The organism is Paenibacillus sp. FSL R5-0473 (assembly GCF_038004565.1).
Lineage (GTDB): Bacteria > Bacillota > Bacilli > Paenibacillales > Paenibacillaceae > Paenibacillus > Paenibacillus amylolyticus.
Map to the genome: position 1 here is coordinate 1,441,788 of NZ_JBBORL010000001.1, position 230,686 is coordinate 1,672,473.

A 230,686-nucleotide genomic window follows, 5' to 3' on the forward strand; every position below is an offset into this window, starting at 1 on the left:
CCGAGCTTCAGCACCAACGATGGCATGAGACCTTAAGTTCCAGACTTAGGGAAGTAGCAGAGAGAATTGAGGGGGACTGTCAGATTCTTTCGACTCGCAAAGGGGAGTGGTGCATCTTGCTGGAGGCATCAGGTGAGTGGAAACGTCGCTCAGAGGAACTGGCCCATCAACTGTGTCTCGAATTAAATGCGATATTGTCCTTGGATTCAAGTGTGAAGGTCAGGGTTGTTCAGGGTGCTGTGCCCGTGAACCTGGAAAGTGAAATTCTGGAGCGATACCGGCATTGTCAAAAAATACTGATGTCCCATTCGGAGAGTGAAGACAAGGTGCTGAAGGCGAGTTGTCCCGAAACCACCTTATCGTATGATCATACGGCCTCCAAAGGGGCTAACTCATGGATTACAAGAGAAGATCTGGAGCTTGTTACTCGGTGGATTCGTCAAGGGAACAAGCAGGGGTTATGTGATGTATTGGAGCGGCTTAAACAGCAAATGGGGAATTCAGGACAATCCTTCAACAGGATAGATGAAACCAATCTTCGGTTTATGCTTGTACACATGCTTCGGGAACTGCGTGAAATACAGGCCCTCGCTGAAGAGCACGAAGTGAACTTTTGGAATGCACTGCAAGGAGCTGTATCCATGAGGGAACTCCTTGAACTTGCAGAGGTCGTTACCCATGCCTCTCAGGGCAAACAAACGCAACCACGTCCTTCTGTATCGGAACTGATCCTCTCTGCATGTGAGTATATGGACGCACGGCTGCAACAGGACTTGGGAATAGATGAAGTCTCAGATTGGCTTGGAATCAGCCCGGGATACTTTTGCCAGCTATTTAAAACCCAAATGGGTGTTACTTTTGTGGAATATATGACGCAGAAACGGATGGAAAGTGCCGCTTTATTGTTGAGTACAACCGAATGGAGCATAACAGCGATTGGGGAAGCAACAGGGTTCAAGGAGCGCCGTTACTTCTCCAAGGTGTTTCATAAACACTTTCACATGAAACCCTCAGAGTACAGGCAGAGTAAACAATTGGGTTTGTAGTACCAAGGGAAACGGGAGGAGAGGTCGAATGAAACCCTTGAATGATCTGACATTGGAGCAAAAGGTAGGACAATTGTTGATGTGTGGATTTCACAGTCAGCACGCAGATGAACAGATTACTCGTTTAATCCGTGACTATCACGTCGGGGGTGTCATTTATTTCCGGCGTAATGTCGAAAGTGTAGATCAATTGACACGGCTATCCGCCGAACTGCAAGAGATGTCTGCTGAAGCAGGGGCTCTACCACTCATGATTTCGGTGGACCAGGAAGGTGGCATGGTTGCACGGATTGACCAAGAGGGAATGACCCAAGTGCCGGGTAATATGGCGCTTGGTGCGACAGGCAATGCGGAATATACTCTGGAGTGTGCTCAAATTCTGGGTCGTGAGTTAAAAAACATCGGTATTGATATGAACCTTGCGCCAGTGGTCGACGTGAATAACAACCCGCTTAACCCGGTTATCGGTGTGCGTTCGTATGGTGAACATGCTGAAAGTGTGGCCGCTCATGGCGTAGCAGCCATCACCGGATATCAATCACAGGGCATAGCTGCTACTGCCAAACATTTTCCTGGACATGGAGATACCGCTGTAGATTCTCATCTTGGTATGGTTACGGTACCTCATGATCGAAACAGGCTGGAACAGATGGAGTTGTTACCGTTCCGTAAGGCGATTGAGGCCGGAGTTGATGCTATTATGACAGCTCATGTGATGTTCCCTTCGATTGAGCCCGAGCCCATTCCGGCTACGTTGTCACATAAGGTGTTAACGGGTCTGCTACGTGAGGAAATGGGTTTTGAAGGCATTATTATTACAGACTGTCTTGAAATGCATGCAATATCCAAACCCTATGGGGTAGCTGAAGCTGCTATTCGTGCTGTGGAGGCAGGAGCAGATCTGATTCTGGTGAGTCATACCTTGCAAGATCAGGTTGCTGCGCTGGAAGCCATTGTGGAAGCAGTTCGAACGGGCCGGATCTCGGAAGAGGTTATTCATCAGGCGGTTGAACGCATTATGACATGGAAAAAAAAGCGCTGTGGCCAGCAGAATGATCATCTGGTTTCGCCGAAAGCGAGTGAAACGGTCGAAGCAACCGATGTTGAACCTGTTGATTGCACTAAACCCACTGAGCCCAACGAATTGACGTTGTTCAAGATTGCTTCAAGCAGTATTACCATCGTTCATAATGATGGGCTGTTGCCGTTGGACCCAGAGAAGGGCGTATATGTCATCTGGCCTGAGGTTGTGCAACGGACAGAGGTGGATGAACCATGGTCCCATACAGAATCGTTGGGTATGGCGTTATCGCAGCTGCGAGGCAGAGTTCGTGAGCACAAAATTACTACTCAGCCCACTTATGATGAAACAGATCGGATATTGGCTGATGTGTCAGATAGTGAACAAGTTATCGTATGTACGTACACATCGGCAGGTCATCTTCCGAAAAGGCAACAGTTTTTGGTTGAAAAGCTTAGTAAAAATCATTCGCTGATTGTAATTGCTCTACGCAATCCATATGATCTGCTGGAGATCTCGAGGCCGGGTAGTTATGTATGTACATATGAGAATACACCTGCAGTTGTTCGGGTACTGTCCCATGTGTTAACCGGTGGACTGCAACCAACAGGAAGTCTACCTGTCCGTTTGCGCTAGAACTATTTAATCCTTACATCTCTCTGCGATATGGTGCTGATTGACCATCTCCTGGAGAGATTTTTTTGTTGGAATTTTCTATTGGTTAATTTTGGAATATGAATGCCAAAAAGATAATTGATAGATAACTATTTTCATAGTATTTTCCTTCTATTAAAAGTTTACAATTCTCCTCTTAACTTTTTAGCAACTTTTCCCGGTTCCAAGCGTCTAATAATATGACTTTTTGAGGGGGATATTTATAAAATGGGAGCAGAAGGAGCCAAAGACAAAGAATGAATTTGAAGAAGAAATTGTCCATACTTACCGCTTTTGCTGTGTTTCAGGCGTTTGCAGTGATTCCTGCCAATGCACAATCAGCAGATCAGAGCGATACTACATCAGTGAATACAGCCAAAGTTAAATCCGTGGAGGTTGTGAAGAAAGAACAGACCATTGCGGAATCCGAAGTGAAATCCGGAACAAACACTCCAACATCAAATAATGAAACAACTGAAGAAGTGAACCCTCCTGAGACAGATGTTCCTACAGGAACAGACGCGACTCCTGTTGAGCCGGTAATTGAACCTATGGACGAAGAAGGTACAGCTGAGGAAACACCAGCACCTGCACCAGTCGAAGTGGAGCAACCATCTACAGGCGGTTCATCTGTTGCTGGAGGCCGGGGTGGAGACCTCACTCTTTATATGAACAGTAATAAAATGATGCAAGATGGCAAAACATATCTTGCTGGACAGCCGATGGCTGTAAAAAATGGTGTATCCTATGTAGCGATCCGTGCTCTCGTTGATCGGGTTGGCTATGATGTTAAATATGATAACACAACTAAAGAAACGATCATTATTAGTGGTGAAGATGAGCTGCGTTTCAAAACAAACAGCAAGATCTATACCGTTAATGGTGTGTCCAGAACGATGAAGGGCGCGGCTTATCAACAAAAAAATACGTTCATGGTGCCGTTGACTTCAATTACACTGGCTCTGGACATTACGTATAAAGTAAACCAATCTGCCAAAACGGTTGTATTGAATCTGAGTACCAAACCGGTGGCAAGCTTCACGGTACAAAAAGAGGTTTTTGCCGGAGACCAGGTAACCTACACAACCAGATCTAGCTCTCCCAAGGGACTCAGCATTGTAGATGAGCGTTGGACAGGCCGTCAGGATTCATTCGACCAACCAGGTGTATACACAGTAACCTATGCGGTCCAGGATTCAAGTGGTCAATGGAGCGATCCGTATTCGGTTACGATTAAGGTTGAAAGACCAAATCTGCCACCTGTCGCGATGTTTACGACAGATAAAGAAGAATACAAAATGGGTGAGAAAATCACTTATATTGATCAAAGTACAGATGATGAGAACGCAATTGTAAAAACAGAATGGGATAACAATGCACTTGCATTCTTTGTTCCAGGACCGAAGACCGTAACGATTACAGTTACCGATAAACATGGTGCTAGCGATAGCTATACCAAGATGATCAATATTACGGGAGAAACACTTTATAGTGTGACTGACTTTAATCAATTGTTCACACCAGTCGGTGAGAAGTTCACTTTTGACGGTGGTGGAGTACCGGCATTGGAGAAAGTACCTTTCACTTATTATGATGAACCAAGTCTGTTGATCCGCAGTAACAGCCCTGAAACCGTGAATACGGAAGGTATTGTGTACAAGGAATCTTCCTTTGGACAGACACGTTTCATGATTCACCATGTGAACAACACGGGCAAAAGCGTAAAAATGTATGTTGTAGCGACAAATAACAATGCATACACGGCGTCCATTGACCAGCAAAACATGGGTTTTGCAGGACCGTCTCCTTTTGCAACGGTAGCTGGAAAGCTGTCCATTGACCGTTGGTTCCAGTCCATGCAGAATGGTACCGGACAAAAGAAAGTGTACATCCAGCCAGGAGAAAGCAAGCTGATTCTTAATGATCTGAGCGTTCTTCCGATGAAACAGGGACAAGTCATTTCCTTGTATTCGGATGTATTCAGTGACTATGAACTGGATTACAACATTATCATGATCGAAGAAAACAAGGACCCGATGGAAGTGTTATCGAGCCTGCCGGTTCTGGATCGTGATGGAGTTCACAACCGTGGTACCTATCCAAATGCAACACGGATCATTACGTATGATCAAGAAGTAGGGTCGAAACCTGCACGTCTTCCACTTGGAGACAATGCAAGTGATCCAAACCTTGTGGGAACGGACCCTATGGCTTTCACTGAAGCGTCCAACGCAGGTAACTTCGGTGTATTGTACAAAATTACATTGAATAATGTTGCTCCGCGCACGTTGATTTCATTCAACCCTCGTGGAGGCAGATATTCAGGTGTGGCACTCGTGAATGGACAGGTCGTTCAGATTTCCACAGGTAAATCTGTAACTGCACCTAATGAGCAAAGTGTTATGTATCGCACAGGTTCGTACGGCGAGAGTGTAACCATTCTCTTCTCGGCGGCACCAGGAAGTAACTTGCCTGTTAACCTGCTGTTCACGCCGCTTCCGGCTGAAAAGTAATAATATGAACCTGCACGGACGGTTTGGAGTGAAAGCTTATATCATATATACCCGTTCACCCCAAAAGTCGCCCGAACGTTTGATCATCTGAACCGTCAGGAAGGGACTCCATCAAAATGTAATGTCATTAGCTCAAGCTAGACTAATGGCAATGCATGTGCATGGAGTCCTTTTTATGTAATGTTGGAATGACCTAACCCGGTGTCTTCGTTGACTCTAATCGTAATTTGATGCATTATTAGAGGTATACAAGAAAGCAAAAGTTTTAACTTTTGCCGAATAACTGTCGCTCTATGAATGATGCAAAATGCTCGTATGACAGGAGGTGCTTTAGATCATGCTGTCGACAGAACAGATTATTTCAACCATGTCCTCACAGGGGCTTCGCATTACCGATCAGCGGAAAACACTGGCCCGGTTATTTGCCGAGTCTCCGGGGTATCTTACACCCAAGGACGTCTATGAATATATGGGTAAGACTTACAGCGGACTGAGTTTTGACACAGTATATCGTAATTTGCGGGTGATGCAGGAACTGGGTGTACTGGAACAGGTCATCTTCGAAGATGGCGTTAAATTCAAAGCGCACTGTAGTGAAGATCATCATCACCATCATATGATCTGTCTGAAGTGTCAGAAGACATATCCTATTATTTTTTGCCCGATGCAGCTTGCGGATGCGCCTGAGCAATTTCAGGTTGTAGACCACAAGTTCGAAGTATTTGGATATTGCAAGGACTGTGCAGAGCATGCTCCGGCCAAAGCGGCATCGGGACATACACACGCTCATGGGAAGCACTGACCATGAAGTTATCGCGCAGAATTGCTCAGGCACCCATCCGGGTGTACCGCAACTATATCTCTCCATTAACACCGCCAACATGTCGGTTCTATCCGAGCTGTTCGGCTTACGCCATGGAGGCGATTGAAGTGCACGGTGCGCTCAAAGGTTCGTTGTTAACAGCGAAACGTATTGCCAAATGCCACCCGTTTCATCCAGGCGGTGTAGATCTGGTGCCACCAAAGGCGGAAAAGTCTATGATGGTATCAGAGTAACGATGTTGCCTGAAGTATTCTGGTGGCCTGGAAGCAGGCCAGGATTGAACTTGAGTATGCTGTCCACTTGACAAAGGGGTCCGCATTTCAGTATATTTTTCCTATATATGCGAGTTCAATAAGTCTAGTTTTAACTTTTTGAACAACTTCTATATGATTTCCAGTGAAGGGATAAGTACAGACACACCCCCAGTGCAGAGAGCCGGATGAGCTGAGAACCGGTCTGGGAGGAGGATGGAATATGGTCCCGGAGGAACCTCTTTCGAGCGTGCAGACAGTGATTTCAGAGCTGTTGTCGTAAGGCTGAGGCGTGATCCAGCGTTAATGGGCGGTCGAAGGACCGACAGAGCCTGTGTTTTGCGAAAAACATGGGGAATTTGGGTGGTAACACGTGAGAGCAACTCTCGTCCCATAGGGGCGGGAGTTTTTTGTGTTCTTTTTTAGTTGTTTTGGACGAAGGGATCACATGAAGCAGGAACATTTGAAGGAGGAGAAGTCATTCATGGCTGACCAAAAAACATTTTATCTGACAACCCCGATTTATTATCCGAGTGACAAATTGCATATTGGGCATGCGTATACAACTGTGGCGGGAGATGCGATGGTTCGTTACAAGCGTCTACGCGGTTACGATGCTCATTATCTGACAGGAACCGATGAACATGGCCAGAAGATTGAGCGCAAGGCACAAGAGAAAGGACAGACACCGCAAGCTTTTATCGACGATATCGTTGTGGGGATCAAGGAACTGTGGAACAAGTTGGACATTTCCAATGACGACTTTATCCGTACAACCGAAGAACGTCACAAAACCATTGTTCAGGATATCTTTGACCGTTTGCTGAAACAGGGAGATATATACAAAGGTGAGTACGAAGGCTGGTACAGCATTCCGGATGAGACGTATTACACGGAGACTCAACTGGTGGATGTAGAGAAAAATGAGAAGGGTGAGATTATCTCGGCCAAGAGCCCGGATAGCGGACACCCGGTTGAATTGGTCAAAGAAGAATCTTACTTCTTCCGTATGAGCAAATATGCAGATCGTTTGTTGAAATATTATGAAGAGAACCCGGGCTTTATTCAGCCGGAATCCCGTAAGAACGAGATGATCAACAACTTCATCAAGCCAGGTCTTGAAGATTTGGCCGTATCGCGGACTACATTTGAATGGGGCGTCAAAGTTAAAGGTGATCCAAAACACGTGGTTTATGTGTGGATTGATGCGTTGTCCAACTATATTACAGCACTGGGCTACGGTTCATCCGATGCATCCCTGTATAACAAGTTCTGGCCTGCGGATGTACATCTGGTAGGGAAAGAAATTGTTCGTTTCCATACGATCTACTGGCCAATTATGTTGATGGCATTGGATCTGCCTTTGCCGAAGAAAGTGTTTGCACATGGCTGGTTGTTGATGAAGGATGGCAAAATGTCCAAATCCAAAGGTAATGTCGTTGATCCAGTGACTCTGATTGACCGTTACGGTCTCGATGCACTGCGTTATTACCTGCTGCGTGAAGTACCGTTTGGTTCCGATGGTACCTTTACACCAGAGAGCTTCGTAGAACGTGTTAACTCCGACCTCGCAAACGATCTGGGTAACTTGTTGAACCGTACCGTTGCCATGGTAGACAAATATTTTGAAGGCAAAGCCCCTGCGTTTGCATCGAATGTAACGGAATTTGATGCTTCGCTGGAAGAAGCAGGCCATGCTACGGTGGAAAAAGTGGAACAGGCGATGGAAAACCTGCAGTTTTCCGTAGCACTGACAGCGATCAGCCAGTTTGTCAGCCGCACCAACAAATATATTGATGAGACGCAGCCATGGGCGCTGGCTCGTGATGAAGCAAAACGTGATGAATTGGCATCCGTTATGGCTCACCTGATCGAAAGCTTGCGAATTGCTTCCATCTTGTTGCAACCGTTCCTGACACGTGCTCCTCATAAAATCTGGGCACAGCTCGGCATTCAGGAAGGTGAACTTACGGCTTGGGATACAGCTAAGCAATGGGGTCTGGTTCCAACTGGAAACGCATTGCAAAAAGGTGATCCAATCTTCCCACGTTTGGATTCCGAACAGGAAATTGCTTATATCTCCGAAGCAATGACTGGTGGCCAAAAAGCAGCACAGCCTGAAACAAGTCAAACAGATGCTGGAACTTCAGCAGCTGTTGAACCGGTAACCGCACCTGAAGGTACGGAAGAGATCGGTATTGACGATTTTGCCAAAGTTGAACTGCATGTCGCGCAAGTCATTGCCTGCGAACCGGTCAAAAAAGCGGATAAGTTGCTGAAATTGCAGCTCGATCTGGGTTATGAGCAGCGTCAGGTCGTATCTGGAATTGCGAAGTTCTATTCGCCAGAAGAGATGGTTGGACGCAAAGTCATCTGTGTCACGAACCTCAAACCGGTGAAACTTCGTGGTGAATTGTCTCAGGGTATGATCCTTGCAGCATCCCATGGCGACCAACTTACACTGGCAACAGTACCAGACAACATGCCTAATGGCGCACAAGTGAAATAAGAAATCAAATTCTGTCATAAAAATGACACAAGGTGGCCCGATGTAATTCGGGCCCCTTTTTTTGTTGATATAATTCGTATCTGACGGGAAGAGAACAAGCATATACTGTTATGAACTCCGTACTTCAGGAAAGAATGAATAGGACGGGATAGCTTGACAAGTAGGTTCAGGTTACCTATAATTCTTTCAGTAATGTTTACGATTAAGAGATGCGGAGTGAATCATAATGACATTTTATAAAGTGCAACATCAAGCTCAGGATAACCGGATAGGGAATACGAGCAAAAGAGGCAACATGAAGTTACTGTGGACGGGTTTGCTTATTCTCACTTTGCTGATATTGTCAGCTTGTGGGCAGGATAGTTCCAATAGTGCGAAGATTGTGGAAGGCAAGGTAAACGTTGTGACGACATTTTATCCTGTATATGCTTTTACGACTGCAATCGGTGGTGAGGATGCCAATGTTATTAACCTGCTGCCAACGGGAGTAGAGCCACATGACTGGACTCCGAAGAGTCAGGATATTGTTAATACGTCCAAGGCACAGCTGTTTCTCTATAATGGAGCTGGACTGGAAGGATGGGTGCCAAATTTCCTGAAGTCGCTGAATAGCGATACACAGGTGAAGTCTGTTGCCGTTAGCGAAGGGGTTAAACTGTTAACTGCTGAGGGTGATGATGGGCACGGTCACGGTGAAGAGCACGAAGACGAGCATGCAGATGAGGCTACCAGTGAAGATGTCGCTGATCATCATATTGATCCACATACGTGGGTTAGTCCGAAATCAGCCATGATCATGGCTGAAAACATCAAAAATAGTCTGGTTGAGGCAGACCCTGATCACAAAGCAGGTTACGAACAACGTTATGAAGAGCTTCGTACGAAGCTTGAGACGCTGGATCAGCGTTTTACAGATGAATTGGCTAACGTACCAAACAACGAGATTGTTGTCTCGCACCAAGCGTTTGGCTACCTTGCACGTGATTATGGATTAACCCAGCATGCCATTATGGGACTTTCCCCGGATGCTGAACCGACAGGACAGGATATTGTGAAGCTTGCGAAACTGGTTAAAGATGAGGGCATTAAATACATTTTCTTCGAAGAGCTGGTATCTGACAAATTGGCGAAAACACTGGCAAGTGAAGCAGGAGTGGAGACCATGGTCCTTAATCCGGTTGAGGGATTGACCAAGGAGCAGGCAACAAACCGGGATGATTATTTCACCCTCATGGAGAAAAATTTGCAAAATCTGCTGATCGCATTAAAATAAGATATAATGAAGAATTCAGATCGAAGAGTCTTTACCGTTCACGGTGAAGGCTCTTAGGACGCTATGGGATTCTTATATATAATGAAGGGCGGCTTTGCCATGCAGCAAATCATGCCACTATGTCATGATCCAATTATAGAGATCGAGAAACTATCATTTTCCTACGGGGACCAGCGAGTGATTGAGAATCTCGATTTTATGGCCCAGGAACGGGACTTTGTCGGGATTATCGGTTCCAATGGGGCGGGTAAAACGACATTGCTGCGCATGCTGGTAGGACTTCTTCCTCCTGCGCAGGGAGATATCAAACTATTCGGACAGTCGATCCGCAGGTTCAAGGACTGGGACCGAATCGGGTATGTGCCTCAAAAGAATGCATTTAACCCGTTGTTTCCTGCGACCGTTCGTGAAGTGGTCATGTCAGGCTTGTATAATAACAAAAACATGTTCCGTCGTATGTCTCGCAAATGTCAGCAACAGTGCACGGATGCGATGCAGGTCATGCGGATCGAGGATCTGGCGAACAAACGTATTGGTCAATTGTCTGGCGGACAGCAGCAGCGTGTATTTTTGGCACGAGCGCTTATCAATCACCCTGATCTGTTGATTCTGGATGAACCTACCGTAGGTATTGATGCTGAATCACAGGCCAGTTTCTTTGAACTGATTACGCATATGCATGAACATCACCGAATGACTTTTCTAATGGTGTCTCATGATATGGATCGGATGGAGAGTTATCTGGGTTCTGAAGCTGTGGTAACGAATGGCAAAATTAATTTTCATGTCCGTCATTCGCATGAGGTACAGGATTGTGCTGAGACCAATCTGCAACATACCACTGCACAGGTACGCTAGCCGTATTTATGGCCCATTAGATTAGAGTAAGGCCGAAGGAGTCGTGTTTGTTTTGGAAATATTAATGAGTGATTTTTTTCAGCGTGCCCTGGCGGGTGGATTGTTAATTGGCATTACCGCTCCGTTAATCGGACTGTTTCTGGTCTTGCGGCGGTTATCCATGATCGGAGACACCTTGTCTCATGTGACCATTGCCGGTGTTGCACTTGGATTCCTGATTGAAGTGTATCCCATTGCGGTGGGCTTGATATTTGCCGTGCTTGCTTCATTTGCGATAGAGAAATTGCGCAAAGCGTATAAGAGTTACGCCGAATTATCGATTGCCATTATCATGTCCGGTGGCGTGGCTCTTGCTTCCTTGTTCTTTACGCTGGGCAAAGGATATAATGCAGATGTCATGAGTTATTTGTTCGGCAGTATATATACATTAGACGCTACGGATCTGAAGCTCGTAGGTGTGGTTACGCTGATCGTGGTGATTGTAGTGGCATTGTTACATAAGGAATTTTTCCTGCTCAGCTTTGAGGAAGATGCGGCAGCGGTTACAGGGTTGCCTGTGAGAATTCTGAACATGTTAATCACTGTGATGACAGCACTTGTCATAAGCACGGCGATCAAGATTGTCGGTGCGCTCCTGGTGTCAGCGCTATTGACCATCCCGGTAGCGGTCAGCCTGTTGATGGCCCGGAGTTTCAAATCCGCCATTATCTTGTCCGTGATTATCGGCGAAATTGCCGTAGTCCTTGGACTGGTTGTAGCAGGTATCTGGAACCTCGCACCTGGAGCAACGATTGTATTACTGCTGATCATGATGCTGATTCTGACGATGATTGGAAAAAAAGGGTTCCGAGCCTGACGGCTAAACGAACAAGCACGAGAGCCCGGGGAAGGGAGACATCCGCTTCATGCCTGATGTTAATGTATGGATGGCTTTTGTAGCAGGTTTGGTCTCATTTATATCACCATGTTGTCTTCCGTTGTATCCATCATACCTCTCCTACATTACAGGTATGACGGTGCAACAATTGAAGGATGACCGCAATCAGCGAGAAGTCCGTTTTAAGACGATGACGCACACGCTGGCGTTTATTTTAGGCTTCTCGGCTGTATTTTATTCGCTTGGCCTGGGTGCCGGACTGTTTGGCCAATTTTTCAATGATAACCGTGAACTGATTCGGCAATTGTCTGCGATTCTGATTATGCTTATGGGGTTGTTTTTACTTGGTGTGTTCAAGCCACAGTTTCTGATGAAGGAACGCAAGCTGGATATGAAATGGAAACCTGCAGGCTATCTGGGCTCTTTTATATTTGGTATCGGTTTCTCAGCAGGCTGGTCGCCGTGTATTGGCCCTATTCTAACAGCAATCATTGCTATGGCTGCAAGTGAGCCCACAACCTGGCTGGCGCTGATTACAGGTTATACGGCAGGGTTTGCAATCCCGTTTTTCATTTTGGCCTTTTTCATCGGTTCAACACGTTGGATCTTACGGTATTCCAATGTCATGATGAAAGTCGGGGGAGCATTAATGTTGTTCCTTGGCATATTGCTTTTTACAGATCAGATGACGAAGATTACGATCTGGTTGCAGCAGATTACACCAGACTGGATGATCATTTAAACGGATGAACTGAATTTGAATTTAAAATGCATGACAAAGCAGGCTACATGTTACCAGAGTCAATCTGGGTCATGTAACCTGCTTTTTAATCGTTTGTTAGGAATGCTTTTAACTGCATATGATTTTGGGGAATCCTGTTGTTCGTTTAGGTGAAGTAATCAATACTGGCTAGTGGGAAATGTTCAAAGATCCGTTCCGTAATGAATTCGCGCAGCGCATCTTGCTGGTCATCCTTATACACATACTTGTACTGACCCCAGCGGCCCCATTTCATCTTGCGTTTCTCGATATCCATCTCCAACTTGGTTTTAGGATAACGTTTCTCAATGGTTGCTTTGGCCGTTTTGGTAAAACGGTGCTGGATCATCTCAAAGGTAAGATCTTTGGTTGCTTCCTCTGGAAGCGTATCTGCCAGCTTCTGCAACAGATCCGAGTATCCTTCTTCCCAGCCTTCATACCACATGATCGGAGCGATAATGAATCCCAGGGGATAACCGGCATGTGCAATTTTGCCAGCAGCTTCAATGCGTTCCTCAAATCTGGAGGTAGCCGGTTCAAAGTTTTTGATGACATAATCCGAATTGACACTAAACCGGATACGGGTGTGGCCGTTATGCTTAATGTTCAGCAACGGATCAACGTGATGATATTTGGTTACAAATCGCAGGCGTCCATATTCTTCCTCCGCCATAAAACGAATCAGGTCACTTAAATTCTCCGTGATATGCTCGAGTCCTACGGGATCAGACGTACAGGCAGCTTCAAATCTTGTGATTTCAGGCGCGCGTTCTTCGATGTATCCTTTGGCTGCCTGAATGATCTCCTCGGTATTGACATAGACACGGACATAAGGTTTGGCACCAAGTGTAGTTTGAAGATAACAATAATGGCAGTGTCCCATACAGCCTGTAGAGATGGGAATGGCATATTCCGCTGAAGGTTTCGACTGGTCAAACTTGAGTGTTTTGCGCACACCAACGACCAGAGTACGCTTTGCCATCCGATATTTTTCTTGTTCGGTTTCACCCGGCAAGTTTGTGATTCGGTTATGGGATGTGGTCATCTGATAAGGTATGTTTTTGGATGTCACCCATTCCATAATCCTTTTGCCTTTATCATATTCCAACGCACCGGGTTCAAAATACACCAAATCGGGAATAAAGGGTTTAGTACCTTTTGCTTTACGAACTGGCGGTGAGGCTACACTTGTACTCACGAAATCACTCCTTTCGATGCGGAACTTTGTTTAGTTTGCCTCGTTTGGGGGGAAGTCACGCCTGCCAATTACTTGTGTAACAGCGCGCTCCGAACTGTACAGGACTTGCCAATGCGTATTGATAACATGTATCATTATAAGATAGGGACCAGGCACGAATAGGGGCCGGTCAGAGAGAAAAGAGGGAAGCAGATGCCAACGCCCAGTATGGAAGATTATTTGGAGCGTATATACAAATTAATTGATGAAAAGGGCTATGCTCGTGTGTCTGATATAGCTGAAGGACTGGAAGTACATCCTTCATCGGTGACGAAGATGATCCAAAAGCTGGACAAAGACGAGTACCTGATCTATGAAAAGTACCGCGGACTGGTGCTTACGCCAAAAGGCAAAAAGATGGGCAAACGTTTGATGGAGCGCCATCATCTGCTTGAACAATTTTTGACAACGATTGGTGTTCAGGAACAAAATATTTACAATGATGTTGAAGGCATTGAACATCATCTGAGCTGGGACTCCATTACATGCATCGAGTCCTTGGTTGAATACTTCCGTCAGGATGAGAGCCGGTTGCGTGACCTCAAAAATCTTCAGGACGTCATGAGTAATACGGAGTCTTAAGTTTAAGCAGTGGAATACACATGGTGATATACAATGAATTGTATCCCGTGATCAAAGGATGCTTCTTGCCGTTTCAATGGCAGGAAGCATTTTTTTGTCTGCAATCACACCATAATTTGGTGATTTTCGCAACTAAACGAACGGTAGGAGCGTCTATTAAACTAGTAGAATTTACCGCAAATTTATAATGATTTTGGAGGACTGCACTAATGAACGTTCGTAAAGGATTGATGTTGCTACTCATTTTTGTACTTGGATTACAGACAGCAGGCATGACGGCACAAGCGGCCGGGCAAAAGGAAATCGCTATTTTTCTAGACGGCAACCGTTTGGAATCGGATGTATCACCCTACATCTTGCCCAAAGTAAATGTAACGATGGTGCCTCTGCGTGTTATTAGCGAAGGACTGGGTGCGTCTGTTCTATGGTCTCAAGCTACTCGTACCGTGACCATTCAGAAATCCGATTCGGTCATCTCTATGACGAGCGGACGCCAGCAGGCGACGGTGGATAACGCTGTAGTTGGTCTGGATGCATCGGTCGAATTGAAACAAGGTCGGGTCATGGTACCCATTCGATTCGTCAGTGAGAACCTGGGTATTCGAGTGAACTGGAATCAGGCTGCCCAGACCATTGATCTGTACACAGGAGACGAATCAGTCCCAACTCCTGAACCAACCCCGGTAACCCCAGCGGAGCCTGGAGGCACGGGCACTGTACCAGCTTCTGAAGAGATGCGGGGAGCCTGGATTTCCACTGTGAATGGAGACTGGCCTACATCCGGTGCCAAGGGAAATGTAGAGAAGCAAAAACAGGAGTATACGAAACAGCTAGATACGTTGCAAGGTATGGGCATTAATGCCGTATTTGTCCAAGTGAGAGCCAATGGGGATGCCATCTATCCTTCAGGTTTGGTACCTTGGAACAGCGTATTGACAGGAACACAAGGTAAAGATCCAGGTTATGATCCCCTCGCGTTTATGGTTGAGGAAGCACACAAACGGGGCCTGGAGTTCCACGCCTGGTTTAATCCGTTTAGAGCAACGAACTCAGCAAGTACATCAAACTTGGCTGCAAACCATATCTCGAAGCTTCATCCCGACTGGATTGTGAATGCATCCGGCAAAATGTACATTAACCCGGGTATCCCGGAAGCCAGACAGCATATTATCGATACGATCATGGAAGTGGTCAATCAGTATGATATTGATGGTGTACATCTGGATGATTATTTCTATCCGTCCAATGTGACTTTTAATGATGATGCGGCCTTCAAAACTTATAACACATTAAATACTAAGGACCGTGCTGAATGGCGTCGGGATAATATCAATCAGTTCGTTAAGCAGCTCGGGCAGAACATTCACAGCGTGAAAGCTAACGTTGAATATGGAATTAGTCCATTTGGTGTATGGCGTAACAAATCTGTTGATCTGACAGGTTCTGATACCAAAGCAGGAGTAACCGCGTATGACAGCATGAATGCAGATGTGCGGACATGGATTAACCAAGAGTGGATCGACTATGTCGCTCCGCAGGTGTATTGGAGTATGACATTAAACGTAGCCCGATATGACAAAGTCGTGGACTGGTGGGCGAATGAAGTGGCTAACACAAATGTAAAATTGTATATCGGTCACTCACCTTATAAGTTAGGTACGCCGGAAATTGGCTGGCAGACTTCACAGGAGATCATCGATCAGCTGAACTACAACAAGAAGTATTCTTCGGTTAAAGGGGATATATTCTTCAGTTCACAGTACCTGACGAAGAACCCTCTCGGCCTAATTGCCAAATTAAAAGCCTACTATGGTCTATAAAACATTTTAACAATACAGTGATAAGACAAACCCTTGTTCTCATAGAGTGGCAGTAGAAACGTGGCTGCCTGGAGAACGGGGGTTTTTTGTTATGTTAATTAACGCGGTGTTTGAAGGTGGAGGCGTCAAAGGGATCTCGCTTGCAGGTGCTGTGCAGGGTGCTCAAGACTGCGGCATTCAGTTTAATCGAGTGGCAGGCACATCATCCGGTTCCATTGTAGCTGCTCTGCTAGCGGCTGGTTACAGGGCCGAGGAGATGAAAGTCATTATTGAGAATACCCCCTTTGTTTCATTGCTGCGTCGTTCCCCCATATTTAATACCCGATGGATCGGACCCGCGGCAAGGCTGTTCTTGAAGAAAGGACTATATTCGGGAGAAGCGCTGGAATCATGGATTCGCAAGATGCTTGAGCAGAAAGGGATTCGCACATTCGCTGACCTGCCACAAGGCAAGTTGCTTATTACCGCATCCGATATATCCAATGGGACCATTCTGGTGCTACCAGACGATATTCGACGGTTCGGCATTGACCCTGCGAAGCTGGATGTTGCAAAGGCGGTACGTATGAGTTGCAGTATCCCGTATTTTTTCGATCCGGTAGTCATACGTAAATCACCAGTATTCTCCAAAGGCCTTCCTTTTCAAGATCAGTTTGTGTATGTCGTGGATGGTGGATTGCTTAGCAATTTTCCGTTGTGGCTCTTCGATGGTGATCGTTCGGAACGAGGAGGAGACGTCATTCCGGTTGTTGGATTCAAAATGGTGGGGAAGACGGAAGTAGAACCCGCCCGGATTAAAGGACCGCTAAGCATGCTTCAGGCCCTTGTGGAGACGATGCTCACAGCACATGATGAACGCTACATCGAACAGATTAACCGGTTTCGTACAGTGAAGATACCAACGCTTGGCATTAAACCGACGCAATTTCATTTATCGTTACAGGACAGCACAGCCTTATATCGATCAGGCGCTACCGCAGGGAGCGAATTTTTCAACGGATGGAATACGAAAATGTATGGTGAACAGTTGGACAAACAACGAAAAGAATTGCGCAAGAAACAAGCAGAAGCTCCACCTCTGATTCCTGTATAAACGTGAAAAAAGCAATTCTCCGCATGTTGGGAGAATTGCTTTTTTGGTTGTTCAGTACCTTTTAGTGAAATTTCGGTATATCTTCATCGCTTTTCCCTTTTTGTCCCTGAATCACTTGGAAAGGATAATCCTTGCGTTTCTTTGAAGAGCCGTTGCTCTTTCTGGCACTGGACTGTGCATTGACTTTTGCCATGGTTCGTGCAGATGGCTTAATCTTTGGTGATTTGGTTTTGCTTGCCCAGCGACGAGGCGGATATTTGTACAGCAGGAATACAGCTCCGAACACGACCAGAGGAATAATGATCCTGGATGGACTAGCGTTCCCCAGCCAAGTCAAGACTCCAACAGCAGCTAGTGCGATGAACGTCCAAAATAAGATTGCCTGCTTGTTCATATCATTCACCCTTTCACAGGATCGAGTGTTGCAACAGGTACTTCTGACGTAGCAGAGACATTGGCAAGCTTGGCATCCAACTCACGCATACGGTTAAACGAAGCAATGGATACTTCTACCTGTTCGTTGGTCGGTTCTTTTGTTGTCAGCAATTGAAGCCACAATCCCGGGTATCCGAGATAACGCAGTACAGGAATATCACGTACTGAATTCGTGAGCTTTAACAGTTCAAAAGAAATGCCTAGCACAACTGGCAATAACAATAGACGCTGACCCATCCGTTCCCAGAGGTTATCGTACGTGAAGAGGGAGTATAGAAACACTCCAATAATGACAGTCAACATAATGAAACTGCTTCCGCAGCGGTAGTGCAGTCGGCTGTACTTTTGCACGTTCTCCGGTGTCAGTTCTTCACCAGCTTCATGTGCGCTGATTACTTTGTGTTCCGCTCCATGATACTGGAAGAGACGTTTAATCATCGGCGTCTGTGAGATTAACCACAGATAAGCGAGTAACAGGATCAGCTTAATGCCGCCTTCCAGTAAATTATGCAAAAACTGATTGTCGAATGCATTTTTGAATAGAAAATTCTCGATAACAACAGGAAGCAATGTGAGCACAACTTTACCAAAAAGGAATGAAAGGATGGCAACGGCGGTCACACCAATGATCATGCTAAGGCTCCAGCCCGAACCTTCTTTCTCTTTTTGATTGGCTTTCTCTTCCGGTTCCAGTTCATCATCAGCATAGGCGTCAGCAGAATAATTGAGATGTCTGCTACCTTTGACACTTGAATCTATAATGCTGACAATTCCGCGTAATAAAGGAATCCGCCGCAATTTCGTGACCCAGGACTTGTCTTGCTTGGGAACTTCCAGATACGTAATTTCGCCGTCTTTTCTACGAACAGCTGTAACGTTGACATGTTTCCCACCGAACATTACGCCTTCAATGACAGCTTGCCCCCCATAGCTGACAGGCTTGGATTGTTGAGGCAAATTATTCACCTTCCTATTCTGTTCTAGGCCTTCGCGATCAAAGGCAGTTTAATAACCCTATTGTATCGAATTTTGAGACCAATTTCTAGTTTGTGAGTCAAACCTTGAAGGATGTTGTTAAGATTGTCCTGTTTTGAACATACTACCTCGTAGAATCGGAGCGGAAATTCGAGGCATAATGCGGGATTATCAACTGAATGAAGGAGAATATCGATGACAGAACGTAAGCATGAAGATACATCACAAGATGAAGGTCAACGTCCGAAAGAACGGCAGTCAAAAGACAAGGGCAGGCGCCCTACCCAGAGGCAAGGTCAAGCACACTACTACACCAAGCCATTTTCCTTTGCGTTAGAGCTTGGCTTCTTTGCCGGTTTTATCTGGGGTGGGCTACATTGGCTATTCTATCTGTTGCATTTTACGATTGTACCTGTCGGATTTCTGGCCGAGCCTTTTTTCAAACATGAATATATATATACCGCAGCAGGACATTTGACAGGCTGGCTGTTTTTTATCGTTTTTTCCATCTTGGCATCCTTACTCTACACGTTCACGATTAGAAAACTGAAAGGACCTTTACCCGGCATGGTATATGGAATCGTCTGGTGGCTGATTCTCTTTATACTGGTAGGACCAAAACTGGGGATGATGAAACCTTTGAACGGTTTAACGTGGGATTCAATCATCACGGAACTCTGTTTCTTTTTGCTATGGGGGCTGTTCATTGGTTACACGGTAGCCATGGAGTACACAGACGAACGCAAACGCGAGCCGGAGCAAGCGGGGGCATAGCGCAAAAAAGCTTCTCAATCCGGCAATGCCTGTGTTAAAATAGCAGATGGTTATTTGCAGAGAGGGTGGAGCAGCGATGAAACGAATTATTGTGATCAATGGTCCGAACCTGAACATGCTTGGTGTACGCGAACCGGGCATCTATGGAACGCTTAGTCTGAAGGATATTGAGGACAAAATTCGCAGACAGGCTGATGAAATTGGCGTCTCCATCGCTTTTTATCAATCGAACCATGAAGGGGACATCATTGACCGCATTCATGCAGCGATGGGTGAGGCAGACGGAATAATACTGAATGCCGGAGCATTTACCCATTATAGCTATGCTATACGTGATGCAATCAATGCTGTAAAAGTCCCTACAGTGGAAGTACATCTATCCAACATTCATGCACGCGAAGCGTTCAGACATCATTCAGTGATTGCAGCGGAAACAATCGGGCAGATTGCCGGATTTGGCGAAGTAAGCTATGAACTGGGATTGCTGGCTCTTGTGCGTCATCTGGACAAACAAACCTGAGCCGGGAACCCGGGAATGTGAGAGAAAGAAGGGTTACCGATGGAAAACAAACGAGTAAATAAGTTGCGTGAAGCCATGCGTGAGCATGAACTCACTGCAATGCTGATTACAAACCCGATTAACCGTCGTTATATGACGGGTTTTACAGGCTCGGCGGGATATGTGCTGATTACGGAACAGGATGCATATCTGCTGACTGATTTCCGTTATATGTCACAAGCGCCTCAACAAGCCAAAGGATTCACCGTTGTGGAGCATGGAGCCAAGCCGATGGATACAGTGCGCGAATTGCTGACATCCGCTAATATCAAAGAAGTGGGCTTCGAGCAGGATAGTGTTACATTTGGCACGCATTCCGCTTATGCTGAAGCACTGCAGTCTATTGAACTGAAAGCTGTATCCGGGATCGTGGAACAACTTCGTATGTTCAAGGATGAAGATGAGATCGCGGTCATGCAGAGAGCAGCAGATCTGGCGGATGCCACGTTCAGCCACGTTTTGCAGTTTGCAAAACCAGGTATGACGGAGCGTGAAGTGGATCTGGAGATGGAGTTTTTCATGCGCAAGCATGGAGCAACGTCCTCTTCGTTTGACACCATTGTAGCATCGGGTGAACGTTCTGCTATGCCTCACGGTGTAGCGAGCAGCAAGGTCATCGGACAGAATGAGTTAATTACATTTGACTTTGGTGCACTTTTGGACGGATACTGTTCAGATCTGACACGTACCATTGCAACAGGTACACCTGTACCTGAACTGCGCAAAATTTATGACATTGTACTGGAAGCTCAGTTACATACGCTGGAGAACCTGAAACCGGGCATGACCGGACGGGAAGCAGATGCATTGGCTCGTGATATCATTGCAGGTCACGGATATGGAGATCAATTCGGACACAGCACAGGCCACGGTCTGGGTATGGAAGTTCACGAAGCTCCTCGCTTGTCCAAGCTTAGCGACGATGTATTGAAACCGGGTATGGTTGTTACCGTTGAACCGGGTATATATATTGACGGGCTTGGCGGCGTGCGTATCGAGGATGACGTAGTGATTACCGAGACGGGTATTCATATTCTCACGAAGTCGGACAAGAAGTTCACCGTAATCGGCTAAATTACAGCCACAGGGATATAAGACGATTTTTAATGTGTTATTTAAATTGAAAATAAGAAATTTCACCATAACGAAGAGTGCAGAACCAATCTGAAGAAGCGAAGCGTTCGCCTTTATCACCGGATTTTCCCATTGATAATGGGATCAAAAAAATCTGGGGATAACAGCGATCGGAGGATGGTACTGCACTCGAAGTGAACGAGGTGGTCATTCTTGGGCTCATTTTACATATAACATTAACCCGTCGTCTTATATCACCTACTTTTTAACCATATCAGGAGGGATTTTTTGTGATTTCAGTAAACGATTTTAAAACAGGCTTGACCGTGCAAGTAGATAACGATATCTATACCGTGCTTGATTTCCAACACGTTAAACCAGGTAAAGGCGCTGCCTTTGTACGTTCCAAATTGAAAAACCTGCGTAACGGTAACACCGTTGAAAAAACATTCCGTGCAGGCGAAACGATTGGTCGTGCCATCATCGAAAACCGTGGCGTATCCTACCTGTATGCAAGCGGTACAGAGCACACGTTCATGGATAACGAAACATATGATCAGTTCACATTGACTAGTGAACAACTGGAATGGGAATTGAACTTCCTGAAAGAAAACATGGTCGTTAAGATTGTTAGCTACCAAGGTGAAATTCTCGGAATTGACTTGCCAACAAGCGTTGAGTTGAAAGTCATCGAGACTGAGCCAAGTGTTAAAGGTAACACTGCACAAGGCGCTACCAAAAATGCAAAAGTGGAAACAGGCTTGAACGTACAGGTTCCTTTGTTCATTAACGAAGGTGACGTTCTCCTGATTGACACACGTGAAGGTAAATACTCTTCCCGTGCGTAACTTTCACGGCTTGTAAGCTAAAAAAGGTTATTAACAACCCTTTGCCATTCCTTTGGCAGAGGGTTTTTTCGAAAAAAGATTAGCCTATCAGGCGCTTTCGTAATATACTGGGTTAAAGTCATTTCTCGTAGAGAATAATGACGATGGACATTAATTATGCATACTGCACAAGGTAGGGAGTGGATTTGCGTTGTCATTGTACGTCATGAAATTTGGGGGCAGCTCGGTCGGAGATACAGAACGCATGAAGCGTGTGGCCGGACGTGTTGTAGAAAAAGCTGATGAAGGACATCGGTGTGTAGTTGTGGTTTCGGCCATGGGGGATACAACAGATGATTTGATTGATCAGGCAAAACAACTGAATAGTGAACTGCCTGCTCGTGAGATGGATATGCTCTTAACGACAGGAGAACAGATTTCGATCTCTTTGTTATCGATGGCTATTCAAGCGCTTGGACGTAAGGCAGTATCGTTTACGGGCTGGCAAGCGGGGTTCCGCACAGAGCCGGTTCACGGAAAAGCACGTATTCATGATATTCAACCTGACCGTGTGAATGCAGCACTTGCCGAGGGCAACATTGTTATTGTTGCAGGCTTCCAGGGCATGACGGAAGACGGCGAGATCACAACGCTCGGTCGTGGTGGTTCGGATACAACAGCTGTAGCGCTGGCGGCAGCGATTAAGGCTGATGCGTGTGAGATCTATACGGATGTAGACGGAATATACTCTACGGACCCGCGGATCGTTAAGGTTGCGCGCAAGCTGAAGGAAATATCGTATGACGAAATGCTGGAACTTGCTAATTTGGGAGCAGCGGTGCTGCATCCGCGTGCAGTAGAGTACGCGAAGCATTCCGGTGTACCTTTAATTGTAAGATCCAGCTTTAACCATAATGAAGGAACGGTTGTGAAGGAGGAAGCAGCAATGGAACAAGGCGTAGTGGTTAGTGGTATTGCCTATGACAAAAACGTGGCTCGCATCAGTATTCTGGGTGTGCCGGATGTACCAGGAGTTCTGGCCGAAGTATTTGGTGCGCTTGCATCCAATCAGCTGGATGTGGACATTATCGTTCAGAGCGGTGTGATGGATGGCAAAGCGGACTTCTCGTTTTCTGTGGCGCTGTCTGATCGTGAGAACGCATTACGTGTCATTGAAGGCCTTCACAGCCGCTTGCCTTACCGTGAAGTTACATCTGAGGAGAACCTCGTTAAAATCTCCATTGTTGGCGCAGGCATGGTCAGTCATCCTGGTGTAGCTGCGAAGATGTTCAAAGTCATTTCGGCTGAAGGCGTGAGTATCAAGATGGTGAGCACTTCCGAGATCAAAGTATCTTGTGTTATTGACGGAGATAAGCTGCATGACGTCATTAAGGCATTGCATACAGCATATGATCTCGACACTGCCGAGCAAGCCGTTATCGGTGGACCTCAAGATCGCAGATAAGTATCTTCAATATATGTAAATTAGCAAAGGTGTACTGTTGCCAACGGGCAGCAGTACACCTTTTTTTGTTTTTCTCATGGCAATTCTCACATCAACTTGAACATCTTTCCGCCGCGTATGCCTCTATAAGGCTGCATGCGGTTCCCCTCCCCCATCTCGGGAACACAATCCAGCAGGTTTAATTGAGAACAATACGAAATATCATGAACCCTGCCTAACTTTTCAAGCCTCCGCCCGCTAACAGACCCCTGCACCAACTCCGGGATGCTCTCCTGACATTGGGATACCGCCTGATGAAGCACTATGCCGAGATCGTTAAGCTGGAGGGGAGAACAGGATTGACGGTGCAGTTCATCGATGATACATCCAGCACACAAGCCGTCCTCCAGAGCAAATTCATCCTGGTTCCCCGCACATAACAGCAATACATCTCGTTGAAGTTCACATAGAGCTGCTGCAACAGCCTGCACATTGAGAAATGAACCAGCAAATACATGTTTCCCCTTGGAAGCCTTGATCAAAGCTCGGGTTCCATCGGTTGTGGTTAGAATGATTGTTTTATCTGCAATGCCTGCAGTCATATATTCATAGGGGGAATTCCCCACTTCGAATCCGGTGATTTTTTTGTCAAAACGCTCCCCGCCTCGAATGCAATCTTTCACTTCCATTTGTTTGGCTTGTGGAACGGTCTCTACGGCAATCACAGCCGAAGCATCATACGCCAGAGCCGTAACGATCGTACTGGTCGTACATAATACATCAATGACAACTGCACTTCGCCCTGCAATATCAATGGTACGTACTTCATTCACATTGCCAACGACATCAACTCGCACTCCCCACAACTCCTTTCTGTATCTGGGGATCGGTAGTTCTGTTTTGAACCGAAATGGAACTTACCTATCTGCAATTACTATATGCATGCACATCTAGACGGGTGCCTAGAACAGAAGGTGCATCTATGGTTTCAACTCTCAACCGTATTCTGAAGAATTGATAGATTTCAGCGTCATAAATTAAATGTACAGGCATAAACTTGAGATATGAACAAGCGCCAGAAGTGTGAACCAAATGATCTCAAGGTTGGAGGAGCCTACTCATGAAGGTGAACTGGAGGGAACTTTTTCCGGAACCGATCCGAACCATTCTTGGAAGAATGCCACCCGCTCTATTGGAACAAGTGGAGGAAGTACGTATTCGAGAAGGCAGACCCCTGGAGATTAATGCAGGCAACACATACCACTTCCTGACACCTCAAGGTTGTCCGACCGGGAATCCTGAAGAAGCGTATGTTCCTCAGAAAGAAGTGACGCACAGGTTGCTGGACCTGATCAGTAACCATTCACTTTATACATTGGAAGAGGAACTGCGCAAAGGGTTCATCACCATACCTGGGGGACATCGAATCGGGCTTGCTGGACGAACGGTACTAAGCGGTGGACGTGTCGAATACCTGCGTGACATCAACGGGTTTAACGTTCGGGTAGCCCGTGAGGTACATGGAGTGGCTGATCGTATCCTTCCTTATCTTCTCGATATGAAGAGCGGACAGGTCCTGCACACGTTGATCCTATCACCACCACAACAAGGGAAAACGACGTTGCTGCGAGATCTGGCGAGACAAATTAGTAGTGGTACAAAGCTTACAGGGGGAACTGAACTGGTTCAGGGAATACGTCCACGTCTGAAAGTGGGCATTGTGGATGAAAGGTCCGAAATCGCTGGTAGCTACAAAGGAGTACCTGGCTTCGACGTAGGTCCCCGAACAGATGTGATGGACGGTTGTCCGAAGGCTGAGGGCATGATGATGATGCTTCGCTCCATGTCGCCCGATGTCCTGATTGTGGACGAGATCGGTCGTCCGGAGGATGCCGAGGCGGTGATGGAAGCCCTGCATGCAGGAGTCTCAGTGATTGCGACTGCGCATGGCCGTGACCTATCGGAGCTGTCGGCCAGACCCGCCCTCAGAACCTTAATTACGGAGCAGATGTTTCAACGTTATGTCCAGCTGCAACGGACGAGCCGGGGCATGACCTTTCGGCTGGCTGATGGCAAAATGCGTGGGTTGCAGCAGACCGGGGCAGGAGGTGAAGCCTTTGGTTAACATGTTTGGTGCGGTAATTATTCTGTTAGCCAGCACCCTCGCCGGATTTTACAAGGCCAGACAGTATGCATTAAGACCGAGACAGTTGCGAGAACTCATTGCAGCCCTCCAGCGACTAATGACGGAGATTAACTATGGGCTCACTCCACTTCCCGATGCCATGGGCAAGATGGGAGCACAGACCAAAGAACCTGTAAAGACGTTGTTTCTTCATGCAGCTACACAGATGGAACCTCCTCATGGACTCACTGCCCGGGAAAGTCTGCAGTCAGGCGTGAATCTGGCGTGGGGAAGATCGGCCATGAAGGCTGACGAGAAGGAAGTGATGCTGCAATTAAGCTTCAGCCTTGGCACAAGTGACCGTCAGGATCAGACCAAACATATATCGTTAGCCATTCAACAACTAATGCATGAGGAATCCCGCGCCCAGGCCGATCAAATGAAATATGAACGAATGAGCCGAAGCCTCGGGATGCTTGTCGGAGCGTTAATCGTCATTCTGATCTTCTGAAATAGCCGGGATAGTGAGGTGCCAAGGTCATGAATCTAGAAGTGAACGCAATCTTTCAAATTGCGGGTATCGGAATCATCATCGCCATGATTCACACGGTACTGAAACAAATGGGAAAGGAAGATATGGCTCACTGGGTGACCGTAATCGGATTTGTCGTTGTATTGTTCATGGTGGTCCGTATGCTGGACAGCCTGCTACAAGAGATCAAATCGATATTTCTTTTTCAATGAAATCGGTCATGAAGCCGGATGGTGGTGACCTGTGGAAATTATCCAAGTTGTAGGTTTGGCGCTCATCGCAACAGTGCTTATTCTGGTCATTAAGGAACAGAAACCGATGTTTGCCTTTCTGATTGCTGCCGCAACCGGCATTGTCATCTTCATGTTGTTGATTGGCAAAATCGGAGCAGTCATCGAAGTGTTGAAGCGGCTTGCCGAGAATTCAGGCATGGAAAGTATTTATCTGAAAACGGTGCTGAAAATTATTGGAATAGCGTACATCGCTGAATTTGGCGCACAGATTGTCAGGGATGCAGGTCAAGAAAGCATTGCGTCCAAGATCGAATTGGCTGGTAAGGTACTGATCCTTGTACTTGCTATACCGATCATCAGCATTATTATCGAAACCGTCATGAAGCTGATGCCGGTGTAGAAAGGGCGTGCGGACTTCATATGAAATCAATGCATCTTAAGCCGCAGTGGCGCCTTACGGTTGTGCTGATGCTCTGTTTTCTGTTTGGTATCCTGGGACAGGTTACTGCAACCTCGCCTTCCGGTGAGTGGATGGAGCAGCAGGCCGATCACCTTCCCAAGGATCAGGTGGAGAAATACTGGGATCAACTGATGCAACAATACGGTGGTTTCTTCCCGGATGGGAAGACCCCTTCCTTCATGGATATGTTAATCCCCGGCAATGAAGGGTTCAGCCTGAAATCGGTGTTTGTAGCGATAGGAACCTTCATGCTGCATGAAATTTTATATAATGGCAAACTTCTGGTCACGATTGTGATGTTAAGTGTACTCAGCATGATTCTGGAGACACTTCAGACCGCATTTGAGAAAAATAATATTAGCAAAATCGCCTATTCCATCTGTTATATGGTCATCATCATTATTGCGATTAACAGCTTCAGTGTGGCGATTGGATATGCTAAGGATGCCATAACCGGCATGATCAACTTCATGATGGCCATGGTTCCCTTGTTATTCACACTGCTTGCGTCCATGGGTAATGTCATCACCGTCTCGGTGACACATCCACTCATCATTTTCATGATTCATCTGGTGAGTACGTTGATTCACTTGCTGGTATTCCCGTTACTCTTCTTCTCAGCTGTTCTGCATCTCGTCAGTTCATTGTCTGACAAGTACAAGCTGACACAGCTGGCAGACCTCCTGCGCAATATTAGTGTGGCACTGCTGGGTATCCTGCTGACGATGTTTTTGGGTGTAATCTCGGTTCAGGGAGCATCGGGCTCCGTAGCGGATGGAGTTAGCCTGAAGGCCGCCAAATACATCGCAGGCAACTTTGTCCCTGTCGTGGGCAGAACATTTGCGGATGCGACGGATACTGTAATTACAGCTTCTTTACTTGTCAAAAATGCAATTGGACTCACCGGAGTGATCATCATTTTGTTTCTATGTGCCTTTCCGGCACTCAAGATTCTGGCTCTTGCCTTGATATACAACGTAACTGGTGCCATTATGCAACCGCTAGGAGACACCCCGATTGTAGGATGCCTCCAGGCCATCGGCAAGAGCATGATCTACGTATTTGCGGCGCTGGCAGCCGTCGGGCTGATGTTTTTCCTGGCCATTACCATCTTGCTGACCGCGGGCAATCTGACTGTCATGATGCGCTGAATGTATGTTGGCAAGAAAGGGGGTGGAAAGGATGGGGTGGCTGAGCAACTGGCTCCAGGAATTGATTATGATCGTTCTGCTGGCGACTTTTGTGGATATGTTGTTGCCCAATCGATCCATGGAACGTTATGTCAAGCTTGTGCTGAGCCTTCTCATCCTGCTGACCCTTTTATCACCCATAACCAAGCTGCTCAAAAGTGATCCGGTTGGCGAACTGAAACGGGCAATGTCTGCAATGGATGCTCCATCGAATGGGAATGCGACACTCGAACAGATATTAGCTCAGGGCAAACGGCTACAATCCAATGAACAGGAACAATCCTTACAATGGACAGCCAAAGAACTGGCTAATGTCATGAAAGGTCAGATTGAAGAAACAACAGGAGCCAAGGTGCGGTCCGTAGAGGTACAGCTGACCATGAGTAAATATGAAACGGAGATGGAAGCTGCCTCATCAGTCGAACTGCCTGTGATCCAGCGTGTGTTGGTCGAGATGGCCGGAGAGGGTGTAGAAGGAGAAGTGAAGGCAGGGCAGCAAGAAGTCGCCGCTAACACACAACCCATATTTGGAACAGACACAGAAGTCGAGAAGGATAAATCACATCAAATACAGCAGCCCATCCAGATCGGTCAGATTGAAGTGCCTGATGTTCAGATTGATGTGAGTAGAGGGCAACGTGATGGAAATGAAGCGTCTTCGGAGCCTGTTATACGTGATCAAGCAGATGAGACGAAGCAGCAAGGTGAGACATCCACAAGGTCCGAACATGCGGTGCAGATTATTACATTGTTGACTGAAAAGTGGGATGTTGATGCAAACAACGTTCAAGTGACAGAACCAAAAAGTGCTGAAGTGCTCTGAGAAGGAGGGTGTCCGATGAAACAATGGTTCAAAAAGATGGAAACCTGGATGGGTGGCGGAGAGGGTGGGGCAAGGCGAAGTCAAACCTTCCGCTGGCTGATTATCCTGGGTTTGATCGGGGTGGGAATCATGCTGTTCAATTCCTTCGTCAATGTCAAAAAAATTGATTCCGAAAATATCGGTCGGGAACCACCGGACCCGGCAACATCCATGGCATCCATACAGAGTGATCCGTCGGAACAGAATCCTTTTCAGGCGATCGAAATTGCATTTGAAGACAAAATCAAAGGTGTGCTGGAAAACATTGTTGGTGTGGGAACGGTTGATGTGATGGTTACCGTGGATTCCACAGAAGAATTGGTCGTTCAGCGGAACGTGAAGGATTCTCAGCAACTTACCGAAGAAACCGATGCTAGCGGGGGCAAACGGCATATGACGCAATATACCCGTGATGGCGAGATTATTACTTACGAAATAGCAGGGGATCAGACACCTATAGTGACCAAAAAGCTCAAACCGCAGATCCGTGGGGTGCTTGTGGTTGCGAGGGGTGCAGAGAACAAGGTTGTGAAGGACCTGATAACCGATGCTGTGGAAAAAGGACTGAATGTGGCAGCCTACCGGATCTCAGTTGTACCGCGCAAACAAGACTAATCTGATGTGTTGAATCACAAGATTCAATTCTCATAAGATTGAAGCCAATTTGAGGAGGAAGTTCTAATGAATAACAAACGTCAAACGGTATGGCTCGTTTCCATGCTGAGTCTGATGGTCATTTTGTCCGCGTATTATCTGTTCACTGAGGATTCCGGTCCAGTCAACGCGCCGGTGGCTGACAGTCAGCAAGTGGATGGAATCAAGCAGGGGGAAGCAAAGGAGACGGCAGGCATTCTTGATCCTACAGAAGGTTTGGTTGTAAATGAAGTGGTGAATAGCGGCGAAGTTGAAAGTGATCCAAGTGCGGCTGGCGCTGTGGAGGAACCATCGGCTACGGAAGGTAAAGAAGCTGGAAATACAGAGAAAACACCTGCTGTCGAACCAGGCGAAAATAAGGGTGAGACAGGCAAAGAAACCAACAAAGAGACCGACAAAGGCGCAACAACTACACCGGAGACAGACGGTCAGGCAGGCGGCACTGCAACCAAGACAGATGAGGAAGTCCTCAAGGAAATGGAAGAGCAGAATACGACAGCATCTGCGAGCAGCCAGTTCCAGAACTACCAGTGGCAACGTGAGGAAAGCAACAATCGTAAGTATGAGGAACTGATGACCGTGGCAGGTGATCTGAGCAAAACGCCAGAGGAGAATGCCAAAGCAACCGAGCAACTCCGTACACTGGAAGAAAAAGAAGCTAAAATCACTGGCATTGAGGAGACGCTCTCTCAACAGTTCGCTAATGCGATCGTTCAAGAAGATGCCGACAAGTATAAAGTTGTGGTCCTCAGTGACAAACTGGATGTAAAACAGGCGGTATCCATTGTAGATCTGGTCATGAAAGAATTGGCGGTTTCACAGAACAAAATCAGCGTGCAATACGTCACAGAACAGTAATCCAAATCATGGAAATGCAGTCCCGGGAGCTGGTTGTACTCTCGGGCTCTTTCCATTTTTAATGATTATGATATAATACATAAAGCCATATGACCGTCCTAGTGAGACTGGCATGATGCCGAAGGAGTGAATAATGGAAATGTTTAAATTGAGTGAAATCAAAGAACTGATTAAACTGGTAGATGAAAGTTCCGTTCAAGAGTTGGAAATTGAAAATGAAGGATCACGGTTATCAATCCGCAAACCGGGCAAAACGGAGTATGTTCAAGCAGCTGCTGTGCAACCGCAAATGATTGCTGCTCCGCAAGTACAGCCGGCAGCAGTGGTAAGTGAAGCTGCACCGCAGGTCGATACTACAAGTCATTTACATAAAATTGTATCTCCGATGGTAGGTACTTTTTACAGAGCTTCCTCGCCGGAAGCGGGTCCTTTTGTGAGCGCTGGTGATAAAGTTGTTGAGAAAACAACGGTATGTATCATCGAAGCTATGAAGCTGATGAACGAGCTTGATGCGGACATCAAGGGAGAAATCGTTGAAGTGCTGGTTGAGAACGGACAGCTGGTCGAGTATGGGCAGCCCCTTTTCCTGGTGAAACCGGAATAACCGTTATAGCTGGTTAACAGCTAACCGCATGAGCTTCGAAGGAGGACAAAACGAAATGAAATTTCAAAAAATACTGATTGCGAACCGTGGAGAGATTGCGGTACGTATTATTCGTGCCTGCCGTGAAATCGGTATCTCAACGGTAGCCGTCTACTCGGAAGCGGACAAGGATTCTCTGCATGTTCGTCTTGCAGATGAGGCTTATTGTATCGGACCGACACTGTCTAAGGACAGTTACCTCAACTTCACAAACCTGATGAGTGTAGCTACGCTGACGGAATGTGATGCAATCCACCCTGGATACGGTTTTTTGGCGGAGAATGCTGATTTTGCGGAAATTTGTGAGTCTTGCAATATTACATTCATCGGGCCTTCACCCGAAGCCATTACCAAAATGGGAGACAAGGCTGTTGCCAAACAGACGATGAAAGATGCAGGAGTACCTGTTATTCCTGGATCAGACGGCCTTGTTGAAAATATGGATGAAGCCATCATGATTGCTAGAGATATCGGATATCCTATCATTATCAAAGCTACTGCTGGTGGCGGAGGTAAGGGAATTCGTATTGCCGAAGATGAAGAAACGCTGATTAAGCAGATTACCGCTGCTCAGCAGGAAGCACAGAAGGCATTTGGCAATGCAGGTGTATATCTGGAGAAATTCCTGACAGGTATGAAACACGTGGAAATTCAGATCATTGCTGATAAACACGGAAATGCAGCACATTTGGGAGAGCGTGATTGCTCGGTTCAGCGTCGTCGCCAGAAATTGGTAGAAGAAGCTCCGTGTCCGATTCTCTCCGAAGATGTGCGCACACTGATGGGTGAAGCTGCGGTACGGGCTGCCCTTGCTGTGGATTACTCGGGAGCGGGTACATTGGAGTTCCTGCTCAGCCCGAATGGCGAGTTCTATTTCATGGAGATGAATACGCGTATTCAGGTAGAGCACCCGGTGACTGAGATGGTTACGGGCGTGGATCTGATCCGTGAGATGATCTCGGTAGCTGAAGGCAACCCACTCTCATTCCGTCAGGAAGACGTGGTTATCAATGGCTGGTCCATTGAATGTCGTATCAATGCAGAAGATCCGGACCGTAACTTTATGCCATCACCAGGCAAAATCGGATTCTACCTTGCACCGGGAGGACCTGGCGTTCGTGTAGATAGTGCTGCTTATCCGGGTTATACCATTTCACCTTTCTATGACTCCATGATCGCAAAATTGATCGTGTGGGGAGCGAATCGTGAAGAGGCGATTGCCAAGATGAAACGTGCGCTTGGGGAATTTGCGATTGAAGGCATATCTACAACTATTCCTTTCCATCAGAAATTGCTGGAGCACCCAACGTTCATTCGCGGTGACTTTGATATCAAATTTCTTGAGGAAAACGAGATTTAAAAGGTATATTGGGCTTGTTTGTCATAATGTAGCCCAAATGATATAGTATGAATAATAAGAGCGCATGTCTCCTGCAAAGGATAAGCCCGCACCTCGCGGATGTTTGCAGGAGTTCCGGTAAAGCCGGACCGGAAGGGTTCTGAAGGTTGATTAACCTGAGTCCAGCGCCCTGACGGATGGCCGCAAACTTATCTCGCGAAAGGTGTGTTGAACAGTTATGAGTACACTACCGACTGAATTTGAACGAACGGATATCGGTGAAATCCAGATCGCACCTGAAGTTATTGAAGTGATTGCTGGATTGGCGACCCTTGAAGTGAAAGGTGTTGCAGGCATGAGTGGCGGATTCGCTGGCGGATTTGCTGAATTGCTTGGTCGCAAAAACCTTTCCAAAGGCGTTAAAGTTGAAGTGGGCCAACGTGAAGCTGCAGTTGATGTTTCCGTAATTATCGAGTACGGATACCGTCTGCCACAAGTAGCTACGGAGATTCAACAGAACGTGAAACGTTCCATCGAGAACATGACAGGATTGAATGTGAATGAAGTGAATGTGCACATTCATGACGTTCAGTTCAAGAGCACCGAGAAAGTGGAAGAGATCGACCTGAACAGTCAGCGCGTAAAATAAAAGAAGACAGATTCCCCCGGCATCATCTGCCGGGGGTTATCCCGTCTTGGACAGGTCTTCATTATAGCGAAAGCTAAATGAGGATCTGATTTTTTGCTAGTGAACAGGTTAAGTCATGTTAGTGAGCAAGGGAGGCTGTGCAGTTCGTGGCTAAAATACTGGATCGGCTTCTGTTGTTTATATACAGCATAAGCGTTGGAGCAATATCGGCAGCCGTCATTCTTCTGATTAGCGGTGTGCTGCCTTACGAATTGAATTACCAGCAGGAACAGAACGTTATTGTTGCGTCGGTTATTGCAGCAGCGATTTTGTTTATCCTGAGTTTGCGATTTTTCTACATCTCGGTTCGGCGTGAGCGTGCATCGTTGCCGTCTGTAGATCAACGTACTGAGTTTGGTGATGTACAGATTTCGATGGAGACGATTGAGAATCTCTGTTTGAAGGCAACTTCCCGTTTCCGGGGAGTACGTGATGTCAAGGCACGCATACGTGTGGTTGAGTCAGGACTGGAGATTATGATCCGTGCAGTAGTGGATGGTGAGACACCTATTCCTGCGCTGACTTCTGATCTGCAAAAGGCGATACATGATCATGTGCAAGAGATTACGGGCATCCCGGTTTCTTTTGTCACGGTGTATATCGCTAATGTAACCCAGTCGCCTAACTACAAGAGTCGAGTGGAATGAGGTGAGTTTCACTGATGCTGTGGAAAGAGATTTGGGATAGTCACAGAGGCCGAATTACCGGAATTATCGGCGGCATCTTTTTTGGATTTCTTTATGTATGGATCGGTTTTTGGGATATGTTGTTCTTTGCACTCTTGGTGTTCATCGGTTATACGTTAGGCAGACGAAGCGATTCGAAGCTGGGTTCGTCCATTCCCTGGAGGGAGTGGGGACAATGGCTGGGCGATCGCTGGCGTCCGTTTAAGTGACCTACCTGAACCCTGCAATATGTTTCTTCCGAAAATAGAACTGTAGTTTAGGTTGCCCGTTTTTTGGAGGAAACGTATTGCAGGTTTTTTTGTGAAAAGGGATAACAATAACAATACTGTGTAAGCCATTGTTCTAACCGATACAGGATTTGATGAGATGGATGCATGGATTATAAAATAAGCATGATGACGCTCCAGACGGAGCGCTGCAGGAGGCAGGACATGAAAAGACGTTTGGCAAGGGAAATTGCAGTACAAAGTCTGTATCAGATGGAAATGAATGAGGTAGGTGCAGCAGAAGCTGTGAACATGTTGATCAATGAAGCTGCTGAAGATAATGAAACCGAAGTGGTTATCCGTGATGCAGATGTAATGCGTACTTATGTTACTGAGATCGTACAAGGAGCTTGGAACAATAAGGAAGCCATTGACGGGCTGCTTGTGGATTATTTGAAAGGTTGGCAGATCAGCCGTCTATCACGTGTAGATCGCCAGATTCTACGACTGTCAACGTATGAAATGGTGTTTCGTGATGACATTCCGGCAAAGGTATCGGTCAATGAAGCGATTGAACTGTCCAAATATTTTGGTACAGAAGAATCCGGCAAGTTCGTCAATGGTGTACTTGGACGCATGATTCAGGAAGTTGACGCGATTAAAGCAAAATTATCTTAAGTTATGATTAATTATAGTGTGTGTTCAAAAAGACCGGTTTTCAGTATCCTTCGTAATCAAAAGCGGGCTTTTTGAACAACCTCTAAATTTATATTCACATAAGGGAGAGAGAGTACAATGACAGCATCTATTATTAACGGTAAAGAAGTATCCCAAGAGATCCGCGCAAGCATGACAACAGAAGTAAAACAGCTTAGCGAACAGGGGGTAGTACCTGGTCTGGCTGTTGTGCTCGTCGGGGAAGATCCGGCATCCCAAGTATATGTGCGTAATAAAGAAAAAGCATGTCACGACCTCGGTTTCTACTCCGAAGTGCATCGCTTGGATGCAGATACGTCCCAAGAAGATCTGCTTGCGCTGGTGGACAAGCTGAACAATCAACAATCCATTAACGGAATTTTGGTTCAACTTCCACTACCTAAACACATCGAAGAGAAAGCGGTTATTAATGCGATTGCCGTGGATAAAGACGTAGACGGATTCCATCCAGTCAATGTTGGTAATCTCGTAATTGGAGACGATAGTCTGCTTCCATGTACCCCAGCGGGTGTAATTGAACTGATCAAACGTACTGGACTGGAAATGTCCGGTAAACATGCAGTGGTTATCGGAAGAAGCAACATCGTTGGCAAACCGGTATCGCTGTTGCTCCAACGTGAGAATGCGACGGTAACCATGTGTCATTCCCGTACAGCCAACATGAAAGAAATTACACGTCAGGCGGACATTTTAGTTGTAGCCATCGGCCGTGCTAATTTTGTGGATGCTGATTTTGTGAAACCAGGTGCTGTTGTTATCGATGTCGGCATGAACCGTTTGGATAATGGCAAACTGGCAGGAGACGTTGATTTCGAGAGTGTGAAAGAAGTTTCTGGTCCAATTACACCCGTTCCTGGCGGTGTTGGTCCGATGACAATCACAATGCTGATGCAAAATACATTGATCGCTGCCAAGCGCGCTCACGGATTGGCCTAGGGTTTTGTCTGTGGCAGATCAAAAGATCTACTCCATCAAAGACCTGAACCGATACATCCGGATGAAACTGGAATCGGATCAGGTCCTGTCGGACGTCTGGCTGCGCGGGGAGATTTCGAATTTCACACATCACTCCAGCGGCCATATGTATTTTACATTGAAGGACAAGGACAGCCGGATCAAGTCAATTATGTTTGCGTCCCATAACCAGCGATTACCCTTTGTACCGAAGGAGGGTGCAAGGGTTATTGCCCGTGGTAATGTCTCGGTGTATGAACGGGATGGGCAGTATCAATTCTATGCTACCCATATGCAGCCGGACGGAATTGGAAGTCTGTATCTGGCTTACGAACAGCTGAAGAAAAAGCTTGAGGATGAAGGGTTATTTTCACCTTCTCGAAAAAGACAGATCCCTCGTTATCCACAGACCATCGGGGTTGTAACTTCACCGACAGGAGCGGCGGTGCGAGACATTATGATCACACTCCAGCGCAGATACCCTTCTGCCAAAGTTGTTTTATATCCTGTTCTGGTTCAAGGGAAGGGTGCAGCACCTTCCATTGTCAAAGCGATTGGCAACCTGAACCGGATGGGAGAAGCCGATGTACTTATCGTTGGACGCGGAGGCGGTTCACTGGAGGAGTTGTGGGCCTTTAACGAGGAGATTGTGGCAAGAGCAATAGTTGCTTCGGATATTCCTGTCATTTCTGCGGTTGGGCACGAAACGGACTTCACTATTGCTGATTTTGCAGCCGATTTGCGTGCGGCTACACCTACAGCAGCTGCTGAATTAGCTGTACCTAATAGAGCTGAGTTGCTTGATCAGATCGGACAACGTCAGCGCCAGTTACAGCACAGCTTACGTCAGCGTGCTGTACATAAACGTGAACGGCTCGCAAGATTACAGCGTTCGCCAGTGCTGGTGCATCCAAGACGTACCTTGATGCAGCACACGGAACGACTGGATATGATGCACCAACGTCTTTTGAGAACAGTCGATACACGTATGAAATGGACAGGAGAGAAGCAGGAGCGTCTGCGGGCAGCACTGCAACGATTCAATCCTCGTGAGCAGGTCAATGTAGCACGCCGTGAGAATGCGGCAGCACGCAGACAACTGGAACTTGCGATCAGGTCTATAGCCAGATCGAAGCAGCAACAGTGGAAATCATCTGTGCGGCATCTGGATGCGCTTAGCCCACTCAAAGTCATGTCACGGGGATACAGCCTTGTCTATGACGAGCAGGAACAGCGATTGATCAAGTCAACGAAAGATGTACAGCCTGGAGATTCAATTAAGATTAAATTAACAGACGGACAGCTGGACTGTCAGGTTTGGGGAATGAAGGAGGACGACAATACCCATGGCGAATGAACCGGAATTGAATTTTGAAGAGGCAATGGCGGCATTGGAAGACATCGTAGGTCAGCTGGAACATGGTGATGTTCCGTTGGAACAGGCCATCGATCTGTTTCAACGCGGGATGAAACTTTCGCAACTTTGCGGTCTTAAGCTGGAACAAGTGGAACGCAAGATCGAGATGATCGTAGAAGAAGATGGAGAGCTTCGCAAGAAGCCTTTCGGAACTGCTGACGATGAGAGCGGTGAAGTCCATGAGTAATCGTCCTTCGTTTCAAGTGTACCTCGAAGAGGTCACAGCTGCGGTGACAGAAGCGTTGAAACACACGCTTCCCGATCACTGGGATGTACCCCAATCGTTGACGGATGCGATGCAGTACTCACTCATGGCCGGAGGCAAACGCCTTCGTCCTCTTCTGGTCGTTGCTGCGGCGGAAGCCTTCGGTGCACAGCGTACAGCTGCAATGCCGGTAGCCTGCGCCGTGGAGATGGTTCATACGTATTCACTGATCCACGACGACCTGCCTGCTATGGATAATGATGATTACCGCAGGGGAAAATTAACGAATCATAAGGTATATGGTGAGGCAACAGCCATATTGGCAGGCGATGCGCTGTTAACCCATGCTTTTTATAGCATTGTTCAAGCTGGACGCCGTAGCGGTGTAGCGGCAGATGCGTTGCTGTCCATCGTAGAGGACATGTCCGAACTTGCTGGAGCAAGAGGTATGGTCGGCGGCCAAGTCGCGGATATGGAAGGCGAGCAAGGCATGACCGATCTTTCACAGCTCCAATATATCCATTTGCACAAAACGGGTGATCTGATTGTTTTCTCACTCATTGCTGGAGCACGAATTGGTGGAGCAACGGAAGGACAATTGGAAGCCTTACGTGTGTTTGGCCGTGATCTGGGGCTGGCATTTCAGATTCAGGATGATATTCTCGACCTGACGGGTGACGAGCAGAAGATGGGCAAGAAAACACAGAGCGATGTGAATCAACAGAAGGTAACATATCCTTATTTTATTGGCATGGAGGCTTCTGTAGATGAAGTGAAATCCCTTACCCAATCTGCAAAAGACGCACTTGAAAGAGCCGAGTTACCTGATGCATCCAGATTGTTGGAAATTGCAGATTACCTGATGAGTCGTGACCATTAGATTCTGACGGAGCGGTCTGTTTCAAAATCTATGTAACCGTGTAATGAATGTAATGTTCTTTTTCCGAGTGGATGGAAAAAGTCTGTCCCGAGTGGATGCGTGAATACATATGGAGAAGAATTTTAAATAACTTGCTGGCGAGAATGCTCGTTATCGGGAGTATAGTGCAGTAAATTATGATTCTTGTTCTTTTATGTTATAATGATTTAATGTCATTTGATTCATAATGTATATATCGATTTACAACAATAACTAAACAATCTAGGAAAGCGGGGAGATTCTCGTGCTGCTTCCACAAATTAAACAACCCAGTGATCTAAAGTCGATGTCTCAGGATGATCTTGCCCTTTTGTCGGCAGAGATCCGGCAGTTTCTGATTGAGAAACTGTCTGTTACAGGTGGGCATCTCGCACCCAACTTAGGCGTGGTTGAGCTCACGGTAGCCCTGCATTACTGTTATAACAGTCCAGCAGACAAAATGATTTTTGATGTAGGGCATCAGGCTTATGTGCATAAAGTCCTGACAGGACGTATGGATCGCTTTGATACATTGCGTCAACATAACGGTCTGTGCGGGTTTGTCAAACGCAACGAAAGTGAACATGATGTATGGGAAGCTGGACACAGCAGTACTTCATTGTCCGCTGCGATGGGGATGGCCCTTGCACGTGATCTGAAAGGTGAGGACAACCAAGTCATCGCGATGATTGGTGATGGAGCGCTTACAGGTGGTATGGCTTTTGAGGCTCTCAATCATATTGGTCATGAGCAGAGAAAACTGATGGTTATTCTGAATGATAATGAAATGTCCATTGCTCCAAACGTTGGGGCCATGCATAAATATTTGAGCAAGATTCGTTCGGATCGTCATTATCTGAAAGCAAAAGATGATGTCGAGGGGATGCTTAAAAAAATTCCAGCTATTGGGGACCGTTTGGCCAAATCGGCAAGCTGGATCAAAGATAGTGTCAAATATATGATGGTACCAGGTGTTCTTTTCGAAGAACTGGGCTTCACGTATTTGGGACCGATTGATGGGCACGATATTCCCAAATTGATCGAAACCTTCAAACAGGCAGATAACGTTGATGGTCCTGTACTCGTTCACGTGCTCACGACCAAAGGCAAAGGTTATCAGCCAGCAGAAGCCGATTCGCACAAGTGGCACGGGATTTCTCCGTACAAAATTGAATCCGGTCAAGTGCTGAAGGCAGTCGGAAAACCGATGTACACGGAAGTGTTTGGTCAAACGTTAATTGATCTTGCGAAGCAGGATAAGCGGGTCGTAGCGGTAACGCCAGCAATGCCTACAGGATCAGGTCTTATTCCGTTCAGTAAGGAATTTCCCGATCGCATGATTGACGTAGGTATTGCAGAACAGCACGCGGCGACCATGTGTGCTGCACTGGCTATGGAAGGTTTGAAGCCGGTCTTTGCCGTGTATTCTACGTTTATGCAACGTGCTTATGATCAGATTGTACATGATATTTGCCGTCATAACGCCAACGTGATGTTTGCTATTGACCGTGCGGGGTTTGTTGGTCCGGATGGGGAAACACATCAAGGGGTATACGATGTGGCATTTATGCGCCATATTCCAAATATCGTTCTGATGATGCCAAAAGACGAAAATGAATTGCGTCATATGATGAAAACGGCGCTTGATTATAATGAAGGTCCAATTGCTTACCGTTATCCACGAAACAATGTGGTCGGTGTACCTTTGGATGATGTACTTGTTCCGATTCCAATCGGATCATGGGAGCAACTGCGTCCATCCGAGGGATATGCTGTCATCGCTTCAGGTTCGATGGTGCAGCTTGCAGAAGAAGCAGCAGAGATGGTGAAGCGGGAAGGTATCACAGCAGGCGTAATCAACGCTCGCTTCCTGAAACCTCTTGACGAGCAAATGTTGCGTGATTTAGCTGTTCGAGGCACCAAATTGATTGTACTTGAAGAAACATCTCAAGCAGGTAGCATGGGTAGTGCAGTTCTGGAGTTTTATGCAGAGCAGGGACTGCATGATGTTCATGTACAATTGATGGGGATTCCGGATCGCTTCATCGAGCATGGCAGTATTAAGGAACAACGTGAGGAAGTGGGTCTTACCGTTGAAAATGTATGTGCTGAACTGCGCAAGATGGCTGTTCAATCATCTTACGGCATACCCAAAACACGTTTTCCTTCGTAAATTTACATGATAGGAGACAGACATGTCACTCCCGAAAGAACGAATTGATGTTCTGCTGGTTGAGCAGGGCTATTATGAAAGTCGTGAGAAGGCAAAAGCTGCAATCATGGCTGGACTGGTATATGCCAATAATGAGCCGATCGAAAAGGCGGGCATGAAAATTCCAAGGGAAGCCGAGCTGAAAGTTAAAGGCTCGGTACATCCCTACGTCGGCAGAGGCGGATTGAAGCTCGAAAAAGCGATCCGTCATTTCGACCTTGATATGAATGGACTTGTCATGCTCGACATTGGTTCATCCACCGGTGGATTTACGGATTGTGCACTTCAGCATGGCGCATCTCACGTCTACGCTATTGATGTGGGCTATAATCAGCTCGACTGGTCTTTGCGTAATGATGAGCGAGTTACTGTTATGGAACGAACTAATTTCCGCTATGTGACTCCTGAAGATCTGACGGGACCCGTGCCGAACTTTGCGAGCATTGATGTGTCGTTCATTTCACTGCGAATCATATTGCCGCCACTTCTGGCTCTTTTGAAACAACCTGCAGATATCGTTGCATTGATTAAACCTCAATTTGAGGCAGGGCGTGAAAAAGTAGGCAAGTCCGGTGTGGTACGTGATACGAAGGTACACAAGGATGTATTGCAGACAATGCTTCATTTCTCCAGTCAACTTGGTTTACATCTGCAGAGTTTAACTTTTTCACCGATAACCGGTGGAGAAGGTAATATAGAATTTCTCGCACATTGGCGTCTGGAAGCACCAGAGGCAACACAACCAGAGATCGATCCAGCTTCACTTGACGCACTTGCGGAGCAAGTTGCAAAGGAAGCAGCTCATACATTTACGGGAAACTCATCATAAGATGGGTTTCTTTTCGCTGGAAAGGTGATTGACGTAAAGGGAAATCATTACTGAACCTCGAATATGTCTTCGAGGTGAGCGATAATGGATGGTCAATATGACACAATCTTTATAGGTGTACTTGCTGTCTGTTTGATCTTGTGGCTGTTCTTTGGCTTGCGTAATTGGGTGAACCGACCGACGCCGGTAAGCTTGTCTGGAATGCAACTGAACGTGAAGATTCAAGATTCCCCGGCCTTGGATTTGCTTGAAGCACAGGGCTACGAAGTTATCGGTGGCAAAATGAAAGTCCCTCTGGCTTTTGAGGCCAATGAATCCGTTTATTACAGCAGATTATTCATTGATTATGTTGCAGAACGTGAGGATCTCAGATACCTCGTGAAAACGTCTCGTCGCAGACAGCCAATCGATATGACCGGCCCTGCGCTAAGGGATCGCTTCCTCAATTATCTGTTGTTATATCCTGGCTGTGAAGGATTGCTGTATGTTGACGTGGAGGATTCCGATATTAAGTTAATCAGGCTCATGGACTATCAGGAAGATGTGTATGATGGGGATGATCTGGACTAATATAAAAGAATGAACATTGCAGGGCAAAGTCTGCGGCGAATTACAAATGCTGCTTTATTGCAATACATCTAACTGGAGGCATATATGAAAGGACAAAGGCACATCAAGATTCGTGAAATCATTAGTCAAAATGAAATTGAGACCCAGGATGATCTGGTTGAAGCACTGCGCAAATCAGGTTTTCAGGTGACTCAAGCGACGGTATCTCGGGATATCAAGGAACTTCTGTTAATCAAGATTCCGATGGATGACGGAAGATACAAGTACTCTTTACCGACAGATCAACGATATAATCCGATTCAAAAGTTGAAGCGTGCACTCGTTGACAACTTCTTGCACATTGATCACACAAACAATCTGGTTGTGATGAAATGTTTGCCCGGAACAGCCAACTCCATTGCAGCTTTGCTTGATAATATTGAGTGGAATGAAGTCATGGGCACGATCTGTGGAGATGACACCATTCTGATTATCTGCCGGACTGAAGGTAACAGTGTGACCGTTATTGAGCGAATCATGGGTTATATTGCTTAAAGTGCGTGTTCAAAAAGATTGGTTTTCAGTACCGAGAAGATGGGATGAAGCTAGAAATGGAGTAGCGGGGCGTAGGGAAACTACGTGAGCAACTGCAATGTTTCCGAAGGAAACATACTTCGTAAGCATCCCACTTATTTCGGCTGAATTCCATATTCGATGCTGATGATGCCACCAGGCATCCTTCGTAATCAAAAGCGGACTTTTTGAACAACCTCTTGAATCAATGGTTCAAAAACATAATATCTGAGTTAGTCATCCGGAGGTGTTTTTGCAGATGTTAGTTACGTTATCGATTCGTAATCTGGCTGTGGTGGAAGAAGTGGACGTTGTATTCCATCCGGGATTCCATGTACTTTCAGGGGAAACGGGTGCAGGTAAGTCGATTATTATAGATGCACTTGGCTTAATTGCTGGTGGACGAAGTTCAGCTGATTTGATCCGGTACGGTTGTGATAAGGCAGAGATGGAAGCCTTGTTCGAGATGGAGCAGAGTCATCCGGTATGGCAGACATTAGAGAAGCTGGGTATCCATTGTGAGCCTGAAGAGCATCTGGTTATTCGACGTGAACTGAACACGCAGGGGAAAAGTACGTCCCGCATTAATGGGCAATTGGTCAATCTGACCATGCTACGGGAAGTAGGCGAGAAGCTGATCAATATTCATGGACAACATGAACATCAGAGTTTGCTACGCGCTGAGAGCCATCTGGGGCTTCTCGATACTTATGGCTCGGAAGTCATCGGACCGATCAAAGCGAAGTACCAGGAGCGCTACAGCAAGTTTATCACGGCGGAAAAAGAACTGCGTGCCCTTCAGGAGTCCAGTCAGCGGGCATATCAACTCTTGGACATGTATCGCTTTCAGCTTGAGGAGATCGCAGCAGCGAGCCTTACACAAGGCGAGGATGAATTACTCGGGGAAGAACGGGTCAAACTATCCCATAGTGAGAAAATGATGGACAGTGTTGCTGGTGCATATGATCTGCTCAGTGGTCAACGCGGACTTGAAGCTGTGAGCATTGCTCTCTCAAGAATTGAAGACATTTCTGGATATGATAGCAAAGGACTGCAACCAATCGTAGAACAGCTGCAATCTGCATTTTATCAATTGGAAGATGCGACATTTCAGTTAAGGGATTACCGGGAGAAGATTGAATTTAATCCGGCAAGGCTGGAAGAAGTGGAGCAAAGGCTGAATCTGATTTCTGGCCTCAGACGGAAATACGGGGACAGTGTTGAACTTATTCTGAGTTATTATGATCAGATTAGCCATGAAACAGACCAACTGGAGAACAAGGACGAACGGCTGGAGAAATTGCGAGCTGAACGTGACAAAATGCTTAACCTTGTGATGGAGTCTGCTGAAGAGCTCAGCAAGATTCGCAAACAATGCGCCGAGGAACTTGCTGCACAGGTGGAAAGCGAGCTCAAGGATCTGCAAATGGAGCGGACTACACTGCGTGTTCAGATTACTCCTTTCGAAGATCCAAAGGGGATTGAATGGAATGGACGTCGTATTCGTCTGAATCGTCATGGTGCGGACAATGCGGAATTCCTAATCTCACCGAACCCGGGCGAGCCATTAAGACCACTTGGCAAGATTGCTTCAGGTGGTGAGTTATCGAGAATGATGCTGGCGATGAAGAGTATCTTTGCGCGACATGACCGGATACCTGTGTTGATTTTTGATGAAGTTGATACCGGAGTTAGCGGTAGAGCAGCTCAATCCATTGCGGAAAAACTGTTCCGCTTGTCTTCGACTTGTCAGGTTTTCTCAATAACGCACTTACCACAAGTGGCTTGTATGGCAGATCATCAGTATCTCATTGAGAAACATGTCTACGATGGACGGACAATGACGCAGGTGGAATCGCTGTCAGACGAAGGCAGAGTGAAGGAATTGGCACGTATGTTGGGCGGCGTGGAAATTACAGAAAAAACACTGCATCACGCACAGGAAATGCTGAATTTGGCGGAAGCCAAAAAAGGGTGAAACGGACGGCTGGCGTAATGATTGACAGTAATAAAAGCCTGGGGGCGAGGTTATCTTATAGGTACGCAATTGGCGACCACCTTTCGTCAAGCGAAAGAAGCAAAGGGAGTGTGACAGCCATTGAATTCCCCCCTCAGGAAGAAATTGCTAGGTCTTTTATTTGCCTTCTTTCTTTGTGTGATTAGCCAGGCCATTCAGCCTGTGCAAAGTTATGCTTCACTGCCGGATGAATTGCAGGTGTTTGCTGGCAGGCAAGCGGATGTCCGGCTCGCTGTACCTGCTGCTTCAAGCGCCGTTGTAGATCGTCCTGATATCGTTGGTTTGGATGATCAGGCAGCGATGCATGTTACCAGGCAACAACCTTTGCATCTTCACCCTCAACAGACGGGACATGCCAAATTAACGTTGAAGTTGTGGGGTAAAATTCCGGTCAAAACAGTTCATGTGAATGTGATACCGGATTTGCGTGTTGTACCCGGGGGACAAACGATTGGCGTCAAGGTTAAATCGGCAGGCATTCTGGTAGTTGGACATCATCTGGTCCGTTCCGGTCAGGATGAGCGTGTATCGCCCGGAGAAACAGCGGGCATTAAGCTCGGAGATCTGATTACGCATATGGATGGAAAACGTCTGGATGGCGTAGCAGGTGTCTCTGAAGCCGTTGAACTTGCAGGGAAAAGTAAAAAAGGTATTGATGTTGTGTTAAAACGGGGCAAGGAAACGGTGAAGACACGATTAACTCCGGCGTATGACTCCGAGGATCAAGCGTGGAGGCTTGGATTGTACATTCGTGATTCTGCAGCCGGTGTTGGCACACTTACCTTCTATGCACCCGATCAGGGCGTATATGGCGCACTGGGCCATGTCATTACAGATATGAACACACAGACATCTATTGTTGTGGGTAGTGGTCAGATCGTTCAATCCAATGTGACGTCCATTTCTAAAAGTGAGACCGGTGATCCGGGTGAAAAACGTGCTCATTTCCTCAAGGAAAGCAAAATTTTGGGCAATATTGAACGTAATACGGCTTTTGGTATCTTTGGTAAAATGTCCGGAAATCCTGAGCACAGTCTGTATTCGAAAGGCATTCCCGTCGCTTTTTCTCATGAAGTAAAGGAAGGACCGGCCGAAATACTTACCGTGGTTGACGGTCAACAAGTTGAACGCTTCTCCATTGACATTGTTCATGTGGCAGATCAAACTGAACCAGCAACAAAAGGTCTGGTACTTCGAATTACGGACCCGAAACTGCTGGATAAGACCGGAGGTATCGTTCAAGGGATGAGTGGCAGCCCCATTGTACAAAATGGTAAATTGATCGGTGCGGTTACTCATGTATTCGTGAATGATCCAAAATCGGGTTACGGTTGCTTCATTGAATGGATGTTACAAGATGCTGGCGTTATGATGAAAAAGGAAAACGATAAGAACCTCAAGGCTGGCTAAACAGCCCTGAGGTTCTTTTTTGTCGAAAGCAAACATAATATATCGGATAATGAAATAAATTATTTATTATATAGGATCAAGAAAAAAAAATAAAGAAAAATAATTTTCGACAGGAGGAATTTAACTGGCTGTGTCGAAAATTAAACGTGTAAGGAAATGTACGAAACGATGTTTAATTTAAAGGAGGATACCGTTTTGCAAAAAATTGAGGTATTGCTGGCCGATGATAATCGTGAATTTACGAATTTGCTTGCCGAATATATATCTGAGCAGGAAGATATGGAAGTAACCGGTATTGCATACAATGGAGAAGAAGTACTGCAATTGCTGGAGCAAACTCGGGATGTGCCGGATGTATTGATTCTGGATATTATCATGCCTCACCTGGACGGACTGGGTGTGCTTGAGCGCTTGCGCGACCTGAACCTGTCTCCACAGCCTAAAGTCATTATGCTTACGGCATTCGGACAAGAGAATATCACACAGCGTGCCGTGCAACTCGGAGCTTCTTATTATATTCTTAAGCCGTTTGACATGGAAGTGCTTGCGAATCGTGTGCGTCAACTGGTGGGAACACAGACGGCGATGTCCACAAGCAGCGGATCATCCATGTTCATGAAATCATCCAATGTTGTGCCAATGGGCAAACACAAAAATCTGGATGCAAATATTACGTCCATCATACATGAAATCGGCGTTCCTGCGCATATTAAAGGATATCAGTATTTGCGCGAAGCGATTACGATGGTGTATAACAATATCGAAATTTTGGGAGCCATCACAAAAACACTGTATCCGGCGATTGCCGAAAAATTCAAAACCACGCCGTCCCGCGTCGAACGTGCCATCCGTCATGCCATTGAAGTGGCATGGACTCGCGGTAACATCGACAGCATCAGCCACTTGTTTGGTTATACGATCAACATCAGCAAGTCTAAACCGACGAACTCCGAGTTCATCGCGATGGTTGCTGACAAGCTGAGAATTGAGCATAAGGTAAGCTGAAAGGGTCAGGAGTAGTGAGCTGGCAAGTATAGTTTGGATTCAAATTTGATTCTAGCCAAATGGATTTTTGGCGGCCTATATCTGAATTCGTTCATTTCATGCCGATAAACTTCTGTAATATATGCCAACGAATACCGTCATTTATTGGATTAAAGATATCCAGTAAATGACGGTATTTTTGCATAACGAAATAACACAGAACATGATGATGAAATTTAGTGTTGCATGATTGCTTCAAAATTTTGAGATCAAGCATTAAAATAAGCTCACTATAGCAAAGTTTAGAAAAGGAAATATTTCATAAACTTTTACTCTCAGTTAACGCTTTTTCAAGTAGAAAGTGGTACGATGTGACCATTGACAAAGACCTACATATATATTTAAAAAGTTCGGATAAGATGCTACGAACAGAGGAGTAGAATAGTATGTTTACGCAAATAGGCGAGATTGCTGAACCAATTCCTGTAGTACAATCTGATACAAAATGTGATATCGTCTATCATCTTTTCAAGTCCAATCCTAGTCTGGAAGGTATAGCTGTTATGGGGGAGAAGGATGTGTCATTAATGATGCGGCCCCGATTCTTTCAGCAGATTGGCACCCAGTATGGCTATAATCTGTATATGGGACGTCCTGTAGAACTGGTGATGAATACGCAGGCACTGGTCGTGGATTATTCGGAACAGATTACAGATGTCAGTGTTCTAGCCATGGATCGAGATGAAGGGGATATATATGATCTTGTGTTGGTCACGTCAGGAGAAAGTTTCTTTGGAGCTGTGAGTATTCGGCGTTTGCTACTCGCTGTTGCTGATGTACGGGCTGAAATGGCGATTTTTATGAACCCGCTGACTGGTCTTCCTGGTAATCATATCATAGATGAAAGGCTGTCTCAGGCTCTTCAGATGGACCAATTTAGCGTACTGTACGTTGATCTCGATCAATTCAAATCCTACAATGATAGCTACGGCTTCAAAATGGGGGATCAGCTTATTCAGGCGACAGCTAACTTGCTTCGCAAGCTATTTGTTCTCCCTGAAGCTTTTCTTGGACATATCGGTGGTGATGATTTTATTACGATCCTGAATCACCATGATTACAAATATATTAGTGAGGAAGTCATCTCAGGTTTTGAGGAAATGAAAAAGACATTTTACAACGAACATGATTGGCATCATCAATATGTTCTGGGGGAAGGACGTTCCGGGCTAAATCGGCCCATTCCTCTGGTGTCGGTATCCATCGCCGTTGTAACCAATAGCAAGCGAAACTATGAAAACATAGATCAGATTATTGATGAGGCCACACGCATCAAAAAAGGTTGTAAAGCGATTGCTGGAAGTATCATCTGTGCAAATGATACCGCCACTACTCCGTGCTAGACATAAAATTTCGAGAACGTAGAGGACAGAGAGAACTTGAAGATGTGGGTCTAAAAGCTTTCTGTAAGAAAGCTTCTTCGGAAGCTGAGGCTTCGCCTCTATACCCATAACGTTAAAATACAGAAAAACCGCTACTTATCAGGAGTTAGTCACCTGTAATAGCGGTTCTATCATTGGATGCGAGTCAAAGGTTGTGTAGCAAACGAGCGATTTTAATCTTTAAGCTCAGTATGTATACATATAAGTATGTTTGATCAATGCGTATCAGATTCGAATATCAACGGATGGATATGAAGCAGCAGGAGATGTAGAAGCCGTAGTTTGCGGACCATTTCCTGATTCCTGATCTGTGGTTCCGCCATCTGATGGGTGCTCCTTACTTCCCGTTTTCTTTCCTTCATTTACTTCCTGTTCTTCTTCTCCAGATGTTGCAGAGATAGGTGGTTGTACTCCTTTTTTAGGTACGGGCTGATGGATCTCTTCCACCAGTTCCCCAATCTTCTGATTGACCTTATTTAACTGGGAGTTGATGTCCTGGACGGTCTCTCGCTTTGCCTGAAAGACGGTGCGTTCTGAATTTTCCAACATCATTGATTTGCCTAGATCAAGATCATTTGCGGGAGGATTGATCTCGAGAACAAGTCGGTCAAAGCGGGTTTCTCCTTCGGTGGTCTGAATGGAGCTCTGCATGCGATCACGCAAACCGACCAGCTTACCCAATTGATCATAAGTCTGACTATGTTTAATTAGATGATCCATTGAAGGGGCTTGTGTCTCGTCGGTTGGTTTGGGTTGTTGCTGTTGAGTCTTTTCAGGCTGTCTTAATTTGTTCTTTTCTTGCAATTCTTCAGCTTTAATTTGGGCAATCTGGTTGTCGATCTGGGAAATGGAGCTTGTTAGGGATTTAATTCGCTGAGCTTTGGTTTTGTTATCCAACTCGTCATTGGTTTTTACACCTTGCATTTCTTCATTGAGCCGGATCTTCTGCTGCATGAGTCCCTGAATTTCTTTATCCCGATTGGAGACTTGATTCCCGGGAGTGAAACTGCTTTTGGTTGCAGATGAGATTGAATTCATATCCTCTGTTCTCCTTCTCCGCTTTATCATGGTTCTATTTACATATATCGGATGTTAAGAGAAGGATTTGAATAGCTCTTTTTTCTTCTGAATGGATTCATTGAGATCGGTTGTATTGCGTACTTCATCATAATAATTGATAATGGTTATCAATAAGTGAGTGGAAGTTCAGACACAATTTATGTAGACGGAGATGGGTTAGCAAAATGTGGAATGATTATTATATCCTCTGGAACTATGCTGCGGTGAGTATAACAGATATCCGTTACATGGAATTAGAGGCATATGAAGAGATGAAATACAAATTTCCGACAAGTACCTTTGTACTCACCATTCAGGGTGATGCTGGAGTGACGATTGACAATCAAACATATGAAGTGAGTCGCTTTTATATTTTCCATGGGGGAAAAGGGAGTAAGTTGGTGATTCAAGCAGGCGAATCCGGATTGCGCCTATATTACTTGATGTACAAAGCAAACCTGCCTAGTGGAGGGAGAAATGATCTGGGAAGGTTAATGGAGCGTATCAATCCGTTCCAAATGAACTATGGCTTTACCCCCGATATGCCAACCATTCTATATGAGCAATGGAAAAAGATGCACTTTTTGTGGGATCAAAAGAACCCTATTCAGCACTTTCAGGCCAAGAGTTTGTTCTATGCATTTGTGGAGCAGATCTCATCACAGATTCCTCGTGTATCCAATCGCTATCCAAGTATGTTGGATCAGGTCAGCAAAGTCATTGAAATTGTAGAGTCTTCGTACACCCAGCCACTTACACTTCATGTTTTGGCAGAAATGATTGGCACCAGCCCAAGAAGTTTGTCACGCAAGTTCAAACAGTCGACTGGAACCAGTCCCATCGATTATCTGATTCAGTTTCGTTTGTTCAAAGCCAAAGAGATGTTGCTGCAAACGGACGCCACATTGGATGAGATCGCAGCAGGCATCGGTTATCCTGATGGATATTATTTGGGACGTATGTTCAAGAAACATACAGGTCTTTCTCCTCTGCAATTTAAAGAAAAGACCTCAGCACCTCTAAATTGGCCTGATCTGACATCAGGTGTGGCGCGAAATGACATTTTCAGAGGTGGAAGTGGAAGGTATGTTTATACTGATGGTGATAATCATTATCAATATAAACACGGAGGGTCAATAAATATGAACAGACAGACAAGAACGGGAATGCTGCTTAGCATTTTACTAAGTCTTACGTTACTGCTAAGTGCCTGCTCAACAGGTGTTGCCAGTAATTCGAGCGGGGATGCTTCTGGAAGCAAAAGTACATCAAGTTCCACAAACACAGTAACAGCGGATAATCACACCAAAACATCTGAACCACGTATAATCTCAACGGTGAAGGGAGATATTACAATCCCTGCTGAACCTAAACGGATTGTGGTTGACTTGTATCTGGGAAGTCTGATCGCCCTGGGGATCAAACCTGTGGGTACACCCGAGATGAACCTGAAAAATCCTTATTTTATCAAATCACTTGAGGGCGTGCAGAATATTGGTGAATATGAAACCATCTCTCTCGAAAAGGTGTTGGAACTTGAACCGGATCTCATTGTGACAGGTAATCCTGATTTATTTGATTCCTTTAGCAAGATTGCACCTACCTTGGTTGTACCTTATGGCGAATTGAAAAACACCCACGAAGAAATTGCCTATTTCGGTGAAGTGCTAAATAAAGAAAAAGAATCTGAGGTATGGTTAGCCGATTATGACGCAAGAATTGCAGATGCCAAGAAACGTGTTGGTGAGGCAATTGATCCGCAGGCCGAGGTGTCGGTCATGCAGTTCTATGATAAAGCACCGTTGGCCTTTGGTGATAATTTTGGTCGGGGAGGTCAGGCAGTCTACAGCGCGCTTGGTTTGAATCCTCCTGCAGATAAAAAAGAGATCTTAATGAAGGATCAACTGGTTGAAGTTTCATCGGAAGCGATTCCTGAGTTTGCCGGAGACTACATTATTCTAACAGCAGATAATCTGACCCTGGAAGAGTTGAAATCGAAACCGGTCTGGAGTTCACTGGATGCGGTTAAAAATGATCGTGTGTTTATCTGGAGCCCGGATCGTTCATGGTACTTTGACCCGATTGCAACATTGGATCAAACAGAGGAATTGGCCGCGTGGTTTACGAAGATCTCTGAACCAAATTAAGTCTAACAAGTGCTTGATGAGATGAAATCCAATCCCACTCTAAATTTCAGTTGATAATGAAAATTATTATCATTTATAATAAAGGTATATTAGTGAACCTCTGCTACGCATATGTTATCGGATGTGTGGCAGAATGATGACCTTGTAAGGCCTTTGTTCCGGGTGAGGTTGGGATTGGAGAGTATTCGATGCAATTAGACGAACAGATGAAATGCTGGAATCATGCCGCTGTTAAGGTTCTGGATATACGCCGAATTGTTATGGAGGCAGGGGCACAACTTAGTTCCTACACACTTCCGGCAAATGGTTTTATATATACGATTCGAGGATCGGCTGTGCTTCAATTGGATGGACAAACATACAAGGCAGAGCGGTTCTACATGCTTCATGGGGCCAAAGGATCTTCACTGGATATCCAAACCAACGAAGATTTCGAATATATTCTGCTCTATTACAGAGCATTCCTTGCCTTTCCTAGTTATCGTAAAAAGTGGTTATTGGCACAGCCGGAAGTTGCACCGTTCTCTTTGCAATATGGATTTGCACCGAGTAGTCCGCTGGGGTTATTACGTTACCTTGATGAGCTTGAGGGTGCATGGATTCAATCTGGCAGTCTGGATCTGCTTCATACCAAAAGTTTATTTTACCAGTTCATTCATGAAATGATGGTTCAGTTGGCAGAGCAGGAGATCAAAACAGAGCTTGCTGACCCGGTGAAACAAACACTTCGTTATATACAGAATCATTATAGAGAACAGGTCACGCTTGATTTCCTGGCTGAACAGTTTAACTACAGCTCCCGACATTTATCCATGCAATTCAAACGACAGACGGGTTACAGTCCCATTGATTATTTAATTCAGACTCGAATCGCCAAGGCTCGAAATCTGCTTGTGCGATCTGATGCAACGCTGAGTGAAATCGCAGCAGAAGTGGGTTATTCGGATGTGTATTATTTTAGTCGTATCTTCAAAAAACATGTGGGAATCTCTCCGATTCAGTATCAAAGAAAGATAAGAGAAGAAGCGAGAGCAGAGGATCGTCCATTGGTAATCTCTGAATCGTCCATTGGCCGAAGATGGAAGTCGGGATATATTGATTATGAGAATCATTATCAATATATAGACGGAGGGTCTACACCAATGAAAAGAAGAAAAACAAGTTCCAGTATGATTATGGTTGCATTATTGAGCATAACGATGCTCCTCGCAGCCTGCTCTTCAGGTACAGCAACAACACCAGCAGCTGGCGAAGGAACGGGTGCCAGTTCCAATAACAGCAGTACGGCAGTATCATCAGACACAGGAAGCCAGACAAACAAAGACAATGAAACACGCACGGTCTCAACCGTTAAGGGCGACGTAGTTGTTCCAGCGAATCCGAAACGGGTTGTTGTACTATATCTCCAGGGAGACGTCGTTGCGCTTGGAATTAAGCCAATTGCTACATCTGAAGTATTCAACGGGGCTGCCTACAAGAGTGAGCTTGAAGGTGTAAATTCACTAGGTACCTGGTTCGAACCGAATCCTGAAGCTGTCATTGATCTTGATCCGGATCTGATCATTGTTCCTTCTGAAGAGACGTATACGTTGTTAAAGGATATCGCACCTACGGTATATATTCCATACGAGAAAATGACAACAGAAGAAAGACTCCAGAGTATAGCGAGTATTTTTGGAAAAGAACAGGAAGCTGAGACAATAATCAATAATCTTAATAGCAAAGTCGAAGAGAGTAAGCAAACACTAGCAGATGCAGGCATATTGGACAAAACGGTTTCCATTGTGGAGGGCGGTTTGAAAGGTATGGTCGTTGTAGAGAGCAAGCAATATGGCCGAGGATCTCAGGCACTATATGAATACTTGGGGATGAAAGCACCTGAAGTGGTACAAAAGAAAATTGATGTAGTTTCGGAAGCGGGAGGCTCTAATCTATCCATGGAAGTACTGCCTGAATATATCGGGGACTACGTGTTTCGTTCGGTGTATGAAGGGGCAGATAACCTTACGGATGATCCAATATGGAGCAGCATCCCGGCTGTTAAAGAAGGTCGCCTAATTGAAATTGATTTTGATTTCTTCTACTATTCGGATATCTATTCAATCAATAAACAAATTGATTTTGTCGTTGAAAAGCTGTTGGCGGCTCCAAGAGCCCAATAGTAAAGAGCGGATTTGTTCGTGAAATTTTTGTGCAAGAAATGTTTGTTTTTTAGCCATTGTAATTTGATAAGATTACCATTACACTAGGATTTAAGTGATAATGAGAATCGATATCAAATACTCGATGTTCTGGATCGAATTAACGGAGGTATTTTTAATATGAATCAGCAGTTGGAACTTTATGATGTAACCATTATCGGCGGTGGCCCTGCGGGCATGTACTCTGCCTTTTATAGCGGCATGCGAGATATGAAGACCAAGTTGATTGAGGCACGTGACAGATTGGGAGGTCGCATGCTCTTTTATCCGGAGAAAATGATCTGGGATGTCGGGGGTGTGACGCCAATTCTGTGTGAAGATCTGATTAAACAATTGGAAGAACAGGCAAGAACTTTTGAGCCAACCCTCGTATTTGAACAACAGATCGAAGGATTCGAGCGTCAACCTGATGGCACGATTCTGTTAACTTCTGCAACAGGTGAACAACACTGGACACGTACCGTCATTATGGCAATCGGATATGGTATATATAAAATGGCCAAGTTGGAGCTTGAAGGTGCAGACCGTTACGAGGTTAGCAATCTCCACTATACCGTGCAAGAACTGGAGCCATTCCGTGGTAAACGCGTGTTGATCTCGGGTGGAGGCGACTCTGCTGTGGACTGGGCGAATGAACTGGAAGCCCTGGCAGAGCAAGTTACGGTTGTGCATCGTCGTGACCGCTTTGGCGGGTTGGAGCGTAATGTACTGCGTATGAGAGAATCCTCTGTAGATGTCCGTACACCATATGCGGTAGAGACCTTGCATAGTATGAGTGGTGATGTGATTGAACAGGTGACTATCTCACACGTGGACACAGGCGAAACTGAACTGCTTGAAGTAGATGCTGTCATTGTAAATCACGGCATGAAGAGTGACTTTGGTCCAATCCGGGATTGGGGACTTGATCTTGGCGAATGGCATGTCACTACAACGGAGAGATTGCAAACTAATATTCCCGGCGTGTTTGGCGCAGGCGATTTTGTAGATTATGGTAGCAAACTGTACCTGATTGCGGGTACTTTCACAGATGCAGCCCTAGCGGTAAACAGTGCGAAGCTATACATGGACCCTGAAGCGGAAAAAGTGGCTTATGTTTCTTCCCATAACAGTCGCTTTAAAGAGAAAAATAAAGCCCTTGGTGTTGTAGAAGAATAAAGGTCTGCATTTGCATACGTTAAGATGACTTCGGGTTAATTTAATCCCGAAGTCATCTTTTTTTGCATAAAATGGTTAATAAGAAGGCATAATTTCACCAGACACAACGGCTAACGAATTGAATATACACTATCAAATGTCTATAATAAGCCTGAGAAACTGTAGAATAACATCAAGAAATAATAACTAGATCAGAGTGGAGTGCAGCGTATGAAAAAGGGATCACAGCCACAACGAGGTTTCACCTTCATCCAGCGGTGGTTCAAACGATCTGATAAAAAAAAGATCAAATGGTCTGAAATGTATCTTGCACTTGCTGGTGCGCTTCATCGCTTGTTGGTTGAAGGGCGGCGTGAACGTTCAGCAGCCAAACGGCTGCATCAGGACTTGCCTATTAACGTGTTGGGCGAAATGAAACTAGAGCCAGGGGATATTGTGTACACGCCAAGCTCGGAATCAACTTATTATGCCGGGCATATGGGCATTATTGGTCTCGACGGCAAGGTGTATCATGTGCACCCTTATGGGCCTGTATTTGCTGATTCATTAGAGTGGTATCTCACGAGGTTTTATGAAGGAGATCGCTTCATTGTATTCCGTTCCAGATTGAATGAGGCAGGAATGAAAGCAGCCGGGTGGGTACATGACCATTACAAGCAGGTAAAATTCTACCGTTTGCAGACCAATCTGCGCAGTATTGAGCGCAATTACTGCTCCAAGTTTATATATCAGGCCTATCAGTTCACATCGGGACTGGATCTGTGGAGCCGCAAATTTACCCGAATGAATCAGGGTTATATCTATCCATTTCGAATTGAGCGCTCATCAGAGCTGGACGTTCTGGGAACTTTTTATAAATAAGGCTGGAACCGACTAAAATACTGTTCTTCCGAAAAAAGGAGAGCAGGTTCTGTCGGTTTTTTTTATATGTGTAGAGATTAAAAACAGGAAAAACGCCCAAAACGTCGAATAGATTATGAGATAGGCACGCACAACTTGGAATCGTATACATAAAAAAAGACGAGATGATTATTAGCCCAGAGAAAAAAATGACTACGAAGTAGACGAACAAGAAAGAGTGAAGCGAGATGAAATGGCCGGGTTTCTTACAACGATTCCGACCGAACAAAAACGTGGTTAAGCTATCGGACTATATCCCAAAAAAGGAAAGGAGGCACTACTGTTCCATATGCAAGAAAAACGTTAAATCGGTCGTGCATTATGCGGCGCCACAGGGAAATGTTTCAGGTGTATGCAGTTCTTGTAAGTCTTTGGCGGATGAACGTGGAATGTTTCCCATTTAATAAGAAGAGATGCGCTCAGGAAATAAGATTTTTTTGATTTATGCGCGTTTTTGTAGTACATTAGCAAATGTATTCGAAGGAGGATTCTAATGTACTCAGGTAGACAAGACGATACTTTATACATCATGACCTACACCTTAAACAGCGGTATCAAGGGTACGGTTCCACTGTCTAATAAGCAGATTATTGAGTGGCTGGATTGCTACAGAAATGAGAAGCGCTTCGTGACCGAAATCGGCAAGGAGTTTTTTGGATTGAATGCAGGATTGGTAGCAGACTTCAAGGTTCAAAATCATTTATCGGATTATCAACAGACCATTATGCCTACACAGCAGCAGGATAACCTGGAACGCTTGTCCAGTGCTTATAAATCAACCGAGTTATTAATGAAGATTGATTGTAAATGTGGCACGGCTTATGTGACGGAATCCCCATACAAGCGCACAAAATGGTACTGTACAAAGTGTAAAGAAATTGTATTTTTGGATGCCAAAAAAGGAATGGTGGAAACGTCGCGTGGTGACGCTTACTACATGACCAACAAATATTTTGTTTCCCGGGACTAGCGGGAAGTGACTCTGGAAGCATCGCTGCGAAGCGGTGCTTTTTTGTGCGATGTTACTTCTATAACAAAAAAAGCCCCAAGGGGCCTTTTTGGAAGAAATCTAAGATCGATCTTTTAGAAATTATGATGAGCATTCAACTTTGTGAGGAGGAATGAAGCAGCAACGACAGCGTGGCTCGTAAGCTTCTGAATCGCCAATCATGACAACCGGACCCAAGGTAACAGGCTCCCCATTGACGATACGTTGCGTAAAGGCTGCATCCGGGCTGCCACATACCGCACAGAAAGCCGAGAGTTTCTCAATGTCGTCTGCCATGGCAAGCAAACCGCCGACATATCCGAATTCCTTACCACGGTAATCCATATTAAGTCCGTCCACAATGACATGTTTGCCACAATACGCTAACTCCGAGACAAGTTCCATAATGGCACTGCTGAAAAATTGTACTTCATCAAATGCAACAACATCAGCATCTATGGTTTGGTTCAAGATCATTTCTACGGATTCCGGGGTTAATTGCCGGGGAATGGAATGGGCAGGGAGTCGATAACCAATTCGGCTTACGATCTCGTCCTGGGCAAACCGATTATCCTCGGCTGGTTTGTAGGCCACAACCTTTTTACGGCCAAATTGTATTAATTTCTGACAACGGCGAATGAGTTCACCGGATTTTTCACTGAACATGGGTCCAGTAATTACGGTAATACGTCCTGTTTGCACGGTGCTGCTACTCCTCTCACATACGGGATTCAACAAAAAAAGCGACCTTTACAGAGTACCACAAAATCTTTGGAAAGAGCCAGAACTAATCTGCGCAGCTTTGTGTTACTATATGGATTGTTAAGGTATTGGTTACGGCAGCTAGTTAACAGGAGTTGTGAAAAGAGGTGTTTAGTATGAGTGAAGCATTAACATCACTTCAAGAGCGATATGAAAGCCTAAAAGAACAGGGATCTCTAAATGAAGCGGCGCAGGCGTTATTTGCAGAACTGTTCGCAGAAGCGGAGAGACTGCAGGCAAGTAACCTTACCTTGCGTAGAACGATCTTGAAGTCTTCTTCCAAAGAATCACGTATGTCTACCAAACTGCGGGATGCCTTATACGAATGACCCGGAGATTACTCCGGGTCCTCTTCTGTCTTTAATTTGCGAGGGAACAGAATACCTGCTGTAATTCTGGCAATCATGGCAAAGGTGAGACCAATGCCTGCAAACATGTAGATTACGGTAAAGGCTTTGCTGAATCCGGTGGTTGGCACAAATTCAGGATGTCCCACCGTAGTCAGGGTAACCGCACAAAAGTATAACGCATCGATCCAGTGCAGACCTTCAACACGAGTGTAAAATAAAGTGCCTGACAGCAACGTTGCTGCCGTTAACGCGAACAGAGCCAGAAACTTAGGGTCTTTGAACGCATGGAAAATGCCTTTGAGCAATCGTTGTAACGTGATTAGAAATGATACCATGATGATCCATCCTGTCTATGTAAAGTAGGCGGTGTGTTGTATAAACACACAAAAAGCCCGGACTCATGGAGTCCTTCCGGGCGTCTCTGCTTTTTCGGGTACACTTTTGGACCGGAAACGGGGACCTACATAATTACGCTTGCGGTCACGGAACAGGATCCAGCCTCCCAGAAAACTCATACCTGCGGCAAAAAGGACAAGTCCACCGCCAAAGGAAAGCCACTGGAATCCTGGTGAAATCAGTTCGTTCCCGTGCTCGGCATAATATAGGAACAGGGCATCTTTCATCATCAGAAAACCCTTCATTGCCATTAACCCGGGGATGACCAGAACAACAATTGCCAAAAATCGCGCAAAGACCAATCTTGTATTCATGAGCATTATACCCTTTCTGCCAAAGTCGACATTAAATAAAGGTTACGCTTACAGATCATACCTGATTCCATCATAGCTTGGAATGCATAGGCTGTCCATGTGTGATTGGTTCAAACTTTGAGTTGACCGCTCAAGGAGAGTACAATGGCATATAGAGGGTATAAGCTAAACCATGATTTAAGCTATCATAAATTATATTGAAATTTGATTCATAGAGGAGAGCATGAGAGATGCCAATTACATGTGATGTTGCAATTCTTGGAGGAGGAACTGGTGGATATGTAGCCGCGATCCGGGCTGCACAGCTGGGAAAACAGGTTGTTATCATTGAGAAGGACAAGCTTGGCGGTACCTGTCTGCATCGTGGCTGTATTCCGAGTAAGGCTTTGCTGAAAAGTGCGGAAGTATACGCTGAGATTCAGGAGAGTGAGACGTATGGTATCGAGACAGCTGGAGCTACCCTTGTATTTCCCAAAGTACAGGCGCGCAAGGATGCAATTGTCGAACAGCTCCATCAGGGCGTTCAGTATTTGATGAAAAAAAATAAAATCCAGGTTGTACACGCGAAAGGTCGCGTCATCGGACCATCCATCTTCTCACCACAGAGCGGAGCAGTCGCTGTGGAGTTTGAAGATGGCGAGATGGATACGGTAGTTCCAACCAATCTCATCATTGCCACTGGTTCGCGTCCTCGTGTGCTGCCGGGCCTGGAACCGGACGGAAAATTCATAATGAGCAGCGACGAAGCACTGCGTATGGATGAACTTCCTACATCACTCGTCATTGTCGGTGGGGGTGTGATTGGACTGGAGTGGGCATCCATGCTGAATGACTTTGGCGTAGACATCACAGTAGTAGAAGCAGCTGCTCATGTGTTGCCTGCCGAGGATGAGGATGTTGCCAGAGAAATGCAGCGATTGCTCGGCAAACGAGGTGTCCGTTTCCTGACAGGTGCCACCGTTCTAACCGAAACATATAACACGGATCAAGAGGGCATTCAGATTGATGTGCAGCTTGGTGAAGATAAGCAGGAAACGCTAAGAGCGGAGAAAATGCTCGTGTCGGTTGGACGTCAAGCTAATGTCGAAAATATCGGACTCGAAAATACAGATATCAAACTGGAGCGTGGGTTCATCGCTGTGAACAAACAGTTACAGACCGGTGAAGGTCACATCTACGCCATTGGTGACTGCATCGGCGGTTTACAGCTTGCACATGCCGCAAGTCATGAAGGCATTCTCGCTGTCGATCATCTGGCGGGCGAAACGGTACATGCCGTAGAATCCCACCGTATCCCGCGCTGTGTGTACACACGTCCGGAAGCAGCAAGCATCGGATTCACCGAGCGTGAAGCCAAAGAACGTGGCTATGATATTAAAACAGGCAAGTTCCCATTTTCGGCTATTGGCAAATCGCTTATTCACGGAAGTCGGGATGGATTCGTGAAGGTGATCGCAGATGCCAAGACGAATGATATATTGGGGGTACATATGATTGGCACCCATGTGACGGAATTGATCGCTGAGGCTTCTCTGGCTCAGATGCTGGATGCCACACCTTGGGAAGTCGGACAAACCATTCATCCGCACCCTTCTCTGTCGGAAATTATGGGTGAAGCCATGTTGGCGGTCGATGGAAAGGCCATTGGAATGTAAGCCAAACAAGCTTATGAGAAAGGTCCTTTCCTTTTTTGGGTAAAAGGGATTATAATAAGGTTAAGCCAAGTCTTAGTACCAGGTTATAAGATCGGGTAGTAAGAGTGGCACAGGCTCTGATTAAAAGGAGGTACCTCATATGAGTTCACAAGGTACTGCAGACGCGGTCCACCGGCATCAACAGCTGGGACTTAGCGATGGTGAAGTATTGGATATGTACAAATACATGCTGCTCGCGCGTAAGTTTGACGAGCGTTGCTTGCTCTTGCAACGGGCTGGCAAAATTAACTTTCACGTATCCGGTGTAGGACAGGAAGCTGCGCAAGTAGGCGCTGCTTTTGGTCTGGATCGGGATCACGATTATTATTTACCTTATTACCGCGATTACGGTTTTGTACTGGCGGTAGGCATGACTCCGCGTGAGTTGATGTTGTCTGCTTTTGCGAAGGCAGAAGATCCGAATAGTGGCGGTCGGCAAATGCCGGGTCACTTCGGTCACAAAAAGCTGCGGATTGTGACGGGTTCCAGCCCGGTTACAACACAGGTTCCGCACGCTGTTGGATTTGCACTGGCTGCCAAAATGAAGAAGCAAGAATTTGTTTCTTTTGTTACGTTTGGCGAAGGATCAAGCAATCAGGGTGACTTCCATGAGGGAGCCAACTTTGCAGGTGTGCATAAATTGCCTGTCATTATTATGTGTGAGAACAATCAATATGCAATTTCGGTACCGATTCACAAACAGTTGAGCGGCAAAATATCCGATCGAGCACAAGGATACGGGTTCCCCGGACTTCGTGTAGATGGTAACGATGCATTAGAAGTATATGCTGCAGTGAAGGAAGCGCGTCGCCGTGCCATAGCCGGAGAAGGCCCGACACTGATTGAAGCGATGATGTATCGGTTGTCACCTCACTCCACCTCCGATAATGATCTGGCTTACCGGACCAAAGAGGAAGTTGAGGAGAACTGGAAGAAAGATGGCGTTCCTCGTATGAAGAACTACTTGATCGATTGCGGCATCTGGGACGAAGCCCGGGATGCGGATCTGGCTTCCCAGCTTGCGCTGGAAATGAAAGAAGCAACTGAATATGCAGACAACGCGCCATATCCTAAACCTGAGGACACTCTGACGCACGTTTATGCGGACAGCGAAGAAGGGGGACGGTAAGTATGGCAGTGATGGAATATATTGATGCAATCCGTCTCGCGATGAAAGAAGAGATGGAACGGGATGAAAATGTGTTTATCCTTGGTGAAGACGTAGGTCTCAAAGGTGGTGTGTTTACCACAACTAAAGGGCTGCAAGATCAGTTTGGCGAAATGCGAGTGATGGACACACCATTGTCTGAATCTGCTATTGCAGGTGTTGCGATTGGTGCAGCGATGTATGGCATGAAGCCGATTGCCGAAATGCAATATTCGGACTTCATGTTGCCAGCAACCAACCAGATCATTAGTGAAGCGGCAAAAATTCGCTATCGTTCCAACAATGACTGGAGCTGTCCGATTGTTATCCGTGCGCCGATTGGTGGCGGGATCTTCGGTGGGTTGTATCACTCCCAATGTCCGGAATCGATTTTCTTTGGTACGCCTGGTCTGAAAATTATAGCTCCCTACTCGGCATACGATGCTAAGGGACTGCTGAAGGCCGCTATTCGCGACCCGGACCCGGTACTCTTTTTTGAAAATAAAAAATGCTACAAACTTATCAAGGAAGATGTGCCTGAAGATGATTACATCGTTCCGATTGGTAAAGCCAACGTACTTCGTGAGGGTGCGGATATTACGGTGATCGGTTACAGTCAGCCGCTGCATTTTGTCATGCAGGCTGCTGAGGAGCTGGAGCGTGAAGAAGGCATTACAGCACACGTTCTCGATCTGCGCACATTGCAACCGTTGGATCGTGAAGCAATTATTGCTTCCGCTCGTCTGACAGGCAAAGTGCTGATCGTACACGAAGATAACAAAACGGGTGGTGTAGGTGCCGAAGTTGCCGCGATTATTAGTGAGGAATGTCTATTTGAACTGGATGCACCGATTCAGCGTCTCTGCGGACCTGATGTGCCGGCCATGCCAATTAGCCCAACATTGGAGAAATTCTACATGCTGAGCAAGGACAAAGCCAAAGCAGCAATGCGTACACTTGCCGAGTTTTAATTTCGTTTTTTGGATCGTTTAAAAGTAAAGTTTGGAGTGATAATCAAATGGCTGAACGTATGAAATGGATCGAGGTCATTATGCCGCAATTGGCGGAATCGCTGGTCTCGGCTACCATAGGCAAATGGTTGAAAAAACCGGGCGACCGTGTGGAACAGTACGAGCCGATCTGTGAAGTAATCACTGATAAAGTTAATGCCGAGATTCCATCCACTGTGGATGGAATTATGGGTGACCTTTTGGTGGAAGAGGGCACAACGATTGCTGTTGGTGAAGCAATCTGCCGCATGCAGGTCGCAGCTTCTGACGAAGAAGCGGCTGAGCAAGTAACACAAGTATCGCAGCAACAGGAGCAAGTGCAGCAACATGCGAGCCCCACTCCTCTTGCCGCGTCAAATACAGCAGGACATGATCCGAACCAGCCGATGCGTAATCGGTATTCCCCGGCAGTGCAATCCTTGGCAGCAGAGCATGGCTTGAACTTGCAAAGCATCCAAGGCACCGGTGCCGGTGGTCGTATTACCCGCAAAGATGTGCTGACATTTGTTGCACAGGGAGGTAACGCGGCTGGATCGTCTGCACCAGCATCATCTCCTGTAGCACAGCAAACACCTTCTGGTGTGCCGTCTGCTTCTCCATTCAGCGGAGTGAATCGTGGAAATGGAGAAATGGGTTTAACCGCTGGAGAAGCGATCTCAGCGTCTGATGCAGGTGTTCCTGTGAGACATTCAGGCATTCATCTAACCGAAAGTCCGAAAATTCCACAGATCGAAGTGGAAGGTGGCGGCCAGGGAAGATCGGAGTATTTCATCGATGTTACCCCTGTGCGTAATGCCATTGCCCGGAATATGCGTCAAAGCGTATCGGAAATCCCGCATGCATGGACAATGATCGAAGTGGACGTAACCAATCTTGTGATGCTGCGCAATAAACTCAAGGATGAGTTCAAGCGTAAGGAAGGCATCAATCTGACATATCTGTCCTTCATGATGAAGGGAGTCGTTAACGCGATTAAAGACTACCCAATCATGAACTCGGTATGGGCAGTGGACAAAATTATCGTCAAACGGGACATTAACCTGTCCATGGCGGTAGGAACCGAAGATTCCGTACTTACACCCGTAATCAAACATGCCGATCAGCGAAATATAGCAGGTCTGGCCCGTGAAGTGGATGAACTGGCTCGCAAAACACGTGAAGGTACGTTGAAGCTGGACCATATGCAAGGTGGTACGTTCACGGTGAACAACACCGGTTCATTTGGTTCGATCCTGTCCCAGCCAATCATTAACTATCCACAGGCAGCGATTCTTACATTCGAGTCGATTGTCAAGAAACCAGTGGTTATTAATGATATGATCGCTGTTCGTTCGATGGCTAACCTGTGTCTGTCGTTGGATCACCGAATCCTGGATGGTGTAATCAGCGGACGTTTCTTGCAACGTGTCAAAGAAAACCTTGAAGGATATACCATGGAGACCAAGGTGTATTAAGTAAATAGTTGTCGGGAAAGTGTATGTGCCGGAGGCCGTGCACTTTTCCTGCTGTCTACGGACAGGTGCTCAATTGTACACTGAACCTGAAGCAGAAGGGTGTGGGGAATCATGAGCAAGCCGCTGGATGTTGCATACATACCAATGCTTGATTATGAAGAGGCTTGGAACCGCCAGAAAGCGATTGTGCAGCGATTGGACGAGGGCGAGGGAGCGGAGCAGATGCTGCTTTTACAGCATCCACCAACGTATACGATCGGCTCACAAAATCATCCGGAGCATCTGCTTCTCAGTCCGGAAGAGTTGCGTGAGCAAGGGATTTCTTTGTTTCAAATTGACCGTGGCGGTGATATTACTTATCATGGCCCGGGCCAGTTGGTAGGTTACCCGTTATTGATTCTTGGTCGGGATGAAGACCTGGATCTGCACGGCTATCTGCGGAAACTTGAGCAGGTGCTTATGGATTATCTCGCAGACCAGGGCATTGAAGCTGGACGCAAAGAGGGTTACACGGGTGTGTGGATTGGTGATATGAAGATTGCTGCAATCGGCATCAAGTTTAATCGTTGCAAACACCGCCGCGGTTTTGTGACCAGTCACGGGTTTGCTTTTAACATCAGCTCAGGCATTCAACATGCAGGGTTTCAGGGGATTGTTCCTTGTGGGATTGAACAGTATGGCGTTACCTCACTGGAGGATATAACGGGCAAGTCCTATGCGGTGGAGCAAGTAGCGCAGGAGATTGTTCCGTACTTTAATCGTATTTTTCCATATCAAATTAATTGGGTCACGGAAAAAGAAGCCCTTCAACGTCTGTAAACAGGTCGTCGAAAGGCTTTAGGTTGCTATCCAAACAGCAACGGTTCGAGAGCTATGAAAAGGGTGGACCCGATCATGGCGATCAGCATGAGATAGATGATGATTTTGAACCATTTCTTTTTTTGCATGATGAGAGAACTCCTTTCAACATAAAGTAAACAAGCCATAGTAATTGTATTGTACCGTATCTACGAGAGGGAGGAAAGTCCTATGATTAAACAACAACGTGTTATCGATCAGTTCATGGAACTGGTGCAGATTGATAGTGAAACGAAAAATGAACAGAACATCTCCAAGGTGTTAAAAGAACAGTTTACAGATCTCGGGCTTCATGTCTATGAGGATGATACCATGGAGCAAACCGGACATGGCGCCGGAAACCTCGTCATTACTTGGGAAGCTGAAGGAACTGAAGGGGTTGCACCGATCTTTTTCACATGTCATATGGACACCGTGACGCCGGGACAGGGAATCAAGCCTGAACTGGGTGAAGATGGCTGGATCCGCAGTGATGGAACAACGATCCTGGGAGCAGATGACAAAGCAGGGATTGCGGCATTGTTTGAAGCGATTCGTGTGATCCAGGAAAACAAGATTCCACATGGTAAAATTCAATTTGTCATTACGGTCGGCGAAGAGTCTGGCCTGGTGGGCGCACGTGCAATGAATCCGAAGGATATCGATGCCGAGTTCGGTTATGCGCTGGATTCTAATGGAGCTGTAGGCACGATCTGTGTTGCTGCACCAGCCAGAGCTGAAATTCAAATGAGCATCTATGGTAAGTCCGCCCATGCTGGCGTGAATCCGGAAGACGGGATCAGCGCCATTCAGGTTGCCGCAAAAGCTATTGCTGCGATGACACTGGGCAGAATTGATGATGAGACAACAGCGAACATCGGTAAATTCCAAGGTGGATCAGCACTCAACGTGGTATGTGACTTTGTACAGCTTGAAGCGGAAGCTCGCAGTATTGTGCAGGAGAAAGTTGAATTGCAGGTTGCACAGATGCGTGACGCGTTGGAAACGACATGTCGCAAATACGGTGCAACAGCTGAATTCAGAAGTGAGATCCTTTACCCTGCATTTGGCTTCCATGATGAACACGAAGTTGTACAACTTGCACAGCGTGCCATCCGCAGTATTGGGCTGGAGACAAGTACGTTTGCTTCCGGTGGCGGCAGTGATGCCAATATCTTTAACGGATTCGACCTTCCGACAGTGAATCTGGCGGTAGGGTATGAAGATATTCATACAACCAAAGAACGTATTCGTGCCGAAGACATTGTGAAGTTATCCCAGGTAGTCGTAGCTATTATTCAGGAAACGGCAGCTGACAAGAAATAATATAGAGCACATGTTACCTCACATGTTGTTAAACAAAAGTCCGAACCCGGTTTGTACGGATTCGGACTTTTTGTGAATTCATGTTATATTTCAAGGGAGTTAATTTAGGGTCAAAAATGAAACAATGGATCGATTACCCATTCATTTGCGTCCAGCGAGGAGATCGATTAACTTGGCATCCGGGCCCCACTCGCGCAACCATTGTTTGAGTATGAGCTGTACTTGCCGGGCTTGTCCTACCACGTGTAAGGATTGAGGCGTCATATAACTATTCATTGAAAGTCCCCCTGATTCGTTTATATTTGCTGTGAGAGTTCTATACGCTCACCATATGCCCAAAATCAGAGATATATACATTAACCAAATATATAATCCTACGATATGGAGTTGAAGAACCAATGAAACCAAACCAATCTGCCCAATCCATCCACGCGGCGCAACCTGCCAATCCAAAACTAGATGAAGTGACCGTATCCACTAAGCCAATCTTCGAGGGCAAAGTAATTTCGCTTCAAGTCGATACCGTTAAACTACCGAATGGCCAGACGGCTACACGTGAGATAATCCGGCACCCTGGAGCGGTAGCTGTACTCGCTCTGAATGGGGATCGCATGCTTGTTGTGGATCAGTATCGTCAGGCAATGGGACGCACCGAAGTGGAGATTCCTGCGGGAAAACTGGACCCGGGAGAAGAGCCGGAAGTTGCCGCAGCACGTGAATTGCGAGAAGAGACGGGATATGTAGCCAAGTCGCTGCGTCATTTGCGTTCGTTTTACACGTCACCGGGGTTCGCAGATGAGATCATTCATCTTTACATCGCTGAAGAGTTGGAAGCAGGGGACATGGCGCTGGACGAAGATGAATTCCTTGAAGTTGCCGAAATAACTCTGGAGGAAGCCTATGCGCTTATGGACGAGAACCGGATTAGCGATGCCAAAACGATGATGGCCGTGTACGCGTGGGACCTTTACAGAACGACAGGACGGTTCTAGGCATGCAAGACGAACTGGAAACGTCCACGACGTGGAAGCCCTGTTATACAGACCTGCATATCCACATTGGACGAACCTCTCGGGGTGAGGCTGTTAAAATCAGTGGTAGTCGTGATCTGACATTTGAGAATATTGCCCGGGAAGCATCGGATCGCAAAGGAATTCATTTACTTGGTGTTATTGATTGTCATTCTCCGGTTGTACAGATGGATATTGAGCAATTGCTGGAGAGTGGCACCATGTCCGAGATTGAGGGCGGCGGTATTGCCTACCAGGACACGACCATTCTGCTGGGTACAGAGATTGAGTTGCGCGAGCCTGGAATGCGTGAGTTCCATATGCTGGCGTACTTCCGTGATTTGAAAACGATGAAGTCCTTCACGGACTGGATGAAACGTTATATGAAAAATGTGAATCTCAGTTCTCAGCGGGTCTACGTGCCCGCTCTTGAGATGCAGGCGGAGATTAAGGCACGTGGTGGACTTATTGTTCCTGCACATGTATTTACACCGCATAAAGGCATCTATGGCAGTACGGCGTCCCGTATGGGCGATGTACTGGATACCCGTCTCGTGGATGCGGTAGAGCTGGGGTTAAGCTCGGACTCATCCATGGCCAGTTATATTCGGGAGTTGGATCATGTACCGTTTCTGACCAATTCGGATGCTCATTCGCTCGGTAAGATTGGACGGGAGTATAACGAGCTGCAAGTTGCTGCCCCTTCTTTTGATGAATTCCGTATGGCACTTCAAGGAGAAGCCGGCAGGAAAATTGCGGCCAATTATGGACTGAATCCAAGGCTGGGCAAATATCATCGTACCTACTGTGCAGCATGTGGCAGCATTATGGATGAGCAAGCGATGTCAGCAGAGCGCTGTCCGCACTGTGGCAGTCTGAAGCTGGTGCAGGGGGTGCTGGATCGCATCCTGGCGATCTCTGATCGAGAGAATCCTCATGTTCCTGCAAACAGACCAGCCTATCATTATCAGGTGCCACTGGAGTTCATCCCGGGACTTGGCAAAGCCAAACTGCGCCAGCTACTGGACCATTTTGGTACAGAAATGAACGTACTTCATCGCACGCGTGAGGAAGAGCTTGCTGCGGTTGTTGGACCTGTGCTGGCAGGCTTGATTGTGGCTGCACGGAACGGACAACTGGAGCTGTCCTCCGGAGGTGGCGGTACGTACGGAAAGGTTGCTGTTCAGGAAAAAGCCTCGGAGTGACCGGTGTAAATAATCTTTAGTTCAACTCATATAGCTTTCGCTATACAGAGGTCCAATCTGGACAAGAAGTCATACAGGTGCATTCCGGTTCATAAGAATGACTATGAGGATGTAAATGAGAATCCTTGCAGCATGATACCGGAAAGGGGACTCGTACCTGTATGCGCTCTTCCTACTTTACATTTAAAGGTCAGACTTCGTTATATGTATTCGTGGCCGTCTTGTTTCTGGTCGGCGTCATTTTTGGCGCGCTCATGGTGAACGCATTGTCTCTCGAGCAACGTCAGGATCTGGAGGGTTATCTCGGTAATTTCTTCATGACCGTGCAGCACAGTGCACAAGTGACTGAGACCGGGGCATATTGGGACATTGCCATGCTCCATCTGAAATGGGTGGGTCTGATCTTTATTCTGGGTTTATCCGTCGTTGGACTACCCGGTATACTGGTTCTGGATTTTTTGAAAGGTGTGCTCATTGGATTCACAGTGGGGTACCTTGTTGGACAGTATTCCTGGAAAGGGCTACTGTTTGCACTGGTGTCCGTGGCACCGCATAATCTATTTGTCATTCCGATCCTCCTGATCTGCAGTGTAGCGGCGATGACGTTCTCGTTATACATCATTCGTAATCGTGTTTTGATGCAGCGAACACCTGGTCGACAAAGGCCTTTTGCTTCATATATAGTGTTAACTTTGGTTATGGCTGCATTGCTGCTCGGCGTGGCGTCTTTTGAAACATGGGTTACACCTGCAATGATGCGTTGGGTCACGCCAATGTTACTACCGGCCTAACGTGCACCGTATAGTGTAAAATGTTGACTTTAATTACGCACTCCCCCTATAATGAAAAGAGTGGGTTAAGTTGCAGTGTGCAGTGATTTCCTAGGGGGAGGGAGAAAATGGAAGCACGGATTGATAAAATTAAGCAGCAACTACAGTCCCAAGGATATAAATTAACGCCCCAGCGGGAAGCCACCTTAAGAGTACTTCTTGAGAATGAAGAAGATCATCTGAGCGCAGAAGATGTATTCATGCTCGTTAAAGAAAAGGCTCCCGAAATCGGTCTGGCAACCGTGTACCGTACCCTCGAACTGCTGAGTGAGCTGCATGTTGTAGAGAAAATCAACTTCGGCGACGGTGTAGCGCGTTATGATCTGCGCGGAGATACATCCAAGCATCACCATCATCACTTAATCTGTGTTCAATGCGGAAGTATGGATGAAATACGTGAAGACTGGCTTGGACCGCTTGAAGAGCGTTTGGAGCGGGAATTCAACTTTTCGGTAGTAGATCACCGACTGGACTTTCATGGAATTTGTTATCGTTGCAAAGCTAAAAATGAACAGAAACCCAAAGATGAAGAATAACATAGCATATCTTCAAGCTCTCACCGGCGGTTTTGACGGGAGAGCTTTTTTGGCACCGGACATGATCTGGAGTTTCCCCCGAATGGCATAAACCTGTGTTTATGGACATACCCTGATTCAAGGACAATACCGGATTCGAATCAGGAGGGGACGCGCCCATGATTATATCAGTGCGGAGAGGGCTCCGTTTTATTCGATTTATTATATTTTTTGCTGCATTAGTTTATCTGTTCTATCATGTTCTGGATCTGTTTAATGGCTGGATCTCACCTGTGGATCAGTATCAGATGCCGACTGGCAATGCAATCAAAGTATTTCAGGAAACGGATTGGCCGGGTAATGGAGAAGGACGTCCTACGATGGCAGAGCGTCTCCGTTTGTTCTATTGGTACGGGGAGTAGCTTCGAACAGCCAGGGATGCAAATACGGGAGCAGTCTGCCAGAGCGGCAGATCTGTCAGTTGAGGAGCGTTGTACATGAAACAGACGATACACGCCTATGCCTTATACTTGGAAGATGATAAAGGGATGTCGAGCAGCACGCTTGAATCGTATCTCCGAGACGTGGACAAGTTCATTGAATTTGCAGATAAGGAATATGGCATACGCGAAGCCGACCAGGTCAGACGTACACATGTCGTCCTGTTTGCAGGTCAGCTCAAACAGGCAGGACGTGCCAATGCAACCATTGCCCGCAGCATCGTATCTCTGCGCTCCTACTTTCATTTTTTGATGCGACGGGGTGATATTATACAGGACCCTACGTTTGATGTGGAAGCTCCCAAGGCGGACAAGACGCCACCACAGGTGTTAAGTATCCAAGAGATCGAACAACTGCTGACAGCGCCTGATACTCGTTCACCGCAGGGTGTGAGAGATCGAGCGATGCTTGAACTGTTATATGCTACAGGCATTAGGGTCTCGGAACTGATTGCCCTTGACATTCGGGATGTACAGCCAGGGATGCGCTTTATACGATGTGGTGGGGCGGGCAAGGAACGCATTCTTCCCATTGGTGCACCAGCTGCACATTGGGCAAGTGTATATGTGGAGGAATTCCGCAACAAGTTGCTCAAAACCGATTCGGACGAGCAGGCACTATTCGTGAATGTATCTGGCAGACGTTTAACCCGGCAGGGCTTCTGGAAGCTGCTCAAAAAAGCGGCGGTGGACGCAGGAATCTCGGAAGAAATTACGCCGCATACGCTGCGTCACTCCTTTGCAGCACACCTGATTGCCAATGGGGCGGATACACGTGCGGTTCAAGACATGCTGGGTCATGTGGAGCAGCCTGGACAACAATATGGCAATCATGGTCGCAAAACCATGAAAGAAATCTATGAAACCCATCATCCGAGGGCAAGATAGATTTTGACGCATGGCCTTCACAAATAAATGCGGAACATTGGGCCGATTTAGGATAAAATAAATTGAATACATCCAAACGCCGTTATACATAAGACGGATCGTTTCAACTCAAGGAGGAACATACATCGCATGACAGCATTAAACCAACAAATGATTTCGGAAGCAGCATCTTATATTCAAAGCAAAAGCTCCATCAAGCCGGAAGTCGGTTTGATTTTGGGTTCAGGTCTTGGCGTACTGGCAGAACTGATTGAAGATGGCGTAAGTATTGCTTATCAGGATATTCCGCATTTTCCAGTGTCCACAGTAGAAGGACATGAAGGTGAACTATTGGTCGGAACCATTAAAGGTCGTCCAGTCGTGATGATGAAAGGCCGTTTCCACATGTACGAAGGATATGGTCCGGAATTGACAGCTTTCCCGGTACGGGTTATGAAAGAACTGGGTGTAAGCAGCCTGCTTGTAACCAATGCTGCAGGCGGCGTGAATACGTCGTATGAAGCTGGAGACTTGATGCTGATCTCGGATCACTTGAATCTCACAGGCAAAAATCCACTGATCGGACCAAATGACGCTGCACTGGGCGTGCGTTTCCCGGATCTGTCCGAAGCATATAGCCGCCGTTTGCGTGCGCTGGCGAAGGATACGGCGGCATCACAAGGTTTTAACGTACGTGAAGGGGTATACGCAGGTATGCTCGGTCCGAACTATGAGACACCGGCAGAGATCAGAATGCTGCGTACACTGGGCGCAGACGCAGTGGGCATGTCCACTGTATCTGAAGTGATTGTGGCACGCCACGCGGGCCTGGAAGTACTCGGTATTTCCTGTATCAGCAACATGGCTGCCGGAATTCTGGACCAGCCACTGTCACATGATGAGGTTATGGAGACGACGGAACGTGTGCGTGAGTCGTTCCTGGCGCTGGTAGTGGCAGTTATTCCACAAATGTAAGCAAGATTTGAGTAGATAAGGTTACCTCTTTGGATGAGAAATCATCGGGGGGTAACCTTTTTTTGTTGTGTTGAACGTACGGTTACTCATTCCTTGAGTACAGTGCGTTTTTTTGGCTATGACCACATTTTCAATAAAAGTTCGGGAAATCATGCTTTACATGGAATAATTTACTGGAAACGGGCCGACAATGATTAGCAGTACATGCATGGAACATGCAGTAAGCAAGTCATTTGAGGAGGTAACCTTGTGAAGAAAAGAATAATGGCATCGTTCATGACCCTTTGTATCCTGCTGTCCCTTATGGCATCAACAGCATTGGCTGAAGAAACACCGAAGGCAGCGGGAGGAACTGATCTGGCCCCGTCGGCGCGCTCTGCGATCTTAATGGATGCAGATACGGGAACGGTTATTTATGAGAAAAACAGTCATGATCAGCTGCCTCCAGCGAGCATTACAAAGATTATGACCATGCTGCTTACGATCGAAGCGATCGACTCAGGCAAGCTGAAGCTGACGGACAAAGTAAGAACAAGCGAGTATGCAGCTTCCATGGGCGGTTCGCAGATCTTCCTGGAGCCTGGGGAAGAAATGACGGTAGATGATATGTTAAAAGGGATCGCGATGGCTTCGGGCAATGATGCCTCGGTAGCGATGGCTGAGAAGATCGCTGGCTCGGAAGAAGCCTTTGTACAGCTGATGAATGAGCGTGCGAAGGAGCTTGGCATGAAGGATACTCATTTTGCCAACTGTAACGGCCTGCCGGTCGATAATCATTATTCTTCCGCCCATGACATTGCCGTCATGAGCCGTGAACTGTTGAAGCATTCCGGGATTACGAAGTACACCGGTGCATATCAGGATTACCTTCGCAAAGATACGGAAAAGCCATTCTGGCTGGTGAATACAAACAAGCTGGTTCGTTTTTATGAAGGGGCAGATGGTTTGAAAACAGGTTACACATCCGAAGCGAAATTCTGCTTGTCCGCAACAGCGTCCAAAGATGGACTGCGTGTCGTTTCCGTGGTACTCGGTGAACCAAATACCAAAACACGGAACAGTGAAGTGTCTTCGATGTTTGACTATGCGTTTAGTCAATATACGATGAAGGCGCTCTACAAGGCAGGGGATCTGCTGGGAAGTCTGAAGATCGAAAAAGGTGAAGTTGCCGAATTGCCTCTGAATGCCACGCAAAATTATAGTGTGCTGATGCGCAAAGGAGCCAAATCCAATGACATTCGGCATGAATTGCTGGTCGCCAAAGAATTGAAAGCTCCGATCAAGGCTGGGCAAAGTATAGGTAAACTGGTGGTTTATCAGGGTAATGACGTCATTAAGGAGTTCGATATTCAGGCTCCGCAGGATGTGAATAAGGCTGGCTGGTGGAAGCTGTTCAAGCGGACAACGTCCAATCTGTTTGACTAAACGGCGATTTCCGCGAGTTGCACACATCCTTCGAACATATTTTGTAGTTAAATAGGGGTTTTCTTCTAGTTTTGTCGGGGGGCAGGAAAAGCCTTCGGAAGCGTAGAAATCCTTGTTCTAAGACAGGGAGGAGAGTGAGCAAACGTGAACTTGCATGTGGAAATGGAACACCATCGCGGGATTCTGATTGTACGATTATCCGGGGAGCTGGATCACCATACAGCTGACATGGTACGGATGCAGATGGATGAAGCCATCCAGCGGAGACAAAGCGAGCATCTCGTACTCAGCCTGAAAGATCTGCAATTTATGGACAGTTCAGGTCTAGGTGTCATTTTGGGAAGATACAAGCTCATTAAGAATAAAGGTGGCAAGATGGTGGTCTGTGACGTCAATTCGCCAGTGTACCGTTTGCTGGAAATGTCGGGGCTGTTTAAGATTATGCCGATATACGAAAATGAGGGAACTGCTCTCTCAGGTCTGGAGGTCGTCTCATGAATGAAGGAACAGGGACAAATTTCATGAATCTGCAATTCGCGGCCAAGTCAGAGAATGAGTCGTTTGCACGGGTAACCGTTGCTGCGTTTATCTCCCAGCTTGATCCAACGATGGACGAGCTCAGTGACCTGAAAACGGTCATTTCGGAAGCCGTGACCAACAGCATCATCCACGGATACAACAACAACTCCGAGGGTGTGGTGTCCATCCAGGCGGAGATTCGGGAAGACATGATCACAATCATTGTGGAAGACCGCGGTGAAGGAATCGAAGATCTTGAACTGGCCAAGCAGCCGCTATATACGTCCAAACCCGAACTTGAGCGGTCGGGCATGGGCTTCACCATTATGGAAAACTTTATGGATGAATTCGAAGTCAGCAGTGAGCCCGGCAGAGGCACCTCCATCAAGATGAAAAAAAGGATTGAATCCAAGAAAGCATTGTATAATTAGGGGTTGGTGTTCTTATGGATGCTGAAGTGAAACCATCTTCACAGACCTATTTGGACGATGCCGAGGTCAAACGGCTGATTGCGCTCAGTCAGTCGGGTGACAATGTCTCACGGGATACGCTGGTGAACTGCAACATCAGACTCGTCTGGTCCGTCGTACAGCGTTTTATGAACAGGGGATATGATCCGGAAGATCTGTTCCAGATTGGTTGTATCGGTCTGCTCAAGTCAGTAGACAAATTCGATCTCAGTTATGACGTGAAGTTCTCAACCTACGCGGTACCGATGATCATCGGAGAAATCCAGCGATTCCTGCGGGATGACGGTACCCTGAAGGTCAGTCGTTCACTGAAAGAGATGGCGAATAAAGTCCGCAAAAAAAGGGACGAACTGTCCAAACATCTGGATCGTTTACCAACGATTAAGGAAGTTGCCGCAGAGCTGGGGGTAACCCCGGAGGAAGTCGTATTTGCCCAGGAAGCGAACAAACCACCGACCTCCATCCATGAGACGGTATTTGAGAACGACGGTGATCCCATTACGTTAATGGATCAGATTGCCGACGAGTCTCAGGAACGTTGGTTTGACAAACTGGCGCTAAACGAAGCCATCGGTGGTCTCAGTGAGCGGGAGCGGTTAATCGTTTATCTTCGGTATTACCGGGATCAGACCCAGTCCGAGGTTGCCAGCAGGTTGGGAATATCTCAGGTACAGGTATCACGTCTGGAGAAAAAAATACTGCAATCCATACGCGACCAGATCGCGCAGTGATTCTGGGATTGCAACAACAATATTGGCGCATATACACCAATATACGACAACTAACAACCTTCTATCGCGCATTATGGCGAGGGAGGTTATTTGTTGTTAATACGGGGAGATCCCGAACGATTGGACTGCATGACCAGCATCATGCCAAGAATACATGCCATACCAATCCATTGATAAAAGCCAAAAGGTTCATGGAGCCATATGACGGTTGTTCCAACAGCAGCAAGCGGCTCTGCGCTCCCGAGCAGGCTAGTTTCCTTGGGTGTAAGACTCTTGAGACTCGCAATATAAAACCAAAAAGCAATCATGGTTCCAAAAAGGATCGTAAATATCAAATAACCGTAGGTTTCAAGCGTGATGTTAGCAAAATTCATTTTCCAGGGGGGGTGAATAAAACTCATTCCCAAACCACCGATGATCATAGCCCATCCGACCACAACAAGTGAATCGAACTTTTTAATCAGTTGCACGGCATACAGCGTATAAAATGCTGCTGAAGCCCCAGATAACAGTCCCCATATCACTGCGAGCGAGGAGACAGATAACTGCGTAAGCGAGCCATTCGTGAGCAGGAGAAAACACCCACTGAGAGCCAGAACGGCGCATGCAAGGTCATTGCGTGTGAGGACCGACTGCTTACGGAGTGCGATGTAAATCATGATCATGACAGGGGACAGGTACTGCAGGAGTGTAGCCACTGCTGAATTGCCGTGTTTAATGGATGCCATGTACGTATACTGAACGGCGAGCATGCCCACCAATCCGAAAATGATCATCTGCCCAGCCGTTTTTTATTTCTCCATACATCAAAAATCTGACATCGTCCATTTGTAAACGATTGAATAACCAGTAATAGTAACCCAGCAATCAACAATCGAACAGTGACATACCAATTGACCTCAATTCCATCCAGCTGAAACAGTTTTTGAGATACCGTCCCCCCAATGCCCCAGCAGATGGCTCCCGTCAGAACGAGTACGATGCCTGAAATTTTGGATTTTGCAGAAGTTGTCATTCTTGTTCGCCTCACCTTAAATATAAGAATAGTGTTATATTAAGGAGAAATACGATACATTTATATCAATATTAAACTTAAAAATATAACTATATTGAGATGAGGGCCATGCAGAAGATCGAATTTATCATTGATCAACATTTGAAAGAAATGACGCAACACCGTACCGAAACATTATCTATAGCTTGTTATGAGACAACCATTGTTCAAAATGTTCACAGACATATTCCTCTCCACTGGCATGATGAATTGCAGTTTGTTGCCGTTCTTCAGGGTACGGCGTTGTTTCATATCAACGATCAAAAGATGATTTTGTCCAAAGGTGACGGGATTTTTATCAACAGTGGAATAATGCATATGGCCGAAGATCACGGGGTGAGCGAGAACTGCATTTATTTATGTCTGAATTTGTCCCCACACGTTATCATGCCTTCGGATTTATATATAAAGTACGTACATCCATATGTAACAGCAACTAATTTGCCTTTTCTGTATATCGAAAGTGCTAACGCTTGGGGAGAACAGATCTTGGATGCTGTTGCACGGATTAGAAAGGAGCTAGTGCACCAAGTTCCTTTTTACGAAGTGAATATTGCTTCAGCAGTGCTTAATATGTGGAAACTACTGATTATGAACGGATATTCCCTGGAACATGATCTATCAGAGATGAGCAGAAACAACCGAATGAAAGACATGTTGCAATGGATTGATCTCAATTATGCCGATCCAATTAAGCTGGAAGATATTGCAAAGTCCGGACAGTTAAGCCGATCGGAGACGTGCCGTTATTTCAAGCAAATTCTGAAAACCACACCCATGCAATATGTGATAGAGTACCGCATCCAAAGAAGCATTGAACTATTGCAACTCTCCGAGCGTAGTATCACTCAAATTGCCTATGAGGTTGGTTTTAACAGCACGAGTTATTACATTAACCAATTCCGCAAAACAATGAATTCAACCCCTTTACGATTTAGAAGGGAATTGAACAAAAACGAAAAAGAACATAATTGTTGAGTTCTTGTACATGATCCGTGAACCTAACTACCAATACCGAAGAGTCGCCCATACGGCGACTTTTTTTGATATGTAAAATAATGCTTCACACTCAACTACGCCCCAAATCGGTCACAAGGAGCGAAGCGTGAGGGTTCATCTAAGGATACATAAGCAACGCAGGCGGCAGATTAGACCTAAAGAAGCGAAGCGTGCGCCTTTGTCTCCAAATTTTCTACACAACTGTAGTCTAGACGGTCCAAGAAGACAACTCCAAAGTCATAGAATTTTGAGCAAAATAACCCCAAAAAGCTCATCTTTCAATTCCCCTCCTGCCACCTCCCCAGCATATTTATTTCAAACGTTTGGAAACGGGAGGAAGATGGGCAGCGGAGGGATGGAATCGGTCACAAGGAGAGCGTGAGGGATTGCCTAATGATACACAAGCAACGCAGGCGGCAGATTAGACCTGAAGAAGCGAAGCGTTCGCCTTTGTCTCCAAATTTCTAACACTTAGAAATCAATCATAAGAATTTGGAGACAACAGCGATCAGAAGGTTGGTCTGCCGTCGGAGTGTCTGCGTGTATCCTCCCCCCGAGCAACAGCGACCAATGACCGATCCATCCCGCAGCGCCAACTCAGCCTTCCACCTTTTTTCCAACCAGTTTGTAATAAATTTGCACATTCTTCAAATACTAACCTAAATTACGCAGTAAAGGAGTGCTAAGGATGTCCCAGACACCCACTCCAATGGTCTATATTCGTCTGCGCAGCCGTATTCGCATCCAGAGGGGCAGAGCAGTCAAGCTTGGAGACATTGCACATGTACTGACCTCTTCTGAAGACCAGGAGGGCAGGCTACTGGAGCTTGAACTGCTGCGCCCTGGACCGGAGGATGGCAATCTGATCCTCATTGATATATTGCAGATTATTCCCCGGATTCGGAACATCTTGCCCGAGGTAAGTGTGGAACTGATGGGATCAGGTCATACGTTGGTTGAAGTCATCGCGGGAAATGGTCAACCTTCCAAGTCCCTGTTCATTCTGGTTTGGTTGCTACTGTTCTTTGGATCAGCCTTAACCATCATGAATTTTCATGCCGATGTGAACATGCAGGAAGTACAGATTCGTATTGTGGAGATGCTTACTGGGCATCGGGACGAACATCCCTATCTGTTCCAAGTGGCGTATTCCATTGGCATTGGATTCGGAATGGCAGTATTTTTTAATCATTTGTTCAAGAAAAAGTGGAATGAGGAACCTACCCCGCTGGAAGTAGAGATGTTCCTATACCAGCAAAATGTAGATAAATATGTGGTGATTGAAGAAAGTGAACGGATGCACGAGCAGGAACGCAGGGAGATGAATGCGGATGAGCGTTCTTAATGGAGCAATCAGCATTGTATTGGGTATTGCAGGGGGAATTGCCGTAGGGAGCGGCGTAATTGCGCTCATTCTGGTGCTCAATATGATTCCCAGGTTGGCTCAACTTACGCAATCGTATGACAAGACTCACTGGTACGAAGGGGCGCTAATAGGTGGTTCACTGCTCGGGACGGTGGCGGACTTCTGGCATTGGAAAATGCATGGGGTGCTGCTGCTCAGCCCGATCGTTGGTTTGTTCTGTGGCGTGTTCATCGGTCTGCTCGCCGCAGCGCTCACTGAAGTGCTTAATGTACTGCCTGTGCTAGCCAAACGATTGGGCATGAAACCTTATTTGTTTGGATTACTGCTCGCCATGATTTTGGGCAAAATGACAGGTTCCCTGTTTGATTTTTTCATATATCAGCGGTAACTCGTGGCCATAGGAGGATGGAAGATGGATGAACGAACGGAGCACACAGGCCAGGAAAATAGTGAAGGTATAACGGAAGAGATGTTACACAAGTCTGCTTATGAGATTCAGAAGGAAGAAGAGGAGAAAGCGTACAATAAGAAAAAACAAAATGAGATGTCCGACAGCATTGAGGAGTCCGTACAATATTGGCAGGAAAACGATGATATCTCCCCACGCATGAGTGAGAACAGATATACACTGGAACAGGTACTGGGGCTTGGAGAATCGTTCGATGTTAATATGAGGGAAATGGTCCTGGGTGGCAAGCACGTTGGATTGCTGATGATCACCGGTTTTGCGAAGGATGAGATATTGCTGGAAGTGTTAAAAAGATTGACCTATCTCACACCGGATGACGTGTCCGGACACGCGCTCAAATCCTATTTTGAATGTTACATTCCCCACATTCAGGTGGAAAAAGTCGACAAGATGAGTGCTGTCATCAACAAGGTCCTTACCGGTATGAGCGCAATGTTCGTTGAAGGAGATCGCTCGGTCTTAATTATGGATACCCGGAGTTACCCGGTTCGTTCACCAGAAGAACCTTCATTGGAAAGGGTGGTCCGCGGTTCCAGAGACGGCTTTACCGAAACGCTCTTGACCAACGTGACCTTAGTGCGTCGCAGAATACGCGACCCTGGACTGAAATTTGAGATCATGCAGGTGGGGCGGAGAACACAAACCGATGTCTGCGTGGTGTACATTGACGATATTGTGGATAAAGTGCAGGTGGATTCAGTCCGGGAAAAAATTCAACGAGTGGATATCGATGGTATTCCCGCCGCCGATAAACAGCTGGAAGAAGCGATTATCAACAAGGGATGGAATCCGTTCCCACTCGTTCGTTATTCGGAACGACCAGATGTTACAGCTTCTCATTTGCTGGAAGGACGAGTCGTCATTTTCGTAGACACTTCCCCCAGTGTGATGATTCTACCAACGACCTTTTTCGACCTATGTGAGCATGCGGAGGAGAACAGACAGACGGCCTTGATGGGAACATATTTACGATGGGTGCGTTTTGCAGGGATTCTCATCTCGTTGTTTTTGCTACCATTATGGCTTCTCATGGTTATTGACCCTTCGATTAAACCGATGGGACTTGACTTCATTGGTCCGCAGGAAAATGTAAAGCTGCCGTTAATTCTACAGTTTCTCCTGATCGAACTGGGCGTCGATTTATTACGGATGGCAGCGGTTCATACGCCTACACCTCTGGCATCGGCCATGGGCTTGATCGCGGCAATTCTAGTTGGGGATATCGCCGTCAAAACAGGATATTTTGTCAATGAAGTTGTACTCTATATGGCCATTGCAGCCATCGGTATGTTTGCTACGCCGAGTTACGAGCTGGGTCTCGCCAACAGGTTGGTCAGGCTGGTTCTGCTAGTCGCTGTTGCGATATTCAAGGTTCCGGGATTGGTCGTGGGCTGTACATTACTCATATTGGCGCTCACCGTTCACCGGTCGTACAATTCTTCGTATCTCTGGCCTTTTATACCGTTTAATGCAAAGGCCTTGGGCAACTTTTTATTCCGGCTTCCGCTGCTGGAAAATAAAAAACGTCCATCATTCAATAAAACCCGTGACAACACCAAAATGTCCGATGATCCGGACGGGGAACTGCAAAAAAGTAAAAAACACAAATGATCTTCCAAAAAATCCATTCATCTCGCTGCCTAATTTGATATACTGGTGTAAAATCATTGGAATATCAATTGTTCCAGTATATAAAAAGTGAGGAATGCAGATTATGTATTTACATGGTACAAGTAAAATAAATGCGCAAGGACATCTGGAGATTGGCGGAGTTGATGCAACAGATCTGAAAGAACAATTTGGAACTCCCCTGTACGTTGTGGACGAGCAATTGGTTCGCGAGCGTTGCAGAGAGTACATGGAAGCATTCCGTGCTTCCGGATTGGGCTTCCAGGTTGCTTACGCAAGTAAAGCATTCTGTGTAATGGCGATGTGTGCCCTTGCAGCTGAAGAAGGACTTTCCCTGGATGTTGTATCTGACGGTGAACTGTTTACTGCACTGCAAGCAGGATTCCCGGCTGAGCGCATTCACTTCCACGGTAACAACAAAACGCTGGAAGAGATCGAAATGGCTCTTGATGCAGAGATTGGATGCTTTGTTGTTGATAACTTCAATGAATTGCATCTGTTGCAGGCTGTAGCAGCGGACAAAAATCGTAAAGTAAACATTTTGCTTCGTGTGACGCCTGGTGTTGAGGCACATACGCATGAATATATTTCCACAGGTCAAACGGATTCCAAATTTGGATTCGATATCGGTAATGGTACAGCATTTGAAGCGATTGACTTGGCTTCCAAGCAGTCTAACCTGGTATTGCTCGGTGTGCATTCCCACATCGGTTCCCAGATCTTCGAAGTTGAAGGCTTCCAGATGGCGGTTCAACGTGTTGCTGAATTTGCAGCAAGTGTATATGAGCGTCTTAATGTTGCTTTCAAAGTGGTTAACCTTGGTGGTGGATTCGGAATCCGTTATATCGATGGAGATACGCCACTTGAAGTTGCGCAATACGTGAAGGCTATTACAGACGCCGTTAAAAATCATTTTGCTCAAATCGGCTATGCCGTACCTGAGATCTGGGTTGAACCAGGCCGTAGCATCGTGGGTGAAGCGGGAACAACGCTGTATACCGTCGGAACAAGCAAAGACATTCCAGGCGTGCGTAAATACGTTGCCGTTGATGGTGGTATGACCGATAACCCACGTCCTGCTTTGTATGAATCCAAGTATGAAGCTGTGCTTGCCAATCGTGCGAATGAGGCTGCTCAGGAAACAGTATCTGTTGCGGGTAAATGTTGCGAGAGTGGCGATATGTTGATCTGGGATCTGGACCTGCCAAAAGTGGAAAGCGGCGACCTGCTCGCTGTAGCTTGCACAGGTGCGTATAACTACTCCATGGCGAGCAACTACAACCGGATTCGTCGTCCAGCTGTTGTCTTTGTCAAAGACGGTCAAGGGGATGTCGTGGTACGCCGTGAGACGTATCAAGATATCATCCAGAATGACCTGGTACCTGCGCGCATTGGAAAGCAGCCAGTTACTCGCTAATTCGTCAAAAGATAATGCGATTCTGCATTATTCAAGATATAGGGATTTTGCAGTTGAAGCAGATGAAAAGGGAACTTCCTTTTTTGTCTGCTTTTTGCGTATTTGAGCTAAATCATGAAAAAAGTTGCCGTTTTTTTTGCGATCCAGACATTTTCGGTGTACACTAAGAAAAGTGCTGTAATGCTTGGCCCAGGGTCATGCGTTCTGGCACCATTAACGATGGTCAATACGAAAGGAGTCATTTACATATGGCGAAACAAGCGAAAATTAAATTGGCAAACGGCGGAGAAGTTCTGATCGATCTGTTCGATCAAGAAGCTCCAAACACAGTAGCAAACTTTGAGAAACTGGCTAACTCCGGTTTCTACAATGGTCTTACATTCCACCGCGTTATCCCGGGCTTTGTAGCTCAAGGCGGATGCCCTAACGGTAGCGGTGCAGGTGGCCCAGGTTACACAATCAACTGTGAAATTAACCCGAACAAACATGAGCGCGGAACACTTGCTATGGCACATGCTGGCCGTAACACAGGTGGAAGCCAGTTCTACATCTGCTACCAACCGCAACCACATTTGGATGGACAACATACTGTATTTGGTAAAGTAACTAAAGGTATGGAGTTCGTGGACGCTTTAGAAGGTAAAGACAAAATGGAAACTGTTGAAGTTGTAGAAGCTTAATACCTTCACCTTAACTGGGTCCAAACATGAAGTGCTTCTTTTATAGAAGCACTTTTTTTATTTTTTTTACATACTTGAAATCGATAATTAGAAAGGATGAATGAAACCTTGGATATGGTTACTCAGCTAAGCTTGTTAAAACAAATTTATAGTGAGCGCACGTTGTGGGATGAAGAACTGCAGGCATCGCGCCATGTCGTTCCGGATAGTCTATCGGTAAAGGATCGAGAAGCGCTTGAGGCAGCCGGGCATGAACCGAATCGATTTGTACGTCCGCAACATGATGAAACGATTGCTGAGCTGAAAAAAATTGCGAATCAATGGACGATCAATGATGCAGCGCAGGCCTTTGTATCCTCTTTGTGGTCAGCACCCATGATCTGGCGTTCGTTGCTTACGGGCAAGCTTATTGCGAGCAGTATGCCAAGCCATGAACATACGCCATATCCATCTTCGAACACTTGCAAGATCTGCGGATTAAGTGTAGATCAAGCAACCGACACAACGCTGCAATGGTATTGGCGGATGACCAATGGAACCCCGTTGGACGGTGATCCTTTTGGATATGTGTTGGCACTTCGAGAGCTGGCTGCCGCGCAGGAGCTTCCAATACCCAATGAGTACGACCGCTGGACATTCCGTGCGGTGTTAACGGTGCTGCGCGAATTACCTCCCAAAACACGTTACAGCAAGGCAGCAGTAGCGCTCAAGAAGGAACGTCTTTTGCCTACACAGAAGGAATATGCCTACCGTGATTTGCTTGAGACGTTAGCTCTGATTGGCATACTGGATACGCCGGAGCATCCTGGAATGATCACGGAATTTACCTCTTACATGCAGCGTGACGCACGCCCCAATGTGCGGGTGGAAGTGCAGGCCCCTCTGGCGTGGTGGGACTCATCTGTCGGAATTAATGAGAACAACCTGAACAAGATATTTCATGATTTTGATCTGAATAATATATCACTTGCGGATAAGCCTGATGAGAGTCCAGCTCTAAAGGACACGATCTTAGGGGCATTGGAGAAGAAGAGAAGTGTTCGTGGAAAAGTACCAAAGGCATCACCTGATGCAGGTACCGGGGAGGTACAGTCTGGAGATGTGTATGCTGTTCGGGTCCGGGAAGGTGTATGGGTGACTGTATACTGTCATGAAGTCAGAGACAAGCGCGTCATCGTTGAATATCTGGATGGTGTCTTTCCAGAGATGCCGGGTAAAGCAGATTTGCATGGGACGTTTCGACCGAGAGCGAATGGACGCTGGAAATGCTCGGCTATAGCGATCGATTCCACAAGTTGGGTCAGAAGGGTGGCAAGAGAGTTCCCGCTTCCGACTTCGCCCCTGCAAGAACCTGACCGCACTCCATTTCATAATGCCAAAGAATTAAAGCATATGGCTAGCTGGTGTTTTCCTGATATGTAGAATGTTGCGATGGGTGTGAAATGGGCCTCCAAGCAAAAACCGTGCCTCCTTGAGAGGAAGCGGTTTTTTGTTGTTTCTTAGCTTATTAAAAGTTAGTATGTGACAAAAAGGAACAAAAAACAATTGATTTTTTGGCATTAAAGTGCTAACATCCAAGTAATAACGAAAGCAATCCTTCAGGGCAGGGTGCAATTCCCTACCGGCGGTGATGCATCAAGTGTCTGGACATATGTCCAGCACTTGATGCAAAGTCCGTGACCTGTCTGCCATTGGCAGATGGCTGATCTGGTGTAATTCCAGAACCGACAGTATAGTCTGGATGGGAGAAGGAGAGGTGCAGACCTAACAGGTTTGCATTCAGCAGGAGTATTGCTGCACAGTCACGATTTGTGATGCTTGGACTGTGCAGGGAAGATCCGGTTACGCCGGACAGTTCCATACATATGCCGCACTATAAAAGCTCTTTACCTGTAATTGATGTTCATTAAGGTATGTGTCTATTTTCACTTGCCCGAAATGAAGTTTTGGGCAAAGTGTTGGCGTGCTGTATCCATTTCACTCCTGCTGGTGACAATTGTCTCTCATCATCCCCATCGAACTGATTGTTCGACGGGGATTTTTTAATAAACAAGACTTTAAACCGCGGGGTGAACGGATTTGGAAATGATCAATGATGAATTTTATATGGCACTGGCATTGGATATGGCGGAACGAGCACAGGGACAGACGGGGATCAATCCGGTCGTTGGATGTGTAGTTGTGAAAGAAGGTCGTATTGTAGGCCTGGGGAGCCATTTGAAACGTGGAACCGGTCATGCAGAGGTGCATGCACTTAACATGGCAGGCAGTGATGCAGAAGGAAGTACGGTATACGTTACACTTGAGCCTTGTAGTCATTATGGCAAGACGCCACCTTGTAGTGAACGCCTGATTCATGAAAAGGTGAAACGTGTTGTGGTATGTTGTGAAGATCCAAATCCGCAAGTATCCGGCAGGGGCATAAGCATGCTTCGTCAACAAGGCATTGAAGTTGAAGTTGGCGTACTGCGTGAGCGTGGAAGACGTATGAATGAAAAATTCATTAAGTTTATTACAACGGGTCTACCTTTCGTGACACTGAAGACGGCTACTACTTTGGATGGCAAAATTGCAACGCGCAGCGGAGACAGCAAGTGGATCTCTAACGAGCCCGCTCGTGAGATTGTGCATGCCCTTCGTCATCGGCACCAGGGAATTATGGTTGGCGTCGACACGGTAATCGCCGATAATCCGGAACTTACAACCCGTTTGCAAGTCGAAGGCATTAGTCCAGTGCGCATTGTAGTGGATTCCAAGTTACGTCTTCCCGTAGGTGCCAAAATGGTTAAGGATGGTCTTGCTCCAACATGGGTGCTGACAACAGACGAAGCCAGTCCTGAAGCTGCTGAACGTTTGGAAGCCTACGGCGTCGAAATTATACGCTGTGGTCCTGGACCACGTGTGGATCTGTTAAACGGACTTAGCAAGTTGGGTGAGCGTGACATTGGTTCAATTTTGCTTGAAGGTGGAGGTACCTTGAATGGAGCTATGCTGGAGGCACGGTTGGTTGATCGACTGCTCATGTTTATCGCTCCGAAGATTGTAGGCGGTTATGATACACCTGGAAGCTTCCGCTTCGAGGGTGTGGAACGTATGAATCAGGCGATTCAATTGAATCAGTTGGAGATCGAACAAGTTGGAGATAATATCAGCATTGGCGGTATTCCGGTGTGGCCTGAATAAATAAATGGATTTGAAAGTAGAAAGTTAGGTTCTTTATAACTTGAAAAAGGGAGGCGGCAGCATGTTTACCGGTTTGGTGGAAGAAGTCGGTCAGATCCGGCGTATTGGTCGGAAAGGCGAAGCGATGGTCCTGAATATCGGAGCTTCCGCCATCATGGACGATCTGAAGATTGGTGATAGTGTAGCAGTGAACGGCGTGTGCTTAACTGCGACAACGCTCGAAGGTGGAGGTTTTACCGCCGATGTAATGCCTGAAACCTATCGCCATACCAATCTCAGTCAGCTGCAATCTGGCAGTAAAGTTAATCTGGAGCGGGCCATGCAATCAGGCGGTCGTTTTGGCGGCCATATCGTTCAGGGCCATGTTGATGGTACTGGAGTGATCGGCAGTATAACACGTGATCAGAATGCAATTGTGTTTGAGATCAAGCCTGATGATCACCAGTTATTCAAATATCTGATCCCCAAAGGATCGGTTACACTGGATGGCATTAGCTTGACCGTTGTCCATACATCGGATACCGCATTCACGGTTTCCATTATCCCGCATACCATTGGTGAAACTGTACTAAATGTGAAAAAGACAGGGGATACCATTAATATCGAATGCGATATTTTGGGCAAATATGTGGATCATCTGCTCCAGTATGGGAGAGGACATCGGGAGACGGGTGCTGGCAAGCCGCGCAGTATCAGTGAAGATTTTCTCTCCAATCACGGATTTGCATAAATAGAGAACAGAAATTAACTGGAGGTGGACCAATGTCAGAACAATCCATTCTGGACACAATAGAAGAAGCCATATATGATCTCATGCGTGGTAAACCCGTCATTGTTGTGGATGATGAAGATCGGGAGAATGAAGGCGATTTTATCGCTTTGGCCGAAAAGGCGACGCCTGAAGTCATTAATTTCATGATTACTGAAGGTAGAGGTCTGGTCTGTGTTCCGATTACACAACAACGTGCGGACGAACTTAACCTGAAACCGATGGTTCAACAAAATACGGATTTCCATGGAACAGCCTTCACCGTCTCTGTGGATCACAAAGATACAACAACAGGTATCTCGGCACATGAACGCTCTATTACCGTGAAAGGTCTAATCGATCCTGAGGCAAAAGCCGGGGACTTCCGTAAGCCTGGTCACATGTTCCCGCTGATTGCAAAAGACGGCGGTGTACTTCGTCGTGCCGGACATACGGAAGCGGCTGTAGATCTCGCTATCATGTGTGGTTCCTACCCTGCTGGCGTTATTTGTGAAGTGATTAAGGAAGATGGCACGATGGCCAGACTTCCGGATCTGCAGGAGATTGCCCGCAAGCATGATCTGAAGCTGATCAGTATTCAGGACATGATTCGTTACCGTAACGAAAAAGAGCAGCTGGTTCAACGTGAAGTGGCTGTGCGTATGCCGACGGACTTTGGTGAGTTTCAAGCGGTGGCTTATACAAACGCTGTGGACAACAAGGAACATGTGGCTCTGGTTAAAGGTGAAATAGATGGTTCTAAACCCGTACTGGTACGTGTACACTCTGAATGTTTGACAGGCGATGTGTTCCATTCGCACCGTTGTGACTGTGGTCCGCAGTTTGATGCGGCACTCAAACAGATCCATGAGGAAGGCAATGGCGTACTGCTATATATGAGACAGGAAGGTCGGGGCATTGGGCTGATCAACAAACTCAAAGCCTACAAGCTGCAAGAAGAAGGTCTGGATACGGTGGATGCAAACCTGAAGCTGGGCTTTGCTGCCGACTTGCGTGATTACGGGATTGGTGCCCAAATTCTGAAAGACCTTGGAGTTCGTCAGATCAGACTGCTAACTAACAACCCTCGTAAAATTAAGGGTCTTGAAGGATATGGACTTGAAGTTGTAGAGCGTGTTGCGATCCAGATGGAAGAGAACGAGGACAATACGGTGTATCTTCATACCAAGCAAGCCAAGCTGGGGCATATGCTCAAGTTCGATGATATCGAGCAGAACGAAGAGTAAATGTGTTTTAGATGAACACACTTTCACCATGTAATTTATGGAAGTGATTACTTAGGAATTTACGTTACTTACATTATATTATACCGTTAGGGAGATGACTTGAATGCCACAATTTTTTGAAGGACATTTAGTATCAGAAGGATCCAGATATGGAGTTGTCGTTGGACGTTTCAACGAATTCATCACCAGTAAATTGCTTAGCGCAGCGCTCGATGCATTCAAACGTCACGGCGTGCAGGATGATGAAGTGGATGTAGCCTGGGTTCCAGGTGCGTTCGAAATCCCTTTGATTGCGCAGAAAATGGCGGAGAGCGGCAAATATGATGCGGTGATTACCCTGGGAACCGTTATTCGTGGATCAACTACGCATTACGATTATGTGTGCAACGAGATGGCTAAAGGGGTAGCAGCAATTAACCTGAAAACTGGCGTGCCTACGATCTTTGGACTGGTTACAACAGAAAATATTGAACAAGCGATTGAACGTGCCGGAACCAAGGCGGGTAACAAAGGTTGGGATGCAGCTACGGCGGCAATTGAGATGGCAAACTTGACGAAACAGCTAAAATAGTGCTTATTTAATAGTAGTGCCCTGCTTTGCGCAGACGAACACGGGAAACCGGATTCGGACGGCTTAGCAGGGTTTTGTATTTTTCTGGCGGGAGGATTCGTCTAGTGACGGTAGTTACATACAAACTGGAGACTTTTGAAGGGCCTTTGGATCTGCTGCTTCATCTGATTGATAAGGCTGAAATTCATATCCAGGATATTCCCATCAGCGATATTACCGATCAATACATGGCGTATCTGCATTCGATGCAGGAACTGGAACTGGATATTACGAGTGAATTTCTGGTCATGGCAGCAACATTGCTGGCGATCAAGAGCAAACTTTTATTGCCCAAACCACCGGTCATTGAGGACTTCGAGGATTATGATTTTATGGAAGAAGAAGATTATGATCCACGTGCAGAGCTGATTGCACGTCTGATAGAATATCGCAAATACAAGGGAATTGCGCGTCATCTTCATGAACGGGAGTGGGAACGCAGCCTTATATTTTCCAAAGAGCCCGAGGATCTGCGCCCCTATATGCCCTTAGAAGCACAATCGAACCCGGTTGAGGGTTTACACACCTCTGACCTGATTGCAGCCTTTCAGAAGGCGCTACGTAAGGCTGAGAAGCGTACAACCGTAACCCGGATCAAACGGGATGAAATATCGGTTAAGGACCGGATACGGGATGTCATCGGCGCTTTGGAAAGTATGGGGCCTGGAGGCAGGCTGTTATTCTCCAAGTTGATGGATGAACATATCTATCGCCATGAGATTGTTGTCACTTTTCTGGCGGTGCTGGAACTGATGAAGATGAAGCAGATTGTCTGTTATCAGGAACGGATGTTTGAGGATATCGTTATGGAGTGGAGAGGGGAAACAAAGAATCATGGATTTTCCGAAATTGAAATCGATTATTGAAGGCCTGCTGTTTTTGTCCGGAGAAGAGGGTCTGAGTATCAAACAAATCGCCGAGATCGTTGACCAGCGAGTGGAGCTTGTAACGGATGCGATTGAGGAGATGATTCATGAATTTTCACAGCAGGGACGAGGTGTACAGATTCTCAAGATCGCGGGTGTAGTTCAGTTGGGCACCTTGCCTGAGCATGCTGTGTATTTTGAGAAACTGGCGTACTCTCCCGCACGCACGTCCTTATCCCAAGCGGCTCTGGAGACACTGGCTATTGTAGCGTACCGGCAGCCCATTACACGGGTAGAGATTGAGGAAATCCGCGGTGTAAAATCGGAGCGGGCCATCCATACGCTTGTGAATAAGGATCTAATTATTGAAGTGGGACGAGCCGAGGCGATCGGACGACCAATTCTGTACGGAACGACCAAGTCATTCCTGGATTATTTCGGATTGGCAACAATTAAAGACCTTCCGGAACCAGGCTTGTTCGAAGATTCCGAAAACCTGGAGGAAGAGACACAACTATTATTCAACAAACTGGATTTGCAACAACTGGAACCGGAAAGTGCTGATCCGGTGGATGATCTAAGTCAATTTGACAACGAAGACGATAATACGGACTCTTCACTCTAATTTGCAAGCTCATACTAACCGACACCCATCAGTGGAGTCGGTTTTTTTGTGCATTATTTTAGATAAATGGTGTGTAAAACATTTTCCAAACAAATATGAAATGGGATTTTTAGGTCAGACGTGAATTTTTTCCTATTCAGAGTGCCATACTAGACGAGAAAAGAATTGAGGGCTTGGAGGTAAGGCCTGTGTGGATTTGGCTTGGAGGAATCGGTTTGTTGTTCGCATTGCTGATTGCCGCAGTCCTCATCTCAAATGTTCATGTACATTTTACATTCAGTAAACATAAAAGTGATGATTACGCCAATATTAATGTTCGTCTTCTCTATGGAATTGTGCGGATTAACTATGAGATCCCGAGTATTGTTTTTCGCAATATGAAGGAAGGTTTTCTGGTCAAGACCGAACAATCCATGAATCATTCGAGAGGCGAGGCCCAGGGAAGCGAGCGGGTCAACAAACGCAAAGTCAAAAAGTGGGCTAAAGATGTGAAAATTATGCTTAGGGCAACGGACGCGCTCAAGCTGTGGCTGAAGCAAACACTTACACGCGTACATATGACCCAACTGTCCTGGGCTACCCACATCGGCGTTGGTGATGCAGCATATACAGCGGTGCTGACGGGCTGGGTGTGGAGTATCAAGTCCATTATTATTGGTTTTCTCACCTATCAGATCCGCTTTGATGAAACACCTGTGCTTCAGGTTATGCCGGTATGGTCTGATGAAATGGAATTTAGAACGGAGCTCGATTTCAGAGTGAAAATTCGGATTACAGCCGTCCTGATCGCTGGAGTTACACTACTCACCCGTGTGCTTCAAGTCGAAGGCGGATGGCGGATGTGGTTCAAGCTTCTTCAGGAACAGCGCCGCAGGCATAAGGAGAAGCAAAAGAAGAAACTTAGTGGGACAACAGTATAAAAACCCATCATAGTCGGTCTGTTTTTGGGAATGTAAGGTTGGGATTTGGTGAGTGTATTTAAAATGCTTATTACATAAGTCCCTTCAAGTTTGGGGATGATATGGTTAGATCAAACCTAGCTTACATTGAAACTGGAGGGAATTCAAATGTCAGATCATCCAATTCAAGGCTTAATGGAAACCGCAATGGAAAATATCAAGGCCATGGTGGATGTCAATACAATTGTTGGCGATGCAGTCGAAACACCAGATGGTACCGTGATTTTGCCAATCAGTAAGGTGGGATTCGGATTTGCTGCCGGTGGTAGTGATTTTCACGTTAATGGAGAAAGTAGTGGCAAAAGTGGTGCTACGGGTACCTCTGCTGAACATGCGAGTTCAGCTAAAGTGGCTTCTCCGTTTGGTGGCGGTAGTGGCGGCGGTGTGTCCATACGTCCTATTGCGTTCCTGGTGGTAGGTAAACAGGGGGTACACATTGTACCACTCGATAACTCCACACATCTGTTTGAGAAACTCATTGACTCCACCCCTTATGTTTTGGACCGAATTCAAGGCATGTTCCAACGGAATACAACACCAACGAATACAACAGGTGTACCAGTTACACCAGATCCATCAACGTATAGCTGAATCATTTCGTCATGATCCCTCCCGCATCCAAGCGTGAGGGATTTTTTGCTGTTTGTTTAGCGGATGGTGAGTGTTTTTTCGGAGGTTTCCGTATTGCATGAGACTTATGTCTATGATCCGCCTAACCTAGACATGAAATAGGTTATTGAAGGGGGAACGTTAATGCACAGAGACACCGTTTTTATGGTTTTGTTTGGCTGGCTGCTATCGGCAGTCGTGTATTTGGTAGGAGGAATTGATCACCTGTTTATTGCCGTGACCATCTTTGTGGGGCTGGATTACATCACAGGGGTGCTGTCTGCATGGTATAGGAAGGAGTTATCCAGCAGAGTTGGATGGTGGGGGCTTGCTCGTAAGTCATTGACATTTGTTTTTGTCATTATTGCACATCAACTGGATATGGTTGCAGGCAATTCCAATGATTTTATGCGAGATGCAATGTTAATGTTTATCATTGGTACCGAAGGAATCAGTATATTGGAGAACCTGGGGAAACTGGGCCTGCCTGTACCGAAGTTTATCACTTCAGCACTCTTTAAGCTTCGAGGGAATGAAGATCAAGTTGAAGATAAGGAGAAGATGTCATGATACAGATCTCCAAGGATTACATACCTGTGAATAAATACAGTCGGGCCGGACTTAAATTAAAAGCGAAACGTGGAATTGTAATGCATTATACGGCTTCTCCCGGAGCGCCCGCGAAGAACATTAGCAAATACTTTGCAAGTCTGGCACAGCAGGATTCCAATAAAGCAGTGAAAGGTCGTTATGCAAGCGCACACTTCTCGGTAGATCGCACTTCGATATATAACAGTCTCCCGGATGATGAACTAGCCTATCACTGTGGGAGTGCAACATACACGAAGGAAGCTATAGCCAAACTTGGGACATATCCTAACAATAGTACAGTGGGCATTGAGATGTGCATTGAAAAGGATGGCAGTATTCATGAAGATACATTTAATAACGTTGTAGACCTCGCGGTATACCTAATCAGGGAACGGGGCTTTCCACCCGTCTTCTTCACACATAAAGAAGTGGTTGGATGGAAGGAATGCCCGCTGCCATGGATTAAACAACCAGGTGAATATGAAAGATTTAAGCAAGCAGTACATATAAAATTAAACCCACTACAAGAAGTAGCAGTCGCGGAGGATGATGATATGAATACAGTTCTGGATTATGCACAATGGGCCTGGAATGAACTTGATCAGTACATTGGAGATGCCTACAACGACAAGGTGATTGAAGATTGGGCATGGGTAGAGAAGGTACGCAAGAAGAAGTTAACCTATGGAGAGTTGCTGTTACTGAAGGTTTTAATTGATGAGCGCAGACGTAAAAAGTCCTGACCCAAAGTACATCTCAGATAGAGGTTATGCCTGTCTGCTGGTTAACCAGGAGTTAAAGTGTGCTGGATCTTTCAAAAAATAAAAATGTTGTATGATCACGATATGGTCAGGATACTCAAGTTCATATTGGGTCTGAATCGAGTTTTCATCGACGACTCCAATAACAGCGAGTTGATTTGTTTCGGTTACATGTGTTGGTGTGGGTGAGCTCATACAACCATCCTTTCGTTTATTAAGTCAGAGTCAACAGGGGCGATGGAGATGTCCATAGTCCCTAGATGACCTATACGAGGCAGGATGGGGAAGGTTAAGCTGATCCGGTTCAAAAAGGGTTCAAAATTCATAAATATAAAAAAGCAGAACCCCACGTCGAATGTGATGTGGGGTTCTGGTTATGTAACTACTCTTTTGAGAACGTGTCCAGGGCCTCATCTGTAAGATGGAGTTCTGCGAAAGCCCTACATATCTTTTGGAAAGATCTAATGGTATTTGTCTCATACAACATCTCAATGGGATCAAAACCTAACATGACAAGCGAATCCACAAGTTCTGTCTGATCTACTTCTGTATGGTGGAGTGCTTCAAGCATGGTTTCAATAACAGTTAAAAATAAAATGGCTTTATTCACTGTCTCGATTGGTGTCCCCTCCTTCGTAATACTACTAGAATAAGCGGAGGAGGACAGAAAATAACGAGAAATTCCAATTTCTCAGTGATGAATCTATTCAATCTAAAAGTGTGGAGAGAATAACTGGTTGTTGTAAATTAAAATCTGATGATAAGCTCTCCCTTTGTATGTAAGATTAAGCTTTTTCGTTTACTTCGTGGAGAATGGAATCAATTAATTCATCATCAATCAGAGTGCTTGCTTTTTCGAGCGCCAATAGAATACCTTGCGGTTGTTCAAAAAAGACTGTAGAGAGAATAGGGGCAACCTCATCTAAATTAATCTTCTCAGCTTTGACCATACTGATCAAGGCAACAACGATCTCATGTCCCTCTACGTTACCTTCCATAAATCTTGTTCGTAAATGAGTTGCTACTATTTCGGTCTTTGACTGCGAGTACGCCATTACATTTCCCTCCAACGGTTTGAATATCTTAGCAGAGCTCCTCTTCATGCAAGTTTAAACCAGGTTAGATTAGGAGTTATCTTAACAATAATAAGGCAGATAGTTTAAATTATCAACAGCTACTAAGTCAATAAAATCGGATTTGGAATCATAGTTTTATCCAGCAAAAAAGACCCGGAGAGGGTCATTTTTTGGGTCTGCCTTCCCAATAATCAGGAAATCCGTTGTAATCCCATGCGTTCAGATTTTCGCTGTCGGCTTGAATGGCAACATCTGCTCCGGAACCAAAGTCAACACCTACGGTTTGCAGTTCTTTGGCTTTAATAACCAGTACCTTGCCGGGTGCACCTGCACACACCAGAGCAAGCTTCCACGGTGTCTGTTGGTAGATATGTTCCATTTGTTTGGATGCTGTGCTCACATGAGACCACGAGGGGCAGTCCACCGTTCCCACGATGCTTGTCCACCCGTATCTCCGCTCCAGAACTTCTCGATATTGCTCGGCCTTGGCTCCGCAGATCAGAATAGGCATGGTCTTGAATGTTTCGTAGAATAACTTGAATCGGGCGATGTAATTATTCTCAAAAGCATAGAAGGTCTCTCTGGGCTCAACTTTGTAATATGCAAGGCACATATCGAATAACGGCTTGAAATACCAGTGATCTGTCTGGGTCAGATGTCCGACGTAATCCGCTTTTCGCAGGCAGTGTACGATAATTTCCCTCGCACTTGCATTGGGTAAGGTTATCCCGCAATAGGTAGGGTCGTTCAACCAGCCGTAATGAGACTTAATGAAATCCATAGTCAGAACGGTATCGTGGGCCAGAATGGTGTTGGAAGCATCCCCAAATCGTACAGAAGCATGGGCTTCTCCATCAGAGGCCATTTGGAACCAGTTGTGGATTAATTCTACACTCCCCAGCATGCTTGTCACCTTCTTTCCATGTGTGAATAATGGTTTTTTTGGTATACATATTCATCAACTCCTTCTGTACTAGAATAGGAAAAATGCTTCGTTCTCTCTCTTCTTTTGAGGAATCACTCCTTTTTTGTTCCACGTGCGAAGGTTATTGAGGAACAGTCTAGACTATGTAAAAAGGGAGAGGGGATGGACTGTGAAAAACGTATTTATAGGTAGTCCTGTACGTAACCGGGCTTGGATTATGGAACGGCACTTGCAATCACTTGAGCAACAAGCAGTGCAGAAGCATTATATGTACATCCTGAATGATAGTGAAGATCAGACGGAGCATATCCTTGATTGTCATCAGATTCCTTATCTGACTCATAATCTGGGGAGAACATATGGTCATATACGTGGACAATATTCCTATCACCACCTGGCGTTGTTGAGGAATATGCTTCTGGATGAGTTTCTGAAATCGGACTGTGATTATCTGTTCTCAATTGATACGGATATCATCATTCCTGAGGGTAGCCTACGGCAGTTAATGGATAATGACAAAGATATATGCGCAATGCTTATACGGAATCACCCAAAATTGAAGGCTCATAATGCCATGAGCGGCGGAAAACATATACCTGAATTCAAAGCGGGTTTGTTCCAGGTAGAACTGACAGGTGCCGTATATTTGATTAAGCGTGAAGTGATCGAAGCAGGGGTTCGATATGGTTCCCATCCAACAGGTGAAGATGCACCATTTTGTGAGCAAGCTAGAAGATTGGGGTTTGAACTGTTTGTAGATACTCGGTTGCGTCCCGTTCATGCCTATGCGGAAGGGGTGGAGTTGATTGCTCAATTGGCTGCTTCGTAGAAAACAACGAGAAAATCCGGTTTTTGAAAGTATAGAAATGACCATTGTCTACCCGCCCGCACTTGACTGGAACCTCTTGTTCCAACGTCCTCAGCAATTGATGACCGCCTTCTCTAATATTCCAGGTATACGGGCTATCTTTATCAATGAAGAAACGTACAGAAAGCAGACCCGACCGATTGAAAAGTTAAATGAGGATCTGTTCCTTGTGCAGAAAGGTGTGAACTACGATCACCTGGTCAAAGGAAAGAAGGTACTCTGGTTCTCGAATCCAGGTCAGTACAATTATTCGGATGGACGGAAGTTTGATTTTACCGTATTTGATTACCTGGATAATTCGGCTGATGAGTTTGCTGTGTGGAAATCCTACATCCCGAAATGTTTTGACCGTGCAGATCTTATTGCCACGACTGCCAAGGTGATGTATGAGGCACATAAACATGACGGAAAACCAATCTTTATGTGCCCTAACGGGGCAGATTACCAACATTTTGAGAAAGCGCGGGTTATTCTGCCCAAACCGGCGGACTTCCCCGATGTTCATGAAGGGCAAAAGATTGTGGGTTTCCACGGTGCAATGGCATCGTGGGTGGATTATTCGCTGATTACCGCTATTGCAGATAAAGGTTATCATGTTGTTTTGATTGGAAACAATGCCCTCTATCAAAAAAATATTGTGCATCCCAATGTGACTTGTCTTCCGCACAAAGATTATAAGGTGCTTCCCGCCTACATTGCTCAATTCGATGTCTGTATCGTGCCATTCAAGCTGACAGAGATGATCCGTGGCTGCGATCCAATCAAGTATTACGAATATTTGTCAGCGGGCAAACCTGTGTTGACAACGCGTATGGAGGAAATTGTTCATAAGTACAGCGATGTAACTTACTTTATGAATCAGCATAATTGTGGATTGATGTTGGAGAAAGCGATTCGTGAGAATAGTGCTTCCAAAATTGCGGCAAGAGTAAGGGTGGCTAAGTCTAATAGCTGGGATGGCAGGGCAATGGATGCCGTGAAGATGATTAATCAGGTCATAGGAGGTATGAGAAATGAGAAAGATATTTAAACGAATGTTTGGTAGCCAACCGACTACACCGACAATTGAGCTTGAAGAAATAGAGATTGACGCGACGGAGTTCAATGTTACGACATATACCCCAAACACGGATACAACGATTGTATATCTGCCTGCGATCGATTTCCATAGTGAACGATTCGGGCGTCGACCACAACGGCTGTTAAAAGCACTCGCGGAAGTAGGCTACAATGTAATATATATCAACTCCAGTGATGAGTTCTATCAGGTTGATGCCTTGGAGTATCCATATCCGGAGATTCCAAACTTTGTTGTAGCCCGTGTGGGCCAGAATGTCCGTACGCTGTTTCAGGGTGATCGCGTGATCTACTGGGTGAACGATAGCCGGCTGGCAAGTTCTGTCGAGACAGCATATCCTGATCTAGTCGTATTTGATTCGTTGACTGATCCGGATCAGTACGAGAAGCACAAACACAAGATGGAAGCTGTTGCTGACGTTGTCTTCATTACACCCGAGAGAATCTATGAGCATGGCAAATATTGCTCACATGTTCATCTGGTTACTGCCGATGAATTTGAGATCAAGGAACGTGCAGAACAGGTAGCGCAAATTATAGATGCTTTGCCAAACAGAATGGCCCCTCTAATGTAGGGGTCTTTTCTTTGATCGTATATAGGCCTTTCCTTTTGCAAAGATGACGGGGCTAATCGTGCTTCAATATATTTCGTTTACATTATCGTTAGGGATTGAAGATAGCGTTCTACACTATAAAAAGCAGAGACGGCAAACAGCCAGACGGGTTAAACGAAATGGATCTCCCGATCATTAAGTCATTTAACCTGATCCCGGCTTAAGCAAGTCTCCGTAGCTAAAAATACATACTATCCTAAGGAGTGGACTGTTCAATGGCTAAAAAAATGATTATCAAAGGTGTAGGTACGTTTATGGCTAAACGCCTTCCAAAAGATCCGATGGGCGAAATTGAGGTAGTTACCCTGGGTACCCTGCAAGATCTGAAAATTGACCTTAACGTGGAGCTTGAGGATATCTTTGGTGGTGACGGTCTGTTCGCCATTGATGTACTGGTGAAGTCCAAATCGATTGAAGTGTCGGCAACAGACGCCAAATTCGATCTGGATGCAATCCAGCTGATGATGGGTTCAACGGTACAAGAGCAAGTGAAGTCTTATGTATGGGTGCTGAATGAGCAGTCTACAGTGGCTGCAGGCGTTTCCAATTCTGGATTTGCGGAAGCCAAACCGAAGCATGCGAGTGATATCTATGGAAGTAACGGTGACATTACGGTTCGTCTCAAAGATTCCAACACGTTGCTGAAACAACTCACTACTAAAGGAACAGCCGTGGAACCCAATGCGTTCTTCTACGACGAAGCGAACGGTGTAGTCATCCTGAATGCGTTCCATATCGGTAAAGAGATTGTGTTGAACTACAAGCGAGATCAAATTGTAGACATGGTTGATCTGTTGGTTGACGAAGTACCATTCCCGATCTCTGTCATTCATCACGGGACGTTCCAGCAAAAAGATGGTTCGTATGCAGGGGTTGAAACCGAGTTGTACATGTGCCGTGCAAAAGGAACATTCAGCATCAATGCCCAGCGCGCTGCCGCTTCTGCATCTGCAATCTCTTTGCAGATTCTTGACCCTGAACGTGCTGATGGAAAAATCGGCAGTATCAAACGCTTCAGCGCACCAAGCAAGATCTAATATCTAAATAAGGTTGATTGCTCCTGGCAAGGTATCAAACGGCATCTGTGTCCTCCCCTTCACAGAGCCTTGCCTTGCCAGGTTTTTTATTATATGGGGGAGAATGTCCTGGGGAGGTCTTTAAATTCATGGAAACAGAACAAGAAAAATCCGAGCGTGAGCTTGCGGAAAAGCTGAATGAGGAAGCGGCGAAACGAATCAAAGATGATCCGGAAAACAAACGGGTGACTCCGGAGGAAGTGGAAGCTGCTGAGCGTGCATTCTTTGAAGATGATGAGATTATTACGCTGCGGGATCGACGGAAATATCGTATTCCGCCATGTAACCTGAAGGATGCCCGCCGTCTGATGAAGTTGCTGAAAACGGTGAATATCGATGCCATTATTCTTAACTTCATTCCGACTGAGAATGATGAACTGGATGAAAAGCGGCAGCAGGATTTATTTGATGTATTGGCAATGGCATTCAAAAACTATCCACATATCGTGACCAAAGATGAGCATGGTGAGTATATCATCAATCGAGAATATCTGGATGAGTACCTTGATCTGAACACAGCTCGCAAAGTCATTGATATGCTCATTGGACTCAATGGTTTAAAAAAGTAGAACGCACCGAGGGGGAGTCTTTGGAGGGAACCGAAATCCGTGATACGGAAACACAGGAACCCGTTCACTGGGGAGAAATCTTCTTCACCCTCCATAAACACTGTGGGCTGAACAAGTGGGAGATTTGGGAGTACACACTCCCTCAGGTTGCGGAGCTGTGCAAGTCAGCGGAGAAATATATTCAATTTGAGGTTGAACTTATGACAGCACCTCTTCGCATGTTCGGTGGCGGTGAGGGCGAGGAAGTTGAAGAAGATGGGACCGTCAGACGTAAAAGAACCTTCAATGACGAGGATTACACGGAGATATCAGAAGATGATATCGGTATGCTTGCACAAGCGCTCGGAGGATAAGAGAGAGACATCCCGTTTTGCCTAAATGAAGGTAGAACGGGATTTATGCATAAAGGCGGTGATTCTTTTGACTGAAACAGAAGGACAAGGAGATAAACATTCCTTAACACAAGAAATATTAACGGATAAGGATCAATTAACTGGACAAAACGCAGTACTGAAAGAGAGTTCCCCTTCAGGTGTTAGCACACTGATTAGACGAGTGGAGACAATCAGAAGTGATATGCAGTCGGAAATGATTGAAACACTGACTACCGATTTGGAGCACTTTTATCGTGGAGCGTTCAGTGAAATGAATGGTGTGTCTGCAGCTGGCTCACAGGGGTTGATAGACTCCGTGATGAATACGATGAAATATATTTCAGTAGGTGAAACCAAGGGGTATTCATCAACATTACTTAAGAAATCCCTTGACTCGTCGCAGCAGATGGATCAACAGATAAGCCGGGCCGACCAGAATTTGGAGCTTAGATCGTCTGGGACAACAAATGACAGTGGGCAATTCACACAAACCGGAACGGTCAAAAATCTGCAACGAATTGCACTGCAACATGGTATGGATCAGGAAGATGTAGGTCTTGCGTATCGCATTGGTTCTCGTAATTATGATCATGCATCTGAAGCTGCCGCGTTTGCTGAAGAAGTAGCCAAGCTACATTCAGTGGGCAATATGGATGTAGAACAGACGGCAACAGGTCTGGAAGCTGTTATTTCGGCATGGGGAAGCAATAGCTTTGATCTGTCCCAAGTCACAGACATGATGATCAGAGCTTCAACGATGTTGGATATTGGCATTCAGGACTTGATGGATATGATGCGTCAGACCCTTCCAATGGTCGGTAACCCTGATGGAACGCTTGCACAAGAGGATGCATTAGCCAACTGGATTAGTAAGGCTGGATTGTTGGTTCAGTCAAAAGGAGATCATCCTCAGCAGGGCTTTGCATCGAATCGAGTTAGATTCGATCTTCTTGCTGAACAAGTGAAGGCTACGGATGCAAACGCGTCGGTCCATCAGCGCACTGGTAGTAGAGACAACCTTCAATTCCGACAACGAGAGATCGAAATCGCATTTCAGATTGCAACACATGAGGCGATGCAAGGGTTGAAAGAGGAATTTGCCGAGCTGGGCGATTATCTTATCGCAGTCATGAGGTTAATTGGTGATCGTACGGGTGGCATTGTTGATCATATGGAATTGCTTAACCGAATTATGGATGAAGTCGGAGTTCAGGTTGCGTGGGATAAGTTCGGTGAAGTGATGAATGAAGGCGATCAGAAGCGATACAGTGCTACAAATGCGGATCCAGGGAAAGTCGAAAATACGGGGAGCGATGTTCCCGAGCCACTTCGAGTCACGGATGTGCAACGTGCTGGTGTAGCGCAAGAAATGGGCAGACAGCAGAGTCGTCTGCAGACGCTGGAACATCGCAGAACAGAAATTCAAAGTAGGGCCGCCTCCAAGCAAGATGATGTACTTCAGGCACGGACTAACCGAGATCATCAACATAAAATGTACAATCAGGCTATACAAAATGGGGATACAGCGGCTTCTTCCATTCATGCAGAAAAACGTGACGAAGCTGAGAAGCGAGTCAAAACGTATAGTCGAGAACTTCTTCTGTTGCGAGAAGAAATGCATTCACTCGATATTCAGATTGCAAAGACGAAGCGAAGTCTTGAGTTTCTTGGGCGAGAGCTGGATGACACGAGTAGAGCAATGATGCAACTTGAACACCAAGCTAGAGTTTTGATGATGGCGATGGATGACATGGACCTGGATGCAGTTGAACTACGAAACAAGTTGTATTTCCTTAATGCTGAGTTTACATACGGTTCAACCGATGTTCAGCGCTACGAATCCGAGATCCAGAAGCTGCGTAAACAGTCAACTCTATTGAATGACGCTCTCTCCACATTGAGAACCGAAGTCAATGAGTTAAATGCTTCTTTTAGACAAGGCATGATCGATGCTACAGCATACATATCCAAACTGAAGGAACTTGAACAGGTTCAGCTCGCGAGTATGATGAGTGGTCCAGGAGGATTATTAGTTACTCAAGGTGCAGGAAGCGTTGGATCCCCTGGATCCCCTGTTAAGGATGACAAGGAAGAACCCAAGAACAAAACCTTTGTAGCTCGTCATGAAGACCTGATCAAAGATGTCATGAAAGACGCGATAATGGATGAATTCAATCCGGGGGGCGACTCGAAAAAAGGGAATAAAAACACACCCAAAAGAGGCCTTCTTTCCAGATTTAAGGATATGAAAGATACAGGCAATCGCAAAGCATTTTTTGATAGCAATGCCCCGATCCGTAATAAAGATGGAAATATTCTTCGAGATAGACAAGGCAACTCGATTACTCAGCGTGACATCAATGCGGAGCAAGCTGCCCGTGGGATTAAAACACCCGGAAAATTTTCGAAATTAGTCAAATCCGGCGGGAGATTATTGAGGCCTTTAAAAGCTGTACCAGCACTTGGGTTAGCGATGACCGCTATGGATGTCGTCTCTGGTCTTGTCGATCCATTAAACAACATGGGTAAGTCAGAAGCGGAGAAGCAGAGTATTCGCGCAACCAATAAAGAAGAGTTGGCCAAAGATTTCAAGGATATGGAGCAGTCATCTTTTGTAGGGAAAGTGTGGAAAGGGTTAAACCTGGGGATGGATGCCGCTGTGTCTGGCACAATGAGTTCAATATTCGGAAAAAGTGCTACCAATAACAAGTTCGGGGATTACTGGAAGGGATTTAAGGCGGTTTGGAGTGAAGATGGCGGAGATGCAGTTGAGAAGAAACTGGGCAAGGAATACAACTACAAGCAGGAGAAAAAAGAAGCCCAGATTCAAATGGATAAAGAGTCTGGAAAACCGCCTGGGGACAACAAGCAACAACAACCGCAGATACAATACATTCAACCTCAAATGCAGTATATTCCTGCTGCGGGCGGAATAGGAACTATTGCTAACGGTTATAGGCCTCAGCCGCAAAGCAATGGTATTGATGAAATGATCGCCAAGATTAATCGGCAGCTTAACAAATCGACAAGTGATAACGAAACCAATTACCAAGTCACTCGATCCCGTCTGTTGATTAGTGGTGTTCGCGAAGATTCTGGTCAGATGCGTGCGCTAATGGAGAAATATTTGCAAGAGAATATCAAGTTCTTCGATAAGGCCATTGCAAATTTACAGAAGACGTACGACAAGATGGCTGAAGGTAAGGATAAAGATGAGCTGGGCCTGGAGATCAATGAGAAGAAACAGCAGAAGGCACAATCAGAGCTTGAACTGAATGGTGTTAAAAACAGCCAGATTGATGAGCTTAGACGCAAGATGAATGATCAGTTTGAGTTGACGCAGTTGGATTATGATAAACGAATGTATGATCTCCTGGCGGCTAATGGAGGTAAGGAAGATGCACCAGAATTAATTGCATTGAACAAATCGCGTGCATCTGAAATGAACTCACAAATAAGTTCGATCAAGCAAGATTGGAAGAATCTGTTGAATAGTGGTGTGTTTAAACCGGGCTCGGATGAATATATGCAGATTTTTAAACAAATCCAATCATTGGGTGTAGAACAGTCCAAAAATTTGTATGAAATTAGAAAAAAAATGGATAAACCGATATCTTCATTCAACATTCCAGCAGGTCTTAAGGTCATGGATTACTTTGATTACATGACGACGAACAATACACATAAAAGTGTGATGGTTGGCTCGGGGGATGTTACGGTTCATGTGAACATCGATAATATGACAGGCAGCACAAAAGATGTGGAGAGATTGACATCTACGTTGGACAAGACACTACGGCAGAACAGTCCTGGTATTGCAAACCGAATGGCCAGCAATGTTGGTGCGGGAATGGGAAGTAATCATATCCCCAGATAAAATAGGTTAGGAGGGCATCTGATATGACTCAGCAAAATCCGTTTGGCTTAGTTAATGACCGGTATAAAAGAAAGCTGTTGGTAGATACAGGCATGAAGTTCGAGCCAGTAAACGGAAGAATTATTGATCCGTACTCTTCACCTTCGCCCAATCCGCAAGTGAGGGAAATTAAAATGATTAATGCTCCCTCGCATTTTCATCAGATGGGCGTATCTTCGTACAAGGCCATCATTAACATCCTGTTTAAAGATAAACAATCCTATCACGACTACGTCATGTACGTAGGCTGGACACACAAATTTTATGATGAGAAGGGCAATATCTATGTTGGTGTTGTAGAGTCCATCAAAGTTGACCCTATTTTCTACCATCAGGATACGATGGATAAGGATCAGAAGGGGTACAAGGTCGAATTGACCATGACCCTTATCAAAAAAGATGGATATGACCGTAAGAGTGCGATACAGTTTCAGGATTTACAGACGACAGAAGGGAAGGACCACTGGGCAAGAGATTCCATTGAACGCTTGGCTGATTTGGGACTGACGGTTGTAACACAATTGGATGGCACACCCATTCTATATTTCAGACCGGAAAACTTCATAACCAGAGCAGAGTTTGTTACTTTCCTGATGCGTACTAAGCGTTTGCTGGAACGAACAATTCGAGAGTAGGGTGACCTACTCTCTTTTCTGTCTATTCTAAAGATAGGAGGTGTTTATCATACGAAAATGGGTTGATGTAAACGAAGGGGACTGGTTCTATAACGATGTTATGGAAGCCACGAATATGGTTTTGGAAGATGGTGAAGTCTTTGTGGCCGGAATCAACTATAACAAGTTTGAGGAAGGCAAGCCTTTTGTATATGAAGAAATCAAAGGGAAAGCGGGGCAAACCTCATTTAGTCTGCCTGTGCTGATTAAACCAACAGATGACAATCCACTGTATGTGTTTATTGATGGTGTTCAAACGATCTACCAAACGGCTGAAACCAATAGTAAGGGATTAACTGATGTGGAGTTGTATACGGGTGTAAAAGCAGGACAGGTGGTGTCCTTCTGTAGTTATGGTGAACCGTTGCTGGACAGTGCTTGGAAAAGGCCGCCCGTCTCCTGGACTGGAGATCTGCCCAGAGCTGAACTTAGTGCAGCGACGACCTATTTCTACGATCCATTCAGTCGTAATCATCAGGAATATTTGTATGCAGCAGGCCAACCGCTTCGCAGACTCAGTATTCCTTCCGAGGTATGGGGTGATACCAAGGGGGATGCCGCGGCGGTAACCAAAATTGCAACAAAGGCTATTGGTTACCGAACGGATGTATATTGTGTCAGCCCGGGGGGATCGGTGTTTCTTCCTTTTAATCTGAACGGTGTCACTTGCAAGTTCAATTATTGGACGAAGAATAACAAATTCAAGAGTGAAGATATCAAAGCGACAACCCTCAAACCAGCATACAACAATTGTTTCTTTCCTAATGCCATTATACAGCGGGGAGAAGCCTTTCATCTGATAAATAAGTTACGCAAGGTGTTCTATGCCAGATTTACGGACATGGAAGCACCAACGACGGAGATTAATCAGCCTATTACGGCATTTCAAGGTCAACGGGTTTTTAGACTTAACGGCAATTATCCAGCAGGTAAAAAGAAACTTAAAGTTACAGTGAAATTCAAAGACGAAAAAAAAGATAAAGTCCAAGAAACACCGGCTTATTCGGAAATTGACAACCATACGGTTGTCTTCAATCAACCTTTCTCAGAAGGCGACGAAGTGACGTTCTATTATCTCAAAGATGTGAGCGAGAGGTTCGCAGACGTCGGCAAAGATTCGGCCATTTATTATCGGGACAAAAATGAGCGGGTAGAGCAGTCCAAAGACGCTTTCTGGAAAATAGCCGTCTCGGAAATGGAAGACGAAACATTTGCGAACAATGATCCACTAATTAATGGCATTCCTATCAAGAAAAAGGTGGATGGTGCAGCGGAAGTCACGGATATGGGAAGACCTGTAGGTGGTACGGACGAGGAAGAGATATGGTTCCTTGGAAATTCCGCTATGACACGGGCTGAAGCCGCAGCTTTCCTGGACCGATTCATGAAATGGACCATCGAGCGATTCAAGTAAGGGGGAGATTACAATATGATTCCAATTTCGGATGAGGTTATGAATGTGCTGTCCCAACGTCTGAAGCTGGGGGAAGGAGCGCTTCCCAATATCCGTGTCGAAGTAGATCGGTTGGCCTTTATCCCGGGACGGACGGAAGAGTTCAGGCATATCGTTAACGAGCAGATACCCATCATCAGTACAGAATCCGTTTGGGTGGATGAGTCGAGTAATGGTATATATAGCGGTTCGACTCAAGCGGATGCTCAGGAGATTTGTTTCCCGATCAAAGGTAAAACGTTTATTACTACTCCTGTGACAGATAAATTTGGTAGTCCTCGTGATAGCGCGTCAAAAATTCACCGAGGCATCGATTTGTCAGAAAAGATCGGGACGCCAATTTTGGCTGCGTGGGCCGGAAAAGTAGTCCGAACATCCTTGAATAAAACAGAAGGTGCTGGTAATGCCGTAAATATTAGACATGCTAATGGTGTAATCACCAAGTATTTTCACCTGAAAGAAATTCTCTGTTCGGTGGATGATGAAGTAGCTCAAGGGGCTGTCATTGGAACGCTAGGCAATACAGGTGGCGTATATACCGGTGGGCATAAGGTGTCCCCGGCTGAACGTGCGGCGGGCAAGGGAAAACATCTACATTTTGAAATTTGGGAAGGAGTCAATCCAACAACGAGAACCGGAGAGGGAGGCAAGCCAGTTAATCCTGAATTGTATTTCAAGGGCCAGCGCAAGTTACACGGAAATGCGAAAACAACATTTACTGATGTAAAGCCGGTTCAGGTCGAGGGATATCCCGGAGAGATCAAACTGAATGAGAAATTCGACAAGCGAAACTGGCATGAGAAAAACGTTTATACAACCGGATTGAAATTTTCGGATTATGCCAAGATTGAATCGGGCTGGACTATGTTTGATTCAGGAGGCAAGTTGCTGTATACGTTTGAAGGCAAAGCCGCCGTAGCTGAATTTGAGATTAACGTGACAAAACTGAGTATGCCCACGCAAGGGCTGCTTAGTATTGGAATGGGGACTAATTTTAGCGATGCGGAAGGGGATTCTTTCGCCGTGGTGATCGATGGTAAAACGTATGCCTATGTGAATAAGTTTAACGGGGCATATGATCTGACCAAACTGACGGAATTGAATAATATTGTGATCCCTGCAAAAGCCAAGAGTATCAAGATTAAGGTGACGTATGGGGGGAAACAAAACCCCGCTGTCCCAACCGGGTCTGTTCCTGCTTCGAGTAAGAAGTATAAAAAGTTCGCCATTGATTATATTCGCATACAAGAGTTGTCGCCTGCTCCGTTGAAGAATCAAAAGAGTGAAGAAGGGCTCGATCCATCTAAAGGATATTATCAAACGAACAGCTACGGAGATTTTATTAATAATAGAAGGACAGAGACGGATGTTATTCAGGTCGGGTCTTTTGTCTATATGGACACGCAGGTTCTTCCCAATATCATTAGTGCCGAAATCGATGATCAGTTTGATTCTGAAGCCCGGGAAGCACGGCTGACCATCTCCAATCCAAGAGGATTCTTCTCTCCGGATTATAATCCTGCTTATTTTCCTGAGCTTGGTGGTGTACCGTCTCCATGGTCTTATTTTGCAAACGGATTCCATATCGGGGTTCTGAGTGAAAATACACCGATACGCATATATATGGGATATGGTCAGCACATGATGCGGGTATTTACGGGACTGATTGACAAGGTGGACATCAATGGCGAAGGCTCCACGCTGGAGATTACGGCCCGAGATATGTACAAGCGCATTATCGAGAAAGTCATTTCCGAGAAAAAAGCCTATCCAGAGGTAGAAGAGATTGACAATGTGCCAGATCCGGTGCCGCCTGCAGCAGTTGGCACGGACCGGACATCATCCATTATTCAGGCTGCCCAGGCCCAAGCTGCGGCGTATGGTGTACCTGATCATAAGTTTTTGCTTGCAATATGCAGGCACGAGACTGTTTTGGGAACACAAGGGAAGGGCACAGAAGAAAATGGAAGCTTTATTCTTGGATATGGCTGTCCTAGTAAAAGTGCTTGCAATCCCCTTTACAAGGGAATTCAGGAGCAAATGAAGCGCGGAGCAGAACGGATGTCCAAGGCGCTGGCTTCCAGAGGAAAAAAAGTGAGTTCCAAGGCGGATGTACTTTATTTCCATAATGGTGGAGACATCGCTCCCATGACTTGGAGTCAGGATCGGGAGAATTGGGTGGACAAGGTATGGACCTATTATCAGGAGATGCTTGCAGACCCTGCAAGCTGGACCATTACAGCAACCTCCACTCCCGCAGTTACACCAACACCAGCTCAGCCTGTGGAGCTTGAAAAGCCGGCCTGGGTCAAATCTACGGTTGTACTAGATCTGGTTAAACATGCGGGTATGGTGGGTTGGCGGGCAACCAGTGAGGATCGCTCTTATCCTGACTACGTGATTGACGAGACCTATCTGATTGAAGTGAATCAGAAGACGGGCAGGGTCATTGTCCCCGTACCGGGTCAGGAAGGTGAGTTTGAAGTCAAGGATGCAAGCACAGTGCTGACACCGAACGGATGGCTTAATCCATTTATTGAGGAGTATGGCAAGACGTTTGAGCAATGGTCTGCCAAAGTTACGGAAGCTGTTCAGGAGGTGATCTCGGAGATTCCGTATCGAAGCTACTGTGACCGTTATGGTACGTACCGACTGGAGCGCTTGAATTATGACAAACCGGTCGTGGCAGAGTTTTCTGAGAATGACAATCTGATCTCCATTACCAAATCCACGGATTGGTCCAGAGGAAGAAGCCACATTGTTGTTATTGACTCGAATGATAGTCAGAGCAGTTTCGTGGACAAGGAGATTTTGCTCGAACTCAAAGGAGAAATCCGAACCATGGTGCTGGCCGTTCCTTGGGCGAAGACGGTTGAAGCCAAAAGACAGGTGGCAGAACGAGCTTTTTTTGATATGAAACGGATGTGCCGTACGCTTCAGGTATCCATTCCTGCGAATCCTGCGCTTGATCTGCTCGACAACGTTATTGTGACGGATAAAACGACCACCACACGAGCTGTATATACGATTAAAAGTATTAAAACCAGTTATTCGGTTGACCGTGGCATGTTACAGGTCATTGATATGATGTGGGCAAGAAAGGGAGTGATGGTGTAATGGCCGGCATTGTGAATGAAAATATTGTATTTCCCGTGCTGGATCTAATCCACCGGGAGCTTCGCAAATATAGCAGTATCTCCAATTCGAATGTTTCTCCCCTTGAAGGTGAACCTTCCGTTACATTATATCGGGAGCACATACAGGACCCGGACAGGGTGACTGGAGCAGACCTCTTGTATGAATCGGCATGGAAGGTTTCGATCTGGATGAAGTTTGGCTCAGAGGATGAGGAAGACTTTCCTTCCGGAGTGGGCTATTCCCACCCGGATTATGATTATTACAAGTATTTCAGGTTAACGCAGGTGACGGCCCGTACATATGATCCGAGTGGAGAGTCCATGTTCACTTACAATATTGGTCTAAATTATGATGACGAAGGACGCTTAACTGGAACGAGCGTAAGTCGTATATAACATGTAGGAGGTGGTTCCATGGCATTTAATGTATCTTACATCGCGGGTGGCGTCATCGACAAAGTGCGCGAGCTGCCGTACCCACACTTCAGTAAAAAGACGATCCCGTTCATTCGGGGACAGATGTTGGACATTCCGGCGTCCAAGACCACCAAGTCTGATACATTCACCTTGGCGTATGACACAGAGTTCCTGAGCATTGCGTTTGCTGCGAGCCACTACTGTGTCGGCGATTACTGGGAGCTGATGATCGGGACGGAGAAGGTATGTCATACCATCTATACGAAGGAACTTCCCGAATCAGTTTCCATGGGTAACAGTTTCGGAATTGTCTACCCGATTCCGGCGGGAACGCCCATCACGTTTGACTTCTACAACGCGGTGGCTGAAGCCAAGTCGGTCTGGTACAACATCAAATTTTTGAGATAAGGAGGGTGACGATGGCACTGCAAAAACCGCAGACGAACTTTGCCGCTTATATTGACGGAGAGTCGGAAGCACAAAAATTGATCAACACGCTGGCCGATGAAATCGTAGGTGCTGATATTCCCAGAGTAGAGGGCGGGATTGACGCCAATCGCTGGGAGAAGGTATACGAATCTAGCGGAGCTGAGTGGGTGACCTACAGTAAAAGTTATCACAAAGGTATTGTTGGCATGTACACCCATTCGGATGGAAATCAGTATGAAGTATACAAAATTCCGGATTGGACTGAAGCCAAAAATTACACAGGAGAATCTGCCTTAGATGCGGATGGGTGTTTATGGGAAGTAAGACAAACCTATTTTGACGAATCAGCTGAAGGTATGACTCAACCTGGCACAGCAAACATCGGAAAAACTTACGGCAATTATAAGACAGGACGTAAAATTCAGGTTGTACAATTCAATTACAAAGATGCTCAGACAAATGAAACAATATATGTTGATGTTCCTGGTTGTTTGGTAACTGTTGTTGTAGATAATTCAGTTCCTGATGGGTACAGAGCATATCTGGTACGACAGGTGATTGGAAACCTGGATGGCACAACAAAACCAACAAAGGAATGGAATCAGTTTGAGATTGTCACAGAGATGCCTACAGATTGGGCATATGCAATCAAGCTAGTGTCTAAAGGCAAGTACCAATACAACTTAACCAGAAGAGTTAACGACTATCAATATAATCCTTACTGGGCTTGGGGTAATATTGTGGATTATTCCTATGAACCTGTAAAGCAACTTTACAAGTTCGATGAACTGTTCTATACAGCTGATGTATTGAACAATGTAACTGCTCAGACCGTAGTGAAAGCAACTCCTACAGTTCCCACAGGGATTCAGGTTCGAGATTATTATGTCATGTTTGAACAGCCAGCCCATGACTGGAATTACATTAACATCTACTATGGAGAAGGTTTCGAGGGGAAAGTTGCTCAAGGAAGCCAGCGCGAAACGTATGATGGGATCTGTGATCCTGCAACCATAACGATTGGGAAGGCACCTACAGTCATTGACCAATTGAAGGCACATTATATGTATTTGACATGGAATGATTCATCAGCCATTAAACCTTTCATCCCACCGTCCACGAAGTGGAAGCTCGATTATGACGGCAAGACAGAGATCGTAAGCCCTGCAGCTCGGTTTTTCCACGGACGACATTCTACAACGTCATGGTTGCCTAACAAAAAACGCAGACCGGATTACCTGGTAGCTTACACTTTATCGGTAAACAATGATCGAGTAGTTCTTGTTCTGGAAGGTGATCCTTCACCGAATATTCACAGCTATTACCGCAGTTTTGGATACATAGGCAAGATCGTTCCGTTCAATGATTACGACCATGGAGGCAACTTTGGTGTCACTGTAGGTATGGGTGATCTGCGAACAGATATGACAGGTTATACGAAAAATGATATTCTCACGGATCTTAATCCGGATACCTATGCCAGATACGGTGAGTACACTTCAAATGGTATGGACTCCATGTCCATGTTGAAGACACGCAGTAATGTCTTGTTCCAGCGGTATTACCCGGCATTTATTTCGCATCTTCCGAACTATCCTTCTGTGGGTAAACTTCCCCCGGGCCTCTCGAAATTGATTGTAGATACGGATGGGTTCCAGAAGTCCCTATGGACAGGAAAGTATCACGCGAGCCCAATCTACCTTGTGCATCAGGCAGAAGGATACCGAGGTTATATGGACGGTGTAGTTGCGATATACGACCATAATTTGGTCAATCGCGATGAATTGATCGTAGACACAGAAATTCTGAAAGATCCTTCCAAACCTGCATTGGGTACATGGACAGAGGTTTACAAGTTTTTCAGTATCAAGAGTCCGTTGAATCTATTCAAGCATTCCCCATCACCAGATGTAATTACGATTGCATTTTTGAAAGAGATAAAATAAGGAGGATTACATAATGGCAAATTTTAAATATGTAGAAACAATCACTACTTCACAGGACGTGTTGACAAAACTGAAGGAGGAAGTTACAGGGTTTAAGAGTTTCCCATTTGAATCCACTGCAGGCGAGTCTCAGGAACAAAATCTGTGGGAAGTATTTTACGAAGAAAAGGACAGTAGTGACCGTATTCAGGAACTTATTCTTCGCGGGATCATGACGATTGGAACACAAGCAACTCCGATTACTAAACATTTCTATGTAAGTTTCATTAATCATGCTCTGGTACCACGCGTCGTTGCACCAGTTCCAGCCTATGAGGAGCATAGTACGTTGACTGTTCAGCTGCTTGAAGGATTCGAAGGCAGTGAACCAACCACACTACCGGTTACCACTCGTCCAACATTCAAGCTGACAGGACATCCGGTACTCTACCAATGGGCACTGGAAAACTATACACCAACGGATCGGAATAAAGAAAAACCTGTATATATGTATGTAAATGTCATGAACAATCGCTTGGCGATGGTTCTCGTTGCGGACCCAGCAGTAAACTTCCTTGATTACAAAAAATCCTTCCTGTACGCAGGTGCATTGAAACCGTTCAAATACAACCTGAATGACGTAGACGGAAACGTAATGCTGACAGCTGGAGCGGTAATCGAAGAACCAGATATCTCTCAAATTGCAACAACAGGAACGTATTACTACGGTCAATATACATCTGCAGGTAACAACACACTTCAGATGTTGAAAACCAAATCAGGTATTGAATTCCAGCAGCACTATCCTTCCTTTATCACACAAGCTCCACCGAAAGGTAAAGCTTATCAAGATCCGGAATTGGGGGATACGGGGTTGGAACTGGAGCCTCAAGGCTTCCAGGCGTCCAAATGGACATCCAAATATCACTTGTCTCCGATCTACGTGGTTCACCCTTACGAGGGCTACCGCGGTCAATTCGATAACTGCATCGCGGTTACGAAGCATAATATCCTTCACCTGGATGAGTTAATTATTGATGTGGAAGGCAAGTCCTGGGACCAAGAAGTGTATCGTTACTTCGATACCGATACAGCGCAGAATTTCATGAATCTGTCTGCCAACCAACGTATGGGTGTGGCTATTCTGAAGGAAGTCCGTTATACGGCGTAAGTTAAACTGAATCAAAGCTGAGTCGTATAGATTCAGTGAGAGGGAACTTTCTGAGACTCCACTCAGGGGTTCCCTTTTTTTAGTTGGAAGGGGGCAGTGACGTGAGTCAAGTAGTCAATAAGTTTGATTTCACCGTTATAGATTACACGACAACTCAGTACGGTTACCTGTTTACAGTCGGAACTACAGGAAGCAGGCCTGAGGATTATCGATTTATATACATGCCTTACAGCCGGTATCCAAGTGTCCTGATGCTTGATTTTTACATGGCAAGATCGATCTCTCATGGATTTAATCATCAACTTGTGGAAGCGATTCGCAAGGATCTGGAAGGAGAAGAACGATTTATTGTTCTAAGTGATGCTGAACAGGATAAAGAAGGACTTTTACACAGTTCCATGGAAGGATCGAGCTCAGCTACCAAGCAAGGCGATGTCATGGAATTTTCGTTTGAAATGCAGCGGTCTGCTTTAATTGAAGCTTTGGAGATGGATCATCACGATGAAGGCCACAGGCCCGGAGGATTAAAGGATTCATTCATTCCTGAAGATGTGTCAGAGGGCTGGCGCGTAGATAACGACAAAGAGCTGAAGGTTGTCCGTAATTTGGGTCTAACTCGTAACTTTGTGAAGAACTTGGATAAGCTGGAGCCTGGAAAAATCAGTTTCAGGGTTAGTGAATATGGGATGATTGCGGATTATGCAGATAGTGCAGACCAAGATAGCAGTTCTGAACTGGTGATTAAGCAATTGATACACTCTGTTCGAAACGATAAACCAGACATGGATGTGGCAGAAGTTTTCGAGAATGTGCAGAAGATCATTGGACGATCCACACAAAATGAATTTTTGTTAGAAGCCATTCAAGACCACTTCAGAAGTACAGAACTTGAGAGAAGTCTCCAGTCCCGGAAAGTAAGCAAACAAGATGTGGAAATTCTATATCAGGACCTGTTAGGTTTACGTGATGATCATAAAGAAACATTTGCTGATCAAGCTACCATGATTGGGAAAAGGGTAGATGATCATCAGCAATTATCCATTCTCTCTGATATGTCGACTGCTTATATTCGTAGATTTCAGGAAATAAAGTATATGCACCTTGATCGGACGTTGCCGTTAGCCCAAAGAGTGGATAACATTTCACAATTGACACTCATGCATACACTGGGAACAGCTGTGCGAGCAACAACGTTTGGTGGAACGACTACAGGCAAAATTGTTCAAGCAATGAGAGACAACGAAGAGAATATGTTTCTTTCACAACTGAATCATGCTACGAGGGTTATTAAGAATGAACTGACAACTCACGAGAATGTACTTGCCAAACTGAAGGATCGTCAGTACCCGACTGTTCTACATACCGAAATGAGAAGTACGCGAGAAGTCAACAAGCAACTTTACTTTCGTGATGATCTCAGTCAAAGCAGCCGTGACCAACATCGAAATGCGTTAGTCTTTCGTCCGAGTGATACCCTTTGGCATCCGCTCCAAGCTCACAGAATTATAGACAAACATCCAGCAACTACAGCATCCGGTATCATTTTGGCATCCAGAGATATAGGGACTATTACGGATGTGGAAAGGCAATTTCCTTGGGCAGCTCGGGATCAAACGGAAGATATGAACGTCATAGGTGATTTGACTACGGGGCAAAGAGTTTATGTGGAGAAAATGTATATTGAGCATGAGCGTCCTAAGGCACGACGAATTTATGTGGTTCATAGTGAGGTGGACCGTCATGCAGAACAGGCTTATCGTCAAAGTAAGGAGCACGGTTTTGTTTTCAGAGATTTGCAGGAGAGCAGAAGGATCAGTAAGGTTCCTGGGTATGTAGAGAGGGAGAGTAGGTTAGGCAAACGAGTGACTGCAGAGGCTCTTGAAATACTCAACAAGCAATCACTTGGTGAAAGGGAAAACAAATTAGACAGCTATATTGAGGATAACTTCCATACTGCAAAAACAGAAAAAAGGAATTTGTTCATCCCGAACAGCGAAGAAGGTGCAGAAAGAAAAGCATCCTTTGAAAGTTATACGGCTGGTTCAACAACGGCAGAAAGAGCGTTGGCTCATGATTTGTGGTTACCTGAGTCTGAGGACCATTTGGCTGACAAAGAATTATTACGTTCTACCATGCTCGAAAAGCTAAATTCGTATGGAAAGAACGACGAACAGAAGCATGTACATCTGACTGACAAACCACTTGTATCACATAGAGAGTCTAAAAGGCTACACCTGGAAACAATCCTGCAATCCATCCGAGATAATAGCCGACCAACCATGATTCGAGACGAGCTTTTAGACAAATTGGTTGGTGGAGGATGGTTGGGGAATAAAGCATACCCTGGATATCTGGACGAGGAATTTATTGTTGGGGAGATCTTGGAGAACAGCCCGGCAGTCATCCTGGAAATGATGATGGAAGCTGTGAATAATGCAGACGCTTCGGTTTATTTTGATGAACCGTTTTTGGCTGGGGTTAGAGAGCGGGTAGATGCGTTAATCGATTGTGGGATCTTATCAGCTGACAAAGTAGGAAGCAGATCAGGCATCATTTCCTTTAATTTCGAAGGTGCGAAGGAATCTCAGCTTGGTGATATAGGGACGGAACTCTCAGAAGCATCCAAAGATTTGAGCATAACGGTACTTGAGGATGAATCTCGATCGGCTGAACTGAACAGACGTAACTCTACACTAGAGACAGACGTTTTCGAGGGAGTGAAAATAAAGGAAGATCAGCATGGCGAAATTACGGAAGTCATTTACGGCGCAGATTTTAATGCAAGACCGGCTATTATTGAGTTTGAAGATTCATTAGGTTACCTGAATCCTGGAGGGGGATTTTTTCCGGATGACCCAGCGTATGAAGGAAGTCAAGTTGAACGCAGAGGACAAACCTTTGATGAGTACGGGATAGGCGCAAAATATAAACGGAACGGAATGGTTCTCGACCATGAGATCGTGAGTTCCAACATGAACCGTGAGAGTGTGATTCATACCGAATTTAATATGGGCGGGGTTTCCCGGTATCGCTATGGAATGATTAATGATGAATACACCATGGGTGGCACGAACTTACGCCAGATGCTTTTGAACAGCGAATATGCTATTGGAACGTCAAAGACTCGTGAGGGATACTCGTATGATCAACAACTTATGGCTACTAATCCAATAAGAGAAGGTTTAATCAGTGGTGAGTACTCTATAGGCACAGCCAAGATCAGACAGTTGTATTTGAATGAGAACTATACTATTGGCATGATTGAACCACGTCAGGCAGCTATTGATATAGATTACTCACTGGCGACTTTGGAATGGAGATCTGCGCTGCTCGGCGAGGATTATTCCATAAGCAGCTCGAAATATCGAGATGGAGTAGCTGAGATGGGATATACGCTTGGTTCATCGTGGGCAAGAGAAGGTGCGATGGATATTGAGTTTAACGAAGGTATGCGGCAAGCTTGGGAATCCACGTTGGTAAATATTACTCCTGAAGCGATTAGGGTAGATCGATATGGATCGGTGCAAGATGAGATATCTCTAGCCACTACTGTAATGAAATCTGCGAATCTTGACGATATGCTGACGGCTCATTCAATCATGCGCAAAGGACAATTAAACGTTGAAATCATTTCGGATAACATGAATAGATTATCTCTCATGCTTGAAGATAACCATTCTACAAGAATCGTGAAAGAGGCATCAGTCCATGAGATTGAGAGTGAAGTTGTTAAGTTACGCTTAAGTGAATTGCATGGTGAGGGTTGGTACGGTGGTAAAGATATCAAAGATACTGACTTGGTCGAACTAATCTATGATTCGATAAAGAGTAAAAAGGATTCGGCACTGGATCATGATGTGATCCTTGCCTATAAGCTTACTCATGACGCTTACCTTCATGAGACAACTGATAGCACGATTGAAAAGATTGCTAATCTTGAAGAACAACTTATAGCGGATAAACCGCAATATGGTTACCTTGACCTCACGCTACCACTAGGCGGTACAAATTTGAAATATGCTGATGTTCCAGTGGAATCCGTGGGTGGGACGGGGCTCAGTTATGGAGATTTACCTGTAGAGATTGTTGGCGGAACAAATCTGAAATACGGTGATGTTCCGGTTGAGATTGTTGGTGGAACAAACTTGAAGTATGGAACAACAGAGATTGCTCTCTCAGCGGATAAACCCCAGTACGGTAATATGGAAGAGAATCTTCTCGCTGACAAACCGCAATATGGATATTTGGAAGAGAACATGTATGGTCTGAAAAATGCCAAAGATTCCACTATTGATGAGCAAATTCATGCGTTTAAAAACGGTAAAGAAGCTGATTTGATCCAAACGCTTGAGTTAAATAAAGAGGATAGGTCAGTATTCCTGCATGACAACCTTTTGGGGGTAAAAGCTGAAAGATGGGCGCATACCCATGAGACGATCAATGATGTAGTGAAGCTGCGAAATGGATCGTTGGATCAGGACATGTTCTACGGAAACAAGGAGTTTAATGAATCCATTATGGACATGGAACTGGTTGGCTTCCAATATAAACAGATAGACCTGATCCAAAGCGAATATGCTTACCTTAAAAGCAGAGACGTTCATATTGAAGATAACTCGTTCATGAGCTCCAGAAGTTCTTATGACGCGTATAACCATCAATTGGATTCTGGAATGAACTTGTTAAGAAGTACGACTCTGGATTGGGAGCAATTCGCAGCGGGGAAAATTGATCAATATGGTCATTCACATGAAATGGAAAGTGGCGTTGGGGGTGAGCGAGCCGGTGAACATTTTGATGGGATATGCGGGACCACGCTTCAGAGGTTTGCATTCTCAGGAGACGAGTTAAGTTACGGAAATAGTCTGCCATACACAAGTTACGTTGTTAATGACGGCGAGAGCTTTGGCAGTAAGTTAATAGACCCGGGTTATCTTAGTGAAGATGTTTTTAAAGGGATAACTGAGGAACATGAATCCAGCATAGAAAGAGAGTGGCCGACTGGAACAGCAAACGCCAGATTGTCTGAAATTGAAGATCCTGATTCTCTCATGGCTTCATTTGAAGAACGCTGTTCTCAAGTCATCACAGGTTTTATTTTCGCTGAAAGACCTGAGAAAAGAGCAGAGTATCTGGAACAGTTGCACGCGTTTCTTCCCGAGAGAACAGCTCATCTTATGGAAATGTATCACGAAGCCAAGATGGAACCACGTGAGAGCTTCACACTGAATGATCATCCGGTGGCTGAACGTGAAACCGCTGATGCTTACATTCCGATGATGGACACCATGGCACAGGGTCTCATATTCGATTACTCGGAAGATCTGCTCGATCGAGGGATGGATCCTGAAGATTGGGAAGGTGGTTTGGGTGTGCCGGAGGACTATGATCCGAATGATCCATTTAATGTGTACTATCCGTATTCCAAGGATATGGATGCGCTGGAATTATCCCAGTCTGACGATTGGACTAAATTCGGTCAAGGCGATTGGGATCGGGATCCATTGCTTGGAAAGTTTTATTCCAAGGCGGATACGAAGGACATCAGCGGATGGTACCGCAATAATTTCCTGGCTGAGACGTATAAGTTCTCAATTGATTTCAAGGTGGATGCAAGTACGGATGGGAATGGTGCAGGGATTATTTTCAAATACTTCGATGAAAATAATTATTGGATGTTTATGGTTCATGGAGGAGACAGCGATAACAGTCTGGATATGAGAACGCCGATGCAGCTATATAAAATCGTTGCTGGTAATCCAACTGCAGTCGGTTCTCCGATGCAACCCTTTAAGTGGGAGAAGGATAAATGGTATACATTGTCCGTTTCTGTCATGAAAAATAAACTCCAGATATACACAGATTCGAAATTGCAATATGATCTGACGGGCACCGATTAACTCGGTGCTCTTTTTGTCGTATAGAGAGATTGGGAGGTGATTGGTATGGGTCATACATTTGGTTTGTTCTCCAAATCACAGAAAGGTGTATTGTTCGCCAATATGAGAGCGAAGATTGCGGACGAAAGTTACGGTAACCCCAATAACCCTGCGTATTTACCGCAGAGTCCCAATGCACCGAGGAGTGAAACGGACCGGCATGGTGAAGAAAATAATCCTATTCTGGGTGATCCAGGTTACGGTCAGATCGGACGATGGCAGACGGTTCAATTGGATGCACTGGAAAATAGTATTGATCAAATCATTGAGCAATATCTGAAAGATAAGTCGTGGTATGCGAGTGTACGATGCCGTGAAGCACTGTGGAATATGTATCGCAGGATTGAATGGTGGGTAGAACAACAGCAGCCTCCAGATAAAACACAATATCAGCGAGTACTGCAGATGATTAAAGATTGTATTCACAAGATTCTTGAAAATGCTCAGAAGCCTGGCGGTAGTCATCATGGTGTATCATTGCCCGTTTGTCCGGCACCCTACTACCATCATTTTAGTGGGAATTACTTTAATCATTTTGATGCAACCGTATATGAGATTCCACTCTTTTCGATGAAAAAGGATGTTCCGTTCTCGAATAAATTCCCTGATTTCTTCAGATATGTATCATCAACGGAGGATCAGGAATGGGTAGCTGTCCACTCCGTAGGGAGAAATGAACAATCTGGTTCAGAGATGATCTTGAAACTGGACCTAGGACTTCTGGAGATTGGCAACTCATCCAAAATTACATTTAACTGGCGTGTGAAGCGTTATGGACAGATCAGGTTCAAGTACCTGGCTAGTGCCAAGCGCGGTAATGGCATGCTGTTCTATATTAATGGGCAGCAAGTCGGAGGTGAATGGAGCGAGAATAGCGGATGGCAGGAAGCGGCTTTTACGTTGCAGCCAGGACAGATGTACAAGTTCGACTGGTTAATTCGCAAAATGAGACCTGAAGTATGGCAGAACAATGGCATCTATATTAAGGATGTTGAAGTCGTTGAGATTGTGGATACACGTAAGCCGCCTGCACCTCTGGATATTGATCTGGATGGGGAACAAAGTGATAGTGATTGGTATGTAAAGTCATCACAAAGCATTGCACAAGCCCACTTTCAAGCTCAGTTCATTACAGATGAAGAGCGAAGTAAGACGATGAAAATGAATTTGGATAATGAATGTGATGGTACAGTTTCTTTTGCTTACTACATGGGAGTAGACAAAGAATCTTATCCAGCTAAAGATTATGAATTGTTTTTTGATGACACTTTTGAATCCAGAACTCAGCATGGAGAAAGCAGTCATGGCAGTCATGCTCAATCTTTACACGGTGTAGAGTGGAATCTCAATGAGGAATATTCCGAAACAACAGCTAATCAAGCCAAAATTGAATACGAAATTATAACAGGCCCTGAGGCGACTGTAGATTTAAAAAGTGTAGTTGAAGTCATATGTCCAACGTATGAGATTGATCATTGGGAAGCGTCGCTTTATGGTCAAGGGATTGGGAATTATCAGTGGCAGATGTCGGGCAGCCCGCCATGGGTAAGATCAGGGAATGTATTAAGACTGGATGAACCTATAGAAGGGGATATGATTGCTCAAACCCAAGTGAACTTGCAAGATGAGGGTTGGTTTTTGTTTAGTTATTCTCATCAATTACGAGCTACGGAATCGTTCGAGGTGACTGTAAATGGCATGCTTGAATACTATTCAACGATGCATAGCCAGGGGGAGCAGATACGAATTCCGCTAGAGGAAGGTTTAAACATTATCCAATTCTATATTCGAGATTATTACACTGAGCAGCCTTTCATCGATAACATAGAAAAATTATTCACGTACGGGAACAATACTGGCAATACATATCGTACAGTAACGGATTTAGGTTCGTACGTTGATGTGACACGTGGTTGGGATGTAACAGATGCAGGTGCTAGAACTGAAAAAAATGGTGATACCATTAGATATAATGCAGAGTTAAATCCTGGAGCTAAGTTTAGCATTCAAGAGCATATGCGTATCTATCCAGCGATGGACTCTTCATACGATCCAGACAAGGGGGTAACAAGAGATTTTAACGTTTTCGAAGAATTGTTTAATGAGGAAGGAAAGTATCATGAATCGTTGAGATTCTCTGGAAATTGGGTGTGGAAAAAAATTGTTAACGGCGATGGGGTCATGTGGGCACAGGGCCATGATCAGGATTTCATATGTGATTTTGAAGCGCATTTAGACAATTCGGGTTACATCTGTTGGCAATATGGAGGGCAATTTGATCCAGGAGAAAAATTGGAATTACAAATTGATGGTATCTCTGTATGGACAGGAAGTCAGTCGAATGACAGAGAAGGGACCAATTGTATGTATCCTCTACCTTCGGGGAATCATCAATTCCGATGGAGATACCGGGACGGTAAGAAATATACGCCAGGTAACGGAGATGGGGGTTCGGAAAATTCCGCTGGAACAGGTACGGGAACTGATCAGCAAGGCAGTGCAAAGAAAGATCCATATGGAGTGAAGTGTTATACAGGAGATTCAAAAACGGATAACATCCAATACGCGCAAAAATCATATGGAGGGCATTCGCCACGTGCTGCTAAGTTTGATGCAATCAATAGAGGTGAAGTTTACTCATCCTCTGGTCAAGCGTACGCTTTGGGTGTTACTAAGCAAAAATCGACAATCGTTCGTACGTTTACTGCCCCTAAGATTGGAAATTTTAATTATTCTGAATTGTTGACAGTCTATCCGGTTACCAAGAGAAGAGTCTTTGTTAAGAGAGCACTAAATAATAAGAGTGCTAAATATGATCGTGCTGAGACTATCAACAAATCAAATGGTACAGTGGACTATTACTCATTGGATGTTTCTGGTGACAACCCTCAAAGTCCTGAATATAGTTTATTTGGTCCAGATACCAAGAAAATAACTTTTGAATTCTATTGTGTTGAATCATTTGATATTAAATTCAAATATTTATGTTACCTGTTTCAAGATTCAATTCAAGCAGGGCGACTTAGGGTTGCTTATTATCCTAAAGACAAAGCAAGTCAAGAGGTAACAATTCTTGATTGTAACGATAATTATGGAGATAAAAAAGGATATAATAGCAAAAGCATTGATGAAACAAAATGGAAAAAAGCGGAAAAGTTTTCTATTCCAATTACAGTTGAGAAACCTGGGAAATATACATTAATTATAGGTCTTACTGATACTTATAATGGGCGTGAAAGAGGAAGAGAAGGTAATTACTATTACGCAGCCATCAAAGACCTTGTGGTTCGCACTGATGATCCCGATGGTGTGAATCAAAATAAACTGCTAAATCCAGTCTTAGTGGATCGAACAACTTATGTGAATGTGCAGTGGTTTGATTTAACAGACGAAAAAAACAAATTTAATCCGATTAAAATATCCGTTGAAAATGGTCAAAAAGTTAGCGATCACATTAACAGCCCATACTCATTAATACCCGGACACAAATATAAAGTGGTTTACACACTTATTAAAGATAAAACCTCAACCAACGCGACAGGTCTTGATGCAGGTGGATTTACATTAAGTGAAGGTAGTTTTTCCGAGAGATGGCCTAATTACTGTATTGATGCAAGTGGAAACATGTTCTTTGAGGGCAATTCTCCTCACCCAGGCCAAGAGCCATCGAATCCACCAGATACCACAACACCAGATGGTGGGAGTCATGCTTGGCTAGATGTTATTCGTCTATACAAGAATAACCACAGAGCGTGTTCTGGCACAAAGATTGTCATTGAAACTTTTGAGAACGGCCAATTACTACTTCCAATAAAAGAAGTAACAACTGAAGAGGACCAGATCATCTCTATTGAAGTGGAAAATACCTCAAATCAGAAAAAAAATTACGAGGTTCGTGTTCGATTCGAGCGAGGATGCCCGGGAGATGGCGCAATGATCTGGGGAGGGAAACTGAATATTGATGATATTATCAAAGTTGATCCATCCTGGGCTGAGGTGACTCACTTTGAAGTTTGGAATAATAAACCGATCTGGATGGGTGGCTGCGATAACAGTAATATGCGCGTGAAAATTACCCGCGAGGATGGAAAAGTGTTATGGGATGAAAAGTATTACGGGGATGGGTATCGTGGCTTCGAACTGAATGATCTGGCTCCCAAGCCTTATAGCAAGTATAAGGTGGAGATTACAATAGATCAGAAGGGGCAAATCAGCGATTGGACAGGAAAACGATATCTAACCACCTTCCGGGTGCATGACTTCAAAGCCTACGAAAGATGGGTGTGGGTACCTGAGCCATTTGATTGTCAGCTCGATTTCTTCATTGACGATGAGCTGATCAAAACATTCACCCAAGAGGGTGGATACTATACATTTTCACATCCAGTGCCCAAAGGCAAACATGAATTCAAATGGGTGTTCACGTCACTTCAGGAAGTGGGTACGCGTAGTTACGAATATGCTAATCTGGACTGGATGGAGCTGACCAACTGGATATGTGATGACGTCTATGTCATTCCTTACTGCGAAGGTGGTGGTGGAGATAAGTGTGTTGAAGCGCTTATTAAATGTTTGCTGGAAGTTTGGAAAGCAAGGCCCAAGATGTGTGTGATCGGTAAACGTATCTGGCTATTCACGTAAAGAAAGGAGGTTCTGTATGGGTGTTGTGAGGTTGAAAGAGTCAGGCAGGATTTATGAGGATGCGTTCGTAAGCTCCAACCTGGATTCCAAATGGGAAGTACTCCCTAACGATGCTACTCGCTATGAAGCGGGTAGTGGCAGCCTGGTGCTCAAACATGGTCAAGATCCGCTGTATATGTTCTATAAACCTTTGACAGATATGAAGCAATTCGTCATGGATGTGAAGAACAGTTACAATCCCGATACAGAGGGATGTTACGGTGGAGTTATCGTGTTTGTAGATGAACATAACTACATGGAGATTGAAGAGTTTTTGGATATGTCCTTGCCAAAGCCTTTGCTTAAGACTTACCCGTGGATACGTTTGATTCGAGATTATAACTATTATACGGCGTATTGGTCGGATGATGGGGTGATTTGGAACATCATTGGTTCTGTAGAACTGGTGGGAGCCCCTAAAATTGGTCTTTATCTGAAGGGTGAAGGGGATCACCCCATGCATATTCAGTATATTCGAATCAACAAAGGAACATCTATTACCGTAGACAATCTAACCAAAGGAACTGTGGTTGATTTAATCGATCAGAATGGTGTTGTGCTTGAGTCTAGGGTATGCCGATCTGAAGAAACGGTTGTACATTTTAACATGGATCCATATCCATATCCGTTTGAGGGCAATTTCGGGATTAGGCTTCCGGATGGAAATCGGTTTCAGGCGATGGATTCTATAAAGGTATACAAGGGAGACCTAATGTATTTTGAGGTTACACCAGATTTATATTACAAAGAATCGAATCCTGAAACAGGAGAAGATTTCGATGTGCTTCTTTATCCCAACACGGATAGGTTTCTAGGTTATTTAACGGCAGGTGGTTCTGTTACACAAGAAGTTCGAATGTTTGCCAAGAACCCCATGATATCAGGAGACTTTAAAAATGTAATCTTTGCGCTCACAAGCGGGACGGATAAAGTGCAGATTGCGCCTGATGTTGAAGGCATTCCTGGGTCCTTCAGCTTCTCGATCACCGCGTTTACTATTTTGCCAGGAGCGTCCTATCCATTCTGGCTGCGAATGGAAAGGGAAGAATCTCAAGACAGGTATGCTTCCCAGGTCAAATTTTCGCTACAGATGTATTCGACATACATATGACTTAATAGTATTGGAGTAATTACGTATAGATCATGTAAGGCATGAATGGAGGTGGTCAAATGTCAGTAAGAATTAACCAGTCTCATCGATCATCCGCCAAGAGTCATAAGGAATTAAGTGATATTGGGGTCCGTACGCATGATGAGATTGATTCCTATCTTGCAGAGTTGGATGAAGCCAGAGGGAATGCGCTTAGTCTAGGTGATCGAATCACACTCGTAGAAGAATCTGCACACGATAGCCGAGACGCAGTAAAAGATCATGAGCAGAGATTAGGCGATGTCGAGACTAAGGTTATTTCAAACAGCTCACGATTGGATGATGTTCAGCAGGATATTGTGACGGCAAGAGCAGATGTCAATACTATTTCCAAGAGTCAGGATGACCATGAAAAGAGATTGAGTCTTGCGGAGACGGAGATAAAAGAAGCACGTGGAGCAGAGGCATCCATAGATCATCGATTTGACACGTTGGAGAAAGCGATTGAAGTTGTAGTGAAGCAACCCATTCAGGATCTCAGTGTTACCAACCCCACGTACCTAGATGCAAATAACAGTGTCCAAGTTACGATTAATGCAGGACGAGCCAGTATCAACAAGGTTATTGTGGATCAGTTTTCTCAGACATTCAGCATTTCAGACATTGAAGCCAATACGACATATTATATTTTTCTTCATGAAAATGGGGAGTACACTTATAGCTCAGATCAAAAAGAGCCCAAGGATGCCATGATCATAGGTGGACTCGATGTTGGAGTTTCTCCAACAACTTCACTCACGGCTTTGGATTTCAGGTATTTCTTAACAAAGGGTTCTGTTGAAAATGACATGTCTGCATTGGGAATTCGTGTAGATGATCTGGAAAAAAACGTTGGTGAGCAAACCACAACAATTGCTACACATCATACGGCGATCAAAGCGATGGAAGCCCAATTAGAAGCAACTGCTAAAGAAGTTGTGGTTTCAAGAGAAGACAAAAATGGAGTCGTCTATGATGCTCTCAAGGACAGACTCGACAATATGCAGAGTCGTCTTGAACTCGCTGAAAGTCGAGGCACTATGGAGCATCAATCCGTATTCCATTTCACTTCTGCTCCTAACAGCAGGTTGTCGACGACTAGAGATTTTCAAGTGCCCAGATATGTGATTGGTTCAAATTCTGCAGAGGTATTTCTGGATGGAATACGCATGGATGCAGGAGACGATTACATTGAATATAATGATACGCTTATACGGTTTACTTTTGATGTGCCCAAAGAAGCCCGAGTAACTGTCATTGGTCGTGGGTCAATTATTAACACCACTTCGGTAACCGAATATACCTATTATCCAGATGGAAAAGTGCATACGGAGAAGATTGATGGAGGGATCAACCGCACCATTGAGCACTTCTATAGCCCGGATGGAAATCTGGAACGACAGGAGGTTACTGAGAGTAACGGACAGATCAAGTCCATTGAGTATCAGCGTGACATTACGGGTAGAGTACTGCGCGAAATCAACAATGGTGCAGAGTATTATGTGCTTCAAGGAGGTGCTACCTTCGATGACACGGACATCCGGAGGAGACTTGTCTTTCTTGAAGGAAGTACACTTGAGCTGGATGTCATATATAACTACTTCTCTAATGGTGACATTGAGTCAGAAGAAGTGTTCTCATTAGATTTGACTCCACAGCTATTGAAGAAAACATCGTTTACTTACAATGCAGACGGTACCGTTAAGACTGAGACCTTGATCTATGATGGCCAAGGAGTTCAGAAGGGATTTGAATATGATGCTAGCGGTAACATCAAACAAGTAAAAATTAGAAAGGTTGTGATTTGACGTGACGAGGACCGTGCAGGATGTGAAGTTTGCACTACATACCATCATGGATAAATTAGTGGGCAATCATTTAGAGCCATTCAGTACAGAGGAAATTGAAATTCTGATCTTTGCTTTTGAAAGCAATATTCTGTTTGATAATGTGGCTCATAAGTTTCTGCCTTCACTTAAAGGGCTACCTGAAATTCATGAGGCTGCTAGTGGTGTGGAGACAGAGGATGGAGCTGGGGACAAAGAGCAGTCTTATCAAGAGAATTTCATAACAGAGAGAAGTGACATGGTGAAAACAGTCTTGTTAACCGTACTTAAAGAGAACATCTTTCACGAAATGAAAATCCGATTTGGTGCTTAAGGAGGTGGGATAGTTGGCTGAAAATATTTTGTTAGGTGCCCTGCGTCGCTATGAGTTTTATTCTTATTCTTCTAATTTGATTGCAGAGCTTTACAAAACAGTTAGTCAAGATTTATATGGGGATATACATTGGAACTGGACTTATGAACCATCTAATGAATATTCAATTCCAAGGAGTTGGACTCATCCTAGTAGGAGTGATGCAAATCTGGGCACTCTTACGGCTCAAAATATAAAAGATCCAAGTATGTTCTTCACAATTAGTATGAATGTTTCTAGGTTCTATACACCCAATTACAGCAGAGATTGCACTAGGAGTTATATGCTTAGAACAGGTTTGAGAAATAATGGTTCGATTGTGAAACCTGATCTTTATACCAATGTAGGAGCTGTAACCGAAATTCCTCTGAATACTTGTATTAACGAAGCGTATTCAAATTTATCTAATGCTCCTAATGTTTACTGGAAGTGGACTCTATTCACTAATTTTAATTACATCTATTTATTTGGTGAGGCACAAAATTACATTGGCGATGCAGCCTATCCTGTTAGATTATATCTTGGCAGAATGAAGCCTTTTGAGGAAGAAGATCCACTTGTGGCAAATGACTTTGTGGGAATTTTTGGTCATTATCCAGTTGGGATGAATATTGCTGGTGTTGAATTGAAGCATAATACAGGCAGAGGCTACGTGAGGACATCAAGAAATGGTACAAGTAATGCGTTATATCATTTCTCAACGAGTTCTCAAGTTCCTTCTCCGGGTTTAGGTGGAAGGTACTTTATCTCTCCTTTTTATGTCTGGCATGGAACGGAAGGAGTAAGGGGAGAGTTCTTCGGTATACGTACTGCCGTACTAAGAAATTCGAGTATGTACCCGGATGGTTCAATTCTTGACCTGGGGGATGAGCGCTATTATGTATTCCATGTGAATGTTCAGCAGCATCCGGCAACTCATCAGGGATTTTTTGCAACTAATGGAGCTTACTACAATGGTCAACCCTACTTCTTCGATTCAGCGTTACTTCTCGGTGGCGGACAACGGGTACTGCTATTCGAGATCGAGAAGGAGGTGTAGTGCATGACCATGATTCGCAGACACGAGTTTACCAGTACGCTAAGCTTGTTTACTTCAACGCTTGTTAACACATTGAAAGATGCACTCGATCCTTACTGGGATACCATACATACGGCCGAAACGACTTATGCCAACTGGGGAAATGCGCTGCTTACCAATAAAAAAAATACATCCATGCGATTTACCATGTGTGTGATTGCACACGCCAGGGGAGTCAACATTCGCTGGGGACTGAAGAACCTGGGAAGCAATGTGGCATCACCAGATCTATTCGTAAATCCGCCAGTGGACACAGATAAATTCATGACGGAAACGCCATTTTTGTGTCATAACGTGCAGTACAATGTGAACTATAAGTGGTCTGTAATAACGAATGAGGATATTCTGTTTATCCATGGAGAGAGTTTGAACTACCCGGAACGAGCTTACCCAGTACGAATATTCCTAGGTAAATGCGAGCCATTAGAGCAAGAAGACCCGGCGATTGCCAATAAATTTTATGGCGTTTTCCCACATATGCCTTTATCTGCTTCGGATAACAACATATCAGATCAATATGACACTCCCAGAGGTGTCGTGATGACTTCACGGAATGGAACGGAGTACGCACTGTACAATTTTGGGACAGAGTCCATCCCTTCTCCAGGTGTAGGTTCAAGATACTATGTTACGCCTTTTATGGTCTATCATCCATCTGAAGGAGCTAGGGGTGAATTCAAGGGTATGCGTTCCATTGTATTTAAAAACAGTGCGCAGCACCCGGACGGATCGATCCTGGATCTTGGCAATGATGGCAAGTATTACGTGTTTCATGTCGTAGATCAGGATTATCCGAATACAGACTATGGACGTTATTACTACAATTCGAACCTGGCTCCTGTGTATTCAAGGCCGAAGTTCTTCCATGGTGCGAGACTGCTTGGTGGCGGGCAAAGAGCGTTACTTTTCCAAATATAGGAGGTGTTTATGAGGGATGGCTAATTTCACAGGCAAAGTTAAGATGAATGAATTATTTGCAAATATTGTTCAAGGTTTTAAAACGATTGCAGGTTCTCCTTGGTCTGTATTTTACGAGACAGCGAGTGTGATCGTGCTCAAATCAGTGGGAACAACAGGTTCAGATAAACTGTTCTTCAGACTTGAGGTTGGAAACACGAAGGGAACAACGGGAAACACATTGACCGTGAGTGTGGCTGAAGATGTGATGGCAACAGATGGTAGTATTCCTTTGGGCAGAGCCGAAGTGAAAAAGGACTTCTTATGTCATACGAGTGCGGTTGATACGAATCTATTAATCGATTACCAAGTTTCAGTTCAACCAAACCGAATTATTATTTATTTGCAGGGGGATGTGAACTCGGTTACCGGTATATCCAATCTGGGTTACTTCGGAATTCTGAACAGGTATGCCACAGAGACAGATTCCTCGAGTTTGAGTGTTGGCCTCAGCTACAACGGGGATAATGGTATCCGGACGTTGCGTGATAAAGATAAACAGATGGTGAATAACATTTATGATGCTTACTCTGCCATGCTTCCTGTTAATCCAGGGTGGGGGTCTCTTTATCATCTTGCTCCGGTTATTATGTGTAATGGTGTGGAAGGCCCTAGAGGCGAACTTATTGATATCTATGCGGTACCTTCTGCCGGAGTCTCACATGGAGATGAGATCAAAGTGGGCACTAGAACATATAAGGTATACTCGCTGTCGATTGGTGGACAGAGCTTCTTATCAGGAGCTACGGTTGCTGTCCTGATGAATTAAGGTGGTGATGGACATGGCTATACATCAAGGGAAAGTTGTAGGGACCGCCGAGAGCGGTTCTCTCTATACCCAGAGTAAGGCGGCAGTTCTGCATGGCATTGGATACGATCTTGATGCTGTTCCGTTAACTATTGAAGGTAAGGAAATAGTCTATTCATTAGGAACGTTATCCACTACGGCTGAATTAATTGACATCTACCGTTGGGGTACATGGAGGATGCTGGACAACCATAATGATCAATTGATTGGATACGTTACGGATAAATATATTTATGGGCCACGAACCAGAGTGGGAGTTCCTGATGAAAAAAATATGATACTGAAGCATAAATTTTTGACCCAGTCCAGTGGAGTAGGTTTAATTCGTGATACCATAAGAGGCCTCAAAGTGAAACAAAATTATGCGGGGCTTGATTGGTGTATTAAGGTCAAGATTCCTGTCCAGCAGGCTGGGTTAGTGGGGAAAACGTGGGGGGATTGGTCCTACAGCGGAAGTGGCAACACATCTGATAGTCATCTTCGTCCACGACGGTATCCGGATACACATATTCCTAGAAGGAGGGAAGGCTCTTGAACAGGACATGGAAACTGATGGAGGAGATGAGAAAAGTGCTATTGCCGGTATCGTTTGCCCAAAGAGTAGAGTATGTTGGCGGTGGGGCGAAGGCAATGATTGATATTCCCATGGAACATCCTCGATTCATGATCAAAACGATTAGGGTCATTCCGTCCAGAGAGACAAATGTGGAAGTTCATGTTTTGAACAGTGCAGGTCCACATCCAGAGGTTCTCTATTTCAACAATGCCCAATACTCGACGGGGAATTTTATGGAAGGGATTTACGATATGATCGATTTGCCATATGAGGACGTAGATGGGACTTCAACACTTCACTTGTCGTTAAAAAATCTGGGTACAGATGTGGCCAACTTCGATATTGAGGTCGTTGGTTTGACTACAAGGTAGGAGGAGGACCACCACATGGATATTGTTTCATTCAGCAAAGCTGCCAAAGTAGAACGTGAAGTTAAACAAGCCAGGGATTCTTATGCCTCTCTTGATGGCAGACTGGACGCAGTGTCAGTAGGAAACGTGGTCTCGGTCAGACTGAAAACAGAACTTCCAACCGTAGGTGAAGCAGGAAGATTATATCTGGTACGCCAAGACTCGAGCAATCAAAATGAATCAACGACCTATACATACAGCGGTGGGAAATATGTAAAGGTGGGTGGTGATCGAGTTTCGAACCATTCTGAGAATGGAACGATTAATCTTAATGGTACCAAAACGGTGATCTATAGCCATCCGGATACACACAGTGCTGATATGTTAACAGATGGAAGTCATAACGTTATCATGACTCTGAACGAACGTGAAAAGTTGTCCAACATCGAGCTTGAGGCCAATCATTACAAACATCCTGATACACATAGTGCCGATATGATCAGCGATGGAGAAATGCATGTGAGCATGACTTGGGGTGAACGAAAACGCCTGAATGTCATTGATCCGTGGGAATCGATCAGTGACTTGGTAGATTATACGGATGTGGTTACATATTTTGCTTTTGACATGCAGGGAAGAATTATTCGGCAAGTCGTTACAGACAACTACACCGAGCAGCTGGTTAGAGAACCTGTACTGACCATGCCAGCTTCTTCAGAAGGTTATGCACAGAATGATTCCTTCTTGGTCATTTCGATTGGTGAGATATATCGATATGACGGCCTGGACTTCGTGCAGCTTCCTACTTTGGTTGATGTCGTTTATCAGTATGATGATAAGGGAAGATTGGTGGCCAAGTCCATCACCAAGTTGGGAACAACACCTGTTCAAAACAACTTCCAATATATATATGACTCATACGGCAATCGTATAGCGGTTAAGAAATACTAATACGGAAGGATAGCATATGCTGTCCTTTTTTCCTTTTACAACGAAATATTTATGAAATCCACATCTGCATATGAAGATTAGCATTAACAATTAGCTGATCAAGGCGTATAGAGAAAGTAGTATGAAAACGTAATTATTCCGGGAGGTAGTGTACGATGAATATTGAACTTACTGCTCATTTCTATTTCAAGGGAAGTGGGAAGAAAAAAACGGTGAACTGGATAGAAGATAATCCTAGATTACAACAGAAAGAGAAAGATTCGGATAAGGTCGTACGCGAAATCCCGTTAACTGGGGATGAGGTTAAGCAAGAATATCGCCGACTATTTACCAAACACAAGAACGAGGGGAAATCGATCACGTTGGAAGATACAGACGATGTGGTTCATATCATTGATCTTACCGATGTGCGAAATATTGAATTGACCTCTAAGGAGGGGAATACAGATACTGTACAGGCTGACCTTTGCACTGAATGATGAGGAAATTGTCACTACGGAGATGACATCGGATAAGGAGGATCTGGTTGGAGCTACGGAAGAAGCGTTTGATTTGATCGAAAAAGACTATGGTGCCAATGTCGTTTTGAATCTGGTTGCGTTTAGCCTGCTCAAAATAGAGCTTACCAATGAAATGATAAATTAAGCGTAAAAGCTAACTAATGTTAGCTTTTCAGCACTAACTGCTAATTTATTTGAATAATTATAAAATATAGTTAATAAAGTGATATACCCCAAGCCTAGTTCTGGGGTCTATTCCTTTTTCATGAAAAGTTGATAGTGACTTGATTTAATGCATCCATTGAAACTTGTCTTGTACAAGCAGTTTTGATTAAACTAGGTTGAATTCATATGTTCAGGAGCAGTAGAAGGGGTCAGGATGATTGGCAAGGAGGGATGGGACATTGAGATAAAAGACTTGGAAAGAGAGCTCGCAAAGTTGGCATCCAGAATAAGAAAAGATTTTACTGAGCGCGGGCCAGTAGATACCAGAGTCTCTATCATGAATCATTTTATCATCTTAAAGTTTACAGCAAAATTCACCAAGCCTGAAGCATTCATGCTGGAACATATGCAATCACACTCAAGTCAAATTTTCGCCGAATACAAGATGAAGCTAGCACATATGATGAGAGAAGATTTCAACCCCGTTTTCTCCTATATCAACATGGGTCTGAAGATCGAAGACATCGAAACAACATTTTTTGGTCATGATTTTGCAGAGCAGATTACAGTCTTCAAGATGAACAAGGATGTTGAAGCGCTGCTGAAAAATGATGAGATTAACATGCCTTAAGACCTATTAACTAACGTTTGAATACTGGACAGGTTCTTAGGAACTAATTTTGTTGTTGACAATATCCTACATATTTCCTTATACTACCCTTATGGCGATTGAATAGATTAATAATCTTGACGAAGCCTATAACCTTGTTAAAGAACTTGAAGGCCATATCTTCGGTAATTGGGACGAAATAGATGTCAGACCAAGACCGACACATTCCACCATTTTGGTATTTTCCAGTGGTGCGCTCTGTGTTGGTCTTTTTGTTTGTAAAAAATGCTACTTTACCTTTCACCGCATACTTCGTATATAGTCAGTAAAAGGCAGATAAGCGAACGAAATAAATAAATGTTGCGAACATTAGTTCGTATTTGTTATTCTGAATGTAATAGGATGGGAATGGGGAGGCGGATCAAAGGGAGATTTCTTGATCGTTTGTATGTAATTAGGCTTATTAGCTTCAATTGTGTATAACAAGACTACATATGGTATATGAGATTTCGGGAGAAAAAGCGGGAATGTAGAGTAAGATCATGCTGGATAGCGACTAGATTGTGAAGAAAGAATACGATTACTGATAATTAAATAGTTAATGGGGGAAATGTATAATGTCTGCTACAACTGCTATGGGTTTTGATGATTTATTTGAGATTGGGGATATAGACATGTTCCTGAATAAAGCTCAGGAGAAGTGTCGTCACAAGCTTAGAGGTAAAACGTTTGCCGGGATGGAGAAAGAGGATGTGACCCAGGAGATTATGATCAAATTAGTTAATTCCCTGGACAAGTATGATGCAGAAAAGGCCAAAATGTCGACGTTTGTTGATCATCTTATCGAAAATAAAATCAAGGACATGTACCGCAAGTGTATGTCTGAGAAAAATCTCAGTGTGGTTAACGCTGTACAGATCATGTGTACGGATCAGGGTGGTGGCGATGAATCGGAAAGCTCAGATATCGCATTAGCGCTTGGTCATGCGGGGTTTGCTTATGAGAATTTTGAGTTTGTAACAGATATTATGGAAAATATGAGGCTGAACGAACGTGAGAAACAAATCTTTAAGCTTCGGACTTCGGGGTATGAATTTGTAGAGATTGCAGGAATGCTAGGTGTATCCAAGGCACGGATATCCCAGTTATGGAAAGCGATTCGTGAGAAATACGAAGCATTGTAGTCATAAGTGGCAATTAATAGCCTAAGTTTGATGAAGATAGATTCAGTAACCTACATAGAATAGAGAGAGCACCCTTAACTGGGTGCTTTTTTATGTCGTATAGAGAGATTAGTACAGAAAGAAAGGCGGAACAAGGATGCTTAGTGTGGTGGTTTTAGGATTTTCTGTGGAACGTCTAGAGGGGTATTCGGATATCGCTTGGGCAAGTCATGATTCTTCGACAGCTTCTGATTTAAGCAACAGGGAGTATACCTTGATCATTGAGAAAGTAGTGGTACAGGCTGATGCTGTCTTGGTTAATCTGGATATGGATTATTTGACCTCTACTGATATTGTGATCATGCATCATGCGTATATACATAAAAAACCGATCTTGGCTGTAGGTTTCAGGCCATTGGAGCCTGTCATCGAAGATTTTGTCTCCAAACGAGTGGCTGATCTGGACGTGGCTGTACACCATATGCGGACGAACTATATGGTCCTAAGCAGCGGAACCAATCCTTCATCTGCGGCTCCAATTTAACTGCCGCTCCGATAACACGTATAGAGAATGTAAGGGCAAGCATATTCGCGAGACTTTAACTAATGGAGGAATAATTCGATGACACATATGATCAAAGCAAAAGAAGATAAATTAACGGAAGAAATCGTAGCCAGTATGATTGGAAAGTATATCCACGCGCCGACCAATATGCATGAAATCCAGACGCCAACCGGCGCAACAACGAAAGCCAACGTATGGTTTGCTGGTCGTGTAGCTGGTTACGAAAAAGCCGTTATTGGATTCAACTACGAAGAGGGTACCTTTCATGAAGAACTACAAACATTTTATAACGTTCATTTAACGGATGGTATGGGGTACATTCTGACAAGTGCTTACGAATTGGAGATTCATGAACTGACCGAAGAGGAGTTTAATCAACTTATTGAAGAGAAAAAGGAAGAGGAACAAGACTCATCGGGTGAAGAGCAATGAAAGTGTTAAACTACGCTTCGGATTTAGCTGTAAAAACGTTTGTGTCCGCTAGCGCTGCAGGTGTGGAAGAATTAATCAACGCATGGATGTTATCCAAGCCGCACACGTTCGTTACCGGACTGGAGTTTACCTCCACCGTTGATCCATCCAGTAACACGTTGGAATTTGCAGCAATCATTGTATATCAGCCAAGTGAACAAGACCAATCCTAACTTAGGTATGAGATTATTCCTTCTATAATATAGAGGCTTTCAGTAAGGAGGTGGGCGAATCTGTTGCTCACTTTAGAAAGAGTAATAGGTATTGTTGTTGCGGTGGTGGTGTTAGTTTCACAATACCAAGCAACGGAAGCAGAGCAGGTAAAGCCAGTAAAACCAATGAAGCAAGAAAAACAAGAGAAGCAAGAAAAGCAGGGAAAACAAGTTAAAGATGCATCGGTTGCTCCTACGCACATACAAATGACGGATATGCTTGAACAGTATATAGAACTCCACCATGAGAAAACAGTGAGCCGGGCAAAGCTGCTGAAGTATGTGAGGTGGGTAGTTCAATATTCGAAGGATACGGATATCGATTCCGTCTGGATTCTGGCTATGATGTGGCAAGAGAGCCGGATGTTAGAGGAAAGTGTATCATCCCATGGAGCGATTGGTTTACTTCAGATTCTTCCAAGCACAGCGAAATCGTTTGGAGTGAGTAAACAGGAGCTACATCAGCCTGAAACGAATATCAGGACAAGCATTATATACTTGGAATATCTTATGGATAAGTACGATGGAAATCTTCGTACGGCAACCATTGCGTACAATCAGGGGGAGGGCAATGTAGATAAGGGAAAGGCTCGCCCCTGGTACTACAATCAAGTGAAGGAACATCATAACAAGATGCTTGGAATAATCAAAAAAGGTCAATAAACATCAGTTAACAATATATTTCTAATACTATAATATCGTTTATCAATTTTACATAGGGAGATCCAAATGGGAAAATTTCCAGAACATATTAGCACGAATTTGCAGGTAAATAAGAAGCACTACACAATGGATGAAGTAGAAAATATTGAACGATGTAAGCTCGATGAGCATTTCCTCGGGGATTGTATTTTGGTCAATGAGAACTTGATTTGGCATTCTGTTCATAAGTATATTGGAAAACCTGAAATGATTATTAAGAATCATTGTGTGGAGAAGGATGATATTCTTCAACTGGGTCGTCTGGGATTCATCAAAGCGGTTAAAGCATTTGATACGGGGCGTGGCGTAAAATTCAGTTCGTTTAGTGTTACTGCCATTGTCAGAGAAATCAGATGTTTTCTGAGAGATAGTGCAAGCATTATTCGTCCAACTCGCACAGCTACGGAATTAATTAACCGAATCAATCGACTTGAGCACGATATGGGCTACCTCCCACCAGCACATGAAATCGCATTGTTGCTTGATGAGGAAGAAGAGAAGATCAATAAAGCACTTCAAGTGGGTAAAGGTGTGAAATACCTGGATGAGCCTGTAGGTGCTGATGATCAACAAACTCAATCCGTGACGTTGATGGATACCATCTATAGCGGGGAGAATATTGAAGAAGATATTCTGGACAAGTTGTACGTTGATGCGGTTATTGATTCGGTCAAGCGCAAGCTTAGTGAGAAAGAAGTGACTGTACTGAAGCATCGTGTTGAAGGATTTAATCAAACTCAGACCGCAGATATGGAAGACATTAGCCAGATGAGAGTCTCTAGAATTATGCGAAAAGTAGCTAAAATGCTGGATAAAAAGGACCAGGCTTGATTGTCGTCTAAGCCCTTCATATCTTATATAATGTCTCATACATAACGTCCCTCCCGCATCCAAGCGTGAGGGATTTTTGCTGTTTTTGCCCGATGGGACATACTCCAAGTTGTCCGGACATAAGATAGTACAAGATTCCAAGTGACCCGGAGGAATGAATTGATGCGAAAAATAACGCAAGTCATTGCATGCATGCTTATCCCTGTCTTCTTGCTGTCTTCATTAGGGGCTACTCAAGCCCAGGCAACGATTCAAGGTCCGTCTACACATGCGCAAAGCGCTGCTCTCATTGATGTCACATCAGGCCGGATCTTATACAGCAAGGATGGGGATAAAGAACTGCGAATTGCCAGCTTGACCAAAATCATGACAGCGATCGTAGCGATTGAACACAGCAAGCTGGATGATAAAGTGAAAGTGTCTCCCACGGCTTTTGCCAAAGAAGGATCTTCTCTCTATCTCAAGTTAGGTGAAGAGATGACGCTTGAAAACATGTTGTACGGGCTAATGCTCCGTTCAGGCAATGACGCGGCCTCTGCGATCGCAGAACATGTCGGTGGATCGGAAGAAGGCTTTGTCCTGTTAATGAACAAAAAGGCGGAGCAAATCGGTCTGACGCATTCTCATTTTATGAACCCTCATGGACTGGATGCAGAAGGTCACTATTCAACAGCTAACGACTTGGCACGATTAACGGCATATGCATTGCACAATCCGGTGTTCAAACGCATCGTAGCCACGGAGGACAAATCCGCACCGAACCCCAATGAAAGTTGGGAATACTCTTGGCACAATAAAAATAAAATGCTGCGGATGTATGAAGGTGCGGATGGAGTGAAAACCGGCTACACAAAAAAAGCTTTCAGATGTTTGGTCAGTTCCGCTACACGTAATGGACAGCAGCTCGCCGCGGTAACGCTGAACGACGGAAACGATTGGAACGATCATGCTCGGATGCTTGATTTTGGGTTTGAATACTTCCCGTTGGTAGAGGTCGCGAAGCAAGAACAGCCTGTGCAAAATACAGATGTCGTTACGGGTCGGGGATTCTGGTACCCACTGGCTAAAAGTGAACAAGGCTCATTGACTAAGAAATTGATCCTACACGAAAATCGAGGACAGTCGGAAACGGAAGGCAAGGAACAATCGACAGATCCTTCGTTCGGATTGGCAGGTCGCATTGATATGCAGCTTGACGGCAAACTTGTGGGCTCAATTCCCGTGTATCGCAAAGGCAGTTATATTCCTCCTGAACCCAAGACAGAAGATGCAACGCTGGGTGGAATCGGTGATGTCTCTTCCTGGGCAGCTGCATGGCGTGCCGTGTTAAGCCACCTGTTATCTCCTTAGCTAAATCGCCATTGGAGGGAGGATATAATCCATGATTAATCTAATTTGGCTGCTCATGATTTTAATCGGATTTGCTTTTGCAGCCGTCAACGGTAATATCGAAGTGGTCACGCAAGCTGCTTTTGATGGGGCGGCAACGGGAGTCACGGTCTGTTTTGGACTGATTAGTGTGCTTGTGTTCTGGATGGGCATGATGAAAATGGCTGAAGATGCGGGTCTCCTGGCCCGGATTGCCAAGCTGCTCGGCCCGGTTGTGGGCTTCCTGTTCCCAGATGTGCCCAAAAATCATCCGGCGATGGGTTATATTCTCTCCAATATGAGTGCCAATCTGCTGGGGCTAGGAAATGCAGCTACTCCCATGGGAATCAAAGCGATGCAACAGCTGCAGGAGCTTAATCCGGACAAACAAACTGCTTCTCCTGCCATGTGCACCTTACTGGCTCTGAATACGGCCAGTATTACCATTATTCCGACAACACTGATCGCCATCCGCTTAAACTATCATTCTGCCAATGCTACAGAGATTGTGGGAACAACATTGATGGCTACCATTATCGCTACACTTGCTGCTATAATCGCCGATCGCTGGTATCGGAACAGGGCTTTACACAAACCGCCGCGCATACAGAAAAGTGGCAATCCCGGTATGAAAGGATGAGCACCTTTGTTAACCTTCATCAACTGGATCTCCGTCTGGGCCATCCCGGTTATTATCGCGTTTGTTCCATTATATGCGTTTACCAAAAAGGTCCCGGTTTACGAATCCTTTGTTGATGGGGCCAAGGATGGTTTCTCTACTGCAATCAGTATTATTCCGCATCTCGTGGGCATGATGGTCGCAATCAGCGTATTTCGTGCCTCGGGTGCACTGGATTTTGTGATTAGCCTGTTCGCTCCGCTGGTGTCCTGGATGGGTGTTCCAGGCGAAGTGTTACCACTCGGAATACTGCGTCCTTTAACGGGGACAGGCTCTCTGGCGTTTACAACCGATCTGATCAAAACCCATGGCCCTGATTCCATGATTGGACGTATGGCATCTACGATTCAGGGGAGTACAGACACCACGTTATATGTGCTGACTGTTTATTTTGGGGCTGTAGGTATACGAAACGGTCGATATGCACTCAAAGTAGGGTTGTTTTCCGATGTCGTTGGTTTTATTGCTGCGCTCGCCATTTGTTTGCTCGTTTTTGGTTAAAAGATATCTCCTTTCCTTCCGATATATTAGATATGCTAGAATAATAGCGGAGGAGAGTGAGACATGCAGAAGAGTTGGAAACGAATGCTCCGTGTCGGAATGTCAGGCGTGCTTGCTATTGCAATGCTCGCAGGGTCAACGGGGCTGGCGGCAGCTCAAGCCGTTCAGACGATACATTTTACAGGTTACTTCGATAAACAGCTGCGTGCACAAATGGCAGTCACAGCGGATTCTTTTCCAGTCGTGAATGTACGTTTGGTCAAGCAGGATGAACCCGATATGGTATATTATGATGTTGGTACCTCAATATTGATCTCGAAGGATGAAGTGCTCACGAATTATCATGTCGTTCAGAGTTTTGCTGAACTGTCTGATGGTGATGAAGGTACACTGACTGTTGCAAGTCCGGGTTCCCTTAGCAAGCCTGTAAAGGCGAAGATTATTAAGACAGATCCGGTCACAGACATGGCACTGCTGAAGCTGGACAAGGAAATAGACGCCCAACCGGTCGCATTTGCAAATGCAAGGGATAACCAGGTTGTCTATACGATTGGATTCCCCAAAAATCCTGCTGGTGATCTTGTCATCCTGGATGAAGATTTTCCTTCAACCTTCAATACGATAGCCAAAAGCAGAGTGTTTAGTTCCCAAGCTTTGGACGTCCCAGGTAAAAAGGGAATCGGCAGTATTGTGAAATCCATGGCCCAAGGTAATTCAGGTGGCCCTGTTCTGGATCAGAACAACCGGGTAATTGGTATGATGACATTTGTGTACGGTGGACGTACCTATTATATTACTTCCAAGACATTGCAGACTTTCATTAAAGAGAGTACCACACCTGCCAAAAAACAGGTTGCAGTTGCCGGCAAAGTTTCCAATTAAATGATTTGAGGAAAAGGCTTATCTTTACGCCATCTGTGTTCAACAGGTCGTGTAAAGGTAGGCTTTTTTTTGCGGCAATCTGGGGGAGGAAGGTAGCCAGAAATGGATATTCGTGTCTCCAGTTTACAAAATCCATGGATTATCCTTGTGATTTCCTTGCGTGATGGGTATCATTAGTGTGAGGTGACATGACAAACATGGAAAGATTACAAAAAATTATCGCACAGGCAGGCATTGCATCCCGCCGCAAGAGCGAGGAACTAATCCTGTCCGGCAAAGTAGAAGTTAACGGGGAGGTCGTAACCGAACTGGGTACAAAAGCGAACCCCGAAGAGGATATGATTACGGTTAATGGAAAACCGATCCGTAGTGAGAAAAAAGTGTACTTGATGTTAAACAAGCCAAAAGGCGTAATCACAAGTGCATCTGACCCGGAAGGTCGGAAAATTGTATCCGACTACCTGAAAGGTGTCAAGGAACGCGTATATCCTGTAGGTCGTCTGGATTATGACACAGAGGGCTTATTGATCCTTACCAATGATGGTGAGTTTGCACATTTGCTGACGCATCCTAAGCATCACGTACCCAAAACGTATCATGCAACGGTTAAAGGTGTGCCACATGGTACAGCTTTGGAGAAATTAAAGACAGGCATTATGCTGGATGACGGCATGACTGCTCCTGCAGAGGTAGAGTACAAAGATGTGGATACAGCGGCTAATGAGTCGGTCATTTCCATTACGATCTATGAAGGACGTAACCGTCAGGTTAGACGTATGTTCGAGGCAATCAACCATCCGGTAACCCGCCTGAAACGGATTTCGTTTGGTGGTATTTTGCTACAAAACCTGAAACGTGGTCTGACACGTCATCTGACCAAAGAGGAAGTCAACAACCTGATTACCCTCGCACAATCAGAGCCAGCCAAAAAAATGAAAAAAAGGTAATGTGAGGACACATAATTTTCATAAAACCGCCGCAGTTTTGTGACGAAATTCGCTATAATTGTTCATAGGATGTTCACAGTTGTCTTATACCAATAAGATGCGAATGCTACAGTCACTTAAAAGGGGAGCAGCACATGGGGAAATCAAGAAGAACGGTGCAAATCGTCATTTTGTTATTGATCCTGGTGTTGGGCGGATATGCGATTACCACATCGGTATCCGGCTCGAATGGCAAGCCAAAGGAAGGGGACAAATCTCCTTCTTTTGAACTGCTGGGCCTGGATGGTCAAGTTCATACGTCTGATGAGTACAAAGGAAAAGCGATGGTGATCAATTTCTGGGGCACATGGTGTGAACCTTGTGTTAAAGAAATGCCTGCACTTCAGGCGCAAGCTGACAAATGGAAGGACCAGGGAGTACAATTTGTCGGGATTAATGTTGGAGAAGACCAGATGACCGTGGATAATTTTGTACGGCAGGTTGGCGTTACGTTTCCAATCATGCTTGACCGGGACAAAAACTCGGTTCGTGATTTTGGGATCTCTCCCATGCCAACGACATTTTTTGTATCCGACACGGGCAAAATCTCTACCATTCATATCGGGCAACTTGATTTGGACACACTTGACGCTCAAATTTCGCAACTGGCGAAGCAGCCCTGACAGGAGGTCTATTCGTGTTCCAAAATACCAAATGTGAGTGCGGACACCAGAATCCGGTAGGCACTGTACTATGTGAAGCATGTGGGAAACCGCTGCTGGAGTCTGAAGCTAAATCGGATGAAGTGCTGGAAATGCGTTATGATGGCATGGCGCGCCGTTCACAGCGTAGTAATCCTAATATCATTGACCGCATATGGAACTTTTTTTCTTCCGTTAAAATTGCCGTCTATATGATTGTTTTTACGCTTGTAGGTTCTATGCTTGGCACGATCTATCCGCAAGAAAGTACATTTCTGAATATCGATCCCTCCGTGTACTACAAAGAAACATACGGTCAGTTGGGTCATATCTATTATCTGTTGGGTTTATCCCATACATATGAATCCTGGTGGTTTATTCTACTGCTGGTGCTGATTGGGGCATCATTGGTGATATGCAGTCTGGATCGCGTCCTACCGCTCTACAAAGCACTGAATAAACAGAGAATACGTAAGCATACGCAATTTTTGACAAGACAGCGTCTCGTGTACCAAGGTACCATCGAAGAGGCACCAGAAGACTGGATTAAGAAAGCGGTTACGCCGTTGAAAAAGAAAGGATACCGCGTGCACACCCAGGGGGATGCATTACTCGCCGAGAAACAGCGATTCAGTCGATGGGGCCCATATGTCATCCATATTGGACTCATTATATTTTTGCTGGCGGTGCTCGCACGAGGTCTTCCAGGTCTGAATTTGGACGAGCACGTCGCTTTTCCTGAAGGTGAGATCAAAAAGATCCCGAATACATCGATGTATCTGCAAAATGAACAGTTTAATGTTGAATTCTACAGTGAGGACGAAGTACCCGAGCAATTCCGTAACCTGAACAAGACCGTTCCAAAACTGTTTGAAACAAAAGTTGTTTTGTATGAATGTACAGCAGATTGTTCGGATCTCTCGAAGAAACCTCAGTTAGCTGAGGTAGCCAGACATGATGTACGCGTGAATCATCCATTGAATTATAACGGTCTGAAAGCATATCAGTTTGATTATGATCTAACACCCACCATTCGGTCCGTAACGCCTGATCTGGTCAATACAAAGACGGGTGAAGTATATGGGCCAATTAAGATCGATATGGTAGATACCCAAAGAACATTTGAAGCTGGTCCTTATAAGCTCACGGTAAAAGAAAAGTTTATGGACTTTGGATTGGATGAGAATGGTCAGCCCAAATCAAAATCGCCTTCACCTAATGCACCTGCTTTTCTCTTTCTCATCAAGGGACCGGATCTGCCCGAAGAGGGGATACAATATCTGTACTTTGCGAAGCAGATTGATAAACAACGGTTTCAACAAGATGCGATTAACCAACAGTTGATTGGAGCTGAGATTCCTTTACAGCTGGAAGTAGACAGCATGGACAAGGTCGATATTATTCAGTCCGTAAGTTATCTCAATATAAGAGTGGATAAGGCAATGCCTTTTGTGTGGGTAGGAGCCGGTATTGTTATGTTGGGTCTGGTCATGGGTTTTTATTGGCATCATCGCCGCATCTGGATTCGTTTTGATGATAAACAGCTCACCTTGGGTGGACATACCAACAAAAACTGGTTTGGCTTCAGGCGTGAAGTTGCGGCCGTCTTGAAACAGATGAATTTGGAAGTGGAAGAGAAGTCGTTGGATAACGGGGGGAATCAGGCATGAGATTATTGGATTTCAGCAGCGACGCATTTATCGTATCTTTCTTTCTCTATTGTGCTGCATTCTTGTTATATGCTGTCGCGGTCATGGGCAAAAAATGGAGTAATCGTGATCCTCTGGACCATATGAATCGCTGGGGTAAAAGAGCTTTCATCGCTTCGACTGTCGCCTTGGCGGCTCATATCGTATTTTTTGTAACCCGATGGGCTGGGGCAGGTCATATCCCGGTTAGTAACATGTATGAGTTCATGTCTTTTCTGTCCATGATGATTATGGTTGCATTTATTGTTGTATATGCCATATACCGCAAGTCATTACTGGGTTTGTTTGCGTTACCACTTACCATTATTATTATGGCGTATGCCGCTGTATTTCCTCAGGAGGTACAGCCATTAATCCCGGCGCTTCAGTCCATCTGGCTGAAAATTCACGTGACGTTGGCCGCGCTTGGTGAAGCATTCTTCGCCGTGGGTTTTGCCGCAGGGTTCATGTATTTGCTCCGTACTGTTGATTTCAGTGGTAAAGACAAGTCTTCAAGACGTCAACGAGGATGGGTTGAATTCACCCTAGTTACGATCGTTGTAGTCATCGGATTCATAGGAACGGTATTTGCCTTTCGTACAGCTGGTTACGAGGCGGTTTTTGTACAGAAAACGGTCAGCATTGACACAGAGGTACAGGAAAATAGTACAATAGAGAAAGTGATTTATCGCATGCCTCCGATTTTTGCACCATATAATAGCGAAGTGGAGAGCATGACACCGTTTCTTGGCATGAAAAAACCTTTACTTGAGACGCCTTCCTGGATGAACGGGGTAAATGCCGGGCGCAAGCTGAATACGGTGGTTTGGTCACTTATTGTAGGTCTGATCCTGTATGGAATTGTACGACTTCTTGTGCGCAGACCACTTGGACAAGCGTTACAGCCAATGATGGATGGAATCGATGCTGATGATCTGGATGAGATAAGTTATCGCGCGATTGCCATTGGTTTTCCGATATTTACGCTGGGAGCATTAATTTTTGCCATGATCTGGGCTCAGATTGCCTGGAGTCGCTTTTGGGGTTGGGACCCCAAAGAGGTGTGGGCATTGATTACATGGCTATATTATAGTGTGTATCTGCATTTGCGTTTATCCAGAGGTTGGCAAGGTCAGAAGTCTGCATGGCTTGCAGTTCTTGGCTTCCTGGTGGTTATGTTTACGCTGGTTGGAGTGAATCTGATCATTGCCGGATTACATTCTTATGCTGGAGCTGACTAGGACAGACTCGTATTGCAAAGGTTGAGTTTAGAAGCGGGAAACACAAATGTACCTTTTTATTGAAGGGTATTCAAATATTGTTCGCCAGATCGAACATAATAGAAGTGATGAGGAGTTATTGCAAAGGGGCTGGAGAGGCATGGCTGAACATGAGAATCGAATACTGGTCGTGGATGACGAAGAGAGAATCCGCAGGCTTTTGAAAATGTATCTTGAAAAAGAAGGTTATGAAATCGATGAAGCTGAGGATGGGGAAACTGCGCTGCGTAAAGCAACAGCAGGGGACTACGGTCTGATTTTGCTTGATGTGATGTTGCCGGGTATGGATGGAGTTGAAGTGTGTACCCGTCTTCGTCAGGTGAAATCAACGCCGGTTTTGATGCTCACTGCAAAAGGTGAAGAGATTAACCGGGTTCAAGGCTTCGAAGTTGGCGCTGATGATTATGTTGTAAAACCATTCAGCCCGCGAGAAGTGATTTATCGCGTCAAAGCGATTTTGCGTCGAGCTTCCGCGACAGCTTATCTCTCCAAGGAGAGCAATTCGAGTAACAACATCGTGTTCCCGCATCTGGTTATTGAGCATGATGCCCACCGGGTAACCGCTGGTGGCGAAGAGATTAGTCTTACACCAAAAGAATATGAATTGCTGCACTACCTGGCAACATCTCCCGACAAAGTTTTCTCCAGAGAAGAATTGCTCAAAGATGTATGGAATTACGAATTCTTTGGCGATCTTCGTACCGTGGATACGCACGTGAAGCGTCTTCGCGAGAAACTTAACAAGGTATCGCCTGAATCGGCGGCCATGATTACGACGGTGTGGGGTGTGGGTTATAAACTGGAAGTACCGAAGTAGTTTTAGTTTCTGGAGATCACTGGTCGGGAAGTTATGGATCACTATTATCTGCCTTGTGGGTTGTGTACTTATAGCGCTGGGTCTTTTTTTGCTGCCCTACATTGATACGAACTTTGCAGAATCCGAATCCAGAGATATTAAGCGGTTGTTCACCTATATCTGTATTATCGGATTCAGTTTAACCACGTTTTTTGCATTGTTTCTATTCACCAAAATAACGCAGCCTATGCAGCAATTGATTCAGGCAGCCAATGCGATTCGCAAAGGGAACTACGGAACACGTCTCTCCCTGGTAACGAGTGATGAGATTGGTGAACTTGCCAACACATTTAATCATATGGCTGCCCAACTGGAAGATAATATTCGAAACCTTAACCATGAGAAGGAACATTTGGCGAGTGTGCTTCGCAGCATGACTGATGCTGTTGTTACATTCGATGGTGAAGGCAAAGTTATTCTGACGAATCCGCCTGGAGAGAAGATCATGCAGGCATGGTATGATCTCGATTGGGCGAAAATGGACGAAGGACAAGAATCCGAGCAGTCTGACAAGACTTCGCGGGATGTACCTGAGCCCCTTCTTCCTTTGTTCAGAATGGTGATGGAGCAAGGCGGGGACCAGAACTCCAATGTTCACGTACAGCAAGGTGTCTGGTCTGTTCAGATGGCACCGTTGTACGCTGACAGTGTTGTCAGAGGGGCTGTGGCTGTTTTAAGAGATGTAACAGAAGAAGTGCGTCTGGAGAAAATGCGGCGTGATTTCGTGGCTAACGTATCTCATGAGATACGAACTCCGCTATCCATGATGCAAGGCTACAGTGAAGCCCTTTTGGACGGTATGGCAACCTCACCGGAAGAGAGCGAAGAACTGATCCAAGTCATTCATGATGAGTCTCTACGGATGGGCAGACTGGTTAAAGACTTGCTTGATCTTGCGCGGATGGAAGCTGGACACACGGACATGGTGATGAAGGAAGTTGACCTCGGAGAACTACTCGAACGTGTATATCGGAAGTTCTCGGTGCGTTCAAAAGAACAGGGAATTCAACTGCACTTTGAGTTCGAACAGCCAACAATTGAACTTCAACAGGCAGATGAGGATCGACTTGAGCAAGTATTTACGAATCTGCTGGATAATGCGTTCAGACATACACCTACTGGCAAAAATGTAATGATCTCAGCAGAGCGGGTCACTTATCTTCGTGCTCCATTTGTCAGAGTTTCTGTGAAGGATCAGGGTGTAGGTATCCCTTCATCCGACTTGCCATTTATTTTCGAACGATTCTACAAAGCTGACAAGGCTCGTGTTCGGGGAGAAAGTGCAGGTACGGGGCTTGGTTTAGCGATTGTGAAAAATATTGTTGATGCGCATCAAGGCATGATTACCGTCAATAGTGTGCTTGGCGAAGGAACAGAGTTTATTTTGCAATTTCCTTTGGATTCATCGAAATAGCCTGAATTTCATACAAAAAGTGCGGAAACACCCTCTTATGGAGGGTGTTTTTTTGTTGAAGACTACCGTTTAATCTTGTTCAACGTGGAACAAGAATGGTCTTTTTTTGACTAAAAAGAGTGTCCAAGATAATTTTCCTTCCTATGTGACATAAGCTTGAAAAGCAAGCAAGATAGAGGAGGATTGAGTTAAGCATGTCCGATGATCGAAAAAGGGTCAATATTAAAGCTTTCCTGGAAGGCAGATCTTTTAGAGCAGGCTCTCCGTTTATTCCAATAACCACAAGCGAACTGGAGCAGTTTGAATCCATACTGCGTTCTTTGGCTGTGGCTATTCCTGCTGCAATTAGTCAGCCGACTTCAGCCAATATACTGTCATTACAGAATGGATTACGCCAGTTACTTACTTTTGTAAATCAATCCGGATTTCGTGCCGGAGTAAAGGCTGAATTACAAGCCGTATTGGAATTAACGATTGCAGGTTCAGAGGTTGTCCCTGTTCCTCTTATTAATCTCGCAGGTAACTTGCAAAACTTACTGGATGACTTGTTAAGTGTGACGCTGCTTCTGGAAGTACCTCCTGCAGAAAAAGATAAACTTGTGGGATTAATTCGATCGATCTCCATATCGCTAAGCCGTGCGACGACAACTCTTGGAACTGGAGGGATTACCGGACCAGCCGGCCCACAGGGAGTGCCAGGAGTCCCGGGGGTACCAGGTGTCCCAGGAGTCCCTGGGGTGAAAGGGGCTACTGGCACACCGGGAGGACTTGGACCAGTAGGACCGGTTGGCCCAGTTGGTCCACAGGGAGCACAGGGTCCGGCAGGAGCACCAGGTGTGGGTTTGAACAATATTACTGCATTTGATCCTGCACTGGGACCAACTTATGCTCAAGGCCAAGTAGTAAGCTACGAGGGTAGTCTTTATGTTGCCAATGTAAATGGTCCTTTGGGTACACCCGGAAGTTCTCCAGACTACACTCTTTTGCTGTCGGGAGGAACGACTGGAGTAACGGGAGCAACCGGAGCTGGTTTGACAGGAGCCGTGGCATTTAATCCAGCGCTCGCCCCGGGTTATCCAGCAGGTCAAGTCATTACGTATAACGGTAGTACTTACATTACGAGTGTAGCTGGTCCTCTAGGAACACCAGGATCTTCATCGGATTACACATTAATCGCTGCTGCGGGGGCGACTGGTGCAACTGGAGCCACAGGTGCAGGATTAAGTGGCATCGTGCCATTCGATCCCGCATTAGCACCAACATATCCAGCTGGACAGATCGTCACGTTTGGTGGCAGTACTTATATTACAAATGTCGCTTCGCCAACGGGTACGCCAGGAAGTTCTCCAGATTATACGCTGTTAGCAGGATCAGGAGTTACAGGTGTGACCGGAGCTACGGGCATCGGTCTCAATGGTGCGGTTCCGTTTGACCCTGCAGTAGCTCCAACATACCCAGCCGGCCAGGTCGTTACCTTTAATGGCAGCACGTATATAACGACTGTGGCTTCTCCTATGGGTACGCCAGGTACTTCGCCAGACTATACATTGCTTTCAGGTGCAGGACCTACAGGAGCCACAGGTGCATCAGGTGTAACGGGAGCAACAGGCGTAGGTTTAAGTGGTATCGTGCCATTCGATCCAGCGGTAGCCCCGACGTATCCAGCCGGTCAAGTCGTAACGTTTAACGGCAGTACGTATATTGCAAATGTGGCATCACCGACCGGAACGCCGGGGACTTCACCGGATTACACATTGCTTGCGGGCGCAGGAGCAACGGGAGTTACAGGAGCAACCGGCATTGGTGGAACGGGAAGTACCGGAGCTACAGGAGCATCGGGCGTAACAGGAGCGACTGGTGTGACCGGTGCAACTGGAGTTGGAGTAACAGGAAGTACCGGAGTCACAGGGGCATCAGGAGTAACGGGAGCGACTGGTGTGACGGGTGCAACTGGAGTTGGAGTAACAGGAAGTACCGGAGTCACAGGGGCATCAGGAGTAACGGGAGCGACAGGCGTAGGTTTAAGTGGTATCGTACCATTTGATCCAGCCGTAGCCCCGACGTATCCAGCCGGCCAGGTTGTAACGTTTAACGGTAGTACGTATATTGCGAATGTGGCATCACCAACGGGAACGCCGGGGACTTCACCAGATTACACGTTGCTTGCGGGCGCAGGAGCAACGGGTGTGACAGGAGCAACTGGAGTTGGAGTAACAGGAAGTACCGGAGTAACAGGAGCATCGGGCGTAACAGGAGCGACTGGTGTGACGGGTGCAACTGGAGTTGGAGTAACGGGAAGTACCGGAGTGACAGGGGCATCAGGGGTCACGGGAGCGACAGGTGTAGGTTTAAGTGGCATTGTACCATTCAATCCAGCCGTAGCCCCGACGTATCCTACAGGTCAAGTCGTAACGTTTAACGGTAGTACGTATATTGCAAATGTGGCATCGCCAACCGGAACGCCGGGGACTTCACCGGATTACACATTGCTTGCGGGCGCAGGAGCGACAGGTGTGACCGGTGCAACTGGTGTTGGAGTAACAGGAAGTACCGGAGCATCCGGCGTAACAGGAGCGACAGGCGTAGGTTTAAGTGGTATCGTGCCATTCGATCCAGCTGTAGCCCCGACATATCCAGCGGGTCAAGTTGTAACGTTCAATGGGAGTACGTATATTGCAAATGTAGCATCACCAACCGGAACGCCGGGGACTTCACCAGATTACACGTTGATCGCTGGAGCAGGAGCGACAGGTGTGACCGGTGCAACTGGAGTTGGAGTGACAGGAAGTACTGGTGAAACAGGAGCGACTGGTGTTACAGGGTTAACCGGGACGACTGGAATTACAGGAGCCACGGGACTAAGCGTAACGGGATCAACAGGAGTAACTGGAGGAACCGGGACAACTGGTGAAACAGGAGCGACTGGTGTTGCAGGGTTGACTGGGGCGACGGGAATTACAGGAGCCACAGGAATAAGTGTAACAGGTACTACTGGAGCTACAGGGGAAACAGGAGCAACAGGCATAACGGGATTGACTGGCGCAACGGGAGTAAGCGTAACAGGTGTGACCGGTGCAACTGGAGTTGGAGTGACCGGAAGTACTGGTGAAACAGGAGGGACTGGTGTTACAGGGTTAACCGGGACGACTGGAATTACAGGAGCCACGGGACTAAGCGTAACGGGTTCAACAGGAGTAACTGGAGGAACCGGGACAACTGGTGAAACAGGAGCGACCGGTGTTGCAGGGTTGACTGGGGCGACGGGGATAACAGGAGCCACAGGAGTAAGTGTAACAGGTAGTACTGGTGCTACAGGGGAAACAGGAGCAACAGGCGTAACGGGATTGACTGGCGCAACGGGAGTAAGCGTAACAGGTGTGACCGGTGCAACTGGAGTTGGAGTAACGGGAAGTACTGGTGAAACAGGAGCGACTGGTCTTACAGGGTTGACCGGGGCGACGGGAATTACAGGAGCCACGGGACTAAGCGTAACAGGATCAACAGGAGTAACTGGAGGAACCGGGGCAACTGGTGAAACAGGAGGGACTGGTGTTGCAGGGTTGACTGGGGCGACGGGGATCACAGGAGCCACAGGAGTAAGTGTAACAGGTAGTACTGGTGCTACAGGGGAAACAGGATCAACAGGCGTAACGGGATTGACTGGCGCAACGGGAGTAAGCGTAACAGGTGTGACAGGAGCAACGGGAGTCGGCATAACCGGAAGTACCGGAGCAACTGGTGTCACGGGGGAGACCGGAGTCACAGGTATAACCGGTGCAACGGGAGTCGGCGTAACGGGAAGTACCGGAGCAACTGGTGTTACGGGGGAAACCGGAGCTACAGGTATAACGGGAGCCACGGGAATCAGCGTAACGGGGAGCACCGGGGCAACTGGTGTTACGGGGGAAACCGGAGCCACAGGTATAACAGGAGCAACTGGAGCCGGCGTAACGGGAAGTACCGGGGCAACGGGTGTGACGGGGGAAACCGGAGCGACAGGTATAACGGGAGCCACGGGAATCGGCGTAACGGGGAGCACCGGGGCAACTGGTGCGACGGGGGAAACAGGAGCCACAGGTATAACAGGAGCAACGGGAGTCGGCGTAACGGGAAGTACTGGAGTAACTGGTGTCACTGGTGAAACCGGAGCGACAGGTATAACAGGAGCAACGGGAGTCGGCGTAACGGGAAGTACCGGGGCAACTGGTGCGACTGGAGGAACAGGAGCCACAGGTATAACAGGAGCAACGGGAGTTGGCGTAACGGGAAGTACTGGAGTAACTGGTGTCACTGGTGAAACCGGAGCCACAGGTATAACCGGGGCAACCGGAGTCGGCATAACGGGAAGTACCGGAGCAACAGGCGCCACTGGGGGAACAGGAGCCACAGGTATAACGGGAGCAACGGGAGTCGGCGTAACCGGAAGTACAGGAGTTACTGGAGCAACAGGTGCAACCGGAACATCTGTAACATCTAACTCGGCTTTTGCTGAGAACACTAATGGTACGATTGTTGTAATATTGGGTGGTACACTCGTTCCATTACCGAATAATCAAAATATTGGCACAGGTATAACCGTCAATGGGACAAATGACACCTTCACACTGACCAACGCAGGTCGCTACTATATCTCATACAAAATAAATCTGACAGCTGCACTTGCTATCCAATCTCGGGTTTTACTTAACGGCGCAGCAATTCCAGCGAGTGTAGTATCTCCAGTACTTTCTCTCAGTCAGCTGCAGTCTGACTTTATGGTTACCGTTACCGCTGGTTCAACAATACAGTTACAATTATTCGGGCTTGTTGGCGCAGCCGTTCTGTCTCCTCCGGGGTCTACACTAAACATTATTCAGTTAAGTTAATAGTTCGATTTCGTATTAGAATATTTCCATTGACCAAAAGAAGCGGAGTTCATATGGGGGTGATGGGCACCCCTTTTCCAATTCCAAAAATATTTTGTTTGCAAGCTTCATCACCGATATTTCAGCGGGTACAGTCATACAATTCCTTACGACAAAAAAGACGGGAACCACTAGGGTCCCGTCTTTCCTTTTACATTTAGAAATATATTTGATTATTCCAGAACAATTTCAACAGCAGTATTGATTTCAGGCAGCGCAGCAAGCTGCACAAGCACATCTTTTGGAACAGCTTTATCTACGGTCAGAATCATGATCGCTGCACCACCAATAATTTTACGTCCAACCTGCATGGATGCGATGTTGACATCGTTTTGTCCAAGCAGGGTTCCTACACGTCCGATAATACCTGGTTTATCGTTGTGGGAGATCAAAATTTGATGACTTTCCGGAGCGATATCTACCGGGAATTTGTCCAGACGAACAATACGTTCTCCATAACCTGCAAGCAATGTACCTGCTACACGACGTTCCTCAGCATCCTGAGTTGTAACCAATGTTACGGTAATCAGGTTAGTAAATCCTTTAGTTGTTGAGGTTTGGCTTACAACCACATTCAGATCACGGATTTTGGCCAGATGCATGGAGTTGACGATGTTGGCTTCCCCACCCAAATGTCTGGCGAGAATCCCTTTCACAATGTAACGTGTGAGAGGAGAAGTATCTACTTCAGAAAGTTCACCAGCATAGTCGATCCGAATCTCCTGCACTGCATTTTGTGTAATCTGTGCTGCAAAACTACCCAACGTTTCACCCAGTTTGAAATACGGCTGCAATTTGTTCATCACGGTTGGTGCAACAGCCGGCATGTTAACTGCGTTTTTAAACGGTTCGTTACGCAAAATGTGAAGCACCTGTTCCGACACATCGATAGCCACGTTCTCTTGTGCTTCTACTGTGGACGCACCAAGGTGAGGCGTAACGATAATGCTTGGGTGATTCAGGAACGGGTGATCAGCGGCTGGCGGCTCGCTTTCGAATACGTCAAATGCTGCACCAGCAACAATACCTTGATCTATGGCTTCGACAAGTGCCATCTCGTCAACTACACCACCACGAGCACAGTTAATGATACGCATGCCTTTTTTCATCACTTCGAATTGTGGACGTGAGATCATATGCCGTGTTTCCGGTGTTAATGGTGTGTGAACGGTCATGAAGTCCGCATTGCGAATGATATCATCTACACTAGCCAGCTTCACTTGCAGCTTCTCGGCACGCTCCTCCGTGAGGAACGGGTCGTAAGCAAGAATGTCCATTCCGAATGCTTTGGCGCGCTTGGCAACTTCACTACCGATCCGTCCCATACCCAGTACACCGAGCGTTTTATTTCTTAATTCCACACCCAGGAAGGTTTTACGATCCCACGTACCCTGAATAGTCTTGGCATATGCCTGAGGAATGTGTCGTGCCAATGCCATCATCATGGCAAACGTGTGCTCACAGGTTGTGATGGTATTGCCATCAGGTGCATTAATAACGATGATACCGCGCTGTGTAGCAGCTTCCAGATCAATGTTATCTACACCAACACCTGCACGTCCGATCACCTTAAGGTTGGTACCAGCCGTCATAATACGATCTGTAACACGAGTCTGGCTGCGAACCAAGAGGGCATCATAATCACCAATAATGGCAACAAGTTCATCTTCACTAAGACCGGTTTTCTTCTCAACAACAACATCATTTGCATCCACCAGTTGCTGGATCCCCAGATCACTGATTGGGTCCGACACTAACACTTTGTACATGGTTTCTTCCTCCTTAGGTATGTGTATCTATATCGTCAAGGTCTGACCTCAGCGAAGAGGTATTCCTTAAAACCAGGTTGATTCTTCCGCCCAACAACGCGGTGTCGCAACAGAGGGGGAAGGTGAAGCAAATAGAGTGATCCCACAGATATCCTTTAAAATAAATCAAAAAACTCTCAATCCACATACTGCTTGCGCAATAAGGGACGAGAGTTGTCGTGGTACCACCCTAATTCACCGCCGTTTCGCAACGACAGTCTTAGCGGTCAATGAAGACCGAAGAGGATAACGGGTCTAAACCGATTGCACCTACTCCAATTTCAATGCAATAACTCAGGAGCGCTCAAGACCATTTGCCTGCCACCGATTCACACCTACCATCGGCTCTCTGTAAGACGAAGCAACGTCTTTTTTCCATCATCGTGTTTAACGTGACTAATTTTTTCATAATGTATCATGGCTGACATGAGCATGTCAATAGGCTTAAATGTTTTAAAATGTTTTGCAGATGTCTTTAGATTCACACATAAACAGAGTCACCATAAGTAATACAATAGTTAATATACCTACCACAAGAAGATGGAAAGTAAGCTGTTTGGTGAACTGAATTTTACTGCTTTAATGAAGTAATGGCACGGACATCTAACCAGGACTTGGGGCAGGTCTTGAACCTAATTGGTTTTTTGGCTATCATTTAGTATACTATCCGATTGGACAACGTAATTGTTATCCATCAAATTTAACTCAAGAGGACAGACGCATCCGATGAAAAAATTCAAGTTTCCCAAGTTCAAGATTCAGAAGGCTGAGCCACAGCAGCTTACCGAGCGTTTGCTTTTAATCAATCTATACTTTACACAAGGTCTGACACTGATTATCGGAGTTGTGTGGATCTTATTGCAGAAACGAAACTTGTTAGATGTACTCGCATGGCCTGACAATTACCATTTTATATGGTGGGGTCTGGGTCTTGCAGGAATAATGCTTGTTATGGACTTGGTACTGTCGTATGTTATACCTCAGGAAAGCATGGATGACGGTGGAATTAACGAGATGTTGTTCCGTGGGCGTCCGATCTGGCACATTGTATGTATAGCAGCCATTGTTGCTGTGTGTGAGGAATTATTATTCCGTGGAGCCATCCAACATGCCATCGGTCCTTACTGGACAAGTATTTTATTTGCAGTTATCCATATTCGTTATTTGCGCCACTGGATTCCAACAGGTTGGGTGTTTGTCTCAAGTTATGGATTGGGTTGGATTTACTTGCAGTCCGGCACATTATGGGCGCCTATATTATGTCACTTTATTATTGATTTGGTGTCCGGATTAGCGATACGTTTTCGGAGGGGATCATGAATCAGCCATTAAGTAGAATGAAGACATATGGCAGTCAGCGCCATCGTCAATCGGATAAAAAAGAGAAATCCGAGCGTCAGGTGGCTTCTCAAGTAAGCATCGTTGCTGAAACGGCAGCAGCTGCTGAGGTTGGCGGAATCACACCAATTACTTCCGTTTCTTTACCTAGATCACAGCGCAAGCCTTATACAGAAAAACTGGAAAGTCCAGTACTTCCTCAAAGGGCACCATCACGCTCCAAAAAAACGCCAAATTCAACGGAAGAATCGATCCCCGAAGCGGGTTCGCTTCCTACACGGACAGAATTACATCCTTCACGTCGGTTAAAATTGAGCAAGAGGTTTGTGAATTCACTCATTTTTATTTTTGTCATGTTAACGATTAGTCTGGTTTGGTGGGGGGTTGAAGGGGCACCCGCTCTGAATACGTTCCTTCCCTTGCCGTGGTAATGCTTTTACTCGCAGGTTTAATCATTTTGATGGGAGTTTTACTACTTTTTCATATGTGGCGTGAAGCCCATATTCATCAAATGATTGAAGAAGAGGTTGAAGTGCCTCATCTGCCAATATCCTTTGACGGGGCCATGATTTTGTATGTATCCGACACGCACAAGCGCAAGCTGAAGCAGAAGGATCTGGCAAACGTTAAAAACAAGGTGGACTGGGTTCTCATCGGTGGGGATGTTGCGGAAAAAGGAATCTCATGGTCTTTAGTTAGACATAACATGAAAATTTTATCGAACATTGCTCCTTCATTTACGGTGTATGGCAACCATGACAAGAGGGCTGGTACCGCTCAACTTGCGCGAATCCTTCGGGAATCGGACGTTAGGCTCCTGCAGGATAATGTAGAATATCTGCAAAGGGGCAACGACAGATTGAGCCTGATCGGCATAGACTATCGTTCCAAACAGGGCGATGTATTACTACAGCAGATCGGTAACCGTTTTTGCAAAATTGCTATCGTTCATGATCCTTTGCAGGCCCTTCGCTTGGAAGAAAATGCAGATCTTATTTTAAGTGGTCATACACATGGCGGACAATTGGTTTTGCCATTTTTCGGACCTGTGTTCCTGAGCAAAGCGTATCGTCCGGTATCGAACGGGTGGTACTCCCTGAAGCGAAGTCCGGAGGACATTCACCAAGAAGGCAAAATGCTTGTTAGCAGAGGATACGGTACAAATCATCTTCCTCTCCGACTAGGTTGTCCTGCGGAGATGCATATCATCACGTTAAGAGTGCCTGCGGAAAAAGCATTAAAATAAAACAGCCTTGATCCAATGGATCAGGGCTGTTTTATTTTAATGCGCAAAATTACAATTTAACGAGCTTCCAATTCAATTGCACGCGGATCAACAAAGGAATAACCTTTCTTTTCGAGCTTGGTCAGCAACTCATCCAATGCTTCAACCGTCCATGGCAACTCATGCATCAAAATATTGCTTCCGGGATTTAACTGGTCCAGTACATTTTGAATGACTTTTTCCGGTTTGTCTTTGGTGCTTTTATCCCAATCGAGCGAACCATTAGACCAAGTCATATATAACATGCCATTTTTCTTCACAGCAGCCTTCAGTGCATCATTTCCCGACCCAAAAGGTGGACGGAAGAATTGCGGTTCCTCACCAATGGTTTCCTTCACTATTTTTTGGACATCTGTAACCTGTTTTGCCGCCTCAGCGTTGGACATTTTTTTGAGATCCTCATGATCCCAGGCATGATTGCCTACAATCTGACCCCGTTCATGTATGAGTTTGAGCAATTCCGGATGGCTTTTCACCCGATATCCATTGACGAAAAATATCGCTTTAGCGTTATGTTTATCTAAAGTGTCGATCAGTGAAGTAATCATTTTTTCTTCTTTGGGTCCATCATCAAAAGTTAACAAGACCACTTTGCTTGGGCTCACTTCATCGTTTGGTTTAATATAATAATTTTCATTCATATGATACGTCTTTTCCACTTTCTCTTCTGTAGAAACCTTCTCCGAAGATTCAGGTTCTTCTTCTGTCACAGTTGAATCTTCCGTTGAAGACTCGGGCACACCAGTTCCGGGTTCTCCTGTTTCAGTTGGGTTAGAGTTACCTTGCTCTTCTTGAACCGTGGTAGTTGATTCGCCCGCTGGTGTGGAATTATCAGATGTTTTTTCTTCCGCTGTCCCACAAGCTGACAACAGCAAATTTGCAGCAATGATCAATGCGGCGGTATGTCTAAACATGATTTCAACTCGCTTTCCTGTAATTATACGGAATGAGATCGCTCACTACCGCAAACACTAAATATGATTTTAACACTTGAAGGAGGTTGGTGTAATGAAGGCTTCATCCTTTTTTTGGGGCATTGTCATTGGTGTTGCAGCCAGTTCATGGCTGTCCAAAGGCAAATTGCCCATGATGTCATCGGGTTCATCAAGAAATATGATGGATCAGGCAAAACATAAGATGATGGAAATGACTTTCCCGGGTATGGACGGGTTCACAAGCAAGCAAAATCAACATGGTGAATCCCACAAAAATCCGGCAGCAAAGACCGCAAGAGCAATCACACCGCAGGAAAAAGAAGCGAATATGAGCATGCTCAAAGATTTTATTCGCACCAATCCCGATGTGAAGCATGAAGTTGAGCAAATTTTAAGCCAAACAAACACAACAGTACCGGGTTTATAAACCAAAACCTCCAATTAGAATCATCCACAGTCTTGATTTGCTGTGGAATGATTCTTTTTTTGTCGATTTTACTTCGTGCATTTAGAGGTATAAAATGATAACATAACTACATAGATTTATTTTCAGCACATATTGTTTTGTGCTTCATAATCTGTTATAAGACTTGCTTATAAAGGGGAGATCCTGTATGAAAATAGAACGACTAAGTCACGATAAGATACGGATTTTCCTGACCTTTGACGATCTGAGCGAGCGCGGAATACAAAAAGAAGATATGTGGCAGGAAATACCTAAGGTTCATGAACTGTTCACTGAAATGATGGATCAGGCCTATTCCGAACTTGGATTTGATGCCACAGGTCCACTCGCTGTCGAAGTATTCGCACTTCCCGCTCAAGGGATGGTTGTCATTGTCACACGTGGAAAATATGATCCGCAACAATATGGTTTAGGTCATGAAGATGATCTTCCTGAAGAAGTATATGAAATGGAAGTTACACTCGAGCAAAGCGATTCCATTGTTTATGCATTCAAGGACTTTGAAGTGCTCATTGAAGCTGCACATATGTTGCGTCAGCATGTTACGGATGCTGGGAGACTTTATTCCTATAAAGACAAGTGGTTCTTGCATTTGGAGCCAGATGAGGTAGATTCCACCAAACATGCGGCATTGATTGCCTTGCTTGCTGAATTTGGCGAAGGCTCCTCAGTTACTCCAGCAGTCATGGAAGAGTATGGTAAGGTTGTTATTCCTGCACAAGCGATTGATGTTATCTGCACCCACTTCAAACGCCAGGATTAATCTCTAGTTGTAATCGCGTCTTTAGTCAGAGGAGGGAATTTCGGTGCTTTTGTTTTCGGTCTTAGCGGCAGCAGTTGCTCCGGGTCTCGCCTTGTTAACATACTTTTACCTGAAAGACCGTTATGATTATGAGCCACTTCATATGGTATTGCGGGTTTTCCTCATGGGGATTCTGATGGTACTGCCTGTGATGATTATTCAGCGTGGCATGATGATGTGGCTCGGGGATAATCCTTATCTTGAGGCCATTATGATCTCAGGTGGTGTGGAGGAATTCGTTAAATGGTTCGTACTTTATCATATCATCTATAATCACACCGAATTTGATGAGCCGTATGACGGGATCTTATATGCAGTCGCTGTTTCACTTGGATTTGCCACTGTTGAGAATGTGTTGTATGCCTTTGCGGGGAATGCATCCGTCTCAGCCATGTTCCTTCGGGCACTGCTCCCTGTTTCAGGGCATGCTATGTTCGCGGTAATCATGGGTTATTATATGGGTAAAGCCAAGTTTATCGGTGGTAAGAAAAAGCGGTGGTATCTGGTTCTTTCTCTGGTGTTACCTTTTTTCTGGCATGCATTGTACGATGTCATCATGAACACCATGGTGAATCATTGGTTGTGGTTTATAGCGCCGCTAATGGCGGGCCTGTGGTATGGGGCAATGGGTAAAATCACACGAGCTAATAACCGTTCTCCTTTTCGTTTTGTGAAGCGGGAGGAAGAGGTTAAATTATAAAAATACGGACACACTGGTGGACATAAAGCGCATATTGCGCCTATGACTCCGGTGTGTTTTTATTTTTACAGATAAACTCCCGGGGAATGACCGACAGAAACGGAGATCGTTGTGATGAGAATTAAAATTAAAATCAGATGCAAACAATGCGGTGAACGATTTACATTACGAGGCAAGAAAGATCGGGGCCGGATTGAGACGGGATTCAAGCAGTGCCTATGTGATAACAGAGACCAGTTCGAAATTGAAGAAGAGGGCATGGCAACTGGGATTCAGCTGAATTAAAAGGAGGACCCAAACGCTACTTTAGCAGCCTGCTTGTGTAAGGACTGGAAATCGCATGCATAAGAGATCTTTCTTCGATCCACAATAGAGGTAGTGGTTTAGAAGAAAGGAGACTCTACCGATGTATAAACGATTAAGTTCAGTTATGTTTCCGATATTTGCGGTTCTGCTGGTCGGTGCGCTCGTGTGGGGCTATCAGGAGAATCAGGAGAAGAATGCAATTCTGATCAAGGCAGAGAATCAATATCAGCGTGCATTTCACGATTTATCTTTTCATATGGACAAATTGCATTCGGAGATTGGCAACACCTTGGCGGTTCACTCTACATCACAGGGGATGCATCGCAAAGGTCTGATGAATGTATGGCGACTCACCAGTGAAGCGCAGAATGAGATCAACCAACTGCCACTCACCATGCTACCATTTAACGAGACAGAGGAGTTTCTCTCGCGTATTTCCAACTTTGCCTATCGGGCGTCGATGCGTGACTTGACGAACGAACCGCTAAGTGAGAAGGAAATGGGCAACCTGAAAAAGCTGTATCAGAATTCATCCGAGATTACCAAGAATCTGCAGGATGTGCAGCAGAAAGTCCTGACGGACCGATTGCGCTGGATGGATGCAGAGACTGCCATGGCAACACAAGAGCAAACCATGGACAACACGATCGTTGATGGTTTTCGTACTGTAAACAAAAAGGTACAGGAATACCCGGAGCTTGATTGGGGTCCTTCCGTATCCAACATCTATGCAAAACGATCAGTCAAGAAACTGGACGGCTTGCCGGTGACCAAAGAACAGATTCAGAGCAAGGCTGCAAAATTCTCTGATGCGGATCGTAGCAAAATCCAAGTGCAGGAGAACGGCAAAGGAACAGACTGGGAGTCCTACACTGCCACGATTGATCATGCCAACAATGGCAAACTGATGATGGATTTCACCCGTAATGGCGGAATGCTGATCTCTTACAGTGATACGCGTCCAATCGGAACCAAAAAAGTGTCTCGTCAGAATGCCATGGCTAAAGCAGATCAATTTCTAATGAACAAAGGCTATAAGGATATGAAGGCTGTAAACTACGATGAATATGGTAATCTGGGTAACCTTACTTATGTGCGTAAGCAAGGGGACACCTTGATTTATCCCGAGAAAATGTCAGTTCGTGTAGGTTTGGATACAGGCGAAGTAACCGGCTTCCAGGCGAGTGACTTTGTTTACGAACATAATGACATGCGCAAAATTCCGAAAGCAACTCTTACGGAGCAACAGGCGCGGAAAAAGCTTAATTCGGAGTTCGAAGAAAATTATGTTCGCAAATCCCTGATTGAGAATGATTACAGCAAAGAAGTATTGTGTTATGAATTCGGAGGGAAAATTAACGGTTCTCGTTACCGGATATACATTAATGCGAATACAGGAATAGAAGAAGCGGTTGAAGAGATCAAACCGGTCAATGCAACCTCATAAAAAGATGGATAATTTGAATTTGAAGTTGAGCGAATAACTGCGGCAGACCACGATGTGGTCTGTTTTTTTCTTGTTCAATGTGAGAAAGGTCATGGTATAATAGTCCTTGTACATACGAAGATAAATACATAAAGTGGCGGTGAACAGCTTGGTTCCGAAAATAAATGAAATTTTATACATCCACATTGCTTCTGCAGATGAAAAAGAGGAACACAAAGAGTACAAATCACGCATTGCAGATATGGATGACAGCAGTTTTCTGATTGAGGTCCCGATGCAACAAGGAAGCAGCCGTCTGAAAAGGCTCTTTTTCGGAGATGAATTGTCCATTTCATATATTACGGAGGATGGGGTCCGGCATTATTTTAATACCTATGTCACGGGATTTGAGGAAGATGTGGTCCGTCTTGTCCGTATCCGCAAACCGCTTCCGAGCGATATATCCAAAATACAACGGCGCAGCTTTCTTCGTGTTCATGCAAACCTCGAATTGGCCATCCAGAGTGAAGACCTGACCCGTGCCGTCGGATTGACTGAAGATATTGGTGGCGGTGGATTGTCCATCTACAGCGAAACAGGTTTTTCAATAGCTGAAGGTCAAAAATTGAAATGCTGGTTGCTGGTTCCCTACCGGAATTCAACCATTGAACATGTGAATTTTGAAGCTGAAGTTGTGCGGACCAAAACCATGGAAACCGGCAGACAGCTATGCATGTTGAAATTTGTGCAGATTTCAGATTCGGAGCGCCAGAAAATTATCAAGTTTTGTTTTGAGCGGCAACTTGACTATCGCACGAAATAGGAATGTTGTGGCATAAAGAGAGGGAACTGCGGGTACCGTAATGAAAAAAACGGAGGTATTGCCTTGAATCGTCGTCATGCAACCCGCAGATATGAACGACTTTATTATGTTTTCTCCAGGCGAATGGAACGAAAGGTTACGATTCTGATTGCAGCCCTTCTAATCCTGCTTGTGGTATATCAATTGCTGCTGTTGGTACCAGGCTTCAAAAAGAATTTGACCACCATTGACCGCCTGGAAGGAACGCCAATTGAAGTGCAAACGATGAATGATTACAACCGTCGTTGATTTGTCTGTTTTTGCATCCATGTGTAGAGTGTGGTATAATTTTCACGATGCAGGCAATGCCTGTTTTTTTATTGAGGTTTATCGTTTGAGGAGGAATGCCCCGTTGGCAAGCCAGAACACATCAGAGAACGGGAAAATGAACGTTGCAATTGACGGACCTGCCGGTGCCGGGAAAAGCACGGTGGCCCGATTGGTTGCAGAGGCGCTCGTGTATGTATACGTCGACACAGGCGCAATGTACCGTGCGGTAACCTTGCATATGCTTCGGAAAGGTATTACACCGGAAGATGTGACACAGGTGCTTCAGGAAGCCCAAAAGCTGGTCATTGATTTACAACCGGATCCCGACGGACAGAAAGTGTTCTGTAATGGGGAAGAAGTAACCTCGGAAATCCGCTCCCGTGAAGTGACGGGAATCGTGTCCCGATATGCGCAAATCGAGGGGCTGCGTACGCAATTAGTGGATACTCAGCGGCAAATGGCTTTGCGCAAGGGCGTCGTCATGGATGGACGCGATATCGGAACGACAGTATTGCCCGATGCGGAAGTGAAAATCTTCATGACTGCCAGTGTGGAAGAGCGTGCGCTTCGCCGCTTCAAAGAACTGGACCCCTCTGAAGGACTGACGTTGCAACAGCTGGAGCGAGACATTGCCACCCGTGACAGATTGGATGAGAATCGGGAAATTTCCCCATTGCGTTGTGCTGAGGATGCTGTTGTCCTTGATACAACGGAGATGAACATTCATGAAGTGGTTGACAAAATCGTATCTTATTGCACAATGGTCAGAGGAGAGATCGGTCTATGATTTACACATTTTGCAGCACATTACTGCGGATCATTTATACCATTCTTTTCCGCTTGGAGGCCGTTGGACGGGAGAATATTCCGAAAGAAGGCGGCGTACTTTTATGTTCCAATCATATTAGTAACTTCGATCCTCCAACCGTTGGTATCAAACTTCGCCGTCAGGTACGTTTCATGGCCAAAAGCGAATTGTTTGAAATTCCGGTACTCGGCCGAATTATTAAAGCCGTGGGCGCTTTCCCCGTTAAACGTGGAGGTGTCAGCAAGGAATCCATCAAAACCTCACTCAATATTTTGCGTGATGGTCAAGTGCTTGGAATCTTCCCCTCGGGAAGCCGTCACAATGATGGAGGTATCGGCAAAAAAGGGGCAGCGAGTTTTGCTCTCCGCAGTGGCGCTACAGTTATTCCTACTGCTATTATCGGTAACTACAAAGTTTTTCGTAAGATGAAAGTTGTATATGGAGCACCAGTAAGTTTGGACGAGTTCAAGGAAGACCCATCTGGAGAAGCTCTGGAGAAGGCGACTGAAAAGATTATGTCCAAGATTAACGAGATGGTGCAAACGGGCGTGCCAAGCAAGTAATGGCTTCGTCGGTAGCTGAGTGCATGTTTCCATATTTTTGAGGGAGACTAAAGTTTGAGCACTCAGTGATGAAAGTGTTTTGAACTCTGCTACAGGCAGGTTTGAATATAATGGGGTTTTTGAATTGAGGAGGGTATTTGACATGTCGGAAGAAATGAAAAATCAAGAAGCAACCCAAGATGAGTTGGATCAATTCGTTTCCTTGAAAAAAGGAGATACCGTAAAAGGAACCATCGTCAAATTGGAAGATAACCAAGCCTATGTGAGCATTGGATATAAATATGACGGTGTCATTCCAATTCGTGAACTGTCTTCATTACATGTTGACAGCGCGTCTGACGCAGTAGAAGTTGGACAAGAAGTTGAAGCTAAAGTTCTTAGCATCGACGACGAGAAAGAAAAACTCGTTCTGTCCAAACGTGCAATCGACAGCGAAAACGCATGGGATCAATTGCAAAAGCATTTTGAAGACCAAGACGTATTCGAAGTTGTTGTAGGTGATGTTGTTAAAGGCGGTCTGGTAGCAGATGTGGGCGTACGTGGATTTATCCCGGCTTCCATGGTTGAACGCCATTTCGTTGAAGACTTCAGCGACTACAAAGGACGCACACTGCGTGTTAAAGTGAAAGAGATCGACCGTGAGAACAACAAAGTGATCCTTTCCCAAAAAGACGTACTGGAGCAAGAATTCGAAGCAAACAAAGCTACAGTAATGGCTGGTTTGCAAGAAGGTCAAGTGATCGAAGGTACAGTACAACGTTTGACTCAATTCGGTGCATTTGTTGATGTGGGCGGAGTTGACGGTTTGGTTCACGTATCCGAGCTGGCTTGGACACACGTTGAAAAACCATCCGACGTACTGTCTGAAGGTGATAAAGTTAGTGTGAAAGTGCTGAAAGTTGACCCTGAAAAAGGAAAAATCAGCCTGAGCATGAAAGCTGTTCAACCAGGTCCTTGGGAAACAGCAAGCGAAAAATTCAATTCCAGCGATATCGTAACAGGTGTTGTAAAACGTCTGGTAGACTTCGGTGCATTTGTTGAAATCGCTCCTGGTGTTGAGGGACTTGTGCATATCTCGCAAATCTCCCACAAACACATCGGCACTCCTCATGAAGTGCTGAAAGAAGGACAAGAAGTTCAAGTTAAAATCTTGGACATGAACCCTTCTGAGCAACGTGTAAGCTTGAGCATCAAAGAAACAGAAGAAGCTCCAGCTCAACCACAAAAATCAGAAAGACCTTCAAGAAACAACGCTCCGCGTGAAGAAATCAACAATCCAAACGTTTCCTTGAACAATCAAGGTATGAGCACTACGCTTGGCGAACTGTTTGGAGACAAACTCAGCAAATTCAAATAAGTTAACAATGCATGGTTCTAAGTTATATACTGCATATTTTGCTGAATAACAAAAGCAAGATCGGCGAGCCCAAGGCGGGTTCGCCGATTGTTTTTATTGCGAGTAATTTGGCATGAAACGTTAGCCAAGATATATCTTTTTTGCTATGATGAGTATCGTAAGTATGGACAGGAGGAGTGGAATGTATGGCAAGACCCGTTGTGGCAATTGTCGGACGACCGAACGTGGGTAAATCCACCATTTTCAATCGGATCATCGGCGACAGACTGGCCATTGTGGAAGACAAGCCGGGCATTACCCGTGACCGTATATATGGAATCGGTGAATGGAACGGTAAACCATTTAGTATCATTGATACAGGTGGTATCGAAATTGATGGTGAAGATGTAATCTTAAAATCGATTCGGATGCAAGCAGAGCTCGCTATTGAAGAAGCGGATGTTATTGTATTCATGTGTGATGCAAAAGCAGGTATTACGCAATCAGATGAAGAGGTAGCAGAGATGCTCTACCGCTCAGGCAAGCCTATTGTTGTAGCCGTTAACAAAGTGGATAATATCGGACGAAGTGAGCTCATTTATGAGTTTTATGGATTTGGTTTCGGTGATCCTATTGGCGTATCCGGAAGTCACGGTACAGGTGTAGGTGATTTGCTTGATGCAATAGTGGAGAAGTTGCCAGAACTTGAGGAAGAGACTTACGATGAAGATGTCATTCGTGTAGCTCTGATCGGACGTCCTAATGTGGGTAAATCTTCACTGGTGAACGCTATTCTGGGTGAAGAGCGTGTCATTGTAAGTGACGTGGCTGGAACGACCCGGGATGCGATTGATACACCTTTTGAAAAAGACGGCCAACGTTACGTGCTGATTGATACAGCAGGTATGCGTAAGCGTGGTAAAGTATATGAAACAACTGAGAAATACAGTGTAATGCGTGCGATGCGTGCGATTGAGCGTGCAGATGTTGTTCTGATTGTCATTAATGGTGAAGAAGGCATTATTGAACAGGACAAGCATATTGCAGGATATGCATTCGAAGCTGGTAAAGCGTCATTGTTTGTTGTGAACAAATGGGACGTGGTAGAGAAGCATGACAAAACGATGAAAGAGTTTGAGAGAAAAATTCGGGATCACTTCCTGTTTATGACTTATGCTCCAGTCGTATTCTTGTCAGCCCTCACAAAACAACGCTTACAAAAATTGTTACCGGTTGTGAAAAGGGTAGCAGATCAACACTCGTTACGTGTACAAACACATCTACTTAACGATGTGGTGTCTGATGCAGTAGCTATTAACCCTCCGCCAACAGATAAAGGACGGAGAATGAGAATTAACTATGTGACTCAGGTTGCCGTTAAGCCACCGACCATGGTTGTTTTTGTGAACGATCCGGAATTGATGCACTTCTCATATGAGCGCTACCTGGAGAATAAAATCCGTGCAGCGTTTGACTTCGAAGGAACACCAATTCGCATATTTACTCGGAAGAAGTCCGACGAAAGTTAGGGGAGAAGTGTGTGATTTTACAAATCGCAGCGATTGTACTGAGTTATCTGCTCGGTTCGATCAGCTTTAGTGTCCTCCTTGCCAAAGCGATACGGGGGATCGATATTCGTCAGCACGGAAGTGGAAACGCGGGAGCTACCAATACATTGCGTATTTTGGGTAAAGGACCGGCAATTGCTGTTCTGTTGCTTGATGTACTTAAGGGTGTTGCAGCTGTATGGATTGGAATCTGGCTGAGCGACGGTTCTGCCTGGATTCCTGCACTCAGTGGTATAGCAGCCATTGCAGGACATAACTGGCCGCTTTACTTCCATTTTCGTGGAGGAAAAGGCGTTGCCACAGCCATTGGTGTTCTGGTGAGTCTTGCTTTCCTGCCTGCGTTATGTGCTGGGGTGATCGCCATTCTGTCTATTGTATTGACACGCTATGTTTCATTGGGGTCTCTGATTTTTGTAGCATTTACACCCATCTTTATCATGGTATTACCCGGATATTCAATGAATATCTTCTGGGGGAGTCTGATTATTTGTCTGTTTGCGTTCTGGAGACATCGTACCAATATTGCGAAGCTCGCCAAAGGACAGGAAAATAAATTGGGATCGAAAAACCCTGGAGGGGGTAAACGAGTTGTCTAAAAAAGTTGCTGTTCTAGTCGCTGGGAGCTGGGGAACAGCTCTGGCCAGTGTACTCGCCGCCAATCAGTTGGATGTGATGATGTGGACACGTGGTGAAGACCAGGCTAACGAAATCAATAACAAGCACACTAATACTCGATATCTTCCGGATGCGGAGCTTTCACCACGGATTCAAGCAACAACTGATATGGAAGCTGCGGTGGAAGGTGCTATAGCTGTGTTAATTGTTGCGCCTTCATCAGCCATGCGTGCAGTTACGAATCAGCTTAAGGCTTATTACAAGCCTGAGATGTTAGTCATTCATGCAACCAAAGGTTTTGAGACAGAAAGCCTCAAACGGATGTCCACAGTCATTTCAGAAGAGCTTGAATGTGAAGAAGGACGTGTGGTTGTTCTTTCTGGCCCAAGCCATGCGGAAGAAGTGGTGAAGCGTTGTCCAACGACAGTGGTTGTAGCTTCACTGGATAAGGCATCTGCCGAGTCTGCCCAAGCTTTGTTTATGAATGCTTATTTCCGGGTTTACACGAATCGGGATATGATCGGTGTTGAGTTGGCGGGTGCATTCAAAAATATCATTGCTCTTGGTGCAGGTATGTCGGATGGTCTTCAATTTGGTGATAATGCCAAAGCCGCTTTGCTAACACGTGGTCTGGCAGAGATCACACGTATTGGTGTTGAGATGGGAGCAAATCCGCTAACGTTTTCGGGACTTGCCGGAATCGGGGATCTGGTTGTAACGGCTACAAGTCAGCACAGTCGGAACTGGAGAGCAGGTTCCATGTTGGGCCAGGGACAGAAGCTGGATGATGTTCTGAAGTCCATGGGCATGGTGGTAGAAGGCATTCGAACTACGCAAGCTGCCTATTTCATCTCACAAAAATACGGAGTGCAAATGCCAATTGCGGATCAGTTATATCACGTTTTATTCCAGGAGAGACAGCCGCGTGATGCGGTTGAAGCCTTGATGGGACGTGACCCGAAGACTGAAATGGAAGTCATGAAACTTGAAACCTGGGAGCAATGGCATTCCTGATTGTAATCAGCCTAAACGTACCTTGTGAAATAAGAAGCTTATTCACCTTTTCTGTAGCAGACTCATACTATACACATGAGTATTGCCGGAGGAGGGGAGACGAATGGGTAACAACATTTCCAAAGATGCACTGAATGCAATCAACAAGAAAACGGGTAAAACGATAACGGAAGGTGCCGTTAAGAAATTGGCAAGCACGGTGAAACCAACGACGATTCAGAATGAAGTTCAGTTGCGCCAATTGATCAAACAAGTATCCGCCATGGCGAAAGTTCCGGTATCTGAGGATACGGTTAAGGATATTGTGAGTGCGGTCAAGAAAAGCGGATTGAATCCGAGCAGTATGGAATCGTTAATGAAAATGATGATGAAAAAATAATAGATCACACCTGCATGTGCAGGTGATCCAGTAAGACAAAAAGACGAGTCGGCTTCTGCCGGCTTGCTTTTTTGTCTTTTTTTTGGAAAGTTGAGCTGAATTTCGTGTTATAATGGTTGCAATTGTCACAGTGTCAGTGATGAATATCGGACTGAAGGGGAGACTGCTGGATTATGAGTGCAATGGACAAGATGTGGCTGTCATTGGTGGCCATCCTCATTATGGGACTATCTGTATTCCTGATTACGTTTGCTCGTGCCAAAACAAAAGGTATTGTACGGGGGATTCTTTCTCTGATTGCATTTTTGATTATGCTGATTGGCTTTTTCGGTGGAATCGCTTCTCTGACCTGATTTCCCATGCCTGAAAGATAACATCCGCATAAGCACATCATAAGAACTGACACAATGAACACGGATGAGGGGAGTGTGAGCCTATGAGGCCGCATGATACGGAGGGGCGGACTGAGCGTTATCCGGAATTACACGCGGCTTTGCTGGAAACGGCCAAAGCCTGGAACACACAGTCACAGACATGGTTACTTGGAGGAAGTTGTGGGTTGCTGCTTCAAGGGGTGGAGTTGCAACAGGCTCCGAGAGATATTGATATCTATGCGGATGTTGCTGCTGCTAAGGAACTTCACCGTAGCGCTCCGGGGGAAATGCTTGACGAGCCTACAGTGGACAAGACAGGACCGTATGCTTCTCTGCTGAGCCACTATCAGGTGGGTGAATGTGCGCTGGAACTGGTTGGTGGTTTCGAAATATGGGCTCGCAAAAGTTGGTACCGTATTGAGATTGAACATGTACTTGCTCCGCATGCACCAGTAGCACAAGTGGGTTCATATAGCCTGCGACTGATGCCGCTTGCGCATGAGCTGTTGTTTAATCTGCTGCGAGGTCGTGAAGATCGTTATGTCCCCATTGCGACACAGATGCGCGAGCAGCCAGATGCACATCAACCTATAATGATGCTTTTAAGTCAACAGAATGTATGGACAAGCCGCTTCAGAGCCGAAGTGGAAGAGCTTGTTGGCTTTACATGGCCCCAGTAGGTTGAGGGAGGAAAATGATGGACTATAAAGTTACTTTTTTACCTATGAACAAATCGATAGCGCTCAAACCAGGGGCAACACTTCTGCATGCAGCACGACGTGCTGGAGTCAAGATTACGACCCGATGTGATGGCAAAGCGGCTTGCCTGATGTGCAAAGTGAACGTGGATGAAGAACATCGGACGGAACTGTATCCACCAACAGATGCAGAAAAGCGCAAGCTGGGTTCACTGTTGGAAGCAGGTACACGACTGTCCTGTCAGGCCAAGGTGTGTGGATCTCTATCGGTTCATGTTCCAGAGGACCCGCTGAAGGCAGCCATTCGGAAACAACTGGAACGTCAACAACAGGAAGACGACTGGTTCTGAGTGTTATAACATTGATTCTCTAATGAGTTATTCAAGGAGGACACGAATGATTAGGAACAAGCCAAAATGTGTGGAAGGAAGCGGATGGCAGCGTCTGAAACATCAGACGGGCGGTCTGCTGTTATTCCTGTTGTTTGCTTTTACAGCAAGTGGTTGTATGTATCCATCCCAGAGCAATTCAGACCCTAAGATAGCCTATCGGGAAAGCGTGAGCCGCATCCAGAGTGCGGTCGAGGCATTTCAGCAAGATGAGGGGATTTTGCCAATCATTAATGCAGATATGGAAACGCCAAAATATGAAAAGTTCAGAGTGGATCTGCCCAAGTTGAAACAACTGGGGTATCTGGATGAAATACCGGGGACTGCTTTTGAAAGTGGTGGGAGCGCTTACTTCCTTATTCAGGACGAAGAAGTGAATCCGACCATTAAAGTGATGGATCTTCTGACCGTACAGAAAGTAAACGATGTGCAACGAATGGTTAATCAATATAAGTCCGTACATAACAATAAGCTGCCAAGCGGGGAAGAACTGTATCCGGGGTTATATGTTGTGAATATGGAGCAGGCTGCTCAGGCAGGTACTCCTTCCATTACGCTGAATAGTGTATATTCAGGTCAGGCGTTACCGTTTATGATGGATGACGAAGGCAAGGTCTATGTAGATTATGCTTTTGATATTATGCAGGCAGTGGAAAAGTCTGACGTGTCTCCAGCAGAGACTGAAGATGTTCGGGATTTGCTGGTGGAACACTCCTACTTCGTACCTGTAAAATCGGTTTTCTACGCTTGGAAAAATAATGCGCCGGTTGCCCAGCCCATAAAATAAGCATGGTTGCAATTCAAATGATTTAGCTGTATGACCACCATGGCTCTAATGGTTCAAAAAGAGATATTCCAAATAAGGGATATCTCTTTTTTCTTTTGTCAGTATGAGCAATAACCGTCATAAAAGCTTCGCGGATCACATAAAGTAGATTGAAATAAAGACGCGCAGTCCGAGATCGGGGGATTCTCCTAATGTCATCACCTTAAGATAAAAAAACAAAAATACGCGTCATATTGCCGCATACGGATACATAAGATGATACTAGTCCAATTGCATGTACGAGTTAACGCCGCTCTCGCCGGTTTCATCAGAATGCAACGTTCGGCGGCGGACGACTTCCGGGCACTCACAAAGGCGGCTCTACCGTTGCAGGGATTTCAGTCTTCTGATTGAAAAAACGAAGCGGATGCTCTTTAGCATTTTTCCTTCGGAGTAATTTAGGGAGGGGATTTCATTGGAGAAAGTGGACATTTTTAAGGACATAGCTGAGCGGACCGGAGGGGATATTTATCTCGGGGTTGTCGGCGCAGTCCGGACGGGAAAATCAACATTTATTAAACGATTCATGGAAACCATTGTGTTGCCAAACATCACTAACGAGGCTGACCGTGGTCGAGCGGTGGATGAACTTCCACAGAGTGCAGCAGGTAAAACCATCATGACTACCGAACCAAAATTCGTACCAAATAACGCAGTCCAGATCAAGGTGGCAGAAGGACTTGATGTCAATGTGCGCCTTGTGGATTGTGTAGGTTACGCTGTGGAAGGAGCCAAGGGATACGAGGATGAGAATGGTCCACGCATGATCTCCACGCCTTGGTTCGAGGAACCAATTCCATTCCAGGAAGCCGCCGAGATTGGTACTCGCAAAGTCATTCAGGAGCATTCCACACTGGGTGTTGTGGTAACAACAGACGGCACAATCGCCGAAATTGCCCGCAGTTCCTATGTGGAATCCGAAGAACGGGTCATTGCGGAATTAAAAGAAGTGGGTAAACCGTTTGTCCTGGTCATCAACTCCACTCGTCCTCGCAGTGAAGAAGCCCTGCAATTGCGTAGTGAGCTTGCTGCCAAATACGACATTCCGGTGATGACACTCAGTGCAGCAACCATGACGGAAGATGATGTGACGGGTGTACTTCGTGAAGTGCTCTATGAGTTCCCAGTACATGAAGTGAATGTAAACTTGCCGAGTTGGGTTATGGTGCTCAATGAGACTCACTGGCTGCGTAGCAACTACGAAAATTCCGTACGGGATACCGTTAAGGATATTCGCAGACTTCGTGACGTGGATCGAGTTGTCGCTCAGTTCATGGAATATGAATTCATTGATCGCGCAGGCCTGAGTGGCATGAATATGGGGCAGGGTGTAGCCGAAATTGACCTGTACGCGCCGGATGAACTGTATGATCAGATTCTCGTGGAAGTGGTTGGCATCGAGATTCGCGGTAAGGATCATCTGCTGCAATTGATGCAGGAATTCTCGCATGCGAAGAGAGAATATGACCGCTTCGCAGAAGCGCTGGAGATGGTCAAAACGACCGGATACGGCATTGCTGCTCCATCTCTTGCCGAGATGGCTCTGGATGAACCGGAGCTCATTCGTCAGGGCACCAAATTTGGCGTACGTCTGAAAGCAACGGCACCGTCCATTCACATGATCCGGGTTGATGTGGAATCGGAGTTCGCTCCAATCATCGGTACGGAGAAACAAAGTGAGGAACTGGTGAGATACCTGATGCAGGACTTCGAGAACGACCCGATCAAGGTATGGGATTCAGACATGTTTGGTCGTTCGCTGCATTCCATCGTGCGAGAAGGGATCCAGGGCAAGATTGCCATGATGCCGGATAATGCAAGATACAAATTGCAAGAGACGCTGGGAAGAATCATTAACGAAGGTTCGGGCGGCTTGATCGCTATCATTCTGTAAGACATCAAAAGACCGTAAGGGGGCATCCCCTCGCGGTCTTTTTTACGTGATTTCTTTATTTTGGATGAAATGGATAGGAAGAATAGTACTTTCGAAAAAACTTAGCGAGTTTTAGCTTTAAATTGCTAAAACCCATTTACATACTAGGGATTAGCCGTTATATTAATATTCAACTATTGTGATCGAGATCACAGAGATTGGACAGGGGGATACAGAGATGAAAAGAAGAGAGACAAAATGGCTATGGTTGAGTGTGTTATTAGTATTTACATTGGCGCTGTCCGCTTGCGGAATCAAAAAAGAACCGGCAGCCACTTCGGCTTCGGGTGCATCAGATGATACACCAAAAACGGAAGCGGTCACAGGCCCACTTAGCGGCAAGCGGATTGCACTTATTATGGAATTCAATACAGGTACTTTCTCACAGCAATATGTACAGGGTGTAAAAGAAGAAATCGAAAAATTCGGTGGAGAACTGACAACGTTTGTTGCCGATAATGACAAAGCAAAGATGGTATCCTTGCTTGATAGCGCTATTAACCAGAAATTTGATGCTATTCTCACGGATCATGGGGATTCCCTATTAGAGCCAGGCGTGAAGAAGGCAGTAGAACAGAATATTCCAGTGGTTGTGTTTGACGCAGCTATCAGTGTTCCAGGAGCTACAGTCCTGTCGCAGGATGACCAGAAGATGGCTGAGCTGACGCTGGAGCAAATGAAAAAAGATATCAATGGACAAGGCAATATTGTCAAAGTATGGGTAGCTGGTTTTGCACCGATGGAACGCCGTCAGATTGCATACGGTGAATTCATGAAAGAAAATCCGGACATCAAGGAAATAGCTACATTTGGTTCTGCACAGAACCCTGCGCTGGATACTCAAGCCAAAATGGAAGCTATTCTCAAGCAGTATCCAAAAGGTGAGATTACAGCTGTATGGACTGCATGGGACGAGTTCGCCAAAGGTGCAGCGCGTGCGATTCAACAAGCTGGACGTGATGAGATCAAAGTGTATGGTATTGATATGAGTGATGAGGACCTGCAAATGATTCAGGACCCGAAAAATCCTTGGGTTGCTTCTGCGGCTGTGGACCCAACGGATATTGGTCGCGTCCAAGTACGTTATGCTTATCAGAAACTGAACGGGGACGAGACGGAAGATGCAGTTGTCCTTAACCCGGTCTATGTTCAACGTGAAGCTCTGCCAGATAAACAAATCTCCACTTCGGAGCTGTCAGAGTTCGTTGAAGGTTGGGGTGGTAGCACACAAGGAATCAAGGACTGGATGAGTGAATACGGAATTACTGCTAAATAAGCAGCGTATGGGAAGCGCGCCGCAAGGCGCGCTTTTTCTACCATAATGAAGATTAGCGAGTCTGGATGAGAAATGGGATACTCCCGTATGGGAACGATTGGAGGTTAACATCATGAGCACTGCACCGATACTGCTTCAAATGGAACATATCCACAAGCAGTTTTCAGGTATTCCTGCACTGAAGGATGTGGATTTCTCTGTAAAAGGTGGGGAGATTCATGCGCTGCTGGGTGCCAATGGTGCCGGTAAAAGCACGTTAATGAAAATTTTGTCTGGTGCCTATCCATTGGATCAGGGGACGATTCAATTGAGTGGACAAGCGCTTCATTTAAGTTCTCCGGGAGACGCAAAGGCAAGTGGGATTCACTGTGTCTATCAGGAAGTGGATGCGGCACTGGTGCCACAGCTGACGGCTGCGGAGAACATTATGTTGGATCAGTTGGCTTCATCTGCTGGAGGTTGGTGGAAAAGTCCACGGAAGCTGCAACAGCGTGCGGTTGAGGCATTGAAGCAATTAGGGGCGGACATATCTGTTCACCAAAAAGTGGCCGATCTGACACTTGCAGAAAAACAGATGATACTGCTGGCACGGATTTTGATCCAGGATGCCAAAGTCATCATTTTTGATGAACCGACTGCACCGCTGAGCCAGGAAGAAACGGATGCATTTTTCCGGATTGTTCATCTCCTGAAGGATCGGGGCGTTGCCTGTATTTTCATTACCCATCGTCTTGCTGAAGTGACGGATCACTGTGATCGCGTTACGGTCATGAGAGATGGACAACATGTATTTACCGGTGATGCAAAGGGACTGACGATCAATGATTTGGTTACACAGATGCTGGGCAAACCATTCGAAGAAGAGTTTCCGAAGACGGAAGCACCCGTGGGGGAGCTGTTATTGGAGGCACGTGGGCTTCGTCGTGGAGTGAAGGTAAAAGGTGTTAACCTCTCTGTACGACGAGGTGAAGTCCTCGCTGTGGTGGGTCTGGTAGGCGCGGGTAAAACGGAAAGCTCTCGTTTGCTGATTGGTGCAGATCGGCTGGAGGGAGGCGAGATCCGGCTTAACAACCGCAACCTCCGCCTGTCTCAGCCTGCGGATGCGGCGGCTCTGGGGATTGTTTCTGTACCGGAGGAGCGACGTAAACAAGGAATCCTGATTCAGGAGAACGTGGAACGGAATTTAAGTCTACCTTTGCTAAGCCGTCTTAGTACATTAGGTTTCGTAAGCCGCAAGCGGGAACGTCTGAACGCAGAGTCATTGGTGAAACAGCTTGGAATTAAAACATCGTCCGTGAAACAGGAAGTGAAATATCTAAGCGGTGGTAACCAGCAAAAGGTAGCCATTGGTAAATGGCTTAATGCGGATGCGGATGTATTTATATTTGATGAGCCAACCAAAGGCGTAGATATTGGGGCAAAAAGTGACATTTTCCGCATCATTAATGAACTGGCTTTGGCGGGCAAGGGTGTAATCTATTTCACCTGTGAACTGGATGAAGGCATGGGAATTGGTGACCGAATCGCTGTCATGTACGAAGGTGTTATCGTAAAAGAGTTCAAACGAGGCGAGACTAACCAAGAACAGCTGCTATACTATGCAAGCGGTGGACAAGAGGTGCTATCATGAAGGATAAATCATTGGATTTTGCGTTCCGTTACGGGGCGATTATAGTCATCATAGGTGTTATCGCATTTTTCGGCATTAAATTACCTTATTTCTTTACGTACAGTAACTTGACCGATATTTTGGGCTCGATCTCTATCGTTACTTTTGTAGCGATCGGTGTTACGTTATCTCTCATTGTTGATGGATTTGATCTCTCGGTTGGTGCGACTGTCTCATTAACTACCGTCGTTACTGCTTCGTTAATGATTTGGTATCAACAACCACTGGCGATCGTCATTATCGTGCCACTGATTATCGGCGCTGTTATTGGTTTACTGAACGCTTTGCTCATTGTAAAATTGCGTATTCCAGATTTGCTCGCAACCCTTGCCACGATGTACATTATCGGAGGTATTCACAAAACGTATGCACAGGGCTATACCATTTACAATCACATGCAGTTCCCTGATGGGAGCAAAGCTGCGGGAGAGATGGACCCGACATTCCTGCTAATAGGGCAGGGTAAATGGCTTGGTATGCCGATATCGGTTATCATGCTACTTATTGCGGTAATAGGTGTGCATATCTTTTTGACGTATACGAAATATGGGCGCCAGATGTACATTACAGGTGGTAATGAGGAAGCTGCACGGTTGTCTGGAATCAAGGTGAAAAAGGTGCGTACACTCGCCTATGTAGCCGCTGGAGTGTTTGCAGCAATCGGGGGTATCATCTATGCTTCCAAAGTAGGATCCGGGCAAATTGATGCGGGATCACCGTTGTTAATGGAATCCGTAGCTGCAGTATTTGTCGGTTTCTCTGTGTTTGGTGCAGGTAAACCAAATGTCATCGGAACCTTCATTGGTTCGGTTCTGATTGGTGTACTTGTGAACGGTTTAACAATGATGAACGTACAGTATTTCACACATGATATTGTAAAAGGTGGGGTTCTCGTGCTTGCCCTGGCGGTTACATTTTACGTCTTAAACCGCAACCGGACTTGAAATTGTGGGCTGTCTGTATTAGTATGAAATTTGTTCGGCGTCTGAAATGCCCGTGGTTTCAGACGACATTCTGCCGAAAATGACTGTTGACCGCAGGCGGAGATTTGTGTTCAGCGCTCAAGATGTACGTAGATTTTTTGCGTATGAACGTATATTTCGCTATAAAACGGAAACACAGTATAACATTCAGGACATTGATACAGGAGGTGAAAAACAAATGAACAAATCAGACTTGATTACACACGTATCTGAAGCGACTGAATTGTCCAAGAAAGATGTAACGAAAGCGGTTGATGCCGTATTCGAAGCAATCTCTGAGGCTCTTCAAAGCGGAGATAAAGTACAATTGGTTGGTTTTGGGAACTTCGAAGTTCGCGAGCGCTCTGCACGTAAAGGACGCAACCCGCAAACAGGTGAAGAAATCGAAATTCCTGCGAGCAAAATTCCTGCATTCAAACCAGGTAAAGCGCTCAAAGACGGAATTAAATAAGATTTCTACATATTCCATATGTCGACAAAAAGACCGTGACTTGTTCACGGCCTTTTCTTTTGCCCTTTAACGATGATTCTTGCGGTTCATTCGTATAAGGCGCAGGTTGACAAATGAAACAATCTTAATCATCATTAACGCTATCGAACTAAAGAAGGGGACATGCGTGATGGATCATCCAACCGGCAATGATTATATTGTAATTAAGGCAGAGGAAAATGGTGTCCAGGTGATCGGATTAACCCGAGGTCAGGATACACGTTTTCACCACACCGAGAAATTGGACAAAGGTGAAGTGATGTTTGCCCAATTTACCACCCATACTTCAGCTATTAAAATCCGGGGCAAAGCCACGCTGATTACCAAGCATGGACAGATTGAATCGGAGTAATGGACAGATTGAATACATTCAAATGAAGATTGCAGGCATAGCCTGCTTTTTTTCATTGTACAATGAGGTATGAGCCTTTACCGGACAGACTACACTAACAGGTAAAGGCAGGGAGGCGTATATGAAACCGCGGATGATTGTTACTGCTTCAATGCTGGCAACGGTTGCGGCGGTCTTTCTGCTTGTTGCGATACAAACCTTACATATGCGTACATGGGGCGGGGACAACGTACAGCCTGCCTCTGCATCACATCATCCAGTTCAGCTAACGAATGACAATCTGGTTGATGTGCTAAGCTCCATGCAACTATCAACTCCCATTGCAAGAGTGGAATGGAAGCAGTCCATTTTGAGACTGGACCTCAAAGTTAAAGGAACGGGTACAAGTTACACTGAAATCTATGAGAACATGGCAGCTGTGGCGGATCTTGGCTTTCGGAGTCTGGATAACGTGGATCAGGTGCTGCTGCGTGTGATGGCAGAAGATGAATGGATGCATAAACGACATCTGTTACTTGCTGCTGATATTCGGCGTGGAGAGTGGCCTATTTATGCGATTGAAACATTACGGAACTGGAAAAGTGCGGCCTTTTCAGATGAATTGAAGGACTGGTTTCATTTGATGGAGACCGAACTCTGGAAGAAGCAATTCGAAATGACAAGTCAGGGGTAATAGAATAGCAGGATTCAGTGCGTGCCCGTTCAACATATGCTATAATATATAAGATTGTAGTGCAGAAAAGGTTTAACAATGTTAAGGCTCGGAGGCTGAGAATGAATTCATATCGCGTACCCCAACTAGCAAAGAAATATACGGATTACGACATGATTCGACAACATACGGAAATCCCATCATTTCCGGATAGCCGGGCACGTCTGTTGCAGGTATTTGTGGGCCGCACAGACGAAAAGGTGCATCAAGAGTTATATGCTCTTGCAACTTCGCTCGTTCAGTTGGCCATGGATACGCATGATCGAATCGATACCATTTCCGGTGAGCGGAAAGAGCAGGAGATGCGTTCACGTCAATTGAATGTACTCGCCGGGGATTATTTAAGTAGCCGTTTTTATCAATTGCTTGCCCAAGCGGGCAGAATTGAAATGATTGGCAAACTCAGTGGTGCTGTATCCGGAGTGAACGCACGCAAGATGACGCTGTATGAACGGATGAAGAAGCTTCTCGTTTCGGCTGACGAATACTTGCGTGAAACGGTACAGCTGAGGATGCAGCTGTTTCTTTCATTTACAGGCATGATTCAACATAAGGAAGAGTCATTATGGAACAGCCTGTTGACCGAATTCAGCTCCTGCGAAACGATCGTGGAAGAACTGAAGCGGATGAATGACGCAAAACAATATCTTCACAGCTATGCATACTGGCACATATACGAGCATGGTAATGACGATGAGCGCAATGTGTTGCGTCAGTCTGAACCGGATGCACGTGCATGGAACACTATGGTGCTGAAGCATAGGGTTGGCGAGGTTTTGCTGGACAAGCTTCGCGAGTGTACACACCGCATTCAACTGTTGTTGCAAGACGAGGAAGGGCGGATGGGTTTGCAGGAGATACATGCAATTTTAGAGCCTTACTTGGCATATTTGCAGCCTTCACATGCGGCAGTAAGGGAAGATTGAGGGGGAGACAGACGAATGGGGAGCGGAGAGACCAAACCGAAAGAAGAATATGTCCATTCGGTTTTTCAGAGTATAGCCGGAAAATATGATGTCATGAATGATATTCTAAGTTTCCGCAGGCATAAGGCTTGGCGTAAATTCACCATGAAAAAGATGAATATGTCCAAAGGCGATACCGGTCTTGATTTGTGTTGCGGCACATGTGACTGGACGCTTGCTATGGCAGAGGCAAGTGAAACGGGGCACATGCACGGACTTGATTTCAGTAGCAACATGCTGGAGGTTGGCCAGACAAAGATCAATGCGGTGCAACGTCAAAAACAGATCACCCTGACACAGGGAAATGCCATGTCACTTCCTTTTGAAGACAATTCGTTTGATTATGTGACGATCGGGTTTGGGTTGCGTAATGTACCTGATCTCAGACAAGTGTTGTCTGAAATGAAACGTGTGGTCAAACCGGGTGGTATGGTTGTGTGCCTGGAATTGTCCAAGCCAACATGGCAGCCGTTCAAAGGCATTTATTATTTTTATTTTGAGAAGGTTTTACCGAATCTTGCCAAAGTGTTTGCTAAAAGTTTTGAGCAGTACAAATGGCTGCCGGACTCACTGGCCATTTTCCCGGGAAGGCAGGAACTGGCAGACATTTTTGCAGAAACTGGATTACAACAAGTGCAGGCCTACCCTCTGACCGGAGGTATCGCGGCACTGCATATTGGAACCAAGGAGAATCAGCATGTTTAGGAAAATTCGCATCTTTTTAGAAATGATCAAGATTGAACACACGCTTTTTGCTTTACCTTTTGCATTTATGGGGGCGATCCTCGGCTCCATGGTAGTGAATGATACCTTCCCAAGCTGGATGCAGATCATGTGGGTATTGCTTGCGATGATCGGTGCACGTAGTGCGGCTTTTGGTTTGAACCGAATTATCGACCAAGCGATTGATAGCAAAAACCCGCGTACCGCGATGAGAGCCATCCCGGCAGGACTGTTGAAAAATGGGGAAGTTGTTATATTTGTCATTATCTCATTTATATTGTTATTCTGGGCCTCATCCAATCTTAATGTATTATCGATGCAGCTGTTACCTATTGCTGTGTTTATGTTGGTACTGTATTCGTACACCAAACGATTCACATGGTTATGCCACATTGTTCTCGGAATGACGATTGGTTTGGCACCACTTGGTGGCTGGGTAGCTGTAACAGGAACGATGGATTGGACAGCGATTGTGCTGTACGTTACGATTGTGTTCTGGACAGCGGGCTTTGATATTATCTATGCATGTCAGGATCTGGAATTTGATCAGGGAGAGGGTCTTCACTCCATACCTTCCCGTTTTGGCCTGGTTAAATCCTTGCAGATCGCTAAGTTCTTCCATGTGATTACTGCAATTGGTTTTCTTGCGTTATTGTTGATGACAGATCTGAGTTGGTGGTATGGCGCAGGCATGTTGGTGACGTATGGAATTCTGTTCTATCAACACTATATTGTATCGCCTAATGATATGAGCCGTGTTCAAACGGCGTTTTTTACCATGAACAGTTTGCTTAGTTTAATTGTATTTACGTTCACTCTGATTGATCTGGCGGTGAAATAAATGGTGCAGCAGCCGGACAATAAACGACTGGTTGTCGGAATTACCGGAGCGAGTGGCAGCATATATGGCATTCGATTAATTGAAACGCTGCTTGATTTGGAATATAACGTTCATCTGGTCATATCCAATGCAGGGTGGCGTGTACTGAAAGAAGAATTGGACTGGGATGTGACGAATCGGGACGCGGTGCTGGAAGAAAAATTCGGCAACCGTGCCGGTTCTCTGATCTATCATCCTGTGAGTGATATAGGGGCCTCCATTGCAAGTGGTTCTTATCTGGCCGACGGCATGATTATCATGCCATGTTCGATGGGAACTCTTTCGTCCATCGCGCAGGGATCGTCGGATAATCTGATGTCTCGCGCAGCGGATGTTATGATGAAAGAGGGAAGAACATTGATTCTCGTACCACGTGAGACGCCTCTTCATGCAATCCATCTGGAGAACATGCTGAAGCTTTCTCGTCTTGGTGTACGAATGATACCGGCTATGCCTGCTTTTTATTACAAACCTCAGACTATGGATGAGTTGATTCTGTTTTTAGTGGGTAAAGTGCTGGATAGCTTGCGCATCCCACATCAACTGTTTACAAGATGGGGAGAACCGGATGAACGGGGATAACGACTGAGTTCGATACAAGGCTGTTTTTTGCCAAAGTGTTGCTCGGTTTATTTGTCCCCCGAATCCCGGGGTATTGGTGAGCACTGATGGTGAGTCTTCATGAACCACAGTCTTGACCCATGCTCCGGCAACTTCTGTATTTTGTTTCAGAACAAGTCGCAGAGTTTAATTTTCGGGTGTTGGCTATGACATTCGGAGAAGAAAAACACGTTAGATTACCTTATAGAACAACACAAGCAAGAACGGTAAGCCGGGTTTCTCGTAATGCCTGCAGGCCCGACTTGCTGGAGGGGAAGGTAAGCATGAATTTATGGACTGACAATACGCTGATACGGGTGAACGAATGAAACTATTGGATATTTTCGGGTTGTTAAAAAAGGACATGGATTACATTGAGAAAGAGTTGTATCGCAGTGTTCGAGGAGAACAGAAGCTGCTGAGTGAAACGTCACTTCATTTGCTCAAAGCAGGAGGAAAACGGTTGCGGCCCGTTTTTGTGTTACTTGGTGGGAAATTTGGTACATACGACATTGAACGTCTGAAGCTGGTTGCGGTTCCGCTGGAACTCATCCATTCGGCATCCCTCGTTCATGATGATGTCATTGATAATGCGGAGACACGCCGAGGCAAACCCACGGTGAAGTCAAAATGGGATAACCGGATTGCCATGTACACTGGAGACTATATCTACGGTAAGGCACTTGAAATGACTGCCGGATTATCCGATCCAGCGATTCATCGTATTCTTGCCAAAGCTATGGTACAAATGTCCATTGGTGAGATGGAGCAAATTCGCGACTTTTTCAATACGGGACAAAGTGTTCGTAACTATCTGCTGCGGATTCGCCGCAAAACAGCACTTCTGATTGCAGTTAGCTGTCAGTTAGGGGCATTGGCTACACGTGCGCCTGAGCATGTATCTTCCCTGCTGTATACGTACGGATACAATGTGGGGATGGCCTTCCAGATTCAAGATGATGTACTTGATCTGGTAGGTACCGAGAAACAACTTGGGAAGCCACCTGGCAGTGACATGAAGCAAGGAAATATTACTCTTCCTGTACTTTATGCCCTGGAAGAATCCGATCTGCGGGAACCTTTGCTTAAGGAGATTTCCCGTGTCCAGCATGAAGAAGGACGGGCAAGTGCATCGGATGCAATTGGAATGATTCGACAAAGTCAAGGAATTGCTAAAGCAGAAGCCCTTGCTGACCGATATATGAAGAAAGCGCTCGATGCTCTCGATCAGCTACCTAACATCAAGACGACCAAAAACCTGCGTGATATCGCTCATTTTGTGGTTAAACGTACGCATTAAACAATGTATGACCTTCGACTCTCAGATTACTCATACCCAAAGATGAACAGAACTGTGAGATTCCTCATTGGGAGGATTTGGACATGTATGTTACAATCAGAGGGATTGCGTTTACATAGTGATTAACTTTGAACCGTGAGTGAGGAGTGAGCTGATGGATCGTACATTTTTGATGGTGAAGCCGGATGGTGTGCAGCGTGGATTGATCGGTCGAATTATTAGCCGTCTGGAAGACAAAGGATTTAAGTTGGTGGCAGGCAAATTGGTGCAGATGTCTGAGGATCAGGCAAAACGCCATTATGCTGAACATGAGGGTAAACCATTTTTCGATGATCTGGTTCGTTTTATCACATCGGGGCCTGTATTTGCCATGGTGTGGGAAGGCGACGATATTGTGGCGCTTGCGCGCATCGTCATCGGAAAAACCAATGTGAAGGAAGCAGCTCCGGGTACCATTCGCGGAGACTTCGCCAGCCACACACCACATAATCTGATTCATGGGGCAGATTCACCGGAAAGTGCTTCCCGTGAAGCAGCAAATTTCTTTGCTTCAGATGAACTGGTGGTATACGACAAGAGCATCGCAGCCTGGTTGTAATTATTAGCCAAAAGGGTGATACACGATGCTGGAGCAAGAACAACTACTAGACCCGGATTACACCGGATTCATTCGTAAAATCAAAGAGAGCACAGGCATTGATCTTGCTCAATACAAGGAAGGCCAGATGAAAAGAAGGCTGACCACACTTCGCAACAAAAACGGGTTTCATACATTTTCTAACTTTTTTGAAGCTATGCAGAAGGATAAATCATTGTTTTACGAATTCCTTGATCGTATGACGATTAACGTGTCGGAATTCTGGCGTAATCCCAATCGTTGGGAAGTGCTGCGGGACGAGATCCTGCCTGAGCTGCTGGGGTCCAAGCGTCGTGCTAAAGTTTGGAGTGCGGCCTGTTCAACAGGTGAAGAACCTTATACACTTGCCATGATTCTGGACACGATGGGCATTTTGAAGGACAGCTCCATTACGGCAAGTGATCTGGATGAAGGTGCATTGGCCAAAGCCAAGGAAGGGCGTTATATGGAACGCTCGCTTAAGGATGTGCCAAAGGAAACGGCGAACCGTTACTTCAAGCAGGATGGCTTGGTATACCGTATTGATGAGCAACTCAAAAATTCGATCAAGTTCATGAAACAAAATTTGCTGGTGGACCGTTTTGACGATGGGTACGATCTGATTGTGTGCCGAAATGTCATGATCTATTTTACCGAGGAAGCCAAAAACCTGTTGTATCACAAATTTGCAGCAAGTTTGCGTCCAGGCGGTATTTTGTTTGTGGGTAGTACGGAGCAGATCTTCTCCCCGGGACAATATGGTCTGGAGACAGCAGAGACATTCTTCTATCGGAAAAAATAATGATAATGGTTGTTCAGCCGTCTGAAGCACATGTACATGTGTTCAGGCGGTTATTTGTATACCAAGTACAAGAAAGCGCCGACTTTCTTGTCAAAGCCGGTCAGCTATACTATAATAAGCAAAGAAATTATGGGATTTTAGCAATGTGAAGTTTAACAGTTTAAAGGGGGAACGTATTATGAGTTTACGCTATTTAACCGCAGGGGAGACGCACGGACCCCAATTGACCGCTATTATTGAAGGATTGCCAAGTAATTTGACGATTGATTTTGAAGAACTGAATTTCCAGCTTCACCGCCGCCAAAAGGGATATGGCCGTGGACGCCGGATGCAGATTGAGAAGGATCAGGCGAATTTCGTTGGTGGTATCCGTCACGGATATACAACAGGTGCTCCGGTAGCGCTGGTTGTTCAAAATAACGACTGGAAACATTGGCAGAATATTATGAATATTGAGCCGATTGAAGGCAGTGACGAAGAGAAACGTCGCGTTCATCGTCCTCGTCCCGGACACGCTGATCTGAACGGTGGACTCAAGTATAATCTTAAAGACTTGCGTAACGTACTGGAGCGCTCCAGTGCACGTGAGACAACGGTACGTGTGGCATGTGGTGCCATTGCACGTCAATTCCTGGCTGAATTCGGAATCAAGGTAGCTGGACGTGTACTTCGCATTGGAGAGATCGAAGCTCCGTATCAGGACCTTCCGATTGATGAACTGATCGCAGTAACAGAAGCTTCCTCTGTACGTGTTACGGATGCTGAGACAGAGAAGAAGATGGAAGCCTACATCGACCAGATTAAACAAGAAGGCGATTCCATCGGAGGAATAGTGGAATGTATCGTTGAAGGTGTACCTATTGGTCTTGGTAGTTATGTTCAATACGATCGCAAACTGGATGCACGAATCGCTCAAGGCGTAATGTCCATTAATGCATTCAAAGGTGTAGAGATTGGTATCGGATTCGAAGCCGGAGTTATTCGGGGATCACAGGTGCATGATGAAATCATGCATACGGATGAACGCGGCTACCACCGGGCAACCAACCGTCTGGGTGGATTCGAAGGTGGTATGACAAACGGTATGCCAGTCGTTGTACGTGGTGTGATGAAGCCGATCCCAACGTTGTATAAGCCACTGCAAAGTGTCGATATCGATACAAAAGAAGCATTTACGGCTCAGGTTGAGCGCTCGGACGCTTGTGCTGTACCAGCAGCGAGTGTGGTTATGGAGCATGTTGTAGCGTGGGAAATTGCCAAAGCATTCCTGGAGAAATTCGGCGGGGATTCCATGGAAGAGATCCGTGCTAATGTTGCTAGTTATAACGCTCAACTGGAGAATTACTAATATGCGTCAGCTGACGGTACAGTTGGAGGAACGCTCATATCCGATTCTGATTGGCAGCGGTCTATTGGCACAAGCCCCTCAATATTTTGAGCAATATGGGTTGACCAAAAAAAGTCCGTTACTCATCATTACAGATGAAAATGTGGCTCCCAAATACTTGTCAGGTTTGGAGCAAACGCTGCGTACGGCTGGTTATACAGTCGTATCGGCGGTTGTACCCTCTGGTGAAACATCGAAATCCCTTTCGGTGTACCAGGATATGATGACCGTTGCGATCGAAGGCAAACTGGATCGGAGTTCTGCGATTCTGGCCTTAGGTGGTGGTGTCGTAGGTGATCTGGCTGGTTTTGTTGCCGCTACATATATGCGTGGAATCAAGTTTGTTCAAGTACCTACAACGATTTTGGCGCATGACAGCAGTGTAGGCGGCAAGGTGGCTGTCAATCATCCGCTGGCCAAAAATATGATTGGTGCATTCCACCAGCCCGAGCTAGTGCTCTATGATGTGGACACACTTCAATCCTTGCCGCCACGAGATGTATCGGCAGGGTTGTCAGAGATGCTGAAGCACGGGCTGATCCGTGATGAGGCTTTTGCACATTGGTGTGAGGAACATGCGGAAGAACTGCTTGCGCTTAATCCGGAAGCACTTGGATACGGCTTGGAACGTGGATGTGGCATTAAGGCGGAGATTGTATCCAGAGACGAACGTGAAAATGGAGAACGTGCGTTGTTGAACCTGGGACATACGATTGGTCATGCCATTGAAGCGATTGCCGGTTATGGAGAATTTCTGCACGGAGAAGCGATCTCGATCGGTATGGCTGGATCAGCATTGCTTGGTGAGAAGCTTGGTGCGCCAGCAGGGCTCTATGAAGATACGGTCCGCATGTTGCGTTCACTTCGCCTTCCAACAACGATGCCTGCGCATCTCGACACGGATGCATTAATGGAAGCGATGATGCATGACAAAAAGTTCCGTGAAGGTCATATGGTGTTTATCATTCCTGATCGGATTGGGGCTGCAAGAATTGTGAAGGACGTACCTGTGTCGGCAGTTCGGGACGTCATTGAAATGCTCAGGAAGGGAGAATAACAGCGATGGTCACACGGGGAATTCGCGGGGCTACAACAGTCACGCAGAACAACGAAGAACAGATTTTGAAGGAAACGGCAGTATTGTTGCAGGAGATCGTGGATCGCAATGAGATCCAACCGGAAGATATCTGCAGTGTGTGGATTACGTTAACTGGGGATCTAGATGCTGCTTTCCCGGCAAAAGCTATTCGCCAACTGGATGGCTGGGAACTCGTACCACTAATGTGTGCACTGGAGGTTCCTGTTAAAGGTGCCTTGGCGCAGTGCATTCGTTTCATGGTGCATGTCAATACAAACAAAGCTCAGAATGAAATCAACCATGTGTATCTGAACGGTGCACAGGCATTACGTCCGGATTTGGCAACACCTTCTGGTTCTTAAGTAGTGGGTTGTCAAACCGATCATAATGATGTATAGTGAGAACCAGTTGAGTAGAGTAGAGATTGAGCTGAGAGCAGCTGAGCTAGTGGAGTATATAGCAGAGTCCAGTGGGTGGTAACCGGGGCAACAGAAACCGGTCAACTGATTCACGGTACGTCGTGCTACGGAATAGGTAACAGGAACAGGGAAAACAAACGTGTCATAGGACATCTTTTGTTTTGATATATTTTGGTACAAACACAATCAATGCACTTTCCTATATTTTACGTAATATTGGAATGAGTAGTTGAAGTGTTATAACTGATATATTTTTCCGAATTGGATGATGTGAGATGCATCAATTCAGCGACCTGTGAATAATCCGACAGCGAAGTATAGGGACTTGTTATTTATGAAGCATCACCCTGTTAAATACAGCTTATAACCAAACCTCTACCTGATGGTAGAGGTTTTTTTGTACATATAACCTTTTCTTCTACCTAAATCTGAAAGGACGTGATCTGATGATAACGCCAAACGTTAATCAAGTACTGAAAATGTCGAATGAGTATAATCTGATTCCGGTAGTCAAACGGATTCTGGCAGATATGGAGACTCCGATTCGAATATTCCGCCGTTATGCTGACAACGACCGGGCATTCCTGTTGGAAAGTGTAGAGGGGGGTATCCAATGGGCGAGATACTCGTTCATCGGTACAGATCCGTTCCTGATGATTTCGGCCAAGAAGGGCCGGATTGTTGTAGAAGAAGCAGGGAAGACTCGTGAATTGCCAGGTAAACCGATCGAAGAACTGAAAGCACTGCTACGTAAGTACCGCAGTCCAAAAGATGATGAACTGCCACCATTCACAGGTGGGGCAATTGGTTTCTTCGGATATGATCTGCTGTCCTATTATGAGAAACTTCCAGCTCACGCGCTGGATGACCTGAATATGGATGACATTCGCTTTATGTTCTGTGACCAGATTATCGTGTTTGACCATGTGAAGCAGCAGATGCTGCTCGTTGGTAATGTACACGTCAAGGACGGTGCAACGGATGATGAGATACGTCAAGCGTATGCAGTGACTTCGGAGAAGCTGGAGCAGGCGGCAGAACGTTTGCAGCAGCAGGGACCAGGGGAGAACCTGAATCCGCGTTCCATTCCGGGAGACGTGGAACTGGGGGATATTCGCTCCAACCTCACGAAGGAGCAATTTATCGGTAATGTAGAGCAAGCCAAAGATTACATTCGCGCAGGTGATATTTTTCAAGTGGTATTATCCCAGCGTTTCCACATTGATACGGAAGTTTCTCCGCTTCACGTGTATCGTGTGCTTCGGACCCTGAATCCATCACCTTATATGTACTACCTCAAAATGGATGATGAGATTATCGTGGGTACTTCGCCAGAAGCGCTGGTCAAGGTGGACGGGAATCGTGTGGAGACACGACCGATTGCAGGTACACGTCCAAGGGGGGCAACAGAAGCGGAAGATCGTGCACTCGCTGCTGATCTGCTCCAGGATGAGAAGGAACGCGCGGAGCATCTGATGCTGGTTGATCTGGGTCGTAACGATCTGGGCCGGGTATCCAGCTTCGGCAGTGTGAAGTGTGACATGTTCATGGAGATTGAACGGTATTCTCACGTTATGCACATGGTATCCAACGTTACGGGCGAGCTTAGAGAAGACAAGGATTTCTTCGATGCGTTTCTCTCATGCTTGCCAGCGGGTACTGTATCCGGAGCACCGAAACTGCGTGCAATGGAGATTATCGCGGAACTGGAGAAAGAGGCACGGGGTGCTTATGCAGGAGCCATCGGATACCTTGGTTTCTCGGGTAACATGGACTCCTGTATTACGATTCGTACGATTATTTTTAAAAAAGGAAAAGCATATGTACAGGCTGGAGCGGGAATCGTATGGGATTCTGTGCCTGAGAATGAATATGAGGAAACGGTTAACAAAGCTAAAGCATTGCTCAAGGCGATTCGAACAGCAGAAGCAATGTTTCCTGCCAAAGAAAAGGACAGCACTTTGAGACTGGCGAATGCAGACTACTTTGTCACACCAGCGGCCGCTAAGAACTGAGAGAGGAGAGACCGGAGATGAACATAAACCCAATAATGAATGAGAACCCTGTAACCCCTATTGCTGAGATTACTCGTGAGGAAGGCATGAAAAATGGCCTGGCGAAGATTCTAGAGGGCAGCCATCTGGAGCAAGCCGAAGCAAGAGATTTGATGTACTCGATCATGAGAGGTGAGGCAACGCCGGCTCAAATCGGAGGTTTGCTGATGGCGCTACGGATGAAGGGTGAAACGGTAGATGAGATCACCGGTTTTGCTGAAGCCATGCGTGGTCAGGGCGGACGAATTCTAACGGATGGCAGCGGCTTGCTGGACACTTGTGGAACAGGTGGATCGGGTATTCACAAATTCAACATTTCCACAGCATCCGCGATCATTGCTTCGGCCGTCTCGGTTCGGGTCGCCAAACATGGCAACCGTTCAGCTTCAGGCAAAGCGGGTAGTGCAGATGTATTAGAGGCACTCGGTGTAAATATCCATCTGAACGGGGAGCAGGCCAGACAATGTCTGGATGATATCGGAATCTGCTTCTGTTTTGCCCAGGTATATCACCCTTCCATGCGACATGCAGCAGGACCAAGAAAAGAGCTGGGGGTTCGTACCATTTTCAATATGCTCGGACCGTTAACGAATCCTGCGGGAGCAGATCGCCAACTGCTTGGCCTGTATGATCGTTCCCGGACGCCGATGATTGCTGAAGTACTGAATCGTCTTGGTCTCAAAAGAGCGTTGGTTGTGGCCAGCCATGATGGTCTGGATGAAATCAGTATTTCGGCACCAACTCAGGTATCCGAACTTCGCAATGGTGAAGTGCACACCTATGATATTGATCCACGTGATATGGGTTTGTCTCTGCATCCGCTCGAAGCGGTACTTGGAGGAGATGCGGCACAGAATGCCGAAATTATTAAGAGGATCTTCCAGGGTGAGCAGAGTGCCTATCGTGATGTCGTTCTGTTGAACGCCGGAGCGTGCATCTATGTATCCGGTCTTGCAGATAGCATTGCTGAAGGGGTGACACTTGCCGCAGAAGCGGTAGATTCGGGCAAAGCTGCCGGGAAGCTTGAACAGTTAATTCATACAACGGAGGCGTACAGTCATGTATCTTGATCGAATCGTTGCAACCAAACATAAAGAAGTTGAAGTTCTTGCACAGACATTTCGCATGGATGAAGCTATCCAAAAAATCGAACAACTACCCGCAACTCGGGGGTTTGAAAAAGCATTATCAAGCGGACGCAATCGCAAACTCGGCCTTATTGCTGAAGTGAAGAAGGCTTCGCCATCCAAAGGGTTAATTCGTCCGGATTTTCATCCGGTAGAGATTGCTACTGCTTATGAGCGAGCGGGTGCAGACTGCATCTCCGTATTAACAGATGTGTCATATTTTCAAGGCAGCAACGAGTACTTGCAGGCTATCCATCAAGCAGTGAACATTCCGCTATTGCGCAAGGATTTTATTATAGATGAACGACAGATTGCCGAGGCAAGATTACTGGGTGCGGATGCGATACTGCTGATTGCCAGCATTCTGACACCTGAACAGATTCGTCAATATCTGGAATTCGCCAAAGGTTTGGGGCTGGATGCCTTGATTGAAGTCCATGATCGAACAGAACTGGAGCAGGTATTGGAGATTCCGCAGGCAACACTTGTGGGCATCAACAATCGTAATTTGAAAACATTCGAAACCAGCCTGAACACGACACTGGATTTGATGGAATTGATTCCAAGTAGCGTTACCTTGATTAGCGAAAGTGGTATTGACGGACCAGAATCAACAGTACCTCTGATCCAGGCCGGTGTTCATGGTATTCTCGTAGGTGAGCATCTCATGCGCAAGGATGATGTCGAGGCGGCTGTATATGATCTGATGGGACCCAAATGATGAATACTTCCATACACGATGGCACAGGCGACAGTATGTCAGAACTGAGAAACCCGCTGCCAGCGGCCGTAAAAATATGTGGACTTCAGGACGTTGAAGTGCTAAAATCGATGATAAACTTGCCTGTGGATTACATTGGTGTTGTTTTTGCCAAATCACGCCGCCGAATCGAACCCGAGCAGGCTGCTGCATTAAGAACGGTGTTGTTCGAATGGTCTACCTATGATCGGCCGAAGCTTGCGGGTGTATTTGTGAATCCTACGCTCGAAGAACTGGAACACATTATGGACATTGCTCAGCTGGATGTTATTCAACTGCATGGACAGGAGACTGCGGAATTTTGCCAGCAGGTGAAGCAGCGGTGGAATGCCGCAGTGTTCAAAGTTTTTTCTTTTCCCAAAGATGAAACGGGACCGGAAGCTGATGATGCAGCCATAAGGGCTCTTGATACTTATGATAAATTCGTGGATGCGATATTGCTTGATACCCATGATCCTCTATATGGAGGGGGCTCCGGGAAAACGTTTGCCTGGGAGCGAATCTCTGCCTATGCTGAATGGGCGAAAAGTCGCGGAATTGCTCTGTTCGTTGCAGGAGGGTTGCAGCCGGACAATGTACAACAACTAATACAGACATATGCACCTTTCGGCGTCGATGTATCCAGCGGCGTGGAGACTGAAGGTGTGAAGGATATTGCCAAAATTACAGCATTCGTAGAAAGGGTGAAGCAGGCATGACACATCAATTGCCGGATCAACACGGGCGTTTCGGTCACTTCGGAGGCCGCTTTGTACCTGAGACACTAATGAACGCACTTATTGAGTTGGAGGAGGCATACAGCCACTTCTCTGAAGATGAGGAATTTAACAAGGAACTGAACTATCTGCTAAGCGAGTATTCTGGACGTGAAACGCCATTGTATCATGCAGAGCAATTGTCACGCCGATTGGGCGGACCGAAAATTTATCTAAAACGTGAAGATCTCAATCATACAGGCGCGCACAAAATTAATAACGCCATTGGACAAGGTTTGCTTGCCAAACGGATGGGCAAAAAGAAAGTTATTGCCGAGACGGGTGCAGGTCAACATGGCGTTGCGACCGCAACCGTAGCCGCATTGCTTGGACTGGAATGCAAAGTATTTATGGGCGAAGAAGATACAGAGCGTCAGCAGTTAAACGTATTTCGGATGAAGCTGCTCGGAGCAGAAGTGATTCCGGTGACGTCTGGAACACGGACACTGAAGGATGCTGGTAATGAAGCACTTCGCTACTGGGTCAGCAATGTGGAGGATACATTCTATGTGCTCGGATCAGTCGTTGGTCCTCATCCATATCCGATGATGGTGCGGAATTTCCAACGTGTGATTGGTGATGAGACCCGTCGTCAGATTCAGGAGATCGAAGGGCGTTTGCCGGATGTAATTGTAGCCGCTGTTGGTGGAGGAAGTAATGCGATCGGTATGTTCTATCCATTTATCGGTGATCAGGATGTGAAACTTGTTGGTGTTGAAGCCGCAGGCAAAGGGGTCGAAACCGAGTATCACGCTGCAACGATGACCAAAGGCACGCATGGTGTATTCCAGGGATCTATGAGTTACCTGTTGCAGGATGAGTATGGACAGGTTCAGCCAGCGCATTCCATCTCGGCCGGACTTGATTATCCGGGTGTTGGTCCAGAGCATTCCTATCTCAAGGATATTGAACGGGCAAAATATGTACCGATCACGGATCAGGAAGCACTGGATGCCCTGCAACTCCTATGTCGGACGGAGGGAATCATTCCTGCTCTGGAGTCTGCACATGCGGTTGCCCAAGTTGTCAAACTGGCGCCTGAACTTACAGCAAATGATATTGTAGTCATTTGTCTGTCGGGACGTGGAGACAAGGATGTTGAATCCATCATGAAATACACGGGAGGTGACTTGGGATGAATCTGATGGACCAGACCTTCCAGCAATTGAAGGAACAGAATCGTACGGCACTTATTCCATTCTTAACCGTGGGAGACCCGGATGTGGACACAACGATTGATATCATCAAGGAGCTTGAACAGGCTGGAGCGGATATTTTGGAACTGGGTGTTCCCTATTCCGATCCGCTTGCAGATGGCCCAGTCATTCAGCGCGCTTCCGAACGTGCGCTGAAAAGCCAGATTACCATTCGTACTGTTATGGAAACCGCTGCAAAAGCTCGTAAGGCAGGTGTGAAACTGCCGTTTGTACTGTTCACCTATTATAATCCGGTATTGCAGACAGGCCTGGATGTATTCTTTGATGAATTGGTCAAACACGATATTAGTGGCATGATCATTCCGGACCTGCCAATTGAGGAAGCGGAAGAGATGCGAGAACGCGCAAATCGTGCTGGTGTGCATCTGGTGCCGCTTGTTGCACCTACATCTAATGCCCGGATTGAGCGGATTGTAACGGGCGCGAGGGGCTTTATCTATTGTGTATCATCCCTTGGGGTAACCGGAGAGAGAGCTTCTTTCTTTGATGGCGTAGAGAGCTTTATTGAGACGGTGAAAAGTCTGACAGACCTCCCTGTTGCGGTGGGTTTTGGTATCTCTAGTCATGAGCAGGTAGCACATTTCTCCCGCATCTGCGATGGCGTTGTTGTAGGTAGTGCCATTGTTCGTCAGGTGGAAGATGCGATTCCTCTGCTTGAAAATCCGGATACGCGTGTAGCGGGACTGTTGCAAATTCGCAACTTTGTGGCACAATTAAAGGGATAGAGATGTCCTGAAAGGACATCTTTTGGACACGTAAGGTGCACGCTGATTCGTGTCTAACATTATTTCAATAACAGGAGGCGGTCGGGTTGAAACCGAAATCCCAGATTGTCAATCTGCCTGTGTACCAGCCGGGCAAACCGATTGAAGAAGTGAAACGTGAACTGGGGCTTGAACAAGTCATCAAGCTGGCCTCCAACGAAAACCCGTACGGCAGTTCTCCTGCCGCCCTGGAAGCCATTACGAGAGAAATGACTAATATAAGCATATACCCAGACGGTAGCTCGGTTGAGCTGACGGGAGTTCTTGCCAAGCATCTTGGCGTTGAACGGAACAACTTAATATTTGGTTGTGGTTCCGATGAGATTATTGCTTTGATCACGAGAGCTTTCTTCTTGCCGGGTGACGAGACCATCATGGCAGATCAGACATTTTCTGTATATAAAAGCAATGCAGATATTGAGGGTGCCGTGTCCATCGAAGTGCCTCTGAAAGATGGCACGCATGATCTGAGCGCGATGCTCGCGCAAATTAACGACAAAACCAAAGCAGTATGGGTGTGTAATCCAAATAATCCGACAGGTACGATTATCTCCGAGCAGGAACTTACAGCCTTTATGGACCGTGTGCCTGCTCATGTGATGGTCATACTGGACGAAGCTTATTATGAATTCGTAACCGATGAAGCATACCCGCAAAGTATACCATTGATCGAACGGTATCCGAACTTGGTCATCCTGCGGACATTCTCCAAAATTTACGGTTTGGCTTCGCTCCGGATCGGATATGGTATTGCACGTCCCGAAATTATTGATTTGATTAACCGTGTACGTGAACCGTTTAACACCTCCCGTTTTGGACAGGTTGCGGCAAAAGCTGCACTACTGGATCAGGATTTTGTTCAAGAGTGCTCGAAGCGGAATGCAACGGATCGGGATTACCTGCAAAATGAATTTGCACGTCTCGGATTGTCGTATTTCCCTTCACAGGGTAATTTCATTATGGTTGACCTGAATATGCCTTCGGCAAATGCGTTCCAATCCTTGCTCAAACAAGGCATTATCGTTCGCTCAGGATTCAACGTATACCCAACTTACATTCGTGTGTCCGTCGGAACATCAGAACAGAACCGTGTATTTGTCACGGCACTGGAGAACACGCTGGCTGAGAAGGCGGTAGCACGCCCTTAATACTGGCGATGAAAGAGTGAGGACCCATGAAACTAAAAATTGCAATGATTGGTGTAGGACTCATCGGCGGTTCACTGGCGCTCTGCTTCAAAGGCAAGCCAGATGTAACCGTGATGGGCTACGCCCACTTGGATGAACTGAAGGACAAGTACATAGCGAGCGGTGTAGTGGATGATGCTACGCTCTCTCTGGAAGAAGCGGTAGAGGATGCCGACTTTATTTTTTTGTGCGTTCCCGTAGGTTTGCTTGAATCCTATTTCGAAAAGCTCTCCAAGCTGCCATTGAAAAAAGGATGTATCATCACGGACGTAGGAAGCACTAAAGCTTCCATTGCCGCTTGTGCCGAGCATGTGCGGTTAACTGACGCTTACTTCATTGGTGGTCACCCTATGGCGGGGTCGGAGCGTGCAGGCGTAGATGCGGCCTCAGCCGTGTTATTTGAGAATGCATACTATGTCTTAACCCCTTCAGAACATGTACCTGAGGAAGCCTACAGCAGGTTGTCTGAGCTGCTTGCGTATACGCGGGCACAGATCGTGCGTGTGGAGCCTCTGCTGCACGATGACATCGTGGGGGCGATTAGTCATCTGCCACATGTTATTGCTGTTGCACTGGTGAATCAGGTGCGTGAATATAATGAGTCGAATCCACTGTATAAAATGCTGGCTGCGGGTGGTTTCCGGGATATTACCCGGATTGCGTCCAGTGATGCGATTGTGTGGAGAGATATCTTGCTTAGCAACCGTGATGTACTGCTGGGCTTGCTTAAGGACTGGAATAGCCAAATGACGGCCTTTACGGATATGCTGGAGCATAAGAACGGTGAAGGCATAGAGGAGGCATTCCGTCAGGCCCGCGAGTTCCGCAGTATATTACCAGAACGACGCAAAGGCATGATTTCGCCGTTATTTGATCTATATACTGATGTCCAGGATGCACCGGGTATGATCGGTAAGATCGCAACTGAGCTTGGGGCGAATGACATCAACTTGAGCAACTTGGAGATTATCGAAAACCGGGTGGATGTGCCGGGCATTATGCGTCTGTCTTTCCGTCAGGAAGAAGATATGGAACGAGCCAAGACGTTATTGGATTCCTTAGGCTATCAAGTGTGGATATAAGACGAGAAAGAGGGCGAAAGCCCTCTTTTTTGTGAGGTTATATTGGAGTTGTTATGTGATTTTCAGTCACAGAAAAAAAGGATGTATTATCCTGATTTACCGAAAGATATAATTAATTCAAACAATTTTACTGAAAGTGTTGACAAAATGAAAACGTATACATATAATAAGGGTACAGTATGGTTTCTCTCCACTCCTATCCAATAACTGTATTGCTCCACGTGAGCAATGGCCGCTTATGTAAGCGGTCTTTTTTTTGTCTTAAAAAGTTATGGGAAAGGCATTGATATGTTAATAGTTACATTTGAACTTACATCCTCTATTTACATCTCCCTCCTTAATCTGTTAGGATACCTTAGATCCAATAAATATCACATTTTTGTAACCTTTTCAGTATATCGTCCGTCTATATAAGCAAGGGTTACCAAAAAGGCTCAAAATGAAGTCATGAACGTGAAAATGACCGCATATGAATGACAGGTCGGGTTTTGTGGATGCCAATGGATTTGCCAGGATGATGCAGACCGTTGTACAATAAATACTGTTAATGTAGAAACGTTGGGGAAATTGCCATTACATAGGGGAATTTGGCGGGAAGGCCAGTTATGGCGCTGAACGCTTTTTATATGCGGTGAGAACCGCAACTTTTTTGTGCCTGTTCGGTAATACATGGATAGAGTCGAACGGGGAGAAGCACATGGATGGGCGAGGAGGGGTCGCACTCAAATGACGGATTCCCAGTTGATTCGAGAGATCAAGGAAGGTAACCTGGAGTTATATTCCGAGCTGATGAGTCGTTATCAGCGTAAAATACTGGCTTTCGTATATCATATGTTGAAAAGTTCCAATATGGAGCTGCTTGCGGAAGATCTCTGTTCTGAGACTTTCTATAAGGCGTTCCGCAGTCTGCACTCTTTCCGTGAGGTGGATGCCTCATTCTCAACCTGGTTATATACCATTGCGAGAAATACGGTACTGAGTGAGCTTCGCAAACAGCGCAGCGGAAATGTCCCACTTGAAGAGAGCGGGATTGTTCCCGTTGCTCCTTCGGAGAATACACCGGAGTATGCTGTACTACGCAGCGAGCGGGTGATGCTGGTTAGGGATGCGATTAACAATTTGCCGGAGAAGCAGCGTTCTGCGATTATACTCCGTGAGTATGATCAACTAGACTACCAAGAGATTGCGAATATTCTTGGGCAGAGCGTCAGTTCTGTGAAATCGCTATTATTCAGAGCAAGATCAAGCGTAAAAACTCAATTGGAACCTTATTTCTTCGAACCGGTGTACGAGCCATATGAAGGGATGAAGAACCGATGAATTGCAATGAAGCCCAGGAACTGTTTGCACTGGTCTGGGACTTGCCGGAAACTCATCCTCAGCGGATTGCATTTCATGCTCATCTCGCTGGTTGTGAAGAGTGCTCCGAGCAGTTTGAGGTCTGGGAAGAAGCTCAGATCTTGCTGCACAGCATTCCGGTTCCAGTGACAGAACAACAAGCAGAGAGAGTGAACCGTAACGTTATGGACCGGATCTACGCGGAGTCTCCATGGTTACTGCCGGAAGAGGTAAAGGTTAATCGTTTCTCTGCTGTGATCCGCAAGCATATGTCTTTGTGGATTGCCGCGTTCCTGGCTATTTTTTTATGCAGCTTTCTGTATATGGTAATGTTTAAGCCAGACGTATCAGAAGCTGAGCAAACCAAAGTTGTTACTACGGGTATCCTGGAGACAGGGGTTGCCGGAAGCGGACCATCGTCCTCTGGAATGTATCAGTACAACATGACTGGAGCGGACAGAGGAAGTATCATAGAGCCTTTTGTTGTGAGCATGGGACCTGCTTATCCGCAGTATTGGATGGCCCTCTCTTTACTTGCAATAGGAATGGCGTTATTTTCTCTTGGACGTATGCATCGAACAACGAATAAACGCAAACAAGGTGCGAGTGCATAGGTAATAACCTTTCGTTCGCCGTGTGGAGAAATGAGGGATGTAAGTGCGAATCGGGCTTATTCGTCACGGTCTTACAGACTGGAATGCGGCGGGCCGTATACAGGGTCAGACGGATATTCCTCTGAATGGAGAAGGTCGTGAACAGGCAGAGCGCCTGGGAAGACGTCTGCTGACGGAAGAATACCAATGGGACTATATCATCACAAGTGGATTATCGCGGGCACAGGAAACAGGGGAGATTATCTCCAAGCTGTTGAATGTACCTTTGCTCAAGCCAGACGCACGGTTGAAAGAAAGGGCTTTTGGTCAGATTGAAGGTCTGACTTCAGAAGAACGGGTTGCCCGTTGGGGCCAATCCTGGGAGACATTGGACTTGGGACAGGAGCAGATAGCGGATATCCAGATTCGTGCACTGGCGTTTCTGGAAGATCTATGGTCTGCCTATTCGGACCAAAACGTACTCATTGTCACTCACGGAGCTTTCTTAGCCAACCTGTTAACAGCTTTGTTTAAAGATCGGTATACAGAACGCATTGGAAACCTGTCACTGACGATCCTGGAAAAGGAACGTGATGACTGGAGTCCACTGTTATATAATTGCACACGACATCTATCTTTGGACACAGCGAAACAACCTGAGTAATCCAACTTGGGTTGTTTTTTTTGCGTTTTATGGGGGAATAAAGACTGTATATGATTTCAAAACTCTCATTTTTCTTCTGATTGACCAACTCGGGGCATAGTATGGTTTAAAACATAAAAGATTTCCAAAAAGAGGTTTAGATTATGGGAATTCCGTCAACGATGTTTACAAAACCAAACTATTTCAGGCTCCGAATCAGCAGTCGAAGTAGTTAACGGGCGAGGCGATGGACCCATGAATCTAGCGGATATGCTTACTTTTGCCGATATTGGCCAGCTTAATCGAATAGCAGACTATTACCAATGTGAATGCAAGCCCAATTCCAAACATGAACTCATCCAGAGTATTCTCACTACATTGGGCAGCAGACCCTTTTTTGAGCAGCAGGTACGTCAACTGAATCAAGCAGATCAGCGCTTTTTGAACAACTTGTTGTTTGATCCTCGCCAGTATTATGGTATGGAAGAACTCATTGCCATAGCCCGTCAATCGATGGACAAAAAGGAGAGTGAGGCTGGCGCAAGTCCACGTGATCTCATCGTTCGCTTCAATAAGAGTGGATGGTTGTTCAATGGGACAACGCAGCAGACCAGGTATTTGTATCAGGTACCCCAGGATCTGAAATTAAGATTCAGGGATGTGTTATCCACACATCTGCGAGCAGGGATTACCAAAACAACGGAGCCACCCATGTATCGGGATGAATATCATCTCTTAGCGGATGATCTCAAGTTGTTCCTGCAGTTTGTCCAGCAGCACGAAATTGCCCTTAACGCTGAAGGCATGATGTACCGTCGCTCTCAACAGCAGATTATGGAGCATCTGCACATTAGTGAGGAATTGGTGGGCAAAGGTGGATGGAGATTCGGATATGGCCGTTCCTTCAAGGATTACCCGGATCGTTTTGCACTTCTCTACGACTATGCATTTCACCATCGGCTGGTTCGTGAGGAGCAAGGCACGCTGAAGTTATCACCAGCTGGAGAAGACAAGCTGGGAGCTGAGAAAACAGCCGAAATGATACAGCTATTTAGGTTTTGGTTAAGATTGTATAAAGGTGCTATTCCCAATCTGTCCTCTATTGTGTATTGGACAGGCGAATGTGCCCAAGAATGGTCAACCGCCGAGTCGCTGTTTCGTCAGATCGGTCCGTTCATTCAGCCGTTTTACTATGATACGGCTGAGGCCATTTATGATAACAGAATTGTTAAAATGATGTTGCATCTTGGCATGATCCGTATTGGAGAACATGAGGAAGGCAGGACTATACAAATGACAGCCTGGGGCACACGTCTTGCTGCATCCTGTCGCTCCATCTCCGGAGACATTACACCTATTTTGTTTGACAAGTGAAGGACAAGTTGCTAAAATCACTCCCAAATTAAGGAGTGATAATAATGATAATTCCATACAAAGGTCTACAACCTCAGTTACACCCTTCGGTATATATGGCTGAAGGTGCAAAACTGATCGGTGATTTGAGAATGGGAGAAGAGTCTTCCGTCTGGTTCAATGCAGTCCTGCGGGCTGATTTGGCTCCTATTATCATTGGAAAGCGCTGTAATATTCAAGATAACGTTGTCGGGCATGTCAATACTGATCAACCTTTGATTGTGGGAGATGATGTCTCAGTAGGACATACAGCGATCATTCATGGTTGTTGTATTGGAACAGGATCATTAATCGGCATGGGAGCCATTCTGCTGAATGGAGCCGATATTGGCGAATATACGCTGATTGGAGCCGGTTCTGTTGTTACTGAGAATAGTAAAATTCCGCCCTATACTCTTGCTTTGGGAACACCTGCCAAAGTGATACGTGAGCTGACTGATGCTGATCTGGAGCGGATGTCCAGAACTTCACTGGGTTATGTTAACAAAGGAAAAGAATATAGGAGCTCTTAAATCCGTTTTGGAGGTGCATCCTATTGGATAAAATGAAAGTTACGTATGAAGTCATGTTGGGGCTGGCAGCTGAGATGGTTTGGGACGAAGCGCTTCGCAAACAGCGCAGCGAGAAGCTCTATTTGGAAATCGATAAAGCGTTAGCTACCGGAGACGAAGTAGCTTTCCGGAGTCTGACGGATGAACTGAGGACCATAAACTGATTAGCAAAATAGTTCCTTTCTGAGATAAAAGGGAATGCGCAGATGCGTGTTTCCTTTTTTTGATATGTGTAATTCCGAAATGAATGTCTGGATTTATAAGATATAGTCATATATAATATGGGAATAAAATGGATAGAGAGGGGATATAGGGAATTGAAATTCAGTGAGATGACTCAAGACAGCTGGGCTGAACTGCAACTCTATCTGGATACATGCCTTATTCCATACACAGCTCTTAGCGGTGAGCAGTCGCCAGTTGAAGCTACCGAGGCGTTGGAGCGGCTGAGAGATTTTCTGGATCTGGTCGAAATTCCTTTCAAAGGGAGAATTATGACTTATCCAGCCTTTCATTATGCTAATTCGGAATTGTCAATGACATTAAATTCCTTGTCCGCACAGCTTAAATCCTCAGGATTCAAATATGTGGTTATTATGTCATCGGATGGTCATTTGGATGGCATGGAAATTCCAGCTGCTGATCTGGTTTTGAGTCGGTCCGTCTTAACTCATGAGGTCGGAGAAGAAGCGATTGCGAGATTTGTAGGGGAAAAGATACGAGAGTTGTGGAAAAAATAGTTTTTAGCGACAAATGTGACAATTTTACAACAATTTTTTAATAACGCTTACAATTGAACCTTAAAAATGTGTGACAAATTCTTGACGGTGTTCTAGGGCTACTATATGATTATGTATGTTCTAGTAAGTCGTGGAATTTATGAAAATGAAAACGTTTGAGAGAGTTGGCTGAAAAAGGGGGTTGGAGACAGTATGAGCAGTGAGCATGACCACCACGAAGCTTCATTGAAATTGCCAAGCCGCATGGAGATGTCACGCAGGCAGTTTTTGACGTACACGCTTGGTGGAGCTACAGCCTACATGGCCGCCGGTGCAATCCTTCCTATGGTCCGTTTTGCGGTGGACCCGATTTTGCAACATAAGGGAGAAGGCACCTCTGTCAAAGTAGCTGAAATCAGCAAAATTACGAATGAGCCTCAAGAATTCACCTTTGAACTTAAACAACAGGATGGTTGGTATCTGAGTAATGCATCGTTAGTGGCGTGGATTCGCAAAGACGAGCAGGGTAAAATTTATGCACTCTCACCTATCTGTAAACATCTGGGATGTACAGTAGGCTGGAATAGTGACAAGCAGTACCCTGACGAGTATCATTGCCCCTGCCATGGCGCGCACTATGACAAGGAAGGGAAGAATCTTGCCGTAGCCCCCAAACCGCTGGATGAGTATGTAGTCAAGGAAGAGCAGGGTTGGGTATATCTGGGCGACATTGTTCCGAACACCCGAGTGAATTAGGAGGCGTGAACGCAGATGTTTAAAAATGTCTATGACTGGATTGACGAGCGTCTTGACATCACGCCAATCTGGCGGGACGTTGCGGATCATGAAGTTCCAGAGCATGTAAATCCGGCTCATCACTTTTCCGCATTCGTGTACTGCTTTGGTGGATTGACGTTCTTTATTACTGTTATTCAGATTCTGTCAGGCATGTTCCTGACCATGTATTATGTACCTGATATTATCAATGCCTACGCAAGTGTGGAGTACCTGCAGACCAAAGTAGCCTTCGGCCAAATTGTTCGCGGCATGCACCACTGGGGAGCCAGTCTGGTTATCGTAATGATGTTCTTACATACGATGCGTGTGTTCTTTACAGGCTCTTACAAGGCACCGCGTGAAATGAACTGGGTTGTCGGCATGCTGATCTTTTTCGTCATGTTGGGCCTGGGGCTGACAGGGTACTTGTTGCCATGGGATAACAAAGCCTATTTTGCAACAAAAGTAACACTGGAGATTGCCAATACGGTTCCTTGGCTGGGACCGATTATTAAAGAATTCCTGCAAGGCGGTACGATTGTTGGTGCACAGACACTAACCCGATTCTTTGCCCTGCACGTATTCTTCCTCCCCGCTGTGCTTCTGGTGCTTCTGGTCGGACACTTTATCATGATCCGCAGACAGGGCATTTCGGGACCACTATAAACTGAGAAGGGAGGAATCGCAATGGCTCACGGACATAAGAAGGATGATGAGGAAAAGGTTATCTTTGTCGGTGATTCACGGGTCCGTAAAGGGGCGGGATTCATTACCCCTCCTGATTACACGGCGTATCCCGGCAAATCAGAAGCCTTTATCCCCAACTTCCTGCTGAAAGAATGGATGGTTGGTGTCGTTGTATTGGTGGGAATTCTGGTTCTCACGATCTCAGAACCTGCACCTTTGGGCTATCCGGCCAATCCGAGCGCATCCGTAATTCCTATGCCGGACTGGTACTTCCTTTTTCTGTATCAGTACTTGAAGTATCCATACGCATCGGGCGATTACGTTCTGCTCGGTGTACTGGGGGTCAGCGGAGTCGCTTTTGGAGCTTTGCTGCTGGCACCATTCCTGGATACAGGCAAGGAGCGGCGTTTCTATAAACGCCCGATTGCTTCATCACTGATGATTTTGTCGGTCATTTCTGTATTTTACCTGACAAATGTAGCGTGGACGCACTACGAGCATGAGTTGGAAGCAAGTGGACAGAAGCCTGAACATATTCAACGTGAAGAAGAAGCGCTGGAGAGGCGTGAACAGGGGCTCCCACCCGTTTCCAATGCACCTGGACAGCAAGAAGAAGTTGCGATCGTGGAACAGGATGATCCTGCAATGGAAACGTACAAAAAGGCTGGATGTATTGGCTGCCATGCGGCTGATATGAAGGGCGCAAGTGGACCTTCACTTCGGGGTGTGGGTGACAAGCACAGCCAGGAAGAGATTCTGACCATTATCAAAGAAGGTTACAATGCAATGCAACCTCAGTACAATAATGCTATTGCTCAAGGTGTCACGGATGAAGAGATCACTCATCTGACCGAATGGCTTGCGAAACAGAAAGCAGAACAGTAAAATCGAAATAACCAATGAAACCTGATCGTTTATGCGGTCAGGTTTTTTGAAGTGTTTTTTTGGACAGCACTGTATCGTGCACAATATTGATGAAGGAAGGGGCAGGGAATGTGGCTTTATCGTATTTCTGGAGTAGGGAATTTCTAACCAATCGTTATTTCCTGTGGCTATTATTTTGGTGTAATGCGGTAGGAACGGTATACGGATACATCTGGTACGGAGAGCAAATGAAATTGACGCTGGCTGAGCAGCCGGTGTGGCAGATCGTATTTGTGCCAGATAGCCCAACAGCGAGTTTGTTTTTTACTTTAGCGTTGTTATGGGTCTTGTACCCACCACGGTCCATCATTATCAAACGGATCGGACATGTGATTCAGGCGCTTGCCGTGGTTACATCTGTGAAATATGGCGTGTGGGCCGTATCCATTATTTTCGCTGGCTGGATGCAAGGCGGTACACAGCACTGGCAAGACTGGATGTTGATTGCTTCGCATAGTGCGATGGCCATAGAAGCTCTAATTTTTGTACGCTTTTTCGGCTTCCGCTGGGCTTCCCTTGTCGTTGCAGGTCTCTGGACGCTGTTGAACGATACGATGGATTATACATATGATATTTACCCTTGGTTACCCGCATCCCTCTATGATCATGTAGATGGTGTGCGTAATTTCACATTCGGACTGACACTGGTAAGCATTCTGTGCGCGTGGCTGGCCTTAAGACAGGCGAAACGAACCTGATATCCGATCTTGAGCTTGTTCTAATGAACTGTCCCCCGCCATACATTGGTGGTGGGAGGGATGTCCATGAAGAGAACGTTTGGGATCAAAACTGGCATACTGGTGGTATCGTTCATGGCTCTAATGCTGTGTACGAACTTAGCATATCGTGTATCCGCGCAAAGTGAAGCATTGAATTCGAATTCAGATCAGCAAGTGTCCACAAGCAATTCAATTGCAAAACTGAATGAGGAAGCAGCCATATTGTATCGGCAGGCGCTCGAGAATAATATTGAAGAAGTGCGCGGAAGCATTCTGCGTATCAGTAAAAGTCTGGAGCATATCTCCTTTGAGGGACAAACAACAGTCGAGGGCATTCACGCCTTGTCCGAAACCATAGTTGAAGTGAAACAAGCCGTTGTGAAGGTGAAAAATGACGATGCTTCTCTTCAGCAGTCCTCTGCCAAACTCAGACTTGCAGCAGATAGTCTCGCGAATCCAACCAAGCCTTTATGGCTTCAGTATTATAAAATCGTGAAAAACGATCTGGATGCTTTATCCGCTGCTACAAATCAAGGGCAAACTGCGGCCGTACTGGCAAACCGCTACACCGTTCTGGAGGAGCATTATGAGACGATTCGTCCTGCCGCACTGATTCGCCGTGAACCGTATGAAATTGCTCAGATAGACGCCTGGTTATCTCATACCAAAGGGCTTACCGCTGCCAAGCAACCTGATCTGGCTCAATTAAAGAGCATGGTTGGCCATGGGGAGGAACTGGTGAACAAGTTGTTTGGTCGCGAGAAGGACGAGAGTGCCTTTGTACCGTTTGTACAGGGTCCTGATCGCAGGGCAGCGGGGCTGCTCATTAGTTCGGTCATTGTGGCGACGTTAAGTTACGCCGGATATCGTAAATATCGTGCACAGCAGCAGGGGATTTTTCCTTTTCGACGTTAATAGAACATGAACTTAATCGTGGTGTATAAGTGGTATATAAAAAAAGACCTCTTTCCGCATGAATAGCCACGTTAACGGCTCTTCATGTAAAAAGAGGTTTTCTTGTAGTTTCTGTGTTATATCAGCTTTCTTTGAAACCTTCGCCATGTACATCGTGAACATCGCTGATGATGACAAAAGCTCTCGGGTCAATGGAACGTACAATGGTCTGCAATCGCCTGAACTCTTGCCTGGAGATCACGCAGTAGGCCATGTGTTTGGCCTGTTTAGAGTACGCGCCAATGGCTGGAATGAGGGTGACGCCACGATCCATATCCCGTGTGATCTGGTCCGCAATCTCGGGTGCATGGTCACTAATGATCATGAATGCCCGGGCAGAATATGCACCTTCCTGAATAAAGTCGATGACTTTGGAGGCGATGAATACAGCTACAAGCGTGTACAGAATTTTTTCTTTGGGGATGTAGATGAGAGAGAGCCCGATAATGACAAAGTCGATGCCCAGTAATACTCGGCCCATGCTCCATCCATACTTGCGGTTCAGAATACGGGCAATGATGTCTGAACCGCCCGTCGTTCCGCCCCAACGGAATACAATGCCAAGGCCGGCTCCAAGGGTGACACCTGCATATAGGGCTGCGAGCAGGAGGTCATTCTCGGTATGTAATGGTTCAATCCAGCCCAGATGAATCAACTTCTCAAACAACCATAGAAAAACGGTCAGTGCCCCGATTCCGATACCCGTATAGATCATCTGTCTGCCGCCCAAAATTTTGAGCCCAATCAGAAAGAGGGGAACATTCAGAATCAAGGTTGTAAGTGAAGGTGAGATGCCAAAAGCGTAATTGATCAGCACCGTAACCCCGGTGAGGCCACCTTCCATAAGCTGGTTGGGGATAATGAAATAGAGGAGCCCAAAGGCATATAAGGCTGTACCCAGTACGATGGGAAGAACCAGTTTAACTTGTATCCAGGTTTTGGCAGTGCTCATAAGATCCCTCGCTGTAGATAAATTAGAATGAAGAAGCAATCATTCCCATCTAGTATACCTGTTTATTGATTCTTTAAAAATGATTTGTCGCTGATGATGGTGGAAGTGAATCTAAATAACTGATATTATTAGGAACAAATACGACATCATTTCAAAGGAGAATCCGTTCTCATGGAGAAAAGCATCGCAGAAATGCAACGTGAGGTTGATCAGTATATCTCCCAGTTCAAGGAGGGGTATTTCAGTCCTCTGGCCATGTTGGCCCGGATGTCTGAAGAGGTTGGGGAGCTCGCCAGGGAAGTGAATCATGAATTCGGCGAGAAGCCGAAGAAATCTTCCGAAGCAGCCAATTCCATTGAACTTGAGCTTGGAGATATTTTATTTATCACGATTTGTTTTGCGAACTCACTGGGAATTGATCTGGCTGAGGCGCACGATAAAGTCATGCATAAATTTAACACCCGCGATGCCAATCGGTGGACTCCCAAAAACACCGATTAGGCGTAGATTACATATGCTGTACCATCACCCGATCGGGGAGGGTCAGCTTAATGATGAAACCGGAAGAATATATGCAGCAGGCTTACCGCTGTATATTGCAAAATGATTTTGAGCAGGCGATTCGTTGGTTCGAGTCAGCCATTCACGCTCATCCAAAACATGCGGAGTTATATTATCGCTGTTCCATTACACACGCCCGTAGCAAACATCTGGTTCCAGCGCTTGAATATGCGCGCAAGTCGGTTGAATTGTCGCCAGGAACAGAAGAGTATATTTTGCATCTGCAGACGTTGGAAGCAAAACAATTGACCTCCAGAGCGAAGTTGCTGTTGGAGCAGGCGGGTATTGCAACACAGGAGCGCTATGTGGAAGCGTCTACGCTTCTGCAAGAAGCGGTCAAACTTGATCCGCTCTCAGTGGAAGCTCATGTTATGCTTGCGCTGGCTTACAGTGATTTGAATGAATTTGACTATGCAATTCAGGCGCTGCGTGAGGCAATTTTGCTGGATCCGCAGAATGGGCAACTGCATCAGATGTTACAGGAAATCAAGCAACGTATGAAATCCATTCAATAAGAATTCATTTTGCAAAGATTTCTTTCGAGTTGAAATGGATTCTACGATATGATCCAACATAGTGAGGAGATGCAGTCAATATGAGTGAAGTAATCAGAGTTGCCGTGATCGGAGCGGCTGGCCGTATGGGCCGTGAAGTTGTGAAATTGGTACTTCAGGACCCGGAATTGGAGCTTGCAGCGGCTGTCAACCGCTCCGGAGCAGGCACGGATGCAGGAACCCTTGTTGGTTTGCCAGAGTGTGGGGTGCTGGTGACTGATGATATCGAAATGGCTTTTGCCGAAACAAAACCTCAGGTTATGGTTGATTTTACAGTACCACAATTCGCGTTTGCACATACTGAGATCGCGATCCGTCATGGAGTCAGACCTGTCATGGGTGTTACCGGCTTCACGCCGGAGCAGATCGAACAGTTGGACAAGCAGTGCCAGGATAAAGGAATTGGAGGGCTTATTGCCCCTAACTTCTCGATTGGTGCCATTTTGATGATGCGATTCGCAGCACAGGCTGCCAAACATATGCCAAATGTGGAGATTATCGAATATCATGGGGATCAGAAGCTGGATGCTCCTTCAGGAACTGCGATCAAAACAGCGGAACTGATTGCTGCCAATCGGGAAGAACTTCGTCAAGGTAATCCGAATGAGGAAGAAACGATTGAAGGATCACGCGGCGGGTATTACAATGGCTTCCGAATTCACAGTGTACGATTGCCTGGTGTATTCGCGCAGCAGGAAGTTGTTTTCGGAGATTATGGACAGTCACTCAAAATTCGGCATGACTCCTACGAGCGCGCAGGTTATATGCCTGGTGTTAAGATTGGTGTGCAAAAGGTTATGGAGTATACAGGAATGATCTACGGATTTGACCACTTTATCGACTAAAGGAGATTGTCATGTTGAAAATAGCATTTATCGCCCATGATCGTAAAAAAGAAGAGATGGTTAACTTCGTGACGGCATATGAGCCTGTGTTTACGGACCATCAATTATATTCTACAGGAACAACAGGCCTTCGTATTATGGAAGGGACGTCTCTGAAGATTCATCGATTCGAATCAGGCCCACTGGGCGGAGATCAACAGATTGGAGCTTTGGTTGCGCAAAATGAGATGGATCTGATTATTTTCCTGCGCGATCCACTGATGGCACAACCTCACGAGCCGGATATTAATGCGTTGCTGCGTCTTTGTGATGTGCAGGGTATTCCACTTGCCACCAATATTGCAACTGCTGAGATTCTGGTTAAAGCTCTGGATCGTGGCGATTTTGCCTGGAGAGAGCTGGTACATAAGTACAAGCCGGAGGCTGGATTGAATTCGGGTGATTCCGAATGAGTCTGGATATTCTCATCTTTGGAGCACATGCAGACGACGCGGAGATTGGTATGGGTGGAACGATTGCCAAACATACCGCTGCCGGCTTGAAAGTAGGCGTGTGTGATCTGACTCGTGCTGAGATGTCTTCCAACGGAACAGTAGAGCGCAGAACCGAGGAAGCGGAGCAAGCCTCCCGCGTCCTCGGTCTTTCGTGTCGAACGAATCTGGGGCTTCCTGATCGTGGCTTATATCTTACGCCTGAACATGTACAGGCGGTGACGGCTGAGATACGGCGTCATGCCCCTCGGATGGTGTTTGCTCCGTATTGGGAAGATCGTCATCCGGATCATGTCAATTGCAGTAAGCTTGTGCAGGAGGCTGTATTTAACGCCAAGCTTCGCAACTACTTGCCGGACATGCCTGCCGTGCAGGTGAAGGAACTTTATTTTTACTTTATTAATGACATCGGGCCTACGGATTTGATTGTTGATATTACGGAACACTATGAGCAAAAAGAAGCATCATTGCTCTCTTATCGTTCCCAATTCGAACTGGGAGACGGAGCGGTCTCAACGCCATTGAATCAAGGGTATATTGATCGTGTAAGAGCCCGCGATTCCTTGCTCGGACAACGCAGTCTCATCCCGTTTGCAGAAGGTTTTGCTACAATTACACCTTACGTGGTTCATCAATTTGGCCCGGGTGCCCAATAAGCGATTTCACATTTTACGTTTAATGAAACGAAGGGTTTCATTATTCCATTGCATTATATCAACCTGCATGAAGCGGGAGATCAAAGGAGCGTCCACAGGATGGATAAAAAGCTAAAAATCGGCATCACCTGTTATCCGTCCCTCGGCGGGTCTGGCGTTGTTGCAACGGAACTGGGCAAATTACTTGCCGAACAGGGGCATCAGGTTCATTTTATTGCCAACAGTATCCCGTTCAGACTGGGTACGTTCCAGAAAAATATTTTTTATCACGAAGTTGAAGTAAATGATTATTATGTTTTCCGTTACCCTCCGTATGACCTGTCACTGGCAACAAAGATGGCTCAGGTGGCTAAGTCACAGCAGCTGGATCTGCTGCATGTTCATTATGCCGTGCCACACGCAGTATGTGCCTTTCTGGCGAAACAAATGGTAGGGGACGGCCTTAAAGTGGTTACCACGTTACATGGAACGGATATTACGGTTCTGGCTCAGGATGAATCTCTGAAGGATCTGATCCGTCTAGCCATTAATGAAAGTGACGCGGTTACTGCCGTATCACAAGATTTGATTCGAGAAACGGTCGAATTGCTGGATATTCAGCGTCCAATCGATCTAACCTATAATTTTATTGACAAACGAATATATTATCCGCGGGATGCTGCCAGTCTGCGAAGAGACTTTGCTACGCCTGACGAAAAAATATTAATGCACATCTCCAATTTCCGACCGGTGAAAAGAACTCAGGATGTGGTAGAGGTCTTCCGTCAGGTACAGGAGCAGGTTCCTGCCAAACTGTTATTTGTTGGTGAAGGACCTGATTTGCCGAAGATGCAATGGAAGATTAATGATCTCGGCTTGAATGATAAAGTTCATTTCCTTGGCAAACAGGATGACATTGCTCAGGTCATCTCCATGGCGGACGTGTTGATGCTTCCATCGGAGAAGGAAAGTTTCGGACTTGTGGCGCTCGAAGCAATGGCTTGTGGCGTACCCACGATCGGTTCACAGGCCGGAGGAATTCCGGAACTGGTCTTACATGGTAAGACGGGTTATTTATCCGCGATCGGGGATACACAATCCATGGCCGAGAACACCATCCGTTTATTGACGGACGATCGTTTGGCTGCTGAGTTCAGGGAAGCATGTCTTCAGCGCGCGCATCACGACTTTTGCAATGATGCTATTCGGCATGAATATGAACAGATATATTACCGGGTGTTGGGAAGGGAAGTTCCGAATCTGAAGCCGGTTTGCGGTTAATCATTTCTTTGACGAAATCATACTGTGCATACCACAACAGGCAAGAGAAGAGGTGATATGTGGTGGTTCAATGGACACAGGTAGATCGTGAAATGGCAATGCAAAGTGAGAATGTACTCACAACATTAAACAAACATGGCTACAAGGCATATTGGGTAGGTGGTTGCGTTCGTGACGAATTGCTGGAACGTGTTGTGGATGATATGGATATCACGACATCTGCTTCTCCTGAGCAAGTCATGGAACTGTTTGACGATTGTATTCCTACAGGTTTACAACACGGTACGGTTACCGTTCGTTCAGGCGGTTATTACTTTGAAGTGACCACATTTCGAACAGAATCCGAATATCAGGATAATCGCAGACCTGCTGCGGTTCAATTTGTTCAGGATATCAAGGAAGACTTACAGCGGCGTGACTTCACGATGAACGCTCTGGCTATGGACGTCACTGGGACAATCGTTGACCCGTTCGGTGGACAGGCAGATATCAAGGAAGAGCGAGTCAGATGTGTGGGTTCTGCGATGGAACGATTTGGTGAAGATGCACTGCGGATGCTCCGCTGTGTCCGGTTTGCTTCCGTATTTGATTTCAAAATTGCCCACAACACGTGGAAGGGTCTTGTAAGGCAGAAAGACCTGCTTCAACATATAGCAATGGAACGGGTACGTACCGAGATGGTAAAAATGATGTCTGGACCGCATCCTTCAAGAGGGTTGGAGCTGTTATACAGAAGTGATTCCCTTGCGCATATCAAAGCGCCAGTAAGCTCGACCCGATTTAACAAGATGTTGTTATCCAATTTGGAACAATTGTCAGGTCAGCATGTGTTGCTTCGTTGGTCACTCATCCTGATTGCTGGCGGTTATAGCAAGGATGAAGCAGATGTATTATTACGTCAGTGGACATTTTCCAATGAACATCGTTCTCGTATAACAGGGGTCCTCCAGGTGGAACAGTTGATTCATACTTCCGTGCAGGAGCCGAAGGATACGGTCAGTCTCCGTTCCGATTGGATCGTTACTGTTCTGGCTTGTGGCGTTCAGGCGGCGGATGATTGGCTTCGAATACAGTCTGCACTGCCAGCAGAATGGCGGAATCAGTCCGAACCGGCAGAAATGCAGGTTGTATTAGTACAAGAGCTTGCAGCCGAATGGAGTCAATCGATTCCTGTGCATGACTTGAAAGAGTTGGATATTACAGGGGAACAAGTGTTACAAATGGTGCAGCGCAAAGGCGGACCTTGGCTGGGGCAACTAATGAAACATTTGTTACGAGAAACGGCGATTGGAACGATAGCGAATCAGCATGAAGCACTAAGTGCAGAAGTGAAGCGGGTGGTTCAAGATGACCAAACATGAAGATCTGTTACATATGTTATTAAATGCAGAAGGACGATTCGTATCGGGTGAAGAGATCAGCCGTAATCTGTCCATCAGTCGGACCGCTGTGTGGAAACATGTGAACAAGTTGCGAGACATGGGTTATGAGTTTGAAGCGGTATCCCGCAAAGGATACCGTCTGTTAACGAAGCCGGATAGCATTGACGCTACTGGGCTCCAATTGGCCCTGGATACAACCATATTTGGCCGTAAGGCTGTTTTGTTGGCTTCGACCCTGTCTACGCAAGGGGATGTTCTCAAGCTAGCTGAGCAAGGGCAGGCAGAAGGCGCTGTGGTCATTGCGGAAGAACAAACAGGAGGAAGAGGACGTTTCGGTCGACAGTGGTTCTCTCCTCCGGGTAAAGGAATCTGGATGAGTGTCCTGTTACGCCCTGATCTACCACTTCAGCATACGCCGCAGCTAACTTTATTAACAGGAGTGGCTGTATGTCGTGCCGTTCGAGCTTGTTCAGGAGCTGATGCGGGCATCAAATGGCCAAATGATGTGTTGATTGACGGACGCAAGGTATGTGGCATATTGCTTGAATCTACGGTAGAAGATCATGAAGTCAGATACTGTATCGCAGGTATAGGCGTTGACGTGAACTTTGATCCCGAGGATTATCCGGAAGATCTGACCACAATCGCTACTTCGCTCAAGATGGAGACGGGTCAATCCGTTGATCGCACCAAACTAACGGCTGCCATTTTGACGGAGCTTGAACAGTTGTATTTTTTGTATCAAAAAGAAGGATTTGGCGTGATCTCAGCTCTATGGGAGGCCCTGTCCGTATCGATGAATCGAGAGATTACAGTGACGAATCCTCATGGTGTCATTGAAGGGAAGGCAATTGGTCTTGACCCTTCTGGTGCACTTATCGTGGAGAAGCACGATGGAGAACATACACTAATCATCTCTGGTGAGATTTCCTGGAAATCATAAACAATTTGTCGAATTTTCACTGGTAAAATGAACATAAGACGTGAAGTTTGAGCAGAACTTTGGTATACTGTGTTCGTGAGGCGATATCGGCTAATGCAGACCGAATTGCACTCCCGTAACAGTAACCTTTGTTCTGCTTTGATGTGTTTTATATAAGCAGACCGCAGTGCAAGAATGAAATACGTTTAAGTGAGTTGTTGGATTCTGCTCTGAGCCGAAGAGGACCGAGACAGAAGGGACGATCGCAAGTGACTCTTTTTTGACTTTTCGGGACTTTTTAGTGGAAAACTAAAAGGTTTTTTTGTTGCGTTTATTTGAAAAGAAGAAAGGAGCCATGAAAAAAAATGGCGAACAAACAAGCGTTGAATATTGTGAAAATGAAAAAATATAAGCAGGATGGCGTGCCGCTTACCATGATCACGGCTTACGATTATCCAACAGCGCTCCTAGCAGAGGAAGCAGGTATTGATCTGATCCTGGTTGGTGATTCACTCGGCAATGTAGTACTGGGTTATAATTCGACGCTTCCGGTGACCATCGACGACATGGTATACCACACACGTTCCGTAGTGCGCGGTGCTGAGAAGACATTTATTGTGGCTGATATGCCTTTTATGACCTATCATGGCAGCGTGGATGAGACGCTTAAGGGTGTCCGACGACTGATGCAAGAGGGGCATGCCCATGCGGTTAAAATGGAAGGCGGAGTCGAAATAGCGGACACCGTCAGAGCAGTCGTGCAAGCAGGCGTGCCTGTTCTTGGACATATCGGACTGACACCTCAATCGGTTAATCAGATTGGTGGTTACCGCATTCAGGGCAAGGATGCAGCGGATGCGAAACGTCTGATGGACGAAGCCAAAGCCTTGGAAGCTGCAGGTGCGTTTGGCATTGTGCTTGAACTGGTTACGGAAGAAGTTGCACGGGCGATCTCGGAGGAACTGTCCATCCCTACCATCGGAATTGGAGCAGGACGAGGCTGTGATGGTCAGGTACTGGTATTCCACGATGTGGTTCAATACGCCTCTCCGTATACGCCCAAACGATTTGTCAAAACCTATGGAGATGTGGGTACATTAATCAGAACCAGCATCGAAGCTTACGTGAAAGAAGTGAAAGATCGTTCGTTCCCGGCCGAAGAGCATGTATTCAATGCGGCGGATGGTGTTCTGGATCAACTGTACGGCGGACAACGCAAGGAAAAGGTGGGGAGTAACTCATGAAAGTATTACGGACAATCGCAGAGTTAAGACAGGAACTAAGCTTGAAGCGTCAAGCGATTCGGTCCAGTGCGTCTGTTGTAGGTCTGGTACCGACAATGGGTTATCTTCATCAAGGTCATGCAAGCTTGATGCAGGCAGCCAGACAACAGAGCGATATCGTGGTATTAAGCATATTTGTTAATCCAATTCAATTTGGCCCTAATGAAGATTTTGACAGCTATCCGCGGGATGAAGCCAGAGATGTGGAAACAGCACGCTCACAAGGAGTGGATATCGTATTTATTCCCTCTGTTGAAGAGATGTATCCACAGGCAACGCAAACGACCGTATCTGTCTCAAAACTGACGGAGCGCTTATGTGGCGCTTCACGTCCAGGACATTTTGACGGAGTAACAACTGTAGTCTCCAAGCTGTTTAACATCGTACAGCCACAGCGTGCATTTTTTGGAATGAAAGACGCTCAGCAGGTTGCGGTCATTCAACAGATGGTGAATGATTTGAATATGCCTGTAGAAATTGTACCCTGTCCGATTGTTCGCGAAGAGGATGGCCTTGCCCTCAGTTCACGTAACGTCTATCTTAACCCAGAACAGCGTACACAGGCCTTGGTTCTATCGAAGGCACTACGTGCAGCTCAGGAAGCCGCAGATACAGGTGTAGCTACTCCAGCCGCAGATATCCGTCGGATTCTGCGCGAGCACATTGCAACCTCACCGCTTGCCGTTATCGACTACGCCGAGATTCAGGCTTTTCCAAGTCTGGAGCCGCTCGCAGATCAGGAAGAAGTTCAAGGCCGTGACGATCTGCTCATTGCACTTGCGGTGAAATTCGGAAAAACAAGATTGATTGACAATATAAGGTTGAAAAATAGGAGGTACTGTCCCATGTTTAGAACACTGATGAAATCCAAAATTCACCGGGCTACGGTAACGGAAGCCAACTTGAACTATGTGGGTAGTATTACCATAGATGAAGACTTGATGGAAACATCCGACTTGATGGAAAACGAGAAAGTGCAAATTGTGAACAACAACAATGGTGCACGTCTGGAAACATATGTGATTCCAGGACCACGCGGAAGCGGGGTCATATGTCTTAACGGCGCAGCTGCACGTCTGGTACAGCCTGGAGATAACGTCATTATCATTTCTTACGCCATGATGTCACAAGAAGAGGCAAATACTCACAAACCAACCGTTGTATTTGTAGATGGGCAGAATAAACCTGTACAAACGATGAAACAGGAAGTCCACGCAACAATTATGTAATCGACTGGTAAGGAGAATGAAATCGGCCCTTGAAGCAAAAAATGAGTACAGGTCACTGCACTAATCCATTTTTTCAAGGGTGGGGATGCATCGATGTTCCAGCATGTTTTCGCAGAAATGAACGACATGTTAGATGAAATTATCAAGAGCTATCCTTCCGCTGAAGGCCTGAACAAACAAGAATTGCTGCAAAAGTGGAACTTGCTTAAGCGGATGAGTGACGGAATGCTGGATGAATGGCTGATGTTTGAAGAAAAGATGAGCCAGGTGAGGGAGCGAGAGATGGATAAGCCTGCTTCCCTTGAACCGGAACAGGAAGCTGTTACCGCTCTGCCTGAACTCCATCTGGAATGTTTCAGTCGAGGTCAGGGTTATTTCAAATTACAGATGTATCCGCAGGCGATCATGCAATTCTCCCGGGTTGTGACCGACCATCCGGAGAGTGCATTAACTCGTTTTTACCTGGCGCTGGCGTATCTGAATCTGGAACAAATGGCGGAAGCCGGAACACATTTACAGCAGATCATGTACCTTAAAGGTTCACCTCGCTTGAAAGGGCTTGTGTGTAACGCCCTGGGCTGTATTCAAGTCAAGCTTGCGAATCCCGAAGCTGCATGTTCACTCTTTGCACAGGCCCTTCAGTATGACCCGACATTGACCGAACCACTGTACAACATGGAAGCTTGCAGGTTGAACAGGGGAAAATTGCAATATGCTAATCAGCTGACGACCCTTCATTAAGCGGGAATTCGGCGACAAAAAAACGGTGTTCCCTCCTTTGGCATAGCGGCGGGGACACCGCTTTTTTGTCAGTTAATTTTCAAATCCCCTTTTTTTTGCTATGCTGTAACATAGACTGGAATGGAAGGGACCGTACATTGCAATGAAATTTGCCGTATTGGATTTCGAAACAACCGGCACGCAGTCCGACGGTGAGATTATACAGACCGGACTTGCCATCATAGATCATGACTACAGCATAACTCAAATATATAGTTCTTATGTGAACCCTGGTGTACCGATTCCCCCGTTTATTTCGGGGTTGACGGGTATTACCGATGCAGATGTGGCGGACGCTCCTTCACTCGAAGAGATGATGATGGAGATGGTTCCGCTGCTTAATGATGTGGTGCTTGTTGGACACAACGTCGCTTTTGATTTTCACTTTTTGCAGAATGCTCTTGACCGTTGCGGTTATTTGCCGTTCACTGGCCGCATTCTGGACACGATTGATTTTCTGAAGATCACATTCCCATCACTGGGTTCTTATCAACTCGGTTATGTGTCTTCCGAATTTGGATTTCAACATGATCGCCCTCACCAGGCAGACAGTGATGCACTGGCGACAGCCTATGTGCTACTCAAGTGTCTGGATGAGTTAAAGGAATTACCGCTCATAACGATTCAGCGCCTCAGTGACCTGTTTGCACCAGAAGACAGTGACTTGGGTTGGTTTTTGGACGGAATGCGCAGTGAGAAGGAAGCAGAGCCGATTCAGGACCTGGACGGACATACCTATTATCGTCAGCTTGCTCTTAATGTAAGTGATTGGACCGATATTGGTGCACCACGCGATGAGCGGGAGGCTAACCCCCTCGATGGTGTAAGCTTCGAACAGTTTATGGACCAGGTTCGGGAGAATCTGAAGGATACACTGGATCATTACGAAGAGCGTGAAGCGCAGACTCAGATGTTCAGCAGTGTAAGGCAAGCCTTGGATGAAGAGAAACATCTCTTGATCGAAGCTGGAACGGGTACCGGTAAATCTCTAGGGTATCTGTTGCCTGCTATTTACGAAAGTGTGAAGCAAGAACAGAAAGTTATGGTTAGCACGCATACGATCAATCTGCAGGAGCAATTGAGAGAGCGGGACATTCCGATGCTGACTCAAGTGGTACCGTTCCCGTTTAAGGCTGCTGTATTCAAAGGACGTGGACATTACCTGTGCCTGCGCAAATTTGAACACAAAATCAATAAACGTGAATTCGCCACACCTAAAGAGGATTATTTCACAGCTGCTCAGATGATCGTCTGGCTTACGCAGACCGAAACCGGAGATGATGAGGAACTTAACCTTAGCGGACGCGGAGGGGACTTCTGGGAGACCGTACAGAGTGAATCCGAATCATGTCTGGGAAGATCCTGTCCATGGTTCCGTAAATGCTTCTACCATCGTGCCAAACATGAAGCAGGGTTGTCTGATATCGTAATCACCAATCACTCCAAATTATTTACGGATGTGAAAGCCGCGCATCAGCTGCTGCCAGCCTATGAGAGTCTTGTGATCGATGAGGCACATCATCTGGAGGATGTCGCTGGTAAACATCTTGGAATGCATATGAAATATTTCACCTTGGTTCATACACTGACCCGCCTATTTAAAGACAGTCGTAATGGTCAGCTGCCTATGCTTCGTTCGCAGTTATCCGTGCATGAAAATTCGGTGCAATGGGGCTCCATGGTGGATCAGATGTTCCCGCTCGCTCTTGAAGTTAAGGAGCTGTGGGATCGTATGAGCGATGCCTTGTTTGGTCTGTTGCCTGAACGAAGTGATGCTTCACCGGGAGAGACGGGGCAATTTTCACTGCGTCTGAAAGCATCTCAGAAACCTGCAAAATGGCAGGAGTTGCAGGATCTGGAGAACCAGATCTATGTGACTCTGGGCGATTTGGTTCGCAAAGGGGACAAATTGCTGCTTGAGGTGAAAGAAGATCAGGATGATTATCAATCAGATAGTCTGATCACGGACATTACAGGATTACTGAAAGATCTGACCACATTGAAAGAGAATCTACGGTTCTTCATGCGTATGGATGATGCCAAAACGGTGTACTGGATGGAAGCCAGCGGCCAATTCCGCAGCAAATCTCTCCAGCTGTATGCCGTACCTGTAGATGTGAGTGCACAACTGAAGGATTTATTTTTTGATAAAAAGAAAAGTGTTGTGCTTACATCGGCTACGCTTTCGGTAGATAAGTCATTCCAGTTCATGATTGAACAGCTTGGCTTGCAGGAAGCCGCCGAGAACAATCGGCTATTAACGTCGATGTTGCCATCACCTTTCAACTATCGCGATCAGGCACTTCTGGTGATTCCGCGTGATTTCCCAAGTGTGAAGGGAAGTGTGGGTGATGCGCACTTTGTTAATATGCTGGTGCAATCACTCGCAGAGACGGCAATTGCTACGCGTGGACGCATGATGGTTCTGTTTACTTCATACAAGATGTTGCGACAGGTCTATGATCCGCTGAAGGAGGCACTGTCTGGCAACGACATCTCGTTGCTTGGGCAAGGCGTTGACAGTGGAAGTCGTTCCAAATTGACTCGCAGGTTTCAAGATGCCAAAGCAACGGTACTTCTGGGCACAAGCAGCTTCTGGGAGGGTGTAGATATCCCGGGAGAGGCCCTAACCTGTCTCGCTATTGTTCGACTGCCTTTCCAGCCACCGAATCATCCGTTGGTGGAAGCCAAGAGTGAGTTGCTTCAGGAACAGAAGAAAAATCCGTTCATGAAACTGTCCGTGCCACAAGCGGTCATTCGTTTCAAACAGGGATTTGGCCGATTGGTGCGTACAGCAAAGGACAGAGGAATTGTCATTGTTTATGATACACGGGTGATTGAAGCGTATTATGGTAAATTCTTTTTATATTCATTACCTGGTCCCAAAATGGAGCACATGCTCACGGAGCAAATGGTTCCACGAATTACCGAGTGGTTGGAAAAACCTGCTAATGAACAAAAATAATGGTTGTTTTGTTCGTTATATCATTGCATGACACTATCGTTTGGCGTTAAACTTTATTAGATATTTCCGTATCCGATTAAAGCAGTTGCACGTAAGAACTTATAACCCAAATTACAAGGAGCATTCTGTATAAAATGTCACGTTTATCTTTGAGTTTTATACAGAATGCTCATCTTTTCATCTATTATTTTATCGTGGCCTTGGTAAGGGGGAGCAAGAATGAAATCGGATAAAATTTCGGAAGCGGTGGTACGACGTCTGCCTGTATACTTGCGTTATTTGAACGAGTTGCATCAGCGTGAGGTGGCTACTGTTTCTTCTCAAGAGCTTGGACAGAGGCTGGATCTGAATCCGGCCCAAATTCGTAAAGACCTGGCTTACTTCGGTGATTTTGGTCGTAAAGGGATCGGGTATGATGTATCCTATTTGATCGAGAAAATTCGTCACATTCTCAAAATTGATCAGCAAATTAATGTAGCTCTGGTAGGCGCGGGTAACCTAGGACAGGCCTTGTCCAACTACAACGCATATCTGAAAGACAACATGAAGATTGTTGCAGTATTTGATGCATACGGACCGAAGATTGGTAGTCAAATCAACAGTTTGACGGTAAAACCAATGGATGAATTGACGGAAGCGGTTAAAACGGAAAATATTCGCATCGGAATTATCACGGTTCCGGATACGGAAGCCCAAAATGTAGCCGATCAGCTTATTGAATCAGGAATTGAAGCGATCCTTAATTTTGCACCAACCATTCTAAAAACACCGCCGCATATCCGCATTCACCATGCTGACTTTACAACGGATCTGCTTAGTTTGGCCTATTACTTGGAGACTGGAAAGGACGACGAGGAAGATGACAACAAATAGATGGGTAATTCACAACGGCAAATTTGCCGTTAATGAAGGCGGCACAACATGGAACGTGGTCCACGGATACATGGTTGTTGAGAATGACAAGATTGTGCATATTGGTGAGACATTGCCGGATGAAGACAAAAATTGTACCAAAGTGGATGGAAAAGGACTGTTCTTCCTGCCGGGTCTGATCAATACGCATGGTCATGCAGCGATGTCGTTGCTCAGAGGGCACGGAGACGATCTTGCATTGCAAGTATGGTTGCAGGAAAAAATGTGGCCGATGGAAGCGAAAATGACTTCAGAAGATGTATATTGGGGAACTTCGCTATCAGTGCTTGAAATGTTGAAAGGCGGAACTACAGCGTTCCTGGACATGTACGATCACATGGATCAAGTTGCCAAAGTTGTGGAGCAATCCGGCGTTAGAGCAGCACTGGCACGTGGTGTAATCGGGCTGTGCTCGGAAGAAGAACAATTGCGGAAGCTGGAGGAGTCGGCAGCGTTTGCACGTGAGTGGAATGGACAGGCAGATGGTCGCATTACAACCGTAATCTCGCCACACGCCCCATATACATGCCCTCCTGACTACATAGAGAAGCTTGTGCAGGTCGCGAACGACCTAAACCTTCCCCTTCATACACATATGTCGGAAACGCTTCGTGAAGTCGAGCAGAACGTGGCTGATTATGGACTGCGTCCTGTGGCACATCTGGAGAAACTGGGCTTTTTCTCTCGTCCATCCCTGGTTGCACATGCGGTGCATCTGAATGACGAAGAGATTGAGATTCTGGCCCGCCATGATGTGGCTGTATCCCATAACCCGGGAAGTAATCTGAAACTCGCTTCCGGTGTTGCGCGGGTACCTGCGTTGCTGAAAGCTGGAGTTACCGTGTCACTCGGAACAGACGGACCGGCAAGCAACAACAACCTGGATATGTTCGAGGAAATGAGACTGGCTGCATTGATTCACAAAGGTGTATCTGGTGACCCGACGGCAGTGCCAGCAGGCGAAGCGTTATTACTCGGAACGTCATACGGTGCCAAATCTATCTTCTTGAACAATACCGGAGCACTCCAGGTTGGCATGAAGGCTGACTTTATCGCCTTGGACATTGAACAGGCACATTTCTATCCACATACAGACCTGATCTCACATACGATCTACTCGGCTTCTGCCAAAGATGTTGAGCACGTATGGGTGGATGGAAAACAAGTGGTGAAACATGGCGAATGTCTGACGCTGGATGAAGAACGCATTTTGCGTGAGTCTCAATTGGCATTTGATGGTCTGCTTGCTCGTTAATTGCAGGACAGAGCATCATAGGGAAAGGAAGTTCGGCTTTTGAAGAAAAAAAAGAAGTGGATATGGATTTCGCTGCTTGCACTGGTTCTGATTCTGTTTGGACTTCAGCGTTATTACGTCCATGTCACGCAGGACCAACGCAAGGAAGAAGCGCTCGCCATACAAGCAGCACAGGAGAAACTGGGCATTACATCCTATGATGAATTGCGCAAGTACATCTGGGGAGACAAAGAAGGCTCTGACAACATCTACTGGACCCTGATCGGCAAAAACAAGGATAACCAGGATGTTATGGTCTGGGTTAAATTCGATGCAAACAATCAACCGGTTAAGGGTGCAAACGCTGTACACAGTGAGCTGCTGCAGAATGGCATGTCCGAAGCGCAGATACGCAATCGCTTCAGTTCTGAAGTTCCTGCCGGTGAGATTAAACGAATCATGCCCGGAGTTGTGAATGGAATATATGTGTGGCAAGTGTATTATAAAGACGGTACGCATAACCACTATCGCTTTTATCGTTTTAGCAACGGAGAACAGGTGGACCTGGTCTACACACTCCCGAACAGCTAGAACAAATAGAGTGACATAACTAGAGAATTAAAGAAATGAAAGAACCGGCAGACGGATATCCGACTGAACCGGTTCTTTGTGTTGCCTGTAAATATATTTGATTTAAATAGTTAAAATTAATAATTTATTCATATTTTCGCCTTCGAAATTGTATATACGATGTGATATACTCAGATATGTACTCAAAGTTACATTCAAAACAAATAAACCTGTCGAAATTATCGCAGGAGTCAATGTTCAAATATTCGTATATACCAATAAGCCAGTAGGTTGGGCCAAATTCTGGGAGGGGTAATTCACTTGAAGCTAAAAGTATTGCCTATTGCTATAACTGCCGTCATTTCAGCCGTTGTGTTGTTTGGAGGTTGGTTTGTATATCGTCAGGTGGCTGTGCAGAATCCGATTGAGAAAATGGTAACCCAGTACGATGGAGTCAATGACGTTCAATTAACTATTAACCGCAATGACGTACAATTGAAACTTGATCTGCAACCTGATGTTGATTTGGGCAGACTGGTACAATATATTCACAAAGAAGGACAGACCCTGATTGGAACACGCTCACTAAAGTTGGATGTTGTGGATCATTCCAGTGAAGCACTGGAAAGTTGGTGGGGTGATGCGATGTTCACCGTAGCTCAGGCGATGGAGAACAAGCAATACACCGAGATTACACCAACGTTGTCAAAGATGGCGACGAATGGAATTAAGGTAAATACAGCGATGGATGACAACAATGTATATGTCAGTCTCAGAGACGGAGATGCCAGCAAGTTTATTATTCTGCCGCGTGTGCCCGGTCAGATAGGAGTGTGGCCTAATGCCTAAGTGGACAAAAGAAGTTGCCATCGGATTTTTTCCCGTATTGATTATTTTCCTTGCTTTTACTGGTGTTAATATTGTTCCGATCCTGATTGCAGCAGTGCTTGTCGGAGCTTTGCTGTTCATGATGCAAATGCGTGGCGGGATTACAGTAGGCGCTGCACAGGAACGTAAACGGAAGAAAAAAGGACCTTCCAAGCTTACTTTTGAAGAAATTGGTGGACAGGACAGTGCTAAGCAGGAATTGCGTGAAGCGCTTGACTTTCTCATCAAACATGAAGAAATCCGGAAGTTCGGGATTCGCCCGTTAAAAGGGATCTTGCTGACGGGCCCTCCAGGGACAGGGAAAACGTTGATGGCCAAGGCTGCTGCCCATTACACCGATTCTATTTTTGTAGCAGCATCGGGTAGTGAGTTCGTGGAAATGTATGTTGGTGTGGGTGCCAGCAGAATTCGGGATTTGTTCAAGGACGCGAGAACCCGTGCCACCAAGGAAAATAAGGAAAACGCTATTATCTTTATCGATGAAATCGATGTCATCGGGGGGAAACGTGAGGGTGGTCAACAGCGTGAATATGATCAGACCCTCAATCAGCTCCTGACGGAAATGGATGGAATCTATTCTTCCGATACGCCAAGAATTCTGGTTATCGCTGCAACGAACCGTAAAGAGATGCTGGATAGCGCCCTGACGCGACCGGGACGTTTTGACCGCCACATTCAAGTGGACTTGCCTGACAAAAAGGGCAGAAAGCATATTCTGGAACTGCATGCAATGAACAAACCTCTGTTGAAGGAAGTTAATCTGGAGAAAACAGCGGAAGAATCATATGGTTTCTCCGGTGCACAGCTCGAAAGTGTGATGAACGAAGCAGCAATATACGCCATGAGAGACGGGCTGTTAAACATTGAACAGCGGCATTTGTCCCTGGCTATTGATAAAGTCATGATGGGTGAGAAGACAGACCGTGAGTCCAGCGTGGAAGAGAAGAAAAGGGTCGCCATTCATGAGTTGGGACATGCCATTATGGCTGAACTCGTTCGTCCAGGCAGTGTTAGTCAGGTGGCACTTAGTCCGCGTGGTCAGGCGCTGGGATATGTACGTCATAACCCGCAACAGGAACAGTTCCTCTATACGAAGCGCTTTCTGGAAGAGCAGATCATGATTGCACTCGGAGGAGCAGCTGCGGAGGAAATGTACTACGGTGGTCGTTCCACGGGTTCACGCAATGACTTTGATCAGGCAACCAATGTTGTACAGACGATGATGGCTTCGGGGTTGACTTCACTTGGGATTGTGAACATGGATATGGTCACAACCGAGGAACTGATGCGAGAGAATAAATTAATTCTGCAAGAACTGATGGAGCAGACAAAGCGGTTGCTTGAAGAACAACGGACAATTTTCGACAATTCACTCGACATTTTGATTCGTGAGGAAGTTTTATCTGGCGAGCAATTTCGTTGTCAATTTCGTGACAGTGCCCTTCTACCAGCATAATTTATTTATGCTGGTTATTTTTTTTTACATTTCACTCGTGCTAAGATATTATTATATGTTGGGTCGAAATTTGTAATTTTCGGCGAACAGGGTACAATAGAGAAATAGAGAACCGAAAGGATGGAGCAGAACCATGTTTTTCAAAAAAATAGGAGTTGTCGGCGGCGGTACGATGGGGCAAGGTATTTCCCAGATGCTCGCAGCCAAAGGACTTGATGTGCTTCTCGTGGAGCATACAACACAAAAGCTGGATCATGCATATGACATGATCGAAACCAATCTGGATAAACAACTGGAGAAATGGGCGATTACAAAAGCGGAGAAGAAATTAATTCTTTCCCGTATCACCAAGGTAGCTCATTTAGCTGAACTTGGAACTTGCGACATGGTCATTGAGACAATTTCAGAAGATCTGGATGCGAAAAAAGCAGTATTCAGCCAACTGGACCAAGTTTGTCCAAGCAATGTCATTCTGGCAAGTAATACATCCACGCTGAGTTTGACCGAGCTTGCAAGCTCGACCAAATACCCAGAGCGTGTTATTGGTATGCACTTTATTCACCCGGTATCCCGGGTTGATCTTGTAGAGATTATTCGTGGACTGAAAACTTCGGATACAACATTCGAAGAGACCAGACGTTTTGTTGAAGAAGTAGCGGACAAAAAAGGAGTCATGATCTATGAATCACCTGGATTCGTAACTTCCCGCTTGATCTGCCTGCTGATTAACGAAGCGTTGCATGTATTGCAAGAAGGTGTTGCATCTGCTGAAGATATCGATGATGCAATGCGTATCGGATACAACTTCCAACATGGACCACTCGAAATGGCTGACCGTTTCGGATTGGATTCTGTTGAAGCTGCACTCGAAAGAATGTTCCGTGAATTCGGAGAATTGAAATATCGTCCTTCTACAGTCCTGAAGAAAATGGTGCGTGCAGGACACCTGGGTGCCAAAACAGGCGAAGGATTCTTCAAGTACGACAAGGATGGTGACCGACTGTGAAAGTACTCGTAATTAATGCGGGGAGTTCCTCGCTCAAATATCAACTGTATAATATGACTGACGAATCTGTACTGGCTAAAGGTTTGGTAGAACGGATCGGAATGGATTCCTCCATCTTGACACACAAACCGACAGGCCGTGAGGATGTTACAGAAGTTAGTGAGATTCTGGAGCATACAACAGCGATCCGTAAAGTCATTGATATTTTGACTCACAAAGAAAATGGTGTACTGGATTCTGTAAGTGAAATTCAAGCTGTTGGACACCGTGTTGTTCACGGTGGTGAAGCATTTAAAGAATCTGCATTAGTAGATGATGCTGCCAAAGCTGAAATTCGTCGTTTGTTCGACTTGGCTCCACTTCATAACCCTGCAGCAATGATGGGTATTCGTGCGGCTGAATTAAATATGCCTGGTGTGCCACAAGTTATGGTCTTTGATACAGCATTCCATCAGACGATGCCTGAAAAAGCTTACCTGTATGCTATTCCGCGTGTACTTTACAAAAAATATAAAGTACGTCGCTACGGCGCACATGGTACTTCCCATGATTTCGTAAGCAAGGCAGCTGCTGAATATCTGGATCGTCCAGTGGAAGATCTGAAAATTATCACTTGTCACGTCGGTAACGGCGGTAGTGTAACAGCAGTTAAAGGTGGCGTATCCGTTGATACTTCGATGGGTATGACTCCGCTTGAAGGATTGATGATGGGAACGCGTTCTGGTGACCTTGACCCAGCCATCGTACCTTATGTAATGAACAAGGAAGAACTGAGCGTAAGTGAAGTGAACTCCATGTTGAACAAACACAGTGGATTGCTTGCGATCTCCGGAATCAGCAGTGACATGCGTGAGATTACGGAAGGTATGGAGAATGGCGATGCCAACTCCACGCTTGCTTTTGAAATGTACGAATACCGTCTGCGTAAATACATCGGCTCATATGCAGCTGCAATGAACGGTGTAGACGTGATCGTCTTTACGGCTGGTGTAGGTGAGAACTCCGTTGTACTTCGCCAAAAAGTATGTGAGCAACTCACTTATCTGGGTGTTGAACTGGATGAAGCGTTGAATGCCATTCGTTCTGGCGAACCACGCCGGATTACAACAGCGAACTCCAAAGTGGAAGTTCTCGTTGTGCCAACAAACGAAGAATTGGTAATTGCACGTGATACACACCGAATCGTATTGAATTCTCAGTAATCTAACTGTAAAGTAAATATAGAATGACAAGGAAGTGCAGAGGACAGGCATAAGCCTGCCCGCTGCATTTTCAAATTCAGGAACCAAGGGGAGATATGGGCATGAATACGAATTGTGTAATTCGTAATGTGAACGAGCATGTGGGCGAAACCGTAACAATCGGTGCCTGGATTAACAACAAACGTTCCAGCGGTAAAATTCAGTTTTTGCAGCTGCGTGATGGAACCGGATATATCCAAGGGGTTGTTGTGAAAAGTGAAGTTAGTGAAGAGATCTGGAACAATGCCAAGAGCCTGACCCAAGAAAGCTCTTTGTATGTTACAGGTATTATTCGTGAAGAACCTCGCAGTGCGTCCGGTTACGAGATGACTGTTACAGGGGTTGAGATCATTCACCTGACTGAAAACTATCCAATTACGCCTAAAGAGCATGGTGTTGATTTCTTGATGGACCATCGTCATCTGTGGCTTCGTTCTACGAAGCAACGTGCTGTTATGGTGATTCGTGCAGAGATTATTCGCGCTGTTCAGCAGTTCTTTGATGGTAACGGATTCACACAAGTTGATCCTCCGATTTTGACACCATCGTCTGCGGAAGGAACAACGAACCTGTTCCACATCAAATACTTTGATGAAGATGCTTATCTGACACAAAGTGGTCAATTGTATATGGAAGCCGCAGCCATGGCTCTGGGCAAAGTATATTCCTTTGGTCCAACATTCCGCGCAGAGAAGTCCAAAACACGTCGTCACTTGATTGAGTTCTGGATGATTGAGCCGGAAATGGCATTTGTAGATCACGAGGAAAGTCTGCGCGTACAAGAGAAATTTATCGCTCATGTTGTTCAATCCGTGGTGAAAAACTGCCGTGCAGAACTGGAATCTATCGGTCGTGACGTATCCAAACTCGAAGGCATCGTAGCTCCATTCCCGCGTATTACGTATGATGAAGCGATTGAATTCCTGCATGGACAAGGCTTTGATATTCCTTGGGGAGAAGACTTTGGTGCACCACACGAAACAGCTATTGCTGAGAAGTACAATACACCTGTCTTTATCACGCATTACCCTGCTGGAATCAAGGCTTTCTATATGAAACCAGATCCGAATCGCCCAGAAGTTGTTCTCTGTGCTGATATGATTGCACCAGAAGGCTACGGAGAGATTATTGGCGGTTCGCAGCGTATCGATGATCCGGAATTGATGCAACAACGTTTTGAGGAGCACAATCTCTCGGATGAAGCTTACCAATGGTATCTGGATTTACGTAAATACGGATCGGTTCCTCACTCCGGTTTCGGTCTGGGATTGGAGCGGACGGTAGCATGGATCTGTGGATTGGATCATGTACGTGAAACAATCGCATTCCCACGTATGCTCTATCGTCTGTACCCTTAATGCTTAACCGAGGAGCGTCTATGGAAGACACCACATCCAAAGCTTGGTTGGATGGAGCAGCTTATGGCATGACTTCGGGTACAGCCCATCTGCCGTATGCCTTGTTACGTTTTTATCACCAGCTTGGCCTATCAGATGCAGAAGTGCTTCTTCTGATTCAACTGCTAGGGTTCCGTCAGGCAGAGTTCAATGAGTTTCCCACGCTTGAAGAGCTTGCGGCGCGCATGGGACTTGCACCTGAAGGCATTGCCAGAATGTTGCAACGTCTGATGAGGGATGGGTATATTGCTATTGACGAGCACCGTGACGAAGAACGGGACATCCAGTACGAGCGATATGATTTACATGGATTATATGCCAAGCTTGCAAAGTGCACTGCTGAAGAAGTAGCCGCATTCCGTGCGGAGCAGCAGAGTAGCAATTCAGCACGTCAAGATTCGAACAGTGTTCAAAAAGAAGAGGAAGAACGGAACATGTTCTCCATCTTTGAAAAAGAATTTGGACGTCCGCTCTCTCCAATGGAGTGCGAGACGATATCCGGCTGGTTGGATCAGGACCGTTATCAAGAGGAATTGATTCTAATGGCTCTGAAGGAAGCGGTTTTTGCAGGCAAAGTACATTTCCGGTATATCGATCGAATACTACTTGAGTGGAGTCGCAATCGTGTCAAGACCGTTCAAGACGCGAAGGCGTACACACAGCGGTTTCGTAATGGTGGACGTTAATTCCAGCGTAGGCAGGGACAAGAAACAGGCCAGAAGTCATTCTGTGCCTGTTTTTTTTGGATTAAAGATTGGATGAGTGATCAGCAACATCAACCTTTCAGGCAATGATTTCATTTTGTTTTACAAAAATTTGATAGATCACGCAGGGGTTAACGCACAAGCTATCGTCTATTGTATTGGAGAGGAGGGGAGAGTTATTGATGAAACGCGCGTAATCGAACAAATCCGTCAAGGAGATACATCCCAGATGCGTACTCTGATTGATAAATATAGCCAGCATGTATACCATGTGGCCTATTCCGTACTCAGGAACGATCAGGAAGCACAGGATGCAGCTCAGGAGGCGTTCATACAGATGTATAAGTCTCTCCCCGACTACCGTTCTGAAGGTTTCAAAACGTGGTTAACCCGAATTGCCTTTCACAAAGCGATTGATGCCAAACGCAAGCTGGGCAGACGAACTGCTGAGGATCTGGGTGGAGAAGAAAAAATAATCAATATGCCCGGACGGGATGAAGACGTTCTTACCCGTCTCGTTCGTGAAGAACGTCAGGATAAACTTCGCGAACGAATTAATCAGTTGCCTGCTCAGCATCGTGACATTATCACTGCGTATTATCTAAGCGAAAAAAATTATGAGCAGATTGCCAGTGATGCACAGGTGGCTGTGAAGACTGTGGAATCCCGCTTGTATCGTGCCCGGCAGTGGATTCGAAAAAATTGGAAGGAGGATGAATGGCGTGAGTAAACAGGAGAAGTATACCGCTGCGCAATGGACTGATTATATTGAAGGCCATATGAGTGAAACTCAAGCGAACCAAATGGAACAGCTTTTGCTGGAAGACCCGGATGCGATGGACAGTTATTTGGAAGCACTCGTTATCCATGGGGAACTACCTCCGCTACATGACCCAACAGGGTTTGCGGATTCAGTCATGCATCGGATTGAGGGCATTCAATCACCCAAGGTACAACGCAAATCCCGTGCTGGACGAAACCGGCGCTGGCTTGATCATAAAGTGTTCCATTACGCGGTAGCAGCCTGTTTGACATTGATCTTCCTCTCGTCTGGACTTTTTGACAAGGTAGCACCATATCACAAGTTCCAGGATGGCGACCACAGAGGGTCATTTACCGAGAAATGGACGGAGGCAGCCACTTCATGGCTGGATAACCTCAAGCCTAAACCATAAATAGTTTCGCATTGCCTGAAAAGAAAGGATGACGACTGTGCACTCAGATCGTAACAAATTACTCGCATTTCTATTAAACCTGATACCAGGTCTCGGTTTCATGTATTGGGGACGGGCTGCAAGGGCTGTGATCTATCCATTGCTTTTCTTCGGAACAGCTGTTGGTTCATTCATGTTAGCCATGGTCACTAATGAACAAGATTTATTGATTTTCGGTGCACTTTTTGCTGCTTTCTTCTGGGGGATCAGCATGCTGGATATGGTTATTGTTCTGCTCCGTACACCTTCTGCCCGAGAAGCACATTATAGGGGATACGGTGCGGCTTATGGAGCGCCTCCACACCAAGGGGCAGCCTACCAGGGAGCATACATGGGTCAGCAAGGGCCTATGGAGCAGATGAATGAAGATGAGCTGCATCAACATCCAGGTGGTGAATATGGCCATCCTGAGGGCCCCTATGGTCAACCCATGTACCGAAAAGGCAGTGAGGGTGAACGGTTCTTCACCATTTTGCTCTCATTTGTTCCGGGATTGGGCCACCTTCATCTGGGATTGTTGCATCGCGGTTTGTCGTTCTTGATGGCGTTCTTTGGTTCATTTGCCATGATGGTTTTCGTGGCATCGATCACCAATGAATCCGTATTTTTAATGTTTCTACTCATACTGCCTGTAATATGGGTATACTGCATGTTTGACGCGGTGCAACATGTCCACCGTAAGCAGGCTGGTGAGGTGTTGCAGGATCGGACATTATTTGAGGAATTGGAGATGGGCAGAGTAGCCGGACGACGTAGCAAAGTGCTTGCAACGCTGCTATCCGCTTTTCCAGGTGCAGGTCATCTATATCTTGGATTGCAGAAAAGAGGCATGCAATTGATGTTCCTGTTCCTGGGCAGCATCTATGTACTGGACCTGCTTCACTTATCTGTGTTTCTGTTCATGATTCCGTTGATCTGGTTCTACAGCTTCTTTGACGGGCTCCAGTGCTCCAGTCGTTATGGACGCGAGCCTTTGGTTGATCAACCGATCTTCAAGGACTGGGCCCGCCATCAGCGTCTGATTGGTTTCGGGATTGCCGCGCTGGGTCTATATTACCTGACGATCCGGCTTGTCCTTCCACAGCTGAATGAGCTCTTCCCTAATGCATTTATGACATACGAGATTCGTTCCTATTTGAATACCGTCATTGTATCCTTGCTGCTCATTTTTGGCGGCTTGAAACTGCTGTTTGGCAAGCAACGGGGAACGGGTATCCAAAGTGCTGCTCATCGAAATGATGAGGGAGCAGACAGCCTCTTTTTATTCAAGGATCGGGATGATCGACTGTAGAGTGACCTAAAGATTATTTACACTGACACTACGATGACAGAGCAACCTTCTAATCGCTGTTATCCAACAACATAAAAACACGCCAAGGGCTATGTATATCAGCCTCTGGCGTGTTTTTGGTTGTGCAACTTTGATTTCGAATAAATGATTGCTATTTCGTAGCGCCCTTCAGCAGAAGTTGACGGTACATCACTTCGAACAGGAATTCGAACGCTTCCA

The 230,686-nt window shown here is 45.8% G+C and carries 229 protein-coding genes, 2 pseudogenes, 1 riboswitch and 1 other annotated feature (2 of these 233 only partly in view); of the genes and pseudogenes, 212 read left to right on the forward strand and 19 right to left on the reverse strand.

Annotation, left to right across the window (positions count from 1 at the left end; genetic code table 11):
* The 10 genes from MKY28_RS06245 to MKY28_RS06290 form a co-directional block, all read left to right on the forward strand.
* Window positions 1-1,046 carry the 3' portion of a response regulator transcription factor gene (locus MKY28_RS06245; RefSeq protein ID WP_047843637.1) on the forward strand. The gene continues 586 nt to the left of window position 1, outside the view, so only the last 1,046 of its 1,632 coding nucleotides appear in the window; its start codon lies off the left edge, out of view; it ends in the stop codon at window positions 1,044-1,046.
* 28 nt (window positions 1,047-1,074) lie between these two features.
* Window positions 1,075-2,703 carry a beta-N-acetylhexosaminidase gene (nagZ, locus tag MKY28_RS06250; protein WP_047843636.1) on the forward strand — a complete coding sequence of 543 codons (1,629 nt, stop codon included), beginning with the start codon at window positions 1,075-1,077 and terminating at the stop codon, window positions 2,701-2,703.
* 275 nt (window positions 2,704-2,978) lie between these two features.
* Window positions 2,979-5,234, forward strand: a complete 2,256-nt coding sequence (locus MKY28_RS06255) for a stalk domain-containing protein (RefSeq protein ID WP_047843635.1) — start codon at window positions 2,979-2,981, stop codon at window positions 5,232-5,234.
* Window positions 5,235-5,571: 337 nt separating this feature from the next.
* Window positions 5,572-6,036: a Fur family transcriptional regulator gene (locus MKY28_RS06260; protein WP_017687564.1), complete on the forward strand. Its 465-nt coding sequence runs from the start codon at window positions 5,572-5,574 to the stop codon at window positions 6,034-6,036.
* 2 nt (window positions 6,037-6,038) lie between these two features.
* Entirely contained in the window at window positions 6,039-6,290 is a 252-nt protein-coding gene (gene yidD / locus MKY28_RS06265; RefSeq protein ID WP_017687565.1) for a membrane protein insertion efficiency factor YidD, read from the forward strand.
* A 502-nt stretch (window positions 6,291-6,792) separates the two neighbouring features.
* Window positions 6,793-8,817 carry a methionine--tRNA ligase gene (gene metG, locus MKY28_RS06270; protein ID WP_047843634.1) on the forward strand — a complete coding sequence of 675 codons (2,025 nt, stop codon included), beginning with the start codon at window positions 6,793-6,795 and terminating at the stop codon, window positions 8,815-8,817.
* 226 nt (window positions 8,818-9,043) lie between these two features.
* Window positions 9,044-10,090 carry a metal ABC transporter solute-binding protein, Zn/Mn family gene (locus tag MKY28_RS06275; protein ID WP_082219134.1) on the forward strand — a complete coding sequence of 349 codons (1,047 nt, stop codon included), beginning with the start codon at window positions 9,044-9,046 and terminating at the stop codon, window positions 10,088-10,090.
* An 81-nt stretch (window positions 10,091-10,171) separates the two neighbouring features.
* On the forward strand, window positions 10,172-10,948 hold the full coding sequence (locus MKY28_RS06280) for a metal ABC transporter ATP-binding protein (RefSeq protein WP_235193988.1): 777 nt from the start codon (window positions 10,172-10,174) through the stop codon (window positions 10,946-10,948).
* Between the two features lie 52 nt (window positions 10,949-11,000).
* Window positions 11,001-11,804 (forward strand): metal ABC transporter permease, encoded by an 804-nt coding sequence (locus MKY28_RS06285; RefSeq protein WP_047843633.1) that lies wholly within the window; start codon window positions 11,001-11,003, stop codon window positions 11,802-11,804.
* 49 nt (window positions 11,805-11,853) lie between these two features.
* Entirely contained in the window at window positions 11,854-12,567 is a 714-nt protein-coding gene (locus MKY28_RS06290) for a cytochrome c biogenesis CcdA family protein (protein ID WP_074095704.1), read from the forward strand.
* A gap of 145 nt (window positions 12,568-12,712) precedes the next feature.
* Here the strand turns inward: MKY28_RS06290 and splB are convergent, their stop codons facing one another.
* Window positions 12,713-13,783: a spore photoproduct lyase gene (gene splB / locus MKY28_RS06295; protein WP_047843632.1), complete on the reverse strand. Its 1,071-nt coding sequence runs from the start codon at window positions 13,781-13,783 to the stop codon at window positions 12,713-12,715.
* A 192-nt stretch (window positions 13,784-13,975) separates the two neighbouring features.
* Here splB and mntR point away from each other — a divergent pair, with 192 nt between their 5' ends.
* From mntR to MKY28_RS06310, 3 genes are all read left to right on the forward strand, one after another.
* The gene (mntR, locus tag MKY28_RS06300) at window positions 13,976-14,404 is read left to right on the forward strand and encodes a transcriptional regulator MntR (protein ID WP_036614415.1); all 429 of its coding nucleotides are present in this window, start codon (window positions 13,976-13,978) and stop codon (window positions 14,402-14,404) included.
* 209 nt (window positions 14,405-14,613) lie between these two features.
* Window positions 14,614-16,224, forward strand: coding sequence for a family 10 glycosylhydrolase (locus MKY28_RS06305; protein WP_340935351.1), 1,611 nt, complete (start codon window positions 14,614-14,616; stop codon window positions 16,222-16,224).
* A 91-nt stretch (window positions 16,225-16,315) separates the two neighbouring features.
* Window positions 16,316-17,317, forward strand: coding sequence for a patatin-like phospholipase family protein (locus MKY28_RS06310; protein ID WP_340030812.1), 1,002 nt, complete (start codon window positions 16,316-16,318; stop codon window positions 17,315-17,317).
* A gap of 61 nt (window positions 17,318-17,378) precedes the next feature.
* Here MKY28_RS06310 and MKY28_RS06315 read toward each other — a convergent pair whose 3' ends face one another.
* Together MKY28_RS06315 and MKY28_RS06320 are read right to left on the reverse strand one after the other, a co-directional pair.
* On the reverse strand, window positions 17,379-17,711 hold the full coding sequence (locus tag MKY28_RS06315; protein WP_036674980.1) for a hypothetical protein: 333 nt from the start codon (window positions 17,709-17,711) through the stop codon (window positions 17,379-17,381).
* 5 nt (window positions 17,712-17,716) lie between these two features.
* Window positions 17,717-18,709 carry a DUF1385 domain-containing protein gene (locus tag MKY28_RS06320; protein WP_036614405.1) on the reverse strand — a complete coding sequence of 331 codons (993 nt, stop codon included), beginning with the start codon at window positions 18,707-18,709 and terminating at the stop codon, window positions 17,717-17,719.
* A gap of 213 nt (window positions 18,710-18,922) precedes the next feature.
* On the opposite strand from MKY28_RS06320, the gene MKY28_RS06325 reads away from it, so the two are divergent.
* The 5 genes from MKY28_RS06325 to MKY28_RS06345 all read left to right on the forward strand — a co-directional run bounded on the left by MKY28_RS06325 (window position 18,923) and on the right by MKY28_RS06345 (window position 23,426).
* Window positions 18,923-19,501, forward strand: coding sequence for a YqhR family membrane protein (locus MKY28_RS06325; protein ID WP_047843627.1), 579 nt, complete (start codon window positions 18,923-18,925; stop codon window positions 19,499-19,501).
* Between the two features lie 76 nt (window positions 19,502-19,577).
* A complete protein-coding gene (gene aroQ / locus MKY28_RS06330) occupies window positions 19,578-20,021 on the forward strand; it encodes a type II 3-dehydroquinate dehydratase (RefSeq protein ID WP_036614400.1) in 444 nt (147 codons plus the stop codon).
* A 39-nt stretch (window positions 20,022-20,060) separates the two neighbouring features.
* A complete protein-coding gene (locus tag MKY28_RS06335; RefSeq protein WP_036674988.1) occupies window positions 20,061-21,134 on the forward strand; it encodes a M24 family metallopeptidase in 1,074 nt (357 codons plus the stop codon).
* 290 nt (window positions 21,135-21,424) lie between these two features.
* The gene (gene efp, locus MKY28_RS06340) at window positions 21,425-21,982 is read left to right on the forward strand and encodes an elongation factor P (protein ID WP_036614394.1); all 558 of its coding nucleotides are present in this window, start codon (window positions 21,425-21,427) and stop codon (window positions 21,980-21,982) included.
* A gap of 190 nt (window positions 21,983-22,172) precedes the next feature.
* Entirely contained in the window at window positions 22,173-23,426 is a 1,254-nt protein-coding gene (locus tag MKY28_RS06345; protein ID WP_036614392.1) for an aspartate kinase, read from the forward strand.
* 86 nt (window positions 23,427-23,512) lie between these two features.
* Here MKY28_RS06345 and MKY28_RS06350 read toward each other — a convergent pair whose 3' ends face one another.
* Window positions 23,513-24,262: a 2-phosphosulfolactate phosphatase gene (locus MKY28_RS06350; RefSeq protein WP_047843624.1), complete on the reverse strand. Its 750-nt coding sequence runs from the start codon at window positions 24,260-24,262 to the stop codon at window positions 23,513-23,515.
* Between the two features lie 263 nt (window positions 24,263-24,525).
* Here MKY28_RS06350 and spoIIIAA point away from each other — a divergent pair, with 263 nt between their 5' ends.
* The 26 genes from spoIIIAA to MKY28_RS06480 all read left to right on the forward strand — a co-directional run bounded on the left by spoIIIAA (window position 24,526) and on the right by MKY28_RS06480 (window position 48,049).
* Window positions 24,526-25,530, forward strand: coding sequence for a stage III sporulation protein AA (gene spoIIIAA, locus MKY28_RS06355; RefSeq protein WP_036674989.1), 1,005 nt, complete (start codon window positions 24,526-24,528; stop codon window positions 25,528-25,530).
* Window positions 25,523-26,041 (forward strand): stage III sporulation protein SpoIIIAB, encoded by a 519-nt coding sequence (spoIIIAB, locus tag MKY28_RS06360; RefSeq protein ID WP_036674991.1) that lies wholly within the window; start codon window positions 25,523-25,525, stop codon window positions 26,039-26,041. The genes spoIIIAA and spoIIIAB overlap by 8 nt, the downstream gene beginning before the upstream one ends.
* Window positions 26,042-26,070: 29 nt before the next feature.
* Window positions 26,071-26,274: a stage III sporulation protein AC gene (spoIIIAC, locus tag MKY28_RS06365; RefSeq protein WP_017687585.1), complete on the forward strand. Its 204-nt coding sequence runs from the start codon at window positions 26,071-26,073 to the stop codon at window positions 26,272-26,274.
* A gap of 31 nt (window positions 26,275-26,305) precedes the next feature.
* Window positions 26,306-26,695 carry a stage III sporulation protein AD gene (gene spoIIIAD, locus MKY28_RS06370; RefSeq protein WP_017687586.1) on the forward strand — a complete coding sequence of 130 codons (390 nt, stop codon included), beginning with the start codon at window positions 26,306-26,308 and terminating at the stop codon, window positions 26,693-26,695.
* A gap of 68 nt (window positions 26,696-26,763) precedes the next feature.
* Window positions 26,764-27,906 (forward strand): stage III sporulation protein AE, encoded by a 1,143-nt coding sequence (spoIIIAE, locus tag MKY28_RS06375; RefSeq protein WP_370511423.1) that lies wholly within the window; start codon window positions 26,764-26,766, stop codon window positions 27,904-27,906.
* 31 nt (window positions 27,907-27,937) lie between these two features.
* Window positions 27,938-28,768 (forward strand): stage III sporulation protein AF, encoded by an 831-nt coding sequence (gene spoIIIAF / locus MKY28_RS06380; RefSeq protein WP_036674995.1) that lies wholly within the window; start codon window positions 27,938-27,940, stop codon window positions 28,766-28,768.
* Window positions 28,769-28,783: 15 nt separating this feature from the next.
* Window positions 28,784-29,422, forward strand: a complete 639-nt coding sequence (gene spoIIIAG / locus MKY28_RS06385; protein WP_036614381.1) for a stage III sporulation protein AG — start codon at window positions 28,784-28,786, stop codon at window positions 29,420-29,422.
* A gap of 66 nt (window positions 29,423-29,488) precedes the next feature.
* Window positions 29,489-30,319, forward strand: coding sequence for a SpoIIIAH-like family protein (locus MKY28_RS06390; RefSeq protein ID WP_036674997.1), 831 nt, complete (start codon window positions 29,489-29,491; stop codon window positions 30,317-30,319).
* A 139-nt stretch (window positions 30,320-30,458) separates the two neighbouring features.
* Window positions 30,459-30,923: an acetyl-CoA carboxylase biotin carboxyl carrier protein gene (gene accB, locus MKY28_RS06395; protein WP_036614903.1), complete on the forward strand. Its 465-nt coding sequence runs from the start codon at window positions 30,459-30,461 to the stop codon at window positions 30,921-30,923.
* Window positions 30,924-30,978: 55 nt separating this feature from the next.
* Window positions 30,979-32,322, forward strand: a complete 1,344-nt coding sequence (gene accC / locus MKY28_RS06400; RefSeq protein ID WP_036614375.1) for an acetyl-CoA carboxylase biotin carboxylase subunit — start codon at window positions 30,979-30,981, stop codon at window positions 32,320-32,322.
* A 217-nt stretch (window positions 32,323-32,539) separates the two neighbouring features.
* Window positions 32,540-32,950 carry an Asp23/Gls24 family envelope stress response protein gene (locus MKY28_RS06405; RefSeq protein ID WP_017687593.1) on the forward strand — a complete coding sequence of 137 codons (411 nt, stop codon included), beginning with the start codon at window positions 32,540-32,542 and terminating at the stop codon, window positions 32,948-32,950.
* A 146-nt stretch (window positions 32,951-33,096) separates the two neighbouring features.
* Window positions 33,097-33,636: an alkaline shock response membrane anchor protein AmaP gene (gene amaP / locus MKY28_RS06410; protein WP_017687594.1), complete on the forward strand. Its 540-nt coding sequence runs from the start codon at window positions 33,097-33,099 to the stop codon at window positions 33,634-33,636.
* A 14-nt stretch (window positions 33,637-33,650) separates the two neighbouring features.
* Window positions 33,651-33,884 (forward strand): DUF2273 domain-containing protein, encoded by a 234-nt coding sequence (locus tag MKY28_RS06415; protein WP_017687595.1) that lies wholly within the window; start codon window positions 33,651-33,653, stop codon window positions 33,882-33,884.
* Between the two features lie 222 nt (window positions 33,885-34,106).
* On the forward strand, window positions 34,107-34,559 hold the full coding sequence (gene nusB / locus MKY28_RS06420; protein WP_017687596.1) for a transcription antitermination factor NusB: 453 nt from the start codon (window positions 34,107-34,109) through the stop codon (window positions 34,557-34,559).
* A gap of 117 nt (window positions 34,560-34,676) precedes the next feature.
* Window positions 34,677-35,534, forward strand: a complete 858-nt coding sequence (folD, locus tag MKY28_RS06425) for a bifunctional methylenetetrahydrofolate dehydrogenase/methenyltetrahydrofolate cyclohydrolase FolD (protein ID WP_340030811.1) — start codon at window positions 34,677-34,679, stop codon at window positions 35,532-35,534.
* Window positions 35,535-35,544: 10 nt separating this feature from the next.
* Entirely contained in the window at window positions 35,545-36,909 is a 1,365-nt protein-coding gene (xseA, locus tag MKY28_RS06430) for an exodeoxyribonuclease VII large subunit (RefSeq protein WP_076327959.1), read from the forward strand.
* Window positions 36,899-37,156 (forward strand): exodeoxyribonuclease VII small subunit, encoded by a 258-nt coding sequence (gene xseB, locus MKY28_RS06435; protein WP_017687599.1) that lies wholly within the window; start codon window positions 36,899-36,901, stop codon window positions 37,154-37,156. Before xseA ends, xseB begins: the two co-directional genes overlap by 11 nt.
* Window positions 37,131-38,054, forward strand: coding sequence for a polyprenyl synthetase family protein (locus tag MKY28_RS06440; RefSeq protein WP_083669823.1), 924 nt, complete (start codon window positions 37,131-37,133; stop codon window positions 38,052-38,054). The genes xseB and MKY28_RS06440 overlap by 26 nt, the downstream gene beginning before the upstream one ends.
* 283 nt (window positions 38,055-38,337) lie before the next feature.
* On the forward strand, window positions 38,338-40,245 hold the full coding sequence (gene dxs / locus MKY28_RS06445) for a 1-deoxy-D-xylulose-5-phosphate synthase (RefSeq protein WP_036614362.1): 1,908 nt from the start codon (window positions 38,338-38,340) through the stop codon (window positions 40,243-40,245).
* 22 nt (window positions 40,246-40,267) lie between these two features.
* On the forward strand, window positions 40,268-41,113 hold the full coding sequence (locus MKY28_RS06450; RefSeq protein ID WP_036614359.1) for a TlyA family RNA methyltransferase: 846 nt from the start codon (window positions 40,268-40,270) through the stop codon (window positions 41,111-41,113).
* An 84-nt stretch (window positions 41,114-41,197) separates the two neighbouring features.
* Window positions 41,198-41,683 (forward strand): hypothetical protein, encoded by a 486-nt coding sequence (locus MKY28_RS06455; RefSeq protein ID WP_036614357.1) that lies wholly within the window; start codon window positions 41,198-41,200, stop codon window positions 41,681-41,683.
* A gap of 84 nt (window positions 41,684-41,767) precedes the next feature.
* Complete coding sequence (gene ahrC / locus MKY28_RS06460; protein WP_017687604.1) at window positions 41,768-42,217, forward strand: transcriptional regulator AhrC/ArgR; 450 nt, start codon at window positions 41,768-41,770, stop codon at window positions 42,215-42,217.
* Window positions 42,218-42,494: 277 nt separating this feature from the next.
* Window positions 42,495-44,213: a DNA repair protein RecN gene (gene recN, locus MKY28_RS06465; protein WP_338706492.1), complete on the forward strand. Its 1,719-nt coding sequence runs from the start codon at window positions 42,495-42,497 to the stop codon at window positions 44,211-44,213.
* Window positions 44,214-44,333: 120 nt separating this feature from the next.
* Complete coding sequence (gene spoIVB, locus MKY28_RS06470) at window positions 44,334-45,662, forward strand: SpoIVB peptidase (protein WP_036614352.1); 1,329 nt, start codon at window positions 44,334-44,336, stop codon at window positions 45,660-45,662.
* A 195-nt stretch (window positions 45,663-45,857) separates the two neighbouring features.
* Window positions 45,858-46,667 (forward strand): sporulation transcription factor Spo0A, encoded by an 810-nt coding sequence (gene spo0A, locus MKY28_RS06475; RefSeq protein WP_036614349.1) that lies wholly within the window; start codon window positions 45,858-45,860, stop codon window positions 46,665-46,667.
* A gap of 425 nt (window positions 46,668-47,092) precedes the next feature.
* Complete coding sequence (locus MKY28_RS06480; RefSeq protein ID WP_340030810.1) at window positions 47,093-48,049, forward strand: GGDEF domain-containing protein; 957 nt, start codon at window positions 47,093-47,095, stop codon at window positions 48,047-48,049.
* 264 nt (window positions 48,050-48,313) lie between these two features.
* Here the strand turns inward: MKY28_RS06480 and MKY28_RS06485 are convergent, their stop codons facing one another.
* Window positions 48,314-49,126, reverse strand: a complete 813-nt coding sequence (locus tag MKY28_RS06485) for a hypothetical protein (RefSeq protein WP_340030809.1) — start codon at window positions 49,124-49,126, stop codon at window positions 48,314-48,316.
* A gap of 206 nt (window positions 49,127-49,332) precedes the next feature.
* Here MKY28_RS06485 and MKY28_RS06490 point away from each other — a divergent pair, with 206 nt between their 5' ends.
* The 5 genes from MKY28_RS06490 (at window position 49,333) to MKY28_RS06510 (ending at window position 56,523) form a co-directional block, all read left to right on the forward strand.
* Window positions 49,333-51,294, forward strand: coding sequence for an AraC family transcriptional regulator (locus MKY28_RS06490; protein ID WP_340935362.1), 1,962 nt, complete (start codon window positions 49,333-49,335; stop codon window positions 51,292-51,294).
* A gap of 188 nt (window positions 51,295-51,482) precedes the next feature.
* The gene (locus MKY28_RS06495) at window positions 51,483-53,456 is read left to right on the forward strand and encodes an AraC family transcriptional regulator (RefSeq protein ID WP_340935363.1); all 1,974 of its coding nucleotides are present in this window, start codon (window positions 51,483-51,485) and stop codon (window positions 53,454-53,456) included.
* Between the two features lie 159 nt (window positions 53,457-53,615).
* Window positions 53,616-54,653, forward strand: coding sequence for an NAD(P)/FAD-dependent oxidoreductase (locus MKY28_RS06500; protein WP_047843595.1), 1,038 nt, complete (start codon window positions 53,616-53,618; stop codon window positions 54,651-54,653).
* Window positions 54,654-54,863: 210 nt separating this feature from the next.
* Window positions 54,864-55,514 (forward strand): hypothetical protein, encoded by a 651-nt coding sequence (locus MKY28_RS06505; protein WP_036672336.1) that lies wholly within the window; start codon window positions 54,864-54,866, stop codon window positions 55,512-55,514.
* Between the two features lie 532 nt (window positions 55,515-56,046).
* Window positions 56,047-56,523, forward strand: a complete 477-nt coding sequence (locus MKY28_RS06510) for a hypothetical protein (RefSeq protein WP_017687614.1) — start codon at window positions 56,047-56,049, stop codon at window positions 56,521-56,523.
* A gap of 120 nt (window positions 56,524-56,643) precedes the next feature.
* Here MKY28_RS06510 and MKY28_RS06515 read toward each other — a convergent pair whose 3' ends face one another.
* Complete coding sequence (locus tag MKY28_RS06515) at window positions 56,644-57,243, reverse strand: thymidine kinase (protein ID WP_017687615.1); 600 nt, start codon at window positions 57,241-57,243, stop codon at window positions 56,644-56,646.
* Window positions 57,244-57,419: 176 nt separating this feature from the next.
* Between MKY28_RS06515 and MKY28_RS06520 the strand changes: the two genes are divergently transcribed.
* Window positions 57,420-57,632 carry a hypothetical protein gene (locus MKY28_RS06520; RefSeq protein WP_076327950.1) on the forward strand — a complete coding sequence of 71 codons (213 nt, stop codon included), beginning with the start codon at window positions 57,420-57,422 and terminating at the stop codon, window positions 57,630-57,632.
* Window positions 57,633-57,640: 8 nt separating this feature from the next.
* Here MKY28_RS06520 and MKY28_RS06525 read toward each other — a convergent pair whose 3' ends face one another.
* Together MKY28_RS06525 and MKY28_RS06530 are read right to left on the reverse strand one after the other, a co-directional pair.
* The gene (locus MKY28_RS06525; RefSeq protein WP_036607883.1) at window positions 57,641-57,988 is read right to left on the reverse strand and encodes a potassium channel family protein; all 348 of its coding nucleotides are present in this window, start codon (window positions 57,986-57,988) and stop codon (window positions 57,641-57,643) included.
* A 63-nt stretch (window positions 57,989-58,051) separates the two neighbouring features.
* Entirely contained in the window at window positions 58,052-58,369 is a 318-nt protein-coding gene (locus MKY28_RS06530) for a DUF2627 domain-containing protein (protein ID WP_017687618.1), read from the reverse strand.
* Window positions 58,370-58,593: 224 nt separating this feature from the next.
* Here MKY28_RS06530 and lpdA point away from each other — a divergent pair, with 224 nt between their 5' ends.
* The 5 genes from lpdA to lipB all read left to right on the forward strand — a co-directional run bounded on the left by lpdA (window position 58,594) and on the right by lipB (window position 64,487).
* Entirely contained in the window at window positions 58,594-60,018 is a 1,425-nt protein-coding gene (gene lpdA, locus MKY28_RS06535) for a dihydrolipoyl dehydrogenase (protein ID WP_340935364.1), read from the forward strand.
* Window positions 60,019-60,157: 139 nt separating this feature from the next.
* Window positions 60,158-61,186: a thiamine pyrophosphate-dependent dehydrogenase E1 component subunit alpha gene (locus MKY28_RS06540; RefSeq protein ID WP_017687620.1), complete on the forward strand. Its 1,029-nt coding sequence runs from the start codon at window positions 60,158-60,160 to the stop codon at window positions 61,184-61,186.
* Window positions 61,187-61,188: 2 nt separating this feature from the next.
* Entirely contained in the window at window positions 61,189-62,175 is a 987-nt protein-coding gene (locus MKY28_RS06545; protein ID WP_017687621.1) for an alpha-ketoacid dehydrogenase subunit beta, read from the forward strand.
* 47 nt (window positions 62,176-62,222) lie between these two features.
* Window positions 62,223-63,668, forward strand: a complete 1,446-nt coding sequence (locus MKY28_RS06550; protein ID WP_076327948.1) for a dihydrolipoamide acetyltransferase family protein — start codon at window positions 62,223-62,225, stop codon at window positions 63,666-63,668.
* A gap of 111 nt (window positions 63,669-63,779) precedes the next feature.
* On the forward strand, window positions 63,780-64,487 hold the full coding sequence (gene lipB / locus MKY28_RS06555; RefSeq protein ID WP_036607873.1) for a lipoyl(octanoyl) transferase LipB: 708 nt from the start codon (window positions 63,780-63,782) through the stop codon (window positions 64,485-64,487).
* A 26-nt stretch (window positions 64,488-64,513) separates the two neighbouring features.
* On the opposite strand, the gene prli42 is transcribed toward lipB, so the two are convergent.
* Window positions 64,514-64,615, reverse strand: a complete 102-nt coding sequence (gene prli42 / locus MKY28_RS06560; RefSeq protein ID WP_017687624.1) for a stressosome-associated protein Prli42 — start codon at window positions 64,613-64,615, stop codon at window positions 64,514-64,516.
* Window positions 64,616-64,697: 82 nt separating this feature from the next.
* Between prli42 and MKY28_RS06565 the strand changes: the two genes are divergently transcribed.
* Complete coding sequence (locus MKY28_RS06565) at window positions 64,698-65,831, forward strand: M20/M25/M40 family metallo-hydrolase (protein ID WP_047843589.1); 1,134 nt, start codon at window positions 64,698-64,700, stop codon at window positions 65,829-65,831.
* Between the two features lie 141 nt (window positions 65,832-65,972).
* Here MKY28_RS06565 and MKY28_RS06570 read toward each other — a convergent pair whose 3' ends face one another.
* Window positions 65,973-66,107: a Z-ring formation inhibitor MciZ gene (locus MKY28_RS06570; RefSeq protein WP_100527202.1), complete on the reverse strand. Its 135-nt coding sequence runs from the start codon at window positions 66,105-66,107 to the stop codon at window positions 65,973-65,975.
* 122 nt (window positions 66,108-66,229) lie between these two features.
* On the opposite strand from MKY28_RS06570, the gene MKY28_RS06575 reads away from it, so the two are divergent.
* The 11 genes from MKY28_RS06575 to sigF all read left to right on the forward strand — a co-directional run bounded on the left by MKY28_RS06575 (window position 66,230) and on the right by sigF (window position 74,878).
* The gene (locus MKY28_RS06575) at window positions 66,230-66,823 is read left to right on the forward strand and encodes an NUDIX domain-containing protein (RefSeq protein WP_051447058.1); all 594 of its coding nucleotides are present in this window, start codon (window positions 66,230-66,232) and stop codon (window positions 66,821-66,823) included.
* A gap of 2 nt (window positions 66,824-66,825) precedes the next feature.
* Window positions 66,826-68,046: an endonuclease Q family protein gene (locus tag MKY28_RS06580; protein ID WP_340935365.1), complete on the forward strand. Its 1,221-nt coding sequence runs from the start codon at window positions 66,826-66,828 to the stop codon at window positions 68,044-68,046.
* Between the two features lie 161 nt (window positions 68,047-68,207).
* Window positions 68,208-68,837 (forward strand): stage II sporulation protein M, encoded by a 630-nt coding sequence (gene spoIIM / locus MKY28_RS06585; protein WP_017687629.1) that lies wholly within the window; start codon window positions 68,208-68,210, stop codon window positions 68,835-68,837.
* A 107-nt stretch (window positions 68,838-68,944) separates the two neighbouring features.
* On the forward strand, window positions 68,945-69,412 hold the full coding sequence (gene fur / locus MKY28_RS06590; protein WP_036607866.1) for a ferric iron uptake transcriptional regulator: 468 nt from the start codon (window positions 68,945-68,947) through the stop codon (window positions 69,410-69,412).
* 158 nt (window positions 69,413-69,570) lie between these two features.
* Window positions 69,571-69,813: a DUF4227 family protein gene (locus MKY28_RS06595; protein ID WP_017687632.1), complete on the forward strand. Its 243-nt coding sequence runs from the start codon at window positions 69,571-69,573 to the stop codon at window positions 69,811-69,813.
* A gap of 75 nt (window positions 69,814-69,888) precedes the next feature.
* The gene (locus MKY28_RS06600) at window positions 69,889-70,779 is read left to right on the forward strand and encodes a tyrosine recombinase (protein ID WP_036607863.1); all 891 of its coding nucleotides are present in this window, start codon (window positions 69,889-69,891) and stop codon (window positions 70,777-70,779) included.
* 129 nt (window positions 70,780-70,908) lie between these two features.
* Window positions 70,909-71,733, forward strand: coding sequence for a purine-nucleoside phosphorylase (locus MKY28_RS06605; protein WP_036607861.1), 825 nt, complete (start codon window positions 70,909-70,911; stop codon window positions 71,731-71,733).
* 303 nt (window positions 71,734-72,036) lie between these two features.
* Window positions 72,037-73,158, forward strand: coding sequence for a D-alanyl-D-alanine carboxypeptidase family protein (locus tag MKY28_RS06610; RefSeq protein ID WP_235193874.1), 1,122 nt, complete (start codon window positions 72,037-72,039; stop codon window positions 73,156-73,158).
* Between the two features lie 144 nt (window positions 73,159-73,302).
* On the forward strand, window positions 73,303-73,656 hold the full coding sequence (gene spoIIAA, locus MKY28_RS06615) for an anti-sigma F factor antagonist (protein ID WP_017687636.1): 354 nt from the start codon (window positions 73,303-73,305) through the stop codon (window positions 73,654-73,656).
* Window positions 73,653-74,108 carry an anti-sigma F factor gene (spoIIAB, locus tag MKY28_RS06620; protein ID WP_036672324.1) on the forward strand — a complete coding sequence of 152 codons (456 nt, stop codon included), beginning with the start codon at window positions 73,653-73,655 and terminating at the stop codon, window positions 74,106-74,108. Before spoIIAA ends, spoIIAB begins: the two co-directional genes overlap by 4 nt.
* 14 nt (window positions 74,109-74,122) lie before the next feature.
* Window positions 74,123-74,878, forward strand: a complete 756-nt coding sequence (sigF, locus tag MKY28_RS06625; RefSeq protein WP_340935366.1) for an RNA polymerase sporulation sigma factor SigF — start codon at window positions 74,123-74,125, stop codon at window positions 74,876-74,878.
* An 86-nt stretch (window positions 74,879-74,964) separates the two neighbouring features.
* Here the strand turns inward: sigF and MKY28_RS06630 are convergent.
* A pseudogene (locus MKY28_RS06630) lies at window positions 74,965-75,893 on the reverse strand (DMT family transporter).
* A 108-nt stretch (window positions 75,894-76,001) separates the two neighbouring features.
* Here MKY28_RS06630 and MKY28_RS06635 point away from each other — a divergent pair.
* The 17 genes from MKY28_RS06635 to MKY28_RS06715 all read left to right on the forward strand — a co-directional run bounded on the left by MKY28_RS06635 (window position 76,002) and on the right by MKY28_RS06715 (window position 92,673).
* Window positions 76,002-76,910, forward strand: coding sequence for a helix-turn-helix transcriptional regulator (locus MKY28_RS06635; protein ID WP_340935367.1), 909 nt, complete (start codon window positions 76,002-76,004; stop codon window positions 76,908-76,910).
* Between the two features lie 709 nt (window positions 76,911-77,619).
* Entirely contained in the window at window positions 77,620-78,276 is a 657-nt protein-coding gene (locus MKY28_RS06640) for a stage V sporulation protein AA (RefSeq protein WP_340935368.1), read from the forward strand.
* Window positions 78,257-78,685: a stage V sporulation protein AB gene (locus tag MKY28_RS06645; protein ID WP_340935369.1), complete on the forward strand. Its 429-nt coding sequence runs from the start codon at window positions 78,257-78,259 to the stop codon at window positions 78,683-78,685. Before MKY28_RS06640 ends, MKY28_RS06645 begins: the two co-directional genes overlap by 20 nt.
* Before the next feature lie 24 nt (window positions 78,686-78,709).
* The gene (locus MKY28_RS06650) at window positions 78,710-80,377 is read left to right on the forward strand and encodes a spore germination protein (protein ID WP_340935371.1); all 1,668 of its coding nucleotides are present in this window, start codon (window positions 78,710-78,712) and stop codon (window positions 80,375-80,377) included.
* Window positions 80,378-80,480: 103 nt separating this feature from the next.
* A complete protein-coding gene (gene lysA, locus MKY28_RS06655) occupies window positions 80,481-81,812 on the forward strand; it encodes a diaminopimelate decarboxylase (protein ID WP_017687645.1) in 1,332 nt (443 codons plus the stop codon).
* A gap of 248 nt (window positions 81,813-82,060) precedes the next feature.
* On the forward strand, window positions 82,061-82,492 hold the full coding sequence (locus MKY28_RS06660) for a peptidylprolyl isomerase (RefSeq protein ID WP_017687646.1): 432 nt from the start codon (window positions 82,061-82,063) through the stop codon (window positions 82,490-82,492).
* Between the two features lie 132 nt (window positions 82,493-82,624).
* Window positions 82,625-83,914, forward strand: a complete 1,290-nt coding sequence (locus tag MKY28_RS06665) for a hypothetical protein (RefSeq protein ID WP_340935372.1) — start codon at window positions 82,625-82,627, stop codon at window positions 83,912-83,914.
* A 168-nt stretch (window positions 83,915-84,082) separates the two neighbouring features.
* Window positions 84,083-84,249: riboswitch (FMN riboswitch) on the forward strand.
* 322 nt (window positions 84,250-84,571) lie between these two features.
* The gene (gene ribD, locus MKY28_RS06670) at window positions 84,572-85,675 is read left to right on the forward strand and encodes a bifunctional diaminohydroxyphosphoribosylaminopyrimidine deaminase/5-amino-6-(5-phosphoribosylamino)uracil reductase RibD (RefSeq protein ID WP_036607842.1); all 1,104 of its coding nucleotides are present in this window, start codon (window positions 84,572-84,574) and stop codon (window positions 85,673-85,675) included.
* A gap of 61 nt (window positions 85,676-85,736) precedes the next feature.
* Window positions 85,737-86,405 (forward strand): riboflavin synthase, encoded by a 669-nt coding sequence (gene ribE / locus MKY28_RS06675; protein WP_036607839.1) that lies wholly within the window; start codon window positions 85,737-85,739, stop codon window positions 86,403-86,405.
* A gap of 32 nt (window positions 86,406-86,437) precedes the next feature.
* Window positions 86,438-87,670, forward strand: a complete 1,233-nt coding sequence (locus MKY28_RS06680; RefSeq protein ID WP_017687650.1) for a bifunctional 3,4-dihydroxy-2-butanone-4-phosphate synthase/GTP cyclohydrolase II — start codon at window positions 86,438-86,440, stop codon at window positions 87,668-87,670.
* A gap of 103 nt (window positions 87,671-87,773) precedes the next feature.
* Window positions 87,774-88,241 carry a 6,7-dimethyl-8-ribityllumazine synthase gene (ribH, locus tag MKY28_RS06685; RefSeq protein WP_017687651.1) on the forward strand — a complete coding sequence of 156 codons (468 nt, stop codon included), beginning with the start codon at window positions 87,774-87,776 and terminating at the stop codon, window positions 88,239-88,241.
* 104 nt (window positions 88,242-88,345) lie between these two features.
* Entirely contained in the window at window positions 88,346-89,146 is an 801-nt protein-coding gene (locus MKY28_RS06690; RefSeq protein WP_340935374.1) for a segregation and condensation protein A, read from the forward strand.
* On the forward strand, window positions 89,115-89,771 hold the full coding sequence (gene scpB, locus MKY28_RS06695; RefSeq protein ID WP_340935375.1) for an SMC-Scp complex subunit ScpB: 657 nt from the start codon (window positions 89,115-89,117) through the stop codon (window positions 89,769-89,771). Before MKY28_RS06690 ends, scpB begins: the two co-directional genes overlap by 32 nt.
* Before the next feature lie 188 nt (window positions 89,772-89,959).
* Window positions 89,960-90,691 carry a DUF2953 domain-containing protein gene (locus MKY28_RS06700; RefSeq protein ID WP_036672305.1) on the forward strand — a complete coding sequence of 244 codons (732 nt, stop codon included), beginning with the start codon at window positions 89,960-89,962 and terminating at the stop codon, window positions 90,689-90,691.
* A gap of 147 nt (window positions 90,692-90,838) precedes the next feature.
* The gene (gene ytfJ, locus MKY28_RS06705; RefSeq protein ID WP_036607830.1) at window positions 90,839-91,321 is read left to right on the forward strand and encodes a GerW family sporulation protein; all 483 of its coding nucleotides are present in this window, start codon (window positions 90,839-90,841) and stop codon (window positions 91,319-91,321) included.
* Between the two features lie 162 nt (window positions 91,322-91,483).
* On the forward strand, window positions 91,484-91,909 hold the full coding sequence (locus MKY28_RS06710; RefSeq protein WP_169482043.1) for a phage holin family protein: 426 nt from the start codon (window positions 91,484-91,486) through the stop codon (window positions 91,907-91,909).
* Entirely contained in the window at window positions 91,906-92,673 is a 768-nt protein-coding gene (locus tag MKY28_RS06715; protein WP_340935378.1) for a peptidoglycan recognition protein family protein, read from the forward strand. Before MKY28_RS06710 ends, MKY28_RS06715 begins: the two co-directional genes overlap by 4 nt.
* 24 nt (window positions 92,674-92,697) lie before the next feature.
* Here MKY28_RS06715 and MKY28_RS06720 read toward each other — a convergent pair whose 3' ends face one another.
* The 4 genes from MKY28_RS06720 to MKY28_RS06735 form a co-directional block, all read right to left on the reverse strand.
* On the reverse strand, window positions 92,698-92,886 hold the full coding sequence (locus MKY28_RS06720; protein WP_076328271.1) for a hypothetical protein: 189 nt from the start codon (window positions 92,884-92,886) through the stop codon (window positions 92,698-92,700).
* A gap of 187 nt (window positions 92,887-93,073) precedes the next feature.
* Entirely contained in the window at window positions 93,074-93,301 is a 228-nt protein-coding gene (locus tag MKY28_RS06725; RefSeq protein ID WP_076328272.1) for a hypothetical protein, read from the reverse strand.
* Between the two features lie 175 nt (window positions 93,302-93,476).
* Complete coding sequence (locus tag MKY28_RS06730; RefSeq protein WP_036607821.1) at window positions 93,477-93,746, reverse strand: hypothetical protein; 270 nt, start codon at window positions 93,744-93,746, stop codon at window positions 93,477-93,479.
* Between the two features lie 184 nt (window positions 93,747-93,930).
* Window positions 93,931-94,671, reverse strand: coding sequence for a GT-D fold domain-containing protein (locus MKY28_RS06735; protein ID WP_127550998.1), 741 nt, complete (start codon window positions 94,669-94,671; stop codon window positions 93,931-93,933).
* Window positions 94,672-94,861: 190 nt separating this feature from the next.
* Here MKY28_RS06735 and MKY28_RS06740 point away from each other — a divergent pair, with 190 nt between their 5' ends.
* From MKY28_RS06740 to MKY28_RS06960, 45 genes are all read left to right on the forward strand, one after another.
* On the forward strand, window positions 94,862-95,521 hold the full coding sequence (locus tag MKY28_RS06740; RefSeq protein ID WP_076328274.1) for a glycosyltransferase family 2 protein: 660 nt from the start codon (window positions 94,862-94,864) through the stop codon (window positions 95,519-95,521).
* On the forward strand, window positions 95,499-96,590 hold the full coding sequence (locus MKY28_RS06745) for a glycosyltransferase (protein WP_340030793.1): 1,092 nt from the start codon (window positions 95,499-95,501) through the stop codon (window positions 96,588-96,590). The genes MKY28_RS06740 and MKY28_RS06745 overlap by 23 nt, the downstream gene beginning before the upstream one ends.
* A complete protein-coding gene (locus MKY28_RS06750; protein WP_036672299.1) occupies window positions 96,574-97,212 on the forward strand; it encodes a hypothetical protein in 639 nt (212 codons plus the stop codon). Before MKY28_RS06745 ends, MKY28_RS06750 begins: the two co-directional genes overlap by 17 nt.
* A gap of 254 nt (window positions 97,213-97,466) precedes the next feature.
* Window positions 97,467-98,288 carry a hypothetical protein gene (locus tag MKY28_RS06755; protein ID WP_036672297.1) on the forward strand — a complete coding sequence of 274 codons (822 nt, stop codon included), beginning with the start codon at window positions 97,467-97,469 and terminating at the stop codon, window positions 98,286-98,288.
* Window positions 98,289-98,416: 128 nt separating this feature from the next.
* Window positions 98,417-98,896, forward strand: a complete 480-nt coding sequence (locus MKY28_RS06760) for a hypothetical protein (protein WP_036607808.1) — start codon at window positions 98,417-98,419, stop codon at window positions 98,894-98,896.
* Window positions 98,897-98,916: 20 nt separating this feature from the next.
* Window positions 98,917-99,249, forward strand: a complete 333-nt coding sequence (locus tag MKY28_RS06765) for a hypothetical protein (protein WP_197997652.1) — start codon at window positions 98,917-98,919, stop codon at window positions 99,247-99,249.
* 67 nt (window positions 99,250-99,316) lie between these two features.
* Window positions 99,317-103,147: a hypothetical protein gene (locus MKY28_RS06770; RefSeq protein WP_340935382.1), complete on the forward strand. Its 3,831-nt coding sequence runs from the start codon at window positions 99,317-99,319 to the stop codon at window positions 103,145-103,147.
* A 23-nt stretch (window positions 103,148-103,170) separates the two neighbouring features.
* Window positions 103,171-103,821, forward strand: coding sequence for an S-layer homology domain-containing protein (locus MKY28_RS06775; protein ID WP_340935383.1), 651 nt, complete (start codon window positions 103,171-103,173; stop codon window positions 103,819-103,821).
* Window positions 103,822-103,921: 100 nt separating this feature from the next.
* Window positions 103,922-105,274, forward strand: a complete 1,353-nt coding sequence (locus tag MKY28_RS06780) for a hypothetical protein (RefSeq protein ID WP_340935384.1) — start codon at window positions 103,922-103,924, stop codon at window positions 105,272-105,274.
* Between the two features lie 15 nt (window positions 105,275-105,289).
* Entirely contained in the window at window positions 105,290-108,430 is a 3,141-nt protein-coding gene (locus tag MKY28_RS06785; RefSeq protein WP_340935386.1) for a M23 family metallopeptidase, read from the forward strand.
* Complete coding sequence (locus MKY28_RS06790) at window positions 108,430-108,846, forward strand: hypothetical protein (protein WP_036672293.1); 417 nt, start codon at window positions 108,430-108,432, stop codon at window positions 108,844-108,846. The genes MKY28_RS06785 and MKY28_RS06790 overlap by 1 nt, the downstream gene beginning before the upstream one ends.
* Before the next feature lie 18 nt (window positions 108,847-108,864).
* The gene (locus tag MKY28_RS06795) at window positions 108,865-109,275 is read left to right on the forward strand and encodes a hypothetical protein (RefSeq protein ID WP_340935387.1); all 411 of its coding nucleotides are present in this window, start codon (window positions 108,865-108,867) and stop codon (window positions 109,273-109,275) included.
* Window positions 109,276-109,286: 11 nt separating this feature from the next.
* Window positions 109,287-111,242 (forward strand): hypothetical protein, encoded by a 1,956-nt coding sequence (locus MKY28_RS06800; RefSeq protein WP_340935388.1) that lies wholly within the window; start codon window positions 109,287-109,289, stop codon window positions 111,240-111,242.
* 13 nt (window positions 111,243-111,255) lie between these two features.
* Window positions 111,256-112,392, forward strand: coding sequence for a hypothetical protein (locus MKY28_RS06805; protein ID WP_076328285.1), 1,137 nt, complete (start codon window positions 111,256-111,258; stop codon window positions 112,390-112,392).
* 101 nt (window positions 112,393-112,493) lie between these two features.
* The gene (locus MKY28_RS06810; RefSeq protein ID WP_340935389.1) at window positions 112,494-118,292 is read left to right on the forward strand and encodes a hypothetical protein; all 5,799 of its coding nucleotides are present in this window, start codon (window positions 112,494-112,496) and stop codon (window positions 118,290-118,292) included.
* Between the two features lie 45 nt (window positions 118,293-118,337).
* Entirely contained in the window at window positions 118,338-122,972 is a 4,635-nt protein-coding gene (locus tag MKY28_RS06815; protein ID WP_340935391.1) for a hypothetical protein, read from the forward strand.
* A gap of 16 nt (window positions 122,973-122,988) precedes the next feature.
* Window positions 122,989-124,122 (forward strand): hypothetical protein, encoded by a 1,134-nt coding sequence (locus tag MKY28_RS06820; protein WP_340935392.1) that lies wholly within the window; start codon window positions 122,989-122,991, stop codon window positions 124,120-124,122.
* A 59-nt stretch (window positions 124,123-124,181) separates the two neighbouring features.
* Window positions 124,182-125,948 (forward strand): hypothetical protein, encoded by a 1,767-nt coding sequence (locus MKY28_RS06825; protein ID WP_340935394.1) that lies wholly within the window; start codon window positions 124,182-124,184, stop codon window positions 125,946-125,948.
* A 46-nt stretch (window positions 125,949-125,994) separates the two neighbouring features.
* Window positions 125,995-126,300, forward strand: coding sequence for a hypothetical protein (locus MKY28_RS06830; RefSeq protein WP_179087859.1), 306 nt, complete (start codon window positions 125,995-125,997; stop codon window positions 126,298-126,300).
* A 13-nt stretch (window positions 126,301-126,313) separates the two neighbouring features.
* Window positions 126,314-127,378 carry a hypothetical protein gene (locus tag MKY28_RS06835; protein WP_143781244.1) on the forward strand — a complete coding sequence of 355 codons (1,065 nt, stop codon included), beginning with the start codon at window positions 126,314-126,316 and terminating at the stop codon, window positions 127,376-127,378.
* A 3-nt stretch (window positions 127,379-127,381) separates the two neighbouring features.
* The gene (locus tag MKY28_RS06840) at window positions 127,382-128,335 is read left to right on the forward strand and encodes a hypothetical protein (RefSeq protein ID WP_340029046.1); all 954 of its coding nucleotides are present in this window, start codon (window positions 127,382-127,384) and stop codon (window positions 128,333-128,335) included.
* 16 nt (window positions 128,336-128,351) lie between these two features.
* Entirely contained in the window at window positions 128,352-129,143 is a 792-nt protein-coding gene (locus MKY28_RS06845) for a hypothetical protein (RefSeq protein WP_253501457.1), read from the forward strand.
* Between the two features lie 13 nt (window positions 129,144-129,156).
* Window positions 129,157-129,717, forward strand: coding sequence for a hypothetical protein (locus tag MKY28_RS06850; RefSeq protein ID WP_253501454.1), 561 nt, complete (start codon window positions 129,157-129,159; stop codon window positions 129,715-129,717).
* Entirely contained in the window at window positions 129,714-130,109 is a 396-nt protein-coding gene (locus MKY28_RS06855) for a hypothetical protein (protein WP_036672279.1), read from the forward strand. The genes MKY28_RS06850 and MKY28_RS06855 overlap by 4 nt, the downstream gene beginning before the upstream one ends.
* Window positions 130,110-130,124: 15 nt before the next feature.
* Window positions 130,125-131,039, forward strand: a complete 915-nt coding sequence (locus MKY28_RS06860; protein ID WP_340935397.1) for a hypothetical protein — start codon at window positions 130,125-130,127, stop codon at window positions 131,037-131,039.
* A 155-nt stretch (window positions 131,040-131,194) separates the two neighbouring features.
* On the forward strand, window positions 131,195-131,518 hold the full coding sequence (locus MKY28_RS06865; RefSeq protein ID WP_340935398.1) for a hypothetical protein: 324 nt from the start codon (window positions 131,195-131,197) through the stop codon (window positions 131,516-131,518).
* A gap of 22 nt (window positions 131,519-131,540) precedes the next feature.
* Window positions 131,541-131,684: a hypothetical protein gene (locus MKY28_RS06870; RefSeq protein ID WP_340935399.1), complete on the forward strand. Its 144-nt coding sequence runs from the start codon at window positions 131,541-131,543 to the stop codon at window positions 131,682-131,684.
* 234 nt (window positions 131,685-131,918) lie between these two features.
* The gene (locus MKY28_RS06875) at window positions 131,919-132,335 is read left to right on the forward strand and encodes a Na-translocating system protein MpsC family protein (protein WP_340935400.1); all 417 of its coding nucleotides are present in this window, start codon (window positions 131,919-131,921) and stop codon (window positions 132,333-132,335) included.
* 596 nt (window positions 132,336-132,931) lie between these two features.
* A complete protein-coding gene (locus MKY28_RS06880; RefSeq protein WP_051447053.1) occupies window positions 132,932-133,498 on the forward strand; it encodes a sigma-70 family RNA polymerase sigma factor in 567 nt (188 codons plus the stop codon).
* 148 nt (window positions 133,499-133,646) lie between these two features.
* The gene (locus MKY28_RS06885; RefSeq protein WP_340905625.1) at window positions 133,647-134,021 is read left to right on the forward strand and encodes a hypothetical protein; all 375 of its coding nucleotides are present in this window, start codon (window positions 133,647-133,649) and stop codon (window positions 134,019-134,021) included.
* A gap of 78 nt (window positions 134,022-134,099) precedes the next feature.
* Window positions 134,100-134,474 (forward strand): hypothetical protein, encoded by a 375-nt coding sequence (locus MKY28_RS06890; RefSeq protein ID WP_340935401.1) that lies wholly within the window; start codon window positions 134,100-134,102, stop codon window positions 134,472-134,474.
* The gene (locus MKY28_RS06895) at window positions 134,471-134,686 is read left to right on the forward strand and encodes a hypothetical protein (protein WP_340935402.1); all 216 of its coding nucleotides are present in this window, start codon (window positions 134,471-134,473) and stop codon (window positions 134,684-134,686) included. The genes MKY28_RS06890 and MKY28_RS06895 overlap by 4 nt, the downstream gene beginning before the upstream one ends.
* A gap of 63 nt (window positions 134,687-134,749) precedes the next feature.
* Window positions 134,750-135,388: a lytic transglycosylase domain-containing protein gene (locus MKY28_RS06900; RefSeq protein WP_340935404.1), complete on the forward strand. Its 639-nt coding sequence runs from the start codon at window positions 134,750-134,752 to the stop codon at window positions 135,386-135,388.
* A gap of 126 nt (window positions 135,389-135,514) precedes the next feature.
* The gene (locus MKY28_RS06905) at window positions 135,515-136,258 is read left to right on the forward strand and encodes a sigma-70 family RNA polymerase sigma factor (RefSeq protein ID WP_340937851.1); all 744 of its coding nucleotides are present in this window, start codon (window positions 135,515-135,517) and stop codon (window positions 136,256-136,258) included.
* A 162-nt stretch (window positions 136,259-136,420) separates the two neighbouring features.
* The gene (locus MKY28_RS06910) at window positions 136,421-137,608 is read left to right on the forward strand and encodes a D-alanyl-D-alanine carboxypeptidase family protein (protein ID WP_340935406.1); all 1,188 of its coding nucleotides are present in this window, start codon (window positions 136,421-136,423) and stop codon (window positions 137,606-137,608) included.
* 31 nt (window positions 137,609-137,639) lie between these two features.
* Window positions 137,640-138,266: a nucleoside recognition domain-containing protein gene (locus MKY28_RS06915; RefSeq protein ID WP_036672256.1), complete on the forward strand. Its 627-nt coding sequence runs from the start codon at window positions 137,640-137,642 to the stop codon at window positions 138,264-138,266.
* Window positions 138,267-138,272: 6 nt separating this feature from the next.
* Entirely contained in the window at window positions 138,273-138,806 is a 534-nt protein-coding gene (locus tag MKY28_RS06920; protein ID WP_017687658.1) for a spore maturation protein, read from the forward strand.
* Window positions 138,807-138,869: 63 nt separating this feature from the next.
* Window positions 138,870-139,688 (forward strand): S1 family peptidase, encoded by an 819-nt coding sequence (locus MKY28_RS06925; RefSeq protein WP_036607743.1) that lies wholly within the window; start codon window positions 138,870-138,872, stop codon window positions 139,686-139,688.
* A 197-nt stretch (window positions 139,689-139,885) separates the two neighbouring features.
* Complete coding sequence (locus tag MKY28_RS06930) at window positions 139,886-140,635, forward strand: pseudouridine synthase (RefSeq protein ID WP_036607741.1); 750 nt, start codon at window positions 139,886-139,888, stop codon at window positions 140,633-140,635.
* Window positions 140,636-140,769: 134 nt separating this feature from the next.
* On the forward strand, window positions 140,770-141,297 hold the full coding sequence (locus MKY28_RS06935) for a redoxin family protein (RefSeq protein ID WP_036607739.1): 528 nt from the start codon (window positions 140,770-140,772) through the stop codon (window positions 141,295-141,297).
* A 14-nt stretch (window positions 141,298-141,311) separates the two neighbouring features.
* Complete coding sequence (gene resB / locus MKY28_RS06940) at window positions 141,312-142,985, forward strand: cytochrome c biogenesis protein ResB (RefSeq protein ID WP_036607737.1); 1,674 nt, start codon at window positions 141,312-141,314, stop codon at window positions 142,983-142,985.
* Window positions 142,982-144,244 carry a cytochrome c biogenesis protein CcsA gene (gene ccsA / locus MKY28_RS06945; protein WP_017687663.1) on the forward strand — a complete coding sequence of 421 codons (1,263 nt, stop codon included), beginning with the start codon at window positions 142,982-142,984 and terminating at the stop codon, window positions 144,242-144,244. Before resB ends, ccsA begins: the two co-directional genes overlap by 4 nt.
* 139 nt (window positions 144,245-144,383) lie before the next feature.
* The gene (locus MKY28_RS06950) at window positions 144,384-145,100 is read left to right on the forward strand and encodes a response regulator transcription factor (protein ID WP_036607918.1); all 717 of its coding nucleotides are present in this window, start codon (window positions 144,384-144,386) and stop codon (window positions 145,098-145,100) included.
* A gap of 55 nt (window positions 145,101-145,155) precedes the next feature.
* Window positions 145,156-146,553 carry an ATP-binding protein gene (locus MKY28_RS06955; RefSeq protein ID WP_235193867.1) on the forward strand — a complete coding sequence of 466 codons (1,398 nt, stop codon included), beginning with the start codon at window positions 145,156-145,158 and terminating at the stop codon, window positions 146,551-146,553.
* Between the two features lie 194 nt (window positions 146,554-146,747).
* Entirely contained in the window at window positions 146,748-151,418 is a 4,671-nt protein-coding gene (locus MKY28_RS06960) for a BclA C-terminal domain-containing protein (RefSeq protein ID WP_340935410.1), read from the forward strand.
* Window positions 151,419-151,630: 212 nt separating this feature from the next.
* On the opposite strand, the gene serA is transcribed toward MKY28_RS06960, so the two are convergent.
* Window positions 151,631-153,226, reverse strand: a complete 1,596-nt coding sequence (gene serA / locus MKY28_RS06965; RefSeq protein WP_047843574.1) for a phosphoglycerate dehydrogenase — start codon at window positions 153,224-153,226, stop codon at window positions 151,631-151,633.
* 199 nt (window positions 153,227-153,425) lie between these two features.
* Window positions 153,426-153,656, reverse strand: a binding site (T-box leader).
* Window positions 153,657-153,991: 335 nt separating this feature from the next.
* Here serA and MKY28_RS06970 point away from each other — a divergent pair.
* The 3 genes from MKY28_RS06970 to MKY28_RS06980 are packed head-to-tail and all read left to right on the forward strand — an operon-like array spanning window position 153,992 to window position 155,849.
* A complete protein-coding gene (locus MKY28_RS06970; protein ID WP_340935412.1) occupies window positions 153,992-154,585 on the forward strand; it encodes a CPBP family intramembrane glutamic endopeptidase in 594 nt (197 codons plus the stop codon).
* Complete coding sequence (locus tag MKY28_RS06975; protein WP_017687671.1) at window positions 154,582-155,034, forward strand: hypothetical protein; 453 nt, start codon at window positions 154,582-154,584, stop codon at window positions 155,032-155,034. The genes MKY28_RS06970 and MKY28_RS06975 overlap by 4 nt, the downstream gene beginning before the upstream one ends.
* A 53-nt stretch (window positions 155,035-155,087) precedes the next feature.
* Window positions 155,088-155,849 (forward strand): metallophosphoesterase, encoded by a 762-nt coding sequence (locus MKY28_RS06980; RefSeq protein WP_340935413.1) that lies wholly within the window; start codon window positions 155,088-155,090, stop codon window positions 155,847-155,849.
* Between the two features lie 56 nt (window positions 155,850-155,905).
* Here MKY28_RS06980 and MKY28_RS06985 read toward each other — a convergent pair whose 3' ends face one another.
* Window positions 155,906-156,802, reverse strand: coding sequence for a polysaccharide deacetylase family protein (locus tag MKY28_RS06985; protein WP_340935414.1), 897 nt, complete (start codon window positions 156,800-156,802; stop codon window positions 155,906-155,908).
* 94 nt (window positions 156,803-156,896) lie between these two features.
* Between MKY28_RS06985 and MKY28_RS06990 the strand changes: the two genes are divergently transcribed.
* From MKY28_RS06990 to MKY28_RS07260, 55 genes are all read left to right on the forward strand, one after another.
* Window positions 156,897-157,250, forward strand: a complete 354-nt coding sequence (locus tag MKY28_RS06990) for a hypothetical protein (protein WP_036607724.1) — start codon at window positions 156,897-156,899, stop codon at window positions 157,248-157,250.
* Window positions 157,251-157,437: 187 nt separating this feature from the next.
* Window positions 157,438-158,052 (forward strand): genetic competence negative regulator, encoded by a 615-nt coding sequence (locus tag MKY28_RS06995; RefSeq protein WP_017687675.1) that lies wholly within the window; start codon window positions 157,438-157,440, stop codon window positions 158,050-158,052.
* Window positions 158,053-158,095: 43 nt separating this feature from the next.
* Window positions 158,096-158,791: a glutamic-type intramembrane protease PrsW gene (prsW, locus tag MKY28_RS07000; RefSeq protein ID WP_017687676.1), complete on the forward strand. Its 696-nt coding sequence runs from the start codon at window positions 158,096-158,098 to the stop codon at window positions 158,789-158,791.
* A 114-nt stretch (window positions 158,792-158,905) separates the two neighbouring features.
* The gene (locus tag MKY28_RS07005; RefSeq protein WP_164783335.1) at window positions 158,906-159,076 is read left to right on the forward strand and encodes a hypothetical protein; all 171 of its coding nucleotides are present in this window, start codon (window positions 158,906-158,908) and stop codon (window positions 159,074-159,076) included.
* Window positions 159,077-159,197: 121 nt separating this feature from the next.
* Entirely contained in the window at window positions 159,198-160,544 is a 1,347-nt protein-coding gene (gene ypeB / locus MKY28_RS07010; protein WP_036607717.1) for a germination protein YpeB, read from the forward strand.
* 148 nt (window positions 160,545-160,692) lie between these two features.
* Complete coding sequence (locus tag MKY28_RS07015; protein WP_340935415.1) at window positions 160,693-161,346, forward strand: flagellar brake protein; 654 nt, start codon at window positions 160,693-160,695, stop codon at window positions 161,344-161,346.
* A 63-nt stretch (window positions 161,347-161,409) separates the two neighbouring features.
* Window positions 161,410-161,634, forward strand: a complete 225-nt coding sequence (locus MKY28_RS07020) for a hypothetical protein (RefSeq protein WP_036607715.1) — start codon at window positions 161,410-161,412, stop codon at window positions 161,632-161,634.
* Between the two features lie 103 nt (window positions 161,635-161,737).
* Entirely contained in the window at window positions 161,738-162,442 is a 705-nt protein-coding gene (cmk, locus tag MKY28_RS07025) for a (d)CMP kinase (protein WP_340935417.1), read from the forward strand.
* Complete coding sequence (locus MKY28_RS07030; protein WP_036607713.1) at window positions 162,439-163,026, forward strand: lysophospholipid acyltransferase family protein; 588 nt, start codon at window positions 162,439-162,441, stop codon at window positions 163,024-163,026. Before cmk ends, MKY28_RS07030 begins: the two co-directional genes overlap by 4 nt.
* A gap of 142 nt (window positions 163,027-163,168) precedes the next feature.
* Window positions 163,169-164,383, forward strand: a complete 1,215-nt coding sequence (gene rpsA, locus MKY28_RS07035; protein WP_036607712.1) for a 30S ribosomal protein S1 — start codon at window positions 163,169-163,171, stop codon at window positions 164,381-164,383.
* 185 nt (window positions 164,384-164,568) lie between these two features.
* Window positions 164,569-165,891: a ribosome biogenesis GTPase Der gene (gene der, locus MKY28_RS07040; RefSeq protein WP_017687684.1), complete on the forward strand. Its 1,323-nt coding sequence runs from the start codon at window positions 164,569-164,571 to the stop codon at window positions 165,889-165,891.
* Between the two features lie 11 nt (window positions 165,892-165,902).
* Window positions 165,903-166,526, forward strand: a complete 624-nt coding sequence (plsY, locus tag MKY28_RS07045) for a glycerol-3-phosphate 1-O-acyltransferase PlsY (protein ID WP_074095653.1) — start codon at window positions 165,903-165,905, stop codon at window positions 166,524-166,526.
* Window positions 166,519-167,559, forward strand: coding sequence for an NAD(P)H-dependent glycerol-3-phosphate dehydrogenase (locus MKY28_RS07050; protein ID WP_036607707.1), 1,041 nt, complete (start codon window positions 166,519-166,521; stop codon window positions 167,557-167,559). Before plsY ends, MKY28_RS07050 begins: the two co-directional genes overlap by 8 nt.
* 103 nt (window positions 167,560-167,662) lie before the next feature.
* The gene (locus tag MKY28_RS07055; RefSeq protein ID WP_076317428.1) at window positions 167,663-167,938 is read left to right on the forward strand and encodes a stage VI sporulation protein F; all 276 of its coding nucleotides are present in this window, start codon (window positions 167,663-167,665) and stop codon (window positions 167,936-167,938) included.
* A 173-nt stretch (window positions 167,939-168,111) separates the two neighbouring features.
* Window positions 168,112-168,291: a DUF2768 family protein gene (locus tag MKY28_RS07060; RefSeq protein WP_017687688.1), complete on the forward strand. Its 180-nt coding sequence runs from the start codon at window positions 168,112-168,114 to the stop codon at window positions 168,289-168,291.
* An 83-nt stretch (window positions 168,292-168,374) separates the two neighbouring features.
* Window positions 168,375-168,992 (forward strand): hypothetical protein, encoded by a 618-nt coding sequence (locus MKY28_RS07065; RefSeq protein WP_076317429.1) that lies wholly within the window; start codon window positions 168,375-168,377, stop codon window positions 168,990-168,992.
* A gap of 17 nt (window positions 168,993-169,009) precedes the next feature.
* Window positions 169,010-169,360 (forward strand): 2Fe-2S iron-sulfur cluster-binding protein, encoded by a 351-nt coding sequence (locus MKY28_RS07070; protein WP_036607701.1) that lies wholly within the window; start codon window positions 169,010-169,012, stop codon window positions 169,358-169,360.
* 46 nt (window positions 169,361-169,406) lie between these two features.
* The gene (locus tag MKY28_RS07075; RefSeq protein WP_076317430.1) at window positions 169,407-170,186 is read left to right on the forward strand and encodes a hypothetical protein; all 780 of its coding nucleotides are present in this window, start codon (window positions 169,407-169,409) and stop codon (window positions 170,184-170,186) included.
* Between the two features lie 454 nt (window positions 170,187-170,640).
* Window positions 170,641-172,119 carry a stage IV sporulation protein A gene (gene spoIVA, locus MKY28_RS07080; protein ID WP_036607700.1) on the forward strand — a complete coding sequence of 493 codons (1,479 nt, stop codon included), beginning with the start codon at window positions 170,641-170,643 and terminating at the stop codon, window positions 172,117-172,119.
* A 217-nt stretch (window positions 172,120-172,336) separates the two neighbouring features.
* Window positions 172,337-173,434 (forward strand): sugar ABC transporter substrate-binding protein, encoded by a 1,098-nt coding sequence (locus tag MKY28_RS07085; protein WP_076317431.1) that lies wholly within the window; start codon window positions 172,337-172,339, stop codon window positions 173,432-173,434.
* A 112-nt stretch (window positions 173,435-173,546) separates the two neighbouring features.
* Window positions 173,547-175,064: a sugar ABC transporter ATP-binding protein gene (locus MKY28_RS07090; protein WP_076317432.1), complete on the forward strand. Its 1,518-nt coding sequence runs from the start codon at window positions 173,547-173,549 to the stop codon at window positions 175,062-175,064.
* On the forward strand, window positions 175,061-176,047 hold the full coding sequence (locus MKY28_RS07095; RefSeq protein ID WP_017687695.1) for an ABC transporter permease: 987 nt from the start codon (window positions 175,061-175,063) through the stop codon (window positions 176,045-176,047). The genes MKY28_RS07090 and MKY28_RS07095 overlap by 4 nt, the downstream gene beginning before the upstream one ends.
* A 217-nt stretch (window positions 176,048-176,264) precedes the next feature.
* Window positions 176,265-176,537: an HU family DNA-binding protein gene (locus MKY28_RS07100; protein WP_024630670.1), complete on the forward strand. Its 273-nt coding sequence runs from the start codon at window positions 176,265-176,267 to the stop codon at window positions 176,535-176,537.
* A 169-nt stretch (window positions 176,538-176,706) separates the two neighbouring features.
* Complete coding sequence (gene mtrB / locus MKY28_RS07105) at window positions 176,707-176,928, forward strand: trp RNA-binding attenuation protein MtrB (RefSeq protein WP_017687697.1); 222 nt, start codon at window positions 176,707-176,709, stop codon at window positions 176,926-176,928.
* A gap of 121 nt (window positions 176,929-177,049) precedes the next feature.
* The gene (locus tag MKY28_RS07110) at window positions 177,050-177,601 is read left to right on the forward strand and encodes a hypothetical protein (RefSeq protein ID WP_076317433.1); all 552 of its coding nucleotides are present in this window, start codon (window positions 177,050-177,052) and stop codon (window positions 177,599-177,601) included.
* Window positions 177,602-177,702: 101 nt separating this feature from the next.
* The gene (locus MKY28_RS07115) at window positions 177,703-178,566 is read left to right on the forward strand and encodes a heptaprenyl diphosphate synthase component 1 (protein WP_076317434.1); all 864 of its coding nucleotides are present in this window, start codon (window positions 177,703-177,705) and stop codon (window positions 178,564-178,566) included.
* A gap of 15 nt (window positions 178,567-178,581) precedes the next feature.
* The gene (locus MKY28_RS07120) at window positions 178,582-179,310 is read left to right on the forward strand and encodes a demethylmenaquinone methyltransferase (RefSeq protein ID WP_036607690.1); all 729 of its coding nucleotides are present in this window, start codon (window positions 178,582-178,584) and stop codon (window positions 179,308-179,310) included.
* The gene (locus tag MKY28_RS07125; RefSeq protein ID WP_036607688.1) at window positions 179,303-180,169 is read left to right on the forward strand and encodes a UbiA-like polyprenyltransferase; all 867 of its coding nucleotides are present in this window, start codon (window positions 179,303-179,305) and stop codon (window positions 180,167-180,169) included. Before MKY28_RS07120 ends, MKY28_RS07125 begins: the two co-directional genes overlap by 8 nt.
* A complete protein-coding gene (locus MKY28_RS07130; protein ID WP_017687702.1) occupies window positions 180,170-180,790 on the forward strand; it encodes a UbiX family flavin prenyltransferase in 621 nt (206 codons plus the stop codon).
* Window positions 180,791-181,133: 343 nt separating this feature from the next.
* Window positions 181,134-182,108, forward strand: coding sequence for a polyprenyl synthetase family protein (locus tag MKY28_RS07135; protein WP_017687703.1), 975 nt, complete (start codon window positions 181,134-181,136; stop codon window positions 182,106-182,108).
* 154 nt (window positions 182,109-182,262) lie between these two features.
* The gene (gene ndk / locus MKY28_RS07140; RefSeq protein ID WP_017687704.1) at window positions 182,263-182,706 is read left to right on the forward strand and encodes a nucleoside-diphosphate kinase; all 444 of its coding nucleotides are present in this window, start codon (window positions 182,263-182,265) and stop codon (window positions 182,704-182,706) included.
* 25 nt (window positions 182,707-182,731) lie between these two features.
* Entirely contained in the window at window positions 182,732-183,526 is a 795-nt protein-coding gene (locus MKY28_RS07145; RefSeq protein ID WP_047843560.1) for a CheR family methyltransferase, read from the forward strand.
* A gap of 178 nt (window positions 183,527-183,704) precedes the next feature.
* A complete protein-coding gene (gene aroC, locus MKY28_RS07150; RefSeq protein WP_017687707.1) occupies window positions 183,705-184,874 on the forward strand; it encodes a chorismate synthase in 1,170 nt (389 codons plus the stop codon).
* Between the two features lies 1 nt (window position 184,875).
* Window positions 184,876-185,970, forward strand: a complete 1,095-nt coding sequence (gene aroB / locus MKY28_RS07155) for a 3-dehydroquinate synthase (protein ID WP_036607679.1) — start codon at window positions 184,876-184,878, stop codon at window positions 185,968-185,970.
* 5 nt (window positions 185,971-185,975) lie between these two features.
* Complete coding sequence (gene aroH, locus MKY28_RS07160) at window positions 185,976-186,353, forward strand: chorismate mutase (protein WP_036607677.1); 378 nt, start codon at window positions 185,976-185,978, stop codon at window positions 186,351-186,353.
* Window positions 186,354-186,856: 503 nt separating this feature from the next.
* Window positions 186,857-188,425 carry an anthranilate synthase component I gene (gene trpE, locus MKY28_RS07165; RefSeq protein ID WP_036607674.1) on the forward strand — a complete coding sequence of 523 codons (1,569 nt, stop codon included), beginning with the start codon at window positions 186,857-186,859 and terminating at the stop codon, window positions 188,423-188,425.
* 68 nt (window positions 188,426-188,493) lie between these two features.
* Window positions 188,494-189,534, forward strand: coding sequence for an anthranilate phosphoribosyltransferase (gene trpD, locus MKY28_RS07170; protein WP_091034830.1), 1,041 nt, complete (start codon window positions 188,494-188,496; stop codon window positions 189,532-189,534).
* Window positions 189,524-190,312 carry an indole-3-glycerol phosphate synthase TrpC gene (trpC, locus tag MKY28_RS07175; protein WP_340935425.1) on the forward strand — a complete coding sequence of 263 codons (789 nt, stop codon included), beginning with the start codon at window positions 189,524-189,526 and terminating at the stop codon, window positions 190,310-190,312. The genes trpD and trpC overlap by 11 nt, the downstream gene beginning before the upstream one ends.
* A 35-nt stretch (window positions 190,313-190,347) precedes the next feature.
* Window positions 190,348-191,049, forward strand: coding sequence for a phosphoribosylanthranilate isomerase (locus MKY28_RS07180; RefSeq protein WP_340937853.1), 702 nt, complete (start codon window positions 190,348-190,350; stop codon window positions 191,047-191,049).
* Window positions 191,046-192,245, forward strand: a complete 1,200-nt coding sequence (trpB, locus tag MKY28_RS07185) for a tryptophan synthase subunit beta (RefSeq protein ID WP_047843556.1) — start codon at window positions 191,046-191,048, stop codon at window positions 192,243-192,245. Before MKY28_RS07180 ends, trpB begins: the two co-directional genes overlap by 4 nt.
* Window positions 192,242-193,048: a tryptophan synthase subunit alpha gene (trpA, locus tag MKY28_RS07190; RefSeq protein ID WP_340029067.1), complete on the forward strand. Its 807-nt coding sequence runs from the start codon at window positions 192,242-192,244 to the stop codon at window positions 193,046-193,048. Before trpB ends, trpA begins: the two co-directional genes overlap by 4 nt.
* An 86-nt stretch (window positions 193,049-193,134) precedes the next feature.
* Window positions 193,135-194,235: a histidinol-phosphate transaminase gene (hisC, locus tag MKY28_RS07195; protein WP_340029068.1), complete on the forward strand. Its 1,101-nt coding sequence runs from the start codon at window positions 193,135-193,137 to the stop codon at window positions 194,233-194,235.
* 26 nt (window positions 194,236-194,261) lie between these two features.
* A complete protein-coding gene (locus MKY28_RS07200; protein WP_017687717.1) occupies window positions 194,262-195,356 on the forward strand; it encodes a prephenate dehydrogenase in 1,095 nt (364 codons plus the stop codon).
* 726 nt (window positions 195,357-196,082) lie between these two features.
* Window positions 196,083-196,676: an RNA polymerase sigma factor gene (locus MKY28_RS07205; RefSeq protein ID WP_036607662.1), complete on the forward strand. Its 594-nt coding sequence runs from the start codon at window positions 196,083-196,085 to the stop codon at window positions 196,674-196,676.
* Window positions 196,673-197,308 carry an anti-sigma factor family protein gene (locus tag MKY28_RS07210; RefSeq protein ID WP_100527232.1) on the forward strand — a complete coding sequence of 212 codons (636 nt, stop codon included), beginning with the start codon at window positions 196,673-196,675 and terminating at the stop codon, window positions 197,306-197,308. The genes MKY28_RS07205 and MKY28_RS07210 overlap by 4 nt, the downstream gene beginning before the upstream one ends.
* Before the next feature lie 43 nt (window positions 197,309-197,351).
* Complete coding sequence (locus tag MKY28_RS07215; protein ID WP_100527233.1) at window positions 197,352-197,951, forward strand: histidine phosphatase family protein; 600 nt, start codon at window positions 197,352-197,354, stop codon at window positions 197,949-197,951.
* 234 nt (window positions 197,952-198,185) lie between these two features.
* Entirely contained in the window at window positions 198,186-199,304 is a 1,119-nt protein-coding gene (locus MKY28_RS07220; RefSeq protein WP_100527234.1) for a hypothetical protein, read from the forward strand.
* Between the two features lie 44 nt (window positions 199,305-199,348).
* Entirely contained in the window at window positions 199,349-199,855 is a 507-nt protein-coding gene (locus MKY28_RS07225; RefSeq protein ID WP_100527235.1) for a gamma carbonic anhydrase family protein, read from the forward strand.
* Window positions 199,856-199,878: 23 nt separating this feature from the next.
* Complete coding sequence (locus MKY28_RS07230; RefSeq protein WP_017687723.1) at window positions 199,879-200,058, forward strand: IDEAL domain-containing protein; 180 nt, start codon at window positions 199,879-199,881, stop codon at window positions 200,056-200,058.
* 153 nt (window positions 200,059-200,211) lie between these two features.
* A complete protein-coding gene (locus MKY28_RS07235) occupies window positions 200,212-200,634 on the forward strand; it encodes a DUF2487 family protein (RefSeq protein WP_100527236.1) in 423 nt (140 codons plus the stop codon).
* Between the two features lie 192 nt (window positions 200,635-200,826).
* Window positions 200,827-201,369, forward strand: a complete 543-nt coding sequence (locus tag MKY28_RS07240) for a QcrA and Rieske domain-containing protein (protein WP_017687725.1) — start codon at window positions 200,827-200,829, stop codon at window positions 201,367-201,369.
* Between the two features lie 15 nt (window positions 201,370-201,384).
* Entirely contained in the window at window positions 201,385-202,056 is a 672-nt protein-coding gene (qcrB, locus tag MKY28_RS07245; protein WP_017687726.1) for a menaquinol-cytochrome c reductase cytochrome b subunit, read from the forward strand.
* A 21-nt stretch (window positions 202,057-202,077) separates the two neighbouring features.
* On the forward strand, window positions 202,078-202,962 hold the full coding sequence (locus tag MKY28_RS07250; protein WP_076209928.1) for a menaquinol-cytochrome c reductase cytochrome b/c subunit: 885 nt from the start codon (window positions 202,078-202,080) through the stop codon (window positions 202,960-202,962).
* Window positions 202,963-203,072: 110 nt separating this feature from the next.
* Window positions 203,073-203,699 carry a DUF1405 domain-containing protein gene (locus tag MKY28_RS07255; protein ID WP_100527237.1) on the forward strand — a complete coding sequence of 209 codons (627 nt, stop codon included), beginning with the start codon at window positions 203,073-203,075 and terminating at the stop codon, window positions 203,697-203,699.
* Between the two features lie 66 nt (window positions 203,700-203,765).
* Window positions 203,766-204,635 (forward strand): sporulation protein YpjB, encoded by an 870-nt coding sequence (locus MKY28_RS07260; RefSeq protein WP_165789863.1) that lies wholly within the window; start codon window positions 203,766-203,768, stop codon window positions 204,633-204,635.
* A gap of 121 nt (window positions 204,636-204,756) precedes the next feature.
* Here MKY28_RS07260 and MKY28_RS07265 read toward each other — a convergent pair whose 3' ends face one another.
* The gene (locus tag MKY28_RS07265) at window positions 204,757-205,626 is read right to left on the reverse strand and encodes a YitT family protein (RefSeq protein ID WP_036607636.1); all 870 of its coding nucleotides are present in this window, start codon (window positions 205,624-205,626) and stop codon (window positions 204,757-204,759) included.
* A 171-nt stretch (window positions 205,627-205,797) separates the two neighbouring features.
* Here MKY28_RS07265 and MKY28_RS07270 point away from each other — a divergent pair, with 171 nt between their 5' ends.
* The 25 genes and pseudogenes from MKY28_RS07270 to MKY28_RS07390 all read left to right on the forward strand — a co-directional run bounded on the left by MKY28_RS07270 (window position 205,798) and on the right by MKY28_RS07390 (window position 230,467).
* Window positions 205,798-206,127, forward strand: a complete 330-nt coding sequence (locus tag MKY28_RS07270; RefSeq protein ID WP_017687732.1) for a nucleotide pyrophosphohydrolase — start codon at window positions 205,798-205,800, stop codon at window positions 206,125-206,127.
* 50 nt (window positions 206,128-206,177) lie between these two features.
* The gene (locus MKY28_RS07275) at window positions 206,178-206,702 is read left to right on the forward strand and encodes a tetratricopeptide repeat protein (RefSeq protein WP_017687733.1); all 525 of its coding nucleotides are present in this window, start codon (window positions 206,178-206,180) and stop codon (window positions 206,700-206,702) included.
* 80 nt (window positions 206,703-206,782) lie between these two features.
* Window positions 206,783-207,586 (forward strand): 4-hydroxy-tetrahydrodipicolinate reductase, encoded by an 804-nt coding sequence (gene dapB, locus MKY28_RS07280; RefSeq protein ID WP_036607633.1) that lies wholly within the window; start codon window positions 206,783-206,785, stop codon window positions 207,584-207,586.
* A gap of 11 nt (window positions 207,587-207,597) precedes the next feature.
* Window positions 207,598-208,038, forward strand: a complete 441-nt coding sequence (gene mgsA, locus MKY28_RS07285) for a methylglyoxal synthase (RefSeq protein ID WP_017687735.1) — start codon at window positions 207,598-207,600, stop codon at window positions 208,036-208,038.
* Window positions 208,035-208,733: a bacillithiol biosynthesis deacetylase BshB1 gene (bshB1, locus tag MKY28_RS07290; protein ID WP_338706437.1), complete on the forward strand. Its 699-nt coding sequence runs from the start codon at window positions 208,035-208,037 to the stop codon at window positions 208,731-208,733. Before mgsA ends, bshB1 begins: the two co-directional genes overlap by 4 nt.
* Before the next feature lie 99 nt (window positions 208,734-208,832).
* Window positions 208,833-209,993 (forward strand): N-acetyl-alpha-D-glucosaminyl L-malate synthase BshA, encoded by a 1,161-nt coding sequence (gene bshA, locus MKY28_RS07295; protein WP_036672009.1) that lies wholly within the window; start codon window positions 208,833-208,835, stop codon window positions 209,991-209,993.
* A 62-nt stretch (window positions 209,994-210,055) separates the two neighbouring features.
* A complete protein-coding gene (locus tag MKY28_RS07300; RefSeq protein WP_338706436.1) occupies window positions 210,056-211,354 on the forward strand; it encodes a CCA tRNA nucleotidyltransferase in 1,299 nt (432 codons plus the stop codon).
* A complete protein-coding gene (locus tag MKY28_RS07305) occupies window positions 211,341-212,318 on the forward strand; it encodes a biotin--[acetyl-CoA-carboxylase] ligase (protein ID WP_076328405.1) in 978 nt (325 codons plus the stop codon). Before MKY28_RS07300 ends, MKY28_RS07305 begins: the two co-directional genes overlap by 14 nt.
* 344 nt (window positions 212,319-212,662) lie before the next feature.
* A complete protein-coding gene (panB, locus tag MKY28_RS07310) occupies window positions 212,663-213,541 on the forward strand; it encodes a 3-methyl-2-oxobutanoate hydroxymethyltransferase (protein ID WP_036672039.1) in 879 nt (292 codons plus the stop codon).
* A pseudogene (panC, locus tag MKY28_RS07315) lies at window positions 213,538-214,433 on the forward strand (pantoate--beta-alanine ligase). The gene panB and the pseudogene panC overlap by 4 nt, the downstream one beginning before the upstream one ends.
* 7 nt (window positions 214,434-214,440) lie before the next feature.
* The gene (gene panD, locus MKY28_RS07320) at window positions 214,441-214,809 is read left to right on the forward strand and encodes an aspartate 1-decarboxylase (RefSeq protein WP_445670919.1); all 369 of its coding nucleotides are present in this window, start codon (window positions 214,441-214,443) and stop codon (window positions 214,807-214,809) included.
* Window positions 214,810-214,926: 117 nt separating this feature from the next.
* Window positions 214,927-215,550, forward strand: a complete 624-nt coding sequence (locus MKY28_RS07325) for a tetratricopeptide repeat protein (protein ID WP_306068488.1) — start codon at window positions 214,927-214,929, stop codon at window positions 215,548-215,550.
* Window positions 215,551-215,692: 142 nt separating this feature from the next.
* Window positions 215,693-218,554: an ATP-dependent DNA helicase DinG gene (dinG, locus tag MKY28_RS07330; RefSeq protein WP_340935430.1), complete on the forward strand. Its 2,862-nt coding sequence runs from the start codon at window positions 215,693-215,695 to the stop codon at window positions 218,552-218,554.
* 219 nt (window positions 218,555-218,773) lie between these two features.
* Window positions 218,774-219,427 (forward strand): redox-sensing transcriptional repressor Rex, encoded by a 654-nt coding sequence (locus tag MKY28_RS07335; RefSeq protein WP_036671997.1) that lies wholly within the window; start codon window positions 218,774-218,776, stop codon window positions 219,425-219,427.
* Window positions 219,414-220,721 (forward strand): amidohydrolase, encoded by a 1,308-nt coding sequence (locus tag MKY28_RS07340; RefSeq protein WP_036671995.1) that lies wholly within the window; start codon window positions 219,414-219,416, stop codon window positions 220,719-220,721. The genes MKY28_RS07335 and MKY28_RS07340 overlap by 14 nt, the downstream gene beginning before the upstream one ends.
* Before the next feature lie 39 nt (window positions 220,722-220,760).
* Entirely contained in the window at window positions 220,761-221,291 is a 531-nt protein-coding gene (locus MKY28_RS07345; protein WP_340935431.1) for a cell wall elongation regulator TseB-like domain-containing protein, read from the forward strand.
* A gap of 300 nt (window positions 221,292-221,591) precedes the next feature.
* Window positions 221,592-222,119: a hypothetical protein gene (locus tag MKY28_RS07350; RefSeq protein ID WP_036671991.1), complete on the forward strand. Its 528-nt coding sequence runs from the start codon at window positions 221,592-221,594 to the stop codon at window positions 222,117-222,119.
* Window positions 222,112-223,614 (forward strand): AAA family ATPase, encoded by a 1,503-nt coding sequence (locus MKY28_RS07355; protein ID WP_340935432.1) that lies wholly within the window; start codon window positions 222,112-222,114, stop codon window positions 223,612-223,614. Before MKY28_RS07350 ends, MKY28_RS07355 begins: the two co-directional genes overlap by 8 nt.
* Before the next feature lie 133 nt (window positions 223,615-223,747).
* Complete coding sequence (locus tag MKY28_RS07360; RefSeq protein ID WP_017687750.1) at window positions 223,748-224,620, forward strand: 3-hydroxyacyl-CoA dehydrogenase family protein; 873 nt, start codon at window positions 223,748-223,750, stop codon at window positions 224,618-224,620.
* Entirely contained in the window at window positions 224,617-225,822 is a 1,206-nt protein-coding gene (locus MKY28_RS07365) for an acetate/propionate family kinase (RefSeq protein WP_036671987.1), read from the forward strand. The genes MKY28_RS07360 and MKY28_RS07365 overlap by 4 nt, the downstream gene beginning before the upstream one ends.
* A gap of 101 nt (window positions 225,823-225,923) precedes the next feature.
* Entirely contained in the window at window positions 225,924-227,219 is a 1,296-nt protein-coding gene (gene asnS, locus MKY28_RS07370; protein ID WP_017687752.1) for an asparagine--tRNA ligase, read from the forward strand.
* A 20-nt stretch (window positions 227,220-227,239) separates the two neighbouring features.
* A complete protein-coding gene (locus MKY28_RS07375) occupies window positions 227,240-227,944 on the forward strand; it encodes a DnaD domain-containing protein (RefSeq protein WP_084650363.1) in 705 nt (234 codons plus the stop codon).
* 247 nt (window positions 227,945-228,191) lie between these two features.
* Window positions 228,192-228,692, forward strand: coding sequence for an RNA polymerase sigma factor (locus tag MKY28_RS07380; RefSeq protein ID WP_235193861.1), 501 nt, complete (start codon window positions 228,192-228,194; stop codon window positions 228,690-228,692).
* The gene (locus tag MKY28_RS07385) at window positions 228,685-229,137 is read left to right on the forward strand and encodes a hypothetical protein (RefSeq protein WP_340935434.1); all 453 of its coding nucleotides are present in this window, start codon (window positions 228,685-228,687) and stop codon (window positions 229,135-229,137) included. Before MKY28_RS07380 ends, MKY28_RS07385 begins: the two co-directional genes overlap by 8 nt.
* A gap of 28 nt (window positions 229,138-229,165) precedes the next feature.
* On the forward strand, window positions 229,166-230,467 hold the full coding sequence (locus MKY28_RS07390) for a multi-tm2 domain protein (protein ID WP_340935435.1): 1,302 nt from the start codon (window positions 229,166-229,168) through the stop codon (window positions 230,465-230,467).
* Between the two features lie 151 nt (window positions 230,468-230,618).
* On the opposite strand, the gene MKY28_RS07395 is transcribed toward MKY28_RS07390, so the two are convergent.
* Window positions 230,619-230,686, reverse strand: the end of a protein-coding gene (locus tag MKY28_RS07395; RefSeq protein WP_076317453.1) for a methylthioribulose 1-phosphate dehydratase. 586 nt of this gene lie beyond the right edge of the window; the window shows 68 of its 654 coding nt (coding positions 587-654); its start codon lies off the right edge, out of view — the gene reads right to left on this strand; the stop codon is at window positions 230,619-230,621.

Excerpts from the sequence above, each read along its gene's own strand:
- nagZ (WP_047843636.1), top strand. The coding sequence starts at position 1,075 with ATGAAACCCTTGAATGATCTGACATTGGAGCAAAAGGTAGGACAATTG.
- MKY28_RS06255 (WP_047843635.1), top strand. The coding sequence starts at position 2,979 with ATGAATTTGAAGAAGAAATTGTCCATACTTACCGCTTTTGCTGTGTTT.
- MKY28_RS06260 (WP_017687564.1), top strand. The coding sequence starts at position 5,572 with ATGCTGTCGACAGAACAGATTATTTCAACCATGTCCTCACAGGGGCTT.
- yidD (WP_017687565.1), top strand. The coding sequence starts at position 6,039 with ATGAAGTTATCGCGCAGAATTGCTCAGGCACCCATCCGGGTGTACCGC.
- metG (WP_047843634.1), top strand. The coding sequence starts at position 6,793 with ATGGCTGACCAAAAAACATTTTATCTGACAACCCCGATTTATTATCCG.
- MKY28_RS06275 (WP_082219134.1), top strand. The coding sequence starts at position 9,044 with ATGACATTTTATAAAGTGCAACATCAAGCTCAGGATAACCGGATAGGG.
- MKY28_RS06280 (WP_235193988.1), top strand. The coding sequence starts at position 10,172 with ATGAAGGGCGGCTTTGCCATGCAGCAAATCATGCCACTATGTCATGAT.
- MKY28_RS06290 (WP_074095704.1), top strand. The coding sequence starts at position 11,854 with ATGCCTGATGTTAATGTATGGATGGCTTTTGTAGCAGGTTTGGTCTCA.
- mntR (WP_036614415.1), top strand. The coding sequence starts at position 13,976 with ATGCCAACGCCCAGTATGGAAGATTATTTGGAGCGTATATACAAATTA.
- MKY28_RS06305 (WP_340935351.1), top strand. The coding sequence starts at position 14,614 with ATGAACGTTCGTAAAGGATTGATGTTGCTACTCATTTTTGTACTTGGA.
- MKY28_RS06310 (WP_340030812.1), top strand. The coding sequence starts at position 16,316 with ATGTTAATTAACGCGGTGTTTGAAGGTGGAGGCGTCAAAGGGATCTCG.
- MKY28_RS06315 (WP_036674980.1), bottom strand. The coding sequence starts at position 17,711 with ATGAACAAGCAGGCAATCTTATTTTGGACGTTCATCGCACTAGCTGCT.
- MKY28_RS06325 (WP_047843627.1), top strand. The coding sequence starts at position 18,923 with ATGACAGAACGTAAGCATGAAGATACATCACAAGATGAAGGTCAACGT.
- aroQ (WP_036614400.1), top strand. The coding sequence starts at position 19,578 with ATGAAACGAATTATTGTGATCAATGGTCCGAACCTGAACATGCTTGGT.
- MKY28_RS06335 (WP_036674988.1), top strand. The coding sequence starts at position 20,061 with ATGGAAAACAAACGAGTAAATAAGTTGCGTGAAGCCATGCGTGAGCAT.
- spoIIIAA (WP_036674989.1), top strand. The coding sequence starts at position 24,526 with ATGAAGGTGAACTGGAGGGAACTTTTTCCGGAACCGATCCGAACCATT.
- spoIIIAC (WP_017687585.1), top strand. The coding sequence starts at position 26,071 with ATGAATCTAGAAGTGAACGCAATCTTTCAAATTGCGGGTATCGGAATC.
- spoIIIAE (WP_370511423.1), top strand. The coding sequence starts at position 26,764 with ATGCTCTGTTTTCTGTTTGGTATCCTGGGACAGGTTACTGCAACCTCG.
- spoIIIAF (WP_036674995.1), top strand. The coding sequence starts at position 27,938 with ATGGGGTGGCTGAGCAACTGGCTCCAGGAATTGATTATGATCGTTCTG.
- spoIIIAG (WP_036614381.1), top strand. The coding sequence starts at position 28,784 with ATGAAACAATGGTTCAAAAAGATGGAAACCTGGATGGGTGGCGGAGAG.
- MKY28_RS06390 (WP_036674997.1), top strand. The coding sequence starts at position 29,489 with ATGAATAACAAACGTCAAACGGTATGGCTCGTTTCCATGCTGAGTCTG.
- accB (WP_036614903.1), top strand. The coding sequence starts at position 30,459 with ATGTTTAAATTGAGTGAAATCAAAGAACTGATTAAACTGGTAGATGAA.
- accC (WP_036614375.1), top strand. The coding sequence starts at position 30,979 with ATGAAATTTCAAAAAATACTGATTGCGAACCGTGGAGAGATTGCGGTA.
- MKY28_RS06405 (WP_017687593.1), top strand. The coding sequence starts at position 32,540 with ATGAGTACACTACCGACTGAATTTGAACGAACGGATATCGGTGAAATC.
- MKY28_RS06415 (WP_017687595.1), top strand. The coding sequence starts at position 33,651 with ATGCTGTGGAAAGAGATTTGGGATAGTCACAGAGGCCGAATTACCGGA.
- nusB (WP_017687596.1), top strand. The coding sequence starts at position 34,107 with ATGAAAAGACGTTTGGCAAGGGAAATTGCAGTACAAAGTCTGTATCAG.
- folD (WP_340030811.1), top strand. The coding sequence starts at position 34,677 with ATGACAGCATCTATTATTAACGGTAAAGAAGTATCCCAAGAGATCCGC.
- xseB (WP_017687599.1), top strand. The coding sequence starts at position 36,899 with ATGGCGAATGAACCGGAATTGAATTTTGAAGAGGCAATGGCGGCATTG.
- MKY28_RS06440 (WP_083669823.1), top strand. The coding sequence starts at position 37,131 with ATGAGAGCGGTGAAGTCCATGAGTAATCGTCCTTCGTTTCAAGTGTAC.
- MKY28_RS06450 (WP_036614359.1), top strand. The coding sequence starts at position 40,268 with ATGTCACTCCCGAAAGAACGAATTGATGTTCTGCTGGTTGAGCAGGGC.
- MKY28_RS06455 (WP_036614357.1), top strand. The coding sequence starts at position 41,198 with ATGGATGGTCAATATGACACAATCTTTATAGGTGTACTTGCTGTCTGT.
- ahrC (WP_017687604.1), top strand. The coding sequence starts at position 41,768 with ATGAAAGGACAAAGGCACATCAAGATTCGTGAAATCATTAGTCAAAAT.
- recN (WP_338706492.1), top strand. The coding sequence starts at position 42,495 with ATGTTAGTTACGTTATCGATTCGTAATCTGGCTGTGGTGGAAGAAGTG.
- MKY28_RS06480 (WP_340030810.1), top strand. The coding sequence starts at position 47,093 with ATGTTTACGCAAATAGGCGAGATTGCTGAACCAATTCCTGTAGTACAA.
- MKY28_RS06485 (WP_340030809.1), bottom strand. The coding sequence starts at position 49,126 with ATGAATTCAATCTCATCTGCAACCAAAAGCAGTTTCACTCCCGGGAAT.
- MKY28_RS06490 (WP_340935362.1), top strand. The coding sequence starts at position 49,333 with ATGTGGAATGATTATTATATCCTCTGGAACTATGCTGCGGTGAGTATA.
- MKY28_RS06495 (WP_340935363.1), top strand. The coding sequence starts at position 51,483 with ATGCAATTAGACGAACAGATGAAATGCTGGAATCATGCCGCTGTTAAG.
- MKY28_RS06500 (WP_047843595.1), top strand. The coding sequence starts at position 53,616 with ATGAATCAGCAGTTGGAACTTTATGATGTAACCATTATCGGCGGTGGC.
- MKY28_RS06505 (WP_036672336.1), top strand. The coding sequence starts at position 54,864 with ATGAAAAAGGGATCACAGCCACAACGAGGTTTCACCTTCATCCAGCGG.
- MKY28_RS06510 (WP_017687614.1), top strand. The coding sequence starts at position 56,047 with ATGTACTCAGGTAGACAAGACGATACTTTATACATCATGACCTACACC.
- MKY28_RS06520 (WP_076327950.1), top strand. The coding sequence starts at position 57,420 with ATGAGTGAAGCATTAACATCACTTCAAGAGCGATATGAAAGCCTAAAA.
- MKY28_RS06525 (WP_036607883.1), bottom strand. The coding sequence starts at position 57,988 with ATGGTATCATTTCTAATCACGTTACAACGATTGCTCAAAGGCATTTTC.
- MKY28_RS06530 (WP_017687618.1), bottom strand. The coding sequence starts at position 58,369 with ATGCTCATGAATACAAGATTGGTCTTTGCGCGATTTTTGGCAATTGTT.
- lpdA (WP_340935364.1), top strand. The coding sequence starts at position 58,594 with ATGCCAATTACATGTGATGTTGCAATTCTTGGAGGAGGAACTGGTGGA.
- MKY28_RS06540 (WP_017687620.1), top strand. The coding sequence starts at position 60,158 with ATGAGTTCACAAGGTACTGCAGACGCGGTCCACCGGCATCAACAGCTG.
- MKY28_RS06545 (WP_017687621.1), top strand. The coding sequence starts at position 61,189 with ATGGCAGTGATGGAATATATTGATGCAATCCGTCTCGCGATGAAAGAA.
- MKY28_RS06550 (WP_076327948.1), top strand. The coding sequence starts at position 62,223 with ATGGCTGAACGTATGAAATGGATCGAGGTCATTATGCCGCAATTGGCG.
- lipB (WP_036607873.1), top strand. The coding sequence starts at position 63,780 with ATGAGCAAGCCGCTGGATGTTGCATACATACCAATGCTTGATTATGAA.
- prli42 (WP_017687624.1), bottom strand. The coding sequence starts at position 64,615 with ATGCAAAAAAAGAAATGGTTCAAAATCATCATCTATCTCATGCTGATC.
- MKY28_RS06565 (WP_047843589.1), top strand. The coding sequence starts at position 64,698 with ATGATTAAACAACAACGTGTTATCGATCAGTTCATGGAACTGGTGCAG.
- MKY28_RS06570 (WP_100527202.1), bottom strand. The coding sequence starts at position 66,107 with ATGAATAGTTATATGACGCCTCAATCCTTACACGTGGTAGGACAAGCC.
- MKY28_RS06575 (WP_051447058.1), top strand. The coding sequence starts at position 66,230 with ATGAAACCAAACCAATCTGCCCAATCCATCCACGCGGCGCAACCTGCC.
- MKY28_RS06580 (WP_340935365.1), top strand. The coding sequence starts at position 66,826 with ATGCAAGACGAACTGGAAACGTCCACGACGTGGAAGCCCTGTTATACA.
- spoIIM (WP_017687629.1), top strand. The coding sequence starts at position 68,208 with ATGCGCTCTTCCTACTTTACATTTAAAGGTCAGACTTCGTTATATGTA.
- fur (WP_036607866.1), top strand. The coding sequence starts at position 68,945 with ATGGAAGCACGGATTGATAAAATTAAGCAGCAACTACAGTCCCAAGGA.
- MKY28_RS06595 (WP_017687632.1), top strand. The coding sequence starts at position 69,571 with ATGATTATATCAGTGCGGAGAGGGCTCCGTTTTATTCGATTTATTATA.
- MKY28_RS06600 (WP_036607863.1), top strand. The coding sequence starts at position 69,889 with ATGAAACAGACGATACACGCCTATGCCTTATACTTGGAAGATGATAAA.
- MKY28_RS06605 (WP_036607861.1), top strand. The coding sequence starts at position 70,909 with ATGACAGCATTAAACCAACAAATGATTTCGGAAGCAGCATCTTATATT.
- MKY28_RS06610 (WP_235193874.1), top strand. The coding sequence starts at position 72,037 with ATGGCATCAACAGCATTGGCTGAAGAAACACCGAAGGCAGCGGGAGGA.
- spoIIAB (WP_036672324.1), top strand. The coding sequence starts at position 73,653 with ATGAATGAAGGAACAGGGACAAATTTCATGAATCTGCAATTCGCGGCC.
- sigF (WP_340935366.1), top strand. The coding sequence starts at position 74,123 with ATGGATGCTGAAGTGAAACCATCTTCACAGACCTATTTGGACGATGCC.
- MKY28_RS06635 (WP_340935367.1), top strand. The coding sequence starts at position 76,002 with ATGCAGAAGATCGAATTTATCATTGATCAACATTTGAAAGAAATGACG.
- MKY28_RS06640 (WP_340935368.1), top strand. The coding sequence starts at position 77,620 with ATGTCCCAGACACCCACTCCAATGGTCTATATTCGTCTGCGCAGCCGT.
- MKY28_RS06645 (WP_340935369.1), top strand. The coding sequence starts at position 78,257 with ATGCGGATGAGCGTTCTTAATGGAGCAATCAGCATTGTATTGGGTATT.
- MKY28_RS06650 (WP_340935371.1), top strand. The coding sequence starts at position 78,710 with ATGGATGAACGAACGGAGCACACAGGCCAGGAAAATAGTGAAGGTATA.
- lysA (WP_017687645.1), top strand. The coding sequence starts at position 80,481 with ATGTATTTACATGGTACAAGTAAAATAAATGCGCAAGGACATCTGGAG.
- MKY28_RS06660 (WP_017687646.1), top strand. The coding sequence starts at position 82,061 with ATGGCGAAACAAGCGAAAATTAAATTGGCAAACGGCGGAGAAGTTCTG.
- ribE (WP_036607839.1), top strand. The coding sequence starts at position 85,737 with ATGTTTACCGGTTTGGTGGAAGAAGTCGGTCAGATCCGGCGTATTGGT.
- MKY28_RS06680 (WP_017687650.1), top strand. The coding sequence starts at position 86,438 with ATGTCAGAACAATCCATTCTGGACACAATAGAAGAAGCCATATATGAT.
- ribH (WP_017687651.1), top strand. The coding sequence starts at position 87,774 with ATGCCACAATTTTTTGAAGGACATTTAGTATCAGAAGGATCCAGATAT.
- scpB (WP_340935375.1), top strand. The coding sequence starts at position 89,115 with ATGGATTTTCCGAAATTGAAATCGATTATTGAAGGCCTGCTGTTTTTG.
- ytfJ (WP_036607830.1), top strand. The coding sequence starts at position 90,839 with ATGTCAGATCATCCAATTCAAGGCTTAATGGAAACCGCAATGGAAAAT.
- MKY28_RS06710 (WP_169482043.1), top strand. The coding sequence starts at position 91,484 with ATGCACAGAGACACCGTTTTTATGGTTTTGTTTGGCTGGCTGCTATCG.
- MKY28_RS06715 (WP_340935378.1), top strand. The coding sequence starts at position 91,906 with ATGATACAGATCTCCAAGGATTACATACCTGTGAATAAATACAGTCGG.
- MKY28_RS06720 (WP_076328271.1), bottom strand. The coding sequence starts at position 92,886 with ATGAGCTCACCCACACCAACACATGTAACCGAAACAAATCAACTCGCT.
- MKY28_RS06730 (WP_036607821.1), bottom strand. The coding sequence starts at position 93,746 with ATGGCGTACTCGCAGTCAAAGACCGAAATAGTAGCAACTCATTTACGA.
- MKY28_RS06735 (WP_127550998.1), bottom strand. The coding sequence starts at position 94,671 with ATGCTGGGGAGTGTAGAATTAATCCACAACTGGTTCCAAATGGCCTCT.
- MKY28_RS06750 (WP_036672299.1), top strand. The coding sequence starts at position 96,574 with ATGAGAAAGATATTTAAACGAATGTTTGGTAGCCAACCGACTACACCG.
- MKY28_RS06755 (WP_036672297.1), top strand. The coding sequence starts at position 97,467 with ATGGCTAAAAAAATGATTATCAAAGGTGTAGGTACGTTTATGGCTAAA.
- MKY28_RS06760 (WP_036607808.1), top strand. The coding sequence starts at position 98,417 with ATGGAAACAGAACAAGAAAAATCCGAGCGTGAGCTTGCGGAAAAGCTG.
- MKY28_RS06775 (WP_340935383.1), top strand. The coding sequence starts at position 103,171 with ATGACTCAGCAAAATCCGTTTGGCTTAGTTAATGACCGGTATAAAAGA.
- MKY28_RS06780 (WP_340935384.1), top strand. The coding sequence starts at position 103,922 with ATGGAAGCCACGAATATGGTTTTGGAAGATGGTGAAGTCTTTGTGGCC.
- MKY28_RS06785 (WP_340935386.1), top strand. The coding sequence starts at position 105,290 with ATGATTCCAATTTCGGATGAGGTTATGAATGTGCTGTCCCAACGTCTG.
- MKY28_RS06790 (WP_036672293.1), top strand. The coding sequence starts at position 108,430 with ATGGCCGGCATTGTGAATGAAAATATTGTATTTCCCGTGCTGGATCTA.
- MKY28_RS06795 (WP_340935387.1), top strand. The coding sequence starts at position 108,865 with ATGGCATTTAATGTATCTTACATCGCGGGTGGCGTCATCGACAAAGTG.
- MKY28_RS06800 (WP_340935388.1), top strand. The coding sequence starts at position 109,287 with ATGGCACTGCAAAAACCGCAGACGAACTTTGCCGCTTATATTGACGGA.
- MKY28_RS06805 (WP_076328285.1), top strand. The coding sequence starts at position 111,256 with ATGGCAAATTTTAAATATGTAGAAACAATCACTACTTCACAGGACGTG.
- MKY28_RS06815 (WP_340935391.1), top strand. The coding sequence starts at position 118,338 with ATGGGTCATACATTTGGTTTGTTCTCCAAATCACAGAAAGGTGTATTG.
- MKY28_RS06820 (WP_340935392.1), top strand. The coding sequence starts at position 122,989 with ATGGGTGTTGTGAGGTTGAAAGAGTCAGGCAGGATTTATGAGGATGCG.
- MKY28_RS06825 (WP_340935394.1), top strand. The coding sequence starts at position 124,182 with ATGTCAGTAAGAATTAACCAGTCTCATCGATCATCCGCCAAGAGTCAT.
- MKY28_RS06830 (WP_179087859.1), top strand. The coding sequence starts at position 125,995 with ATGGATAAATTAGTGGGCAATCATTTAGAGCCATTCAGTACAGAGGAA.
- MKY28_RS06840 (WP_340029046.1), top strand. The coding sequence starts at position 127,382 with ATGACCATGATTCGCAGACACGAGTTTACCAGTACGCTAAGCTTGTTT.
- MKY28_RS06845 (WP_253501457.1), top strand. The coding sequence starts at position 128,352 with ATGGCTAATTTCACAGGCAAAGTTAAGATGAATGAATTATTTGCAAAT.
- MKY28_RS06850 (WP_253501454.1), top strand. The coding sequence starts at position 129,157 with ATGGCTATACATCAAGGGAAAGTTGTAGGGACCGCCGAGAGCGGTTCT.
- MKY28_RS06860 (WP_340935397.1), top strand. The coding sequence starts at position 130,125 with ATGGATATTGTTTCATTCAGCAAAGCTGCCAAAGTAGAACGTGAAGTT.
- MKY28_RS06865 (WP_340935398.1), top strand. The coding sequence starts at position 131,195 with ATGAATATTGAACTTACTGCTCATTTCTATTTCAAGGGAAGTGGGAAG.
- MKY28_RS06870 (WP_340935399.1), top strand. The coding sequence starts at position 131,541 with ATGACATCGGATAAGGAGGATCTGGTTGGAGCTACGGAAGAAGCGTTT.
- MKY28_RS06875 (WP_340935400.1), top strand. The coding sequence starts at position 131,919 with ATGATTGGCAAGGAGGGATGGGACATTGAGATAAAAGACTTGGAAAGA.
- MKY28_RS06880 (WP_051447053.1), top strand. The coding sequence starts at position 132,932 with ATGTCTGCTACAACTGCTATGGGTTTTGATGATTTATTTGAGATTGGG.
- MKY28_RS06890 (WP_340935401.1), top strand. The coding sequence starts at position 134,100 with ATGACACATATGATCAAAGCAAAAGAAGATAAATTAACGGAAGAAATC.
- MKY28_RS06895 (WP_340935402.1), top strand. The coding sequence starts at position 134,471 with ATGAAAGTGTTAAACTACGCTTCGGATTTAGCTGTAAAAACGTTTGTG.
- MKY28_RS06905 (WP_340937851.1), top strand. The coding sequence starts at position 135,515 with ATGGATGAAGTAGAAAATATTGAACGATGTAAGCTCGATGAGCATTTC.
- MKY28_RS06910 (WP_340935406.1), top strand. The coding sequence starts at position 136,421 with ATGCGAAAAATAACGCAAGTCATTGCATGCATGCTTATCCCTGTCTTC.
- MKY28_RS06915 (WP_036672256.1), top strand. The coding sequence starts at position 137,640 with ATGATTAATCTAATTTGGCTGCTCATGATTTTAATCGGATTTGCTTTT.
- MKY28_RS06925 (WP_036607743.1), top strand. The coding sequence starts at position 138,870 with ATGCAGAAGAGTTGGAAACGAATGCTCCGTGTCGGAATGTCAGGCGTG.
- MKY28_RS06930 (WP_036607741.1), top strand. The coding sequence starts at position 139,886 with ATGGAAAGATTACAAAAAATTATCGCACAGGCAGGCATTGCATCCCGC.
- MKY28_RS06935 (WP_036607739.1), top strand. The coding sequence starts at position 140,770 with ATGGGGAAATCAAGAAGAACGGTGCAAATCGTCATTTTGTTATTGATC.
- ccsA (WP_017687663.1), top strand. The coding sequence starts at position 142,982 with ATGAGATTATTGGATTTCAGCAGCGACGCATTTATCGTATCTTTCTTT.
- MKY28_RS06950 (WP_036607918.1), top strand. The coding sequence starts at position 144,384 with ATGGCTGAACATGAGAATCGAATACTGGTCGTGGATGACGAAGAGAGA.
- MKY28_RS06960 (WP_340935410.1), top strand. The coding sequence starts at position 146,748 with ATGTCCGATGATCGAAAAAGGGTCAATATTAAAGCTTTCCTGGAAGGC.
- serA (WP_047843574.1), bottom strand. The coding sequence starts at position 153,226 with ATGTACAAAGTGTTAGTGTCGGACCCAATCAGTGATCTGGGGATCCAG.
- MKY28_RS06970 (WP_340935412.1), top strand. The coding sequence starts at position 153,992 with ATGAAAAAATTCAAGTTTCCCAAGTTCAAGATTCAGAAGGCTGAGCCA.
- MKY28_RS06975 (WP_017687671.1), top strand. The coding sequence starts at position 154,582 with ATGAATCAGCCATTAAGTAGAATGAAGACATATGGCAGTCAGCGCCAT.
- MKY28_RS06980 (WP_340935413.1), top strand. The coding sequence starts at position 155,088 with ATGTGGCGTGAAGCCCATATTCATCAAATGATTGAAGAAGAGGTTGAA.
- MKY28_RS06985 (WP_340935414.1), bottom strand. The coding sequence starts at position 156,802 with ATGTTTAGACATACCGCCGCATTGATCATTGCTGCAAATTTGCTGTTG.
- MKY28_RS06990 (WP_036607724.1), top strand. The coding sequence starts at position 156,897 with ATGAAGGCTTCATCCTTTTTTTGGGGCATTGTCATTGGTGTTGCAGCC.
- MKY28_RS06995 (WP_017687675.1), top strand. The coding sequence starts at position 157,438 with ATGAAAATAGAACGACTAAGTCACGATAAGATACGGATTTTCCTGACC.
- MKY28_RS07005 (WP_164783335.1), top strand. The coding sequence starts at position 158,906 with ATGAGAATTAAAATTAAAATCAGATGCAAACAATGCGGTGAACGATTT.
- ypeB (WP_036607717.1), top strand. The coding sequence starts at position 159,198 with ATGTATAAACGATTAAGTTCAGTTATGTTTCCGATATTTGCGGTTCTG.
- MKY28_RS07030 (WP_036607713.1), top strand. The coding sequence starts at position 162,439 with ATGATTTACACATTTTGCAGCACATTACTGCGGATCATTTATACCATT.
- rpsA (WP_036607712.1), top strand. The coding sequence starts at position 163,169 with ATGTCGGAAGAAATGAAAAATCAAGAAGCAACCCAAGATGAGTTGGAT.
- der (WP_017687684.1), top strand. The coding sequence starts at position 164,569 with ATGGCAAGACCCGTTGTGGCAATTGTCGGACGACCGAACGTGGGTAAA.
- MKY28_RS07055 (WP_076317428.1), top strand. The coding sequence starts at position 167,663 with ATGGGTAACAACATTTCCAAAGATGCACTGAATGCAATCAACAAGAAA.
- MKY28_RS07060 (WP_017687688.1), top strand. The coding sequence starts at position 168,112 with ATGAGTGCAATGGACAAGATGTGGCTGTCATTGGTGGCCATCCTCATT.
- MKY28_RS07065 (WP_076317429.1), top strand. The coding sequence starts at position 168,375 with ATGAGGCCGCATGATACGGAGGGGCGGACTGAGCGTTATCCGGAATTA.
- MKY28_RS07070 (WP_036607701.1), top strand. The coding sequence starts at position 169,010 with ATGGACTATAAAGTTACTTTTTTACCTATGAACAAATCGATAGCGCTC.
- MKY28_RS07075 (WP_076317430.1), top strand. The coding sequence starts at position 169,407 with ATGATTAGGAACAAGCCAAAATGTGTGGAAGGAAGCGGATGGCAGCGT.
- MKY28_RS07085 (WP_076317431.1), top strand. The coding sequence starts at position 172,337 with ATGAAAAGAAGAGAGACAAAATGGCTATGGTTGAGTGTGTTATTAGTA.
- MKY28_RS07090 (WP_076317432.1), top strand. The coding sequence starts at position 173,547 with ATGAGCACTGCACCGATACTGCTTCAAATGGAACATATCCACAAGCAG.
- MKY28_RS07095 (WP_017687695.1), top strand. The coding sequence starts at position 175,061 with ATGAAGGATAAATCATTGGATTTTGCGTTCCGTTACGGGGCGATTATA.
- MKY28_RS07100 (WP_024630670.1), top strand. The coding sequence starts at position 176,265 with ATGAACAAATCAGACTTGATTACACACGTATCTGAAGCGACTGAATTG.
- mtrB (WP_017687697.1), top strand. The coding sequence starts at position 176,707 with ATGGATCATCCAACCGGCAATGATTATATTGTAATTAAGGCAGAGGAA.
- MKY28_RS07110 (WP_076317433.1), top strand. The coding sequence starts at position 177,050 with ATGAAACCGCGGATGATTGTTACTGCTTCAATGCTGGCAACGGTTGCG.
- MKY28_RS07115 (WP_076317434.1), top strand. The coding sequence starts at position 177,703 with ATGAATTCATATCGCGTACCCCAACTAGCAAAGAAATATACGGATTAC.
- MKY28_RS07120 (WP_036607690.1), top strand. The coding sequence starts at position 178,582 with ATGGGGAGCGGAGAGACCAAACCGAAAGAAGAATATGTCCATTCGGTT.
- MKY28_RS07125 (WP_036607688.1), top strand. The coding sequence starts at position 179,303 with ATGTTTAGGAAAATTCGCATCTTTTTAGAAATGATCAAGATTGAACAC.
- MKY28_RS07130 (WP_017687702.1), top strand. The coding sequence starts at position 180,170 with ATGGTGCAGCAGCCGGACAATAAACGACTGGTTGTCGGAATTACCGGA.
- MKY28_RS07135 (WP_017687703.1), top strand. The coding sequence starts at position 181,134 with ATGAAACTATTGGATATTTTCGGGTTGTTAAAAAAGGACATGGATTAC.
- ndk (WP_017687704.1), top strand. The coding sequence starts at position 182,263 with ATGGATCGTACATTTTTGATGGTGAAGCCGGATGGTGTGCAGCGTGGA.
- MKY28_RS07145 (WP_047843560.1), top strand. The coding sequence starts at position 182,732 with ATGCTGGAGCAAGAACAACTACTAGACCCGGATTACACCGGATTCATT.
- aroC (WP_017687707.1), top strand. The coding sequence starts at position 183,705 with ATGAGTTTACGCTATTTAACCGCAGGGGAGACGCACGGACCCCAATTG.
- aroB (WP_036607679.1), top strand. The coding sequence starts at position 184,876 with ATGCGTCAGCTGACGGTACAGTTGGAGGAACGCTCATATCCGATTCTG.
- aroH (WP_036607677.1), top strand. The coding sequence starts at position 185,976 with ATGGTCACACGGGGAATTCGCGGGGCTACAACAGTCACGCAGAACAAC.
- trpE (WP_036607674.1), top strand. The coding sequence starts at position 186,857 with ATGATAACGCCAAACGTTAATCAAGTACTGAAAATGTCGAATGAGTAT.
- trpC (WP_340935425.1), top strand. The coding sequence starts at position 189,524 with ATGTATCTTGATCGAATCGTTGCAACCAAACATAAAGAAGTTGAAGTT.
- MKY28_RS07180 (WP_340937853.1), top strand. The coding sequence starts at position 190,348 with ATGTCAGAACTGAGAAACCCGCTGCCAGCGGCCGTAAAAATATGTGGA.
- trpB (WP_047843556.1), top strand. The coding sequence starts at position 191,046 with ATGACACATCAATTGCCGGATCAACACGGGCGTTTCGGTCACTTCGGA.
- trpA (WP_340029067.1), top strand. The coding sequence starts at position 192,242 with ATGAATCTGATGGACCAGACCTTCCAGCAATTGAAGGAACAGAATCGT.
- MKY28_RS07200 (WP_017687717.1), top strand. The coding sequence starts at position 194,262 with ATGAAACTAAAAATTGCAATGATTGGTGTAGGACTCATCGGCGGTTCA.
- MKY28_RS07205 (WP_036607662.1), top strand. The coding sequence starts at position 196,083 with ATGACGGATTCCCAGTTGATTCGAGAGATCAAGGAAGGTAACCTGGAG.
- MKY28_RS07210 (WP_100527232.1), top strand. The coding sequence starts at position 196,673 with ATGAATTGCAATGAAGCCCAGGAACTGTTTGCACTGGTCTGGGACTTG.
- MKY28_RS07220 (WP_100527234.1), top strand. The coding sequence starts at position 198,186 with ATGAATCTAGCGGATATGCTTACTTTTGCCGATATTGGCCAGCTTAAT.
- MKY28_RS07225 (WP_100527235.1), top strand. The coding sequence starts at position 199,349 with ATGATAATTCCATACAAAGGTCTACAACCTCAGTTACACCCTTCGGTA.
- MKY28_RS07240 (WP_017687725.1), top strand. The coding sequence starts at position 200,827 with ATGAGCAGTGAGCATGACCACCACGAAGCTTCATTGAAATTGCCAAGC.
- qcrB (WP_017687726.1), top strand. The coding sequence starts at position 201,385 with ATGTTTAAAAATGTCTATGACTGGATTGACGAGCGTCTTGACATCACG.
- MKY28_RS07250 (WP_076209928.1), top strand. The coding sequence starts at position 202,078 with ATGGCTCACGGACATAAGAAGGATGATGAGGAAAAGGTTATCTTTGTC.
- MKY28_RS07260 (WP_165789863.1), top strand. The coding sequence starts at position 203,766 with ATGAAGAGAACGTTTGGGATCAAAACTGGCATACTGGTGGTATCGTTC.
- MKY28_RS07265 (WP_036607636.1), bottom strand. The coding sequence starts at position 205,626 with ATGAGCACTGCCAAAACCTGGATACAAGTTAAACTGGTTCTTCCCATC.
- MKY28_RS07270 (WP_017687732.1), top strand. The coding sequence starts at position 205,798 with ATGGAGAAAAGCATCGCAGAAATGCAACGTGAGGTTGATCAGTATATC.
- MKY28_RS07275 (WP_017687733.1), top strand. The coding sequence starts at position 206,178 with ATGATGAAACCGGAAGAATATATGCAGCAGGCTTACCGCTGTATATTG.
- dapB (WP_036607633.1), top strand. The coding sequence starts at position 206,783 with ATGAGTGAAGTAATCAGAGTTGCCGTGATCGGAGCGGCTGGCCGTATG.
- mgsA (WP_017687735.1), top strand. The coding sequence starts at position 207,598 with ATGTTGAAAATAGCATTTATCGCCCATGATCGTAAAAAAGAAGAGATG.
- bshB1 (WP_338706437.1), top strand. The coding sequence starts at position 208,035 with ATGAGTCTGGATATTCTCATCTTTGGAGCACATGCAGACGACGCGGAG.
- bshA (WP_036672009.1), top strand. The coding sequence starts at position 208,833 with ATGGATAAAAAGCTAAAAATCGGCATCACCTGTTATCCGTCCCTCGGC.
- MKY28_RS07305 (WP_076328405.1), top strand. The coding sequence starts at position 211,341 with ATGACCAAACATGAAGATCTGTTACATATGTTATTAAATGCAGAAGGA.
- panB (WP_036672039.1), top strand. The coding sequence starts at position 212,663 with ATGGCGAACAAACAAGCGTTGAATATTGTGAAAATGAAAAAATATAAG.
- panD (WP_445670919.1), top strand. The coding sequence starts at position 214,441 with ATGAAATCCAAAATTCACCGGGCTACGGTAACGGAAGCCAACTTGAAC.
- MKY28_RS07325 (WP_306068488.1), top strand. The coding sequence starts at position 214,927 with ATGAACGACATGTTAGATGAAATTATCAAGAGCTATCCTTCCGCTGAA.
- dinG (WP_340935430.1), top strand. The coding sequence starts at position 215,693 with ATGAAATTTGCCGTATTGGATTTCGAAACAACCGGCACGCAGTCCGAC.
- MKY28_RS07335 (WP_036671997.1), top strand. The coding sequence starts at position 218,774 with ATGAAATCGGATAAAATTTCGGAAGCGGTGGTACGACGTCTGCCTGTA.
- MKY28_RS07340 (WP_036671995.1), top strand. The coding sequence starts at position 219,414 with ATGACAACAAATAGATGGGTAATTCACAACGGCAAATTTGCCGTTAAT.
- MKY28_RS07355 (WP_340935432.1), top strand. The coding sequence starts at position 222,112 with ATGCCTAAGTGGACAAAAGAAGTTGCCATCGGATTTTTTCCCGTATTG.
- MKY28_RS07360 (WP_017687750.1), top strand. The coding sequence starts at position 223,748 with ATGTTTTTCAAAAAAATAGGAGTTGTCGGCGGCGGTACGATGGGGCAA.
- asnS (WP_017687752.1), top strand. The coding sequence starts at position 225,924 with ATGAATACGAATTGTGTAATTCGTAATGTGAACGAGCATGTGGGCGAA.
- MKY28_RS07375 (WP_084650363.1), top strand. The coding sequence starts at position 227,240 with ATGGAAGACACCACATCCAAAGCTTGGTTGGATGGAGCAGCTTATGGC.
- MKY28_RS07380 (WP_235193861.1), top strand. The coding sequence starts at position 228,192 with ATGCGTACTCTGATTGATAAATATAGCCAGCATGTATACCATGTGGCC.
- MKY28_RS07390 (WP_340935435.1), top strand. The coding sequence starts at position 229,166 with ATGACGACTGTGCACTCAGATCGTAACAAATTACTCGCATTTCTATTA.